This window comes from Celeribacter ethanolicus, assembly GCF_002407265.1.
GTDB lineage: Bacteria > Pseudomonadota > Alphaproteobacteria > Rhodobacterales > Rhodobacteraceae > Celeribacter > Celeribacter ethanolicus.
In genome coordinates, this window is the sequence record NZ_CP022196.1 from 3,552,045 (window position 1) to 3,775,841 (window position 223,797).

Consider the following 223,797-nt stretch of genomic DNA (forward strand, 5'->3'; position numbering starts at 1 on the left):
GCCTGTTTGTCGATCAGAAGTGTTGTGGCAATCGCGCCGATCCACATGCAGAACAGCGCGAGCCAGGCTGTGGCGGCGAAGACCGAGCTGCCGGTGACGCCATTGCCGATGGCGCAGCCGCCCGCCAGCATCGCGCCGAAGCCCATGAGCACCGCCCCGATCATCGAGCGGCGCATGACGGGGACGGAATCGAAGCTTTGCCAGCGGAATTCACCCGCTATCATCGAGGTGGCAAAAGCGCCGATCACCACGCCCGGAACGAGGCCGACGTCGAATTCCAGAACGGCGTTGCGGTCGAGAAAGAACATCAGCGTGTTGGCCGAGGGGCCGGAGAAGGTGACGGAGGAGACCGGCACGGGATCGAAGGCGACCTGCGCCAGTTGCCATGTGAGATACCAGCCGACGGCGACGGCAAAGCCCACGCCCGAGGCGAAAATCCATGTTTTCGGCCCGATCTGGTTTTTGACGGCGAGAAAGAGCGCGAGGGCCGCAAAGGCGAGGCCGAGGGCTAGGCCGGAGCCGCTTGGAAGGTGAAGTGCGTTCAGGAGATTGACGTTTTCGCTCCCGGTGATCGAGAGCGAGGCGAGCCGGTCGCGATAAGGCGAGAGGATGCCATGGAGGCTCATCTGGGCGGTGACGGCGAAGATCAGGCCCGAGACAACCGAGCGCAGATTGCCGGTGGAGGCGAGCACGAGCAAACGTCCCGAACAGCCGCGCGACATCACCATACCCGCGCCGAACATCAGCCCGCCGATGATCGCCCCGGACCAAGACCCGGGCACCGCCATGACGCGGGCGTCGGCTTCGCGGAACAGGCCCATAAGCTGGGCGCCTTGCACCCAGACGATGGCGGTGGAGAGCGTGAGGAACCAGACGGCGACCTTCGGGCCGAGGCGACCTCGGGCAAACTCGACCGTGGCTGCGCGCAGGCAGAACTGCGAGCGTTGCGCCGAGACGCCGAAAATAAGCCCGGTCAACAGGCCGAACAGAGCGGTCGTCGGGCTTTCCCCGATACCCTCGACAAGGGTCAGAATATCCATGGTTTTTCTCCTCCTTCCGCACACAGATTTCGTGCAAGTTTAAAGGGCTCTGTTCGCGATGCAACGATTTGGCTTTGATCAGGTTTCATGCCAATGTAATCAGTAATGCCGCAGGTATTGGAAGGCGAAGTGTTTTGAGATCGTTGTTTTCTCAGTTGCGAAACTATGCGCGAAGAAAGCGCGATGTCGGGAGGCAAATAAGACGAGATTCCGCCGAGACCAAACGGCGGGGCTCCGACGCGATTAACATGCGCCGCATGGAAGAAGCGCGGATTGCCAGGTGGGTCCGTGACAAGGGGGCGGATATTTTCAAAACCCGGGAAACGGCCCAAACGGCTTATTCCGTTCATCAGATGTGGACATGCAGGGATTGCAAGGGGGAGAACGAACGGTTTCTGGACGAGGTTGCCGGTCATCTCGAAAGCGTGCGTATGGAAATTCCGTTTTCATGTATCTGGTGTGGGGGGAAGGATACGTGGGGCTCAAGTGTGTCGTATTCTGGTGTGTCGCCGGAGGCGCTGGCCTATTGGATCGCACATGAGGATGAGTACTTCCTTTCTCAGGATGAAGATTTGATCCTTGCAGAATATGATACGCAGGCGCTCCTTGAGGCATTGGAACTTTGTGAGCCAAACGAAACTCGGTCTGCGAAAGGGCTGGATCTTGTGTCAGCACTCCTGGTCCAGTTTCGCGATGGGGACTGCACGGTACAGGAGGAGCCCATCTTGCGCGAGTGGTTGACTCACAACCGGGAGCGCTGGGATCACAATGGGCTTTGGGAGTATCTGCGTGAGGATGTGATCAGGAAACTCGGGAGCTGAGCGTTCGCACTCGGCACCCTGTGCAGGAAATCTCTCTGGGCAGGTCTCACGGCGTCTTTTATTGCGTATACATGAAAAACGCTCCCATCTCCCTCTCCGACGTCTCCCACCTGCCGCGCTGGCGGCGGCCGGAGTCCCTGTTGTTCCTGATGGCCTTCGCCATGCCTGTGGCTTTTGCCACATGGAACGCGCTTCTGAACAATTTCGTCATCGAAGTGGCGGGTTTCACCGGCGTTCAGATCGGCTGGCTTCATACGGTGCGGGAAATTCCCGGTTTTCTGGCCATCGGGGTGATCGCGCTGATCATGATCGTGCGCGAACAGGTTCTGGGCGTGGTGTCGCTCCTGCTTCTGGGGGCGGCGACGGCGGTGACTGCCTGGTTCCCCTCATTGGGCGGGATCCTGACCATCACCATGCTCTCCTCCATCGGCTTTCACTATTACGAGACTGTGAACCAGTCGCTTCAGCTTCAATGGTTGCCGAAAGAGCGGGCGCCGATTGTGCTCGGGCGTCTGTTGGCGGCGGGCTCGGCGGCCTCTCTGGTGGCCTATGGGCTTTTGGTTCTGACGTGGAAGACCTTCGATCTGTCTTACAATCTGGTCTATCTGGTCTCGGGCGGGTTTACCGCGCTCGTGGCGCTCTTCGCGCTTTATGCCTATCCGCAGTTCGAAGCGCCTAATCCGCAGGCCAAGAAGCTCATTCTGAAACGCCGCTATGGGCTCTATTATGCGCTTCAGTTCATGGCAGGTGCGCGGCGGCAGATTTTCGTGGTTTTCGCGGCCTTCATGATGGTCGAGAAATTCGGGCTTGGCGTCGAAGAGATCACCGGCCTGTTCCTGATCAACTATCTCGCCAATATGATCATCGCGCCGATGATGGGGAAGATCGTCTTCATCAAGGGGGAACGTTTTGTCCTCATGCTCGAATATATCGGGCTGACGCTGGTGTTCCTGGCCTATGGCGGGATCTACTGGCTCGGGTGGGGCGTGCTCGTGGCGGCAGCACTTTATGTGATCGACCACATGCTGTTCGGTCTGGCTTTCGCGCTCAAAACCTATTTCCAGAAGATCTCCGACCCCGAGGACATCGCCCCGACTGCGGCTGTGGCTTTCACGATCAACCACATCGCGGCGGTCTTCCTTCCTGCGCTTCTGGGCTATCTCTGGGTGGTGTCTCCGGGGGCGGTGTTCGGCCTTGCGGCGGCGCTGGCGATGGGGTCGGTGGGGCTGTCCGCGCTGATCCCGCGGCATCCGGAAAAGGGCAATGAATGGCGTCTTTTGCCGCGCGTGCGTGAGGTGGCTCCGGCGGAGTGAGCCTCCGGCCATTCGTGTGTGATGACGGGACGATTGGCGCAGGGCCGATTGCGGACTATATTGCAGGACAAACCGCACATACGGAGGACTGCCATGTTTGCCGCTCTGACCAGGAAACTCACCATGCCCACGCCCGATGAAGCGTTGCCGGGGCGTCCCGACGCGATCCCAACGGCGGAAGAGCATTTCGTTCTGCATGTGCCGCTTGTGACACCGGTGCCCGAAGGCTGCGCGGAGGCGGTGTTCGGTATGGGCTGTTTCTGGGGCGTCGAGCGCATCTTCTGGCAGGTGCCGGGCGTGGTGAACACGGCGGTGGGCTATACCGCGGGCTATACGCCGAACCCGACCTATGAGGAAGTTTGCTCCGGCAAGACCGGCCACAACGAGGTGGTGCGCGTGGTCTACGATCCCACAAAGGTGAGTTACGCGACGCTTTTGAAGACCTTCTGGGAAAACCACGATCCGACCCAGGGCATGCGTCAGGGCAATGACCGCGGCACGCAGTACCGCTCGGGCATCTACTGGGCCTCTGACGCGCAGCGCCGTGAAGCGGAGGCGAGCCTTGCGGGCTATAACGTGTTGTTGCAGGACAAGGGGTTCGGTGCGATCACGACCGAAGTTCTGCCCGCGGGCGAGTTCTATTTTGCGGAGGACTATCATCAGCAATATCTCGCGAAGAACCCGAATGGCTATTGCGGCATTGGCGGCACCGGGGTGAGTTGCCCGGTCGGTTTGACGATGGAGCGCTCCGTGCAGTGGAACGAAGAGATGGAGCGGCCCGACAGTCCCGCGTAGTTGGGCCAGAACCGGCGGCGGGTTGTGAAAATCCCGCCGGGCGGCTAAGGCAGGGGAAACCACCCAGGGAAAACCTCCTAGGGGAAACCCAAGTCCGGAGTGCCGCCATGCCGACCTTTACCGCTTTCACCAAGACCAAGGGCAAAGCCCCCGCTGAAGCCATCGGCGACGCGCTCGAATTTCTCGATCCGGAACCGACCGGCGTCGGTGTCTTCGAGATCGAGGACGGATCGGGCCTTTGGGAGGTCGGCGCCTATTTTACCGAAGCCCCCGACGAGATCGCTCTGGCGCTTCTGGCTAAGGCCAACGATGCGCCGGATTTCGTCATCTCCGAACTGCCGGAAACCGATTGGGTCGCCAAGGTGCGCCGCGATCTGGCCCCTGTGGAGGCCGGGCGCTTTTATGTCTACGGCTCGCATGACGCCGACACGCTGCCCGCCGACAAGATCGGCCTGCTGATCGAGGCGGCCATGGCCTTTGGTACCGGGCATCACGGCACCACGCTTGGGTGTTTGAAAGCGCTCGATCATCTGATGGCGGAGGGGCAGAGCTTCGACAACGTGGCCGACATCGGTTGTGGCACGGCTGTGCTCGCGATGGCGGCGGCGAAGATCTCTGACAAGACGGTCTATGCCTCCGACATCGACGAGGTGGCGGTCGAAGTGGCCGAAAGCAACGTGCGGGCCAACGATCTTGCCGGTCGGGTGATCTGTCTCGAAGCGGCCGGGTTCAATCATCCGGTTCTGTCGGAGAAAGCGCCCTTCGATCTGGTCTTCGCCAATATCCTCAAGGGACCTCTGGTGGCGCTCGCTCCCGACATGGCGGCGAACGTGCGACCGGGCGGGCATGTGATTCTCTCCGGGATTCTCAATCCGCAGGCCGATGAGGTTGTCGAGGTTTATACACGCTCCGGATTTAATCTTGTGGAGCGCCAGGAGATTGTTGACTGGACGACGCTAACGATGGTGCGAACTGCCTAAAATCAAAGGCAAAAACCTCCTTCTCGCCCCGTTTGCCCCAATTTCGCCACATTTCGCCGCAAGAATGTCTCAGTCGGTGGGGGCCGATGTTCACGAGGAGGCTGCCATGGCTTATGCCGGTTCGCAGCAATTGGAGAAACGGCTCACTCGCATTGAGGCGCGCAGGCGCGCGCTCAAGCGTGGCGCGGTTTATTCGGTTAACCAGGATGGTCTTATCATCGCCCGCCCGCGTCGTCGCGGGATGCGGCGGCCGCTCTATCTGGTGTTTTTCGCCCTTGCCGGGGTGATTGCCTTCAAGGCGGCACTTTATGCGAGCCTCGGAGCTGCGTCTTATGCGATGCGGGTTGATGAACTGGCGCAGGGGACGGCGGTTGAGCGCGCCGCGGCCTGGGTCATGCATGCCGACCAGATCACCGTCTGGCTGGCGCTTCAGGGCAAAATGCTTCTGAGCTGAGAAATATTCATCGGGGGTCGGATGGCTGTTTCCCTCCATGCCGCCCGATCCCTGCCACGTCAAAACCCGCACCGCCCTCCGGTGCGGGTTTTCACTTTTTATATCTGCTCGCGGCGGAGCCTCCGCAGTGGGTGGGCTGATCGCCGGTCATGCGGTCGCAGGGCTCGCCACCTTTGGCGGCGGATCAGCGCTCCGGTGGAAACGAGGGGCTTCAGGCAAACCAGCCTTGGCAAATGTTCTCGTTTCGTGCTAACCAATTCGTAACGAATAAAACGAGCAGGTGAGACCATGCGTGTGATGGGCATCGACCCCGGGCTGCGCAATATGGGTTGGGGCATCATTGATGTCGCAGGGCCCCGTATCAGCCATGTCGCCAACGGCATCTGCCGCTCGGCCTCTTCCGACGATCTCGCCACGCGGCTTTTGTCGCTCTTCGATCAGCTCACCGCCATCGTCGAGACCTACCGTCCCGACAGCGCCGCCGTCGAGCAGACCTTTGTCAACAAGGACGCCGTCGCGACGCTGAAACTCGGCCAAGCGCGCTCTGTTGCGCTTTTGGTTCCGGCGCGTGCGGGCATTCCCATCGGCGAATATGCCCCCAACGCGGTGAAAAAGACCGTCGTCGGCGTCGGCCACGCCGCCAAGCAACAGGTCGAACATATGATCAAGCTGCAATTGCCCGGAGCGAAACTCGAAGGCCCGGATGCCGTTGACGCCTTGGCCATCGCGATCACCCATTCCTATCACGCGCAATCCTCCTCGCGGCTGCAAGACGCGCTTAGAAAGGCCGCCTCATGATCGGCAAACTCACGGGTGTCATCGATTATATCGGCACGGATCATGTCCTGATCGACGTGCGCGGCGTCGGCTATATCGTCTATGTCTCAGAGCGCACGCGGATGTCGCTGCCGGGGCGCGGTGCGCCGGTCGCGCTTTACACCGATATGCTGGTGCAGGAGACCAATCTGCAACTTTTCGGCTTCACGTCCTTGTTGGAAAAAGAATGGTATCGCCTGCTGATTTCCGTTCAGGGCATCGGCTCGAAAGCCGCCATGGCGATCCTTGGCACGCTTGGACCGGAGGCGACAGGGCGGGCGATTGCGCTGGGCGACTGGACGGCGGTCAAAGCCGCGCCGGGCGTCGGGCCGAAGATTGCGCAGCGTGTGGTCAATGAGTTGAGAGATAAGGCGCCGACGGTGATGTCGATGGGCGGCAAATTGTCGGAGGCTTTGGAAGCGCCGGAGACGGTCGAGGTGATTGAAAGCAACGCGCCCGCCGCCAAACCCGCGCCGAAGAAAGCGCCCGCGAAGGCCAATGCATCGGCAGAGGCCGAAGCCCTGTCCGCCCTGCAAAACCTCGGCTATTCTCCGTCGGACGCAGCGCAGGCCGTGGCGCAATCTGCCCAAGACGCGCCTGAGGCGGACACCTCCATCCTGATCAAAGCTGCGCTGCGCCTGCTTGCGCCGAAAGGGTAAGAGATGGAAAGCCCCGATCCCACTTTGCGCCCCGAGCGCCAGCCGCAGGATGCCGACCGTGCCCTGCGCCCGCAGGCGCTTGAGGAATTCATCGGCCAACAGGAAGCCCGCGCCAATCTGCGTGTGTTCATCGAAAGCGCAAAGATGCGCGAAGAGGCGATGGACCATGTGCTGTTCCACGGCCCGCCCGGCCTCGGCAAAACCACACTGGCACAGATCATGGCGCGCGAGTTGGGCGTGAATTTCAAGATGACCTCCGGCCCGGTCTTGGCGAAAGCGGGCGATCTGGCGGCGATCCTGACGAACCTTGAGGCGCGCGATGTGTTGTTCATCGACGAGATTCACCGGATGAACCCGGTGGTCGAAGAGGTGCTTTACCCGGCGATGGAGGATTTCGAGCTCGATCTGGTGATCGGCGAAGGCCCCGCCGCGCGCACCGTGCGGATCGAGTTGCAGCCCTTTACGCTTGTGGGGGCGACCACGCGGCTTGGGCTTTTGACCACACCTTTGCGCGACCGTTTCGGCATTCCGACGCGGTTGCAATTTTACACCACAGAAGAGCTGCACGAGATCGTCACCCGTGGCGCGCGACTTTTGGGCGTGCCTGCGGATGCGGACGGGGCGCATGAGATCGCCAAACGGGCGCGCGGCACGCCCCGGATCGCCGGGCGGCTTTTGCGCCGGGTGGTGGATTTCGCGGTGGTCGAAGGCGACGGGCGGATTACCAAATCTCTGGCCGACGGGGCGCTCACGCGGCTTGGGGTGGACCTTATTGGCCTCGATGGCGCGGACCGGCGGTATCTCGGGATGATCGCCGAGAATTACGGCGGCGGGCCCGTGGGTGTCGAGACCTTGGCGGCGGCCCTCTCCGAGTCCCGCGATGCGATTGAGGATGTGATTGAGCCCTATCTTTTGCAGCAGGGTCTCATTCAGCGCACCCCGCGCGGACGGATGTTGACTCAGAAGTCGTGGAAACATCTGGGGCTTGAGGCTCCGAAAGCGCCGGACCAGTCGGACCTGTTCGGAAAGTGAGTATTTGCGGCAGCAAAGGAAACGGATGGGGTTGACCTTTCCGGGGCGTTTGCGCGCAAATGGGTCGAATTCCTTTGAGGTGAGGGGCCATGCGTCTTTTCGTTCTGTCGTTCGTTCTGAGCGCTTTGCCGTGTGTCGCTTTGGCGGCAGACCGGGTGGAGACCTCGGTGGGCGTGGCCGAGATCTTGCCGCTCGGGCCGTTTGACACGGATGCGCTTTATCTCGCGGATGAGGCGGTCGATTTGCCGCAAGCGGCGGATCACCTCGACATTGCGGCGCAGGATGGGGATGTGTTGCTGATCCTCTTGGCCTCCGGCGGGACGGGCTGTCCGAAGCAATGGGTTTATGTCGATGCCGGGAGCGAGCCGGTTTGGGTTTCTGACATGTTCGGGACCTGTCACGACGACGGCAAAGCCTTGGTGACAGAGCGCGGGATCGAGGTGATCTCTCCGGCGACGGAGCCAGGTCAGAGTGGGGATGTGCGCTATTGGCTCGTGGGGCATGAGCTTCATGAGGAGCTGGGCCCTCCGAAATCGCTGGGCTTTACGCAGGTCGCCGAGTGGCAGGGGCAGCATCCGAAGCTTTTGGTCAACGATCCGGCTTGGGAGGGGCGGTTTCTTGCGACCGTAGGGCCGGTGGGCCTGCTCGATCTTCGGGCGCTCTTTGAGCAGGCGAGCTTGCTGGAGTGGCAAGGCGACTGGCTTGTGGCGAGTGGTTGCAAGACCGATGCCTGCGGTTCTCTCGAAGGCGCCTTGGCGATGAGCCGGGATGGGCATGCCATGGTGGCGGTGATCGACCGTTCGGAATTTGAGCCGCCCGCGGGGCTGCGGTTTTATGGCGATGCCCAGAACCAGCCGCTGCCGCAGGCGATCATTCAGGTGTTTGTCGATCACACCGAGTGAGATTTAGCCCAGAAGGTGTCCCATCTGCGCCACGGCCAGACGGTAGCCATTGATCCCGAACCCGGCCATGACCGCATCGGCGCGCATCGAGACATAGGAATGATGGCGGAAGGCCTCGCGTTTGTGGACCTGGCTGATATGGACCTCGATCACCGGGCCTTCGAAGGTGTTGAGCGCGTCGAGAATGGCGACCGAAGTATGCGTGTAGGCCGCCGGGTTGATGACGATGCCGGCGGCTTTTTCGCGGGCTTCATGGATCAGCTCGATGATCTCGCCCTCATGGTTCGACTGGGCGAAAACCACGTCGAGGTCATTCGTTGCGGCCTCGGCGGCACAAAGCGCCTCGACATCTTCGAGCGTGTCATGGCCGTAAATCTCCGGTTGGCGTTTGCCCAGAAGGTTCAGGTTGGGACCGTTCAGGATGTAGATCGTCTTGCTCATGATGTGCCTCGTCTTGTCTGTGCCGGAGGTTACGCGGGGCAGGGGTTGCCGCGCAAGTCGCGCTGTAGCAAAAGGACGGCAAGAGACGCGAGAGGGCCACATGAGCGAGATCACACCGGAACGTATCGAAGAGTTTTTCACCCGTTCGAACGGCGACTATGTCTTTGCGCGCTGGGGGCGGCCGATTGCGCCGGTTGTCTTTGGTGTCGAGGAAGAGACGCTGGTGACGGTGAAATCCGCCATCGAAGCCTGTGTCGCCATCGCGGGGCACCGGATCGAGGAAATGGACCCGGAGTTGGGCAGCAACCTCATGGTGTTTTTTCTGTCCGATTGGGCGGAGCTGTTGGACGTCCCGCATATGGGCGATCTGATCCCCGATCTGGAGGCGCGGGTGGCGGCTTTGCAAACGCGTGGTGCGCATCAGTACCGTGCGTTTCGGTTCGACGACCAAGGTGCGATCAAGGCCTGTTTCACCTTCGTGCGCATGGGCGGCGCGATGGATGAGGTGCCTGCCGAGGTGATCGCACTCAGCCAGGCGGTACAGGCGATGTTGTTGTGGTCGGATATGGAATTCACTCAGGACAGCCCGCTGGCCGTTGCGCCCGAGGGCACGGTGGTGCGCCCGGATGTGGCCAATGTGCTGCGTGCGGCCTACGATCCGATGCTGCCCAATGCTGCGCGGGAGGCGTCACACGCGCTCAGGCTCTATGCGCGGGTCATTGCGGGATGACAGGCCGGTGAGAGTCTTTGTCGGCATTCCTCTGCCGGAAGATTTGCGCGATCGGCTTGAAGAACTGGCGGCGGGGCTTCGGTTCGGGCGGGTCGTACCGGCGGAGAATATGCATATCACGCTCGCGTTTCTCGATGAGCAGCCGGAAGAGCTTCTGGCCGATCTGCACGAGGAACTGTCCGGGCTGTATCTGTCTGCGCCTGAGATCGCCATCGACGGGCTCGACCTCTTCGGTGGCGACAAGCCGCGCCTGCTCTTTGCCGCCGTGCGGCCAAATGAAGCGCTCAGCGATTTGCACAAGAAAGTCCGGCAGGCAGCGCGGGCGGTTGGCATCGAACTGTCGCACGAAAGGTTCCGCCCGCATGTCACCCTGCGCCGGTTTCAACGGCTGGGCTTTGGCGAGCGCGATGAGTTGGAGCGATTTCTGACGCAACAGGGCGCTTTTCATGTCCCGGCTTTCCGTGCTGCAAGTGTCGAGATGGTGCAGTCGCACCTCACGCATGAAGGCGCGCTTTATGAGACCCTTGCGAGCTATCCGCTCGGCCAATAGGGTCGTGACCAAAACGAAAGGCCAAGACGATGACCCACAGATTTCCCGTCCATGTCTATTACGAGGACACCGATCTCGCGGGCATCGTCTATTACGCCAATTACCTCAAGTTCATCGAACGTGCGCGGACCGAATGGGTGCGCGATCTGGGCATTGATCAGGTCAAGCTGAAGGAGGAGGATGGGATCGTCTTTGCCGTCCGCCGGGTCGAGGCGGATTACCTCGCGCCTGCGAAATTCGATGACGATCTCACTGTGGAAACCGCTTTGGAGGCCATGACAGGGGCGCGGATCGTGATGACCCAGGTGGTCAAACGCGGCGAGGATGTGCTGTTTTCGGCACAGGTGACCATCGTGGCGCTCACCGCAACCGGTCATCCGGCGCGTCTTCCGGCAAATCTCCGCCGAAATCTGCACTGAACTGTCGAAATTCCGCAAATTCCTGCCTCGCCTCACATGTTCGTGTTGGCGCTCCCCCTGACGATGCGATAGAATCGGGGGTAATGATGAGAGCCGTGCAAATGCGGCCCATAAAGGCGATTAAAGAGCAGGTTCATGGACCAACAAACCCTTGCGATGGCGCAGGAGATCGACTTCTCCTTGCTCGCGCTTTTCATGCGCGCCACCTTCACCGTGAAAATCGTGATGCTGATGCTGATCGTGGCCTCTTTCTGGTCATGGTCGATCATCATCCAGAAATTCATTTCCTACAAAAAAGCCCGTGCCGAGGCGGCGGCTTTCGATCAGGCCTTCTGGTCGGGCGAGCCCTTGGATGAGCTGTATGACCAGATCTCCGGCGGGCCGATGTCTGCGCCGGAGCGGGTGTTTTCTGCCGGCATGACCGAATGGCGGAGGTCGCATCGCGCAGATGGCGGGTTGATCGCAGGCGCCCAGTCACGGATCGACCGGTCGATGGATGTGGCGATCGCCAAAGAGAGCGAAGAGATGACCAAAGGTCTGTCCTTCCTCGCGACCGTCGGTTCCACCGGGCCGTTCGTTGGTCTCTTCGGCACGGTCTGGGGGATCAAGACCGCGTTTGAGGACATCGCCATGGCGCAGTCCACCAACCTCGCCGTCGTGGCGCCGGGGATCGCGGAGGCGCTTTTGGCAACCGCGCTTGGTCTTCTGGCCGCTATTCCGGCGGTGATCTTCTACAACAAGCTGAACGCCGACAGCGAACGTATCCTTGGCGGCTACGAGGCCTTTGCCGACGAATTCGCCACCATCCTGTCGCGCGAGCTGGACAGTTAAGATGGGTGCCGGTGTCATTCAGAAATCGGGGGGAGGCGGTCGCAGAGGGCGCCGTCGTCGCCCCGCCGCGATGAGCGAGATCAACGTCACGCCTTTCGTCGACGTCATGCTCGTTTTGCTGATCATCTTCATGGTGGCCGCGCCGATGATGACCGTGGGTGTGCCCATCGAGCTGCCGGAAACGGCGGCAACGGCCCTGCCGCAGGAAGAACAGGAACCGCTGACCATCACGCTCACCGCCGATGGGCAGGTTCTCTTGATGGCGAACGAGACCCCCGAAGAGGATCTTGTGACCAAGCTCAAAGCCATCGCCGCCGAGCGTCAGGACGATAAAATCTTCCTGCGCGCCGACGGATCGGTGCCCTACGCTCGTGTGGCTCAGGTGATGGGCGCATTGAACGCGGGCGGGTTTCGCTCCATCGGTCTTGTGACCGAGCAGGGCGGGCCGCGTCTCGACGGGTCCGGAAACTAAGGGGCAAAACGCGTGAACGCGGGCCAATATATCTCCGGCGCGGGCCATATCGGCCTGATTGCCTATGTGCTGTTCGGGGGGCTGTTCCTGCATCCCGAGGAGCCCACGGACGTGTCCGTACAGGAGGTGGCGCTGATCTCCGAGAGCGAATACGCCGCCCTCGTGGCGCAGAGTACGGCGCCCGACACCTATGAGGTGGCCCCGGAGATGCGCGCGCCGGAAACGGAAAGCGCGCCGGAAGTGAGCCAGCCCGCAGAGACGAAGCCCTCGCCGAGTACACCGGAGACACCGCCGCCCACCGCGCCCGAGCCGAAGCCCGTCACGCCGGAGGCTGTGACGCCGCCGGTCGAGGTGCAGCCGACGCCGCCGAGTCCGCAGGCCGAACCGGAGATTTCGCTCGAGGATCCGGGTGCGGGCCTGCCCGACATTCCGGATCGCAAACCGACGCCACGCCCGGTGCCGCGCATCGCCGATCAGGTGGTGACCGCGCCCGAACCGCAGCCGGAAATTTCCGACGCGCCGGTCGAAGCCGCCAACGAGGAAAGCGAGAGTCCTGAGGTGGTTGAGGAGAAGGTTGAGGAAGCCGCGCCAGAGGAGACAACGACAGAGATCGTGACCGAGGCGGAGAAACCGTCGGGCATGTCGACCTCGCCGCGTCCGAAATCGCGCCCGGCCAATCTGGCGGCGCAGGCGGCAGCGGCGGAGAAAGCGCAGGAGACGCCGAAACCCGCCGTGCCCGCAGCCGAACCGAAGGCCGAGCCGAAGCAAGACAGTTCGGATGCCGTCGCCGAAGCCGCCGCTGCCGCCGCTGCGGCCCTGGCTGCCGAGAGCGTCGGAAGCCCTGCCGCTCCCGAACGCCCGGTCGGTCCGCCGCTGACCGCAGGCGAGCGCGAGGGCATGCGGGTGGCCGTGTCGCAATGCTGGAACGTCGGTGCGATGTCGACCGATGCGATGCGCACCGTGATCACGGTGGGTGTCGCGATGAATGAAGATGGCACGCCGCAAGCCGGTTCTATCAAACTCCTGTCCCACACGGGAGGCACGGAGGCGGGCGCGACAGCCGCTTTCGAGGTGGCCCGACGCGCGATTATCCGCTGTGGGGCGAAAGGATTCCCCTTGCCGGTGGAAAAATATGCCCATTGGCGCAATATCGAAATGACGTTCGATCCCGAACAGATGAGGTTTAAATGAAACGCCTGACTGCTTTTGGCTGTGCCGTTGCCGCAGCGCTCTCCTTCGCAGGAACCGCGCCCGCTTTCGCACAGGACCCGGGCCCGCTGAAACTCGACATCACGCGCGGGGTGATCGAACCCCTGCCGCTCGCCTTGCCGGATTTCGTGGCGGAGACGCCGCAGGCCGCCGACTACGCCCGGCAGATTTCCGAAGTGATCGCCGCCGATCTCGTGGGCACCGGGTTGTTCCGGGAAATCCCGTCCTCGGCCTATATCTCGCAGGTGACGAATTTCGGCGCTGCCGTGCAATATGCCGACTGGAAAGCGATCAACGCGCAGGGGCTGGTGACCGGGGCTGTGAGCATGGACAGCGCGGGCAACCTGTCGGTCAAGTTCCGGGTCTTCGACGTCTATGCCGAAGCGCCGCTGGGCTCTGGGTTGCAACTCGGCGGTTCGACCACGAGCTGGCGCCGGATCGCGCATAAGGTGGCCGATGTGGTCTATTCCCGGATCACCGGCGAGGGCGGTTATTTCGACAGCCGCGTGGTCTTCGTGTCGCAGACCGGGCCGAAGAACGACCGCAAGAAACGCCTGGGCGTGATGGATTACGATGGGGCGGGGCTTCAATACCTGACCGACGACCATTACATCGTCTTCGCACCGCGTTTTTCCCCCACGGGCGACCGGGTGCTCTACACCTCCTATGAAACCGGCACGCCGCAGATCATGATGCTCGACGTCGGCACGGTGACGCGCACGCGCCTGCCGGTTCCGGCCGAATCCGTGACCTTTGCGCCGCGGTTCTCGCCCGACGGACGCTCCATCGTCTATTCCATGTCCACGGGGTCGAACACCGATCTCTACCGTATGGACATCGCCTCGTCGCAGATCACCCGGCTGACCAACACGCCCGCCATCGAGACCGCGCCGAGTTTTTCGCCCGATGGTATGCAGATCGTGTTCGAATCCGACCGTTCCGGCACGCAGCAACTTTATATCATGCCCGCGGGCGGCGGTGAGGCGCGGCGGATCTCTTCGGGGATCGGGCGCTATGGCACGCCGGTGTGGTCTCCGCGCGGTGATCTCATTGCTTTCACGAAACAAAATCAGGGTCGGTTCCACATCGGCGTGATGCGCACCGACGGCTCTGAAGAGCGCCTGCTGACCGCGTCCTTCCTCGACGAAGGCCCGAGCTGGGCGCCCAATGGCCGGGTGATCATGTTCACCCGGGAAAGTCAGGGCACGGGCGGCGAAAGCGCGCTTTACACCGTCGACATTTCCGGGCGGAACCTGAAACGTGTGCCGACCACGGCGGGCGCTTCCGATCCGGCCTGGTCGCCGCTGTTGAAGTGAAATTTGCGTGTCGGATAAGTGTCGGCCTTGCGTCGGACTTTTGTCGGACCCCGTTCGACGGGGGCATGGCGCACCGATGTGTTGTCTGCGCCGCCCGGATGGGCAAAACATTTAAGTGAAATTCTGCACCCTCCCCAAGTCCAGGGGAGGCTGCTATAGTCCAAACCAGAGCAGTTCCGAGCCTCCCAAAGGATCATCCATGTCCCAGTTTCTGACCTCCAAAGCCTCCCGCGCGTTTCTTCTGGTCGCGGCCCTTGGCCTTTCCGCCTGTACCAACCCCGGCCGTTTCGGCAACAACGGCAGCTCTTCCGCCAATGGCGTCGGTGCCAATGGCCTGATGGACGGGTCGGTGTCCGATCCGACCTCGATCGCCTATTTCAACCAGACCGTGGGCGACCGCGTGCTTTTTGCCGTGGACCAATCTACGGTTTCGGATGAGGCGCGCACCATTCTGGCCGGTCAGGCCAACTGGCTGAACAGCAACCCGGGATACACCGCGATCATCGAAGGCCATGCTGACGAACAGGGCACCCGCGAATACAACTTTGCGCTTTCCGCCCGCCGCGCCGCCTCGGTTCAGGATTACCTGATCAGCCAGGGCGTGAACCCCTCGCGTCTGAAAACCATCCCCTACGGCAAGGAGCGCCCGCTCGCCGTCTGTTCGGATGAAAGCTGCTACAGCCAGAACCGTCGCGCGGTGACCGTGCTCGCCGCTGGCGCCGGCATGTAAGCGAAAAGGGAGAGTTTGCGATGAAAGCGACGATCTTTGGCGCGGTGCTGGCGCTGAGCTGCGTTGGCGGTGCTCTCTGGGCGCAGGATGCGCAGACGCTGGCGGATATTCGTCAGGAGGCGGCTGTGCTGTCCGTCGAGATCAACAAGCTCAAGCGCGAGCTCTCCACCACCGGCGCGCCGAACACGCAGTTCGCGGGTGCCGATACGCTTCAACGCGTCGACCTGATGGAGGCGTCTCTGGCCAATCTGACGGCGAAGCTCGAAGCGTTGGAGTTCCGCATCGACCGGGTGGTCAAGGACGGCACCAACCAGTTGGACGACCTGAATTTCCGGCTTTGCGAGCTGGAGAGCGGTTGCGATGTCGGCAACCTGCCGCCGCTGAGCCCTTTGGGCGGTGAAACCGCTGCGACCGGGGCCACAGATGTGATCGTTCCGGGACCGGGGGCGAATATGGATGACGGCAGCAATCTTGCCATGACCGAACAGAGCGATTTCGATGCCGCCAAGGCGCTTTATGACCAAGGCCAGTATCAGGCGTCTGCCGACGCTTTTGCCACCTTTGCCCAGACCTACACCGGCGGTTACCTGACCGCCGAAGCGCATTACATGCGGGGCGAGGCTCTGACGGCGGCGGGCGATACCGCCAATGCGGCGCGGGCCTATCTCGACAGTTTCTCCGGCAACCCGGAAGGCGAGCGCGCGCCCGATGCGCTTTTGAAACTGGCGGGCGCTTTGGGCAAGCTGGGCCAGACCGACAAGGCCTGTGTCATGTATAACGAGGTAGGTACGCGTTTCCCGGGATCAACCGCTGCGGCGCAGGCTCCGACGGAGGCGCGCGGCTTCGGCTGCCCGTAAGCACATGACCGGGGTGGAGACGAACCGGGCGATGTTGCGCCATTTCGTGGCCACCGCCTTTGCCTTCGAGAAACCCGATCATCTGGCCGTGGCCGTCTCCGGGGGCGGCGACAGCATGGCTTTGCTGCATCTGCTGAGTGAGTGGGCGCGCGAAGAGAAAGTGCGGCTTCAGGCGGTGACGGTGAACCACGGGCTGCGCCCGGAGGCCGCAGAGGAAGCGCGGTTCGTAGCCGAGGTGTCCGAGCGGCTTCGGATCAGGCACACGACATTGAACTGGGCCGGGAAGACGGCGGACGGCAATCTTCAGGACGCGGCGCGACGTGCGCGGTATCGGCTCATGGCGGACTGGGCCAAGGGGCAGGGGATTTCCACCATCGCGCTGGCGCATACCGCCGACGATCAGGCGGAGACGTTTTTCATGCGTCTGGCGCGGGCGTCGGGGATCGACGGGCTGACGGGGATGCAGCGACGGCGGGTGTCGGACGGCATCACCTGGGTGCGGCCGCTGTTGATGCAGGAACGGTTTGAGCTTCGGCAATATCTGCGGGAGCTGCGCGAGCCCTGGGTGGACGATCCGTCGAATGACGATGAGGCCTATGAGCGGGTGAAGGCGCGGCGCGCGATGGCGGAACTGACGAAGCTCGGAATTGATGCGCATGTGGTGGGGCGGGTGATGGATCACCTGTCACAGGTGCGTTCCGCTCTGGATTTTGCGACTCACGACCATGCGCTCGATTGCGTGACCGAAGATCGTGGCGATCTGATCCTCGACCGGCGACGGTTTGCCGAGGGCGCGCCGGAGGTGAACCGGCGTCTGGTGGAGGCGGCCCTGCGGTGGATTTCCTCGGCGGATTACGGCCCAAGGGGCATGAAATTACAGGAATTTCTCTCCGCGATGATGCGCGGGCGCGATGCGACGCTGCATGGCGTGCGGCTTTTGGGCGGGAAAGAGAGCTTTCGGCTCACGCGCGAACATGCGGCGGTGGCGGGGGCCGTGGCCTTGCCCGGCGCGCTTTGGGATGGGCGCTGGATTGTCGAAAGCGTTGAAAATCAAGACGGTATCGTGCGTGCGTTGGGGGAAGACGGCTTGTTGCAACTGGGCGAGCGGCCCGCGACTGCGCCGCCGCGTGAAAGCCTGATCGCGTCTCCGGCGCTGTTTGTGGGCAATACGCTGATCGCGGCCCCTCTGGCGGGTCACGGTCCGGCGACGGCGCGTCTCGTTCCGGCGAAGGGCGGTTTCCATACTGCGCTTTTATCGCATTGAACTTGGCCTCATGATCCCTATTTTATAGGGAACCCCGCGCGCGCGACCGGGTTCGGTCGGGCGTGAATGATCAATCAAGGAGATCCCCTTTGGGCAATGCACGCAATCTTGCCTTCTGGCTCGTGCTCTTGATGCTGGTTCTGGCCCTGTTTCAGGTGCTGGGCGGCAATCAGTCGAGCATGTCGTCGGAAGTCGTCCCCTATTCCGAATTCATGACGAAAGTGGATGACGGCACGGTCACCTCTGTCAAAGTCGACGGGGAGAAAGTCTATTTCACCGGTGCGGACAGCCGCCAGAAATATACGATCAACCCGGGCGATCAGAACCTCGTGAGCGAGCTTCTGGCCAAGGATGTGAACGTCGAAGGCAAGCCGCAGGAAGAAAGCGGCATCATGCCGTTCGTCATCTCCTTCTTGCCAATTTTCCTGATCATCGGCGTGTGGATCTATTTCATGAACCGGATGCAGGGCGGCGGCAAAGGCGGGGCGATGGGCTTTGGCAAATCGCGCGCGAAACTGTTGACCGAAAAACAAGGCCGCGTCACCTTTGACGATGTCGCGGGCATCGACGAGGCCAAGGAAGAGCTGGAAGAGATCGTCGAATTCCTGCGCAATCCGCAGAAATTCTCCGCGCTTGGCGGCAAGATCCCGAAAGGCGCTTTGCTCGTGGGCCCTCCGGGCACCGGTAAAACGCTTCTGGCGCGGGCCATTGCGGGGGAGGCGGGCGTGCCGTTCTTCACCATCTCCGGTTCCGACTTTGTCGAAATGTTCGTGGGTGTCGGTGCGTCGCGTGTTCGGGATATGTTCGAACAAGCCAAAAAGAATGCGCCCTGTATCGTGTTCATCGACGAGATCGACGCGGTCGGTCGTCACCGTGGTGCCGGTTATGGCGGCGGGAACGATGAGCGCGAGCAAACACTCAACCAGTTGCTCGTTGAGATGGATGGCTTTGAATCGAACGAAGGCGTGATCATCATTGCCGCGACCAACCGTCGTGACGTGCTCGATCCGGCACTGCTGCGTCCCGGTCGTTTCGACCGGCAGATCACTGTGCCGAACCCGGACATCAAAGGCCGCGAGAAAATCCTCAACGTCCATGCCCGCAAAGTGCCGCTTGGCCCGGATGTCGATCTGCGCATCATCGCGCGCGGCACGCCCGGCTTCTCCGGCGCGGATCTTGCCAACCTCGTGAACGAGGCTGCGCTCATGGCTGCCCGTGTCGGCCGTCGTCAGGTGACGATGGAAGATTTCGAGCAGGCCAAGGACAAGGTGATGATGGGCGCGGAACGCCGCTCCATGGTTCTGACCGACGAGCAAAAGGAAAAGACCGCCTATCACGAGGCCGGTCACGCCATCGTCGGGCTCAAGCTGCCGAAATGCGATCCGGTCTACAAGGCGACGATCATCCCGCGCGGTGGTGCGCTTGGGATGGTGATGAGCCTGCCGGAAATGGACAAGCTCCAGATGTTCAAGGACGAGGCCCGTCAACGCATCGCCATGACCATGGCTGGTAAGGCCGCCGAGATTTTCAAATACGGTGAAGAGGAAGTGTCCTCCGGCCCCGTTGGCGACATTCAGCAGGCCTCGCAACTCGCGCGTGCCATGGTGATGCGCTACGGCATGTCCGACAAGGTCGGGAACATCGACTATGCCGAGGCTGCCGAGGGCTATCAGGGCAACACCACGGGGCTCTCCGTGTCGGCCCATACCAAGGAGCTGATCGAGGAAGAGGTCAAACGCTTCATCGACGAAGGCTATGCCGAGGCGTATCGCATCATCTCGGAATACGAAGAGGAATGGGAACGACTGGCGCAGGGGCTTCTGGAATACGAAACCCTCACCGGTGAAGAGATCAAACGCGTGATCGCCGGTCTGCCGCCGCAGGCGGACGAGGACGAGGGCGGCTCCGGGGGATCCGGTGAGGCCTCGGTCACGGCGATCCCGAAGACCAAGAAAAAGCCCAAAGGCGATGGCGGCATGGAGCCTGAACCCATGGCCTGAGGCCCGAAAGCCTGTTAGACAGAGACCGCGTCCCTTTCCGGGGCGCGGTTTTTGCTTGAGGAGACCCGCATGAGCGACTGGAGCCCCACGAAATACGCGCAATATTACGATCTGCGCCTTCTGCCCGCCCGCGATCTTCTCGCCGCCGTGGGGGAGATTCCCGACGGGGCGATCATGGATCTCGGCTGTGGCTCGGGCGGTGTCGGCGGTCTTCTGGCGGACCGCTTTTCCGGCCATGCGCTATATGGTCTCGAGCAGTCGCAGGCGATGCGTGAGGCGGCAGAAGCCACGGGGGCCTATGCCGAAGTGCGGAGCGGCGATCTTGCCAGTCAGGACCTTGGCGCCGATCTGGCGCTGATCTTCACCAATGCGGCGCTGAACTGGGTGCCGGATCACCGCAGCGTTCTGCCGCATCTGATGCAGTTTCTCGCCCCCGGCGGCTGGTTTGCCATGCAGGTCCCGAGCCAGCACGATGCGCCGTCCCATGTGCTCGCGCGCGAAGTGGCGAACCGTCTCGATCCGGAGGCCTTCCCCGATGCGGACGCCAATTCCAACGTCCTGCCGCCACGCAGCTATGTCAGCATTCTGGAGCCCTTCGGCGAGGTGCGCGTCTGGATGACGGAATATATGCAGGAGATCAAAGCGCCCTTCGGCCATCCGGTGCGGCATTTCACCCAAGCCACCTATTTGCGCCCCTATCTCGAGCATTTCGGGGCGCAGGGGCGTTTGGATGCCTATCTCGACGCCTATGACACAGAGCTGAACGCTGCCTATCCGATCGACCGTCAGGGCCGGGCTTGGTTCCCGTTCAAGCGGCTCTTCGTGACGCTGCACAAGGCCTGAGCTTTCGCTGAGGGCGCGGGCATGATAAAGGCCCGCGAAAGGCCCACAAGGGATGACTATGATGCTGAAATCACCGAAAGAGATCGGTACGATGGCCGAGTTGCGCGGCCAGATCGACGAACTCGACCGCAGGCTCGTCGATCTTCTGTCTGTGCGTCAGGCGCATATCGACCGTGCAGCCGAGATCAAGCCGGGCGAGGGGCTTCCGGCGCGGATCGAAGCCCGGGTGCTCGATGTGCTCGACAAGGTGGAGGCTCGCGCTCGGCTGAGCGGGTTCGACCCGGTTCTGGCGCGCCAGATGTGGGCCTTGATGATCGAAGAGATGATTGCCCGTGAAGAGCGTGTGCTCGGGCGTGAGACGAAGGAGTAGGACATGACGGCAACCCTGATCGACGGCAAGGCGTTCGCAGCCTCCGTGCGCGAACGTGTTGCGACCCATGTGGCGCGGATCAAGGAAGCGCAGGGTGTGACCCCCGGCCTTGCCGTGGTCCTGGTTGGCGACGATCCCGCCTCCGAGGTCTATGTGCGCTCGAAGGGCAAGCAGACGGTCGAGGTCGGCATGCACTCTTACGAGCATAAACTGCCTGCGGACACGTCGGAGGCCGATCTTCTTGCACTGATCGAACAATTGAACAGCGACAAGGCGGTGCATGGCATCCTTGTGCAACTGCCGCTTCCGAAGCATCTGAACGAAAGCCTCGTGATCAACGCGATCGACCCGGCGAAGGATGTGGACGGGTTCCATATTTCCAACGTCGGGCTTCTGGGAACCGGGCAAAAGAGCATGGTGCCTTGCACGCCTCTGGGCTGCCTGATGATGCTGCGCGATCATCTGGGCGAGTTGTCGGGCAAGACTGCGGTGGTGATCGGCCGGTCGAACATTGTCGGCAAGCCGATGGCACAGCTTCTTTTGGGAGATAGCTGCACGGTGACCATCGCGCACTCGCGCACGAAAGACCTCGCCGAGGTGGTCAAACGCGCCGATATCGTCGTGGCCGCCGTGGGGCGTCCGAATTTCGTGCAGGGCGGCTGGATCAAACCGGGCGCGACCGTGATCGACGTGGGCATCAACCGCATCCCGGCGCCGGAAAAAGGCGAGGGCAAGACGCGGCTCGTGGGCGACGTGGATTTTGAGGCTGTGAAAGAAGTGGCCGGGGCGATCACACCGGTGCCGGGCGGGGTGGGGCCGATGACCATCGCCTGCCTTCTGGCCAACACGCTCACCGCCTGCTGCCGCAAACACGGGTTGGTCGAACCCGAGGGGCTGACCGCCTGAGCCATATTTTTCTTGGCATAAATACTCGAAACGCCTCGCCAAATGGCGAGGCGTTCTGCGTTCTGGAGCCCTTGTTCAGTGCGCGAATTCGCTTTCTTCGACGAACATGTTCGCCCAGGCCCGTTCCATCAGCTCCGGCGTCATCTGATAGGGGATGCCCTCGAAGTCGCAGATCGAAATGATCTGGTCGATCAGGAAGACCGGCTGATAGTTGGCGTAGACATTGTCGATGGTCGGGTATTTTTCCTTGAGCAGGTAGACCAGCGCCTCCTCGTTGAGTGGCATCTTTTTCTTGCGCGCGACCATGGCGAAGATTTTCAGGAACCCCGCCTGATCCGGCCCGTCGATCTTGATCTTGTAGAAAATCCGGCGAAGGGCGGCGGTGTCGAAGATCTTGTTCGGGTGGAAGTTGGTAGAGAAAATCACCAGCGTGTCGAACGGCACTTCGAATTTTTCACCGGACTGGAGCGCCAGAATATCCTTGCTCTCTTCGAGCGGAACGATCCAGCGGTTGACGAGCTTTTGTGGCGGTTCTTCCTGGCGGCCAAGGTCGTCGACGATGAAAATCCCGCCGGTGGATTTGAGCTGCAAAGGCGCCTGATAGGTCCGTGCGGTGGGGTTGTAGACCAGATCGAGCATGTCGAGCGACAGCTCACCGCCGGTCACAACAGAGGGCCGCTCACAGCGCACATAGCGCCGGTCGAAGCGATTGGAGGTTTTCCTGAGCGCATTGGGATCGTCCTCCGCATCTTCGCGTTTGACATGCATAAGGGGGTCGTAAACCGTGATGACCGACCCGTTGTATTCAATCGCGCGCGGCACATAAATCAGATCGCCAAGCGCATCGCGAATGCCGTTGGAAATCGAGGATTTCCCGTTCCCCGGCGGCCCATACATCAGAATCGAGCGTCCGGCGCCCACCGCAGGCCCAAGCTGATCGAGAAGGTTCGGCGGCAGGATCAGATGGCCCATCGCGCCCAGAAGCGCATCGCGTGTCACCTTCATGTTCCGCACGGACTGGCGTTTCACCTGCTCGGCATAAATCTCAAGCGGGATCGGCATCGCACCGTAATATTCCGACTGCGACAGCGCATCGAGCGCGCGCGCCTTGCCGGTATCGGAGAGGCGAAATCCCATCTCGGAGCCCGCGCCCGCATGCATCGTGCCGGTGGCCTCGACAAGCCCCTGTTCGCGGGCACGGTCAACCAGATCCTGCGTGATCGACACCGGCAGGCACAGCGCCATCGAGAGGCGCGAGACCTGTTCGAGATTGGTGCGGAACATGGTTTTCAACACGATGTCGCGCATCATCACCGGCGACAGGCCGGTCTCCTCGGCGCGCTTCGGTGCGACGGGTGCGATCACGTTCGGTGTCGGTTCCATCATGGTCATGGTGGCTGCCCTCTGTTGTGCCTGTTCGCAGGCTTGTGCTTTTGCCGACAGTCTACGGAGACCCGTACATAAAGCCAAGATTTTCGCGCGGATTTGCCCGCCCGGCTTTGCAATGCGGAGTGTTTGGCCATAACCTTTCGCAAAAATGAATAAGGCAGGGCAGATGGGGCGAATTTCTCCGATAAGATACATCGTATTTCTTGCGGTTCTGATCCTTGTTCTGGGCGGGGCAGGGCTTGCCAAAGGCGGGCTCTATCTCACGCAACACGAGGGCGACGCCACGCATATGGTGGATGTCCTGCTGCGTATGGGGCTCGGGCAGGTGCCGCATCTGGATTTCTCCACCCCCATCGGGATTTTCGCCTTTCTGCCGATCCGCTGGATGATGGATGCGGGGCTGGGCGTCGGGCAGGCCTTTGTCGCTGCGCAGGTTCTGATCGCCGTGCTGTTCGCACCGCTGGTTGCGCGTGTCGCGCTTTCACGGCTCACGGGGCTTGCGGCCTGGGGCTTTGGCGTGGTGGCGGTGGCGATGATCCTCGCTCTGGTGCATGGCGGGAATGTCACCGCGATCTCCGTGGCGATGTATTACAACCGCTGGGCCTGGGTCGCGTCCTTCATCGCGGTGCTTCTGGCGGTGCTGCCGGAACGGGACGGGGACAAAGCCCCGCTGATTGACGGCGTGATCGCAGGGCTGATGCTGGCGGTTCTGGCGCTGATCAAGCCGACTTATTTCGTGGGGTTCGTGCTGCCGGTGGCGTTTGGCTTCGTGCTGCGCGGGGCCTGGCGCAGTCTGTTCGCGGGACTGATGAGCGGTCTCGCCGTCGCTCTGGCGATGGTGGCGATTTACGGCACGGAGTTCTTTCCGGCCTATGTCGCCGATCTGCTGACGGTCACCCGTTCGGGGAACCGTGCGGCCCCCGGCGTGTCCTTCGTTGACGTGTTAAACGCGCCCCGGTTCCTGATCGGGACGCTCACGCTGATCCTGTCGATCATCGTGCTGCGACAGGCGGGGCGCGACCGTACGGGGCTGTTGCTTTTGCTGCTGGCGCCGGGCTTCGTCTATGTCACCTACCAGAATTTCGGCAACGATCCGCAATGGCTCATCCTCTTGTGCATCCTGCTTCTGGCGGAACGGCCTGAGCGCGGGCGGCGGGTTCTGTTCAACACCGATGCGCGCGGTGCCATTGCCGCGCTGGCGCTTGTGGCCTTCGCCCTCATCGCGCCCTCGTTGCAGAATATCGTCACCAGCCCTTTTCATAATCTCGTTGTGAAAACGGAAGGTTATGTGCCGCCTTTCGCGGACCGCACGGGTCTGGACGATCTGTTTGTTTCTGAGCGGCGGGCGTCGATGATGCTGACGCGTGAAAACCTTGCGGCGCGTCATCCGGAACTTGCCCCCTATGCCGGTGACGAGAAGGTGTTCGCGCCGCTCGAATTCCTCGGCGAGAGCATGCCGCATTGTGCGCTTCAGTTAGGAGATCTGGCCGTGCATCGCTATATGGCGGACCGGCTGAAGGAACCGCCGTTCAATTTTCCGGCGACAAGCCAGTTCTTTGTCGCCGATCTTGCCTCCGCGATCTGGATTTTCGGGGATTTTGCCCCGCTGAAAGGCGGTGCGCCATGGTATTATTCCGGCACGCCGGGGGTGGAGAACGCGGATGCCATCATCGTGCCGACCTGCCCGGTCGATCCGGGAGTGGCGCGCCGTGTGCTGGCCGGGCTGGAGAGTGCGGGGCTGACATTGAGCGCGCCGCTGCGCGATCCGATGATGCTGGTTTATCCGGTGGTGAAAGAATAAGGCCTGCGACCTCAGAAACGGATCGCGAGCCCAAGATAGCTGATCATCGTTCCGGCAAGCGCCAGCCCCATTGGGAATTTGCGATGCTCCCAGGAGATCCAGTCCGGCGTGGCGCGCCGCACCGGCGGCAGGGCACGCAACAGGCGATGGGCGAAGAAGGCGCCCAGCAGGAAAGCGGCAAAGAGCGTCAGAACGGCGCCGAGATCCGCGAGGGGAATGAACATCGCCATGGCGGCTGCGAATTTCCCGTCGCCCGCGCCGACGCCGAGATAGGCATAGGCAAAGAGTGCGACGACATACATCACTGCGGCATGGGCAAAGCCCCAGAGATACTGATCGAACGGCAGCAGAAACGGTCCCATCACCACATAGATCGCGGCAAGGGCCAGAACGACGGCATTCGGCAGTTTCATGCGTTTCAGGTCGTTGAACGCGGCGACGAAGGACACCAGCGCGACCGGCAAAAGGAACCAGAGCGCGGCTTGAGAGGGCAGGGTCAGCATGCGCGGGTCAGCCGTTCGAGACGTTCGCTTCCAGCGCGCGCAACGAGCGCACGGCGGCTTCGAAATGCTGCGGATGGGTGTCGATGGCGTCCTTGATCAGCCCCTTGCCGATGGTGACGTCCCCGGCCTTCACCGCCGCAAGCCCCAGCGTGTAGAGAAGCTGTGCGCGCTCTGTCTGGGTCATCTCCATCACCGGCAGGTCGTATTTGCCCTGCGCGCCACGGGCGAGGATGAGGTTGTTCTTGGCGGTGAACAGCGAGGAGTCATAGGTGATCGCCTGTGCGAAGAGTTTTTCCGCTTCGCTGTATTCGCCACGGGTCAGTTTCGAATAGCCCCAGTTGTTCAGCACACCGGCGGGACGGGTCGTCAGGCCGACGGCAGTCTGATAGAAACTGTCAGCCTTCTTCCATTCCTGATTGCTGTCGGCGATCATCGCCTCGAGCCGGTAGCGTTTGTAGGTCTCATGGGTGGGCGGCACGGCGTCGAGCTGGGCCTCGGCCTCTTTCCACGCTCCGGTGCGGATCAGCGCATCGGCGTAATCCACGCGGTCGTCCATTGTCGAGGCCTTGTGCGCAACGACGTTTTTCCAGGCGCTGACCGCAGCCTGGGTCTCGCCCGCACGCACCAGAGATTTCGCCAGCCCGCGTTGCAGGTCGATGCGGTCGGGGTTTTCCCCCACTGCGCGCGAGAAATAGCTTACCGCCTCGGCCGGGTCGGCGGCGTTGAGCATGATGTCGGAGAGACCGGCGCCGTCAATGGCGTTCACGGAGGTGTCGGCGCGGCGCACATCGCCGCCAAAGGGTTTCTGACAGGCCGTCAGGGCCACGGAGCCCGCCAGCGCGAGCGTGATCACATGAAGGTTGCGCATGGTGCCTGCCATCCTCTGTCTCGGAGCCGGGCAGTCCGCCTTGTGACGACGCGCCTCTTGTTGCCCCAGTTTGCCTCAACTCGTTTTCGCCTCGTTCCGACCGCCGGTCCGTTTTCGGATCTCAGACGATCTCAGCGTGCAAGGATTTCGTATTCGCTCGTCCCGCGCCGCACCAAGGTGAAATTGCTCTCGTTTTCCTCACTATACGTGGGGTTTTCGAGTTTTGCGAGCGCCAAGCGCAGGTTTTCGCGAATTTCGGCAGATTGGCCACTGTCCAGCGCAAAGGCGGTGCGGAACACCCGCTCGGCCTCGCCATAGACGCCGCGCTCCATCAACACGACGCCGAGGTTGTTCCAGGCGGGAACGAATGCGTCGTCCAGCTCGATCGCACGACGCAGATCGGCCTCGGCCTGGCCGAGACGCCCGAGGCGCAGCTTGGCGGAGCCGATGGCCGAGAGCGTGTCGACGGTCATGCCCTGATGGGCTGCGGCACGGTAATAGGCCTTGAGCGCCAGTTCGTATTCGCCCGCCGCCATCAGACGGTGGCCGACGATCAGCCCGTCGACCGAGACCGCGTGGGCATCGACGCCTGTGGGGGCATAATCGCCGTTGTCCCTGAGCGGCTTGAGCATGTCTTCGGAGCCGCAAGCGGCCATGAGAGAGAGGAAAAGCGCAGCCCCGATGGTGTATCTGGGGCCGCGCGTGAGATGTCGAGACATGCTGTCCCTTGCCTTCTTGTGCGGTCCTGCGACCGGAGCCGGTGCTCGCGAGCCCGACAGGCGGGCTCAGAAACTGGCTTCCGACAGCAGGACGTAGATGTCATAGACCGACGGTCCGATCAGGATGATCAGAAGCGGCGGCACGGTCAGCATCATTGTGGCAAGGGTCATCTTGGTAGGCAACTTGTTTGCGGCCTCTTCTGCGCGCATCACGCGTTTGTCACGCATTTCACCGGCATAAATCCGAAGCGCGTCGGCAATGGATGTCCCGAATTGCTGCGACTGGATCAGCACGGTCACGAAGGAGGCCACATCCGGCACGCCGCAGCGCTCCGCCATGTCGCGCAGCACGACGGTCTTGTCCTTGCCGGCCTTGATCTCATAGGAGACGATCTCGAATTCGTCGGCCAGCGCCGGGAAGCCGGAGCGGATTTCCTTGGCCACCCGGATGATCGCCTGATCGAGCGACTGACCGGCCTCGACACAGACCAGCATGAGATCGAGCGCGTCGGGGAAACCGTTGGTGATCTCTTCCTTGCGGGCCTCGACGCGGCGGGTGACCCAGTATTTCGGCAGCATGTAGCCGATCACCGCGGGGAACAGCACCATGAACACCAGCGAGCGCGGCGTCACCTCCTGTTGCGAAGATTTCAGCAGGGCAAAGAGCAGGCCCAGGATCAGTGCGCCGATGCCCATCGCGAATTGCGCGAAGTGGAACATACGCACGGCATTCTTGCCGCGATAGCCCGCCTGGATCATCTTGAGCTGAGCGGCGGAATACTCCTCCTCGTCCTGCGGTTCGAGGAAGGCGGAGTATTTCTCGAGCTTCGCACCTTTCTTGTCCTCATAACGCAGCGCGGCCTTCTTGTTTGTCGCCTTGCTGGCCTGGGCCTGGGCCTTGAGCCGGTCCATCGGGTCGCGTTTGCGGTTCAGAAGCGCGGGCAGGGCGACGAGGATCAGTACGGTGCCCAGCGTGCCAACGAGGATCAGCGGCCCGAAGGGGCCGAGCTGATCGCCGAGCAGCGAGGTAAAGAACTCTTGCATGGCGTGTCCTCCTCAGACCTTGATGTTCACGAGCGATTTCATCACGAAGATGTTGACCGTGAGAAAGCCCGCGACCACGAGACAGGCGGGGATGAAGGCGGATGTGTCCTTCACCCGGTCGTAATAGTCGGGTTTCATCAGATTGATCGCCAGCAGCATCAGAAGCGGGAAGCCCGAGAGGAACTTGCCGGACCATTGCGCCTCGGCGGTGATCGCCTTGACCCGGCGGAAGAGTTTGAAGCGCGAGCGGATCACCTTGGCCAGACCGTCGAGCACCTCGGCCAGGTTGCCGCCCGATTGCTGCTGGATCGACACGGCGACGGCGAGAAAGCGCAGATCCTGCATGTCGAGCCGTTCGGCCATATCCTTGAGCGCCTCGCCCACGTCGCGCCCATAGGCGCTCTCGTCGGCGATCACGCCCATTTCGGTGCCCAGAGGATCGGGGACCTCCTTGGAAACGATGGTGAGCGCATTGGAGAACGGGTGGCCGACACGCAAGCTGCGGACCATGAGTTCGACGGCGTCGGGAAGCTGTTCCTCAATCAGGCTCAGACGTTTCTTGGCTTTGCCCTGGATCCAGACATAGACCGCGCCGACGCCCATGCCGACGGAGACGGCGATGCGGATCGGCAGGGAAGCCGAGGTGCCAATCGACAGGCCGACGAAGGCGACCATGCCCAAAAGCACCATGACCATGAGAAGCTGGGTGGGGGAGAAGGCGATATTGGCCTTCTGCGCCTTTTCGGCCAGCACGGAATAGAGCGGCACCTGACGCGATTTGAGGTGCTGGCTCATTTCCTTGCGGAGCTGATTGAGTACTTCTTCGCGGTCGCCTGTGCCTTTCTCGAGCAATTCGTAGCGACGGTTGACGCGGGAGTTCAGCGAGATCGACTTGCCGAACACGGTCAGATAGATGCCTTCGACCAGAAGCAGCACGGCGATGAAGATGACGCCGTAAATGACCGGTTCCAGGGAAATGATCATGGGGGAGGCTCCTTAACGCGGGTTGGTCGGTTCGAAAATCGCGTGCGGCAGGTCGTAGCCCCACATCCGGAAGCGTTCCGAGAAGTGGCTTCGGACCCCGGTCGCCGTGAAATGGCCGATGATCTTGTTGTCGGGGGTGAGGCCGGTGCGCTGGAAGCGGAACACCTCCTGCATGGAGATCACGTCGCCCTCCATGCCGGTGATTTCGGTGATCGAGACCATGCGGCGCGAACCGTCCTGAAGGCGCGAAGCCTGCACGATCAGGTTGACGGCGGAGGCGATCTGCGAGCGCACGGCCTTGAGCGGCATTTCGATCCCGGCCATGGCGATCATGTTTTCGAGGCGCGACACCCCGTCGCGTGCGGAGTTGGCGTGGATCGTGGTCATCGAGCCGTCGTGGCCGGTGTTCATGGCCTGTAGCATGTCGATCACCTCTTCGCCGCGGGTCTCCCCCACGATGATGCGGTCCGGACGCATCCGCAGCGCGTTGCGGAGACAATCGCGCTGGGTGACGGCGCCCTTACCCTCGACGTTGGCGGGCCGGCTTTCCATCCGGCCGACATGGGTCTGCTGAAGCTGAAGCTCCGCCGTATCCTCGATCGTCAGGATGCGTTCATCGTTGTCGATGAAGCTCGAGAGGGCGTTGAGCGTGGTGGTTTTCCCGGAGCCCGTCCCGCCGGAGACGATGACATTGAGACGGGTGGAGACGGCGGCCTGAAGATAGGCGGCCATTTCCTCGGTAAAGGCGCCGAAGCGGACCAGATCGTCGATGCCGAGCTTGTCCTTTTTGAATTTCCGGATGGAGACGAGGGAACCGTCCACCGCAACGGGGGGCACCATGGCGTTGAAACGCGACCCGTCTTTGAGACGGGCGTCGACATAGGGGTTCGATTCATCGACGCGGCGGCCCACGGCGGACACGATCTTGTCGATGATCCTGAGAAGGTGCTTTTCGTCCTTGAAGGTGATGTCCGACAGTTCGAGCTTGCCGGCGCGTTCGATGAAGATCTGATGCGGGCCGTTGACGAGAATATCGTTGACGCTTTCATCTTTCAAAAGCGGCTCGAGCGGCCCGAGGCCGCGCACTTCGTCGTAGAGCTCCTGATTGAGCAGGATGCGTTCGTCGCGGTTCAGCACCAGCCCCTGATCGGCGAGGAATTCCGCCGTGATGTCGGAAATCTCCGATTTCAGGTCCTTTTCCTGCGCGGTTTCGAGGGCTGCGAGGTTCAGGTCCTCAAGCAGGCGCTTGTGCATCTCGACCTTGATGTCGCCCAGACGCTCCTTGCGGCGGCGTTCCTTGTCCTGCGGCGCAACCTGCGCGCTGCGCGGGGCTTCGCGACGCTGAACCTTGGCGGCCGGGGCGGGCGCTTTCGCCGGGGCGGGATCTTGCGCGGCGGTCGGGGTCGGGGCAGCGGTTGCGGTCCTGACCGGGGCGACCTTTTGACCATCGGATTTTTTATATCGCGAAAACATCGTCTTGCTCTCTCACCTCATGCCCGTGGACAGGCTTCATTGCGCCGCTTCGAGTTGCTGGGTCTGCCGCGCATGCAGCGAGGCTGCGAGTTTCTGGATTTCCTTGCGCAGCGGATTTTTTGCGGCTTCGATACCAAGCGGCATGCCCTGATCGCAGGCATCGCGCACCGGGCGACCGCCATCGGGAAATTGCACGTCGATGTCGATTTCGAGGTTCTCCGCCATGCGTTTCAAACGGGCCCTCGCGGAAAGGTCCATGGCCTTCGGGGCCCGGTTCAACAGGAAGCGCATCTTGTCGAAAGGCAGCTCCTCCGCCTTGAGCGCATTGCGCAGACGCAGGATGTTCTGGGCCGAGCGCAGATCCAGCTCGACCGGCGCGAAATAGAATTCGGCGGCGTTGAGCACCGTTTCGGTCCAGCTCACCAGCGTCGTCGGCATGTCGAGAATGACATAGTCGAAATGTTTGCGGCCCATGTCGAGCAGACGCTGCACATCGGTCGCGTCGATGAAATCGAGCGGCAGGATGTCCGGCGGCGAGGTCAGCACCGAAAGCTTGTCGTTGAAATTCATCAACGCGCCCTTGAAAGCGTCGTCATCCATCATCTCGGTGGAGGACAAAAGCTCATAGACCGCATTGCGCCGTGGCAGGTCGAGATAGGTCGAAACCGAGCCGTATTGCAGGTTGAAATCAATCAGAAGCACACGCGGCTGCTGGCCTTTCTTTTCGATATTGGCGAGTTCCCAGGCGAGGTTGACCGCAATGGTCGTGGCGCCGGCCCCGCCAGAAATGGATTGCACCGGCAGCACGATACCATGCGCCCCGCCGCCTTGGCCGACATGTGCCGGGCGGGCATCCACGAAGTCGATGGCGGGCACCTTGCGCGGCGCATCCAGCCGTTCGATCGCCTCATGCAGGGCGTTTTCCGGCAGCGGGTAGGGGATGAAATCCTCGGCACCAAGTTGCAACAACTGATGCAGGACCATGGGGGAAATTTCGTCGGCGACCAGAATCACCTTGATATTCTGTGCTTTGGCCGACTTGATCAGATCCGCGATCATCGCCAGGAGGCTCTCGTCCTCATGATCGAGCGCCATGGCGACGAATTTCAGCCCGCCGCTTTCCGGTTGGCGGAAAAACTGCCGCGCGTCTTCAAAGGAGAGATCGCCCCAGGCTTCGCCCAGTTCAGCCTCCATGTCCTCGATCAGCAGATCGAAGTTCTGCACGTCCCGGCTGACGGTACAGGCCACAAGCGGGGCCGGGTCGTTTTGCAATAGAGCTTCACTCGTCATTGCTCAAAGCGTCCTTTATCTCGAACGCCAGGCTTACCGAGGCTCAGAGTGCCTCAAACGAGAAACCCGGCCCTGATCCCCTGGCGCGTTTGCCCGACTCGGTTGTCGGGCATACTGCTCCCATTGGGGATAAGGTGCCGGGGTATTGGGGCAACAATAGGGCCGAAATCGCGTAATAATTCGCTATTCCGCGACGATCGTTTAGCCGTCGACGCTACCGCTGGCGGAAATGCTGGTGCGAGATTGCGCGCTGCTGAGATAGCCGCGACGGACGATCTCGGCATATTTCCCATCCATGATCAACGGGGAGTTCTCCACGAAACCAGAGACTTCCGTCACCGTCCGGCGGTTCTTGCGCTCCGGGCTCTGGGTGACGATCAGGGGCTGGGTTTCACCAAAAGACACCATGGCCTCGAGACGCGAGCGGGAGATGCCATTGCGCGCCAGTTCGGCAACAACGGCTTTCGCCCGGCGCAGTCCCAGCGCTTTGTTATAGGCGTTGGAGCCGACGAGATCGGTGTGACCGTAGACGCGGAAGCGCACTTCCGGGAATTGCGCCATGAAATGCGCCTGTTTTCGGATCGCGTCGCGGGCGGCACCGTCGAGCGTCGCGGAGTTGAATTCGAAATTCACCGTGGTGGGCACGCTGGCGGCAAAGCGCTCGTTCAGGTCGATCACATACTTCAACTGGCCAGTCTGTGCGAGCGTGTTGTTCATCGTCGCATTGCCGAAGGTGCCGTTGTCGAGATAGCCGCCGGCCTCCTGGTTGAAGTAGTTCAGCGCGTTCTGGTCCGAACAGGCGCCCAGGGCGAGAAGGGCGGTGGCGGCAAGGGAAAGTTTCAGGGAAATCCGCATGTCGTCTTACTCCATCACGTAGCCATAGGAGCCGGAGAAATCCTGCTTCGCGACTTCCGCGGCTGCGCCGGTTTTCGGGGCCGTGGTGCCGCCATAGGTCTTGCCGAAGAGGAAAAGCTCACCCTCCGTGGGGATTTTTACCCGGTCGGTCGGCAGGCTCAGCGCCATGCCATTCACCGGCGTCACGAGATGCGGCGTCACGATGATGACGAGCTCGGATTGGCGGCGGGTGTAGTCGGTCGAGCGAAACAGCGCGCCGAGCACCGGGATGTCACCGAGCCATGGCACCTGGCCGACCAGATCCTCGAAATCGTCCTGCAACAGACCGGCGATGGCAAAGCTCTGACCGTCGCGCAGTTCCACGGTCGTGGAGGTTTCGCGGCGCTTGAAGGAGTTCAGGGTGAAGCCGTCGACGGTATAGTTGACAGAGCTGTCGACCCCGGAAACGGCCGCGCGCATTTCAAGGTTGATCTGATCGCCGTTGACCACGCGGGGCGTGAACTCGAGCTCGACGCCGAAGGGTTTGTAGTTGATCGACACGCCATCGTTGTCGCGCACGGGGATCGGATACTCGCCCCCGGCGAGGAATTTCGCCTGTTGTCCCGAGAGGGCGGTCAGGTTCGGTTCCGCAAGGGTGCGTACGACGCCTTTTTCCTCGAGTGCCTCGATGGCGATGGCCAATTGCGTGTTGCCGATGGCGCCACCGATCATGAGCTGGCCGAGGCCGTCGCCGGTCATCGACGGGCCGAGAGATGTTGTGCCGGACGCGCTTCCGGCGGAATAATCGACACCGAGCGCTGCGCTCAGATCTTTCGACACCGAACGGGACATCTCGGCGAACCGGACTTTCAACATTACCTGTTGCGTGCCGCCGATGTTCATCATGTTCGACACACGGTTCGGGGCATAGCGTTCGGCCAGTTCGATGGCCCGGTTCATCATGATGGCCGAGGAGATCGTGCCCGACAGGACGATCCCGTCATTGGCGGTGCGCACCTCGATGCTCTCGTTCGGCATGATCTGGCGCAGACGTTCCTTGAACTCGGTGACATCCGGCGTCACCTGGACCTGGACGTTGGTGATCAACGAACCGTCGGGCGCAAGAAGTGTCATGGTGGTCATGCCGGGCGCGCGGCCCAGCACATAGATCGAGCGTTCGGACAGGGTCGAAATGTCGGCGATGGCCGCATTGGCGATCGAAATCTCGGCGAAGGGTTCGTCGCTTTCGACAACCACGGCGCGGTTCATCGGCACGTTCAGAACGCCGGAGGGGGCTCCGGTCATGACGCGGAGTTTCTCTGCGAAAGCCCCGGTCGGGGTAGCGCCGAGTGCGGCAAGCCCGACGAGGGCCGCCTTGATCAAATTCAACGTTTTCATGTGATCCTGCCTCTGTCGACCACGCCTCAATCCATCGGGTTCTTTGCGACCCATTTGGACAGACAATGCGTTAATTTAACTTTTTTTGCAAGAATCAATCTCTTGGCGGGTGTTTGTGATGTGGAGAAGCCACAAGTGGCAGGGCCGGTTTTCACCTCATCTCAGGGCAAGTCTTTGATCAAATCGAAAAATCCCGGCTGCGGCGATGCCGCCATCCGGGATTTCGTGAGCGTGGTGATAGGCCGTGACGGCGGCGTTCACTCCGTGCAGGGAATGTTCATCACGATGATTTCGCCGCCTTTGCGGGTGCGCACCGTACAGACCTTGGCTTTCGGGGCGGCGGTGTAGACCTGTTCCTCGATCCCCAGAAGCGTGTTCTTGTCGACCTCGACACTGTCGATCACGGTGTCGTCGTTGCGGCCGACGAGGGCGAGCGACAGACGTCCTGTGCTTTGCGCCGTCGCCAGTGTCGCGACCTGCGTCGGCGTGGCTTCGACGGTCACCGTGCGGGCGATGTTGGTGGTCTGCGGATCGCTGTTGGAAATCTGGTCGACGGCGACCAGCGGGATCGAAGTCTGGATCAGCTTCGTCACGTCGCGCCCGGAATCGGGCAGACGCCCGGTCCAGTAGACATCGACACGGTCGCCTGGATGCAGGAAGCCCGACACGCCGGAGGCCACGTCGACGCGGATCGCGAAGGCGCGCATGCCCTTGGCGAGACGGGAGGCCACACCGGCATCTTCGCCGGGGGCGGTGAGCTTGACCGCGAGCAGGGGCTCCATCGGTTCGATGTTGCGCAACACCCGGCGCGGCACGTCCGGGCCTTCCGGGAAGAGGGCTTCTTCCGTGAGGAAAGCGCCTTTCGGCATGGCGTCGTTTGGCCAGCGAATCTTTTTCACCATGTTCGGCAGAAGCGGGTCGCCATAGCTGAGGGGTTTGACCGCGACATAGATGTCCGTCGTCTGGACGACATTGGCGCGCATGGCTTTCTCACGGTCCAGCTCGGCCTGATAGGTCGACAGGTACCCGCGTGTCATATGAACGGCAAACCCGGCCAGGGCGACGCCGATCACAAGGACCAATCCGAAAATAATACGCATGACTTTCCCTCTACTTGCGGCCCCACTTCCGGGCATGCCGACCGCTTCGCGGTCCAGTCCCCCGGGAACACCCGATCAGAGTTTCATCGAAATACGGCAAATTGGTGGTTTCACCGCGGCGCAGTCGTGAATTTTTGCCGATTCACGAACAAACGGTGCGAATTCCGATGGCTGTTCGTCAAAGGTGCCCGGGATCCAGAGACGGTTTGCCCGAAAGGAAAACCGCGCCCGGGAGGGGCGCGGTTGTGTCATGCAGTCCGATACGTGTCGGAAAACGTAGATTATGCGTCGGGGGCCGGATCGGCGACCGGGTCGGTCGCGGTGTCGGTGGCGGTGTAGTCGATCACGGTGCGGCCAGCGAGGTCGGTGGAAATTTTGTCGCCGAGGGCTGTGGTGCCTTTGGAAACGGTGGTCAGCACGGCGATGCCGAGGCCCACGACGGCGGAGGTCAGCACGACCCAGTCAACGGTCACGGCACCGTCTTCGTCACGGGAGAAGCGTTTGTAGAGCTTGAAGAATTCCATTTTATATCCCTCCGAGGATGTGTTCAGTTTGGTTTCCACGTCTTGGCGATTTCGAGCTTGGCGTTTCCCTTGCCTCAGCGCTCCGTCTCGCTTTCGATGACCCTATATGGCCCCCCAACTGGGGCGAGAGTGGGGCAGGATTGGTACGTTTTTGGAAACGGCGTGAATTTTGCAGGGGTAAGGGTTAACTTATTGATTTTAAAATTAAAAAAATTTTAACTATTTTGTCTGAAAATGCTTTTTAGCGGTTTTTCAGGTTAACCTTGGCATAAGATTGGTGGTGGAATCGTCTAAAATTCTGGCTCTCGGGCGAGATTTTTGCGAAACTGGTGGCAAAAGCGGCCAGTGTTCCGAACCGGACCGCCCCTTGAGAGCAGTATGATCATGTCGTTTCTTCTGAATCGCGCCGGGTTTTGCGCGCTTGTCGTGAGTCTGAGCTGTCTTGTTGGCGGTTCTGCTTTGCGTGCCGAGGAGGCGAGCGCGCCGCCGCCCTGGCCCGAGGTGCGTCCGAAACGCATCGGAGTGCCTTCCGGCGGGGCCGGGCATCTCATCGACGTGCAGATCAGGCCGGGGATGAAAACCGTGACCGCCCCGCCGACCGTGCCCGATCCGGTTGCCCCGGTGCCTGCGGAATTGCTGGACTGGTACTGGAGTGCTGTGCCGCACGATCTTGCGGGGGCAGGGCCGGAACGCTTCGGTGCAGCGCTCGCGGCGCTCGATCTCGATCCCGGCAAGTCGGTTCCCAGCCCGAGCTTTCAGCAGGTCACGGACATCGCCAATCGCTATGGCAGCTCGCTTTTGCTGCATTCCATCGGGACGAAGGTGAGCCCCGCGCTGGCGCTGGCGGTGATGGCGGTCGAATCCTCCGGCAATGCGGAGGCGGTGAGCGGGGCGGGGGCGCTGGGGTTGATGCAGCTCATTCCGGCGACGGCGGAGCGGTTCGGCGTCGATGCCAAAGACCCGGATCAGAATATCAAGGGCGGCATTGCTTATCTCGACTGGCTTTTGAACGAGTTCAACGGCGACGTGGCGCTGGCGCTGGCGGGGTATAATGCGGGAGAGAATGCGGTGAAGGCTGCGGGTGGCCCGCCGCCCTATGCCGAGACCCGCGCCTATGTGCCCAAGGTTCTGGCGGCCTGGCAGGTGGCCAAGGGGCTGTGTCTCACTCCGCCGGAGCTGTATTCGGATGGGTGCGTGTTTGCGACCAATGCGGTGCGGGCGCAGAACTGAAAAGAGGGCCCGAAAGCCCTCTCGTCAGATCGAAAGTTTCTTGAAGATGAATTCCGGGATCAACCGGATGATCAGCATGATGTAACGCCAGAAGAACGGCGTGTAGATCACGTTCTTTTTCTTGTGCACGGCCTCGAGGATGTCTTTCGCCACGGCGTCGGGGGAGGCGACGAGGAACATGCCCTCGATGCCCCAGGTCATCGCCGTGTCGACGAAGCCGGGTTTGACGGTGACCACATGCCCGCCCGCCCGCGTCAGACGGTTGCGCAGGCCGGAGAGGTAGGTGGCAAACCCCGCTTTCGCGGAGCCGTAAACGTAATTGCCGATCCGGCCCCGGTCGCCCGCCACCGAGGTGACGCCCACCACCGTGCCTTGGCCGCGCTCTTCGAGATGCGGGGCGAGCAGGGAGAGGAAGGTGGCGGGGCCGATGTGGCTGTCCTGCACCACGCCGTCGGTCAGGGTCGGATCGGCGTCGATGGCGGATTGCTCCGGCATGGACCCCACGAAAACGGCGCAGTTGAGCGTGCCGTCCTCGGCGCGCGCGCGGTCGATGATCGGTGCGAATGTCGCGTTGTCGCGGGCGTCGAAGCGCAGGGCTTCGGCTTTGGCTGCGCCACGGGCAAGGCAATCGCTGGCGGTGGCGGAGAGGTCGTCCATGTCGCGACCGCAGAGCAGGAGCACCGCGCCGTCTTTCGCGAGACGGCGGGCCGTGGCGCGGGCCATGGAGGAGGTGGCGCCGAGAATGATCCAGGTGTGTTGCATCTCAGGCCCCTTTCCCGCGCAGGTTCAGACGCCGCACCAGATCGGTTTCGAACGCGCGGGTTGGGTCGGCGGCATTGACGGTCTCGGCCCAGAGGTCCAGATCCGGGTACATGCCCATGATCTGTGCCGCATCGGCGACACCGTCCTTGGCGAAATAGATCCGCCCGTCCGCGTCCTGCGTCATCTGGGTCAGCTCGGCGATCAGCTCTTGCGATCCGTCCCGGTTCGGGACGTCGATGGCCAGCGTATAGCCCTCCATCGGGAAGGACAGATAGCCACCACGCCCCGGCCCCATCTTCTTGAGCACGGCCAGCGGCGAACAAAGATGCGAGGCGGCGATCTTTTCGAGCATCGCGCGCAGCACGTCGACCCGATCCGTGGGCAGGACGCATTGGAACTGGTTGAAGCCGCGCTTGCCATAAAGCCGGTTCCAGTCGTGAAGCGCATCGAGCGGGAACAACACCTTGTGGATCGGTTTGACAGAGGTGCGGCCCCCGGTCGGCACTTTGCGGAGATAGGCGGCGTTGAACAGGCGCACGATGGGAGACGACAGCGCCCAGCCCGGCGCATTCATCGGCACCGAGACTGTGCCTTCGCCGGAGCTGTCGACACCGGCCACCAGTTCGCTTTCCTCAAGAATGCCACGGCCAAGCTGGTCCCCGGTGGCGGTGCCGTCGATCCACCCGACCGTGTAGGGCGTCTGGCTGTCGTCGAAGGCGCGCAGGAAGGCGTCGAGGTTCTCGATTCGCCGTTCCGTGAGGCGCATCATCTCGCCGGGGCAGGGCATGAGTTGCAGGGTCGCCTTGGCGATCACCCCGGTCTGGCCGAGCCCGCCGAGGGTGGCCAGCCAGATCGCGCCGCTGTCCGGGGTGATGGTGCAGGAGGTCTCGCCTTGCAAAAGCGTGATCTCTGTCACGTGTTGTCCGAAGCTGCCTTGCGTGTGGTGGTTCTTGCCATGCACGTCATTGGCGATACAGCCGCCGACGGTGGCAAAGCCGGTGCCGGGCATCACGGCGGGGAGCCAGCCCTTGGGGGCCGTGAGCCGCGCCAGATCGCCGATGGGCATCCCGGCCTCGACGGTGACGAGACCGCTGTCCGTGCCGAATTCCAACACCCGGTCGAGCCGGGTCATGTCATAGGAATTGCCGCCATCGTTCAGCGCCACGTCGCCATAGGAGCGGCGCAGGCCGAAGGCGGGCGCGGGGCGTTGGGCGACAGCGCTGGCGAGGACGGATTGACGTTCGGGGCGGGCGATCTGGCCCGTGGCGGAACGCGCCCGGCCCCAGCCAGTATAGGTGAGGGAGTTCCAGACCGTCGGGGGCTCTGATTTGGGGGAGGGCTGCTCTGGGATCATGGTCTTGTGACTGTGTCTGATTGTCTTGCCGTTTAAACAACAATTGGGGCGAGAGTGTGGTGCTGTTTCGGATTTCCGAACAATCTTTGCAAAAGAAAACGCGGCCCCGTCCGGGAGCCGCGTCTTGTCTTGAGTGCAGTGAAAAGACTCAGATCAGTTGACGATTTTCGCCTCGGTCGCGGCGCGCAGCTCTGCCTCAGACACGCCTTCGGCCAGTTCGACGATCTTCAACCCGCCCTCGACCACATCCAGCACGCCGAGATTGGTGATCACCCGATCCACCACGCCCTGACCGGTGAGCGGCAGGGTGCATTGGTGCAGAAGTTTGCTCTCGCCGTGTTTGTTGGTGTGATCCATCACCACCACCACACGGCCCACGCCCGCCACGAGATCCATCGCGCCGCCCATGCCTTTGACCAGCTTGCCGGGGATCATCCAGTTCGCCAGATCGCCCTTCTCGTCGACCTCCATCGCCCCCAAAATTGCCATGGCGATCTTGCCGCCCCGGATCATGCCGAAGCTGAAAGAACTGTCGAAATAGGCGGTGTTGGGCAGTTCCGTGATGGTCTGCTTGCCGGCGTTGATCAGGTCCGGGTCCTCGTCGCCCTCATAGGGAAACGGGCCCATGCCGAGCATGCCGTTCTCCGACTGAAGCGTCACGGTGACGCCTTCGGGGATGAAATTCGGCACCAGTGTAGGGATGCCGATCCCGAGGTTCACATAGGTGCCGTCCTGAAGTTCCTGCGCCGCGCGCGCGGCCATTTGATTGCGGTCCCAAGCCATTTTTAGTATCTCCTCCTGTGTCTTTTCAATCCGCGAGACTCTGTAGGTCCTCGGGGTGAAGTTGCAGACGGCTTTCCGCGAAAGCGCAGAACACCTGCCATCCGTAATCGGCATTCATGTGGCGATGATCGACGGTTTCCGTGCCGGGCTCCGTGTCGGGCCGGGCATAGCGATCCTCGGTCATGAATTGTCCGGCGCGCGTGTCATGGGGTTGCAGCATGACATCGAGGCCGACACGTGCCATTTCTTCTTCGATCATTGCTTCGTAGCGTTGCATCCATTTCGCGCCATGCGGGCGTTTGCGCAGCGAGGCGAGGGCGAATTCATGCCCCGGTCCTGCCCCCACGGACCGCGCGAGCGGGTAGGGGGCAGGCAGGAAGCACTGTCGCGGATCGGCCCCGAAACGCTCTGCCAGCCGTTCGGCGCGCTGGCGCACCAGCCCGCGCAACAGGTCGCCGAGCGCGGCTTCTGAGAGGAAGGCGCGGGAGGTGCGTTCCGGTTCCTCGAGAATGTCGTGAAAAACCATGAGCCGCATGGCGTGATTGAGCGTATAGCGCTCGCCGACATGAAGAATGCGGGCGAAGGGCGCAAAGTCGATTTCGTTTGTGTCCATCCAGCCCAGCAAATGGCTGGCGTCCTCGGGAGCGCGAAACACGCCGTCCTCGTAAAGGGCCGCGCTGTAGATCTGTCCGGGCAGGCCGAAATAGGTCACATCCAGAGTTGGAAACGCTTCAGCGATCCGGTGCCGTGCGGTGTAGAACGCGCCGGTGTGAGAGGTGCCGATGATGAGGATTTTCTGTCTGTCACTCATGACCGGCTCGCCTCGATCAAAGCTTCTTCGCAGACCAGATCGGCCTCTTCCAACCCGTCGTCCTCCGGCGTCTTACGGACGATCCGGGGCACGTTTTCGGCCTCCGGGTCATGTGCCCGGAAGAACATACGCATCGCCGAGGCAACGCCTTCTTCGGTGACGGAGCGCAGGTTTTCCTTGTAGAACCGCCCGCCTGCCGCCGGGTTGGTCACCAACTCATAGGACGGGAAGTAATCGACATTGTCGTATTTCGCCGCGACCTCGCCTGCGGCCGCGCGCAGCGTCGCTTTGGAAAAGGCGGTGGCGGGCAGCACATGGCCACCTGTCGCGGTGGCGGTCAGCGGCACGGGGGAGATGGTCAAAAGCATGCGAATGTCAGGGCGCAGCGCCATCAGACGGCTGCGCAGCTCTTCGAGATCGTCGCGCACCTCCGGCAGGCTGAAATTGTGAAAGCCAAAGACCTCGGGGGCGTAATGGCCCGCGAGCGTGCCGGGCGCGGTCGGGTAGACCGTGCCGCTCTCAAGATGAAACCAGACCTCCGTCAGCCCCAGCGTGAAGACAAAGACATCGGCGCGGCGCACGGCGCGGAGCACGCGGCGGAGGTGGACGGCGCGGGCCTCTGTCACATGCTCGGGCGTCGCCAGCCCGCCGGGTTCGACATTCGGGCGTTGCGCATCGAAATAGCGCCCGTCGCGCTCCCAGATCGGCTCGGCCGGTTTGATCTCGCCCTGCGCCTCACGCAAAAGCTGCACCATCTGGCGCACCGTGTAGATATTGCCGTAGCGCGCGGAATAAAGCGCATATCCATAGCGATTAAGCACCTCGCGCGGGAACGGCCCCTTGGGCGTCTCCACGTCGATCACCGCCCAGTCGCGCGCCACGAGGTTGCGATGCACATGCTGGGCGAAACAGCTCCCCGCCGTCATGATCCGGTCGGTGGGCGAGATGCGGAATTTCGGCAGGCACAGCCCCACGATCGCCGTTGGATCGGCCTCGGCCACACCGCTCCGCCAAAAGGCGGAGCCGGGCAGATGATCGTAGGGGGAGCCCATATGCGCTTACGCCGCCGGGCGCGGGCGTGTGGTGCGCTGTTCAATACGCTTTTCATGCGTGCCCTGAACCAGACGATGCACATAAACCCCCGGCAGGTGGATGCAATCCGGATCGAGCGAGCCGGTCGGGACGATCTCCTCGACCTCCATGATGCAGATCTTGCCGCACATCGCCGCCGGCGGGTTGAAATTGCGCGCGGTCTTGCGGAACACGGCATTGCCGGTCTCGTCCGCCTTCCACGCCTTTACGATGGAAATATCGGCGAAAATCCCCTCTTCGAGGATATAGGTCTCGCCATTGAAGTCCTTGTGCTCTTTGCCTTCGGCGATCACCGTGCCCACACCCGTCTTGGTGTAAAACCCCGGAATGCCCGCCCCGCCGGCGCGCATGCGTTCGGCCAAAGTGCCCTGCGGATTGAACTCCAATTCAAGCTCGCCCGAGAGGTATTGGCGCATGAATTCGGCGTTTTCGCCCACGTAAGACGACATCATTTTCCGGATCTGGCGGGTCTCCAGCAGCTTGCCGAGTCCGAACCCGTCGACGCCCGCATTGTTCGAAGCCACGGTCAGATCCTTGACGCCGCTCTCGACGATGGCGTCGATCAAAAGCTCGGGAATACCGCACAGCCCGAACCCGCCCGCAGCGATCAGCATGCCGTCCGTCAAAAGCCCGTCAAGGGCATCCGCTGCCGATTCGTACACTTTTTTCATTTCTCTCCTCCCGGAAACTTGCAAATTCCTCGCGCCGACTAAATCGGCTTCTGCATAGGCAAGTCAATCATATGCTGCGTTGCAACGTATCGGGTTCGAAATGCGAACATTTTGTGCGCATATATGGTTGCGACAAAATAGCTTATGGTTTCAGTCGGGCTTGAAACTTCGCAGGGGTTATACGTATTCCATTTATAGAATATGAAAGCAACGCACAGGAGACCTTCATGCAATTTTTCGCCGCTTCCGCAAACCCCGGCAGCCCCGACGTCGCCGCCTTTTACGAAGAGGTGACCGGGTCCTGGCAATATGTCGTGTCCGACCCGAAAACCAAAGCCGCCGCCATCATCGACCCGGTGCTCGATTTCGACGCCGCCGCCGGGGCCACATGGACCGCCAGCGCCGATGAGATTCTGAGTTATGTGACGGACCGGGGATTGAACGTCGTCTGGGTGCTCGACACCCACCCGCATGCGGACCACTTCTCCGCCGCGCCCTATCTCGCCGGGAAGCTGAGCGCTCCGCAGGCGATCGGAAAGAAGGTGCTTGAGGTGCAGAACATCTGGGCCGATCTCTATGCCGACGACAGTCTCAAGAACCGTGACGATTACTGGGATCGTCTGTTCGAGCCGGGCGATACATTCGGCATCGGCAGCCTGACGGCTAAGGTGATTCTCTCCACCGGCCACACGCTGGCGTCGATTTCCTATGTGATCGGCGATGCGGTCTTTGCCCATGACACCTTCATGGTGCCCGACAGCGGCACCTCGCGCGCCGACTTCCCCGGTGGCTCTTCCGAGGAGCTTTGGGACAGTTTGCAGGCGATTCTGGCGATGCCCGGCGACACCCGCGTTTTCGTCGGTCACGACTATCGCAAGGGCGGCCGCGAAGAGGCCTGTATGGCTACGGTCGCGGAGCATAAGGCCGCGAATATCCACGTGAAAGACGGCATCGGCAAGGACGAATTCATCGCCACGCGGGACGCCCGTGACGCCACTCTGCCGCTGCCGAAACAGATGCTCTACGCGCTTCAGATCAACATTCGCGGCGGGCGATTGCCGGAGCCTGATGACAAGGGGCGCGCGGTGCTGCGCATCCCGCTCAACCGGTTTGAGCCCAAGCGCTGATTCATGGATCGGCGAAAAGGCGCTCCTGCGGGGGCGCCTTTAATTATTTGTTAAGAAAGAGAGCGAAGGCTTAACCCAGGCTACATACTTTCCAGGGAGGAGAATATTATGTCCCAGCTTTATTCCATGATCCGCGGCAACCACATCTTCTCGAAGAGCGGCACTTTCGAGGGGCTGATCGCGAAGGATGCGGTGATCGAGGAGGGCGTCGAACTGACACTCAAGGGGATGGTGGGCGGCAATATCGTGGTGAAACCCGGCGCCGCGCTTTATCTCAAGGCCATGGTCGGCGGCTGCATCCACAATCACGGTGGGCGGTTGCATCCCGTGACCTGAACCGGCAGAGAAAAAGGGCGCTCAGAGGCGCCCTTTTTCATGCTTCTCGGCCTCAGCCTTCGATGACCGGATCGTCATCGGCATCGGCGACTTTCTTTTTCGTCGCGGTTGTTTTCGCCGCCGTCTTTTTCGGGGCTGCTTTCTTCGCGGCCGGTTTCTTGGCCGTGGGCTTTTTCGCGGGGGTCTTTTGGGCGGCGGTTTTCTTGCCCCCCTTCGCGGCTTTTTCCGCGATCAACTCCACCGCCTGCTCCATGGTCAGGTCTTCGGGCTTGATGTCCTTCGGCAGGGTCGCGTTGACCTTCTCCCATTTCACATAGGGACCATAGCGTCCTTCCATGACACTCACCGGTCCGCCATCCGGATGCTCGCCCAATTCCCTGAGCGGTTTCGCCGCCGCAGAGCGCCCGCGCCCCGGATTGTTGCGCTTCTCGGTGATCATCTCGACCGCGCGGTTCATGCCGATCTCGAACACGTCGTTCGGGTCCTTGAGATTGGCGTAAACCGGCTTCGCCTCATCCGGGAGCTGGTGCATCAGATAGGGGCCGAAGCGTCCAAAATTGGCGGAGATCATAGCGCCTTCGTACTCACCAATCTCGCGCGGTAGGTTGAGAAGCGTGAGCGCTTTCTCCAAGTCCATGTCGTCCTTCGACCAACCTTTCGGCAGGGAGGCGCGCGGCGGTTTCTTGTTCTCGGGCGTCGGTTCGCCGCGTTGAACATAGGGTCCAAAACGCCCGGATTTCAGCCAGATCTCGTCGCCATTGTCCTCGCCCAACACGCGCTCGTCGCCCTCGGCGCCTTCGCCCGCGATCGGGCGGGTGTAGGTGCAGTCCGGGTAGTTCGAACAACCGACAAAGCCGCCGGTGCGCGAAGTTTTGAGGTGCAGAGAGCCTTGACCGCATTTCGGGCAAATGCGCGGATCGGTGCCGTCTTCGCGCGGCGGGTAAAGCTGCGGCGCGAGCGCATCGTCGAGCTTGTCGAGCACTTCGGAGATGCGCAGCTCGCTGGTTTCCTCGATGGCGGCGTGGAAATCGCGCCAGAAGCGGGCCAGCACCTCCTTGTAGTCGAGATCGCCCGCCGAGATTTCGTCGAGTTGCTCTTCGAGATTGGCGGTGAATTCGTAACCCACGTATTTGCGGAAGAAATTCATCAGAAAGATCGTGACGATCCGGCCCTTGTCCTCCGGGATCAGGCGGTTCTGTTCCTTGCGGACATATTCGCGGTCGACGATGGTCGAGAGCACGGAGGCATAGGTCGAGGGGCGCCCGATGCCCAGCTCTTCCATCCGCTTGACCAAGGTCGCCTCGGTATAGCGCGGCGGCGGGTTGGTGTGGTGCTGGAGGCCCAGCACGGCGGCGTCGGCGCCCAGAACCGCCTCTTTCTCCGCCGCTTCGGCCTTGAGCGCGCCCGCGACCTTTTTCAGAGCCTCGCCCTGCATGATCTGCGGCAGGCGGCCTTCGTCATCCTCGTCCACATCGTCGCGGCCTTCGGTGTAGACCGCCATGAAGCCGTCGAACACCACGACCTGACCCGTGGCGCGCAGCACGACTTCGTGGTCGTCGGAGGCGATGTCGACCGTGGTGCGTTCAAGCTTCGCGCCTTCCATCTGGCAGGCAATCGTGCGTTTCCAGATCAGATCGTAAAGCTTGCGCTGATCGGCATCCGTGAGCTTCACGCTGTCAGGGGCGGCGAACATGTCCGTCGGGCGGATACATTCGTGGGCTTCCTGCGCGTTTTTCGCCTTGTTCTTGTAGATGCGCGGCGAGGCGGGCACGTATTTGTCGCCATAGCGCGACTTGATCGCATCGCGGGCCTGCGTCACGGCTTCGGGTGCCATGTCGATGCCGTCGGTCCGCATATAGGTGATCAGCCCCGCCTCATAGAGCCGTTGCGCCGCGTTCATCGTCTGGCGCGCGCCCATGCCAAATTTGCGGCTGGCCTCTTGTTGCAGCGTCGAGGTCATGAAGGGAGCGGAGGGATTGCGGGAGGCGGGTTTCGCCTCGACCGAGATCACCTTGAGCGCACGGGACGACACGGCCTGAACGGCCATTTCGGCGCGCATCCGGTCCTTGAGATCGAATTTATCGAGCTTTTTGCCGGAGAGCTGGGTCAAACGCGCTTCGAATGTCTGCCCGCGGGGCGTCTCAAGCATCGCCTTGACGGACCAGTATTCCTGCGGATTGAACGCCTCGATTTCCATCTCGCGCTCGACGATCAGGCGCAGGCACACCGATTGCACACGGCCCGCCGAGCGCGCGCCCGGCAGTTTGCGCCACAAAACCGGCGAGAGGTTGAAGCCCACAAGATAGTCCAACGCCCGGCGCGCCAGATAGGCGTCGACCAGCGGCACATCGACCTGACGCGGGTGTTTCATCGCCTCGAGAATGGCGGGCTTGGTGATGGCGTTGAAGGTGACGCGCGATACGGCGGTCGATTTTTTGATCGCCTTGCGCTTGGTCAGCGCCTCTTGCAGGTGCCACGAAATCGCTTCCCCTTCGCGATCGGGGTCGGTGGCGAGGATCAGTTCGTCATCGTCTTTCAGCGCATCGGCGATGGCCTTGACGTGTTTACGACTGTCCGCGCCGATCTCCCAGGTCATGTCGAAATCGTTGTCCGTATCGACCGAGCCATCCTTCGGGGGCAGGTCGCGAACGTGGCCGTAGGAAGCCAGAACGGTGTAATCCTTGCCGAGATACTTGTTGATCGTTTTGGCCTTTGCGGGGGATTCGACGACAACAACAGGCATGGAACGTCCTTCGGATTCTGAAACGGGGGGTCTTATGGCGGCGGAAAATGGGCTGAGGGAGGCCGGATTGTCAATGCATTGCCGGGATTATTGTTCCCCCTCGGGTCCGAATGCGCGAGGATCGGGCAGGTTTATGAGTATGGAGTGGGGCGGATGAGACGATGGGCGGTAGCGATGGCGACGATGATCCTGCCCACGCTCGGATTTGCCCAGAACTGGCACGAACCGGCGCGCGGCACGGCGGAGCGGGCGCAGTTGATGAATGCGATCCGGCCGGTTGTCGAATGGCAACTGGGACGCCCGGTTGAGTTCGTGGTGCGTCAATTGCGCGCGAGCGGCGACCATGCCTTTGCCATGCTGGCACCGCAGCGTCCGGGCGGCGGTGCGATCCATGTCGCCGCGACCCCCATGGTGCGCTATTTCGGCGAGGATGCGTCTTACTTCGAGGAGGTCGGCGGGCTTGATGTCATCGCCTTTCTGATCCGCGAGGGCGATCAATGGGCCGTGGTCGATCACAGCATCGGCGCGACGGATGTCTGGTTTGCCCGCGAGCCCTATTGCAGCGCTTTTCCGGTCGTTTTGCACGGCTACTGTCCTCTGAAGTGACGAGAATGCCATCGGCGCTGGCGGGTGTTCCTGACACGTTTCGCATTAATCTGAAACACGGATTGAGTGTGAAGCGCTTGCAACGCTTTAACCCAGCGCCAGCAGCCCGCCGGGTTTGCGAAAAATCCGGCCTGCCAGTTCGAGATTGAGAATTTCCGAGCTGACCCGGTCGGCGGCGAGGCCGATGTCGCGGATCAGATCGTCTTCCGGCAGGGGCGCGCCCGCGAGCCGGGCGAGGATTTCCCTGTGGAGCGCGGCATGATCGGCGAGGTTGCGGCTCTCCGGCGGGGCCTCCGGGACGGGAATGGCCATGTCCGGCGTCTCCATCGCGGTCTGGGCCAGAGGCGAGGCGACCGCGAGGGCGTCGATCACATCGCGCGCGCCACGGATGAGCGTGGCCCCATCGCGCAGGAGAATATTGCACCCGGCGGAGCGTGCATCGAAAGGATGTCCGGGCACCGCCATGACCTCCCGCCCCTGATCGAGGGCGTTGCCCGCCGTGAGAAGCGAGCCGGAGCGTGCGGCAGCCTCCACCACGATGGTGGCGCGGGAAAGACCGGAAACGATGCGGTTTCGCATCGGGAAATGCCGGGCAAAGGGTTTCATGCCAAAGGGCTGCTCAGAGATCAGCAGGCCCTGTTCGGCGATGGAATGATAGAGCGCGGTGTTCTCGGCTGGGTAAATCTCGTCGAGCCCGCCCGCCAGAACGGCGATGGTGCCAGTATCCAAGGCGGCCTCATGGGCGCTCGTGTCGATGCCGCGGGCAAGCCCGGAGGCGATGGCGAAGCCTTCCGCGCCCAAGTCGCGCGACAGAGTGCGGGCAAAACGCATGCCGAGAGAGGAGGCATTGCGCGCGCCGACCACGGCCAGCACGGGGCGTTCCAGAAGCGACAGATCGCCCTTGACCCAAAGTGCGGGCGGGGCATCTTCGATCAGGGCGAGGAGCGCCGGGTAATTGTCATCTGTGCGCAGGATCAGCCGGGCGCCGGTCTTTCGCCCGGCGCGCAGTTCGGCTTCGATCACCCCCTTGGGGCAAATCTGATACTCGGCAACACCGGCGTTTCTGGCGATTTGGGGGAGGGTCTCAAGTGCGATGCGGGCGGAGCCGTGTTCCTGCATCAACCGGTAGAAGGTACTGACGCCGACGCGTCTGGAGCGCAAGAGCCGGAGCCAGTCGGCCCGATCTTCCACGGTGTGGGGTGGGGTGAGGGGGTGGTGGGAAGGGATGAAATCCAATGAACCAACTCTCTCCGTCTCTTGCCCCCTTAGAATCCCTTAAAATGGTTAATGAGCGGTTACCAAATTGCGGAAACTTCGCCTTTTAACCGCAGTGAATCGATTTTTTACATCTTGTCGCTGAGGAAAAAGCAAAAACGCGCGCGCCTCTTTCAAATTTGCAAAAGGTCTCAGGTGCCCGAACCGCCGACGGTCAGCCCGCCGATCAGCAGAGTCGGCTGCCCGACCCCCACCGGAACCCATTGCCCGGCCTTGCCGCAATTGCCGACGCCCGGGTCGAGCGCCATGTCGTTGCCGATGGCGCGCACATGTTTCATCGCGGTTGCGCCGTCGCCGATCAGGGTGGCGCCTTTGACGGGGGCGCCGACACGGCCTTTTTCGACGCGGTAGGCCTCGGTGCAATTGAACACGAATTTGCCGTTGGTGATGTCGACTTGCCCACCGGAGAAGCCGACCGCATAGATGCCATCATCCATGCCCGAGAGAATCTCGTCCGGTGCCATGTCTCCGCCCAGCATGTACGTGTTGGTCATGCGCGGCATCGGCGGGTGCGCGTAGCTTTCGCGCCGCCCGTTGCCGGTGGGTGTGACGCCCATGAGACGCGCGTTCTGGCGGTCCTGCATATAGCCGACGAGAATGCCGTCTTCGATCAGAACGGTTTTCTCGGATGCCGTGCCCTCGTCATCGACCGAAATCGAGCCGCGCCGGTCCGGGATCGTGCCGTCATCGAGAATGGTCACGCCTTTGGCAGCCACCTGTTGCCCCATCAGGCCCGCAAAAGCGGAGGTTTTCTTGCGGTTGAAATCGCCTTCGAGCCCATGGCCGACGGCCTCGTGCAGCAAGACCCCCGGCCAGCCCGGCCCAAGTGCGACGTCCATCACGCCGGCGGGTGCAGGCACGGCGTCGAGGTTCACGACCGCGATGCGCAGCGCTTCGCGCGCCACACCTTTCCAGTGATCGGGGGCGATCAGACCTGTGAGGCCAAAGCGCCCGCCGCCGCCCGCATTGCCGCTTTCCCGGCGTCCGGCATGCTCGACGATGACGGAGATCGACAGCCGCGCCATCGGGCGTACGTCGGAGACAAGCCCGCCTTCGGGGCGCAAAATATAGACCTCCTGATGCGAGGCCGCGAGCGAGGCGGTGACCTGTACCACGCGGGGATCGAGATCGCGCAGATAGGCGTCGATCTCGCGCAGCGTGTCGATCTTGACCTCGAAAGCCGCACCCTCGAGCGGGTTTTCATCGGTGTACAGTTTCACGTTGGTGGCGCGCGGGGGCTCGGCCAGCGTGCCGCCGCCGTCCCCCACCGCGAGGCGCGCGGTCTCGGAGGCACGGCGAATCGCGGCCTCGGAAATTTCGGTGGAATGGGCGTAACCGGCGGTTTCGCCCCGCACGGCACGCAGCCCGAAACCCTCGGATGCGTCATAGGAGGCGGTGCGGATGCGCCCGTCATCGAGCACAAGACCCTCGGAGGTGCGGCGCTCCAGAAACAGTTCGCCATCGTCCGCGCCCGCCACGGCTCCGCGCAGAATCGTCAGGGCGGCTTCAAGGTCGAGGCTGGTGTTGAACGGATCGAAACGTCCCGAGGTCACGGATATTCTCCTTGGTTGCATGGGGCTCAAGCGCAAACCGCGCGCGGCATGGCACGGAAATTCTTGTTCCAATGCGACTAATATGGTTTCTGTTAGACCAGACTCAATGAAAAAGCACCCGGAATACCGGGGCTGCGGAGAAAACGCCGCATGACGTTCCGCATCAGGTTCCATTGTGTCAAAGGGAGGAAAAATGCGCACACACGCCAAATGGCCCGTTTCCGCGGCCACTTTTTTCGCAACCATGCTCGGCGCCATGGTCGCCCCCATTGCAGGCATGGCCCAGGAAGGCGAGCTTCTGGGGGCGCCGGTCAACGGCAAGATGGGCTTTCAGCCGGCCGCGACCGAACTGGCGCGCGACCTTCAGGGGTTGGATCATATGATCCTCGTGATCATCACGGCCATTGTCCTTTTTGTCGCAGGGCTGATCCTCTGGGTGATCCTGCGCTACAACAGCCGTGCCAACAAAGCGCCAGCCAAGTTCACCCATAACACGCCGATCGAGGTGGCGTGGACGCTGATTCCGATCCTGATCCTCGTGGTGATTGGCGCCTTCTCGCTTCCGGTGCTGTTCAAGCAACAGGAAATCCCGGATGGCGACATCTACATCAAGGTGACGGGCTATCAGTGGTTCTGGGGCTATGATTATGTCGATGAGGGTATCGCCTTCGACAGCTTCCTTCTGCCGCGTGAGGAGCTTGCGGCGAATGGCTACAGTGACGATCTCTATCTTCTGGCGACCGATACACGGGTGGTGGTGCCGGTGGGCAAGACCATCGTCATGGGGGTGACTGGCGCGGATGTGATCCACAGTTGGACCATCCCGGCTTTTGGCGTGAAACAGGACGCCGTGCCGGGGCGGGTGGCCGAGCTGTGGTTCAAACCGGAGAAGACCGGGACGTTCTTTGGCCAGTGTTCGGAGCTGTGCGGCAAGGATCATGCCTTTATGCCGATCACCGTGCAGGTGGTGACGCAGGACGAATATGACGCCTGGCTGGTGGAGGCGAAGGAGCTTTACGCCGCCAATGACACTGCGCCTGCGGCGATCAAGCTGGCCTCTGCCGAGTAATCTTGCGTTAAAATACCGGTGAGGGCGGGTAATCGCCCCATCGAAAGACCCACGCACAATATGCGCCGACAGAGGCAAAACCCGCGGTGCACAGGGAGGAGAACACGCGATGACGGATGTGACGATCAGTCTGGAAAGCGGACGGGACGACAGCCGGGAAGCCGGTTTTGGCGATTACTTCGCGCTTTTGAAGCCGCGGGTCATGTCGCTTGTCGTCTTCACCGCCTTTGCCGGTCTGATCGTGGCCCCCGGCGGGGTGCATCCGTTTGTCGGCTTTTTCGCGATCCTCTGCATCGCCATTGGCGGCGGGGCATCTGGCGCGCTCAACATGTGGTATGACAGCGACATCGACCGGGTGATGAAACGCACGCAGTCGCGCCCGATCCCGGCGGGCAAGGTGACGCGCGAGGAGGCGTTGGGGCTCGGGTTGACGCTGTCGACTTTTGCGGTGGTGATGCTCTGGCTGGCGACCAACTGGGTGGCGGCGGCTTTGCTGGCCTTCACCATCTTCTTCTACGTTGTCGTCTACACCATGGGGCTGAAACGCCGCACGCCGCAGAACATCGTCATCGGCGGGGCCGCCGGGGCGTTTCCGCCGATGATCGGTTGGGCGGCGGTGACCGGAGACATCACCCTGTCGTCGGTGCTGATGTTCATGCTGATCTTTATGTGGACGCCGCCGCATTTCTGGTCGCTGGCGCTGTTCATGAACGCGGATTACGATAAGGCGCGTGTGCCGATGCTGACCGTCACCCATGGCAAGCGCGCGACCCGCAATCACATCCTCGTCTACACGATCTTGCTCGCCGGGTTCTCGGCGGCGATGTTCGCAACACCTCTGGCGGGCTGGTCGTATCTCGTGGTTGCGGTGGTGATGAACGCGCTCTTCGTCAAAGGCGCTATTGCGCTCTGGCGCCGCGATGAGACGGTGGCGGAGGCCGACGGCTACAGGGCCGAAAAGGCATTCTTCAAACTTTCGCTTGCCTACACCTTCCTGCATTTCATGGCGCTGATGGTGGACAAGGCGCTGTTTTCTTTCGGTTTCGGAGGGCCGTTCTGACATGGCGATCACCAAACTTCATGAAATTCACGACCGCCGCCGTTCCCGCAACGTCGGGCTCGGTCTCGTGCTCGGCGCGTTCGTTGTCCTGCTGATGGGGCTGACGGTGGTGAAGGTCACCGTGCTCGATCCGGCGCATTTCGCGCAGGAGGCGTCGCGCTGATGCCACTCAGGGCCCCGCAGAAAACGGTTGTGAAACTGCTCGGTGTCGTCACCGTCATGGGCGCGCTCGCCTGGGCCTCCGTGCCGTTCTACAGCTGGTTCTGCGCGGTCACAGGCTTTGGCGGCACGGTCGATGTGGCCGAAACGGGATCGGACGTGATCCTCGACGAGACGATCAAGATTCGTTTCGATGCCAACACCGATCCGGATATGCCGTGGCATTTCAAACCTGTGGTCAACACGATGGAGCTGCGCATCGGCGAGACGGGGCTGGCGTTTTACGAGGCCTACAACCCGACCGACCGGGTCGTTGCCGGCACGGCGTCCTATAATGTCGCGCCCTTCGAGGCGGGCGGGTTTTTCACCAAGATCGACTGTTTCTGTTTCACCGAACAGGTGTTGCAACCCGGCGAGCGGGTGCTCATGCCGGTGACCTTCTATGTCGATCCCGAGATCACCACCGACAGGGATGCCAAATACGTGCATCGCATCACCCTGTCCTACACGTTTCACGAAACGGACCTGCCTGAGGACTATGCCGCGCTGGATGTCGGCGGGTCTTCGGACACGAGTCTGAACTAAGCCCGAACGGGCATCCAAGGGAGAGGACGCACATGGCGCATGAAAAAAACCACGATTACCACATCCTTCCGCCGTCGCCCTGGCCGCTGATGGCGGCGGTTGCGGCCTTCATCATGCTCTTCGGGGCGGTGATGTGGATGGCCAACGACATGCCCTGGCTGTTTTTCGTCGGGCTGATCGGCACGCTTTACGTGATGTGGTCCTGGTGGGGCGATACGATCCGCGAGAACGCGGTGGGCGATCACACGCCGGTGGTGCGGATCGGGCTGCGCTATGGCTTCATCCTGTTCATCATGTCGGAGGTAATGTTCTTCGCCGCCTGGTTCTGGGCGTTTTTCAAGAACGCGCTCTATCCGATGTATACCTATTCCGGGACGGAGTATGTCAAACCCGAGATCGTGCCGATCGAGGCGTTCCACCTGCCGCTTCTCAATACGCTGATCCTGTTGTGTTCGGGGGCTGCCGTGACCTGGGCGCACCATGCGCTGGTGCATGGCAATATCCGCAAGGACATCGTCGCGGGGCTGGCGCTTGGCATCGGTCTCGGTGCGGCGTTCACCATCTTTCAAGCCTATGAGTATTACGAGCTTTTCGTCCATGAAGGCTACACGTTCGGCGGCGATTTCTTCTATGGCTCCTTCTTCATGGCGACGGGGTTCCACGGGTTCCACGTCATCATCGGCACGATCTTTCTCACCGTCTGTCTGGTGCGGGCGATGAAGGGCGATTTCACGCCGGAGAACCATGTCGGGTTCGAGGCCGCCGCGTGGTATTGGCACTTCGTCGACGTGGTGTGGCTTTTCCTCTTCGTCGTGGTCTATATTTGGGGACAGTAAGGCCTGAGTATTTCGGGCACAAAGGAGAGGGGCGCTTTGGCGCCCTTTCGCTTGGAGACGACACTTTGAAACGCATGATCTTTCCTCTGGTGATCGGGGTGCTGGGCTGTGCGATCCTGATCGCGCTCGGCACATGGCAGCTCAGGCGGCTGGAGTGGAAACAGGGCGTGCTGGCGGAGATCGAGGCCAAGATTGATGCCGCTCCGGTTTCTTTACCTGCGGTGATCGACCCGTCGATGAAATACCTGCCAGTCATGGCCTCGGGCGAGATCGGGACGGATGAACTGCATGTCCTCGTGTCGCGCAAACAGGTCGGTGCGGGCTATCTGATCATTGTGCCCTTCACCACGGTGGACGGGCGGCGGGTGCTTCTGGATCGCGGGTTTGTTCCGGAGATGGCCAAGGATGCCCCACGCGGCGGTGGTCCCGCAACGGTGATCGGCAATCTGCACTGGCCGGACGATATGAACAGCTCCACACCCGCCCCCGACCTGGGCCGCAACATCTGGTTTGGACGGGACATCCCGGAAATGGCGGATGCTCTGGACACGGAACCCGTGCTGATCGTCGCCCGTGAAAGCACGGGGGAGGGGATCGCCCCGATGCCGGTGGGCGTCGAGGGGATTCCGAACGATCACCTGCAATATGCGATCACATGGTTTTCGCTGTGCCTTGTCTGGTTGGGGATGACTCTTTTCCTCCTGTGGCGTATCAGGGCGCGAACAATCTGACGAGCGGAACACATGCGTTACATTTCGACCCGTGGCCAAGCGCCGGTGCTGAACTTTGAAGAGGCCATGCTGACGGGCCTTGCCTCCGACGGCGGGCTTTACGTGCCCGAGACCATCCCGACCCTGAGTGCGGATCAGATCGCCTCTCTTGCCGGGCTGTCCTACGAAGAAGCGGCGTTCATTGTGATGAAGCCCTTCATCGGCGAGACCTTCACGGATGCGGAATTCAAGGAAATCATTTCCAAGGCCTACGCCGGGTTCAAACACGATGCCCGCGCGCCGCTGGTGCAGTTGGGGCCGAACCATTTCCTTTTGGAGCTGTTCCACGGGCCGACGCTGGCGTTCAAGGATTTCGCGATGCAGCTCATCGGCCAGTTGTTCCAGGCTGCCCTGTCGCGCTCCGCCAAACATGTGACCATCGTTGGCGCGACCTCCGGCGACACCGGCTCCGCCGCGATTGAGGCGTTCAAAGGCCTGTCGAATGTGGATGTGTTCATCCTCTTCCCGCATGGCCGGGTGTCCGATGTGCAGCGTCGCCAGATGACGACGCCGCCGGAGAGCAACGTGCATGCGCTCGCCGTCGAGGGGGATTTCGACGATTGTCAGGCCGCGCTGAAAGAAATGTTCGCCGATCAGGACTTCCGCGAGGGCGTCAAACTGGCCGCTGTGAACTCGATCAACTGGGCGCGCGTTTTGGCGCAGGTGGTGTATTATTTCACCTCCGCCGTCTCTCTCGGCGCGCCGCATCGCAAGGTGTCCTTCACCGTGCCGACCGGCAATTTCGGCGATATTTTCGCCGGCTATATTGCGAAACGCATGGGGCTTCCGGTCGACAAGCTGGTGATCGCGACCAACCAGAACGACATTCTGCACCGCACCATGGTGACGGGCGCCTATACGAAAGAGGGCGTGACGCCGTCGATCTCGCCGTCGATGGACATTCAGGTGTCTTCGAACTTCGAACGTGCCCTGTTCGATGTCTATGACCGCGAAGGGGCCGCGATTGCCCAGCTTATGGATGAATTGAAATCCGGCTCTTTCGCGATTTCCCAAGGTGCGATGGACCGTCTGCGTGAAACTTTCACCTCTGGCCGGGCCTCGGAGGAGGAAACCAGCGCAACGATCACCGACATGTATGCGCGCACCGGCGAAGTGCTGTGCCCGCACACTGCCGTGGCCGTCAAGGTCGGCGAGGAGAACCTGTCCGAAGTGCCGATGATCTCGCTGTCCACCGCCCATCCGGCGAAATTCCCCGCTGCCGTGGAAGCCGCCTGTGGCGTGCACCCGGCGCTTCCGCCACATATGGCGGACCTGTTCGAACGCGACGAACGCTTCACGGTTGTGCCGAACGATCTTGAAGGGCTGAAAACTCTGATCAAGGAGCGTCTTGCTTGAGCCCGCGCATTCACACGCTGCCCAACGGGTTTCGCATCGTCACCGAGCTTCAGCCCTCGATGCAGTCGGCCTCCATCGGTGTCTGGGTCATGGCGGGCGGGCGGCATGAGCGGCTCGAACAAAATGGCATTGCGCATTTTCTCGAACATATGGCCTTCAAAGGCACGCATCGCCGCACGCCGCTGGAAATCGCGGAAGTGCTTGAAAACGTGGGTGGGTATCTCAACGCCTATACGACGCGGGAGACCACGGCCTATTACGCGCGGGTGCTGAAAGACGACGTGTCTCTGGCGCTCGATGTGATCGGGGACATCGTTCTCAATCCGATTTTCGATCCGAAAGAGTTGGAGCTTGAGCGCGGTGTGATCCTGTCGGAAATCGGGCAGGCGCTCGATACGCCGGACGATGTGATTTTCGATTGGTTGCAGGAGGCGACCTTCCCGAAACAGGCGCTGGGCCGGACCATTCTGGGCCCTGCCGAGCGGGTGCGCAATTTCAGCCGCGATGATCTCGCAGGCTTTGTCGAAGAGCATTACAGCCCCGAACGTATGGTGCTCTCGGCGGCGGGCAATATCGACCACGACCGGATCGTCGCCGAGGCCGAAGAGATTTTCGGCGGCCTCAAACCGCATGGTCGCGATCATGCCGATCCGGCGATTTTCGAAGGCGGCCAGTATCGCAAGGTCAAGAAACTCGAACAGGCGCATTTCACGCTGGCCTTCGAAGGCCCTGCCTATCGCGACGAAGACATCTACATCGCGCAAACCGCGACCACCGCTTTGGGCGGCGGCATGTCCTCGCGTTTGTTTCAGGAACTGCGCGAACGGCGCGGTCTTTGCTATACGATCTACGCGCAATCCGGGGCCTATTCCGACACCGGTCTGACCACGATTTATGCGGGCACTTCGGGCGATCAGATCAAGGATCTGGCGGAGGTGACCATCGACGAGATGAAACGCGCCGCCAAAGAGATGACGCTCGTGGAAGTGGATCGCGCGCGGGCGCAGATCAAGGCCGGATTGCTGATGGGGCTGGAAAGCCCGTCGTCGCGCGCCGAGCGCAATGCGCGGATGATCGGCATCTGGGGGCGCATCCCGGCGCTTGAGGAAACCGTCGAGCGGATCAATGCGGTGACGGTGGATAACGTGCGGGAATTCCTTGTGAAAACCGGTATGGGTAAGGCCTCCATGGCGCTTTACGGCCCGGTCAAAGCCGCCCCTGAACTGGAGCATCTGCGCGAAAGGTTCGCCGCCTGATGCTCAAGCGCCGCCCCAAGGTGAAGATCGACACGGAGCGCATGGTCTTACGCCTGCCGCAACATGCCGATTATCGCGCCTGGGCGGTGTTGCGGGCGGAGAGCCGGGAGTTCTTGCAACCTTGGGAGCCGACCTGGGCGGCGGATCACCTGACGCGTAAGGCCTTTACCAATCGTGTCTTCTGGGCGGAGCGGACCTATAAGGCGGACACCGGCCTTCCGGTGTTTCTGTTCCGCCGGGAAGACGAAGCTTTGGTGGGGGCCCTGACGCTGGATAACATCCGGCGGGGGCCCGCACAGGCGGGGACCATCGGCTATTGGATCGGCGCGCGTTACGCCCGTCAGGGATATATGAAAGAGGCCATCGCGGCGGTGGTGCATCATGCCTTTACCAAGCTCGATCTGAGCCGGATCGAAGCCGCCTGCCTGCCGGAAAACGCCGCCTCGCGGGGGGCTTTGGAGAAGGCCGGATTCAAATACGAAGGCGTTGCGCAGGCGTATTTGCAGATCAACGGGCGCTGGCGCAACCATGTGCTTTATTCCTCGCTGCGGCACGACCGGCGAGGGCCGACGGATGTCGGGCTGGCCTGATTGCGGCGCTGAAACCTCTGTCGGCAAAGCGTCGGATTTCTGTCGGACTTTTGTCGGACCCTTGCGCGGGCGCTGCTTCTTTCCGTGTGAGCCGCTTTGAGCTACATCCGGGGGAAAGGAGTTCCCGATGACCCAACCCGCCACACCCGAATTTCTCGACCGGCTTGACGCGGCCCTGCCGCCCGGCATGCTGCGCGACCGCCGTCCCGGCGAGTTGGAAGACCCGCGCGGGCGCTATCACGGGCAGGCCGCAGCGATCGCTTGTCCGAAGACGGTCGAAGAGGTCGCCACCGTGGTGCGGCTTTGCCACGAGGCAGGCGTGGGCATCGTGCCATTGGGCGGCGGCACCGGATTGGTCCTTGGTCAGATCGCCTATGAGGGACCGGCGCCGGTGGTTTTGTCGCTGGAGCGGATGACTCACATTCGCGCGGTCTATCCGCAGGAGAACATGATTGTCGCGGAAGCCGGGGCGATTTTGGCCGATGTGCAGAACGCGGCGGAAGAGGCGGGGCGGTTGTTCCCGCTCTCATTGGGGGCCGAAGGGACCTGCCGGATCGGGGGGAATCTCTCGACCAATGCGGGCGGGCTGAATGTGCTGCGCTATGGCAATGCCCGTGAGCTGTGCCTCGGGATCGAGGCGGTGCTGCCGGATGGGCAGATTTTCCACGGGCTGAAACGGCTGCGCAAGGACAACACGGGCTACGATATTCGCAACCTGCTGATCGGGGCGGAGGGGACGCTGGGGGTGATCACGGCGGCGGCGCTTCGGTTGTTCCCGAGGCCGGAGCGGACGGCGGCGGCGATCCTTGTGGTGCCGTCCCCTGCGGCGGCGCTGGAGCTTTTGAACATGGCACAGGGGATTGCCGGGGAGGGAATTTCGGCCTTCGAATTGATCTCCGGGATGGGGCTGGAGTTTTTGGCTGAGACGGTGCCGGATATTCGCCAGCCGTTCGAGACCCGCCCGGAGTGGTGCGTGTTCATGGATCTGGGCGTGTCGGGCGCATCCGACCCGGACGAGATGCTGGCGACGCTGTTTGAGCGCGCGTTTGAGGCGGGGTTGGTGAGCGATGGCGTGATTGCCCAGAGCGAGGCGCAGCGGCAGGAGTTCTGGACGCTCAGGGAGACGATCCCGGAGGGCAACAAGCGGATCGGGTCGATTTCCTCGCATGACATTTCCATTCCGCTGTCAAGGATTGCGGCGTTCATCCCGGAGGGGATCGAACGGTTGTCGGAATTGGGAGATGTGCGGGTGAATGCCTTTGGCCATCTGGGGGACGGCAACCTGCATTACAACGTCTTCCCGGCGAAGGGGCGGGACCGGTCGGAATATGAGAACATCCGGGCCGAGGTGAAGCGCGTGGTGCATGATCTGGTCGCGGAGTACGACGGGTCGTTTTCGGCCGAGCACGGCGTCGGGCGGCTGAAGGCGGAGGATTTGGAGCGCTATGGCGATCCGGCGAAATTGTCAGCGATGCGGGCGATTAAGGCGGCGCTCGATCCGAAGGGGATCATGAACCCCGGCGCGGTGCTGCGGGGCTAAGGGGGCTGAGTATTTCAGCCATCAGAAAGCTGGTTTGTGCTTTGAGAGCCGGCGGGGCACAGAGAAAAGCGCCCTGACCGGGGGCGATCAGGGCGCGGGATGTGAGTGCTCACATGTGGTGCAGACAGCATTCCGGCTCCTCGGAACAGGCACAGCTTTATGTTCGATTCCTTACGAAAGCGTTTAAAGCCCTTCGAATTGGCAGAGGGCGTGGATGTCGTAGCCGAGATCTTCCAGACGTTTGCGACCACCGAGGTCCGGCAGGTCGATGATGAAGGCGCAGCCGACGATTTCGCCGCCCAGACGTTCGACCAGTTTGATCCCGGCCTCTGCGGTGCCGCCGGTGGCGAGAAGATCGTCGACCACGAGGATTTTCTCGCCGGGCTGGATCGCGTCGTCATGCACCTCGACGACGGCCTCGCCATATTCGAGTTTGTACTCTTCGGAGATCACAGCACCCGGCAGTTTGCCCTTTTTACGGATCGGGACGAAACCGATGGAGAGCTGGTGCGCGATGGCCCCGCCAATGATGAACCCGCGGGCTTCGAGGCCGACCACCTTGTCGATGCGCTGGCCGACGTAAGGATCGAGCAACTGGTCGATGGCGAGCCGCATGCCGCGCGGGTCGGCAAAGAGCGTGGTGACATCGCGGAACAGGATGCCCTCGTGCGGGAAATCGACGATGGTGCGGATGTAATCCTTGACGGTTTTCATGGTCTTTCTCTCTTCTGTCAGGCGGCGCGGCGCAGCGTGGCGGTCAAGGCCCCCATGCCGAGGAGCGCGATACCGCCCGCGCGGGTCATGTTGCGCAGCACGCGGGGACGCTGGATGCGTTGGCGCATACGATTGGCGAGAAGGGCATAGGCCAGCGCGTTGAGGGTGGCGAGGGTGACGAAGGTCGCGATCAACACGGTGAACTGGGGCACGATGGGCGCGGAGGGGGTGATGAACTGCGGCACGAAGGCGATGAAGAAGCCGATGGATTTCGGGTTCAGCGCGGTGACCGCAGCGGCATGGGTGAACACCTGTTTCGAACTGACATGGCCCATCTGTTCGACCGTGCCGAGCGTGGCGTGGGGGGCGGATTTCAGCATCTTGAAGCCGAGGTAGAAGAGGTAGATGGCGCCGACCCATTTGAGGGCGGTAAAGGCGGTGGCCGAGGCCATCACCAGCGCGCCCAGACCCAGAAGCGAGGCGGTCATGGCGATGAAATCGCCAAGTGCGACGCCGAGAGCGGTGGCGACGGCGACGCGTTTGCCCTGGGTGAGGGCATAGGAGAGCACCAGAAGGATCGTCGGGCCGGGGATCATCAGCAAAGCGGTGGAGGCGGCGACAAAGGCCAGCCAAAGGTCTAAGGGCATCGGGTTATCCTTTCAAGACACGACCTGCGACGGTCGCCAGTTTCTCGATCATCTCCGGGTCGCGTTTGTCCGGCGCGGTCATGATCGCATAGTCCAGCGCGCGGTCGCAGCCGAAGGGGCAGGGCTCATAAGCGCCGCCCAAAAGCTCGGGGAGCGCCGCGACAAGGGATTTGGCGTGCGCCGTGTTGGCCTTGAGCGTCTTGAGGATGTCGGTGATCTGCACTGCGCCGTGATCCGGGTGCCAACTGTCGTAATCGGTGACCATGGCGATGGAGGCGTAGCAAATTTCGGCTTCGCGGGCGAGTTTGGCCTCCGGCATATTGGTCATGCCGATCACGTCGCAGCCCCAGTCCCGGTACATCTTGCTCTCGGCCATGGAGGAGAACTGCGGCCCTTCCATGGCGAGATATGTGCCGCCCATATGAACCGTGACGCCCGTCACGCGCGCGGCCTCATAGGCGATGCCGGACAGGCGTTCGCAGACCGGGTGGGCGACGGAAACATGCGCGACGCAGCCCGTGCCGAAAAAGCTCTTTTCGCGGGCAAAGGTCCGGTCGATGAACTGATCGACGATGACGAAATCGCCGGGCGCCATTTCCTCGCGGAACGATCCGACGGCGGAGACGGAAAACAGGTCCGTCACGCCCATCTGTTTCATCGCGTCGATATTGGCGCGGTAATTGACGGTGGAGGGTGAATGGACATGCCCGCGCCCGTGACGGGGCAGGAAGACCATTTTGACGCCATCCAACGTGCCGGTGAGAAGCGCGTCGGAGGGATCGCCCCAAGGGGTGGTGACCTCCTGCCAGGCGGCATCCTCCAGCCCGTCGATCTCATAGACGCCAGAGCCGCCCATCACGCCGATCACACGCTGTTTTCCCGTCATATTCGTCTCCTGGCTCGCCTGTTCAGCCCAACTTTGCGGCGCAGCATTGCGGCGCGCAAGAGGCAATTCGACAGGGCGCACATTGAGTGCACGGCGATCTGGCTCAGGATAACTGCGACAGGAGGCGCAGGTGGACTTGCCAAAGCGGGGGGGCACGCCGTAGAACGCTGCGCGTCCGAACACGCCGGGGATGAGATGCGGATCGAATTCGATACAGGACCTTTGAACGAAGGCAGCCTGTTCCATAACCCGAAAGATATGGTCTTCGCCCACCACCCGGACGAGGTTGCGGTGGCGTTCGATCGGTTGGAGGCGGCTCTGGCGGAGGGCTTCTGGATCGCGGGCGCGTTTTCCTATGAGCTGGGTTATTGTTTCGAGCCGTGCCTCTTGCCGCTCTTGCCGGAGGGGCGCGATGTGCCGCTTCTGGAAGTCGGGATTTACGAGGCGCCTGTGTCTTTGAGCGCCCGCGAGGTTCCGAACGAAGGCTCTACGGATAAGCAGCCGCTCTGGGGCGCAGGGCGCTATGAGGAAGCCTTTGACGCGGTGGCGCAGTACATCCGTGCTGGCGATATTTATCAGGCCAACCTGACTTTTCCGCTGACACTGAGTTCCGATCTCGCACCGCGCGCGCTCTATGACCGGCTCAAGGCGCGCCAGCCTGTGGGCCACGGCGCTTTGATCGAACGGCCCGATGGCACGGCGGTTCTGTCGCGTTCACCGGAGCTGTTCTACGAGACCGACGGGGCGGGGGGCATCACCGTACGTCCGATGAAAGGCACCGTGCCGCGTGGCACGACGCCGGAAGAGGATGTCGCTTCCAGGGATTGGCTCGCCGGGTCTGAGAAAAATCAGGCTGAGAACCTGATGATCGTCGATCTGTTGCGCAACGACCTGTCGCGCGTGTCCGAGGTGGGGTCGGTCAAGGTGCCCAAACTTTTCGAAATCGAAAGCTACGCCACAGTGCATCAGATGACCTCGACCGTCACGGCGCGTCTTTTGCCGGGGATCGGCCTTTACGATCGCTTCCGTGCGCTGTTTCCTTGCGGGTCCGTGACGGGTGCCCCCAAGATCCGCGCGATGGAGATCATTCACGAGCTGGAGGCCGGTCCGCGTGGGCATTATTGCGGCTCCATCGGATGGGCCGCGCCGGATGGGCGCTCGTGTTTCAACGTGGCGATCCGCACTCTGGAAATGGCAGACGGGCAGGCACGACTGCATGTCGGCGGCGGTGTGGTCTATGACAGTGAGGCGCAGTCGGAATATGACGAGGCGCTGCTGAAATCCCGCTTTGCCGATCTGGAGCCCATCTCATGAGCGACGGTTTCCGTATCATCGAGACTTTTGGCTACGTGCCCGAGAAAGGGATGACGCGGGGAGAACTGCACCTCGCGCGGATGGCGCGGACGGCGGAAAAGCTGAACGTCGCGTTCGATCAGGCGGAGGCCGAACGCCTCATGACGGAGTTTCGCGCCGACATCCCGCGCCGGATGCGTCTGACGCTGGCTTGGGCGGGTACGCTCGAGTTGCAAGACGCGCCGCTTGCCCTCGCGAAACCTGTGTTCAGGGTGCAGGTGCACGAAACGCGCCTTGATCCGACCGCCCCTTGGCTCTCGGTCAAGACGACCGAGCGCCAGCTCTACGATCAGGCCCGCGCGGCGTTGCCCGAGGGGGTCGACGAGCTGCTGTTCCTCAACACGCGCGGGGAGCTTTGCGAAGGCACGATCACCAATGTCTTTCTGGAGCGGGGCGGCGAGATGCTGACCCCCGCCTTGTCTTCGGGGCTGTTGCCGGGGGTGCTGCGCGAGGAGATGCTGGCCCAGGGACGTGTGCGCGAAGCGGTTCTGACCGAAGCGGACCTGCGCACGGCGGTGCGGGTCTGGGTCGGAAATTCCCTGCGTGGACTGATCCCGGCGAAGCTGGTCGGGTAAACCGGCCAGCTCCGTCGAACCTGTTGCGGTCCTGCCACTCGATTGGGGGGAGCGTTCGGCTTCGGTCTTTGCGCCACGGTGACAATCGCGCTAAGAGGGGGCAAACGCACCTTTCCTGACATCTGGGGGCCCCCCGTGATCCAATCCGCACTCGCAAGTTTTGCGAAGAATCTCTCCATTACCTCTTCGTCTTCCTATCCGCTGACGCCGAAACAAATCAAAACCGACCTGCTGTCGGGGTTGACCGTCGCTCTGGCTCTGGTGCCGGAGGCGGTGGCTTTTGCCTTTGTCGCCGGGGTGAACCCGTTGGTCGGGCTCTATGCCGCTTTCCTGATGGGGTTGATCACCGCGCTGATTGGCGGACGTCCGGGGATGATTTCCGGGGCGACGGGGGCGATCGCGGTGGTGCTTGTGAGCCTCGTTGCGGACCACGGGGTCGAATACCTTTTTGCGACCGTGGTTCTTATGGGGCTTCTGCAAATCTTCGCGGGGATTTTCCGGCTCGGCAAATTCATCCGTCTGGTGCCACATCCGGTGATGCTCGGGTTCGTCAATGGCCTCGCCATCGTGATCTTCCTTGCTCAGATGACGCAATTCAAAGAGCCGGGGACGGATCATTACATGTCCGGTCTGCCTCTGATGATCATGCTGGCGCTGGTCGGCCTGACCATGGCGGTGGTGCATTTCCTGCCCAAGTTTACGTCGGTCATACCGGCACCGCTGGCGGGCATTCTGGTGACCGCAGGGGTGGTGATCGCCTTTGGCATCGACGTGCCGCGGGTGGGCGATATGGCGACGATCAAAGGCGGGTTGCCGCAGTTTCATATCCCCGCCGTGCCGATGTTCGAGAGCATGGACAGCTTCCTTGCGACGCTCAAGATCATCTTCCCCTATGCGCTGGTCGGGGCCGCCGTGGGCCTGATCGAGAGCCTTCTGACGCTGAACCTCGTGGGCGAGATCAAGGGCGAGCGTGGTGGCGTGTCGCAGGAATGTGTCGCACAGGGCACGGCCAATGTCGTGACCGGTTTCTTCGGCGGCATGGGCGGTTGCGCCATGATCGGTCAGTCGATGATCAACGTGAAATCGGGTGGCCGCACACGTCTGGCCGGGATCACTGCGGCGGTGTTCCTGTTGCTCTTCATCGTGGTCGCAAGCCCGCTGATCGAACAAATCCCGCTCGCAGCTCTCGTGGGGGTGATGTTCATGGTGGTGATCGGCACGTTTGCGTGGAATTCGTTCAACGTGATGCGCAAAGTGCCGCGTGTCGACGCTTTCGTCATCGTGCTCGTGACCGTGGTGACCGTGTTCGAAGACCTCGCGGTGGCGGTGGTCGTCGGCGTGATCGTCTCCGCGCTGGCCTATGCCTGGCAGAACGCCTCGCGCATCCATGCCAAGACCTATGAAACGCCGGAAGGGGCGAAGGTCTATCAGATCCAGGGGCCGCTGTTCTTTGGTTCGGTCGAAGGCTTCCTCGAAATGTTCGACCCGGCCACCGACCCGTCGATGGTGATCGTCGATTTCGGCGACAGCCGGGTGGCGGATCAATCCGCACTCAATGCCATCGAAAGCCTGGCGGGCAAATACGAGGCGCAGGGCAAGGAGATTCAACTCCGTCACCTGTCGCGCGACTGTCACCGGTTGTTGAAAAACGCGGGGCACCTGATGATCGACAGCGACGACGACCCGGATTACGAGGTCGCGACCGACTATTCGGTGCGCACCGGGGTGCTGGGCGCCGGGCACTGAGGGCGAATGTTCGATAAAGACAAGAAAAGGGGCCTGGTGGCCCCTTATGCGTTTCCTTTGCTGGAAAAATACTCAGACAAGCTCAGTCATTGGGGATTAATCATTCGGGCGCGTCAGTTCGAAGACCTCTTTGACCTCGGCGTAATCGCGATAGCCGAGGCGCGACAGCATTCGGGCGTGGACGACATCGAACCGCCCGTCGATGACGCAATCCTCGCGGATGTGGATGCCGACGACCTCGCCGAAAATCGCGAAGTTCTCCTTGCCTTCGAGGCGCACGATCTGGCTCACCTTGCATTCGAGAGAGGCCGGCGCGTCCTCGACGCGGGAACAGGCGATGTCGCGACAGGGGGCGCGGAGCGCGCCGGAATGGGCGAATTCGTCCTCCTCGAAGCCGAGCGCCTCGGAGGAGGCGTTCATCACCGCGATCTGGTTCGCGCCCACCAGATTGACGCAGAATTCGCCGGTTTCCCGGAGGTTGCGCAGGGAATCCTTCGCACCGACGGTGGAGAACATCACCTGCGGCGGGATATAGGCGACGGCGTTGAAGAAGGAATAGGGCGCGAGGTTTTCGTGCCCGTCCGACGAACGGGTGGAGATCCAGCCGATGGGGCGGGGCGACACGATGGCGTTGAACGGATTGTGTGGCAGGCCATGGCCGTCTTTGGGGCGGTAGAACATTGTGCGGGACCTCTTCTTCGCGTTGCCCCTCATGTAGCGTCGTGCTAGCAGGATTTCGAGCAAAACCAGCAGGCTGCAAGCCCTGCGGCGAGAAATGAGGCGGATGTGTACAAGCTCGACGTGGAAACGGACGCGGATTGGTGGGAGGTCGAAGCCCTCTACGACACCTGTTTTGCACCCGGACGCGAGCTTTTGTCGTCTTATCGCCTGCGCGACGGCGTGCCGAAGGTTCAGGATCTTTGTCTCATTGCCCGCGATGAAAACGGCGTTCTGGCCGCCGCGATTCGGTTCTGGCCGATCCGCATCGGGGCAGGCGAACACCGCGCGCTCTTGCTGGGGCCTGTCGCCGTGCACCCGACGCGGCAGGGCGAGGGGCTTGGCGGCATGTTGATGACCGAGTCGATGGCGGAGGCGGTGCGCCTTGGCTGGGACAGGGTGATGCTGGTGGGCGATGCGCCCTATTACAGCCGTTTCGGTTTCGAGAAGCTCGACCGTGTCCAGATGCCACCGCCGACCAACCCCGACCGGGTTTTGGGCGTGGCTCTGCGCCCCGGAGCCTGGGACGGAGTTAAGGGGCTTGTCCACAAGGACGACTGATCCCATCTAAGGGACATGATGAAAGAATTGCCGCCCCTCACCGATGGCTCTCATGCCGTGTTGCAAGCTCCGACGCCGGAGGCGATCCGCGCGCTCGCGCGGCGTCTCAAACGCGCCAATCACCCCGGCATGCAATTGCTGAACATGGTCGGCGGCACCGCCGACGGGTTGTTCAACAAGCTGCCCGGGCCGGTGCGCGGGCAATTGGAAAGCGCCACGATGTCGGCGCTTGAACTGGCCTTTGACGGTGCGGCGCGCGGACGGCGCAATGTGAAGGGCAATGCGTGGCTGTCGCGGGCTGTGACCTCCGGGCTTGGGGCGCTGGGCGGGGCCGGGGGCTTGCCGACCGCTCTGGCCGAATTGCCGGTGACGACGACGGTGCTTTTGCATGCGATTCAGGTGGTGGCCGAGGAACACGGCTTCGATCCCGAGCGCGAGGATGTGCGCAAGGCCTGCATTCAGGTCTTTGCCGCTGCCGGGCCTTTGGAGGCGGACGACGGGGCCGATCTCGGGTTTCTGGCGGCACGCACGACGCTGACCGGAGCGACGCTCAACGGCATCATCGCCAAGGTCGCGCCGCGGCTGTCGGTGGTGCTGGGGCAGAAGCTTGCAACCCAGACCATTCCCGTACTGGGCGCAGTGGCAGGGGCGGCGACGAATTACGCCTATACCGCCTATTATCAGGACATGGCGCATGTGAGCTTCGGGCTTCTGCGCATGGCCGAGGACAGCGATCTGGGGTTTGACGCGCTGAAAGAGATGCTGCGGGTGGAGATGAAGCGCTAACGCGTTTCAGGTGATGAACCCGCGCTCCGCGAGGTGATCGGAGAGCGCCTTGCGCACCGATTGCGCGCCTTCGGTCGCCGCCTGGTCGATCACTGCCGCCACTTCGTCGAGGTCCAGACGCCGCAGCATGGCCTTGACCGGGCCGATCGAGGCCGGGCGCATCGACAGGGTGCGCACGCCCATGGCGGCGAAAGCCACTGCCTCCAAGGGACGTCCGGCATCCTCGCCACAGAAGGACACGGGCGTGTCGAACTGGTCGCAGCGGGCGACGATCTGGCGGATGAAGCTCAGGAAGGAATAGTTCAGCGTGTCGTAGCGCCGGCGCACCCGTTCGTTTTCCCGGTCGGCGGCGAAGAAGAATTGCTTGAGATCGTTGCCGCCGATGGAGATGAAATCGGTTTCCTCGAAGAACCGGTCGGGGGCGAAGGCCAGCGACGGGGTCTCCAACATCGCGCCCACCTCGAGCGAGGCGGGAAGGACATGGCCCAGTTTGCCTTCGCTTTCCAGCACGGCGGCGAGCATGGCCTTGGCGTCGCGGAACTCGTCGAATTGCGCCACGAAGGGAAACATGATGGTGAGCGGGCGGCCTGCCGCGGCGCGGATCAGGGCCTGCAACTGCATCCGCATGACACCGCCCCGGTCGAGACCGACGCGGATCGCGCGCCACCCCATCGCGGGGTTGGGTTCTTCCTGCGGCTTCATGTAGGGCAGGACCTTGTCGGAGCCGATGTCGAGGGTGCGGAATACCACGCGCTTGCCCTTGGCGGCATCCATGACGCGGGCATATAGCGAGGCGAGATCGCCGCGTTTCGGAACCTTGTTGCGGATCAGGAACTGCAACTCGGTGCGGAACAGCCCCACGCCTTCGGCCCCGGATGTGGCGAGGGAGGGCAGGTCGGCCATCAGTCCGGCGTTCATGTGCAGCGCGATGTGTTTGCCGCAGAGCGTCTGGGCCGGAAGCCCCACCAGACCGGCATAGCGTTTCTGCGCCTCGGCCTGCATCGCGATCTTGTCGCGGAAGGCGGTGGCGACGGTTTCTTCGGGACGCAGGTGCACGATGCCCTGATCGCCATCTATGAGGATTGCGTTGCCATTGAGCGCTTCGGTGGTGATGCCCTCGGCATGGATCACCAGAGGGATCGCCCAGGCGCGGGCGACGACGGCGGCATGCGAGCCGACGGAGCCCTGCTCCAACACGATGCCCTTGAGATCCTTGCCATAGTCCAGAAGCTCGCCGGGGCCGATATTGCGGGCCACGAGAATGGGGTTCTCCGGCATCTCGGCGCCGGTTTCCTTGCCCTGCCCGGTGAGGATGCGCAAAAGCCGGTTCGACAGGTCGTCGAGATCGTGCAGGCGCTCGCGCATATAGGGGTCGGGCACGGTGGCGAGACGGCTGCGCGCGGCGCTTTGTTCTTTTTCGACGGCGGCCTCGGCGGAGAGACCGCGCCCGATGTCCTCTTCCATCCGGCGCATCCAGCCACGGGAATTGGCGAACATGCGATAGGCCTCAAGCACCTCGCGCTGGTCCTTGTCGGAGGGTTCGACACGGGCAAGCATGCTGTCGACGGAGATCCGCAGCTTGTCCACCGCTTCGCGCAGGCGCAGGGATTCGGCCTCCGGGTCGTCGGCCACCGGGTTGGTGATCACGACGCGCGGTTCGTGGAGATAGACATGCCCTTCGGCGACGCCCTCCTGGCCGGTGGCGCCGCGAAACAGCACGGGGTGCGTGTGGAGCGCGCTCATGCCGCCCTCGTCGCCGACGAAGGCGCCAAGCTCGGTCATTTCGGCCAGCACCATGGCGACCACTTCGAGGGCGTAGACCTCGTCATCGGTGAAGGCGCGGGCCTCTTTCGACTGAACGACCAGAACGCCGAGTATTTCGCCAAGACGCTGGATCGGCAGGCCGAAAAAGCTGGAATAAATTTCCTCGCCGGTCTCGGGCATATAGCGGAACCCCGGCTCGGCGGGGGCGTCGGCGGTGTTGACCATGCAGCGGGTGCGGGCGACCCGGCCCACGAGGCCTTCGCCGATGCGCATCCGGGTCTTGTGCACGGCCTCGGGTTTGAGGCCTTCGGTGGCGCAAAGTTCGAGCGTGTCCTTGTCGCGGAACAGGTAGATCGAACAGACCTCGGTCTGCATGCTGTCGGCGATCAGATGGGTGATGCGATCAAGGCGCGCCTGCCCGGCGCTGTCCTCGGCCAGAGTGTCCCTGAGCCGGCCCAGAAGCTTCCGGCTTTCGCTCTCCATATTGTTTGGCATGTCCCCGCCGGTCCTCTTGCGCGCCTTGCTTTGGGCGTCGTCTTCTTAGAGCACAGATGTGGGGATTGCCCAGAGGAAATCAACCTCTGCGGGCACGGTGAGCGTGAATTTGCGTGGAAAAAGTGCAGAAAAATCCGGGAGTTGCCTGTGCAGGTGCAGAAAAATTCGCCGCAGGTGCGATTTGCCCGGTATTTTCGCCGATCTGGTCAGGGACTGTGATCACAAAAGTTCCAGGTGATTTCCGAGACGATCATGCGACCAGGATCATGACCGGATCGGCGCTGCGCCGATATCCGCTCATCCTGTGGTCGCGGCTGGCAGGGGGGACGGCATCTGCCTAACCTGCGACAGGTCATGAGGGCACAGGGTAAGGCGGCGACATGAGTGCAATAGGGGCGGCCTCTGGCCACAGGCGCATGCGGATGTTTCGGTCGGCATGGCGCCGGGGTCATGGATATGCCCGGCGATTCGCTCCGATTCTGGTCTGTTGTGTTTATGTCGCTTGTCCTCCACCGGCACAGGCCAGTGAATGGCGAGAGGCAGAGTGGGACTGGCGCGCCGGGGATCTCATTTTCCGCTCGGGGCTGGACCCGCTGGACGATCTGATCGCGCAGGCCACGCGGACGGCATTCGGCTCCGTGGCGATCGTGCGGGCCGGAAGCGGTGCGCCGCATGTTGTCTATGTCGATCCCGAGAATGGTGTGACCGAGACCCTGCTCGACGATTTTATTTCCGGTCTTGGGGCGGACGATTATGCCGCCTATCGGGTGCGGAACATGGCCGACTGGGGCCAGGGCGACAGTCCGGTGTCTTACAATGCGCTGCTTGTGGCTTATGGTCATGCGGCGGACCGGTTTCGTCTGGTTGGCGGAGATGCGTATTACGGTGCCGAAATGGTCTATCTTGCGGCTTTGGGGGCAGGGGTTGCTTTGGCGTCTCCTGTGATGCTCTCGGATCTCGCAGAGGGGCACCCGGAGATTCGGGAGGCGTTCCTGACCGATTGGCAGGACCACCCCTATTGTACCTATGTCGCCAGCCGGGAAGGCTGTTGGGATGTCATCAAGGGGACGGCCATTGTGACAACCGGCGGGATATTGGAGAGCCCGGGGCTCGAAAAACTGTACCCACTGGCCGAATGACTATTCCTGTTTCACTCAATGCATAGATGGAGATCAGAATGAAACGCAGAGACTTTGTGCTGGGCGCCGCCATGTTGCCCTGGAGCGGCGGTATCGCGATCACAAAGCCGGATGCCGATCTTTACATGCAAGACAGGGAGCGTGAGCTGACGGCGCGGATCGGGGTCTGTGTCCGAAATCTTGCGACGGGGCAGGTGTATCTGCACCGGGCCGAAGAGCGGTTTGCCATGTGTTCGACCTTCAAGGCATCTCTGGCGGCCTTATGTCTTCGAGAGTCCGATGAAGGTGCGCTGGATCTGGGCGAGGCCCTTGCCTTCGGTGCCGAAGATCTCTTGCCAACCTCTCCGGTGACCAAGGCGTATGTGCAGGCAGGGCGGCTTGAGATCCGCAGCCTTTGTCAGGCCGTGGTCGAATGGAGCGACAACACGGCGGCCAATCTTCTGCTGGCACGTGTCGGAGGCCCGGCCTCGGTGACGCGGTTCTTCCGGGACATGGGCGATCCGGTGAGCCGTCTGGATCGTGTGGAAATGGACCTGAACAGCAATAGCCCCGGCGATGCGCGGGACACGACGACGCCTCTGGCCATGGCGCAGAATGTGCAAAGGATGACGATGCCCGAGGGCGTCCTGTCGGAGCGGTCGAGATCCCTTCTGGTCGATTGGATGCGCAACGAACAGAATGCGAAAAACCGGATACGCGCCGCCGTTCCGAGGTCCTGGGAGGTGGCCAACAAGCCGGGAACGACGCCCAACGGCGCGGCCAATGACATTGCGATGCTGTGGGCGCCGGAGGGGCGGGCGTTTGCCATGGCGATCTATGTCGATACGAAAAAAGGCAACACCCCGGCGGCCGTTTCCGCCATTCGCGGCATCGCGGAGGTGGCTTTGGGCATGGTGGTGTGACGGCTCGTCCCGCGATCGGCAAAAGAAAAGCCCCCGCGCATTGCACGGGGGCCTTGAGGCGATGTGTGAAGGGCTTACGCCTTGTCGAGTTCGAAAGCGTCGTGCAGGGCCTGCACGGCCAGCTCGGTGTATTTGCGGTCGATCAGCACGGAGATCTTGATCTCGGAGGTGGCGATCACCTTGATGTTGATGCCTTCGTCGCGCAGCACCTTGAACATTTTCGCGGCGACGCCGGATTGCGAGCGCATGCCGATGCCGACGAGGGAGATCTTCGCCACGTTCATGTCGGAGATCAGTTCGCCGAAGTTCAGATCGCCCTTGGCCTTGGCCTCGTCGAGCGCGGCCTCGGCGCGTTTCACCTGATCCATCGGGCAGGAGAAGGTCATGTCGGTGCGACCCTCTTCCGAGATGTTCTGGATGATCATGTCGACATTCACACCGGCCTCGGCCAGCGGGCCGAAAATCGCGGCGGCGATGCCGGGACGGTCGGCGATGGAGACGAGGGTCATCTTGGCTTCTTCGCGCGACGAGGCGATGCCGGAGACAGGTTTGTTTTCCACGATATCCTCCTCGGCACAGATCAGCGTGCCGGCATTGGGGTTATATTCCTCGAAAGACGACAAGACGCGCAGGCGCACGCCGTAGCGCATGGCCAGTTCGACGGAGCGGGTCTGAAGCACTTTCGCGCCGAGGGAGGCCATCTCCAGCATCTCCTCGAAGGCGACTTTCTCCATCTTGCGGGCTTTGCTTTCGACCCGTGGGTCGGTGGTGTAGACCCCGTCCACATCGGTGTAGATGTCGCAACGCTCGGCCTCGAAGGCGGCGGCGAAGGCCACGGCGGTGGTGTCGGAGCCGCCACGGCCCAGCGTGGTGATCCGGCCTTCGGGCGAAATGCCCTGGAAGCCAGCCACAACGGCGACTTTCATGCCCTCGGCGAATTTCGCCAGGATGTTGTCGGTCGGGATTTCTTCGATCCGGGCGGCGGAATGCGCAGAATTGGTCTTGAGCGGCACTTGCCAGCCCTGCCAGCTGCGCGCGGGCACATCCATTTCCTGAAGCGTCAACGCCATGAGGCCCGCCGTGACGTTCTCGCCCGAGGACACGACGGCGTCATATTCGCGCGCGTCATACATCGGCGAGGTGTCGTTCACGAAGCCCACAAGCTTGTTGGTTTCGCCCGACATGGCCGAGACCACGACGATCACGTCATAGCCATTGGCGACTTCGCGACCGACGCGCTTGGCGGCGCGTTTGATCTTGTCGAGCGTTGCGACGGACGTGCCGCCGAATTTCATCACGAGAATTGGCATTTTTGCCCGGTTCCCCCGTCTCAAACTGGTCACGGTTCTCTAAGTGGCAAAGGGGCAAAGCGCAAGGGTGACGGTTGTGTGACGCCGTTATTTTTAAGCCGGATCGGCCTCAATAGGCGTGGGCGCGCCCGTCCCAGGTCTCGAAACAGCCGGTGGTCGCGATGGAGAGGGCATCGAAGCGGTCCGAGAGGCCGGTGGCCGCCGCTTCGGGCGTGATCTCCGCGCCAGCACCGCCCATGTCGGTTTTGACCCAGCCGGGGTGATAGATGCCGACGGCGATGCCTTCGGGGCGCAGATCGGTTGCGAGGTTGCGCCCGAGATTGAGGGCGGCCGCTTTCGAGGACCGGTAGATATAGGAGCCCCCCGGTGCGCGGGTGTGCGAGGCCATTTGCGAGGAAATGATCGCGATCTTGCCCTGTGCGGCACGGAGCGCGGGAAGAAAGGCCTGAATGGTCAGGAAGACGCCGGTGACGTTCACCGCGAATTCCATGGCCCACATCGTGGCTGGGTAGCCGGTCGCAAGGGTTTGGCCGCGGTCGAGATAGAGCCCGGCGTTGCAGACCAGAAGGTCGATGGGGGTGCCGGAGAGCGTTTGCGCCAGTGCGGCGGGGCCTTGCGGGTCGGTGACGTCGAGCGGGTAGAGCCCGTCGCCGCCTTTCGTGGAGGTGCCGATGGTGTCAAAGCCCCGGGCGGTGAGTTCGCGGGTCATGGCGGCCCCGATGCCGCGAGAGGCGCCGGTGATCAATGCGGTGGGCATGGTATCTGTCCTGAGGGTTCGTTCCGGTGTGGCAGACACATAGAGCGCCGCGACGAGGGGGCAACCGGGTCAGTTCATTTTCCGTTTCGGTGTAAACGGCAGGGGCAAAACCGGCACGCCGTCTTCGATCAGCGCCTTGGCTTCGTCGAGTTTCGCCTCGCCATAGATAGCGCGGGCGGGGGCCTCGCCCTCGTGGATCTTGCGGGCCTCGGCGGCGAATTCGACACCGACGTAATCGGAATTGGCCTCGACCTCGGCGCGCAGCTTGGCGACCGCCTGTTCGATCTGCTCAGGGCTGGGAGGCGGAGATATATCGGGCGCGGGCGTGGCGGGCGGCGTCCCTTGTGCGGGGGCGTCGGTGCGGCTCCGCGAGGTGCTGACCCGGGGCGCCATGATCGCCTTTTCGACATCGGTCGCGCCACAGACCGGACAGCTCACCTGTCCGCTGGCCCGCAACGTGTCGAAGGCGTCCGCCGAACGGAACCAGCTTTCGAACTGGTGGCCTTCGGCACATTTGAGGCTGTAGCGGATCATGGTCGGGGCGGGGGCTGGGGTGTCTCTGATGCGGGTTTGCAAGTGCCCCAGACTAGCTGCCCTTGGGGGGCTTGGCAATCTGATTGGCGGCCTGATTGGCGGCGGCTCCGTGGTTCAGAGTTTGTAATGTCTGGGATCGAAATGCCGGATGATCTGCGCCAGTTCCGGTTCGGCGACGAGGCTCGCGGCTTTTTTCTGGGACACCCATTTGCGTTTGCGTTCGTGCATTTCCGGGTATTTGTCGAACACCCAGCGGGCCTTGAGCGGAAACACCGCGACGACGCAGGGTTTCGGCAAACCGCCCTCGCGCGGGGTTTTCAGGTAGGAATAGAGGCCGATGCAAATCGGCGCAGGGCGCCCCTTGACGCCCGCTTCCTCCCAGGCCTCGATCGCCGCCGCCTGAACCGGGGTTTCGCCATGCATCGGCCAGCCCTTGGGGATGATCCAGCGCTTGCTGCGCCGGGATTTGACCAGAAGCACCTGCAATTTGTCCTTGCGCTGACGCCAGATCAGCGCGCCGAACTGCGTGCGCACCCCGTCTTTCCCGCCCCGGCCCAGTTTGACCGGAAGTTGTCTGGCTCTGATCAATGACACCTGCTCTAAATCCTCCGACGCCGCTGCATCTGCGGCCCCCCAACCGGCAGATGTGCAACAGACTAGCGCATGAGTAACAAGCTCATGTGACGGCTGAAAAGCAAAAACGTCCGTGGCTCAGGCCAGCGCCTGCAATTTGGGCAGATCGGCGAGCGCGTTCCAGAATGCTTCCTGACGCATCTGGGCGGCACGCAGCGGAGCGAGGGCGGTCTGGGCGTCCTGTGCCATACGCCGGGCAATGTCCGGCTCGGCCATCAGCCGGTGGGCGGCCTGCGCGAGAGTGGCGGCATCCGTCACCTCAACAGCGGCAGAGAGATCTGTGAGAGCCTGATAGGCGGCGAGGTGGTTTGAGACATGCGGGCCGTGCAGCAGCGCGCAGTCGAATTGTGCCGGCTCGAACGGCGTATGACCGCCGCGCGGGGTCAGGGAGCCGCCGACGAAACACAGGCCTGCAAGCTGATACCAAAGCGCCATCTCGCCCAGCGTGTCGGCGAGATAGACCGGCGCGGCGGCGGGATCGTCGTTCAGGGAGCGGCGGGCGAAAGCGAGCCCCGCGCGGGTCAGCTCCTGCGCCACCGCATCGCCGCGCCGGGGATGACGGGGGGCGAGGATCAGCCGGGCGTCGGGCTGGCTCTGACGCAGCAGACCATAGGCTTCGAGCAGCACGCGCTCCTCGCCCTCATGGGTGGAGGCGGCCAAAAGCGTTGTGGCATGCGGGAAATGCGGGCGCAGCGCGGCAAGCGCGGCTTCGGGGGCAGCTTGCAGATCGACCGTGGTCTTGAGGTTCATGCGCGGCAACAGGCGGTCGGTGGGCAGACCCAGTTGCAAAAGGCGTTGCTCGGAGGCGGTGTCCTGCGCCGCCAGCCGGGTGATCGCACCGATGGTCGTGCGCATGGTCGGGCCGAAGAGCCATTGCATGTGGGACCAGCGCCGGGCGGTGCGTTCCGACATGCGCGCGCCCGCGACGATCACCGGGATGCCGCGTTTCTTCAGAATCGTGAAGCGATTGGGCCAGATCTCGTTTTCCAGAGAAATGAGGGCGGCGGGATCGTAAAGATCGAGAAAGTGCCGCAGCACCGGACGCAGATCCATCGGTGCCAGTCGCACCTGAACCCGCGGCAGATGCCATTTGCGCACCATGCGCCGGGCACTCACCGTGTTGACGGTGACGAGGATCTCGAGCCCCGGTGCGCGGTTCAGGGCCTCTTCGATGAGGCTGCGCGCGGCGGTCAACTCACCGTTGGAGGCACCATGCACCCAGAGCCGGGTGGCGCAGGACTGCGGGTGGCGGGGGATGCCTGCGGTGAAACGCTCCGCCAGATCGCGCGGCTTTTCGCGCCCGCGCAGCACTTGCCGCAGGAGGGCGAGTGCAAAAAGCGGGCTCAGGAGCAACAGAAGGGCACGATACAGCAGCAAGACATCGCCTCAGGGGAGAAACCATATTCCCCGCTTACGACGTGGATCGCTTCGTTGGCAAGGGATCACGGGACGCACAGCGATCAGAGGAGGGAGGGTATGGGCGGTCAAGTGGCGTTCCGGAATTGGAATTGATCCAAGTCATGGTTTGGAATTGGAGGAATTCTAAATTTGATCACGGACGCGCGATCGTCAAATTGCATCTTTGAATGCGAGGGAGAGATTTATGAGACTTGCACCGCGTATTGCTCTGTTGGCCAGTGTCGCCGCTCTGGGCGCTTCGGCCGCCTCGGCGAATGAGTTGAGAGACACTGCGCTCGAATATTTCAAACCGCTCCCCTCCACGGTGCCTGCCGTGGCGGACAACCCGATTACCAAGGAAAAGATTGATCTCGGCAAGGCGCTGTTCTTCGATCCGCGCCTGTCGGCCTCTGGCGTGTTCTCCTGCTATTCCTGCCACAACCTGACGACGGGCGGGGACGACAACATGGAGACCTCGGTGGGCCATGGCTGGCAGAAAGGGCCGCGCAACTCGCCGACCGTGCTGAACGCCGTGTTCAACGAGGCGCAATTCTGGGACGGGCGCGCCGACGATCTGAAGGCACAGGCCAAAGGACCGATCCAGGCCGGTGTCGAGATGGCCAACACGCCGGAAAACGTGGTCGCGACCCTGTCGTCGATGGGGCAATATGTGGAATGGTTCGAGGAGTCCTTTCCGGATGAGGCCGAACCGGTGAGTTTCGACAATATGGCCAAGGCGATCGAGGCCTTCGAGGCGACGCTTCTGACCCCTGCGCCGTTCGATTCCTGGCTCAACGGTGATGACAATGCGCTGAGCGAAGACCAGATCGCCGGCCTCGAACTGTTCATGGACAAGGGCTGTGTCGCCTGCCACGCCGGTGTGAACATCGGTGGCGAGGGCTACTATCCCTTCGGTCTGATCGAGAAACCCGGCTCCGACATTCTGCCGGAAGGCGACCGTGGCCGGTTCGCGGTGACCGACACGGTGGATGACGAATATGTCTTCCGCGCCGGGCCGCTGCGCAACATCGCGCTGACTGCGCCCTATTTCCATTCGGGCAAGGTCTGGGACCTCAAGGTCGCCGTGCAGATCATGGCCGAAAGCCAGTTGGGCGAAGAACTGAGCGATGAGGAAGCTGGCAAGATCGTGGCCTTCCTTGGTGGGCTGACCGGCGAAATGCCGGTGATCACCACGCCCGTCCTGCCGGCCGAGACCGCGACGACCCCGCGGCCGACGGCAGAGATCATCGTGGAGTGATGGGCCTGCGGTGCCGGGGCGCTTTTCGGACGCTCCGGCATCGACCACCACAGAGGCTCCAAACGGCTGGAGCTCTGCCCGTGTCCTGCCCTGCCGGGGCCTCATGCAGTTACGGCAGTTCCTGCGGTTCCGTGGGGGTGCCATGGTTCTCCCGGTGACTTTCCCAATGATTTTCCCGGTCGAGAAAGATCTGCATCATGCGCATGCCGATGCGGTCGATCAATGCGGCAAGCTCGTCCTTGCCCTGATGCTGATACTGCGTGCAACGCTCCAGCAGGTGCTCGATTCTTTCATGTTCCCGGCGGGGCAGAGCGTTCGGGCGCGGCGGAGCGTCGAAGCGCGGCGGGGCGGTCCGGTTGTCGCTGGGGCCGAGAGGCGCGGTTATGAAGCGCAGACGCAACTGACCTGGGGCGGTGGCGATGACGATACGGCGGGCCTTGGTCGGGGAAGGCTGGGTCATGGGGCACTCCTGAGCGAACGCCTGAAACCTCCGCACCCGAAGGGGCGAAGACAGGGGGAACGGGACGGGGACAATCAGGCGGAGAGAAGCTCCAGAACATGGGCGCGCAACTGATGGTCGCGTGCGGAGAGGAAAGCGTAGCTTGCCGCATCCGGCGTGTAGCGCAAAAGATCAAGGAGCCCCTCGCCGGTGGCCTTGATCCCGGGCAGGGCGGGGATCAGCAGGATGCCCTGCCTGTCCTCGGTCTCGGGCAATGTCAACCGGAAGCTGATCTGTCCCCCCTGATGTCTGTGCGGGCCGGTTTTGATATTAGATTTTCTTATTTTATATCAAAAATAATACAATTTCTTTTTATTTATCTGGCTTGCTACCCCTGTGCTCAAGGGGTGACAGCTTGTCGCAGTTCGGAACCTGTTGTCGGGCGAAAGCGGTTGTTCCCAGACGCATTCACGTCAGTCAACGGAGGACCAGATGGACGGCAACGAGATGAAAACCGCGGGCAAATGCCCGGTCATGCATGGCGGCAATACGGCCATGGGCAGCAATGTGATGGACTGGTGGCCGAATGCGCTCAACCTTGACATCCTGCACCAGCACGATACCAAGACCGACCCGATGGGCGAGGCCTTCGACTATCGCGAGGCCGTCAAAGGTCTCGATTTCGACGCGCTGAAGGCCGACATGCATGCGCTGATGACCGAAAGCCAGGAGTGGTGGCCTGCCGACTGGGGGCATTACGGCGGCTTGATGATCCGTCTGTCGTGGCACGCGGCGGGGTCCTATCGTCTGGCCGACGGGCGTGGCGGTGGCGGCACCGGCAACCAGCGTTTTGCGCCGCTGAACAGCTGGCCCGACAACGTCAGCCTCGACAAGGCGCGTCGCCTGTTGTGGCCGATCAAGAAGAAATACGGCAACAAGGTGAGCTGGGCCGACCTGATCGTTCTGGCGGGCACGATTGCCTATGAGAACATGGGTCTGAAGACTTTTGGCTTCGGCTTTGGCCGCAAAGACATCTGGCACCCGGAGAAAGACACCTATTGGGGGGCTGAGAAGGAATGGCTCGCGCCCTCCGACGAGCGCTACACCGATGTCGACAAGCCCGACACGATGGAAAACCCGCTTGCGGCGGTGCAGATGGGCCTGATCTACGTGAACCCCGAGGGGGTGAACGGCAAACCGGACCCGATGAAAACCGCCGCTCAGGTGCGCGAGACCTTTGCCCGGATGGCGATGAACGACGAGGAAACCGCGGCTCTGACGGCTGGCGGTCACACGGTCGGCAAGACCCACGGCAACGGCGATGCCTCCGTTCTGGGCGCGGACCCGGAAGCCGCAGGTCCCGAGATGCAGGGGCTTGGCTGGTCGAACCCGAACCAGCATGGCAAGGCGGCGAATGCCGTGACTTCCGGTCTTGAGGGCGCATGGACGACCCATCCGACGCAGTTCGACATGGGCTTCTTCGACATGCTCTTCGGCCATGACTGGGAGCTGCGCAAATCGCCCGCAGGGGCGTGGCAATGGGAGCCGGTCGACATCAAGGAAGAGGATAAACCTCTGGACGCGACCGACCCGTCGAAGCGCCACAACCCGATGATGACCGATGCCGATATGGCGATGAAAGTGGACCCGATCTACAACGCGATCTGTCAGAAATTCATGGCCGATCCGGCCTATTTCGCCGACACGTTTGCCCGCGCCTGGTTCAAACTGACCCACCGCGATATGGGGCCGAAGGTGCGCTATATCGGGCCGGATGTGCCGTCCGAAGACCTGATCTGGATGGACCCGGTGCCCGCCGGTTCGACCTCTTACGATGTCGATGCGGTCAAGGCGAAGATCGCCGCCTCCGGTCTGTCGATTTCCGAGATGGTGTCGACCGCCTGGGACAGCGCCCGGACCTATCGCGGTTCCGACATGCGGGGCGGGGCCAATGGCGCGCGCATCCGTCTGGCGCCGCAAAAGGACTGGGAAGGCAACGAACCTGCGCGTCTGGTGAAGGTGCTCTCCGTGCTCGAACCCATCGCGGCAGAAGCCGGGGCGTCGGTGGCCGACGTGATCGTGCTGGCCGGGGGCGTGGGCATCGAGCAGGCGGCGAAAGCGGCTGGCTTTGACATCACCGTGCCGTTTGCGCCGGGTCGGGGCGACGCCACCGACGAGATGACCGATGCGGCCTCCTTCGACGTGCTGGAGCCGATTGCCGATGGCTATCGCAACTGGCTCAAGAAGGACTATGTGGTCTCTCCCGAGGAGCTGATGCTCGACCGCACCCAGCTCATGGGGCTGACCGCGCCGGAGATGACGGTTCTGACCGGCGGTATGCGGGTTTTGGGCACCAATTACGGCGGCACGAAACATGGCGTGTTCACGGAGCGCGAAGGCGCGTTGACGCCGGACTTCTTCGTGACTCTGACCGACATGGATTACAAATGGGTGCCGGTCAAAGGCGGGGTCTATGAGATCACCGAGCGCAAGTCGGGCGCGGTGAAATACACCGCCACGCGCACCGATCTGGTGTTCGGCTCGAACTCCATCCTGCGCGCCTATGCGGAGGTCTATGCCCAGGACGACAACGCGGAGAAATTCGTGGAGGATTTCGTCAAGGCCTGGGTCAAGGTGATGAACGCGGATCGGTTCGACCTGACCGCCTGATCGCCTCGGACATGCAAGAAGGGCGTCCCGTTCGGGGCGCCCTTTTTCATGGAAATTTTTACGAATGATCAGATCGCTTCGAGAAAGGCGACCAGGGCCGCGCGTTCGTCCGTCGTGAGATCGAGCGGTTTTAGCAGCGGATCGACCTCGGTCGCCAGGAGGAACATCGGGTCGCGGGCGGCGCGTTCCGGTTGCTCGGGCTGACGCGCGCCGCCTGCGTTGTAGAGGTTCACGAGGCCCCGGAGCGTCGGGAACAGACCGTTGTGCATGTAGGGCCCGCTGCGCGAGACATGGCGCAGGCTCGGGGTCAGGAAGGCCCCGGCATCCGCCGCCTCACCGGTGATCTCATACCGCCCCATGTCGTGATAGCTGCGTTCGTAATAGGTCAGGCCGATTTTGTGGAATTCCCCATCCATCAGCGCGGGTCCCATATGGCAATTCACGCAGCGCGCCTTGGTGCGGAAGAGGTGCAGCCCTTCGATCTGTTCATCACTGAGCATGGCGGTTTCGCCGGACAGAAACCGGTCCAGCCGGGTCGGCGCATCGAGATGGGTCTGGAACGCGGCCAGAGCGCCCGCCACGCGGTCGAGCGTGATCTCCTGATCGCCATAGACCGCGGCGAAATCCTCGGGATAGCCGCCCAGCCATTTCAGGCGATGGGTCACGCTGCTCAGATCGTGATTGGCCATTTCCGCCGGGTCCGACAGCGGCCCCATCATCTGATCTTCGAGACTGTCGGCACGCCCGTCCCAGAAAAACGCCGGACGCGCCCAGGCGGCAAACAGCGCGGGCGCGTTGCGGCGACCTTCCGTGCGGGCGTGACCGAAGGGACGGGGCAGACCGTCGCCCCAGCCCTCGCGTCGGTTGTGACAGCTCTGGCAGGCGATGTGACCGGACTCGGACAGGACCGGATCGTTGAACAGTCGCTCCCCCAAAGCGACCTGCAAGGCCTCCCGGCTGCCCTCTTCGGGCAGGGCGGGCAGGGGGGCGGGGGCCAGTTCGACATAGGCGACACCGGAGTCGACCCAGGGCGCGGGCCAGTCCGAAGACGGGCCGGAATAGATCTGACGCAGCCGGTCGGTCTCGGACGGGGTGAGTTCGAGACGGTCATAGACCCCCACGCCCAGAACCACGGCGACGGCGGCCCAGACGGGCATGTGCCAGAGATGGGTGCGGAGTGCGGAGGTCTTTGTCATAGGATCACCATGTGAGGGATGTACCGAGATAGAGGCTGCGGCCTTCGAGCCACGGGTTATCGTCACTGGCAACCTCGTTGCCGGTGTCGTTGAACAGGTTGGAGAGTTTCATGTTGAGATCGACGGTCTTGCCCTGCACTTCGGCCAGACGCAGCTTGGCGGTGAGGAACGCGGTGGCGGTGGTCTTGTAGCTGTAGTCTTCGTAGATGTAATGCTCCACCTCGCCATAGCTGTCGTTGACGAAATCGTCGTCCTCGCCGGTGTAGCGCACCCCGTTGTAGCCAAAGACCACATTGGCCCCGAGGCCGAGCTTGAGCCGTTCGTCGTGCCAACTGCTGCGCAGCTCGAGCGTGGTGCGCAGGGGAATGTCGAGATTGTTGCGCATGCGCTCGAACTCGCCATAGGTGTAGCTCTTGCCGTCGTAGTAATAGAAAGAGGTGCTTCCGACCTCTTCGGCGAAATAGCTGTTGGCGGACGTGGCGCTGTCTTCCATCACGCCGGAGATGTAGATGCCGAGGCTGTCGAGCGCCCCGTGGTTGATCTCCCAGTTGTTCTCATATTCCAGCGATACGGATTTGTATTCGGTCCAGCCGTCGTTGGTCAGCGTCTGATCGCGGGAGGAGCTGTCCTCGGAGGCGGCAAACTGATCCTTGCCCTCGCGGTAGGTGCCGTTCAGTCGCCATGTGCCGCCGGTCCAGCGGTCGCGGAACAGCGCGGTGAGCGCGATTTCGTCGGTATAGGGCGTATCGAGATTGCCCTGAGTGTAATAATAGCCGCCGAGGTCGATCTGGGTTTCCCATGTGTCCTCGACCTCGCCGGTGGCGCTGTCATGGCTGCGGGTCTGGTTCAGGCCGCGCGGCAGGGCGTCGTGGATCGCATAGCTCATATAGCTGTCGCTGTAATACCGATTGGCGCCGAGGGTCAGGGAGAACTCGCCCGAGGGTTTCCACGTCGCCATGAGCCGGGGCGCAATGTCGAGATTGTCGAGCACATCGTTGTAATCGGCACGCAGGCCCGCGCGCAGGGTCACGTCGCCCCAGCTCTGTTCCAGCTCGGCGAAGGTGTCCGCCGCGAAGACATCTATGTCGATGTCATAGGCCTCCTGAATGATCCGCCGGTTGAAATAGGCGTCTTCATAACAGGCGGCATCGCCTGCGGGGCAGGTGAAAGCGTCGAACGCGTAGCTGTCGGACATCCGGGTCGTGGTCGAGTAATAGGTGAAACCGGAGCCGGTGCGATTGGCGGAGATCTGTTTCATCGCACCGCCCAACAGGAATTTTCCGTTCCAGATATCGCCCTCAAAGCGGGCTTCGATGCGGTTCTGGGTGTCGCTGTAGTCGGTGCTGCCCAGCCCCCCGGTCAGACAGGAGACGGAGGTCGTGCCGGTTTCGTCGGCGATGCACCAATCCTCGAAGGCGTCGCTGTAGTATCCGTTGCGATAGGAGCCGTACCAGTAATAGAATTCGGTTGCGTCGTTCTCGTTGGCGTTCTTGTTGTCCTGACGGATGGCGCGCAGGGTCAGTTTTGTGTCCCTGAGATCGACGCCCGCAAAGGACAGGGTGCCGAGTTCTTTCTCGTATTTCGCATCGAGCGACAGCGATTGTTTGGTGACGTCGAGGTGGAAATCCTCGGCGAAATTGCTGTCCCAGTCCTGATTGTAATCGGTGTATTGGCCGGAGAGGGTCAGCCTGTCCCCATTCAGAAAGTCGTGCAGATAGGACAGGGTGTAGAAATCGCTGCGGCTGTCGCTGTCGACGGTGTCCTCGACATATTGCGTATTCATCGCCTTGCTGCCTTCGGCGGAGCGGCGCGAGAAACCGAAGCGCAGCGCAGAGCGGTCTCCCAGCGGCTGGTTGACGTCGAAGGCGTATTCGAGCTTGGTCCATGTCGGTTCCGGCTGATCCTCGGGGTTCTCGCCGTCCTCCGTGCCGATCTTGTAGTCGGTCCAGTCGGAGCTGCTGTAATTCAGCGTGACCGAGCCTTCTGCGCGCTCAGGCGTCGGGGCGTTCAGCTCGTATTTCACAACACCGCCCTGAAACCCGCCATATTGCGCGGAGATGTTCGAACTCAGGACCTCGGCGCTGTCGAGCATCGAGCTCGGGATGAACTGGTTCTGGGTATGCATCCCGTAGAAGGAATACATGTTCGGCATGTCGTTTTCGCGGTTCAGGTCGGTTGCCGTGGTCGGGCTTGTGTTGCCGGTGACGGAATCGATGCCGACGCCGTTCAGGAGGATGCTGTTTTCCGACAGGGTTGCTCCGGAGATCGACAATTCCACCGGCTTCAGGTCGAGCACATCGTCGATGTTGCTGCCCGCATCGTTGATGTCGGCGGTGGCGCCCTGCACCTGCGGCAGGGTGGTCAGCGCGGTGTTGGCATCGCCCGAGCCGTCGCCGCGAATGGCAATGGCATCGGCGTCGAGCGCGGTGGCGCCGACGCCCTCGTCCGAGCCCTCAATCGCCTGAATTTGCCCCTCCGCACCTTCGATCAGGATCGGGTCGAGCACCGTGGCCTCCTGTGCGAAGGCGGCGGGGGCGGAGAGGAGAAGTGCGCTTGTGCCCATGAGCACGGCGCGGCGGCGAAGAGAGAGAGATGTAAAGCGCATGGGGCCCGTCCTGGATGTGCGTGGGTCCTTGGGCTGGCGCTTGGCTTGCTTCGGAGGATTTCCGGCGTTCTAGAAGGGCTGCGGAAAGCCGACAAGAATAATTCTTATGGTTTTTGTCGTATATGTCGTTGTCGTCGCGTCAGGTGATGAAAAAGCAACAGGCCCGCTTGGAAACGGGCCTGTTTCAGAGGTTTGGCAGTCTTACGTGATGCGTTCGATTCGGGCCGGAAGGCCCTGCCGCACGGCAGTGCCGGAGACCGGGTCCACCCAGACGCCGGGTCTGGAGCGGGTCGGGTCGATGATGCCCAGATCGTTCAAAAGAACCCCTGCGGCCAGACGCGCATCACCCGGCGTGGTGTGGCCGTCGATGGTGATGTCCTGCGCACCGAAGCCTTTGTGACCGAAGCCGTGCTCGATTGCCACGGTGTCGGGCGCGATGCCGTTCCGAACCACGGCGACGCTTTCGAGCGTGCCGCCGGGCGTGGTGAGCCGGATCATGTCGCCGGTCGCGATGCCGTGTTCCCGGGCCAGAGCCGTGCCGACGATCACCGGGTTGGACGCAACGATGCGCAGCAGGGCCGGGGAGCCGACCGAATAGGAGTTCTGCAACGGCGATTTGAAGCTCATGACCTTCAAGGGCCAGTCCTTCGGCGTGAAATGCTCGGAGACTTTCGAGCCATCGGCAAACTCCGCCTCCCGCCAATAGGGCGTGCCGGGAAGCCGCGTGCCGGTGGTGGCGCGGCGGAAGCTGCCGAGCCCTTCGTTCCAGACCATCAGCGGCTCGCTGAAGGCATAAGTGGCCTTGTCGCCCTGATAGCTGCGGGTGATATTCTCATAGCGCCCGCCTTTGGCATAGATCGTCGCGGCCTTGCGCCATTCGTCGGGTTTCAGCGTGGCTTTCAGATCGTCGAGAATGCGGGTGACATTGGAGAGCGCGATGTCCTCGTCCGTCGCATCCGCCACCGGCTTGCCGATCATCGCGACATTGACCGCCCCGCGCATGAACCAGTCTTCGGCCCGGTTGAGCGGATGGAGATTGCCCTCCGCATCCGGGATCGCCTTGTCGCCAAAGCCCGGCAGGCCGATGCGTTTGGCAACCGCGATGAGGAAGGTCTCCATCCCGATGCGCTCGCCTTCGGCGTTTTTCTCCATCTTCGGTTCAATGACCGGCCAGCGCGCCGTCGTGGCCTTGGTCGCCACGCCGCCCCAGGGTTTCGAGAAGCCCCATGTTTCGTACATCACCGAGTCCGGCACGATATAATCGGAGATCGCCGTGCTCTCGTTGATGAACGGGTCGATGGAGATGATCAGCGGGACGACCTCTGGGTCTTTCAGCCTGTCGACCACATGGGCGATGCCGGGGATGCCGTAAACCGGATTGGTGTTGCGGAAGATCAGCGCCTCGGCGCCATAGGGGTAATGGTTCACCAGCGAACTGATCCATTCGGTCGCAAGCCCCGGCGCGTTCGGATACCACGGCCCGTCCGCCGGATAGGGTTTGCCCGCCGCTTTCTTGGTCTTGAACTCGGTGGTTTTCTCATAGGGCGCATTACGCCCGTAAGGCAGGCCTTTGGCTTTGACCGCACCGGGGAAGCTGGCGAGATCATAAGCAGGCCCCTTGTTGTCGGGGAACCAGCCGCCGGCGATCATCGTCCCGCCTTTCCAGTTCAGGTTGCCAATGAGCGTGTTGAGCATCATCAGAGCATAGGCATTGCCAAAGCCCGAACCGTTCATCATGCCGCCATGCGAATTGACGGCGGCTTTGCGGCCATGGCTGGTGAACTCGCGGGCGAGCTCTTCGATGGTTGCAACCGGGATGCCGCAAGCGGCGGCATAGTCGTCCATGCTCAGCCGGTCGGCCTCTTCGCGCAAAAGCGTGAGGCTGGTTTTCACCGCGACTGGCCCGTTCTGGGTCTCGGTCCGCCCCTCGTGGAACAGAGGGGCGGCCGAGTTACCGGCAGGGACCGGGCCGGTATCGGAGGCGATCATGAAGGGATCGGTTTCGGAATAGGCCTCGCCCTCGATCGCAAGCCCCATGTCGGAGCCGCGCAGGAGCTTGCCGTAGCGGGGATGGCCCTCTTCGACGATCACCAGATGGGTGGCATTGGTCCAGCTTGTCTCGCCCACGGCTTCGGCGGTGGCCATGGAAGGCTGGGCGAGGTAGGCGTGATTGATGCGGTCATTGGCGAACATCCATTGCATCATCGCCATGGCCAGCGCGCCATCCGTCCCCGGTTTGATCGGGATCCAGCGCGACCGTTCGCCCGAAGGGCCGTTTTGCGCATGGTTCAGCACCGGGTCGATGACCACATATTTCAGATCGCCATCGACGCGCGCCTTGGCGACAAGGTTGCCGACGCGTTTGAACGGGTTCCCGGCATTGCCCGGTGCCGTGCCCGCGAAGATCACGAATTCTGCGTTGGAGAAATCGGGTTTCGCGTGCGGCATGGCTTTGACATCGCCGAACATCGCGCCGGAACCCGAGCGGTAGGCACCGCCGCAATAGCTGCCGTGACGAGTGAAGTTGTTCGAGCCAAAGCTCTGTTTCAGCCAGCGCAGCACGAAATTGTCGCGCCCGTCATCGACGCAGTTCATCCAGACAAGCCGGTTGGCGCGCGGCCCGAATTCGGGCGCGCCTTCGACGGCCAAAGTATCCAGATCGCGGATTTCGCGCAGACCGGCCACGCGGCCCTCGCCAAAGAGATCGCCGCCTTCGGTGACCTCTTCGATCAACTGTTCAAAGCTGATCGTCTCCCATTTGCCGGAGCCGCGCGGGCCGACCCGTTTCAGGGGTTTCAGCACCCGGCGCGGGTTGTCGACCTGTTGCAACACGGCATTGCCGCGCCCGCAGGCGGTGGAGCGATTGGTGAGCCCTTGCCCTGTGCCCGCCTGTGCCATCGCGGCAAAGCTCTCGGCGACGGAGGATTCGTAAGGAATGAACGGATCAGTGCTCATGGCGCTGTAGGGGTTGCCGGAGACGCGCAGCACTTTGTTATTGGCCTTGTCGACCCGCACCCGCACGCCGCACATGGTGGTGCAGCCGTTGCACATCGTATAGCTGATCGCCTGATCCGGGTTCGGCGTTACATCGCCGGTCGCCGGATCTACGGAATATTCCGCCGGGATCGAATTGCCGACGACATGTTCGTCGCGGGGTTTCTTACCGGACCATTTTCCGCGTGCGAGTTTCTGGACGGTTTCGGTATAGCCGACCCCGAAGGTTCCAAGCGCACCGGCGGCTGCGACACCTTTGAGAATGTTACGACGTTTGGTCATTTTCGTCTCCTATGAGCGGGCAGGGGCGGGGTGCGGTTGGGAGTGTGCGGGGGGCGTGGCGTCCGTCCACGGCACAAACGTGGTGTAGACGATCATCAGGAAGACCCAGAGGCCGAAGGTCCCGATGACGCCCATGAGGCCTGCGACCCCTGTGGGCATGAGCGCGTCATAAAGGCCTGAGCCGACTTTCGGCACGGCTTGGCCGCCCATGAACACGGTCCAGCGGAACATCCACGCGGCGTGGATCGCGATCAGCCCGGTGATGAGGCCGGTGTTGCGCGGCAGGGCGAGGGCCAAGACAAAGGGGATCGCGACGGAGGCGGCCCCCCAGAGGGCGATTTCTTTCCAGACCGGGAAGCCTGCGACAGAGGCCAGGGCTTCGGAATGCACCGGAGAGATGCCCGAGAGGGCGACGGCGAACCATGCGATCCCGAGGCCGCCGACGACGGCGAGGGCGAGGGCCAGACGATGGTTGAGCGTGGCTTCCAGAGTGCCATCGCGGCAGAGGCTGCGTTCGAGCACCAGCATGACACCCAGCGCGCCGACAAAGCCCGTGGCGGCGAATTGCAGCGGCAGGAAGGGCGTGTTCCAAAGCGGGCGGGCCCGCACGACCATCACCTCGGAGCCGGTGTAGGTCAGGATGCCGAGCGCTGCGATCCCGGCAAGCATACCCAGCGGGCGGGCGAAACCATTCGACGCGCCGCCCAGAGAGAACAGCCGGAACAGCCATGCGAACCGCCAGTCGTCCTGACCCATGCGGTGAAACTCGGGGCGGTGGATCGACCAAGCAAACAGCAACAGGAGACCCACATAAGACGGCACAATCCACGCCCCCCAGGCCATCCACGAGCTTTTATGCGTGTAGACGAAGAACTCCCAGAAGCGGAAGGGTTGGTGCAAATCGGCCAAGAGCGCGATGGGCGCGGTGATGCCGGTGGTGACAGCGACCATAAGCGCCAAACGCGCGGCGCGCAGGTCTGTCATCTTGCCAAAGGCAAAGGTGGGAAGCGCCATCAAAAGTGCGGTGACAGAGATCGCAATGAGAAAGAAGTACTGCACCGCCCAGGGCTGCCATGCGGCATCGTGTACGGCGCCGACGAGTTCGTGAACTTGGATTTCCATCACAGGCCCTCCCCATGGTGTTGCACAGATGCGGCCATCTCCGGGTGATAGGCGGCTTCGCCCGCCACACGCCCGTCGAGCACGTCATCAAGGCCGATGTAATAGACGTTCGGGTTGGTGTGCATCTCGGGGCGGAGCACCGAAACCTCATTGTCGCGCAGCATCTTCGAGACTTCGCTCTCCGGGTCGTTCAGATCGCCAAAGTTTCGCGCACCGCCGACACAGGTTTCGACACAGGCGGGCAAAAGCCCCGCTTGCGTGCGGTGGAAGCAGAAGGTGCATTTGTCGGCCACTTGGGTTTCGTGGTTGATGAAGCGTGCGTCATAAGGACAGGCCTGCACGCAGTACGCGCAGCCGACGCATTTCGACGCGTCCACCAGAACCTCGCCATTCTCGGCCTTGAAGGTCGCCTCGACGGGACAGACCGGAAGACAGGGCGGATCGTCGCAATGGTTGCACAGCCGGGGCAGCATCACCATCGCGGGGTCCTTGCCGTCCTTCACCAATTCATAGACCGACACATGGGTGCGAAAGGCATCCTCGGGCACCGCGTTTTCCATGATGCAGGCGACGGTGCAGGCTTGGCAGCCGATGCATTTCCTGAGATCGACGACCATGCCCCAATGGGGCACATGTTCGCCCTCGGCGGCGCTTGCGGATTGGCCGGCGCCCGCGACAGAGGCCGCGGCACCGATGGTCACCTGTCCGATCGCTCCTAAAAACCCGCGACGTGTCGTGTCCATTTGGCTGATCCTTTCTTTTGGCTCAGCCGGACCCTACGTCGGGGACATTTTGCGCGGTATTGGCAGAAACCCGCAGGGCCTAGGGGTTAACCCCTAGTTTTGCGCCCCTTCCGGCAAGCCGATCCACGTCAGAGCGTAGGTGACCGGGGTGGCGGTGACCGGCCCGGGGGTTTCTTGCAGCAGATCAGACAGAGAAATCCCACCTTCCCGCGCCTCACTCCCGCTTGCGGGGGGCGCGGCGTTATAGGCGCGATGCAACAGGTCAGCGTCGCGATCCCGCAGCGTCAAGGTCATGAAATCCAAGGCCGCGATCCGGTCACAGACCGTCTGGATGCAGGCGATCTCAAGCACATGGCGCTCCATGGTAAATTCCCGCAAATCGCGCAGGCCCTCCGGCCCGTCGATCACAAGGCGTTTCTGCCAGACGGGAACATCGCCGCCCTCGATCATGATCTGCGTTCCGGACACGGAGGGGCGGGTGTCGTCGGAGCGAAACCATCCTGTCGCGCCGTCGCCAAAGGGTGCGAGCATCCGGTCGAGCCGTTCGGTGAGCGCGCCTGTCCCAACCGCATAGGGCCCCTCCGCCCAGATCGTCGGCAGCGGGATGTGATAGGTCTGGTCATAGGCGCCATAGGTGTCCGGTGCGCGGATCACGCGGCGCTGCGGATCGCGGGTGATCTCGGCAACGCGCACCCGATGCGCCTCCCGTGTCAACACCTCTTCACGCAAAGTCACCGGAGTCGCCTTGCGCCAGAGGGTTCGGAAATTCAGCGCGGTCGGGCGGCAATACGCCCGCTCGGCCAGAATGTCGCCCGCGACCACCAGCGCGATGATCTTGCCCCTCTGCTCCGCCGTCGGGCGACAGGCCGCATAGCTTGGCCCCGGTGACCAGTTTTCGAAAACCGTCTCGAAATAGCCGAAGCGGCTTTCGGGATCGAAGATGATCTGCGGATCGGTGATCACCCGCGCCTCTCTGCCGCCTCTGTCGGTCTGTGTCAGGAACAGCGTCACCTCCCCCATGGGACGCTGCCCCAGCCATTCCACAACGCTCACCTCGGTCAGATCGCGCTCCGGGATGGTCAGGTTGAACAGGCGTCCAAAGATGTGAAAGATGAACAGCACCTGAAGCGTCGGCCAGACGGCGACAAGCGCAATGAGAGCGGCGAGACCGATCAGACCGTATTTCACAGAGCGAGGCATCGCTCAGCCCCCGTGCTCAACTGTCCCATCCTGCCGCCATCACCAGCCGCACGAGATCGGCCGCAGAGCGCGCGCCGAGTTTTTCCATTGCGTTATGGCGATGAATTTCGACGGTTTTCTGACTGATGCCAAGGTCGTGGGCGATCTGTTTGTTTTGCAACCCCTTGACCACGGCGCGGGCCACTTCGGCTTCGCGTGCGGTCAGGCTTTCAATCCGGGTGGCGATCTCGGCGCGCTCAAAGGCCTCGTGTGAGCGGCTGCGGCTCAGCTCCAGAGCCTCCTTGATCCGTTCGATCAGGGCCATGCCTTGCACCGGTTTCTCGAAGAAATCCATCGCGCCCGCCCGCATCGCCTTGACCGCCATCGGCACATCGCCGTGGCCGGTGATCATGATGACGGGCAGGGGACATTGGCGCTGGGCCAGCTCGTCCAGAAGTTCGAGGCCGGACATGCCCGGCATGCGCACATCGGCGAGGATGCAGCCGACGGTGGCGGTCGCGTCCAGCGCATCGAGAAAGGCCAGAGCGGAGCTGTGGGTTTCGGTCTCCAGCCCCAGAGAACCCAGGAGAAACCCAAGCCCCTCGCGCACCGCGCGGTCGTCGTCGACGATGTGAATGAGGCCGTTATCGCTCATGTTTCTTCCTTCACCGGCAGCCAGATCAACACCCTGAGACCCGGACCGTGCTCGGGCGCTTCGGCCCGCATCCAGCCGCCATGGGCTTCGACGATGGAACGCGACAGCGCAAGGCCAAGGCCGATCCCCTCGGGTTTCGTGGTATAAAAGGCCTCCGCGAAATGGTCCATCGCCTCCGGGCTCATGCCATGACCATGGTCGCGCACCGAGAGGCAAATCCCGGCGCCGCGGCTCAGATCGTCGTAGCGCGCGCTGCGGATCTCGAGGCTGCGGGCCTTCGGATCGGTGTCGGTCATGGCGTCGATGGCGTTTTGCACGAGGTTGAGAATGACCTGCTGCACCTGCACCCGGTCGGCCATGACCGTCGGCAGATTTTCGGCGACAAAAACATCGACCGAGACCCCCGCACGATTGGCCGAGGCGGCATAGATCGCGGCGCTTTCCTCGATGAGCGCCCCCATGTCGACCGGCCCCATCTGGCTTTCGCGTTTACGCACAAAGGCGCGGATGCGTTTGACGACCGTGGCGGCGCGTTCGGCCTGTCCGGCCATTTCTTCCGAGGCTTTCACCATGTCCGCTTCGGAAAACCGCCCGGCCTGAATGCGCAGGAGGCACCCTTGCGCGTAATTGGAAATCGCGCTCAAAGGCTGGTTCAGCTCATGGGCGATGGAAGACGCCATTTCGCCCAGGATCGACAGCCGCGCCACATGTTCCAACTCGCGCCGGTGCTGGCGGTCGGCGGCTTCGGCGCGCTGGCGGTCGATCATCTCCTGTTTGAGTTGGGCGTTGGCCTCATCGAGCGCCCGAGTGCGGCGGCGCACCAGCGTTTCGATCCGAACGGAATAGAGCGCCCAGAACATCAGAGCGACCCCCAGCACGATCAGCCAGTCGCGATAATCGGCGATGAAGTCGCGGAGCGACACCGGGCCGGTGCGGGCATAGGGACCGATCTGGAGGCCGCGCATCAGATCGTGCACCGGCTGATAATCGAGCGGCACGGTCCAGAGGTTGCCGTCGGTCATCTGCAAGAGCGCGACGGCGACCTGCTTGGCCAGTTCCGGCGAGGTGCCGGGCGTTTTGGCAAAGGGCCAGCCGGGATAGACCGGGCTCGAAAGCAGGCAACCGGCGTCCTGACTGGCCGAGTCATCGAGGGCGAAGGCGGTGAGCGTGCCGAACCGGTCGGGATCGCTGGCTTTCAGGGTTTCGAGCATGCAGCCCCGCAGCACTGCCGCATCGGCCCGACCGTCCAGCACCGCCTCGGCCGCGCCTTGCATCGGATAGCCTGTGACCACCAATTCAACCTGTGCGGGCAGGCGCGGATCGACTGCCTGCATCTCGGCCCAGATCAGTTGGAAGCCGCCGAAAGCATCGGGATCGACAATGGCAAGACGTTTGCCCGTAAGCTCCCTGAGTGTCGTCATCTGGCCCGTGCCGACCAGTGTCGAGGCCACGGGCAGATCGCCGTCGATCGTGGCGATACGGCTGATATGATGGTGAAATTCGAGATCGGCGTAATTGCCCGGATTGGTGATGACGAAATCGAGCCGCCCCTCGGTGAGCGCCGCATCGAGGGCATGAATGCCCAAGGCTTCGAGTGTGACGTCATGATCGGGCAGGGCGGTTCTGAGCGCCTGTTGTGTCGGCGCCCAATGCGACAGGGAATGATCGGAACCGAGATAATCCAGCACGCCGATGCGCAACGGCTCGCCGGCCTGAATCGGGGTGCTCAGGACGAGCGAAAGCATCGCGGCGACGCATCGCAAAGAGCTTCTCTGCCATTTCTGTTTCCAGATCACCTGCCAACCTCACATGGATGCCCCTCCCAGTGATGGCAGAGCGCGAGATGAGGGTCAAATGATCCGCAAGAAAACAATTGCTTCAGGAAGAAGTGGTGCCCGGGGGCTGCTTGGGTCTCCCGTTCAGCTCCCGTTACAGGCACCGCATCAGCTCGTAGCCTCAGCAAAAACAGGTGTATCCGTATCGGCGAGTCCACGTCAACAGGCGCGTGGTGTTCTACGGCTTGTTCTGCGGCAGCGGTGCGGATGGTCGCCAGGGGCAGAAGACCTCGGATTGGCGCTTGGCTTGCTCCTTGGTCGCCTCGTTGACGCCAGCTGCGGATCGTCTCGGTCATGCGCCAGCATCCTTTCCAGAGACTGCGACGGGTTCGCCCGCAAAACAGGACTTCTGGGGTCTACGGTGACATAGATCAGCCCCTTCTCGGGAGCATATCCAAGATGCCCTTTCTCCCGGATGACCCCTTGTCCGGCCTTCAGAATCACATCCGTAGACCGCAGCGACAAGAGCTTCGCGGATGCAGAAAATGATGCGTGCAGTCTTTCAGCCAGCCAGTCCTCCATGTTGGCAAGTTGCTGGCGTGCATTGATGATATGCAAGGTCATCTGAGGCATGGTGGGGTAGTATCTCATTTGAACGCCAGCGATAGCAATGGGCTTGGCACCGCCTTGCGGCGGTGCTGCGCTACTCGATGAAAAATGCGGCCAAAGCCTGGCAATCACCGACTTGGCTAAGCGCTCCGGTTGTCATGGTTTCCCCCGCTGGGAAGCCCTCGCCACCTGAGCGCGTATGAGCTTGATTTTAGCGCTGTCCTCACCTTCGCCTGCTTGTCGACGAACCTCACCAGTGGTGCGGGCTGCTTTGTTGGCGCGGGCGGCCTCGATCATGCCTGCGCGCCCGGCTTCTCGCCGTTCGGCGCGGCTGACCACCGAGCCGCGTTCAGCGTGTTTCTGGCCGATTGTCTCACGGTTCTTTTTCATCGCATCGGAGGTCATCTTGGCGTCTTGAAGGGCAGCGGCAACCCGATTGCCTGGTTGTGCGGCGCGCGCCGCGCCTGCGGCCGACATGCCCTGCATAACGCGCGGTCTGGTTGCGTCGATCGCACGGGAGCCAGCCATTTTGCCCGCGCTTGCGGTGTGCCGCGCCTCCTGCAATCCGCTGGTCGTCGCCACGATTGTCCCGGCCAAGCCACTCGCCATCGTCGGGACATTCGCCATCATGAAGATCGCCCCGCCGCCAACAATCAAAAAGCCCGCTGCCTGGCTCAACTCTGTCGCTTTCCCGGCGTCATCAATCATTCCCTCCCCGACGCCGACGACCGCCCCCATGATGCCGGCCAAGACCAGCGGGATCAGGGCAAAACCTATCGTAAATTTCGCCCAGCTTTCGAACAGGCTGTTGGTGGTCTTGAACAGCAACGCCGGAACGAAGACGGGGGCAAGAGAAACCGCCATCGCAAGACCGATCTTTCCGATGGAGGTGACGATGATCGCCACGCAAGCCATCAATGCCCCCAAAACCCATACCAGAACGGACGTAATGCTGATCCCGATCATTCCACTTTCTTTTGCGGCGCGATCCGAGAAATCGAACAGCCCTGTAATCATGCGATCCAACGCCTGATTCAGGTTTGGTGACTCTGTCGCGCCCAATAGAGCTGCGCCGATGGAGCCGGGCGTTTCTGTTATGATGTTGTAGATTGGCTGGAACGATGCCCAGCTGGTCGCCACCGAGAGAACCAGAATGTAGCGCACGCTCCATTTCATGTAGTCCGAGACTCGTATCGGCGCCCATTGGAGGAGAGCATTCGCGGCGATGAACGCGACCCCTACGATCCCCATGGCCTCCACCATCCTTGCGACCGGCTCGCCAAATGTTTCGAAAACGCTTTTTGAATATCCTTCGACAGCATCGTCAATCAGCTTCATTGTATCCGCAATGTGCGTCGCCATGCTCTTACCCCCTTACTCGATAGCGCCGACATCGCGGCAGTAGGCTAGCGCGGCACTGGCACCGCTATCTTCTTCTTGCAGGGCCAAATAAATCGGACGAACCGCGCTGCGTGGCAGTTCCCAGACCTCTTCCGGCACCATCGCTTCGATCTCGTCCCAGTTCCGCCGTCCATTCAGGCAGGAGATTTCATGGGGCTCTCCCTTTACGAAGGCTTCACATTGAGCGCGCATGTGTTGGGCGTCCCACCGATCACGGTATTCCTGAAGCACGCGCACCATTGCACGATTTGGTGCACGTGCCTTGATTTCGTCATCGTCGATGTTTGTCGCGCCATCGCAATGCCAGGAATTCTCTGCGGCGATGGTTGTCGCTGGGTTGGCAATCAGAATTACCGCCATCGTGATTGCTGAAAGCTGCTTTTCAATAGAGAGCATTTTATCCTCCTTTTTCGTTGCCTCGATTCTATCGAGCGGGAGGAGAAATGCTATAGGGAGTGTAATTTATCTTTAAATTTCAAATACATGTCAACTTTCAAACTTGAGGTGTCAGGAAGCAAACTTGAGACCTCAAGATCGAAAGTTGTGTGTCGTCAAAGATGTTTCGCCGGCGTCTTGCAAACTGCAAAATCAGATCTGGATGGTCGGAGACCCGCGCGAGGGGCGGACAGCCGACCTTCGCTGCGCCCCGGACGAACGGCAGCGATGCGCAGAAATGTGGAATCTGCCTTGTGAAGTTCAGCTCCCGCAAGCGTAGCGATTGCGATCACCAAGCCCAGCTGGATCGATGCTGCCTTGCGGCCCAAAGGCAGGTTGTCAGGAAGCTGCCATGAACGTATCAATCGAAAAACAAGGTCTTGACTGGGATTATTCATCTCCGCTGGACTTCTTTCGCATCATGTTATCCTCGTGCATGACGAATAATTCCGTTTAGACTGGAGCAAGGCGTGCCCACGATATTTCTCGACACAAACGTTTTTATAGATGCTCAATACTTCAGGGCGGCTGGCGCTCAAGCGTTCCTGCGAACATGTAAATTCGCAGGTTTTGATATCGCCGTGCCCGAAGTTGTCCTTGATGAAGTGCGAGGGAACTTTCAGCAAGGACTTTCTACGGCATTGGTCTCTCTAACCAAAGCGGAGCGACAGGTTGCTCGGTTTGTGACGCTTAACAACTCCGAGATATCGCTTGATGAAGAGATCGAAGGTTTCAATGCATTCCTTGACGAGTTGCTGGAAGATGTGGGGGTGGACGTCCTTCCCTATCCTGACACAACGCCAAAAGATTTAGTTCTCGGTGGATACTCCAAGAAGAAGCCTTTTAAGGAAAGTGGCGAAGGACATAAGGACTATCTGATATGGAAGTCCATAGTGGAGGGGGTGGATCCAGCCGACGGACCGCATATCTTTGTCACCAGCAATACGTCAGACTTCGCCCAAGAGAAGACGAGGGAAACGTTTGTTCTTCATGCGGAACTGAAGTCGGATCTATCTGAAGAGGTAACTATTCTGGGCTTTACGGGTCGACAATCTCTTCTTGAGAACTATGTTCTGGCACGCCTTGATGGATGGAAGCCTTGGTCTGATTCAAAGGTCGATATTGACGTTGAGAGCTTTGCTGAAAAGGTGATAGGAAAAGAGCTCCCATACAAAACAATGTATGGGCTGGAGGGGCTACCATTCAGCAACGAAGTTACGATTACGATGTATGGGAATCCAGAAAACTTGGATGTACATTATGCCCGCATCGGAGATCAATACATGGTCCGCATTCGCGGCGATTCAGAATGTCTTTTTGACGGATACATGGATAAGTGGGAGTATTTCTCAGAGCATTCTGAAACCATGTCGGGAAGCGATTGGAATGATCATGTTGTGAACGTCGAAACTGAGGCCGTAGTGGAATTTGAGATCATGGCTACCTACGACCCTGCGAGTGGAGAGTTGGGTGGCGCTACCCTGAAGGTGCTGAATGAGATCGAGGATGACATCTACCAATAGAGGTTTTTTCGCATGGGGTTTTTACTTCCTCATCAGTTTCGGGTTTTGACCATGATACGGAAGAAGCAAAATGCTCCACTCAAAGCAATCAAGAGCCGTTTCTCAAGAAGACATTTTCTTAGGCTGCGAAATCGGCAGGGATCACTGCATATCGGAACGGCGGCTGTATCTGCTTGCAGCAAGATGGAGTGAAGCGTGGCTGTTGCCTGCCTCCCGTCATCCGCTGCACCTGGAGCGAATGTCCGGAGAGGGTCGTGTATGTCTGCAAAGAGCGGCTTCTTTACCACCTCCGCCAGCTTAGCCCCATCGTTGAAGCGATGGATGCAGGATAACCTGCCTGAACACGGCTTCGATATGCGCGTACAGATAGCCCGTTTTGCAGCGCAACAACTTCCCACTCATCATCCGGATTATGCGCTATTTCCCGAACACCTTCAGTTGCAGCTCTTTCACCCGACCAACCTCGCTTGAGCCTTTGTTTGAAAGTTTGAAATGCTACCCCATTTTCTTCAGCAACAGGCCAAGCTGGTAGTCCATTATCTAATTCAGCCAATCCATCACGGTACCGGTTTTCGAAGGCAGCACGGTCAAATGGGAATTGGGTATGCTCACAAGGAACCGCCCAAACCTTCGCCCCATTCTCGATCTCCTCAAGACGAACCACTGAGGCGTCATCCAATGGAAATGGCTTCAGCCCATAACGACTACAAAGCCACCAAGCATCTTCGCGACTTGTGGCCTTGCCAATGACGTCACCGCCCAGCGGAGCAACATAGTTGAACATCAATACTCTCCACTTCAAAAATGGTGTGAACTCGCATAGTTGATTCAGTTTATGTCCCTATTGCGCATTGAGCGCAGGCGCCGAGAGAAATAGCTCTCGATACCAACGGCTAGTACGAAAGCCGGAAGGGCGAGCACTACGACAAGAGCGGAAATGGAGGCAATCAGGAGTGGCGCCCATGGCATGCTATCTCCGCCCCAAAGCACACATAGCATGCCCCACGACATCAGGTAAGCCATTGAAAAACCACACATCAAGTCGATCACAGGGCGTGTGAAACGACCAATATCGGACTGCATCCGTTCGGTTGCCGCTAATTGGTGGCGTTTCCAGGTTTCAGGCTGTCTCAAGTCCATTCTTATTCTCTCAAAAGTTCAATCCATGTGTGGACGTCGTCCATAGCTATTTCCTTTCCCTCTAGGAAAGATCGGTACCAGCGCGCGGCAATCGCGCCGCGTTTTTCGCTCTTCAGCTTGGTTCCGCTCTCGGACAGATGTTTGTCCAGAGCGACCTCGAATTCTTCCAAGGCGGCAATGTCGTGCGTCATACGGACGGCCTCCGCTCCCAAGAGTATCCAGTTGAGATCAACATTGAACTGGCGGTTCAACTCGACCAGCGCTTCGACGGGGATTGAGCGCTTGCCCAATTCGTAGCTTTGGTAAGCGCGCAGCGATATTCCCAGCGCTTCGGCCATTTTCGCCTGCGACATACCAAGTTCATTGCGCGCAATCGCGATGCGCGCGCCAAGAGCGCTCAGGTAGTCATACGGACGATCAGCCATTTTCGACGGCAATCCACTTGCAGGTGCGATCATTTGAGTGCTATACGCACAAATGAGCGTAATTTGTTGTGTTCAGTATCTGAGCATGGCTTATGGGCGCGCTCAACCCGATTCGCATTATCTTACGAAAAGGAGAAGGTTTTGGCACCGGAAAAGCTACTTTCGCCGAGGGAGCTGGGAGACATCGTCGGGCTAAGCCCTGCGCAAGTTCGCGCGTTGATGAACGATGGGAGGCTCGAATTCGTCCAGATTTCCCCAAAGACCAAGATGCTGACCATGAGCGGTTGGGAGCGGTTTCAGCGTAGCGCGACCAAAGTCAAAGTGCCTGAGCCTGACTGTTCGGGCGCGGCCTCTGGTGCAGATTGACGGAGCATACGCCTCATGGCAACGACCAATCTCAATATCAGCGTGATAGACAAGCGTATGCTTCGCCAATCAGAGGCTGCAATTTATACAGGGCTGCCTGTCAAGCACTTCAAGGCAACTTGTCCGGTGCGTCCGGTGGAGCTCAAACAAGGAACGTTCCTCTATGATCGAAGGGACATCGACCAATGGATCGACCAAGTCAAATCCGGTACTGAAGCCGATGCGCGCGAAAAAATCTTAGAGCGCCTCTAATGACGGTTGTCCGTGTTCGGGGGTTCAAGATTTTCCGGGATCGTCATGGGCAGATGCGCTGTTATCATCGAGAAACCGGGCGCAAAGTCGATCTGCGGAAGGCCCCATTGGGGTCCGCCGAATTTTTCGGAGAATGCGCCCGCATTGCAGCTCATGCAGAAGCTGTAAGAGAGAAGGCACCGCAGCCCGGAACGCTGGATGCACTCATGGCCTCCTACTTTGCAGAAGATCACTTCCTGAGATTGTCGGACGCAAGCAAGCGAGAGTATCGGATGTGTGCCGATGTGCTGGAGCCCATCAGGGATACCCCGGTGTCAGCCATAGACACACCGTTGCTTGCCGCCATCCACGATAAGCTCGCGAAGAAGCATAGTTGGGACAAGGCGAACCGCGTGCGCAACTTCCTCATCCAAGTGTTCAAATTTTGCATCCCAAAGGGATTGATATCGAAGAATTTCGCCGAAGACGTTATCAAGAAGCCCCGGCCAAAGGACGCTCCAGAGGCATATAGGACATGGGCATTCGAAGAGGTGCAAACCGTCCTCGATGCAGCTTCGCCTCAGCTAAGAGCCGTCTTGGCTACGATCTTTTGCACCGGGCAGGATCCGAGCGATGCCTTGGAGTTTCGCAAGGATCAGGTGGACGATGGCGTGATTTGGAAAGGCCGCAATAAAACCAATGTTGGTGCGGCAATCCCGATCAGCAAAGTCCTAATATCAGAACTGGCAAGGGCGCCTGCGCATGATGCGCCCACACTTCTCGCCAGCTCGAAAGGTACGCCTTGGACCTACGACGGTTTCGCGAGCGCCTGGCAGCGACTTCGTACAAAGCTCGAAAAGGATGGAAAGGCCGCACCTGGCCTAACCCCGAAGGGGCTGCGGCACACGATAGCGACATGGCTTAGGGAGGCAGGGCGGGACGAACGTGAAATCTCCGATCTGCTGGCTCAGGACTCGAAGGTCATGGGATTGCATTATTCCAAGAATGCCGCGCTGGCCCGCAAGAACCGGAAGACGATGCAGGTCTGGGAAGAGGAGTACGAACGACGTTTAAAGGAAGCAGAAGTGTCAAACCAACAGGAAAAACTGTCAAACCCACACGAGGAGGGTCCGTCAAATGGCTAAGATTCAAATACTTTTCAAAGATTTAAATGGTGCCCGGGGGCGGTCTCTTTTCAGTAAATCGAACTGAAGAAAAAACCAAAATGCCCTTATTTATCAAGACATAAAACGCCTCTAAGGAAGTGCTCTATGTTCTCCTGTGTACTCTAGGTGGGGGCGCTTGTGTACTCTAAAAATGGACCCCGCAGGTTTTTCTTTTTCGCCGTAGGAATGGACCGGCTAGCCTAAGATTTGGAATGGAATGAATTAGCTAGGGGCGGTGGCGCGACTTGTCCCTGTGTGTGGGTGAGACTTACACATGTGGAGGGGTTACGAATTACGGCTTCCATACGAAAGAAACTCTTTCCCCTCCGCCAAACTCATGGAGGGGTTACGAATTATCACGACCATACGAAAGAAACTCTTTCCCCTCCACCTAACTCATGGAGGGGTTACGAATTACGGCTCCCATACGAAAGAAACTCTTTCCCCTCCACCAAACCCATGGAGTGGTTACGAATTAGGACGCCCATACGAAAGAAACAATCAGGGACATCCTAGCCCAATCTAAAAATTTATATATTAGATATGTGTTTAAGTGGTCCGAGCTTCTACCGCTGTATCCAGAGGTCTTTCTTTCCGATCTTGACATACCATCCCGCAGGATCGCGGCATACTTCAAAGGTATGGCCTATCTTTAGTGTAAACATGGGTCTCTCCACTCCTGTTGTGCAACTCTATAGGAGATTGGAAATTTTATGTCAACATATTGAAATTAAATACAAAAGTGTAATTTTTACATCTCCGAAACCCCCGCATGAACGTAACCAAATGAGGACTGAAACATGATGAACATGAGAATGTACCGTAAGAAAGAGCAACGGCCCCGAGAAGCTGACGAACACAGTATCTATGTCACCGTCCGGGGTGATGCCTACCGAACCATCTTTCGCGCTAAAACAACTCTCGAAGACCAGCTTGGTGATCGGGTGTCTTGGCAAGTTTTCCTTACGGAACTCGCCACCCGCTATCTCCACTGCCTTCCCGCTGTTTAACCCCTAACCTCAGACACAAACACAAATGCAGATCACAGAAGAAACAAAGTCAGAAGCCATTAAACGGCTCCGTGCAGACTCGGGGATAAGCTCCCCTGACGATTGCACACCCACAGCCCTCCCTCTAAGCAAGCTAAAAGTCGCCCCTGCTGTTTTCCAGCCCCGCGAGTTTTTCTCCGAGCGCCATGTGAAGGCCCTAGCCACAGCAATTAAGGCACAGGGAGGGCAGCCCTTGGAACCGCTAACCGTATGGTATTCCGGGCGGGATTGGTACGTCATAGATGGGCATCACCGCCTTGAGGCATACATGCTGTTCAATAGCAGTCTTTCCCCGAAGGACCGAGCAAAACGGACCTTCCATACTATTCCGGTTTGGTCGCCAATTACATCAAGGGAGATGGGGCAGAAATTCTAGGGGCTTTTGAAGCCGCAGGCCTTGGCAGGGATGCCCTCGGTGAGCTTATTGGTCAGATCGAAGCAAACGCGGAGGCTTTGGCGTTCAACGAACTTTCACCGGAGGACTTCGAATACTTGACTTGGGCCTCTGAGGCTAATCCCGAGATTAGGGAGCTTATCGCGCTACAGGGATGGAAGGCTTCCCGTGGTACGGCCTCTATGTCTTGGCCTGAGTTTGCCCGCCGGGTAAGGGCGAAACTGTCCCGCGCCTAACGTAAAGTCTATTGGGAGCTACCTTTTCTCTGGACTTGTTGTGATGCGGGAACAAAGACAGACAAAGAGTGAAATGGTAGCCCCCACCTAATCGCCCAGAGAGCGTCCTATGACTCTTATGGGGGCTTCTCTGGTCCCTTTCCTTGAGATGTTCCTAGCGGCGCTCCTGAGGCTTCTCAGCGTCTCAGAGCAGCCTTATTTGCCCAGCGCCCGATACACTGACGCTTTTGAAAGCCCCATTCGATCCATGATTTGTGGGACTGTCTTTCCGTCTTGCCTCATGCCCTTAATTGTCTCTATCACATTCTCTGTGAGTAAGGTCTTGCGCCCAAATCTGACACCCTTGGACTTGGCCTTCTCAATCCCATCCATTTGCCGCTCTTTGCGGATGCTTGTTTCAAATTCCGCGAACACAGCCAGCATCCCTAAGAACGCTCTCCCCGCTGCATCTTTGGTGTCTATGGGTTGGTCTAATACCTTAAATGCAACGCCCTTGCCTTCGAGTTCTCGAACAATCCGAAGCAGGTCTTCCGCACTCCGCGCTAGCCGGTCAATTCGGGAGATAACAAGTGTGTCCCCCTCTCTGAGATAATCAAGGCATTGCTTGAGAGCGATCCTTGAACTGTCTAGTCCCGACCTCTTTTCTTCAAATATCTTATCAACCCCAAAGGCTGTGAGCTTATCCCGTTGTACCTCTAAAGATTGTCCGAGGGATGATACCCGCGCATAACCTACAGTCGCCATTTCTCCTATCCTTTAAGAGTTTGAGAGAAATCATATATGAGACATAAAAAGGAACGTGTCAAGAAGGTGTCTCTCAAAGTATACTTTTAGATACGGTTCGGGCTGGTTGAATTGTGGGGCATGTAATCGAGAGGGACATGGGCGGCTCTAATCTAGTAAGTCGTGCGTGCGCTGTTGTGTGCCGGGAAATATTTACAACTCCCATCAGATATAATCTGAGTAGCCCTGTGCTACCCCCGCCTCTGTTTGAGGGAAGCTCTGTAAGGCTGTCCGCGTTTAAGGTCGCGCCTCTAGGGTGGTGAGGGTTGACGAAAAGGGGGACGAGTGATCCCCCTATGGGGGTAACTAGCGCAACAAGTTACACATATTCGATCAGAGACTTTTAGGCGCTTTTCACGCCCCCACACATCACGTCTTTTTCTTAGGGGAGGTGGCCTCATGGACAACAGCCGATGGGACCATGAAGAACACCCCGAGGGTGAACATATAGCCGACTGTTACGTCGAACCAATAGGGCAGATGGGGCCATCCAAAGAGTATCTGGAAAAACGCCGTGAAGAACCCGAGGAAAAGCCCTAATGATACTGCGATGATAGATGCTAGCAGAAGCATGCCTGATATGCGGTTAATCATATGTTAATCCTCATGGCGTTCTGGTGCGGGCGGTAGGATTTGAAGCCCCGCTCCTGTCAGGATGCGGATTTTATACTTACTTCCGTCATCCATTCAGCAATATCGGAACATTCTTCTTCGCCATACCAATTCACCTTATCAACAAGCAAACTTATGAAGATTTCTAGGCTTTCCTCTACGCCCTTCAAAATCTCAGGGCTTCTTGTCCTGTCCAACTTTGTTTCCAACAAAATTCCTGCGAATACTGCCAACGCGCAGCTCCGTGCTCTGAAACCCCTCGCTCTTGCCCGACCATAGAACTCATTCGATAGCGGGAATGTCTTGAGGCATTCGCTTAGAGAGGGCAGCATCATTCCGGCTTTCATGTTCCCACTAGTGCGGGCGGCAATTTTTCTCAGTTCATTCTCGGTGCGAAAATTGTATAACATCTCTAATAATCCGTGTGTTCAAACCCTAAAATTACTAGCCAGTCCTTGCCTGTGATCTAACATACCTTTTCAAGAGCTTCTTTCATGAGGGTCAATCTCGCCTCAACTCCCCCATACCTCTCCGTAATCCCCTTGCTGGCATGCCCTAGGATCATTTTAAGCACATCCTCTGACACCCCAGCCAATCTCAATCTATCAGCCATTCTGTGTCGTAGAGAGTGGTTTGTCACCTTCGGATCACTTACGACACTTCGAACATGCTTCATGAGTGCTGCTGAGGCTCGGTCATTGCCTCTATTTAGGGCGTAGTGTGGGAACAGGTAGGGGCTATCTCCAGCGCCCGCCAAGGCCTCTTTGACAGCTTTAAGGGTCTCGCCAACTAATGGGATAGACCTTGCCGACGCCTTGTTCTTTAGCCCCCTGTGCTCATGCGGGATAATCCTGATGTGTGGCACTTCCACCTGATCTAGAACTACGTCATTTTTGAGCAGTCCCGAAATCTCCCCAACACGGCAGCCGGTTCCTTCTAGGATGGCCCAGATCAACTGTAGGTCGGGCTTTGCATGTTCTTGGAGTCTTTTCCGAATGGCGGTTACTTCGCTATGGGTGAAGGGTCGCCGATCATCCTTTCCGCTCCCCTCTGTTTCGACAGTCAGTTTCTCGAAAGGATTTGTGGAGTTTATCTCAAACTCCCTGATTGCCAGACTTACTATTGCTTTTAGGTCAGTGAGGTATCTCTTTGCTGTAGCGGCTTTGACCCCCAATTCATTTTTGAAGTGGTCTCTGATCAACCGGGCATCTTGTCGCCGAATTTCCGTAATCTTGCGGTCCCCACCCAGCGCATCGGTTGCGTGTTTGATAACCCGTTCAACTCGTAGACGCTTTTGTTTGTTCTCCTTGTCAGTGCCTACCAATACCTTCTCTTGCAAATAAAATTTCTTTGCGTCCTCAAGGGTCGGGGCTGGTTGTGGGGGCAGTTCGCCAGAAAACAAAGCTCTGACAAACCGTGCGTCTTCTTCTGACATCCCAACGGGTTCTCCCGTCCTCGGGTCCATCGGGTAGCTTTCAAGTATCCCGTAGGCGATCCTATCCCAATCCGGTCGGTCGAGGACAGATACACCATCTACGTCTATATAGCCCGAAGTGTAAGGGTTTAGGCCCTCGCCTTGGAACCGTTCGACAAGTCTCTTCTGTATTTCAAGCTCAGAAAGCGGCCTACTCTTGCCCGCAAGACTCGCTGTGTTCCTCGCACGTCTAAACTCTGTTTCAACCTTCTGATGCACAGAAGGGTAGGCTTTCAGGGCCTCCCTTTCGGTATCCCCCAGAACTTTAGTGATTTCAGCTTTGCCAAGTATCGGGCGCAAATCATCGGGTACTCGCCTTCTATACCGCCAAGCCCCTTTTTTTGTCCGTTGAACGTACTTCAATACTAAGCCCATGTGTAGTTCCCGTGTACTTTCTTGTGTACCACGAGCACTTCCTAAAGTCATGTATTGTCAGGATAATAAGGTCTTAACCCTAGTTAAATGGTGCCCGGGGGCGGAATCGAACCACCGACACGAGGATTTTCAATCCACTGCTCTACCCCTGAGCTACCCGGGCATCGGGAGCGATTTCTCGCTGAACGTCTCTGTCGTTCGGGTAGCGGGTTTCTAGTCGGCGGCTCCGGGAGTGTCCAGAGGAAAAACACCTCTCTAGTGAGGTTTTTTCGCGCCGTCCTCAAATGCCTCCCGCAGGTTTTCATTGAGCGCCTCTTCAAGCGCCTCGGCAATCTCTTCCGGGTCCTCTTCGCGCATCGACGGCACGGCATAGGAGCCGTTCAGCCATTTCGCGAGATCGATGTCGGCGCAGCGTTTCGAGCAGAAGGGCCGGTAGGCCGGAACGCTCTCATTGCCGCAGATCGGGCAGCTCATGCGATCAGCTCCGCGATTGGCACGCGGCTGCGTTTCTTCTGAATCTCGAAATTGCCAAGCGGCGTCCAGCCCGCCAAGACGACATCGCCGCCTTCGGATTTAAACGCGGCCTTGAGGCTCTGTTCGAATTGACGACGATCCTTCTTGGCCATCGGCGCGAGTTCCACCGTGATCTGCCCGGCAAGCCCGCGTACACGCAGTTGCCGCGGCAAATCACGGGCCACGGCGATATTGGCCTTGAGCCCCGCCGCCGGCGAAAAATCCCCGCCGGTGTTCACATCCACCGCCACCATCGCGCGGGTCGGTTCGATAAAGGCATAGCCCGCGCCCTTGAGCGGCACGCGCACATCGAGTGCTGCGTCGATCAGCTCATGCACGCCGTGGTTCTCGAAGGCATCTTCGCTGTCGTCGAACACATCGGCATCGGGCCAGTCGCGCCAGGCGGCTTCCCAGGCATCGGCGCCCGCGAGCAAAAGCTCCGGCTCACCGGCTTCATCGGCCAGAACCGCCTCGGCCAGGTCGCGCATCGCGGCGATGTCTTCGGCAATCGCGTCAGAGGACACGCCTTCACAGGCGGAGCGCAGGATCAGACCCATCGTCTCATCCGCGCCTTCCATGCCTTCGGAGGCGAGGTCGTGGAGACGCAGCAGTTCCTCGTCTTCGGAGATTTGCCGGGAGATGTTCAGCCCCGGCGCATCTGGTGTGACAATGGCGTATTTCGATTTGAACAGCAGGCGCGTGGTGACAGGAACGGCTTTGCCTTCCTCAGCGATATGGCTGACCTGCACCAACATCGGCGCGCCGGGTTTCAGCCCCTTGTTGCCGCGCAGATAGGCCTTGTCGCCATCCGGCAGATCGAGAAGCGCGCCGCCCATGCCCTTGAGACTGCGCCCACCCCTGGCGCGAAAGATCGAGCCGGGGGCAGGGGGGGCGTCTTCGCCCGCGTCGATCAAAAGGTCTTCGAGACGACCGTCAACGATCCAGGCGGCGGCGCGTTTGCCCTGAACCTCGCCCAGTGCAATGACAGAACCCTTCATGCGCGATCTCCATAAACCGGATAGCCTGCGGCCAGCAAAAGATTGGCGGTCTCCGCCACGGGCAATCCCATGACGGCGGAATAACTGCCTTGAATCCACGGGATAAACGCGCCCGCCGGGCCTTGGATGCCATAGCCGCCCGCCTTGCCGCGCCAGTCGCCCGAGGCCAGATAGCTGTTCAGCTCATCGTCCGAGAGCCGTTTCATTTTCACCGTGGTGACGACATCCGCCTCCCAGACCCGATCGCCATGGGCGACGGCCACAGCCGTAATCACCCGGTGGCGACGGCCCGACATGGCCAAAAGGAATGCGGCGCATTCCTTTTCATCGGCAGGCTTGCCCATGATCCGGCGGCCCAAAGCCACCGTGGTATCGGCGCAGAGCACGACCTCATCCGCCGCTCGCGGTACTGCCAGCACCTTTTCCCGCGCCATGCGCGCGCAATAGGGGCGCGGAAGCTCGGCCTTCTGCGGGTCTTCATCAATGTCGGGGGAGCGAATCTCGTCGGGCACAAGCCCGAGTTGCGCCAGAAGCTCTTTCCGGCGCGGGCTGCCTGAACCGAGGATCAGTTTCATAGGATCGCGGGCGCTGTTCAGCGGAAGCGATAGTTGATCCGACCCTTGGTCAGATCGTAAGGGGTCATTTCGACCTGCACCTTGTCGCCAGCCAGAACGCGAATACGGTTTTTCCGCATTTTGCCTGCCGTATGCGCGATGATCGTATGGCCGTTTTCCAGCTCGACCAGGAATGTCGCGTTCGGCAGGAGTTCCTTAACGACACCGGGGAATTCGAGCATTTCTTCCTTGGCCATGGTCACTCCGTGATTGATTTCTCCCGCCAGTTTGCGGGCGCTCTGGTAAATGCGCCTTTAAAGCCGCGTTTTCAAGCTGGTTTTAACGGAAATTGCGCGTCTCGGGCGGGTTTTGCGGCGTTTCACTCTCCGGCCAGTGGGCAAAAACGCTCACATCCGTGCCTTTGCGCGCTTGCGCAAGCGACTCGGACAGGGTGTTCAGAATGGCAAAGCCCGGCGCATTTCGCGGCCCTTGCGCCAAGGTTCCGTCCTCTGGCGAGGTTCCGTCGGGTGGGCAGAAGATGCGCGCCTGACCGAGGTTGACGTCGATCACCTCGCATCCGGGCACCTCGCCGACGAGCGGCGCCATGGCGACGATCATCTGGCCTTCGAGCGCGCGGGCACGGCATCCGATCTCCACCCGGCTCGCCCCCTGTTCCGTGTCGGTGCAGGAGGGGACCAAAAGGAGTTCGGCCCCGGCCTCGGCAAAGCGCCGTGCGATCGGAGGGAATTCGCTGTCGTAACAAATGACGGCGGCGATTTTGCCGAAGCGGGTGGCAAGGATCGGCATCGCCTCGCCCGGAGCCATGTCGAGCGCGCGCTCATAGGGCGTCGGCATTTGCTTTTCCAACCACGCCTCGCCCTCGGGCGCGCAAAACAGCGCCCGGTTGACGATCTGATCGCCCTTGCGGGCAAAGCCGGACCCGCCGAGGATCGTCGCGCCCGTGTCTTTCGAAAGCGCACGGATGCCGTCGCAATAGGCGTCAAAGTGATTGGCGCCCCGCTGCATCCAGCCCCGCGCATCCAGCGTGACCGTGCCGTAAAATGCCGCCTCAAGCGCCGCATATTCCGGGAAGACCACCAGAGTGTCTCGGTCCGCCGCGACCTCCGCCAAGGCGGCTCGGTAGCGATCCAGCCAACCCAAAGGCGTCTCATGCCACACGGGCTGCCATGTCGTCGCGATCAGTCTCATAGCATTTTACCCCAGAATTGCAGGCGCTTCTCCGAGCTTTCCGCCTCATCCACGTCTTTCCAGTGAAACGACGCAATCACGCCCGCCATCGGTGCATAACCGCGCCCCCGCCAAAACGCATCGTGACTGCGCGCGCCTTCGGGGCGGAGCGGATGGGTTTCCGGGCGGATCACGGAACAGAACGCTGAATAGCTGAGGCCAAGGCTGCGCGCATGGGTCTCGCGCGCGTCGAAAAACGCATGCCCCGCGCCATGGCCACGATAGGCGGGCAAAAGCACCGACTCGGCACAGTAGAACACGCGCTCCATCGGCAGATCGACACCCGCAAAGGCCGCCGCGAAATCTTCGGCATGTTCCGCCAGAGGCGATCCTGTCGCTGCACCGACGATCCGGTCGCCGTCGAAGGCCGCGACAAGAACGGCGCGCGGATTGCCCACGTAACTCGCCATATAGTCGCGCTCATAGGCCAGCGAGCCGTCATAGAGATAAGGCCATTCACGGAACACCGCGATGCGCAGTCGCGCCAGGTCGTCCAGCGCGGCTTCGACCTCGGCGCCCTTGAGGGTGCGAAAGCTCAGCGTCATGGTGCCCTCCTCAGGAGACCTGCGCCACCCAGTCCTCGGCATTGTAATAGACCGAGACACGGGCGATCTTGCCGCCGCGAATGTCGAAAAAGGCACCCGCAGGAAGGTTGTAGCGCTGGCCTGTCGCTTCCGGGTAGCCTTCGGCGGTCTTCAGGTACTTGCCCAGCACCCGGAATTCGGCGGCCCCATGCGTGCCTGCGTCATTGGCGAATAGCACCATGTCGGTGAGGACCTCTTCATATGCGGTGTCCATCGCGACCATGAAGGCGGCGAAGGCTTCCTTGCCGTGCTCGATGGGCCCCTGGTTGATCCGGTGCTCGATGTCGTCGGTCAGGCAGTCGAGCATGGTGGCGTGATCATGGGCGGCGAAAGCCTCGTAATAACGGGTCAGGAGGGCCAGCGTTTCAGCGCGGTTCTGGGTCATGGAAGATCCTTGAGGAGAGGGGAGGTTAAGAGTGGGAGGGGCCGAAACGGGCCTGCATCCGGGTGATGATCTGATCGCGGGCCTGACGGTAGGCATCGAGTTTCGCGTCCCGCGTCTCGCCGATGCCGGTCGGGTCCATGATCGGCCAATATTCCACGTCGAGGTGGTAATAACGTGTCAGTTCAAGCGCCTGGCGTTGAGAGGCGGGGGAAAGCGCGATGATCAGGTCGTAAGAGGAAATGTCGTCGCCCCAGTCCTTGAGATCGTCGAAGGAGCGGGCCTGATGGCGGTGCAGCTCGATGCCCATTTCCTCGCAGACCGCGACGGCGAACCCGTCGACATCGAGATCGGAATGCACGCCCGCCGACTGAACGTAAACCTGACCGGGGTAGAACTTCTTCATCAAGCCCTCGGCCATGGGGGAGCGGACCGCGTTGTGGTCACAGCAGAACAGAACCGAGTGGGGAAGATCTGCTGCCACGCCCCTCACCCCCAGTGCAATACGCAAATCAGGGTGAACAGCCGCCGCGCCGTGTCGATGTCCACGACCGCCTTGCCCTCAAGACGTTCCTGAAGCACCCGCGCGCCTTCGTTGTGGATGCCGCGCCGGGCCATGTCGATGGCTTCGATCTGCGACGGCGGCATCTTTTTCACCGCGTCGAAATAGCTTTCGCAAATCTGGAAATAGTCTTTCACCACCTGACGGAACGGCCCGAGCGAGAGGTGGAACTCCGCCGCCTTTTCGCCCGCCTCCGTCGTCAGATCGAACACCAGGCGCCGTTCACGGATCGCCAGAAGCAAGCGGAACGGACCCTCCGGCATCTGCCGGTCGTCACGCGCGGGCAGGGTAAAGGAATTGTCCTCCAGCAGGTCGAAGATCGCGACCTTGCGCTCCTGCTCGATCTCGGGCGTCGGCGGCGCGAGGCCAGCCTCGTCGATCTTGACGGAAATCAGTTTGCTCATCGCGTGCTCGCCCGCTTCATGCCCGTTTCGGGCTGTGTCTCAAGTCCTGTGCGCAGGAGGGTTGCGCTCTTGCCGTTACGTGTCCGTGGAAATCTCGTCCCAGGATTGCTTGCCATATCCGACCAGCCAATTGAACGCATAATGCCGCTCATAGACAACCCCTCCATCGAGGTTCGAGGGCGCCGGACGGTTGTTCATCCGCGCATTGGTGGCGGCCCAGTTGTAGCGATAGGTCAATTCGGCCGCGTCGAGGATCTCGTTCTGTGGCCGCAGGCGCGCTTCCCGGATCATCCCCTCGCGCCCGAGACGGCTCATCAGCCCACCCATGTCGGGCACATGCACGATGTCGGTCGGGTAGGGCAGGGTGTCGAAGAACCCGAGCGCCCACATCAGCACATAGACCCCCTCATAGCGCCAAGCGAATTGGACACAGGTCTCCTCGGATGGGGCGGGGTCGTCGATGAAGGCGCGCTCCTCGGGGGTAAAACACTCCGCCGCGCCATATTGCGCAATCACCTGCGCGATCAGGGTGTCGTCGCGGGTCTCGCCTTTGACGGCGGCGATCATAGCGCCAAGAAGCCGGGTCACGACCTCTTCCTCGCTGCGCCTGATGTCCTCGCCCACCGCCATATGCGGCGGCAGGAAGGCATTGGTCGGCACTGCTTCATCGGTGAGTTGCGCGATGGCGCGTTCCTTGCGCAGCTCCGCGGCATCTTTCTTCTCGCCGAACATCCGCCCGAAGAGCTTCATCTCAATCGTCCGCGTTCAATCGGTCTAGCCGCGCTCGCACCGACAAGCCGTGGGCCTCGAGGCTCTCGGATTTCGCCAGACGTTCCGCCGCCGGTCCGATGGCCTTGAGCGCCTCGGGGGACATTTTTGCCAGCGTCGTGCGTTTCAGGAAATCCAGCACCGACAGGCCGGACGAGAACCGCGCCGAGCGCGCCGTCGGCAGGACGTGGTTCGGGCCTCCGACATAGTCGCCGATGGCTTCAGGCGTCCAGGCGCCAAGGAAAATCGCCCCGGCGTGGTGGATTTTCTCCGAAAGCCCGTCCGGGTCCTCGACGCAGAGCTCAAGGTGCTCGGGCGCGAACCGGTCCGACAGCATCGCCGCCTCACCCAGATCGCGCACGGTGATCACCACGCCGAAGTCTTCCCAGCTCTTGCCCGCAATCTTGCGCCGTTCCAGCGTCTCAAGCCGTTTTTCAACGGCCTGCGCCACCGCCGCACCGAACGCGGCATCGTCGGTGATCAGAATCGACTGCGCGCTTTCGTCATGTTCGGCTTGCGACATCAGATCGACGGCGATCCAGTCCGGATCGTTGTGCTTGTCGGCGATCACCAGAATCTCCGACGGCCCCGCGATCATGTCGATGCCGACCTTGCCGAACACCCGGCGTTTGGCGGCGGCCACAAAGGCGTTGCCCGGCCCGGTGATCTTGTCCACCGGCGCGATGGTTTCGGTGCCGTAAGCCAGTGCCGCAATCGCCTGCGCCCCGCCGACGCGGTAAATCTCGTCCACACCCGCAATGCGCGCGGCCAGAAGCACCAGCGGGTTCGCCACGCCGTCGGGCGTCGGCACGGTGATCGCCAAACGCTCGACCCCCGCGACCTTCGCCGGGATCGCATTCATCAGCACTGACGACGGGTAGGACGCCAGCCCCCCCGGCACATAAAGTCCGGCCGCCGACACCGGCGTCCAGCGCCAGCCCAGCGTCGCGCCGTCCGGGTCGGTCCACATCTGGTCAAGGGGCATCTGGCGGACGTGATAGGCCCGGATGCGCTGGGCCGCGAGTTCCAAAGCCTCGCGCTCCTCGTCCGACACCTCGGCACAAAGCGCGTCGATCTCTGCGTCGGAGAACCGCAGCTTGTCCGCCGTCAGTTGCATCCGGTCGAACCGGGCAGTCAATTCGAGGACCGCCGCATCGCCGCGGGTGCGCACATCCGTGATGATCTTCGCCACCGCTTCGTCGACATCCGGGCTGTCCTCGCGCTTCATGGTCAGAAGCGCGGCGAAACGCGTCTCGAAATCGGGGTCCGTGGTGGACAGGAAATGGGGCATGTCGGTCTCCTTGCGTGGCTCCGACATAGCGTGGCTTGGCGCCGGTCTCAAGCACCGGAACGGCAACGCTCGCAGAGAAACTCTGCGGGCGCGGTTCCGGTGCGGGCGAGCCCGCGCGTCATTATGGGGTCAGTAGCGGAACGAGCTTTTGGTGGAGAACATTTCCACCGAGATCTTGCCCTTTGGCACGGGCGTTCCCGTGCGCACGCAATTCGCCGCCTCTCCCAGATGGCCACTGGCCTGATTGTTGCTTTTGAAGTTCGCGAAATAGCGCAGATTCTTGATGAGAACCTCACCGTTCAGCTTGACCCCCATCGTCCCCAGAGAATCGCCCGAGGCCTTGTAGGCGTAGCTCCCGCCGGTTGCGGAATAGCCGCCACAGACTGCCACATAGCCACCATCGTTGATGACATCCCAGCGGATAAGCGTCTTGCCGCGCGGTTTCCAGATCAGCTCGTAAGTGGCAAAGTCCTTGTCGACCGGAAGCGTGGAAGTGACCTTGCCCGCATGCGCGGCACTGGCCGCCGACAGCGCGACAAGGGCGGCGAGAAGTGTTTTCTTCATGAAATCCCCCGAAGAATATGCGTGGTACAATCGTTTATGCGCTCAAGAGAAAGCACGCTGCCGTGGGGGGGCAAGGTCGAACGTGACGTTCAGTCGTCGTGTTTCGGAATGTGATGCGACGGGGCCACATAGGGGCGGGTCACATCCTTGAGCGTCACATCCAGGGCCTCGACCTGAAGCGCGATTGCGCCGTCGCCCGCCAAAGTGATCTCGACCGTGCCCATGCCGTCCTCGGAAGGAGTAAAGGCAACGGCCAGAAGCGACAGGATCATTTGCTTGTCCCCCGTCGGCACACCCGAAGAGCGTGCCGCCATCACATCGTCGAACAAAAGAACCGCCTGTACGCGTTCCACCGGGCGGCCCCGGCGTTCGGCGGCCTCGACATCTTCCCAGCGAAAGCGGTTGATCAGAAGCGCGAAGCGGCGATGTGTGGCGTCATAGGAAATTTCGCCCATCGGCACGATAGCGTCCTGCACCAGGGCCGAGATCACCGTCAGGTCGTCCGCGTCCATCGCCTTGAGCGCCAGCGGGCGCTCGCCACCGTCTTCGAACCGGGCGTCTTCCACCATCAGCCTTTGATCCTCTCGATATGCGCCCCGATGCCGGAGAGCTTTTGCTCGATGAACTCATAGCCCCGGTCGAGGTGATAGACGCGCGAGACCACGGTTTCTCCCTCCGCCGCCAGACCGGCCAGAATGAGCGACACGGACGCCCGCAGGTCGGTTGCCATCACCGGCGCGCCCTTGAGCTTGTCGACGCCATGCACCGTGGCATGTCCGCCATGCACTTCGATCTGTGCGCCCATGCGGATAAGTTCCGGGGCATGCATAAAGCGGTTTTCAAAAATGGTTTCTTCCAGAACCGACGTGCCCTCGGCGGTGCACAGAAGCGCCATCATCTGGGCTTGCAAATCGGTCGGGAAACCGGGGAAGGGCTCGGTCACCACGTCCACGGCTTTCACCCGGTCGCCATTGCGTTTGACGGTCAGCCCGCGCTCCGTCTCGGTGACGGAAATCCCCGCTGCTTCGAGTTTCTCGACAAAGCTTTCCACGAGCGACAGCTTGCCGCCGAGACAGGTGACTTCCCCGCCACAAATCGCAGGCGCCAGCATGAAGGTGCCAAGCTCGATCCGGTCGGTCACCACCGGGTGCGTCGCGCCATGAAGCCGGTCCACCCCCTGAATTTCGATCCGCGAGGTGCCCGCGCCTTCGATCTGCGCCCCCATTTTGTTGAGGCAATCGGCCAGATCCACAATCTCCGGTTCGCGCGCCGCATTCTCCAGAACCGATGTGCCTTTCGCCAGAGAGGCGGCCATCAAAAAGTTCTCGGTCGCGCCCACAGACGGAAAGCGCATCTTGTGCACCGCGCCCTTGAGACGCCCGCCCGCCACCTTGGCGTGCAGATACCCGTCCTTAAGCTCGATCTCCGCCCCCAAGGCTTCCAAAGCCGTGGTGTGCAGATCCATCGGCCGCGCACCGATCGCACAGCCGCCCGGAAGCGACACAACCGCATGCCCAAGCCGCGCCAGAAGCGGGCCGAGCACCAAATTCGACGCCCGCATCTTGCGCACGATGTCATAATCGGCAACCGGGTTGATCTCCCCGTGACAGGACATCGCCTGCACCTTGCCGTCCTGCAATGCGGAAACCTCCGCACCGAGAGAGGCGAGAAGCGCGGTCATCGTCTTGATGTCCGACAGCCGCGGCGCATTGGTCAGCGTCAGCGGCTCATCCGACAAAAGCGTCGCGGGCATGAGCGCGAGACAGGCGTTCTTCGCCCCCGCAATCTCGATGTCGCCATTCAGAGGCCCGTTGCCCCGCACCAGAATCGAATCCATCCGCTCGTCTCACTCGTCCTTGCCGTCGCTCTCCTCGGAGGCCGTGCGCGCGCGCGCCTGCGCCTTGCGCCGCTGAAGATTGGCCTTCAGCGCGGCTTTCAACCGCTCATCCCGGCTTTTCGGCGCGGGTTTGGCGGGTTTCCGTGAGGGATCGGTCTTGTTGTCCATGCTGTTCCATGTAGCCAATGCGGTTCGGTCCGTCCAGTGGGGGCGGGCCGTGGCTGTCTGAGAGCACTCGCGACTAAAACCGCCTTCGCTACTCTTTCTTTGTCAAAGCGTCGACAATTTTCTCCGCAAGCTTGTCAAGATCAAGAGAGGGCATCGTCGTGGTTTCGACCTTTTCCCCCGTCGGCGCGTTTCCAACGACGGCAAGATAGTTCGCGATATTCTCCTCGCTGAGCGCCCCGGACTGAATCGCCTTCAAGGCAATGAGACGCGCCTCCCAATAATGACGTTCGCGGTTCTCGGACATCATTACGGTATGAAAGATTTTGACGGAGACCAACGCGACCAAGACAATCGCCGTTCGCAAAAGAATGAGATCCCAATTCGTTCGAGCCGTGTTTGCCAACTCCGTCCGCAATTCAGAGAGTTGAGACAGAAACCCGCGGAGTTCTGCGGGAAGTTCTTCTTCTACATCTTCGTAGCTCTGCAGCACCCTAAATGTCTCATTCAGGTAGGATTCCACGCTCAAAGATTCTCCGTCTAACGCTTCAAAGTTCATGCCGCTGGAATTGCTATCGCTCGTCTCCTTTACGACAACGACGTGACCTTGACGCTCTTCTCGCTGAATCCGTGCGGTGATGCGCTTCAGGTTTCGAACGCGATCGCTAAACGTTGCGCTAAGAGCCACAGGAGAGGTTTCGATGCTTTGTATGAGTTGCGTGGCGCGTGTGGTCGCGGACGACTGGAAAACATATTGAAACGCGATGACGGCCGCCACGACCGTGATGACCATGGCAAACATGGCGACATAACTTTTGAGTGTCGCGCGATTGATGTTGTTCTCAATCTGCTGCTCTAGCCCTTGATAGGGGGCAACGGCACTTTGAGGACTTGTTCCATAAATTGGCTGCTGCTCGGTCTCGGTCTCGGGCTCAGGCGTCGCGCCGCCCCAAAACGCCAGAGCCGCAGCGATCCAGCTTTGTAAAAAGTCGAGATAGGCGCGCACAAGCCACGTCGTGAGCGGCAAGGTGACAAGCAATAGAAAAATGTAGATGGGCTCTTCGAATTCAATATCGACTGGACCGGAGGGGAAAACCGAGTAGATGCCAAGCTGGTTGAGAACACCGCTGATAAAATCGCTAAAATTCCATGCGTAGTACGTCCCGGCTTCAAGCGCGAAGACGAGGGCAAAACGAGGGAAAATTTTCGCATGGTTGGTCTTCCATGAAAAATCCCGCGTGCCAAATATGCGTAGCCGCTTGAAGGTGTAAATCAAAAGGTATGCGTTAACGACGAACGCCACAACATAGGCAAACGTTTGTCGGTCATAGTCTGGGTAGCTGCTCTGAAATCTGGCCCAATTCGCCAAGAGAAGCACACTCGGTGCACTGACCAATCCAACAAGCGCCCAGACGCCCGCAGCAAGTTTTGGGTTGTCGAGTGTTTTCAAAATAGCCCCCTACATCAAACTGCATCATCTCAAAATTCATTGTCGTTCGTCCCAGAAGGACGCATTCTGCCGTTCATTGCAATATTTTTGCCGCCTTACCCCACCGCTCTTTGGGGGCCGACAAAAGTCCGACGCAAGTCCGACGCTTTGCCGACAGGGCTCTTCTCGGAAATCTCTCTAAAATCCGGCCCGTCGGAGAGGTGGGTGCAAGGGGAGAGGGGCGGTTGGAAAAAGAAACTTTGCCCGAGGTGAGATTTTTCGCGAAAATGCGCTTGCACCCTGCGTCGATCACGTCTAATTAGCCGCCCACAGCGACGGTGATACGGTCACTTGACGCACCCCGGCGCTGCTGTAGCTCAGAGGTAGAGCACTCCCTTGGTAAGGGAGAGGTCGAGAGTTCAATTCTCTCCAGCAGCACCATTTCATCCATGATAAACAGTCACTTGAGCATCGCCCGCCTGTGCGCGTCGGGCGGCAATTCGTCTCGTTTCGGACATTCTCCGCGACAGGCTTGGCGAAACCTGTCACTGAGGTCCTGTGTCAGGAGGGACCATGACGATCATCGACATGTTGAAAGCGCGCGTGCGCGGCAAGGGCTTGCGGATCGTGTTTCCCGAGGGCGGCGACGCCCGGCTCCGGCCTGTGATGGACACGCTGATCCGTGAAAATCTGGCGCGCCCGGTTTTGCTGTTCAATGGCTGCGAAGTCTTGGAAAATGCGGGGAAATTCCCCGTTGGTGTAACCTGTCTGGCGGTCGATAATCCGGCGCTTGCGCAGCAGTGGGCCGCAGATTTTCGAGAGCAAAACCAGAGGGTTTCCGAGGCCCGCCTGCTGCGCGGTTTCCCGAACCCCCTGCATGCTGGGGCGATCATGCTCGGTGCGGGCGGGGCCGAGGCGATGGTCGCAGGGCTTGTCGCCCCGACCGAAGAGGTGATCCGCACCGCCTTCACCTATCTCGGGCTGAACGACGGGTTGAAAGCGCCGTCGAGCCTGTTTCTCATGCGCATTCCGGGGTTTGCGGGCAGCGAGGGCGAGGCCGTGATCTTTGCCGATTGCGGTGTGCAGCCCGCCCCCGACAGCGCCGCCTTGGCGCAAATCGCGTTGACGACGGCCCAGACCGCGACCGACCTTTTGGGGTGGGAGCCGCGGGTTGCCTTCCTGTCGTTTTCCACCGATGGCAGCGCCAGGCACGACAAGGTGGATTTGGTCCGCGACGCGGTGCGGCTCGCACAAGCCGAAGCGCCAGAGATGAAAATCGACGGTGAATTTCAACTGGATACGGCCATCGTGCCGGAGGTCGCAGCCCGCAAGCTGTCGCGTCCCTCCGAGGTGGCTGGCCGGGCCAATATCCTGATTTTCCCCGATCTCGATGCGGGTAATATCGCCTACAAGGCGGTGCAACGCTTTGCCCTCGCCGACGCCTATGGTCCGTTTTTGCAGGGCTTTCGCCACAGCGTCAGCGACCTGTCGCGCGGCTCGACCTCTGAAGACATTCTGGGTGTCGCGCTGATGGCGCTCGCCCGGGCCGAGGGCCAGATGCGGCGTGCCTCTCAGCCCTGCGGCGGGTAGGGGCGAATTGCCGGTCGGGATCACGTCGGAGCCGCCCGCCGTGGCGTGCGCCTCCGAGTAATATGTGGGACGGGTGAGCGAGAAGGGCCCGAAATCGCGCAGCCATCGCCCAGAACCGACCCTGGCGTTGATCGTCCCGACAGTACGGAGGAACGCGGCTGCGGTGTCAGGTCGGGGTCGCCGCAAGTTCCGAGAGTGTCAAGCACAGCTCTGTCGCCACAACCATGTCCTGAACCGAAATCCATTCGAGAGGGCCGTGGATGTTCTGCATCCCGGTGAACAGGTTTGGTGTCGGCACGCCCATCTCGGTCAGGCGCGAGCCATCGGTGCCACCGCGGATCGGCACGGAGACCGGTTCGAGGCCGATCTTGCGACAGGCTTCATTGGCCAGATCGACCGGTGTCATGTCCTTTTCAAGCCAGTAGCGCATGTTACGGTATTGCGGGCGAATCTCGCAGGTGATCGTCGCGCGCGGTTCGGTCGCGGCCACCGTTTCGCAGACCTGCTGCAACAGCGCCCCCTTCGCCGCCAGCCCCTCGCGTTCGAAATCGCGCAGGATGAAGCGAATTTTCATTTCGGACGAACCGCCGACCATGTCGGTGGCGTGGATGAACCCCTCCGCCCCGTCGGTGGTCTCTGGCGTCATGGTGACATGGGGCAGGGTCTGGATGATCTTCGAGGCGAGATGGATGGCGTTCACCATCTTGTCCTTGGCAAAACCGGGGTGGATTGAGACACCGGTGACAGTCACCTCTGCGGCGTCGGCGGAGAAGGTTTCGAACTCGATCTCGCCGACCTTGCCGCCGTCGAACGTATAGGCGAACTCCGCGCCGAGGTCTTTCGGGAGCTGGGGCGACACGCCGCGCCCGATTTCCTCGTCGGGGGTGAAGGCGATGCGGATCGGACCATGCGGAATTTCGGGATGTTTGAGCAGGTGCTCGGCGGCGGTCATGATGATCGCCACGCCAGCCTTGTCATCGGCCCCCAAAAGCGTGGTGCCGGAGGCGGTGACGATGTCATGGCTTTGTTTTGTGGCGAGATAGGGGAACTCTTCGGGCGACAGGATCAGGTCGGGATTGTCGGGAAAGGTGATCTCGCCGCCGTTGTAGCCGCGCACGACACGCGGCTTGACGCCCGTGGCGTTGAACTGCGGCGCGGTGTCGACATGGGCGAGAAAGCCGACGGTCGGGCCCTCGGCGGTGGCGGGAATGGTGGCAAGCACCACGCCGTAGCCGGTCAGTTCCACATCGGATGCGCCCATCGCGGTCAGCTCGGTCTCGAGCAGACGCAGCAGGTCGAGCTGGATCGCGGTGCTCGGCGCGCCGGGGGCGTCCTCGTCGCTTTGGCTGTCGATGGCGGCGTAACGGACCAGACGGTCCTCGAGGGCTTTGTCGAACGGATGTGTCATGGGATGTCCTTCTCTGTTGTTCCGAGAAGGGAACGCGCGGGGAGAAGAGTCAAGTTCGGGCCGGAGTCTGGACGGACAAGCTTACGTGAGACGCCCCGAAGGCCGTCTCTGTGCCAGGTTACGCAGCGCCGGTGATCTTGTTCACATGGCCCATCTTGCGGCCCGGCTTCACATCCGCCTTGCCATAGAGGTGGATCGCGACGGAGCCGTCTTTCGCAAACTCCGGGATGCGATCCACATCGTCGCCGATGAGGTTCAGCATCTCGACATTGGAATGCCGCTTGCCGTCACCCAGAGGCCAGCCTGCCACGGCGCGGATATGCTGTTCGAACTGGTCGATGACACAGCCGTTTTGTGTCCAATGGCCGGAATTGTGTACGCGCGGCGCGATCTCGTTGACCACCAAACCGGCGGACGTGACGAAAAGCTCGACCCCCATCACGCCGACATAATCCAGTGCATTCAAGATTTTGGCCGCGAGCAAGACGGCATCGGTCCGTTGCGCGGGTGTCAGCCGTGCAGGCACGGTGGTGGTGTGCAGAATGCCGGATTTGTGCACGTTTTCGCCCGGGTCGAAACAGGAGATATCCCCCGCCTGACCGCGCGCGGCGATCACGGAGACCTCATGGCTGAAATCGACGAAGCCTTCGAGGACCGCGGGCGCTCCGGCCATGTCGGCCAGCGCCTGATCGGCCTCCGAAAGCTCCATGATCCGGGCCTGGCCCTTGCCGTCATAGCCGAAGCGGCGGGTCTTCAGGATTGCGGGGGCGCCAATCTCTAGCAGTGCTTCGGCCAGATCGAGATCGTCGTCCACCGCCGCGAAGGGGGCGACCGACAGGCCCAGATCGCGCAGGAAATTCTTCTCGACCAGACGGTCCTGCGACACGGCCAAGGCCTTGCGGTTCGGGCGGATCGGCACGAGGGACTCGATCAGGTCGAGCGCCGAGGTCGGCACGTTTTCGAACTCATAGGTCACCACATCGACGCTTTCGGCAAAGGCGCGCAGTGCCGCTTCGTCTTCATAGGGCGCGGTGGTGACGGTTTCGGCGACGTGACCCGCGGGCGGGTTGGCACCCGGCTCATAAATATGGCTCTTGAACCCGAGGCGGGAGGCGGCAACGGAAAGCATCCGACCCAGCTGCCCGCCGCCCAGGATGCCGATGGTTGCGTTCGGGGCGAGGGTTTGCCCATTCGTCATCACGTCAGTCATCGGAAGGCTCATCGGGGATGGAGGCAGACAGGGCTTCGCGCCAGGCGTCGAGACGTTCGGCCAGCGCCGGGTCCGCAGTGGCGAGAATCCCCGCCGCCATCAGCCCGGCATTGGCCGCGCCCGCCTCGCCGATGGCCATGGTGGCAACCGGGAAGCCCTTGGGCATTTGCACGATGGAATAGAGGCTGTCGACGCCCGACAGTGCCCGGGTCTGAACCGGGACGCCGATCACCGGCACGCGGGTTTTGGACGCCATCATGCCCGGCAGATGCGCGGCCCCGCCAGCGCCCGCGATGATCACCTTGAGACCGCGCCCGGCGGCTTCCTTGCCATAGCTCCAGAGCCGGTCCGGCGTGCGGTGGGCGGAGACGATCTTGGCCTCGTAGGGCACGCCCAATTCATCAAGAATGTCCGCTGCGCGTTTCATGGTGGGCCAGTCGGACTGGCTGCCCATGATGATGCCGACCTCGACGCTCATATGGCTATCTCCCGGGAAAGTGTCGCTTTCCCGCCTTATAGCCGATGCGGGGCGTTACGCAATGATGTCCGGGGTGATCTGGTCTTCCAGAAGCGCGATCCGGTCCTTGAGAGCGAGTTTCTGCTTTTTCATCCGTTGCAGGCGCAGGGCATCGAGGTGTCCGGTCTCCTGCATTGCCTCGATCGCGGCGTCGAGGTCACGGTGCTCGCGTTTCAGCATCTCAAGTTTGACCTTGAGCACCTCCAGATGATCCATTCGGTTGGACACGTTCATCGCGTTGTCTCTATGTGTTGTTTCGGCGGTCGCTTTCCAAGTCTAACGGGAATTCTTCAAAACTCAAAGCGTTCTGAGAAGCTCTTGAAGCCCGTGGCGTCTGGCCCCATATTTTCAGGGAAGGGTTGCCGTATCCGGGACCCGTGTGACGGACACAGTCGCTTCTGAGAAAGGACGTGGTGATGACGAAAGTAAGCTTTGGCGCCCATCCGTTTCTGCTGGGTTTTGACCAGTTGGAGCGTTTGGTGGAGCGCACGGCGAAATCCGACGCCGGGGGCTATCCGCCCTACAATATCGAACAATCCTCCGAGAACACCTATCGAATCACGCTCGCGGTGGCGGGGTTTGCCGAGGAAGATCTCGCCATCACGCTCGAAGATCGCCAGCTTGTCGTGCGGGGGCGCCAGCCCGAGGCCGACGAGGCGCGCGTCTTCCTGCATCGCGGCATTGCCGGGCGGCAGTTCCAGCGCTCTTTCGTGCTTGCGGAGGGGGTGGATGTCACCGGAGCCTCGATGGAAAACGGGCTTTTGCACATCGACCTGACCCGGGCCATGCCCGACACCATCGTTCAGACCATTCAGATCAGAAAGGGGTAAGCCATGAACACGCGCTATCCGCATCTGCCCTTTGAGGGGGGCGAGGAAAAAATCGTCTATGTCCGTCCGGTTGCCGTGGCTGATCTGCCCGAAGAGGTGCAGGCACAGGCCGGGGGGCTCGACCATATCTATTCGGTGAACGGTGCCGATGGCACGCGTCTGGCGCTGGTCGCCAATCGCCATCTCGCCTTCGTGCTCGCGCGAGAGCACGATTTCGCGCCGGTGAATGTGCACTGAGGACGCGGCCCGGCCCTCCCTCTTGCAAAGCCGGGGGGGCTGGCCTACCGAAGGGCAAGAGAAGTTTTGCTCCCCGGAAAGGTCATTATGAAAGATTTCATTGTGTCGCTGACCGCGATCCCGCCGCGGTTCAACGAACTCATGCCGACGCTGTTGTCTCTGAAGGCGCAGAAACACGTCAACATCCGCGAGATTCGTCTCGATCTGCCGAAGAGCTATCGTCGTTTCCCGTTCGATCCGGCGACCGATCTGCCCGACCTGCCGGACTGGGTGACGCTTCACCTGCACGATCAGGACTACGGGCCGGCGACAAAGATTCTGCCTGCGGCGCAGGACTATTCCGGACAGGACGTGTTCCTGTTTTTCTGTGACGACGATCAGCGGTACGAACCGGAGCTGCTTTTCAAGCTCGGCACCGCCGCCGAGGCCCATCCGAACGATGTGATCGCCAACATGGGCTACAACCTCAACGAGAGGCTGGCCAATCCCTGTTACGATTTTCCACGCAGCTTTCAGCCGCGGGCAAAACGCCGGTGCAAGGACTGGCGCTATCGTCTCTGGCGGCTGCGCACGGGGATGCGCAAGAAATTCGCCTTCCTCGGGACGCCTGGCTACATCGACATTGCCGAAGGCTTTGGTGGGGTTCTGGTCCGGCCGTCGTTTTTCACGCCGGACATGTATGACATTCCCGAGATCCTCTGGACGGTGGACGATCCCTGGCTGTCGGGACATTTCACGAAAAACGGTCATGGCATCTGGCGCCCGGCGGACACGCTGCGGTTCGGTCACAACCGGGGCGCGGAGGCGCTTGCGGATTTCGTCTACCAGGGGCATGGGCGCGCAGAGGCCGACACCGCCTGTATCGAATACTTCCGGCGCGAATACGGGCTCTGGGGGGGCGATGACCCCGCGACCCGTTTCGATCGCGACCTGACGCAGCCGCGCCATTGGCAGGGCTGAGCTCGTTTGTGCCTTTCGCGGCTAAACCCGGGTTATAGACCGGTTTATTTCCCGCGAAAGGCATTTGCCCAGGGCCTGAAGAGGGCCTAGCTTCGGCGCATCGACCGGGGGGCGATCCCCGGGAGGCAAGCCAGAAAGCGAGCGAGTATGAAAATTTCCCAATCTTACAGCGGGCTGCAAAAGATCCTGCACTGGGCGGTGGTGCTGACCTTCGCCTTCAACTACGTGGTGTCCGATGGCATGGGGCGGGCGCTGCGCACCTTCACCGAGACCGGGGTGAACGACAGCACGACCGCGAAGCTGCATGTCATCGTCGGGGTGACGACGCTTGTGCTGATGATCCTCCGGCTCGTGGTCCGTCTGATCCAGGGCGCGCCAGCCCTGCCGCCCGCGCCGCACCCGCTGATGGAAAAGGCCGCCCACGGGGTGCATTTTCTGCTTTATGCGGCCATGATCGCGACGCCTGCCGCAGGCGGCGCGGCCTGGTTTCTCGGCATCCATGACGCGGGGGACGTCCATGAGGTGCTCGTGAATCTGACGATTCTGTTGATCGTCGCCCATGTCGCGGCGGCGCTCTATCACCAGTTCATTCTCAAGGACAATCTTCTGAAACGCATGGCCCCTCACTGAAAGCCGGACCCATGTGTGAAAAGCCCCGACCGATGGCCGGGGCTTTTTTATGTCTGATGGAACCGCCGGATCAGTGCGCGGCGATCAGCCCCATGGATTCGAGTTTGAGAATGACCTGGTGGGCGCAGTTGTCCACGTCATGGCCTTCGGTCTCGACCCGAAGCTCCGGGGATGCAGGCACTTCGTAAGGGTCTGAGATGCCGGTGAATTCCTTGATCTTGCCTTCGCGCGCGAGCTTGTAGAGCCCCTTGCGGTCGCGGCGTTCGCATTCCTCGATGGAGGTGGCGACGTGCACTTCGACGAAGGCGCCAAAGGATTCGACATCCTCGCGCACCGCACGGCGGGTGGTGGCATAGGGCGCAATCGGCGCGCAGATGGCGATGCCGCCGTTCTTGGTGATCTCGGAAGCCACATAGCCGATGCGGCGGATGTTGAGATCGCGGTGCTCTTTCGAAAAGCCCAGTTCGGAGGACAGGTTTTTGCGCACGATGTCGCCATCGAGAAGAGTCACCGGGCGACCGCCCATCTCCATCAGTTTCACCATGAGCGCGTTGGCGATGGTGGATTTGCCGGAGCCGGAGAAGCCGGTGAAGAACACGGTGAAGCCCTGTTTCGAGCGCGGCGGCTTGGTCTTGCGCAGCTCGTTCACCACTTCGGGGAAGGAGAACCACTCGGGGATCTCGAGACCTTCCTGAAGGCGGCGGCGCAGCTCGGTGCCGGAGATGTTGAGGATGGTCACGTCATCCTTGTCGGCGATCTCGTCGGCAGGTTCGTACTGGGCGCGCTCCTGCACATAGACCATGTGTTTGAAGTCGACCATTTCGATGCCCATCTCATCCGCGTGTTTCGCGAAGAGTTCCTGTGCATCGTAGGGGCCGTAGAAATCCTCGCCCGCAGAGTTCTTGCCCGGACCGGCGTGGTCGCGCCCGACGATCAGATGGGTGCAGCCGTAGTTCTTGCGGATCAGGCCGTGCCACACGGCCTCACGCGGACCAGCCATCCGCATGGCGAGCGGCAGGAGCGACATGGTGGTCGTCGACTGCGGGTATTTGTCGAGCACGGCCTCATAGCAGCGCACGCGGGTGAAGTGGTCCACATCGCCGGGTTTGGTCATGCCTACGACCGGATGGATCAGCAGGTTGGCCTGCGCTTCCTTGGCGGCGCGGAAGGTCAGTTCTTGGTGCGCGCGGTGCAGAGGGTTGCGGGTCTGGAAGGCCACGACACGACGCCAGCCCAGCTTGCGGAAATAGGCGCGCAGCTCGTTGGGGGTGTCGCGACGGGCGCGGAAATCGTAATGCACCGGTTGCTGGATGCCGACGACTGGACCGCCGAGGTAGATCTTGCCGGCACTGTTGTGCAGGTAGTTGACGGCCGGGTGCGCCAGATCGTCGGCGCCAAAGACCATCTCGGCCTCTTTCGACTTGTTCGGCTCCCAGCGGTCGGTGACCGTCATGGTGCCGAGGATCACGCCCTCCTGATCACGCAGGGCAATGTCCTGTCCCAGTTCGAGCCTGGCGGCGAAATCCTCGGAGACATCGAGCGTGATCGGCATCGGCCAGAGCGTGCCGTCGGCAAGCCGCATGTTCTCGACAACGCCGTTGTAATCCGCTTCGGAAAGGAACCCTTTGAGCGGGTTGAACCCGCCGTTCATGAGCAGTTCGAGGTCGCAGATCTGACGCGGGGAGAGGTCCCAGCTCACCAGATCGGCGGCTTCGACTTTGAGCTTTTGGGCGCTGTCGTAGGAGACATAGAGCTCGGGGATCGGGGCGAGGTTCTGCGGCATGTTTGGGGCCTTCTTGCGCTGGACGGTACGAACGAAATTGGCCCGCACAAACATGACGCCGCAGGCTCCGGGGAGCCATACTCCCTTGCGGGTCGGCAAATCAATAGAGCCGGTTCAAGAAACGGAAAATGAGGCTTCAAGGCCTCATTTTCCGTATTTTATGGAACAAATGTCCCGGTAATGTCGCTGTTCCGCGATCAATGTTTCCGGGGTCTTGGGATTGGTTCTTTTCGCACGAGAGGACATGGATGTTGTCAGGTGGAAAGGCGACGTATCGCCCGGATCACCTGCGGGGTGAAAAGGACGCAATGGGTCAGTTCTGGGCGCGAGCGCGAGGAATAGAGCATGGCCTCTGCGCCTTTCATGCGGGCTTGGTCCGAGAACCGCCATGTTGGCGCAGGCTCCCCACGGGCACGAATATTCTGCCAGATGACGGAAAGCGCGGGGTTGCCGCTGTGGTCCGAGAGCTGCGTGAGGGCAATCTCCAGCGCCCAAAGATCGCGTTCGACCCCGTCGGTCGCATAGCGTGCAATGGCGACGCGGGTGCCTTCCGGGGTGAGGGAGGTGTAGATCGCGGGTTGCCCGTTATGATGAAACCGCCCCTCTGGAGAGGTGACGGGTCGTTCCGGGTTTTGCCCCGGAACGACCAGACGATAGACGGTGAGCAGAGTGCTATTCACTCCTGTGCGGCGAGCCAGTGTTCGGCGTCGAGCGCGGCCATGCAGCCCATGCCTGCCGAGGTCACGGCCTGGCGGTATTTGTGATCGGTCAGGTCGCCCGCAGCGAAAATGCCGGGGATGGAGGTTTCCGTCGAGCCCGGTTTGACCGAGACATAGCCGCCGTTGTGCAGCTCAAGCTTGTCTTTCACCAACTCGTTGGCGGGGGCGTGGCCGATGGCGATGAACACGCCCTTGGCCGGAATGTCGGTGATCTCGCCGGTCTTGACGTTGCGCGCCTTGACACCGTTCACGCCCTTCATCGGGGCCTCATCGCCGTAAACCTCGACCAGTTCATTGTCCCAGAGCGGCACGATCTTTTCGTTCTTCATGAGACGGTCGATCAGGATCTTTTCGGCGCGCAGGCTGTCGCGGCGGTGGATCAGCGTCACTTTCGAGGCAAAGTTGGTCAGGAACAGCGCTTCTTCCACGGCGGTGTTGCCGCCGCCGACCACCACGATCTCCATATTGCGATAGAAGAACCCGTCACAGGTCGCACAGGCGGAAACGCCATAGCCCTTGAACGCCTCTTCGGTCGGCAGGTTCAGCCATTTGGCGCGCGCACCGGTGGCGAGGATCACCGCATCTGCCGTATAGACCGTGCCGCTGTCACCCTTGGCCACGAACGGGCGGCTGTCGGTGTCGAGCTCGACGATCAGGTCGGAGATGATCTCCGTGCCCATCGCGCGGGCGTGCTCTTCCATTTTCACCATGAGTTCCGGGCCCTGCACTTCGCTGTAGCCCGGGAAGTTCTCGACTTCGGTGGTGGTGGTGAGCTGACCGCCCGGCTCCATCCCCTGCACGAGGATCGGCGAAAGCATCGCCCGCGCGGCATAGATGCCCGCAGTATAGCCGGCCGGACCGGAGCCAATGATCAGAACTTTCGTGTGTTTCGTGTCCGCCATGTCGGGACCCCATTTTTGCGTGTTGTCTTTGCTGTTGGCTTCGATATAGACACCGCGACGCGGCGTGGCAAACCCTGTGCGACGCACAGCCGCGGTGAAAAAATGGGCAATCGAAGGCGGAATGCCCGTTTGCCGCACATGACGCAGGCGAAATCCTCTTGAAACTTTCTTGCCATAATGAGAAAGAATATTGCGCGTAAACGCCTGTTTGCGCACATCTATGGAATTAATGGCCTTTTATGGCCAAGGCGGAAGACAGATGCCCTCACATAAACTCGACGAGATCGACCGGAAAATTCTTGCGGAGCTTCAGGCCGACGGGCGGATGACCAACGTCGAACTGGCCCGCCGGGTGGGGATTTCCGCACCGCCCTGTCTGCGCCGGGTCCGCACGCTCGAGGAAAGCGGGTTCATCAGGGGCTATCACGCCGTCGTCGACACGCGGGCGCTGAATTTCGAAGTGCAGGTGTTCGCCATGGTGGGCCTGCAAAGCCAGGCGGAGAGCGACCTTTCGAAATTCGAGGCGAAATGCCGCGAGTGGCCGCTGGTGCGCGAATGCCACATGCTCAACGGCGAAGTGGATTTCATCCTGAAATGCGTCGCCCCCGATCTTTCGACCTTCCAGAGCTTTCTGACCGGAGAACTGCTGTCGACCGAGAATGTCGCCTCGGTCAAGACCTCGCTGGTGATCCGCTGTGCCAAGGACGAGCCGGGCGTGCCTTTCGACGTGCTCGAAGCGCGGCTGGCCCAGAACGCCTGATCTGTCGACATTTGCATGAAAAAAAACGGCCCGCCTTCTGGCTGGGCCGCTTTTCGTGGAGGCCGGTCGGAGGGAAGGCCGGCCGTGGAAAGGTTTAGCGGAACATCAGGTCCAGAAGATCGCCGGGGGTGAGCCGCGGATGGGCTAGTGCGCCGAAATCACCCAAGTTGTCGAGATGCGGAAACAGCGCCATGAAGCGCGCCCGCAGATCGCCCTGCAACTGGCCGGAGGCAGAGGGGCCGGGGTGATAGCTTTCGAGATCGACGCCGTTGACCCGGATCAGGCTGTGACGCCCGAGCGCGAGGTGATAGCTGCGCACGGCGGAGATCGGCGTGACCTCGATCACCGAGACCCCGTCGACCATGCCGGTGATCGGGGCCAGCGCTCTCGATGTGCCCAGCCAGGATTTCAGTGCCTCCGCCTGCAAGAGATAGCTCGCGCCTCCCCCCAGCACGAGATCCGGTGCCGGACGGTCGAGCCCGAATGTGTCGGCGGTGATGCGATAGAGACGCTCGGCGCGGGCCTCGGGCGACCGTGTGCCGCGTGTGTCGAGTGTCATCGACCCGATCCAGTCCACCCGCTGCACGCCGTTGTCGAGCGTCACCACCTCATCGCCGGGCAGCAGGTCCTCGATCGCCACGGGCCCTGCGACGGTCGGGATCAGAGCCCCGCGTGCGAATGCATTGAACGCGGCCTCGAATACCGGGAGTGCCGGGGCGGTGTGTGGCGTTTCGCAGATCTCGCCAGTCGGCGCGCGCCAGAGAAGATCGTAGCGACGCAGGGCCTGCGCCTGATGCTCCATAGGACGGGCGCGACGTACGGTCCAGGCGGTTTTCGGCTGCGCCGTTGTCAGGCCGGAGCCGGGCATCTGATCCAGATCATGGGGCAGCGATTGCGGAAGGGCACGGCGCTCGGCGCTCAGGTGCGATCCGGCCAGAGAGCCAGACAGGGGCTGCGACATCGGAAACCTCTTACTGTGTCGGCCCCCACCGATACCAGTTCCTATACGATCTCAGATTTCCGCCAGGATTGTCAAAAATTTTAGCTAATTACAGTTAACGGCGGAACCAGTCGCCCGGTCCGCCGTCGCTTTGTTTCTTTGTATTGGGGCAATGATGTGCCTATCGCGCCAGGCAGGCGCTTCAAGGTGCGAATCGTCGCCGTGATCGGGTTCAGGCCGAGCGGCGCAGCACCGGTTTGTCAGCCTTCTTCGCGATGAAGGCGGTGCGGCGCGTGCCGCGCGCCCAAGGCATCTCGACCTCGGCCTTCTTGGCTTCGGCAATCATCGACTTCATCCAGCGACGGTTTTTCATTTTTGGCTCTCTCGTGACCTGCGCCGCAGGGGACAGTCCTGGGGGCTGTCGCGGCGTCTGTTTCGGTGTTGAGAACAATATGCCGGGGCGATTCGGCGAAAATGGGGCGGGTCGAGGAGAAAGTTTTCGGAAACCCGATGCGATATGGCGCATTGGGGGCGCTCGGGTTTGGGGTGCATTAACCTTAAGAAAATTAAGGTTAATTCCAGATTCCATGCAGCGATGGCGGCGGCTTGCGCGGGGTGTTTCGGGCAAAATTGGGGCGGGGAAGGGCCCTATTCCTGCCCCAAAGACTTCGGGGGCAGGGTAAATTCGGCTCAGAGCCGGATGAGCGAGATGAGTCGTCCGTAATCGGCTTCCTTGCGATGCACCGAGCGGCGGTAGGAATAGAACCGCTCCGGATCGGAATAGGTGCAATGTCGGGTCCATTCGGCATGGCCGACACCGGCTTCGCGCAGCCGATGCAACCCATAGGCCGGGAGGTCGAAGAGGTAACGATCGCCCTCGCCATTGGCGAAGAAGCGGGCGTTTTCAGGGGTGTCCGCGAGGAAGTCCTCGAAGAACTCGGGGCCGACTTCATAGGCGCGTTGCGAAATCGTCGGGCCGATGACGGCGGAAATATTGCCGCGAGTGGCGCCGAGCGCCTCCATCGCGTCGAGCGTCTCTTCGAGCACGCCCGCGATTGCGCCCTTCCACCCGGCATGGGCCGCGCCGATCACGCCGGCCTCACGGTCGGCGAACAAAACCGGCTGGCAATCGGCGGTGAGAATCACCAGCGCCAGTCCCGGCCGGTCGGTGACCAGCGCATCCACCTTGGGGGCAGTGCCGTCCTGCGGCCCGTCGATGCGGGCGACATCCGGGGAGTGCACCTGATGCGCCGCGCAAAGCGCTTCGGGCCCGAGCCCGAGCGCCTGTGCCGCGCGGCTGCGGTTGATTTTGACGATATCGGCCTGATCGGTCGATCCGAGGCCGCAGTTGAGCCCCTCGAACACGCCGGACGAGGCGCCGCCCTTGCGGGTGAAAAAGCCGTGGCGGATGCCATCGAGCGCGTCGGAGGTGATGATGTCGAGTGTCATGCGTCGAATCCGGGGGGCAGAAAATCGGGGGCGGGCGCAAGTGCCAGCGCTTTGAAGAGGGTTCCCATTTCCGAGGGCGAGGTCAACCGGTCAAATGCACTCTCGTGGCTCTTGAGGGCGGTCCCGCTCAGATTTCGCGCAAGCGCCTCGGCTCGGGCCGCGATGCCGAGGTGGGCCAGAAGCGCGCCTTGCGGGAGCATTTGTGAGGCGGCGACACCTGCGCTGCGGGCGGCAAGGCTCAGGGCTTCGAAATCCACATGGGCGGTCAGATCGGCGTGACCGGGGTGGGCGAGCGGATCGACACTCTTATGGGCTTCGAGCGCCTGAAACGTATCGCCGAGACTGCGCCAGTCGCCGTAGTCGATGAAGATCGCCGCGCCGCCTTGCTTGAGATGCGTGGCGATCTCCGTGACGATGGGCGCGGCGGCGGGGCAAAGCTCGACCACATCACCGTCTGTTGTGTCGCTGAGGCGATGGGCGAGAGCGGCGAGGGGCGCGGGGGCGGCGAGACCGAGGGTCAGAGTGCCGTCTTGCAGCCCGACCTGCGTTTCTGCCCAACCGTCTCCCTTGCGGGTGAATTGCCGGATGGGAAGCGCGTCGAAAAACTCGTTGGCGATGAGCCAGAGCGGCGCGTCGGGCAGATCGGACACCTGATCGCACCATGTGACATCATAGTCTGACAGACGATCCTTTTGAGCGGCGCGCAGGGTGGGGGAGGCCTCGATCAGATGCACCTGCGCGGCCGTATGGAACCCCGGAACGCCGCGCGTGGCGCGCAGGATATCGGCCATCAGCGTGCCGCGTCCGGGACCAATTTCGGCCAGCGTAAAGCGTACGGGCGCGCCCTGATCGAGCCAGCTTTGCGCAAGGCATAGCCCCAGAAGCTCGCCGAACATCTGGCTGATTTCCGGCGCGGTGGTGAAATCGCCTGCCGCCCCCAGAGGGTCGCGCGTGGTGTAATAGCCATGCTCCGGGTGAAGCAGGCACTCCGCCATATACTCCGCAAGCGAGATCGGCCCCGTCTGGGCGATGCGGCGCATCAGAATATCCGTGAGCGCGGTCATGAGCGTTTGGCGCGGAGTATGAAGAACAGCCCGATCAGCATCATCGGCAGGGACAGGAGTTGCCCCATCTGCATGCCGAGGAGGACCGTACCATTGGGATTGGCGGCGGTGACGAATTGCGCATCGGGTTGGCGGAAGACCTCAACGATGAAGCGCGAGATGCCGTAGCCTGCGAAGAACAGCCCCATGATCAGGCCCGGTCGTTTGAAGGCTTTCGTGCCCCAGACGAGTGCAAGGATCAGCGCGCCGAGGATCAGCCCCTCCATCCCCGCCTCGTAGAGTTGCGAGGGATGGCGGGCACAGAGCGGGCCGACATTGGCGCAGGCCTGTGCCGTCTCTCCGGGGAAGATCACCGCCCAGGGACCGTCCCAGGGCTTGCCCCAAATCTCTGCGTTGACGAAATTTGCGATCCGTCCGAGCAAAAGCCCCGGCGGGGTCGCCATGGCCAGAAGATCGCCCAGTGACAGAAGCGGTTTCTTGTGTTTCTCGCCCCAAAGCAGGGCCGCGATGATGACTCCGAGAAAGCCGCCGTGAAACGCCATGCCGCCCTGCCATACCATCGGGATTTCAATCGGATGGGAAAGGTAATAGCCGGGTTTGTAGAATAGCACATAGCCAAGACGCCCGCCGAGGATGACGCCGAGGATCAGCCAGGTCAGCAGGTCTTCGAACTCGGGTTTGGTCAGGGGGGGCGTGTCGGCGGCCCAGAGCCGCGTGGCCTTGAGGGCGCGCAGGATGAGAAACCAGCCGATCAGGAAGCCGCCGATATAGGCGAGCGCATACCAGTGCAGCGCGAAATGCACCGGCCCGAGATTGATCTCGAACAGGATCGGGGAGAGATCGGGGAAATTCAGAACGGCAGGCAGGCGTGTCAACATGAGCGCAACTGTCGCCACGGCGGGGCGGAAGTCAACCTTGTGATTTGCGCCCCGTCGCCCCATATAGGTCACAAGACATCACGAATGTGCCGGACGGAGCCAGACATGCAGACCCGCAACAAGATTCTCGACGATTTTTCCCAACTCATGACCAATGCCATGGGCGTGGCGCAGGGCGCGAAGGACGAGGCAGAGACCGCGCTCAAAAGCGTCATGGACCGCTGGCTGGCGGATCGCGATTTCGTCACCCGCGAGGAATTCGAAGCGGTTCGCGCCATGGCCCAAAAGGCCCGCGAGGAAAACGAAGAGCTGAAAAAGCGCCTCGACGCGCTGGAAGCTGTGAAAAACGCCTGATCCGATTGCCTCACGTTTCCTGACTGCGAAAGCCTCCCGTTTGGGGGGCTTTTTTCTGTCCACAGGGGGCTTTAGAGGGCTGGGGAAAAATTAAGCAACTTGTGGATGACCCCGGAATGCTGGGGATAACACAAATATTTCGCTTTACAGATTCGTCGCTTTCATCACACCATATCTGGTAAGGGGAGGTGAAATCCCACCGATCCTTAGAGCAGGCACCAAGTCTTAGTGGCCGCCGCTGTGATGTCGCGCAAGGGGGGATGTCGCACAGCCACGGGACGCAGACCAGAAGAGGCCCGTGAATGTCGCTTATTGAGCAGAGCTTTTCCACCGAAATTCACCCGATCGACCTGTGCGAGCACCTGTGCGAGTACAATGACTGGGAATTCGACCGTGTCGCCGAAGATCAGATCGCCATGGCGGTCGAGGGCCAGTGGCGCACCTATTCCATCACGCTGGCGTGGTCGGAATATGATGAAACGCTGCGCCTTATCTGTACTTTCGAGATGGAGCCGCCCGAGGAGAAGCTGCCGCAAATCTTCGACGTGCTGAACCGCGCTAACGATCAGATATGGACCGGGGCTTTTACCTATTGGCACGAACAGCGCCTGATGGTTTATCGCTACGGTCTCGTGCTCTCGGGCGGCCAGATCGCCAGCCCCGAACAGGTCGACCGTCTGATCGGCGCGGCTGTGGGCGCCGCCGAACGCTTCTACCCGGCCTTCCAGCTTGTGGCCTGGTCGGATCGCTCGCCCGAGGACGCCATGGATGTGGCGATCCGCGAGGCTTACGGGCGCGCATAAGCGGCATAAGCACCCGCGCGAAATCGCACCGCTTGCCCGCGTTGCGCTCGGGCTTACGATTGATAGAGTGCCCCCTGATGCCCTCAGGGGGCTTTCTTATGACAGACGGAGTGGATCATGGAAAATGTGAAAGCGCGTGGATTGGTGCTTTTGGGCTGCGGCAAGATGGGCTCGGCCATGCTCAAGGGCTGGTTGGCCGGAGGTTTGCCGCCGGGCTCCGTCACCGTTCTCGATCCGCATCCTTCCGATTGGCTGCGCTCGACCAGTGTGCATCTCAACACCGACCTGCCGAAAGACCCGGCCATCGTTCTGGTGGCGGTCAAGCCGCAGATGATGGGGGATGCCCTGCCGAAGCTTCAGGCATTGGGAAATGGTACGACGCTGTTTCTGTCGGTGGCGGCGGGAATCACGCTTGCGACCTATGAAACCGTGCTGGGGGCCGACACGCCTGTCGTGCGCGCCATGCCAAACACGCCGGCGGCCGTGGGGCGCGGCATCACCGCGATCATCGGCAACGCTAAAGCCGGGGCTGCGGATCTCGATCTCGCTGAGGCGCTTTTGAGCGCGGTGGGACAGGTGGTGCGGCTAGAGGGCGAGGCCCAGATGGATGCGGTGACCGCCGTCTCCGGCTCCGGCCCAGCCTATGTGTTCCATCTGATCGAAGCACTGGCCGCCGCCGGGGTCGAGCAAGGGCTGTCGCCGGAGCTTGCGATGCAACTGGCCAAGGCCACTGTCGGCGGTTCGGGACAACTGGCCGAGGAGTCGGACGAAGACCCGGCCCAGCTTCGGGTCAATGTAACCTCTCCGGGTGGTACGACGGCTGCGGCGCTGGCGGTGTTGATGGATGAGGAAACGGGCTTCCCGGCGCTGCTTTCCAAGGCGGTCAAGGCGGCGGCAGATCGGTCGAAGGAGCTGGCGGGATGAGCGATCTCATAGATTTCGACGACTTTATGAAGGTCGATGTCCGGGTGGGGACGATCGTTCGTGCCGAACCCTATCCAGAGGCCCGCAAGCCCGCGATCAAGCTCTGGATCGACTTCGGCCCGGAGATCGGCGAAAAGAAATCCTCCGCCCAGATCACTGTGCATTACGCGCCTGAGACGCTTGTCGGGCAACAGGTGATGGCGGTCGTGAACTTTCCGCCGCGTCAGATCGGGCGGTTCATGTCCGAGGTGCTGGTGCTCGGGTTCCCGGATGAAAACGGCGCGGTGGTTTTGGCGCGTACGGATCTGGCCGTGCCGAATGGCGGGCGCTTGCACTGATCCTAAGAACGGGGCGGATTGATCCGCCCTTTTTTCGTTCGATTGACGGTTTGATCCGTGATCAGATGATCCTTAACGCCCTGTCACAAACGGACGCGCAAAGCTTAACGCGCTGTCACAGTCCACGCCCGCCCCTGTCATAGTCTTTAAAAAACGGTAAACGCGGCCTCAGACGTCGCCCATGGCCTCGCGCCAGTGTTTGCGACAGAGCGAGACATAGCGTTCGTTGCCGCCGATCTCGACCTGCGCGCCCTCGGTCAAAACCATCCCGCTTTCCGACATGCGCACCACCATCGTCGCTTTCTTGCCGCAATGACAGATCGTGCGCACCTCGCGCATTTCATCGGCCAGTGCCAGAAGGGCTGCCGAGCCGGGAAACAGATTGCCCTGAAAATCGACGCGCAGCCCGTAACACATGATCGGCACGCGCAGATCGTCCACCACGCGGGCCAGTTGCCAGACCTGATCTTTCGAGAGGAACTGCGCTTCGTCGATGAAGATGCAGGCCACCTCACTCTCAGCCAACCTACGTTCGATTTTGGCGAACAGATCCTCCCCCTCCTCGAACGTGTCGGCCTCGGTGCCGATGCCGATGCGGCTGCCGATCCGGCCTTCGCCCGCGCGTTTGTCGAATTTCGCGGTGATGAGATAGGTATCCATCCCGCGTTCGCGATAGTTGTAGGAGGCCTGAAGCAGCAGGGTCGATTTGCCCGCGTTCATCGTCGAATATTGAAAGTAGAGCTTTGCCATGACGCTCATCTGCCAGATCGGGGGGAGGGGGATCAAGCGGTGTTGCGTCGTGGGGCGGGAAAACCGACGGAGAATCTGAACTCTGCGGGGTCGGTTCGCGAAAACGCGCACGGGTGGAAACCGGAAAAAAGTGAATACTCATTACCAGAAACCGGCTGACGCCCGTAAGGGCTAGGGGATGAGGGAGCCGGAAACGTGCACCTGAGACCCAGACTTCCTTCCCTGAAACGGCTTCCACCCGGCCCGGTGCAGTGCACCGGATACTCGTTCATCTCCTGCGACGGCAGGTACGCTCTTGTATGTCATGCGAAAATCGGGAATTTAATGGGAAATGGTAAAGCGAATTCCCCATCCGGGGATGCGCTGAGGTTTAGGGGCACAGGGTATGGATGCAGCCGGAACGTATTTGAAGAAACACACCGAGGCTTTGGTCAAGGATGTGGGTTTGGAGGCGGCCTGTGCGCTGACCGGCAAGTCGAAAGCGACGCTCGGGCGCTATTATTCGACGGCCGACGAGCATTCCGACCGGTTCATGCCCGTGGATGCGGTGTCCCAGCTCGAGGCGGCGGCGGGCTATCCGCATGTGACCTCGGCACTGGCCGAGCTCAAGGGGATTGCACTGTCCTATGACGCGGCCCGCAATGAGCATCCGAAACAGGGTGGGGTGAACGCGGATGTGGTTGCGCTGTCGCAGCGGTTTGCCATGTTGATGGCGGAATATACCGATGCGATCGAGGATGGCATCATCACCATCAACGAGGCGAAACGGCTGTTGCGCGAGACGCTTGAGTTGCAACAGGTGCTGATCAACATGAAGCTGCATCTGGAACAGGAAGCGACCTGATACCAAGGGGCTGGAATGTATGAAGGCGGCTCCGGGAGCCGCCTTTTTTCGTCTTAGCCGCGAGACCGTCTGCGCTGCGGGCGACCGCCTCCGGGACGTCCTGCCCCTTTGGGGGCGCCGGGTTTGCCGCCTGCCGGTTTGCCGCCGCCGGAGTTCGCACCACGCGGACCGCCACCGCCCCCGCGGCGTCCCTGCGGCTTGGGCTTCGGCTGGGCCTTCTGGTCGTCGGCAGCCCATGAGGCCTTGGTCGCCACGGGAATGCGAATCTTCATCACTTTCTCGATGGCGCGAAAATCGTCCAGCTCGGTCGGCGAACAGAAGGCCACGGCTTTGCCGTCGCGGCCCGCACGCGCCGTCCGGCCGATGCGGTGCACGAAGTTTTCCGGCACATTCGGCAGCTCGTAGTTATAGACGTGACGCACCGCTGGGATGTCGATCCCGCGCGCGGCCACATCGGTCGCGACCAGCACCTTGAGCTTGCCGGATTTTGCCGCCGCCAGAGTGCGCTCGCGCTGGCCCTGCGATTTGTTGCCGTGAATCGCACCGGCTTCGAAACCATCGCGCACGAGGTTCTTCGCCATCCGCTCCGCCCCGTGTTTGGTGCGGGAAAACACCAGCGCCAGCTCGTCGGAGTGGTTACAGAGCAGTTCTTTCAACAGCTCGTATTTCTCCGGCTGCGGAATGAAATGCACTTCCTGGTCGATCTTGTCGGCGGCCTTGCCCGGAGGCGACACTTCGATGCGGATCGGAGAGGTCAGGTAGCTCTGGGCGATCTCGTTCATCTCTTTCGACATGGTGGCGGAGAACAGCATGGTCTGCCGCTCTTGGGCCAGCATCGGCACGAGTTTGCGCAGGGCATGGATGAAGCCCATGTCGAGCATCTGGTCGGCCTCGTCCAGGACAAGGAAGGTGGTTTCGTCGAGACGCACGGCCTTGCGGTCGATCAGGTCCATCAGACGACCCGGCGTGGCGACAAGAATGTCGGTGCCGCGATCCAGACGGTTGATCTGGGCGTTGATCGACACGCCGCCCACGACGCGGTTGAGCTTGAGATGCGAGCCCTTGATGAACGGAAACAGCCCGTCGGCGATCTGGTTGACCAGCTCGCGGGTCGGGGCGAGAATGAGCGCGCGCACGGTCTTGGGCGCGGGTTTCGAGCCATCGGAAAACGCCATGTGCAAAAGCGGCAGGCCAAAGGCGAGCGTCTTGCCCGTCCCGGTCTGCGCAAGGCCCATGACGTCGCGGCCGTTCATCACTTCGGGAATGGCGCGGGCCTGAATGGGGGTCGGGGTCTCGATGCCGATCTCTTTCAACACATCGAGCAGCTTCGGCTTGAGGCCGAGCATGGAAAAATCAGTCATATCTGTCCTTTGGTGGGAAACCCACACGCTAGACGCACCCGCTTTTGCGGGCACTTGGTTGGTCGCGGAAAAGGTCTCCGGAGCGTGCCATATGCCCACCCCGTCTTTCCGCCGGACCCCTTGCGTGAATGTGGGAACCTGTGGGCGGGTTGCGCCCGATCTCCGCCCCCTGTGGCGCCTGCCTGAAACGGCCTGTGCGCGGCTGCTCACGCGGCAGCATGGGGAGACGGTTGGATGCCAAATGGGGGAGAGCGGGGAAGAAGTCAAGGGATTTGCTGCATTCGCAAAAGAGACAGGCCCCGACTGAGCGGGGCCTGTCGCAATAGCTGTCTCAATTCAGGAGAGGTAAAACCTCACACGTCCTGCAAGCTCAACACCTCGATCTCGCCTTCGAGCCGCGCCTTGATCGCCATGGCGGCGGCGTGAGAGGCGGCGGCGGTGGTGAAATACGGGATCTTGTCGTAGAGCGCGACGGAGCGGATTTCGCGCGAGTCTTCCAGCGCCTGATTGCCTTCCGTCGTGTTCAGAACCAGCGCGATCTCGCCGTCCTTCATCATGTCGACGATATTCGGGCGGCCCTCATAGACCTTGTTGACAACCTTGCTTTCGACGCCGTTTTCCTTGAGGAACTTTGCGGTGCCACGGGTTGCGATGATCTCGAAACCCAGATCCGAGAGGGTCTTGATCGCCTCGACCATCTTCGGCTTCTTGTCGTAGTTCTTCACCGAAACGAACACCTTGCCGGAGCTGGGCAGGTTGGTGCCTGCCCCCATCTGCGCCTTGAGGAAGGCGCGGGCAAAGCTCTTGTCGGCGCCCATGACTTCGCCCGTGGAGCGCATTTCCGGGCCGAGGATCGTATCGACGCCGGGGAAACGCGCGAAGGGCAGCACGGCCTCTTTCACCGCATAGCGCCCGGTGCTCGCCGGATCGACCAGTTCGAACGTGTCGAGCTTTTCGCCCGCCATCAACCGTGCGGCGATGGAGGCGATCGGGCTGTTCACCGCTTTCGCGACAAACGGCACGGTGCGGGAGGCACGCGGGTTGACCTCAATGAGGAAGATCACATCGTCTTTGACCGCATATTGCACGTTCATCAGGCCGACCACGTTGAGCGCCAGCGCCAGAGCTTCGGTCTGACGTTTCAGCTCCTCAATGATCTCGGGCTTGAGCGAGTAGGGCGGCAGGGAGCAGGCGCTGTCGCCGGAGTGGACGCCCGCTTCCTCGATGTGCTGCATGATGCCTGCGACATGGACTTTCTCGCCGTCGCAGAGCGCATCGACGTCGATCTCGGTCGCGCCCGAGAGGTAGCTGTCGAGCAAGACCGGGCTGTCGCCGGAGACGACCACAGCGTCGCGGATGTAGCGTTTCAGGCCTTCCATGTCGCGCACGATCTCCATCGCGCGGCCGCCCAGCACGTAGGACGGGCGGATCACCAGCGGAAAGCCGATGTCGGAAGCGATTTCAATGGCCTCGTCGTCGGAATGCGCGATGCCGTTGTGCGGCTGTTTGAGATCGAGACGGTTCACGAGGTCCTGGAACCGCTCGCGGTCTTCGGCAAGGTCGATGGCGTCCGGCGTGGTGCCGAGGATCGGAATGCCTTCGGCTTCGAGCGCATTGGCGAGTTTCAGCGGTGTCTGGCCGCCGAACTGCACGATCACACCATGAAGCGTGCCCTTGTCCTGCTCGACGCGCAGGATTTCCATCACATGCTCGAAGGTCAGCGGCTCGAAATAGAGGCGATCAGAGGTGTCGTAATCGGTCGAAACCGTCTCCGGGTTGCAGTTCACCATGATTGTCTCGTAACCCTGTTCGGTCAGCGAGAAACAGGCGTGACAGCAGCAATAATCGAACTCGATCCCTTGGCCGATCCGGTTCGGACCACCACCCAGAATGACGACTTTCTTGCGGTCCGAGGGGCGCGCTTCGCATTCCACCTCGCCCATCATCGGCATTTCATAGGTGGAGTACATGTAGGGCGTCTGCGCCTCGAACTCGGCAGCGCAAGTGTCGATGCGTTTGAACACGGCGGTGACGCCGAGGTTGTGGCGCGCACGGCGCACATTGGCCTCGTCGCGACCCGTCAGTTTCGCCAGACGCGCATCGGTGAAACCGAGCATCTTGAGCTTGCGCAGACCCTCTTCGGTGACCGGCAGGCCGTCTTTCTTGATCTCGCATTCGGCGACCATGATTTCGCGGATGCGGGCCAGGAACCACGGATCGAAACTGTTGATCTCGTTGATCTCTTCGTCGGTAAAACCAAACCGCATGGCCTGCGCGATGACCCGCAGACGATCCGGCGTTGCCTTGGCCAGCTCGCGGGTCACGGTCTTGTCGATCATCTGCTGCGCGCTTTCGTCGGCGCCCAGAAGGATGCGCGGCAGGCTGTCTTCCGCACCGTCAGCCTCGACGATCTGTGCGGCTTTCGGCATGTCCGGCAGTTCGATTTCGTCGAAGCCGGTGAGACCCGATTCCATCGAGGCCAGCGCTTTCTGCATCGATTCGTGGAAGGTCCGGCCAATCGCCATCGCTTCGCCCACGGATTTCATCGCCGTGGTCAGCTCCGGTTTCGCGCCGGGGAATTTCTCGAAGGCGAATTTGGGGATCTTGGTGACGACATAGTCGATGGTCGGCTCAAAGGAGGCGGGCGTCACCTTGGTGATGTCGTTGTCCAGCTCGTCGAGCGTGTAGCCGACGGCGAGTTTCGCGGCGATCTTGGCGATCGGGAAACCGGTGGCTTTCGAGGCAAGAGCGGAGGAGCGCGACACGCGCGGGTTCATTTCGATCACGACCATCCGACCATCGGCGGGGTTCACCGCCCATTGCACGTTGGAGCCGCCGGTTTCCACACCGATCTCACGCAGCACGTTGATCGAATGGGTCCGCATGATCTGGTATTCTTTGTCGGTCAGCGTCAGGGCCGGGGCGACGGTCACAGAGTCGCCGGTGTGCACGCCCATCGGATCGACGTTCTCGATGGAACAGACGATGATGGCGTTGTCCGCCTTGTCGCGCACTACCTCCATCTCGTATTCCTTCCAACCCAGAAGGCTCTCGTCGACGAGGATCTGGGCGACCGGCGAGGCTTCGAGCCCGGAGCGACAGATTTTCTCGTAATCGTCGCGGTTGTAGGCCACGCCACCGCCGGTGCCGCCGAGGGTAAAGGCAGGACGGATGATCGCGGGAAGACCGATGTGCTCGAGCGCTTCCATGGCGATCTTCATCCCGGCGGCAATGTCATAACGCCCGTCTTCGCGTTTCGGTGCGGCGACGATGTCGGCCTTCGGGTTCTCGATGCCGAGACGGTCCATCGCCTCGCGGAACAGTTTGCGGTCTTCGGCCATCTCGATGGCCTCGCGTTTGGCACCGATCAGCTCGACGTTGAACTTGTCGAGCACGCCCATGTCGGCCAGAGCCAGAGAGGTGTTCAACCCGGTTTGCCCGCCCATCGTGGGCAGGAGCGCGTCGGGGCGTTCTTTCTCGATGATCTTGGCGACAACCTCGGGGGTGATCGGTTCGATATAGGTAGCATCCGCCATGTCCGGATCGGTCATGATCGTCGCCGGGTTGGAGTTCACCAGGATGACCCGGTAGCCCTCTTCGCGCAGCGCTTTACAGGCTTGCGCGCCGGAGTAGTCAAACTCACAGGCCTGCCCGATGATGATCGGCCCCGCACCAATGATCATGATGGAGGAAATATCGGTTCTCTTCGGCATGGCGGACCCCGGCAATATGTTGAGCAGCACTTCGCGCGCACCTCATAGCAGGGCACGCGCAAATTGTCGTGGGTTATAGTCATGGAGCGATTGGGCGCAAGGGTGGAAAGCCGGCTTTGGGGCATGTTTCTTGAAAAAAGCGATAGCCCGGGATCGGCGGCTTTTTGAGACGGGATCGCCGTCGGCCCGTGTCTCTCAATTGTCCCCAATCGGCCCGATTGGGGCCGTATTTGTCCCGTTGAATTGGACGGAATTCAGAGAGGAAAATGTGTTTTAAAGGTGTTTTATATGTCGATAGCCGATATGCCGCAGCATGCGACTTCAGGACAGTTTTTCAAATCCATTTGGCGCAGGGCAAGCGCTCCGGATGCCGTTCTGGGGGCGGGGACCTTGATCTATCTGGTGATCGGCAGCCTGTTTCTGATTCATACAGGGCAGAATCCCCTCGTCGTCCTGACGGCCGTCACCCAGGCGTTCAGTTTCGCCGCGAAACTTGCGGGGCATGTTCTGCCTGTCTGGCTCCTCGTGTCGGGTGTTGCGATCGTTGCTTTCCTTCGTCCCGTGCGGCGCCATCTCACATCGCGTTGGGTGCCGAGTATGGCCGCGGTGGTTTATTGCTCGGTGTTCACCTGCATGTTCAGCAGCGTAAAGGTCAACATGCCCGAGGTGATGCCGTTCTGGGCCGATGACGTGTTGACCCGCCTCGATGTCGCGCTGCATTTCGGCCATACGCCGCATGATTTGCTCGGGGCGCTTTCCGGTCTCGACACCACAGGGCTTGCGACGTTTTATCTCAATTCCTGGATTCTTCCGGCGACCTTCTTTCCCGTGCTCCTTGTGGCTTGCGACCCAGATCCGCAGCGTCGGCGCCAGTTCATTTTGCTCTGGATGGCGGCCTGGGTGCTGATTGGCAACGTCGCCGCCGTGGCTTTCCTGTCCTATGGCCCCATTTTCGCGGATCTTTTTCCGGGAGGGCTCGAGGAGGCGCATGCCGGCGCACTGGCGCTTGTCGAGCGGGAGGACGCGGGGCGCCTTCTGGCGGTCAAGACGCGTCTCTGGGCGGCCTATTCCGGTGAAGCCGGTGTCGTGGGGTCCGGGATTTCCGCCTTTCCCTCGGTCCATATCTCCATGGCGACGGTCTTCGGTCTCTACATTTATCGTCTCGGGCGCGATCTGTCCCGCCGGTTGTTGTCCGCCCCCGTGGCGCGGAGCCTGCCGATCCTGAGCGCCGTGCTCGGGGCGGTTTGCGTCCTGATCTACGGCGTGCTCTCGGTGTATCTCGGCTGGCATTATGCCGTGGATGGATACGCCTCTGTCCTGATCATGGTCGGGCTCTACCGCGTCATGGTGACGGCGAGAGGTCCGGTCGCGGACAAATGGTCTGCATCGGGCCGTGTGGCTGTCGCGGCCCCGATGCGCTGAGTTTTGTACGCTTCGGGCAGTTCGGACCGCGTGAAAGGCCGCGAACCCTTGACTTTCCCTGCTTGTACGAGTGTATCAGCCCAAGCGCCTTTTAAAGGCATGGCACGTTTTCCAAAGGGACCTGATACATGCACGTCTATCGCAGCCACACCTGCGCCGAACTGAACCAATCCAATGTGGGCGACTCCGTGCGCCTCTCCGGCTGGGTGCACCGCATCCGGGACCACGGCGGCATTCTCTTCGTCGATCTGCGTGACCATTACGGCATGACCCAGGTGCTCTGCGATCCGGACAGCCCGGTGTTCTCCGCGCTGGAAAAGGTCCGTTCCGAATGGTGTATCCGCATCGACGGTACGGTGAAGGCACGTGACCCGGAGCTGGTGAACCCGAAACTGCCCACCGGAGAGATCGAGGTCTTCGTGCGCGATCTCGAGGTGCTGGGCTCCGCCAAGGAACTGCCGCTCATGGTGTTTGGCGATCAGGAGTACCCGGAAGAGACCCGTCTGAAATACCGCTATCTCGACCTGCGCCGCGAGAGCATGCAGCAGAACATGATTCTGCGTTCCAATGTGGTGGCCGATCTGCGTCAGCGCATGTGGGCCAAGGGGTTCAACGAATTCCAGACGCCGATCATCACCGCCTCGTCGCCCGAGGGCGCGCGGGACTTTCTCGTGCCGTCGCGTCTTCACCCGGGCAAATTCTACGCCCTGCCGCAGGCGCCGCAGCAGTTCAAACAGCTTCTGATGGTGTCGGGTTTCGACAAATATTTCCAGATCGCGCCCTGTTTCCGCGATGAAGACCCGCGAGCTGACCGCAGCCCGACGGACTTCTACCAGCTCGACATGGAAATGTCCTTTGTCACGCAGCAGGACATCTTTGACGTGATGGAGCCGGTGATCGCCGACATGTTCGACAAATTCGGCAAGGGGCGCAAAGCGAACCGCGACTGGCCGCAGATTTCGTACAAAGACTCGGCACTTTGGTATGGCACCGACAAGCCGGACCTTCGCAACCCGATCAAGATGCAGGACGTTTCCGAGCACTTCCGGGGGTCGGGTTTTGCGATCTTCGCCAAGCTCCTCGAACAAGAGGGCAACGAGGTCCGCGCCATTCCGGCGCCGAAAGGCGGTTCGCGCAAATTCTGCGACCGGATGAACAAATTCGCCCAGCAAGAGGGCCTGCCGGGGATGGGCTATATCTTCTGGCGCGAGACCGACGGTCAGATGGAGGCCGCCGGTCCGCTTGCGAAAAACATTGGCCCGGAGCGCACCGAGGCGATCCGTCAGCAGCTTGGCCTCGAAGTGGGCGACGCGGCCTTCTTCTTGGGTGGCAAGCCGAAGTCCTTTGAGCGTGTGGCTGGCAAAGCCCGCACGGTGATCTGGGAAGAGACGCCGAAAGCGCCGGAGGACGAAAACTGGCGCGATGCCTTTAAATTCGCCTGGATCGTCGATTTCCCGATCTACGAGCAGGACGAAGAGAGCGGCAAGATCGACTTTGAACACAACCCCTTCTCCATGCCGCAGGGCGGGATGGACGCGCTCTTGGGCGATCCGCTCAAGGTGCTGGGCAACCAGTATGACCTGGCCTGTAACGGCTATGAGCTGGTGTCGGGTGCGATCCGGAACCACAAGCCGGAGATCATGTTCAAGGCCTTCGAGATCGCGGGCTATGGCAAGGATGAGGTCGAGAAACGCTTTGGCGGTATGGTCAACGCTTTCCAATACGGCGCCCCGCCGCACGGGGGCTGTGCTCTGGGTATCGACCGCGCGGTGATGATCCTCGCCGATCAGGACAACATCCGCGAAGTGATGCTCTTCCCGATGAACCAGCGCGCCGAAGACCTGATGATGGGTGCACCCTCGGAGCCCTCGAACGAACAGCTCCGCGAGTTGCACCTCCGGGTCATCCCGCAAGAGCAGTAAGCGGTCTGACAAAGACATGACAAAGGCGCGGAGAGCGATCTCCGCGCCTTTTGTTTGGTAAACAGCGGGCGTTACACCACCTTGCGCGGTTCGATCCGGGATTGCACCAGTCCGGCGATGCGTGCCACCTCTGAGCCATAGGGCAGGCCCTTTTCGCGATGATAGGCGAGCGCCTGGGCGGCCACCTCCATCTCCGCATCGCCCGCGGTGCGCGCGACGCCGCCCAGAAATTGCGCGATGTAATCCAGAAGATTCTCCCCGCCTTCGGTGGTCAGAAGATCGGCGATATGCACGAAATCGTCCTGAAGCGCGATTGGGTCGGGGCTGATTTCGTCGGAATTGACGGCGTGCAGCCCCTCGGGCCGCACGCCTTCGGGCAGACAGGAGAGAACGCGTTCCTGAAAGGCCCCGAGCGAGGAAATCGGCTTTTCGATGAAACCGTCGGCCCCCGCGGCAATCGCAAGCGCCTCCGCACCGCTGTCGCCGGACATGCCGAGCAGCACATCGACACGCGGGCGGGCATTGGCAAGCTCGTCGATCAGTTCGGCGCCGGAACCGTCCGGCAGGCCGAGATCGACGATCACCACATTCGGACGATAGACCCGCAGGTGTTTATGTGCCGCGCTCAGCGTGTCGGCGCGTCGGATGCGCGCCCCGGATCGCAGACACAGAAGGCGCATCGCCTCGGAGGCAAAGCGGCTGTCCTCCACCACGAGAACGGTGAGGCCCAGAAGCGGGCGGTCGGCGGTCGGCATCGGCGCGACCATCAGGCTGTCGAGATCGTCGGTCATTTCATGGCTCCATCCAGTGCGAGTCGGATTAAAGCGCGAAACTGGTGAATGAGCGGTTAACCAAGCGCTGCTCGCGGACGGATCGGCACTCTGTGAGCGCAAACGCCCCCTTGCGGCCTTGCCTGCGGCGGGCGATAACCGGGAAAAGACCCCATCTGGAGGAGAGAAACATGATCGGTCGTCTCAACCACGTCGCCATTGCCGTGCCGGATCTCGAAGCGGCATCCGCGCAATACGCGAATACGCTCGGCGCCAAGGTGAACCCGCCGCAGGACGAACCGGATCATGGTGTGACCGTGGTGTTCATCGAATTGCCGAACACCAAGATCGAACTGCTCTATCCGCTAGGCGAAAACTCCCCGATCCAGGGCTTTCTCGACAAGAACCCTTCGGGCGGCATTCACCACATCTGTTACGAGGTCGACGATATTCTCGCCGCCCGCGACAAGCTGAAATCCGAAGGCGCCCGCGTCCTCGGCACAGGCGAGCCGAAAATCGGCGCCCATGGCAAGCCGGTCCTGTTCCTGCATCCGAAGGATTTCAACGGCTGCCTGATCGAGCTTGAGCAGGTCTGATGGCGATCACCTCGGCCATCGTTCTCTATGCGGTGACATGGTTCATGACCATGCTGGTTGCGCTGCCCATCGGTTTGAAGACACAGGGCGATCTGGGCGAAAAGGTTGAGGGCACGCATGACGGGGCGCCGGCGAATTACAACCCGAAGCGCAAGGCGCTTTGGGTCACTCTTGTGGCGACGGCGATTTGGGCCGTACTGGTCGCGGTGATCCTGTCGGGTTGGGTGAGCTGGCACGATCTCGACTGGACCGCGAAACTGCCCTCAGTGGCCGACAGTTGAGCCGCCTTCAAGCCGCATGAACATATGGGTGAAGGTGGCCGCGCCCAGCACCGGGATCAGCAGGTTCACCAGCGGGATCGACAGCGGAATCGCCATCAGAGCCCCTGCCAGCCAGATCTCCGGCATGTGGCGTTTGCGCGCAGCTTTTGCGCCCTCGCGCCCGAGGCGGCGCATCGCAACCATCTGGAAATATTCCCGGCCCAGAAGGAAGCCGTTCAAGGCCCAGAAGATCACCGGTGCCGCGATGTTAAGGAGCAGGTAGAGCACCAGCGCGATCAGGTTGGCGACGACGATGACGCCAAGAAAGCCCAAAGAGTCCAGAAGCATGTCGGAAAACGACTGACGCGGCACCTCGGGCAGGCCGGGGTAATGTACATCCTCGACGGCCTCGGAGACCTCTTCGAGGAAGAGACCAGTGAAGGCGGAGGCCACAGGCACCATCAGGAAGACTGACAGGCCGATCATCAGAAAGAACGAGCCGATGGAGAGCGCGTTGTCGACCCATGTGATTTCGCCGATGAGCGGCAGGGTAAAGGTGTCGGGCACGAAGATGCCGATGACCCAGACGAAGACCAGATAGATCGCCACAAGAAGCGCGACCGTCAGGCCCAGCCCCTTGAGCAGAACCGATTGAAATCGCTTGTCTCCAAGCTGGCCGATGGCCTTGGCAAAATCGCTGAACATCACGCATCCATCCATGTGACGATGGTCGACAGGTCGGGGCGCGGGCGCTCCGGCGGGGCAATGGTTTCGGTTCCGATGTGAATGAGACCGGCGATGCTTTCATGGGGCGCGAGGCCGAGGCCTTTTTCGCAGAAGTCCCGGTCAAAGGTGGCCCAGCCCGAGAGCCAGTTGGCGCCCCAACCGGCGGCAAGGGCGGCGTTCAGCAGCGACAGACAGACGGCGCCTGCGGAGTAAAGCTGTTCGATTTCCGGGACCTTGTCGCTCTCTTTCGGAGAGAAGACAACGGCGACGGCGAGATCGGCGTCGGCATATTGGCGATAGGCTTTCTCGATCTTCTCTTCGGCGATTTTGTTCTTTTTGGCCAATGGGTTGATCATCCCGGCGAGGCGCGTGAGGGCGTCTTTTTCCAAGACGATAAAGCGCCAAGGTTCGAGCTTTCCGTGATCCGGCGTGCGTGCCGCCGCGGTCAGGATCGGCATCAGCGCGTCGCGATCCGGCACGGGGGCCGTGAGCGTCTTGGCAGGACGGGACCGACGGGTCAGGAGGAAGTCGAGAGCGGCGGGATTGGGAGCGGGCATGAGGAGCCTTTCATCAGCGGGTCGCCCAACATGTCGTCATTTTTGCAGGTGTTTTCAACCGCTCAGATGCTATGAGGGGCCATGGATAAAGCGGAATTGAAAACGGCGCTTGAGGCGGCGGTGACAGACGGGCTTTTGGCGGTGCGCGTGACCCCCAAAGCCTCGCGCAATGCGGTGACGGTCGAGGACGGGCAGGTGCGTGCCTATGTGACCACGGTGCCTGAGGGCGGCAAGGCGACGAAAGACGTGATCAAGCTTTTGGCCAAGGCGATGGGGCGGGCGAAGAGCACGGTGGTTTTGGTGCGGGGAGAGACCTCGCGGGACAAGCTGTTCCGGGTCGAGTAACGCCGCCATTCAGGATCAAAATCGCTGTCGGCAAAGCGTCGGACTTTTGTCGGACTTTTGTCGGACCTCTGGTCGGTGTTTCCCCCATCATTCCTCGATGCCGCGACTTGCCGGACCAGGAGAGCCGCGTTAGGGTCATCGCAAGGCTCGGCCCGCGCCTCCCTCCCTCCACACGGGGCAGTATCTGACATACGGGGCTGTTGATCATCGACACGTCTGTTCGGGCGCACGCATGAGGAGGGATTGCGTTTTGGACCCGGAACGGAGGTTTCGACATGCGGCTTTCCGCACCTGTTTATCATCTGAAACGCCGCGCCAGGAAGTTGGCGCGGGATCATGACATTTCATTGCACGAGGCGCTTGACCGGATTGCCCGGCAAGAGGGCTTTGCGCGTTGGTCGCTTTTGGCTGCGGGGCTCAACAGGGCTGAGGCCGGGGCGCTTCTTCCCCGCTTCGCGCAGGGCGATCTTGTTTTGCTCGGGGCGCGGCCGGGGCATGGCAAGACCTTACAAGGGCTGCGCGTGCTGCTTGAGGCGGCTGAGGTGGGGCGCGAGGCGGTGTTCTACACGCTGGAATTGACGGAAACAGAGGTGCGTCACCGATTGCACAGGTTGGGCCGGGCGGGCGCAGATGGGGCGCAGATCAGAATCGAGACCTCAGATGACATCAGCGCGGCGTTCATCTGTGCGGACCTCGCTGACGCTCCGCGTGGCACGGTTGCGGTTGTCGACTATCTGCAAATCCTCGATCAGGATCGCCACAAGCCGCCCTTGGCGGAACAGTTGCGGTCTTTGCGCAACTTCGCGCAGTTACGGGGCTGATTTTGATCTTCATCTCACAGATCGACCGATCCTTTGCGCCGGGGCCAACGGCTTTGCCCGGGCTGGCCGATATTCGCCGCCCAAATCCCGTGCCCAACGTGTTCTCGAAGGCATGTTTTTTGCATGACGGGATGCTGCGGATCGAAACGGTTGCCGATCTCTAAAGGTTCAGTGCGGACGTGAGGTGCGGCCTCACTCCTCGACAGGTGTCAGCCGATAGGCGCCTTCGGGCAGGTCGAGGGCGGCGCCGAGGTCGCGGAGCTGTTGCAGCGAAAAGGTGATCTTGTGCACCCGGTCGGTGCGCGGATCGTGCTGTTCCACGGTCACGCATTCGGCGAAGGCGGAGATGATGACATCTTCCAGCAGAGGGGCCTCGCCCTCATCGACTATGGTGACGACGGTCGCGTCGAAATCGTGCTCGATGGTAAACATGAGACGATGCTGCACCTGCCGCAGGGCAAAAGCAAGGGGGCGGTGCAATGATTTTATGTGGCTTTGCGGCAACGTCCGTGCGGCAGTTTTATGGCTGACTAAATAACTCGGATACCGGGCTTGCGCCCGGCTTTCGGGTCTGTTTTCTGAAGGCAGCCAGTGAAACGCGAGCTGAACGCATCCGGGAACAGATTTCGGAAAGTGATCTGCCCCATGTCCCGACGGTTTGTGTCGCGTCGCTGTGCCCGATTTGAAGCACGGTGTTGTTGCGTGTTTTCGGGCGGGTTTCCCGGATGTCGTTTGTCATTTCAAACGCATATATCGGAGACCTCATGTCATTCCTCCCGTCCCGCCCCCATTCTGTGTCCCGAAAGCTCCTGTGTTCCACGGCTTTCGCACTGCTGCCTTTCTCCCTGTCGGCACAAGAGGTTCTGGAACTCGATCAGATCGTCGTGACCACGGCGTCGGGGATCGAGACCACCGTGCAGGATGCGCCCGCCTCGATCACCGTGATTGATCAGGAAACGATTGCGCAGGAAGGCGCCCGCGATCTCAACGACCTGCTGCGTCTCGTGCCGGGTCTGAACCTGACCCGTGGCAATGACGGGATTTCGAAAGTCTCGTTCCGCGGCATCTCGTCGAACCGGACGCTGACGCTTGTCGATGGCCGACGGATCAGCACGGGCAAGAGCTTTGCGCGTCATTATCAGGGCGATCTCAACGTCGTGCCGCTCGATGCGATCGAACGCATAGAGATCGTGCGCGGTCCGATGTCGACGCTTTACGGCTCCGACGCCATGGGCGGGGTGGTGAACATCATCACCAAGAAACCGTCCGGTGTCTGGTCCGGCTCGATCACCACGGATTTCGGCTTTGGCGAACATGCGACCACGGGCGACAACCGCCAGATCTCTGGCTATGTCAGCGGGTCGCTGAGCGAGACCGTCGATGTGGAATTCTGGGGCAAGACATCCGAGCGCGAGGCGCCCGATGCCTTTACCTACACGGATGGCACGGGGGCGGAGAATTCCGTCTACGGCTCGGACGGGTCTTCCGCACGGGAGCTTGGCGCGCGTCTGACATGGCGCCCGAACGGTGCCGTCGAATGGGGTTTCGAGGCGACGACGGGTCAGGAGACATACCTGGCGTCGGATGGGGCGCATGATACGAACAAGATCGACCGCGACGGATTTGCCATCACCAATGAATGGATGATCGGTGCAGGGACGTTGTCCAGCTACCTGCGCTATGAAGACAGCTCGAACGCCTCCTGGAGCGACCCGGCCTGGGGCGATCCGATCACCTACAAGACCACCACCTTCGAGACGCGTTATAGTGCGGAAACCCTGCTTGGCGGCAAAGGCTTCGGCTATACGGTCGGTGGCAGCGTCGCCAAGGATGAGCTGAGCGATCCGGCGACCAACCGCGATGGCGCGTTGATTTCCGGTGAGGCGGTGACCAGCGCGCTTTACGCCGAAGGCCGCTGGGATGTGACGGAGGCGCTGACCCTCACAACCGGGCTGCGGTATGATCACCATGAAGATTTCGGGGATCACTTCACCCCGCGGCTTTATGCGAATTACGATCTTGGCAACGGGCTGATGCTCAAGGCGGGTTATGCGCAGGCCTTCGTGGCGCCGGACCTGCGGGCGTTGAACCCGAATTACAAGATGTCGTCTCGCGGCAATGGCTGCAAACCCTATCCGGGGCCGTGCATCATCTACGGGAACCCGGACATCGGGCCAGAGACCTCGGACAATTACGAAATCGGCCTGAACTCTCAGGGCGGGGTCTTCAACTGGGAGCTGACCGCGTTCTACAATGACATCACCGATATGATCGGGGCGCGGAAAACCGGCGAGGTCGATTTGTCGACGGGCTATGACATTTTCGAGCGGACCAATATCGAGAGCGGGAAGACGGCGGGGATCGAGGGCGGGTTTTCCTTCGACGTCAGCGAAGACCTGACCTGGACCAGTTCTTTCACCTATCTGGCGAAATCCGAGTTCAAATACGAAGGTCTGGACCACGCCTTCCCGATGGCAACCACGCCGAAATGGAACATCACCACGGGGGCGAGCTGGGTGGCGAATGACCGCCTGACCCTGTCGGGGAATGTCACCTATGTCGGCAAGCAGGTGGGCTATGTGACCGAGGATGAGCTGAGTACGGAGGAGGCACGTGCCGTTCCGGCGGGACAGAACAAGAATCCGTATTTCCTTGTCGATGTGGCGATGGCTTACGATCTGACGGACAAGACGCGTCTGAATCTGGGGATCGACAACCTGTTCGATCAGCAACCGGCGGATGAAACCGCGTATCGCGAAAACGGGCGGCTGTTCAAACTGGGGCTGACGACCTCGTTCTGAGGCGGGTTCCGGCACGGGGCGACCGCCTTTGATCTGCGCTGTGAGAGACGGTAAGCCGGAGCGGGAAACCGCTCCGGTTTTCTCATGACGTGCCGGGAGGGCTGGTCAGGGCAAATGGCTTTGCGTAATGTCGCAGCTCTGTGAGAGTGCGGTATGCGATTGGGAGATGAACATGTATCGTGCGGGTTTATGCGTTCTGGCGGCTCTGGCGCTTGCGGGCTGTGTCGAAACGACCTCTGTGCCGAGTTCGACCGCTCCGGCTGCGGTGAGCCGCGCGACGGGGCCGGGGCTGTCCGTTGCGGATTTCAGGCAGGTCGTTTCCCGGGTGGAACCGGTGGCCGAGCGCGAATGCCGGACCCGGACCACAGGGGCGAATTGCGATTTCAAGATCGTGGTGGAGAACGACCCGAGCGCGCCGGCCAATGCCTGGCAGACGCTCGACAGTGCGGGGCGGCCGGTGCTGACCTTCACGGTGGCGCTGATCGCGGAGGTGCAGAATACCGACGAGCTGGCCTTTGTCATGGGGCATGAGGCGGCGCATCACATTTCGGGCCATATCGCGCGCAGCCAGGAGAAGGCGCTCACGGGCGCACTTCTGGGCGGGGTGCTGATTGCCGCGATGGGCGGGGACGCCAATGCGATCAGCAGCGCGCAGGACATCGGCGCCACGGTGGGCGCGCGGAGCTATTCGAAGAACTATGAGCTGGAGGCCGATCAGCTCGGCACGGTGATCGCCTATCGCGCGGGCTACAACCCGGTGCGCGGGGCGGAATATTTTACCCGAATCCCAGATCCGGGCGACCGGTTCCTCGGCTCGCACCCGCCGAACGCGCAGCGGATCGAGACCGTTCGCCGGACCATGGCGACGCTGTAGCCCAGGTAACCTTCGGAGTTTTCACAGATTTGTGTGGGGAACCACGGTTTCGCCGCAGCCCTGTCCCGGTTTTGCCACGATCTGTGTTCAGATCGGAGGACGACCCCGCGTTAACCTTAACGCCGGGCGCGGACTGGGCTGAGGCAGAGGGTGCAAATGGCGATAGAAATCACCGGCGACATGATCGGGACCTATACCAGCGCCTCGCTCAACGGCACCAACCCTCCCAATCTGGAATTGACCGTCTCGGGGGTCACGCCCCTGGGCAGTTCGGCGGATGTCTATTATCTTGAGGTGTATCAGAATGTCTCCGACACCTTCACCAACGGTCAGTTCTGGCGGCTGACCGATGCCGAGGGCAATGTGATTGCCGAAGGTTTGAACCCGGACAACAACAATTACCAGAACATGGGCGCGGGCGACGAGCATGTGCTGTTTCAGAACGGCTATATCCTCGATATTTCCGGGCTCGACAGCTCTACCATGGTCTATACGGGGGCCGACGAGACGGCGGACCCGGCGGCGGGCAACAATGACGGAGAGTTGCAGGTTTCCGAGGTCGAGGCGGCGGTCTGTTTTGCCGCGGGTTCGGTCGTTCGGGGACAGCAGGGGGCGGTGGCGATCGAGACGGTGCGTCCCGGCGATCTGATCTGGACGCTGGACCACGGGTATCGCCCGGTGCGCTGGGTTGGCACCTCGAAGGTCGATCTGAGCCGCGCGCCCGATCTTGCGCCGATTGAAATTCTGCGGGGAGCCTTGGGGCAGGGCGTGCCGAGCCGCCCGGTTCTGGTATCGCCGCAGCACCGGGTGTTGATCACGGGCCATCTGGTCGAGCTATACGCCGGTCTGGACGAGGCGCTGGTGCCCGCGCGCTGGCTGGTGAACCGGCGCAATATTCGTCAGCGCAGCGATCTGACCGAGATCACTTATGTGCATCTGATGTTCGAGGCGCATGAAATCCTCGACAGCGGCGGGCTGCTCTCCGAGAGCTTCTATCCCGGGGAGACGGCGCTGAGCCTTCTGGAGCAGGGCGCGCGGACGGAGCTTTTTCGCATTTTTCCGCAACTGCGCCTGTTCGGAGAAGCGGCGAGCGGGCCTCTGGCGCGCCCCGAGATTCGGGGCAGTGTGGCTGCCCTATTCGGCCATGCGGCCTGAGATATTCGGGAAAAGCGTAAACAACGCCTTAATTTCCGTCAGGATAGAGGGTCGGACGGTGCAGAATGGCCCGGAAATCCGGCAATTGATCAGGATCAAGGAGTGTGGACCCGGTGCATGGTCTGTTTTTCGCGGGATGTGAAACGCAACAGATCGGAGGCTGTCATGACCGGGACCAAGGGCTACGAGACGCATGAACGTCTTATGAACCGTATGGCGCAGACACTTGGCGTCGATTTCGAGGAACTGAAGCAACGCGGGCAATGCGACGAAGGAGCGATGGAAAATCGCGTTCATCGTTGCATGGGCTGCACCGATCCGGAGGCCTGTGAGGTGTTTCTCGCGGATCATGAGGCGGGTGCGGAATTCGCCCCGGCCTATTGCCGCAACAAGACGGATCTGGAACGCCTCGCCGCGCGCTGAGGGCGTTTAACGCAAACTGGAGGAAAGACCATGACGGATACACTGCTGCGTCCTGGTGAGGCCTGCCTGATGCATGGCATGGCCGAACGGTTGGGGGCCGATGTGGTGCGCGCCGCCGCGTCCGGGGAGATTGCGCCGGAGGACCTGTCGAAGATGGAAACCGGTTGCGGGCAATGCACCCAGCATGACGCCTGCATCCTCTGGCTTCTGGAACATCAGGGGCACCAGGAGCAGGCACCGGACTATTGTCTGAATGCGCAGAAGCTCTATTACGTGCGGGCGCTGCAAAATCCGTTGCTGGCCGCCGAGTAAGGCCAGAGGCAAGTCCAGAGATCTAGAGATGACAAAGGGGCCGCGCGGGCCCCTTTGTTTGTTGGGAGACGGCTCAGTTGCGCGCTGCACCGACGCCTTGCCCACCCGTGCCGGAACCGTCCGCGGCCATGGCGGAAAAGGCCTCCATCTGGGCGCGGGTGTTGGACCCGGCGATGTCCTCGACGGTGCTCGCAGGGGTTGCGCCGGTGTAGCCCGCATCTTCGAGCCGGGTGACGAGAATCTCGCCGGTGGTGTCGAAGATCGGCCCCAGAGTGGCAAGGCTTTCATCGGCGAATTTCGAGAAGGCGGCGAATTGCGGCGGGCCACCACGGGCCTGCGTCTGATCCGGCACCAGATAGGCACCCACCGTCAAAACCACGCCCAGCACGATGATTCCGATGGCGAGCGGGCGTTTGAAATAGGTCTTGAACGCGCGCCAGTTCAGCACGACGTGCAGTGCGACGACGACGACCATGGCCAGACCGATGATCTCATGCATCCAGCGGCCGGCGGAGGTGATGACATGGAAATACCAGAGCACGCCCGTCACGCCGACGATGGTGAATGTGGCGATGGTCAGGGGCGTGGCGAATTTACGTAAGGTGGACATTGTGAAAGCCTTTCTTGTCTCTGCCCTCTTTTACGGGCGTGCCTCCCGCTTCCGTCGCTTGCCTTGGTCTTTTTCCTCGATCATGCTCTGACGACGGAGGAGGCAAGATGAAAGACAAAGCGACCTACACCGCGAAACGACTGGTCCTGCGCACGATCTGGAGCATGGAGGGGCTGCGGTATGCGTGGCGTTCGGAGCATTCGTTCCGCACCTGGGTCTGGGCCAATCTCATATCGGCCTGTCTGGCCCTTGTCCTTGATCTGACGGCAGGCGAGCGGGGGCTGGTGATTGCGCTGGGGCTGTTGGTGTTGGCCGCCGAGCTGTTGAACACGGCGATCGAGGATGCGGTGGATTACATTTCGGAGCGCGAACACCCTCTGGCCAAAACCGCCAAGGACGCGGGCTCCGCCGCTGTGACGGTGACCGCGATTGCGGCGGGGGTGGCGTGGCTGGCGGTTCTGATCTCATGATCCTATAAGCGGCTTATGCAGATTTATGACGGCATCATATCCGACCGCGGCTCGAAATATGCGGTCTCCGGCGGCGCCTGTGGGTCGGAGGCGGAGGCCAAGGCGTTTGTCAAAGAGCTGTGCCGCAAAAAGAAATTCGCCAAGGCGACGCATAACACATGGGGCGTTGTGCTCCCCGATGGCATGCCTCTCAAGAATGACGACGGCGAAAGCGGCGCGGGGATGGTGATCCTGCGCATGTTGGAGCGCGAGGGCGTCACCGGCCAGATCGTCGTGGTGACGCGCTGGTACGGGGGCAAACACCTTGGCGGCGACCGGTTTCGCCATGTGCAGGACGCGGTGCGCTATTACCTCGACCGGCTTTAATGTTTTTCGACGGGTTCGACAGGCCCACCGTGCATCTTCCACGCGGAGAAGCCGCCTGCGACATGGGCGACGTTGGTGAAGCCCATTTCGATGCAGGTTTGGGTGGCCAGCGCCGAGCGCCAGGCGGAGGCGCAGTAAAAGACGAACTTTTTGTCCTCGCCGAATTTCGGTTTGTAATAGGGGCTCTCCGGGTCGATCCAGAATTCGAGCATGCCGCGCGGGCAGTGGAAAGCGCCGGGAATGCGGCCCTCGCGCTCAAGCTCGCGCCGGTCTCTGAGATCGACGAAGACGACACCGTCGTCACGGGTGAGGGCGATGGCGTCTTGGGTTGGGATCGTCTCGATCACCTCATGGGCGGCTGCGAGCAGGTCTTTGTAGTTTTTGAGCATGGGGGTCTCCCGTATAGCGAGCAAAAGGTAGCCAGCTATCTATCATCTATTTTGACGATGGCTGAAGGTTGCGCAAAGCGTTTACAATGAGCGGTTCGAAGCAGTCCCACATTGTTATTAAGTCATCTTCCGATGGCATTTGGCTTGTTGAATGCAAAATCCGTTGCAGGTTCTCGATAGAGACCATGGATCGTGTATCGCTAATAAGACGCATGACGTCTTCGTGAGTTTTGGGATCAATAATGGTCTTTTCTTTAAGATCGTCAGCCATAAGCCGAAGATTTTTTGCAAGAGTACCTTTATCGGACAAGTTGTTTTTCTCGCCATACTTCTTTGCAACCATTTCCAACAAAGTTCGAAGCACTACTGCAATTGAGAACTTATGTCTCTTGAGGCTGAGCTCGAACTGTAGCTGCTCCCAAGCTTGGGAAATTTTTGTTTGTCCATGTGACCACGCGAAACGATAGTTAACGTCCGACGGTATTAGGCTGGTTCTTCTTCGCTTAGTCGGGTGTGGTGGAATTGGCTGGGGTTTAGGTAAGTTTGGCAAGCTCGGCGGTGGCGGTGCAGGTTTTGGGGGTGCGCTTTTCTTGTCAGGTACCAGTCCTTCCGACCTCAAGCGCGCCAAATACTTATCAATGTCAGCAGAAATTAAAGTTTCTTTCAGAGTGAGCTTGTCATCACGCATGTCGTGAGCAAAGCGAATAAAAAGAGCGAGTGGATCGTACCCTGCAACAGTAGAAATTATTTTACGTTGATCGCCTAGGGAGATGCCAAGCTGTTCTCTACGTTTCTTAGCTTTCAAAATTCGATCGAGGGTTGATCTTTTTATTGCGGCAGCTTCGTCAGAATAGCCCCGTTCCTCTAAGAAGTTTTCAACCAACTGAGGCCATTCATAGTCTGATTTGCCTGATACTCTATTCGCGTGGATTGCCTTTTCCTTTGGCCCCCACATAAGCTGGCCTGCGCCTTTTTGTGTGCCGTTATGCCTCAAGCCAATTATTTCATCGGCAATATCTTGGTCATCCTCAACTTGACAAACGACATCTGTAGCCAAGCTTTTTTGGAAGTTTTTCTTCAGATCGCTAAAGAAATTTCGAAATTTTTGAGGAGCGCGAGCAGGATTGTGTATTAGTTTGAGACAGGTGACTCGTCGATTGCCATCTTTGACAAGAAAATTAGAGCCTTCACGGATAACGAGTGGCGCGTCGTAAATACGTCCAGCTTTCGCAATTCGGGTTGCTAAGTGCTTCATTTCGGAAGCTTTATGATCAAATAACCAACCAATTGCAGTGTCTTCGGACGGCGTCTGTCCATGGCGGTCGTTATTTGGATTAACGATTAATTTCTCAATGGCGATGTTTTCGAAATGCAAAGTGAAGCCTCAAAGTACAATCTTTCCCCAAAGATCGTATTCACCCGCTTCATCAACTTCAACAAAAACCAAATCCCCCACAGACAACCCCTCGGTCCCCTCGTCAATAAACAGGTTCCCGTCGATCTCCGGCGCGTCGGCCTTGGTGCGGCAGGTGGCGATGCCGTCCTCATCAATGTCGTCCACGATGACCTGTTGAACGGTGCCAACCTTGGCCTGCAGTTTGGCTTCGGAAATCGCCTGAGCTTTCTCCATGAACCGTTCCCAGCGGTCCTGTTTGACCTCGGGGGCGACGTGGTCGGGCAGGGCGTTGGAGCGCGCGCCGGCGACGTTTTCGTATTGGAAACAGCCGACACGGTCGAGTTGCGCCTCGTCCAGCCAGTCGAGGAGGTATTGGAATTCCGCCTCCGTCTCGCCGGGGTAGCCGACGATGAAGGTGGAGCGCAGCGTGATGTCCGGGCAGACCGCGCGCCATGCGGCAATCTCGTCGAGCACCTTCGCGGAGGCGGCTGGCCGCGCCATACGTTTGAGCGTGTCCGGGTGGCCGTGTTGGAACGGGATGTCGAGGTACGGCAGGACGGCGTTGCCTGCGTCGGCCATGAGCGGGATCAGGTCGCGCACATGGGGGTAGGGGTAGACGTAGTGGAGCCGCACCCAGAGGTCATCGGCGGCGCCCAGTTGGCCCAGTTCGCGCGCCAGATCGGTGATGTGGCTGCGCACGTCGCGATCTTTCCACGGGAAGGAGACGTATTTGCGATCAAGGCCATAGGCGGAGGTGTCCTGCGAGATCACAAGCAGTTCCTTGACGCCCGCTTCGACGAGTTTCTCGGCCTCGCGCAAGATGGCATGGACCGGGCGCGATTGCAGTTTGCCGCGCATGTCCGGGATGATGCAGAATTTGCAGGCGTGGTTGCAGCCCTCGGAAATCTTGAGATAGCTGAAATGCCGGGGCGTCAGGCTGACGCCGGTGGCGGGCAGCAGGTCGATGAACGGATCGGGCGAGGGCGGTACGGCGGCGTGGACCGCGTCGAGGACCTGCTCGTATTGATGCGGGCCGGTGACGGCCAGAACCTTCGGATGGACGCCGGTGATATATTCGGGATCGGCGCCGAGACAGCCGGTGACCAGAACCTTGCCGTTTTCCTGAAGCGCCTCGCCGATGGCCTCAAGGCTCTCGGCCTTGGCAGAATCGAGAAAGCCACAGGTGTTGACGATCACCGCATCGGCGCCGGAGTAATCCGCACTGATCTGATAGCCTTCCGCCCGGAGCCGGGTGAGAATGCGTTCGCTGTCGACCAGCGCTTTCGGACAGCCCAGAGAGACCATGCCGATGGTCGGCTGGCCGTCACGGCGGTTCGTGTCGAAGACGGGCTTCGGGGCAAGGTCGGGGCGGAGATTTGGCGGGTTCTGGCTCATGGCGGCGATATACTCCGAAAGAAAGGGTCGGGAAAGCCCCCAGAAGAGGCGGGTGTTCCTGTCGGATTTGCCGCGTCGCGGCGGAAAATTTCGTCGCCGGATCGAAAATATTCGCATAGGTTGATGGAGATCACAGACGCGTGATCCCATAATTTTTAGCACAGGCCCGCGGTGTGCGGGTTCGGGCGCGGCCGCAGCGTTTGAGGAGGCGCGGCATCACCCGAAAACCTTGGAAGGATGATAGATGTTCAGGATGGAACACACCCGTGTCGCGGGACCGGTCGTCTTGTGCCTTGCCGCCAGTATGTTGCCGCAGGAGGCCTCGGCCACGGAAGGATATTTTGCCTTGGGCTACAGCCCGGCGGCGCGGGGCGTCGCGGGGGCGGGTGTGGCCTATTCGCAGGACGCCATGTCGGGTGCGATCAACCCGGCCTCAGTGGCCAGCGTGGGGCGCGAGCTGAGTTTCGGGTTTCAGGCGTTTTCGCCGTCGCGGGGCTATACCGGCACGGGCACGGGGTTCATCGCCGATGGCGAGGTCAATTCGGGCAAGGAGTTCTTCCCGGTGCCGAACGCCGCCTATAACCTGCCGCTCGCCAATGGGGCGGTTGTGAACTTTGCCGCCTATGGCAACGGCGGGATGAATACCTCTTACCCGGATGTGAGCAATGCCAATTGCGGCGGCGGTTCCGGGGTTTATTGCGGTGGCGAGGCGGGTGTTGACCTGACCCAGCTTTTCGTCTCGGTGACCTATGCGCAGAAGATGGGCCGGTTCTCTTACGGGATCGCGCCGACGCTGGCGGTGCAGGCCTTTGACGCCAAAGGGCTTTCGCAATTTTTCAGCATGTCCGTGGATTCCTCGGCGCTCACGAACAATGGCCTGGAATTTTCCTACGGTCTGGGGCTCAGGCTCGGAATGCAATATGAGTTGAGCGATCAACTCACACTCGGGATCGCGGCGCAGACGAAATTCGACATGTCGGAATTCGACGATTACGCCGGGCTTTTCGAAGGCGGCGGGGATTTCGACATTCCGGCCTCGATCACCGTCGGTCTGGCCTATCAGCCGACGCCCGATCTGGCGCTTTTGCTCGATTACCAGAAGATTTTCTATTCGGATGTGCCGGCCGTGGGCAATGCCTCCGACGCGGGCGCGCTGGGCGCCGATGGCGGAGCGGGGTTCGGTTGGGAAGATGTCGAGGTGATCCGTCTGGGGGCCGAATGGAAATCCTCGCCCGACATGACCTGGCGGGTGGGCTACGCCCATGCGTCGAACCCGATCGGATCGGAGGACGTGAGTTTCGGCATTCTCGCGCCGGGCGTGGTGGAGGATCACTTCACCTTCGGCGGCTCGCGGCAGATCAACGCCCGCGACCGGATTGATTTCTCGATCTCCTATGTGCCGGAAAACACGGTCACCGGGCCGGTGATGTATGGCGGCACGGCGGAGCTGGAAATGAGCCAGCTTTCGGCGTCGATCGGCTGGACCCGCAGCTTCTGATCGCTGTGGCGCTGGATTTGAGAAAGCCCCTCCGGGGGCTTTCCACCTGTTCGCACAGAGTCTGTGCGGCGGATTTGGATGTGTGGGGACGGCGTATCGGCTAGGCTGCGGTAAACCGCATGCAACACAGGTCGCTTCATGCTTACCAATACAGCCACCCGCTATGGCGCGCTTGCGCGCTTTTTCCATTGGGCGATTGCCCTTTTGATCCTCACCGACATTGCTTTGGGCCTGATCGGGGAGAACACGCCGCGCACGGCAGAGACCGCCGCCGGGCTCACGACGCTTTATTCGGTGCATAAAACCATCGGTGTGGCCGTGCTCGGTCTTGCCGTGCTGCGCATCCTCTGGGCGATCACGCAGCCGAAACCCGTGCCGGTGCACCCGGAGCGCAAGGCGGAGACGTTGCTGGCCGAAGTGATCCACTGGATGCTTTATGGCGCGATTGTGATCATGCCGTTGTCGGGCTGGGTGATGCATTCCGCCGAAACCGGCTTTGCCCCGATCCTCTGGCCGTTCGGGCAGGACCTGCCGTTTGTGCCGAAATCCGAAGATGTCGCGCATATGGCGGGGGCGGTGCACGGGCTTTCGGCTTTGGTGATTTATCTCACGGTCGCGCTGCATGTCGCGGGGGCGCTGAAACATGCGGTGATCGAGAAAGACGGCGTGCTGTCCCGGATGTCGCGTGGCACAGATGCGGGTGTCGAGGGGGAGGCCCATGCCTCTGCCCTGCCGCCGGTTCTGGCCGCCGTGCTTTGGATTGCCGTTGTGGCCTTTCCCTTCGTGATGCCCGCGCCGGAACGCCCGGATGGGACCGCCGCGCCGATGGAACAGGCTCAGGTGGAACAGGCCGAGCTTGCCTCCGATCTGCCCTCATGGACGGTCGATCAGGGCAGCCTGACGATCTCCGTCAAACAGATGGGCGCGCCGGTCGAGGGCAGTTTTGCGAACTGGAGTGCCGCCATCGCCTATGACGAGGCGACGGGTACGGGCGAGGTGACGGTCACCATAGACACCACGTCGCTCACGCTCGGCTCGGTGACGCAACAGGCCATGGGGCCGGAGTTTTTCAACACGGAAACCTATGCGACCGCCACGTTCGAAGGGGAGATTTCCCGCATCGAGGGCGCATCGCATCAGGCGGTGGGGACGCTGACGCTGGTCGGGCAGGAGGTGCCGGTGACACTGGCTTTCGACCTGACGATTGACGGAGACACCGCGACGATGAGCGGGACGAGCACGCTCGATCGCCGGGACTTCGGCATGGGCGCGGGCTATGCGGATGAGGGCACCGTGGGATTTGCGGTCGAGGTCGCGACGACGCTGACGGCGGTGCGACAGTAAATTCCGGGACATTTGGATCAAAAAGAAGGCCGCCGGATCGCTCCGGCGGCCTTTTGACTGCGTGGGCGGGGCGGCTTATTCGGCCAGCATCGCTTCGATGGAAATCTCGATTTCAACCTCGTCGGAGATGTAGGGCGCATACTGACCCATGTCGAAATCGGAGCGCAGCACGGTCAGCTCGCCGTCGAAGCCGAGCCAGGGCTTGTTCATCATCGGGTGCTCGCCCTTCTGGGTCAACTCGGCCTCGATGGTGACGGATTTGGTGATGCCGTTGATGGTCAGATCGCCGGTGATCAGGCCTTCGTCTTCGTCCTCGACGGTGATCGAGGTGGATTTGAAGGAGATGGTCGGGTTCTCTTCGGCACCGAAGAAATCGCCTGTCAGGAAGTGCGCGGTGCGCTCGGCCCAGCCGGTGTAAAGGCTGTCGGTCGGGAAGGAGACTTCGACGGAAGAGTTCGCCGGATCGGCCTCGTCGAACATGATCGTGCCGTCGAAGCCGGAGAACATGCCGGTGGTGGTGGAGAAGCCGAGGTGTTCATAGGTGAAGACGATCTGGCTGTGCGAGGCGTCGAGGGCGTATTTCACCGGTTCGGCAGAAGCGGCGGTTGCGCCGAGGACGAGCGCGGAAGTCAGAAGCAGGTGTTTCATGTCAAAGCTTTCTTTGGCAGTGCGGTTTGAAGATGGCTGTAAAGCTAGCGTGCTGACCGTGAAGCTCAAATTCCGCAGCGCCAAACAGAGTCTGTGCGCAAAGAAACACGCATATGCAAAAATATGCGAATACTGTGTGGAAATCGTCTTATACAGGTTTGAAAAAAGCCGCCCCTTCGGGCGGCTTTGATCTTCAGAATAGCAATGTGGGCCTTGCCGTCGTTTCGCCGCAGGGCTCAGCGGCGACGGTCGCGGCGCGAGGACATCGGCTGGAACGCCACGCCCACATGCGCCTCGCAATAGGGTTTGCCGGGCACGGAGGGCAGGCCGCAGAACCAGAAATCGTCAGTCGCCGGATCGCCGATCGGCCATTTGCAGGTCTTTTCGGTGAGTTCCATGACGGAGATCCGCTTGGCTTTCTTCTCGACCTCAGTGACCTTGGCCAGAGCTTCGGCGGGTATCTCGTTGGTTGAGGGTTGCGGCGGCAGGGGCTGACCGGCGGGGATGATCTGGCGACGGGCGGGCACGGCGGGTTTCGGCGTGGCCTCTGCCATTTCGGTCTGCGCGGCCGGTTGCGGCGCAGGTTTCGGCTTGGCCTCCACCTTGGGTTTGACCGCAGGCTTCGCTTTCGGTTGGGCGGCGGCAGGTTTGGCAGCGGGCGTTGCACTGGCGCCAGCGCGGTTCGACAGGCCGAGACGATGCACCTTGCCGATCACGGCGTTGCGCGTCACGCCACCAAGTTCCTTGGCGATCTGCGAGGCGGATTGACCCTCGCCCCACATTTTCTTCAACAGTTCGACGCGCTCATCGGTCCAGGACATGGTTCTTCCTTCGGTTGTCATCGGGCCTGTGGTTGTCTTAGGTGCGGCCCCGCACCACGCATAAGATCACAAAAACGATCCTGCACAGGGGTTTTGCAGTGCAGGACGCTTGAGATTTCTGTCTGCCCCCTATTTTAAACACGGCGCTTGCGGTTACAAGCGGGCGCGCGGGGAAAACCGCAGACAGGGGTCTATAGCAGGAGAGCGCGGCAATGGAAATGGCTCAAAATGAGGTGCAGATGGGCGTTCGGCGGTTTGGCCGGGTCAACTGGCTTGGACTTTACACGCTGATCGGGCGGGAGATCTCGCGCTTTCTCGCGGTCTGGACACAGACGCTCCTGGCACCTCTGGTGACCGCCGGGCTGTTCCTGACGATCTTCACGCTGGCCATCGGCCCGTCGCGCGGCGATGTCATGGGCGTGCCCTTCGTGCATTTCCTGGCTCCCGGCATCCTCACTATGACGGTGATCCAGAACGCCTTTGCCAACACCTCCTCCTCGATCATGATTTCGAAGGTGCAGGGCAATATCGTCGACACGCTGATGCCGCCTCTGGCGCCGTTCGAACTTGTGATCGGCTATCTGTCGGGCGGGGTGGCGCGCGGCATGTTTGTGGCGATCGCGATCTGGGTCGTGATGGCGGTGTTCGTCGGTCTGCCGCTGCATCATCCGCTGTTTGCCATCGCCTTCGTGGTGCTGGGCGCGCTGTTCATCGGCGGTCTGGGCGTTCTTGCGGGCATCGTCAGTCAGAAATTCGACCATATGGCGGCGATCACCAACTTCATCATCACGCCCTTGTCCTTTCTGTCGGGCACGTTCTACTCGGTCGAGACCCTGCCGCAATGGTTCAAGGTGCTGACCCATCTGAACCCGGTGTTCTATCTGATCGACGGGGTGAGATACGGCATCATCGGCACCTCGGACAGCTCGCCCTGGATCGGGCTTGCGGTGATGAGCGGGGTGACCGCCGTGGTGGTGTTCATCGATTGGCAGTTCTTCAAACGCGGTACGAAGCTGAAATCCTGACGTGAAAATCGCAGAGGAATGCCGGGCGGCCCCATTGTCGCCGGATTTCCCGGCTATCGACCCCGGTAAGTCTCAACTTGCCGGGGTTTTCGATGAGTCTCAGCGCGCGTTTCCTGTCTCTCTTTGTTCTCTGTTGCGTGCCGTTTGCGATGCGGGCGGAAGAGATCTTGCCCGCGAGCGCAGAACGGATTGGCTGGGAAGGTGTTGGACGGCTTGAGATGGCGGGGGAGGGCACCTGCACAGGGGCATTGATTGCACCGGATCTGGTACTGACCGCCGCGCATTGCGTGATGGATGCGGAAAACACGCCGCTTGCGCCGGAGAAGATCACGTTTCGCGCCGGGCTTCGGGAGGAGCGCCATGTCGCCGCCTCGCGCGGGGCCGCGGTGGCGGTGATGCCGGGATTCGAGACGGCGGAGCGGGAGACGGGCGACCACCTGCGGCGCGATGTGGCGCTGGTCAAGCTGGCCTCGCCGATCCCTGCGGCGCTGGCCAGGCCTTACGCGCTGCATGGGCCGTCGGGGCCGGAGGGCGATCTGACGGTCGCCTCCTATGGTCAGCCGCAGAATGACGTCATGACCATTCAGCGCGCCTGTCATCTTCTGGATGCGTCTCAGGGGCTTTATGCCTTTGATTGCTATATCAATTACGGGTCGTCCGGCGCGCCGGTCTTTGCGGAGGATCAGGGCCGTCTGGCGATTGTCTCGCTCGTGTCCTCCATGGGAGAGGCGGGCGGCAGGCGGGTCGGCTATGGCATGTCGCTTTCAGGGAAAGTTGAGGCGCTCAAGCGGCAGCTTGCGCTTGGGGTGCCGTCATCGGAGGTAAAAGCCGCAGTGGTCAAGCGTATCACGGTCGGCGGCGGAACCTCCTCGCGTGCGGTTGGCAATTCGAAATTCCTTTCGGCGGAGTGAGGGGTGCTGCCGCAAATTTCCTTTGACAGTGCGGGCGGTTTGATCGAAAAGCGCGTCATGAACATGACCCGCGCATATGCTACCGGTAGCCGACGTCGACGCTGAAGCGTCCCTGACGTCCGTTCATCCGTGCCCGAGGCGTGATCCGCGTGGCACAAACCGCGCCAAACCGGCGCAATCCCTTAAAAAATATCCCCCAACCGTTGACAGGCCCGCTGGCTTTCGCCACCCATGAGGCCTCTCTTTTCCAGAGGAACCACACGATGATCTCTTCCGTTCTGCCGACCTACAACCGGGCTCCGCTGTCCTTCGTCAAAGGCGAAGGCTCCTGGCTTATCGAGGCGGACGGGCGCCGTTTTCTCGATCTCGGCGCGGGCATCGCGGTGAACACGCTGGGCCACGCCAACCCGGAGTTGGCGCAGGTGCTCAAGGATCAGGCGGACACGCTGTGGCATGTCTCGAACCTCTACAAGATCCCGGCGCAGGAGGCTCTGGCCGACAAGCTGACCGAGCTGACCTTTGCCGACACCTGTTTCTTTACCAACTCCGGCACCGAGGCCGCCGAGCTGGCGATCAAGATGGCGCGCAAATACTGGTACGAGAAAGGCCAGCCGGAAAAGATCGAAGTGATCTCTTTCGAGGGCTGTTTCCATGGCCGTTCGACAGGCGCGATTGCGGCCTCTGGAACCGACAAGATGGTCAAGGGCTTTGGCCCGCTGATGCCGGGTTTTGTCCATCTGCCGTTCGGCGACTGGGAAGCCGTGGCCGATCACGTCACCGACAAGACGGCGGCGATCCTGATCGAGCCGGTGCAGGGCGAAGGCGGCATCCGCGTGGTGCCCGACGAGGCGCTGAAATTGCTGCGCAGGATTTGCGAGGAGAAGGGCGCTCTGCTGATTTTCGACGAGGTGCAATGCGGGATCGCGCGCACGGGGCGGCTGTTCGCCCATGAATATGCGGGGGTGACGCCGGACATCATGATGATTGCCAAGGGCATCGGCGGCGGCTTTCCGCTGGGCGCGGTTCTGGCGACCGAAGAGGCGGCATCGGGCATGACCGCTGGCACGCACGGCTCGACCTATGGCGGCAACCCGCTGGGCTGTGCCATCGGGCTCAAGGTGCTGTCGATCGTTTCCGATCCGGCGTTTCTGGCCGAGGTGAACCGCAAGGCGGGGCTGATGCGGCAAAAGCTCGAAGAGCTGGTGGCAGCTCATCCCGACGTGTTTGAAGCCGTCCGTGGCGAAGGCCTGATGCTCGGCCTCAAATGCAAAATCGCGCCTGCCGATCTGGTGGGCAAAGGCTATGAGCAGGGGGTCCTGACCGTGCCCGCCGCCGACAATGTGGTGCGGCTGTTGCCCGCGCTCAATATCACCGACGAAGAGATTGCCGAGGCCGTATCGCGGATTGATGCCGCCGCCAGTGCGCTCTGACAGACGAAGAGAACAGACCTATGAACCACTTCCTCGACATTCACAAAACCTCAGCACAGGATCTGCACCGGATCATCGAGACCGCGAAACTGACCAAGAACGCGCGTCACGACAAACCGAAAGCCGCGCTTGATGCGGAGCAGCCGCTCAAAGACAAAATGGTCGCGCTGATTTTCGAGAAACCCTCGACCCGGACGCGCGTGTCCTTTGATGTCGGCGTGCGCCAGATGGGCGGCCAGACCATGGTGCTTTCGGGCGCCGATATGCAGCTTGGCCATGGTGAAACCATCGCCGACACCGCGCGGGTTTTATCGCGCTACGTGGACATGATCATGATCCGGACTTTCGAGGAGCAGACGCTCTTGGAGATGGCGGAATATGCTTCCGTGCCGGTGATCAACGGTCTGACGAACCGCACCCATCCCTGCCAGATCATGGCCGACATCCTGACGTATGAGGAGCATCGCGGTTCGATCAAGGGCAAGAAAGTCGTCTGGCTCGGTGATGGCAACAATGTCTGCGCGTCCTTCCTCCATGCCGCCGGTCAGTTCGGCTTTGACATGACCTTCGCAGGTCCTGAGCCGCTCGATCCGGAAATGGGCTTTGTCGAGGAGGCGCGGGCGAAAGGCTCGAATGTCTCGATCACCCGCAGTGCCGAAGAGGCGGTTGCGGGCGCCGATCTCGTGGTGACGGATACCTGGGTGTCGATGCACGATCCGGCCTCGGCGCGGGAACGCCGTCACAACCAGCTTCGGCCCTACCGGGTGGATCGGCGTCTGATGGGGCTCGCGAAGCCCGATGCTCTGTTCATGCATTGCCTTCCGGCGCACCGGGGCGATGAGGTGACGAATTCGGTGATGGATGGTCCGCAATCGGTGATTTTCGACGAAGCGGAGAACCGTCTGCACGCCCAGAAGGCGATTATGCGGTGGTGTGTCGAGGGCAAATGACAAGGGCTCCGGAGGAGCCTTTGGTCCGAGATGCGGGCAGAGCCCTAACGGGGGGCTGGTCTTCCGGTCTTCACATATGAAAAAGGGCACCCGATGCGGTGCCCTTTTTCATTGTTCGGAGAGGTGTCAGTTTGCCAGATGCGCCAGGAACCAGAACACCACGGCGGACATCGTGGCGGCGGCGGGGACGGTGATGATCCAGGCGGCGACGATGGTCATGAAATGGCTGCGGCGCACGAGTTTGCGGCGGTGACGTTCCTCGGCGGCGATGCGGGTGATCTTCTTGGAGCGCGCGGTCTCGTCGAGGCGCTTCTCGTGATACCACTCGCGGAAAAAGCCGACGCCGAACACGCCCCCCACGGCGATATGGGTAGAGGAGACCGGCAGGCCGAGCCAGCTTGCGAGGATCACGGTGATGGCGGCGGAGAGCGCCACGCAATAGGCGCGCATCGGGTTCAGTTTGGTGATCTGGCTGCCGACCATGCGGATGAGTTTCGGGCCGAAGAGGATGAGGCCGAAGGAAATCCCCAGCGCGCCGATCACCATGACCCAATGCGGGATATTGACGCTGCCGGCAAAGCCGCCCTCGGCATTGGCATGGACGATGGCGGCCAGAGGGCCGACGGCATTCGCGACATCGTTGGCGCCATGGGCAAAGGACAGCAGTGCGGCGGAGATCACCAGCGGCAGGCCGAACAGCGCTTTGAGCGATTTGTTGCGGTTTTCGAGCCCCTGGGACTGTCGCCGGATCAGCGGCGCGGAGCCGACATAGGACAGCGCGCCCACGGCGAGACCAATGAGCAAAGCGGTCAGCAGGTCGATATGGACGATCTTTTTCAGGCCCTTGATCGCCAGATAGGTGGCAAACGTACCCATCATGATGCCGATCAACACCGGCACCCAGACGCGGGCGGCGGCGATCTTGTCGTCTTTGTAGATGATGCGCGCCTTGATGAACCACAGGAACCCGGCGGCGATTACACCGCCCAAGAGCGGCGAGATGACCCAGCTTGCGGCAATTGCGCCGATCGAGCCCCAGTTGACGGTGCCGAAACCCGCCGCCGCGATGCCCGCGCCCATGACGCCGCCGACGACGGCATGGGTGGTGGAGACGGGCGCGCCGATCCATGTGGCGAGATTGACCCAGAGGGCGGAGGACAGGAGCGCGGCCATCATCGCCCAGATGAAAATCCGGGTGTCGGCCATGGCGGCCGGGTCGATGATGCCCTTGGAGATCGTGGAAACCACGTCGCCACCTGCGAGAAGCGCGCCTGCGCTTTCGAACAGGGCGGCGATGACGATGGCCCCGCCCATGGTCAGCGCATTGGCGCCGACCGCAGGTCCCATGTTGTTCGCGACATCGTTGGCGCCGATGTTGATCGCCATATAGGCGCCCAGAGCGGCGGCGGCGATCACCACGGCGGAGCCCGGTTGACCGCCGAACAGGAAGGCGGCGAGAAGCCCTGCGACGATGATGAAGGCCAGCGCCACACCGAGCCCCACCATCGGACGGGCGATGTGAAAGGTGGCGGACTCGAACTGGGTGATCCGGTTCAGGTCCTTGTCCAGCGTATTCCACTGTTTTCCGTGATCTTCCGTTTCCGACATCGGCGCTCCGCTTTGTCATAAAACCGTTACAGGCGGCGCAGCGCTACCGTGCCCGGCCTTGCATTGCAAGCCTTTCGGAACGCGACGTGACGAAGATGTGCCGGGAAGGACCGGATCAGAAGCCGAGCAGAAGGTCGCGCAATTCCGGTTCGTCGACCAGGGCGGCGGCCTGTTTCGGACTCATCCAACTGCGTTTGCGCTGGCCTTTTTCGGGGAAATCGCCTTCGAGATGGTCGACCTCGATCGGATAGACCGTGGCCTCCACTGGTGCGGGCAGGCCGTTGTCGAGTTTCTTGATGTAATGGTAAAGACCCACAGGCTGACGCTTCACTCGTGCGGGTTTGACACCGGCCTCTTCCCAGGCCTCCTGCGCCGCGGTTCCGGCGCCGTCGAGACCGTCGATCGGCCAGCCTTTCGGGATGATCCAGCGCCCGGTGTCACGCGAGGTGATCAAAAGCACTTCCTTGCCCTTCTTGCCCTTGCGCCAGCACAGGGCGGCCGATTGCACGCGGTCGGGCCGGCGCAGCAGAGGGTCGAAGACTCCTGTCCAAGCGGATTTGAGCAAAGTTGCCATGGGATGAGTTTGTGCCTGTTATGTCTATATTGCGTATATACATAGGGCGGGATTTCCGGAAATGCAAGTTTTCTTGGGGAAATGCTTGTCGCAAAGCCGGTTTGCCATATCTTTGAGCGGAAACAAGGCCGCGCGTTTCACCGCAGTGTGCGTGGTGTTTCACCTGACAAAAGAAGGAGTTGCCCGAATATGTCTCAGGCTCGGATCGGTCTTGTCGGCCTCGGCGTCATGGGCGCCAATCTTTCGCTCAATATCGCCGAAAACGGTTTTCCCGTCGCCGTGTTCAACCGCACCGGCTCGGTCACAGACGCTTTCGTGGCCTCGGCGGGCGATCTCGCGGAGCGGCTCGTTCCGGCCAAGTCCTATGAGGCGCTGGTCGCGTCGCTGAGCCGCCCGCGCGCGGTGATCATCATGGTCAAGGCGGGTGGGCCGGTCGATGCGGTGATCGACGCGCTTGTGCCGCTGATGGCGCCGGGAGACATGATCATTGATGCGGGCAATGCCGATTTCCACGACACGCGCCGCCGGGAGGCCGCTCTGCGGGACAAGGGGCTCAGCTTCATCGGCATGGGGGTGTCGGGTGGTGAAGAGGGGGCGCGGCAAGGGCCGTCGATCATGGTCGGCGGCAATCCGGAGAGCTATGCGGTGATCCGCGACATCATCGAGGCAATTGCCGCCAAACATGAGGGCGTTCCCTGTGCCGCGTATTTCGGGCCGGATGGCGCAGGGCATTTCGTCAAGACCGTGCATAATGGCATCGAATATGCCGATATGCAGATGATCGCCGAGGTCTATGGCATCCTGCGCGACGGGGCCGGACGTGCGCCTGCCGAGATCGGCACGCTGTTTGCGGCGTGGAACGAGGGGCCGCTCAACTCCTATCTTGTAGACATTTCGTCCCGTGTGCTCGGCACCCTTGATCCCAAAACGGGCCAGCCGATCGTCGATGTGATCGTCGATAAGGCCGGGCAGAAAGGCACCGGGCGCTGGACCGCGATCGAAGCGCTCAGGCTGGGGCAGTCGCCGTCCGCGATCGAGGCCGCGGTGGCCGCGCGGTCCTGGTCGGCGGAGAAGGCTACGCGGCAGGCGGGTAAGGCGTTGTTCGGAGATCTGGGCTCCGAGGCCTTGCCGATCCCATCGGAGGCGGATCTCGAGCGCGCGCTTCTGGCCGCGAAGATCATTGCCTACGATCAGGGATTTAAAATCCTGGCCGCGGCGTCCGCCGAATATGACTGGGCGCTCGATCTGGCCAGTGCGGCGGAGGTCTGGCGCGAAGGCTGCATCATCCGTTCGGCTCTGCTCGACGATATGGCTTCCGCGATCCGAGAAGGCCTGCCGCAGGGCCAGTTGATCTTTGCGCCGCGTTTCGCCGGGCTGATCCGCGACGGTGCCACAGCTCTGCGTCGCACGGTGGCCTATGCCGCTTCCGCGGGGGTGCCGGTGCCGGCCTTTGCCAATGCGCTGGCCTATTTCGACACGATGCGACAGGGGCGCGGCACCTCCGATCTCATCCAGGCGCAGCGAGATTTCTTCGGGGCGCACGGGTTCGAACGCACCGATGGGGGCGAAGGGCAGCACGGGCCATGGGCCGGCAGCGTGGCACATAGCTGAAGAGACCCGCCCCTTGCGCGGGGGCGGGGTTTTGTGATTTCTCATCCCCATGCCCGACTCCCCGGGTGAGAGAGCGATGCGCATGAGTTTCGTCTTCTTCATCAACGGTCTGGTGATGGTCTTCTTCGCCGCCCTCATGGGGGTCGTTGCGCTGCTCTTTCCAGATACCTCGAAGATGTTCGGGGAGGCCGCGCTTTTGACCGGCTTTATGGGGGGTACGCTTGCGATGGCCTCTTCGCCGCGCACCGAAGGCCTGCGCCCGTTGCACACCTTTTTGTTGACCTCCTCGGTCTGGATGGTGGCTGCACTCTGCGGCGCGCTGCCGCTTTATGCCTATGACCTGTCGCTCGCCGATGCGTTTTTTGAGGCGATGTCGGGGATCACGACCACCGGCTCTACCGTTATGTCCGGGCTCGATGAGACCCCGCGCGGCATCATCCTATGGCGGGCGATGCTTCAGGCGGTTGGGGGCGTCGGCTTCATCGTCACCGGGATTGCGCTTTTGCCGATCCTCAAGGTCGGTGGCATGCAGCTTTTCCGTTCGGAAAGTTCGGAGACCGGCGAGCGCGAGTTGCGCAACGCCACGATGTTCGCCTCCGCCACCTTGCAGATTTACTTCGCTCTGATCGTGATTTGCGGGCTGCTCTATTTCGTTGGCGGCATGTCGCCCTTCGATGCGGTCACCCATGCGATGACCACGCTGTCGACGGGCGGCTATTCCGGTTACGACGCCTCTTTCGGGCATTTCGACAGCGCCTTTCTGCAATGGACCTGCACGCTGTTCATGCTCTTCGGGGCCTTGCCGTTTTCCTGGTATATCAGAGGGTTGCGGCATGGGCGCTGGAAGTCCGAACAGGTCACGGCCATGCTCGTCTCGCTCGCGGTGAGCATCGGGGCGCTGTCGCTCTGGCTGATGATCACGCGGGGCGAGGGGCTGTTTGATGCGCTGCGGCTGGTGGCGTTCAACGTGATTTCCGTGGTTACGACAACCGGCTATGCGACCACGGATTACACGCTCTGGGGACCGTTCGCGGTGGTGGCGTTCTTTGTCCTGACGGCGGCGGGCGGCGCCACCGGATCGACGGCGGGCGGGGCCAAGGCGATGCGCTGGCTCGTCGCCTTTCGCGCGCTCAAGGCACAGATCCGGCAAAGCTATGCGCCCCACCGGGTCACGTTCGTGAAATACGAAGATCGTCCCGTGGCCCCGGATGCGCTTTCGGGCGTGATCGCCTTTTTCGTGCTCTATGCGGCCACCTTCGGGGTGATGGCTTCGCTTTTGAGCTTCTTCGGGCTCGATATGTCCACCGCGACATCGGGGGCGCTGACCGCGCTTGCCAATGTCGGTCCGGGGGTCGGCGACATCATCGGTCCGGCGGGCAATTTCGCGACGCTGAACACGCCGTCGAAGCTGGTGCTGACCTTTGGCATGTATCTCGGGCGGCTGGAGATGGCGACGGTCTACGCGCTCTTCGCGCCGCTGTTCTGGCGGGAGTTGATGACGGCGCGATAACTCTTAACCGCTCGTCATACAGCGCCCTAAATAGGTTAAAACGCTGTCACATTTGTCCCGCGAAGACTGTCACGATCTTTAACAAATGGTTTTCACGTTCCGCGGGGTTTGGCCCGCAGCGTTGGATTGGCCTCGGTCGGGTCCTCGGGCCAGGGGTGCTTTGGGTAGCGCCCGCGCATGTCCTTGCGCACATCGGCATAGGAGGTTTTCCAGAAGTTCGGCAGGTCCATCGTGACCTGAACCGGGCGATGCGCGGGGGACGTCAGGACCACTTTCAACGGCACGCGTTTCGGGCCGACGGTTGGGTGCACTGTGGTGCCGAAAAACTCCTGCAACCGCCCGGTGACTTCGGGATGTTCGCCCGAATAATCAATCGGCAACCTACGCCCGACGGGGCTTTCAAACGCGCTGGGAACCTCCCGGTCGAGCCGTTGCATCTGATCCCAGTCGAGCATGCCCCGCAGCGCCTCGGTGATGTCGAGAGCGCGGAGCTGGGCCTCGGTTTTTGCGCCCTTGAGGTAGGGCAGAAGCCAGTCTTCGAGATGATCCAATAGAGCGGCGTCGGTCATGTCGGGGTAATCCGCCCCCATCAGCGCGACACGGGCGGCAAAGCGGCGTGCGGCATCGGTCCAGGGCAGGCCGATCTGGCGCAGACCGACCAGCGCCCCGCGCGCGATGGCCTCCGGGGGGGCGTCTTTCCATTGCCGGTCGTCCAACACCAGCGCGCCGAACATCTCGCGCCTGCGCGCGACCACGCGTTTTTCGCGCCTGTCCCAGTCGCAGACCTCGACCCATGCAATCTGATCGCCGTAGAGGCCGCGCAGTTCGCTTTCGCTGATCTGGGCGGCCTGCCGGATTTTGGCATCCCGCGCTGCGCCGTCCGTGTCGGTGACAACAATGAGCCGGGTGGAAGCCAGATCGTCATGCTCCGCCATCACCGCGCCCTTGCCGCCGGACAGAAGATAGCGCGGCTGATCGCCGGGACGGCGCAGCCCGATCCGGTCGGGGTAGGCGAGCGCGGCCATTTCACCAAGGTTCATGGGCGCGGTTTGTGGCAGGCCCTGCCTGAGGCGTTTGGCCTCCTGTTTGACGCGTTCGATCACGCCACGGTCGGCGGCATTGCCGGGAGACGTGAGCGCCCGCATGCGCAGGGACAGATCCGCGCCTGCCCCCCGCAAAGGATCGCGTTCGTTCAACAGTGCGGCCAGTTCGGCGGCCTGTGTCCCCGCGATTTGTAGCATATGTGCAAGTCTTGGGTGTAGCGGTTTCGCCGCCAAAGCTTTGCCATGGGCTGTGATCCGACCTTCGACGTCGAGCGCGCCAAGGCTGTGAAGCAGGGCGCGCGCTTCCGCCAGAGGTCCGGCGGGGGGCGGCGTGAGGAAGGCGAGATCCGTCTCGGCGGCCCCCCAGAGCGCGAGTTCCAAAGCCAGGCTGGTAAGGTCGGCCGTCTCGATCTCTGCGGGGGCGAAGGCGGGCAGGGCGCCTTCTTCGCCTTTGGTCCAGAGCCGGTAACAGACCCCTTCGGAGACCCGGCCCGCACGGCCCCGGCGCTGTTCGGCTTCGGCACGGGAGACCCGCTCGGTCACGAGGCGCGACATGCCCGAGGCCGGATCGAACAGCGCCCGGCGGGCCCGGCCCGCGTCGACGACGATGCGGACATCCTCAATGGTCAGAGAAGTCTCGGCAATCGAGGTCGCCAGTACGATCTTGCGGCCCTCTCGGGCGGGGGCGATGGCGGCGCGCTGATCGGCGAATTTCATCGCGCCGAACAGTTGGTGGAGTGTGCAGTCGGAGGGGATTTTCCCCTCCAGGAGCGCCTGAACCCGGCGAATTTCGCCTTCGCCTGGCAAGAACACAAGCGCGGAGCCCGGCGCCTCCGCAATGGCGCGGAGCGTCAGATCGGCCACCGCCTGTTCCAGCCGCTGCATCTTGGGAACGGGCGCGTCGAGCCAACGGGTCTCGACCGGATAGGCCCGCCCCTCCGAGCGCACCACAGGGGCATCGTCCAGCAGCGCCGCCACCGGATCTGCGTCAAGGGTCGCAGACATGACAATCAGCACAAGGTCGTCGCGCAGCGCCTGCCGCACCTCCCAGGTGAGCGCCAGCCCGAAATCCGCGTTCAGGCTACGTTCGTGGAATTCGTCAAATATGACCGCCCCGATCCCGGTCAATTCCGGGTCGGCTTGTAGTATGCGTGTGAGTATTCCCTCGGTCACCACCTCGATGCGCGTGGCCTTCGAGATCTTCGCCTCGCCTCGAATGCGGTAGCCGACGGTCTCGCCCGCGCGCTCGCCCAGTGTCTCCGCCATGCGTTCGGCGGCGGAGCGCGCGGCGAGGCGGCGCGGCTCCAACATCACGATCCTGCCGGTCACCACGGGCAAAAGCGCCAGAGGCACGCGGGTGGTTTTCCCGGCTCCCGGCGGGGCCATGAGCACGGCGCGACCCTCCGCTTTTACAGCGGCGGTCAAGTCGCCCAGCACGTCGTCGATCGGCAATCTATCCATGGCGGTCTTATCGGCGATCTGCGGGGGCGTGAAAAGCACCCCGTTTCCTTTGCTGTCGCAAATACTCATCCCTTTGTGCCACACTGGACACCAAGGCCGGAAATGTGCAAGTCAAAGGCCAAAGCGACAGGGAGGCCCGAGATGGAGATCAGCACATTAGCCGAACAGGTGATTGCCGGAAACCGTCGCGCTCTGGCCCGTGCCATCACGCTGGTTGAAAGCGCGCGGGAAGATCACCGGGCGAAGGCGATCACGTTGATGGAAGAGATCGGCAAGTGCGGGCGTCAGGCGCTGCGGCTCGGGTTGTCGGGGACGCCGGGGGTGGGCAAGTCCACCTTTATCGAAAGCTTTGGCATGATGCTGATCAAAGAGGGGCTGAAGGTGGCGGTTCTGGCCGTCGATCCGTCGTCCTCGCGCTCTGGCGGCTCGATCCTTGGCGACAAGACGCGGATGGAATTGCTGTCACGGGAAAAGAACGCCTTTATCCGGCCCTCGCCCTCGCAATCCGAACTTGGCGGCGTGGCGCGGCGCACGCGGGAGGCTGTGGCGCTTTGCGAGGCGGCGGGCTACGATTTGATCCTGATCGAGACCGTGGGGGTGGGGCAGTCGGAGACGGTGGTGTCCGAGATGTCCGATCTGTTCCTGCTGCTCTTGGCGCCAGCGGGCGGCGACGAGTTGCAAGGCGTTAAACGTGGCATCATGGAAATGGCCGATCTGATTTTGGTGAACAAGGCCGACGGTGATCTCAAACCCGCGGCGCAACGCACCTGCGCCGATTATGCGGGGGCGCTCCGGCTGATCCGCAAACGTCCGCAGGACCCGATGGATTTTCCCAAGGCGATGACGGTTTCCGCAATCGAAGAGAAGGGCTTGCAAGAGGCCTGGGGCGAGATGAACATGCTCATTGACTGGCGGCGTGAGAACGGGTTCTTCGACAAGCGTCGGTCGGAACAGGCCGAGTACTGGTTTGCGCAGGACATTCGTCACGGGCTTTTGTCGCAGCTTGAGAAAGAACCTTTGAAGTCGATGATCTCCGGGCTGGCGAGCAAGGTCGCCAGAGGGGAGATCACGCCGGGCCATGCGGCTGCGGATGTCCTGACAGCTTTGCGCGGGCATTGAAGCCGGTTCGGTTCGGGAAGAGGCTTGACGATTCTCCCCGGATCGCCTATGCACCGCAAACTGAATTTTGGGCGCGGCTTGATAGCTGTGTCATTTTCTGTTGGAAATCGGTCTTTCCCCGTGTTTCACGCCGCTTTTCGGACTTGCGTCCGGGGCGGGGGCGCGTAAAAGAGGGCCGAATAAGACAGAAACGAGTCTTTTAAACTGCGAGAGCTTTTGCTTTCGAAAGTAGAAACGAGGATGAACCCATGTCGCGTCGTTGCGAACTGACCGGTAAAGGCCCGATGACTGGCAACAATGTCAGCCACGCCAAAAACAGAACCCGCCGCCGTTTCCTTCCGAACCTCAACGATGTGACGCTGATTTCGGAAACCCTCGGCCGCTCCTTCAAGCTGCGCATCTCTGCGTCGGCTCTGCGCTCCGTCGACCACCGCGGTGGTCTCGACGCCTTCCTCGCGAAAGCCCGCGACGAAGAGCTGTCCGACAACGCGCTGAAAATCAAGAAAGACATCGCGAAGGCCCAAGCAGCCGCTTAAGCCTTTCTGCGAGATCCTTTCGGATTTTCCCAAAGATTGAACCCCGTGAGTTTTACCTCGCGGGGTTTTCTTGTCTCTTGACCACGGCGATTTGTCCCCTTTTCTTTCGGGAGCGGATCGCTAAAGTGCTTCCACTATGCGCATCACCCGCACGATAAAGGCCGTTCTGGTCGCGTTTCTGCTCATCGTCACGTCCCAGTCCATGGCCGTGGCGCGGGGCACCATGCGCGATGCGACGGGTGCGGTGGTGCTTTGCACCGGCACGGGACCGATTACCGTGCTCACGGACGCAGATGGTCAGCCGATCGGCCCGAGTCACATTTGTCCCGACTGTGCTCTGAGCGTGATCGCGGGTCTGGCGGATGCATTCGACCTGCAACCGCCTGTGCAGCATATGCTGCGCTTCTCGCCCCCGACCTTTGCCGCCCGTGGTCATGACACGGTCCCGCCCCACGCCTGTGCCCGCGCCCCGCCTTTGGTCTGATACCCCCTTCGTTTCAAAGACCTACGACCAAAGGACCGCACATGTTCAAAACCACCCTTCTGGCCGGGCTTGCCGCCTCCGCCTTCGCATTGCCCGCCTTCGCCGACATCAATATCGTCGATCCCTTCGCCCGATCCTCGGGCATGATGGCCCGCGCAGGTGCCGCCTTCTTCATCATCGAAAACACCGGTGATGAGGCTGATCGCCTGATTGATGCAAAATCCGATATTTCCAAGATCACTGAGCTGCACACCCATAAGGACATGGGCGACGGCATCATGAAAATGGTCCATGTGCCCGAGGGCTTCGAGATCCCGGCCCATGGCACCCATGCTCTGGCCCGCGGCGGCGACCACGTCATGTTCATGGGGCTGTTGCAACCGATGAATCAGGGCGACACCGTGACCGTGACCCTGACCTTCGAGAAGGCCGGGGACATTACTGTTGAAATCCCCGTAGATCTGGAGCGCGGCGAGGCGGCCATGCCGATGGATCACAGCAAGATGGGCAACTGATCCGGCTCAGTTCAGCGAGGAAAGGCACACGTTTCGGCGCGTGCCTTTTTTCTTGCGCGGATCGAAAAAAGGCTTAGATGACGCCTTGAGCGAGACGGAACATTACAGACCGGCCCGCGCCCTTTCTTGACAGTTGAAGAGACAGATCATGTTGAGCGTCTATGCGTTCCCGGAGGCCTTTTCGCCTGCCGAATGTGATGCGATCGTCACGCTGGCGCGTGAAGAGGAGCTTTCGGATGCGGGGCTGGTGAAAAACCGCTCCGACCATAACCTGCGCCGCGCCGATCTGGCGTGGCTCGACGAGCGTGCCGGGGGGGACTGGATCATGGAGCGCATCATGCGTTTGGTCGCCGAGGCGAACCGCACGCATTTCGATTTCGCGCTGACCGAATTCGGAGAAAGCCCTCAGGTCGCCCGGTACGGCGCGGAGCGTGAGGGGCATTTCACATGGCATTCCGATATCGGCGAGGGCGCTCTGGCGTCGCGGCGCAAACTCACCATGGTGGTGCAATTGTCCGATCCGGCGGAGTACAAGGGCGGTGCGCTGGAACTTCAACCGGATGCGAACATCCGCGAATCCGACCGCGCCAAGGGCTCCGCCGTGCTGTTTCCGTCCTTTGTCCTGCATCGGGTGACCCCGGTCACATCGGGCGAGCGCTTTTCGCTGTCGACATGGGTGCATGGCCCGGCGTTTCGGTGAGTATTTTTCCAGCAAAGGAAACGCAGAGGGACGGGCTATCAGCCACACGTTAACCGGAATCTGATGAACCGGAATGCGCGATACAGGCGGGAGCGCCGATGACCACCAGCGAAGGAGATGCCCCGGCCCGTGTGGCCGAAACCCCTTCCGGTGACGCGATAGTGCTATGAACCGGCGGTCGGGGCGCATTCCCGGTTTCCTTTGCCGAGCAAATACTCAGGCGGGTTCAGTTGGCCAAAACCTTGTCCACCCAATCGGGCACCACCGTGCTAGCTGGCCCTTCGCGGATCTCGTCAAACCTCCCGCCGGAGGCTTCGAGGTTGAGTTCCATCGTGCGAATGCCAAGCTGGCGCGCCATCTGGCTGAAGCCTGCAGCGGGGTAGACCACGCCCGAGGTGCCAATGGACACAAAGAGTTCGCAGTCCTCAAGCGCGTCTTGAATGGCCTCCATATGATAGGGGATTTCGCCGAACCAGACGATGTCTGGCCGCGTCGCGGGCGCGCTGCAGGAGGGGCAGGGGTCTTTGACATCCATCACCATAGGTGCCGCCCAGCGGTGTCCGCAAGAGGCGCAGAGTGCGTTCTTGAGCGCGCCGTGCATGTGGATCACCTCGCGCGCGCCGCCGCGTTCCAGCAGGTCGTCGACGTTTTGCGTGACGAGGTAGACGGGAGCACCGTATTCGGCCTGAAGTCGGGCGAGTGCCCGGTGGGCGGGGTTTGGCACAGCATTGGCTGCCTGTTCCCGGCGCGTGTTGTAGAAACTCTGAACCATATGCGGATCACGGGCAAAGGCTTCGGGGGTGGCGACATCCTCGACCCGATGGTCCTCCCAAAGCCCGTCTGCGGCACGGAAGGTCTTGAGCCCGCTTTCCGCCGAAAGCCCCGCGCCCGACAATATGAAAATCCCGCCTTTCATCACGCTCTCCTTTTTCGTCACCCTGCCTTGCGTCGGTCCTGTGGACAAGGGTAGCTTTGCGGCGCAAAGGAGACCCCATGAAGAAAATCCTCTTCGTCTGCCTCGGCAATATCTGCCGTTCGCCTTCGGCCGAGGCGGTGTTTGCCGCCAAGGCGCAGGCCGCGTGCTATCCGGTGATCGTCGACAGTGCCGGGACCGGGAACTGGCATGTGGGCGAACCGCCCTACGGGCCGATGCAGCAAGCGGCGCAGCGGCGGGGCTATGACCTGTCTTCGCTGCGCGCGCGTCAGATCACCGCGTCGGATTTCGAAGGTTTCGATCTGATCGTCGCGATGGATGAGGCGAACCTGCGCGATATCGAGCGGCTGCGGCCTTCGGGGTCTGAGACGCCTGTGACCCTGATGATGTCTTATGCGCCGGAGACCGGGGAGAGAGCTGTGCCCGATCCCTATTACACGCGCGATTTCGATGAGGCCCTCAATCTGATCGAGGCGGCGGCAAACGGGCTTTTGGCCTCTCTCACAAATTGAGCCAGCGAAAGGCGCGTTTCAGCTCTTCGGTGCCATTTTCGGTGTACCAACGTCCGTGGCTCAGGATCACGCGCTCCGGCGCCCATGAAACCACTTCCCGGATCACCTCGCGCGCTTTGCCCTTGTTGCGGAACGTGGCGCGCATATCCAACGGGGCCTTGCCGTCCGGGGCGAGAATACCAGCAAAGCGCATCAGGAAAGCTTTCACTTTTCCAACCTTTTCCGCTTCGAAATTCTCGATCAGATCGGTCAGAATGAGGGTTTTCGAACTTTTGTGGAAAAACACCACCTCGTGCAGGAATTTGTGACCTTTGACCACACGCTGGCAAATGTCGCTCGCGTAGTCTTCGGGGGCCGTGTCGGTGAGCACCTCATGCGGCGGCACCGGGACGTTGAATTTCCTGGCCCGTTCTGCCACGCCGGGCGCGGCATAGACCTCCGCTTTCGGGAAGCGTTTCGCCCAGGCGTTCAGAGAGACGTAATGGATCGGATTTGGCGCGATCAGCCAGCCGATGGGGCCGAGAGCGGCCATCTCACCTAAGAGGGCTTCGTCAAGCGCGATCGGAGAATGCACCCAAAGCTTGCCCGCCACCCGGATGACGGTCATCCGGGTCGGGAAGTTCATGCCGTAAAACGCAACGGGAGGCCCGTCAGCGAGCCAGATTTCCGGGGCGACCGGTTTCAGCGTATTGAGCGGCAGGTAGAGCCCGCGCGCTTTCTTCTTCAAGGTTTCTTATCCGCAATATTGCGCGGCGGCTTGGCCGAAGGCTTTGTAACGCAACCAGAATTCTTCGTGCGAGCGGTTGTCCGACTGACGGATGTCTTGCGCTTTCTGCGGATCTTTGAAGAACTTCGCCGCCTGCCGCTGGTCGCTGTTCGACAGCGTCATGTCGGCGACCTGTTGAATGCAGCCGCACAGCGCGCGGTTGTTCGCGGCCCGGTCGGAGGCCATACAGGCCCGCTCGATCGTACCGGCACTGGCCGGGATCGGCGACAAAAGGGCGGTTGCGGTGGTTGCAATGGCGGCGAATGCCAGAAGGGATTTTTTCATGTCTCTGCCTCTCTCAACATACGCGCCCGTCTGGGATCATGGTGTGATCTGGCTTGGATGCCGCAGGCTGCGCTGATGTGAATATGCGAGACAAGATGCCTGAGTCTTAGGCCTGAGGCAATCACGGAGTTTCACGTACAGCAGAGATGAGCGGGGGCGTGCCGAGGTCTGCTCGGGCCTTACAACAGCCCGCGCCAGATCATGACGCCGAGCACCAGCCCGAGGGTGACGAGGAGGGCGAAGGCGATGCTTGCGATCAGATCGAGAAAGCGGTTCTTGCGTCGGGTTTTCACATCTTGTCTCTCAAGGAAATATCTCAATTCCTTGAAGGCTTTATCGACCTTTTTGTGGTCGACCTGCTGGGCCAGTTTCGGGTGGGCCTCAAGTGCGATCGCTTCGATGATCACTGTGGATTTCCGGCGCGCCCAGCGGGGCAGGCGGCGGCCGGCCTGTTTCACCTTGGCCTCGAACCCTTCGCCCAGACGCACGCCGAGACGGTCGCGCATCAGCGTGGCAAGCTCTTCGGATCTGTGCGTCACGGAATGGTCCATGGCGCAGATTTAAGCCCTTTGCCGCGCCGCGCCAAGGCGCTATCTCTGGACCATGCTCAATACCATCTTCACCGGTCAACCGACCGACCGCGCACCCCTTCTGATCGTCCATGGCCTGTTCGGCTCCGCCCGCAACTGGGGCGTGATCTCGAAACGTCTTTCAGATCAAAGACTTGTCGTCTCCGTCGATCAACGTAATCACGGCGAAAGCCCGCGGTTTGCGACCCAGAGTTATGAGGATATGGCCTCCGATCTGGCCGAGGTGCTTGAGCCGATTGTTGCCGAACACGGGCCGCTGCATGTCATGGGGCATTCGATGGGCGGCAAGGCGGTAATGGTGCTGGCGCTCATGCGCCCCGAATTGATCAAGTCCTTGATTGTCGCGGATATTTCGCCCGTGGCCTACAGTCACGACAACACACCTCTGATCGACGCGATGCGCAAGATCGACCTCTCGACGGTAGAGAAACGGTCGGATGCCGACCGGCAGTTGGCGCATGACGTTCTGGACCCGGGCGTGCGGGCGTTTTTGCTGCAAAGCCTTGTGGTGAAAGAAAAAAAATGGCTCCTGAACCTCGATGTTCTGGAGGCCGAGATGACGAAGATCGTCGGATTTCCGGAGGTCAGCGGGACCTATGAGGGGCCGGTGTTTTTCCTCTCGGGCGGCGAAAGCACCTATGTCGAACGCGGCCACAGGGATCGCTCCAAGACCTTGTTTCCACATGCAAAATTCGCGTCTATCCCCGGCACGGGCCATTGGCTCCATGCCGAGAAACCGCGCGAGTTCGAGGCGGCGTTGCGCGCCTGGATGGAGGCGGTGGACGCGAAGGGCTGAGCGTCAGGCGAATTCTTCCATGATCTTCTTGGCGATGTACCAAGTGATTGGAAACGCGGCGATAAATCCGATGGCGGCGGAGACCAGAATGGGTTTCAGCGTGTCCTGACCCATGGTCAGGGCGACCACGACAGCGGTCCCCATCAGGGTTGTGGAGATGAGCGAAAACAGGATGCCGGCGAGTCTGTTCATTGGTTGGGTCCTTGATGGCGTTGCATTCATTCGCGCTGATGTGACGATAAGGTGATTCAACAATGTCGCTTTGATCGGCGTCAAATCCACTGTCGGCAAAGCGTCTGACTTGTGTCGGACTTTTGTCGGGCACGTCCTGAGCATGGCGGGGGCCGCTGACCGCGCCGGAAACGGTTGAGCCGCCCCCGCTCTGTCGCTACAAAATCGTCAAACATGCGCCTCAGGAGACAAAGATGAAACGTGTGATGTTGATCGGACTGACGCTCTGCGCGCTCGCGGCCTGCGAAACCATTGAGGGCGCGGGCAAGGACATCTCGAAAGCCGGTCAGGCGATCTCGAGCGCCAGCCGCGACGTGCAGTCGAGCCTGTGAGCGGGAACTCTCACGGCCCGTGCTGCGTTACTCTCTCGAATGCAATGCAAGGAGAGTGACATGAAACGCGTGATGATTTTGGGTGCCGTGCTGTTGTCCCTGGCCGCCTGTGAGACCATTGAAGGGGCGGGGCAGGATATTTCCAAGGCGGGCTCTGCGATTTCTCAGGAGAGCCGGGAAGTTCAGAGCGAGATGTGAGTGAAGTGAACGCTCAGGAATTATGGAAAGCGCCTGCCCTTTGGGTGGGCGTTTTTGTTCTCGAAAGATAACATGGAAAAATATGCAAACTTGCCATCATAAAACCCAAAGATCTTTGGAGCATATAAAACGATATTGACTAAGCAGATATGCGCGTGGAACATTTCGACAAAACTTAAAATATAGGCGTAATATGAAACTTAGTTTGTCGTATGGCGATGCGAAAATTGAAATTGAAGGCGAACTGGTTGAAGTTGAGACTGTTCTTCGGGACTTCTGGCTGCCCATAATGGAAAAAGCACCGGCGAATGAAGCCGCCATGCAACAACCCCAAGCACCTAGTGAAACTGAGGGGCCATCTACCAACGCAAAGAAAGCCAAAACTAAAAAAAGTAGCGGAACGACAACTCAGGGGTCTGAAGAAGACCGAGCCTTTGAAGAAGATCTGGCAAATCGAATTAAAAATTCGCCTAATTATAAAGAAATAAACCAGAAGTTCGTCGTGGAAAAAGCTTCAAAAATCGAGCAATGCAAGTTAATCCTTCATTTCTCTGAAAAGCCTGTTCATTCAGGAAATATTACGAGAACTCTTCTGAAACTGGGTGTTCGAGCAGAACTCACAGCAATTTCCAAAGCTCTATCAGCGAATAAATCCCTATTCATCACGTCTGGCACCAATCCTATTTTGTATGAGTTTTCTGGGAGTACTAGACATGACTTTTCTCAAGTCATGAGTGAGCTCAATGGCTGACATTGATGGTTTTTCAGATGCTATTTCTCATTCAAACGGGAAGACGGAACTAGATCTTTTGATCGCAGTTGTATGGTTCCTCACTGAAACATCAGGCGAACCAACAGAATTTGATTCTGCATGCGATTTTTTAGAAGCCAATGGAATTCGCCACAACATCAATCGCTCGCGTTTAAAAGGAAGGCTCACTAAAGATAAGCGAATTTCAGCCCCAAAAGGCAAACCAATAAGTATTGCTGCCCCGACTAGAAAAGAGCTTCAGGAGGAGTATGGAAAATACATTCCAGCGACGCCTCCGAAACCAAAATTCGGTTTTCTGGGTGAGGAAATACTGGAGGCACAATCGGAGACATTAAAAAGCCTCAATGTTCAGCTCAATCTCGCATTCGAGCATGAAATGTTTGATTGTACTGCGGTAATGATGCGGCGGATCATGGAAAGCCTACTGATCAAGGCGTTCTCGAAAAATAAGGCGCGAGATGAAATTTCAGATGGCAAAAATTTACGTGGACTGGAGGACATAATCATCCAAACCACTAAAACAGATGCTTTCCATCTGGCCCGAGGCTCAGAGAAAACCATGAGAGCTGTGAAGAGTATCGGCGATAAAGGCGCGCATTCTCCGAACTACTCTATAACACGTTCTGATATTGCAAACCTTGCGACAGATTTTAGAGCACTCATAGCTGACTTGGTTGCAGCTTAAATCACGCTTCTACCCAAAAGTCACCAGCGCTCTCACACTTGTTCCCTGCGGGAAAAGTGTTGTCGCGCCGGTGCCTTGCTGACTTTTGCGGGCAAGCCCGAAAAAGTCAGTTATCCATCTTAAGCGCGTTGATAAACGCTTCCTGCGGGATTTCCACCTTCCCGAACTGGCGCATTTTCTTCTTACCCGCCTTCTGCTTTTCCAGAAGTTTCTTCTTCCGGGTGGCGTCGCCGCCGTAGCATTTCGCGGTCACATCCTTGCGCAGCGCAGACAGGGTTTCGCGGGCGATCACCTTGCCGCCGATGGCCGCCTGGATCGGGATTTTGAACATGTGGCGGGGGATCAGCTCCTTGAGCTTTTCGCACATCGCCCGGCCACGTTGTTCGGCGCGGTCGCGGTGGACCATCATCGACAGCGCGTCGACCGGTTCGTCGTTCACCAGCACCTGCATTTTCACGAGGTTGTCCTCGCGATATTCGGTGAACTGGTAATCGAAGGAGGCGTACCCCTTCGTGACCGATTTGAGCCTGTCGTAGAAGTCGAACACAACTTCGTTGAGCGGGAGGTCATACACCACCATCGCGCGCGGACCGGCATAGGTCAGGTCAAGCTGGATGCCGCGGCGGTCCTGACAGAGTTTGAGCACGTCGCCGAGATATTCGTCGGGCACGAGGATCGTCGCTTTGATGCGCGGCTCCTCGATATGGTCGACATAGGTCAGATCGGGCATGTCGGCGGGGTTGTGCAGCTCCTCGACCGAGCCGTCCTTCATGTGGATTTTATAGACCACGGAGGGGGCGGTGGTGATCAGGTCGAGATCGTATTCGCGCTCCAGACGGTCGCGGATCACTTCGAGGTGCAAAAGCCCGAGGAAGCCGCAGCGGAAGCCGAAGCCGAGAGCGGCGGAGGTTTCCATTTCGGAGCTGAACGAGGCGTCGTTCAGTTGCAGTTTCTCGATGGCGTCGCGCAGGGCGTCGAAATCGTTGGCGTCGACCGGGAAGAGGCCGCAGAACACCACGGGGATCGAGGGTTTGAAGCCGGGAAGCGGCGCGGCGCAGGGTTTCTTGTCATGGGTGACGGTATCGCCCACTTTGGTGTCGCGCACCTGTTTGATCGAGGCGGTGAAGACGCCGATCTCGCCCGGACCAAGCGCCGCGATGTCGACCATCTGCGGTTTGAGGACCGAGAGTTTGTCGATCTTGTAGGTGGCGCCGGTCTGCATCATCTTGATCTGGTCGCCCTTCTTGATCGTGCCGTCGATGACACGGATCATAACGACGACGCCGAGATAGGGGTCGTACCAGCTGTCGACCAGCATGGCCTTGAGCGGCGCGGTGACGTCGCCCTTGGGGGCGGGGAGGCGGTGGACGATGGCCTCCAGAACGTCGGGGATGCCGAGGCCCGTTTTGGCGGAAATCTCGACGGCCTCTGAGGCGTCGATGCCGATGACGTCCTCGATCTGTTCCTTGACGCGCTCAGGCTCGGCGGCGGGCAGGTCGATCTTGTTGAGGACCGGGACGATTTCGTGATTGGCGTCGATGGCCTGATAGACGTTGGCGAGCGTCTGCGCCTCGACGCCCTGGGTGGCGTCGACGACGAGGAGCGAGCCTTCGACGGCCTGCATCGAGCGGCTGACCTCATAGGCGAAGTCGACGTGGCCGGGGGTGTCGATCAGGTTGAGGATATAGGTCTGGCCGTCCTTGGCCGGATATTCGATCCGCACCGAGTTGGCCTTGATCGTGATGCCGCGCTCGCGCTCGATGTCCATGGCGTCGAGCATCTGCTGTTTCATATCGCGCTCGGCCACGGTGCCGGTGAGCTGAATCAGCCGGTCGGCAAGGGTCGATTTCCCGTGGTCGATATGGGCCACGATGGAGAAATTGCGGATGTTTTTCAGCTCGGTCATGAGAGGCCTCAGCGGATGAAGGTTTGGCTGAGTTCTATGCGGGGAAAGGGGGGGAATGGCAAGTAGCTTGATTTAGATCTATGCTGTAAGAGCAATCATATTATTTTTTTAGATGAGATGCTATGGACGTTGATGATGCAACACCACAAGAAATTATAGTTGCAGCGGTACGAGAGGTTCTTCGATCTCTACTTATGTACTGGCTACCCTCTGATTTGGCGCGCGAAGATGAGCATGCGCTTTTGCAACTCTTTCGCGGTTTTATAACGCTATTGACGACGAAAGATTCAGACACAAATTTTTTATGCCAGCAGGCACTAAATAAACGGCCAATTCACTGGGATAGCGCACTTACATCCCATCAAGAATGTGTATCATGCTGCTTGATGATTAATGCGGCAGGTGCCTTCAGTCCATCTAAAGACGCCTTAGACTATCGGGATGATGCAATCCATGCGTTATCTGAACTCCCCCCTTTTTCTGTTGAAAATAATTATCTCCGCTATACGAACCAAGATGTTGCTCTCGTAATCTCTGACTATGACCTTTCATTATTCGGGCCACTTTTTGAGACTGATTATGAATGGGAGATACCCCGTGGAGCCTATTTGCCATTAACAGCTAGCCTAAACGCTGGATATTGGCTGTTTTGGAGGGCTTTTTTCAGGGCGCTGATTTCTGGAGAACATATTGACCTTGAACTATGGCGCGACATTGCTCTGATTGAGGATCAATTTTGGGAGGTTGGCCCCAAGGCAGTGGCCGAAGAAATCGAAAAGATCCAAGCCGATCTTCTCACCAAACGTGCCCCTCTCGCGGAAGAGATGATCTTCGACCAAGGCCGACGGACCTTCACAACCGTTCCCATAGAGATCGACACCCCCGATCTCTTTCGTGTCTCACTGGAGCGCTCTGAATTCGCCTATTCCCTCGCCATCGGCGGCAATGGGTTGAGCGAGGCTTGTTACGAGGCCAAAATCCTCAGTCACACGTTCAAAACCTGCCGCGACGATCCGCAGACGGTCGAGATGAATTTCATGCAGGTGGCGGGGAGCCTCAAGCGGCAGGTGGAATGCCATGAATACCCCGACAGTCCGGAAATCACCGGGTTGGCGGACACGCTGTTCCAAGCGGCACTGGATATTCGTGCGACGCATCCGGCGGTCAAAGAGGCGCGCGAGAAACGGGCGCAGGCAGCGCTCCATGAAACGACACCGGAACAGAAAGAAGCGCTTGCCGATGCGCTTCCCGTTTTGAAGGCGATCTCTGACGATAAGCTCGCCGAAGAATTCGAGCTGGATTTCGGACAAGTGTTGAATTCGTCGGCGGGGCCGGTGCCAAACACTGCGCCCAAACTCCCCGGGGCCGACGCCACACACAGGATCGGCAATCGCGTGGCGAAAATGAGCTTGCTGACGAAGTCATCGGACGTTGCGAAGGCGATTGACGGAAGTGGCGGCTATAAAGCGCTTCGGATTGGCACGACACTTAACACGCTGGTCGGGATCATCCTGTGATTGTTGGGCGGCTAGTCTCTCAATTCCCCAACAAAAAAGGGGCCCCAAGGCCCCTCTAAATCTCTCACATTCCCCTAAACCTTACAGGTTCGGATAAAGCGGGAATTTTTCGCAGAGGGCTTCGACCTCGGCTTTCACCTTGGCTTCGACCTCTGCATTGCCCTCTTCGCCGTTGGCGGCGAGCCCATCGACCACTTCGACGATCCAGTCGGCGATCTGGCGGAATTCGGCTTCACCGAAACCACGCGTGGTGCCGGCGGGCGTGCCGAGGCGGACGCCGGAGGTGATCATCGGCGGCTGCGGGTCGAACGGGATGCCGTTCTTGTTGCAGGTGATGTGGGCGCGTTCGAGCGCCTTTTCCGTGTCCTTGCCGGTCACGTTCTTGGGGCGCAGGTCAACGAGCAACACATGGGTGTCGGTGCCGCCGGTGACGATGTCCAAGCCGCCTTTCATCAGTTGATCGGCCAGCGCCTGAGCGTTGGTGATCACCTGCTTGGCGTATTCCTTGAACTCAGGACGCAGCGCCTCGCCAAAGGCCACGGCTTTCGCGGCGATGACATGCATCAGCGGGCCGCCCTGAATGCCCGGGAAAATGGCGGAGTTCACCTTTTTGGCGATCTCGACATCGTTCGTCAGGATCATGCCGCCGCGCGGACCGCGCAGCGTCTTGTGGGTCGTGGTGGTCGCCACATCGGCATAGGGGAAGGGCGAGGGGTGCGCGCCACCGGCGACGAGACCGGCGAAATGGGCCATGTCGACCATCAGGAGCGCGCCGACTTCATCGGCGATCTCACGGAATTTCGCAAAGTCGATCTGGCGCGGAATGGCGGAGCCACCGGCGACGATCAGCTTGGGTTTGTGCTCAAGCGCCAGTTCGCGGACTTGGTCGTAGTCGAGGCGCTGATCCTGTTGACGCACACCGTACTGGATGGCGTTGAACCATTTGCCGGACTGGTTGACGGAAGCGCCGTGGGTCAGGTGACCGCCGGAGGCGAGGTTCATGCCGAGGATGGTGTCGCCCGGTTGCAGCAGCGCGTTGTAGACGCCCTGGTTGGCTTGAGAACCGGAGTTCGGCTGGACGTTGACGTATTTGACGTCGAACAGCTCTTTCGCGCGGTCACGGGCAAGGTTCTCGGTGATGTCGACATATTCGCAGCCACCGTAATAGCGACGGCCCGGATAGCCCTCGGCGTATTTGTTGGTGAGCACCGTGCCCTGAGCCTCCATCACCGCGGCGGAGACGATGTTTTCGGAGGCAATCAGCTCGATCTCGTGGCGCTGACGGCCGAGCTCTTTGGTGATGCTGTCGAACAGCTCGGGGTCGCGGGAGGCGAGCGCCTCGGTGAAGAAACCGGAATCGCGGACATTGGCCGTCATGCTATGCTCCTTGGCAGGATGGGAGTGTCGCGGGCTTCTTATCCATTCTGTGACAGTTGGAAAACCCTTTGTCGCTGCATAATCATCATGAATCCGTGCGCGATTGCGTGTCCGAGCGGAGCGGATGTTTCCGATCCGCCTCCTTTGGCACCTCTGAGCGACGGTGGATGTGCGGACAGAGCGCCGGGGGCTTGCATGCAGGACCGCAGGAATTCAGATGAAATCCCCGGCGGGCTTTGCTACTGAGGGCGCAAACATGTGGTTTCAAGAGGACCTGTGATGGTCAAGATCGCCTTTGCCGCCAGCGACGCCCAGATCGCCCAATCCGCACTGGCGGGTCTGACCGCGCGCTACCCTTCGGTGCCGGTGGAAGAGGCGGAGGTGATCGTCGCGCTGGGCGGTGACGGTTTCATGTTGCAGACGCTGCACGGGACCATGCATCTCGACACGCCGGTCTACGGCATGAATTGCGGCACCATCGGCTTCCTGATGAACGAGTTTCGCGAGGAAGACCTTGTCGAGCGTTTGTCCGAAGCGGAGGAAGAGGTGATCAACCCGCTGTCCATGGTGGCCTGTAGCGAGGACGGCCGGGAGCAGCGGGCGCTGGCGATCAACGAGGTGTCGCTGTTGCGTGCCGGGCCGCAAGCGGCCAAGCTGCGCGTGTCGATTGATGGCAAAATCCGGATGGAAGAACTCGTCTGCGACGGGGTGCTGGTGTCGACGCCTGCGGGGTCGACGGCCTATAACTATTCCGCGCGCGGGCCGATCCTGCCCATCGGCTCCGACGTTCTGGCGCTCACCGCGATGGCGGCGTTCCGGCCCCGACGCTGGCGCGGGGCGCTCCTGCCGAGCACGGCGAAGGTGCGTTTCGATGTGCTCGAGCCGAAAAAACGCCCGGTGATGGCCGATGCCGACAGCCGACATGCGGGCAATGTGCTTTGGGTCGAGATCGCCTCCGAACCGAAGATCAAGCACCGTATCCTGTTCGATCCGGGACACGGGCTCGAAGAGCGGCTGTTGCGCGAACAATTCGTCTGAGTGGCCGAGCGCACAGGCTCAGAAGTCGCGCTTGCTGCGCACCGGTTTGCCCCAGCCGTCGAGCTTGCGATAGAGCGTCGAGGGCGACACCCCGAGACTGCGCGCGGCGGCGGGAATCGAACCGCCTTCTTTCTGGATCGCATGCTCGATGGCCCGGCGTTCGATTTCGGCCAGGGTCTGCCCGTCGAACGGATCGGGGCGGGCAGGGATGAAGGAGGTCGGGCGTTGCGAGCCGTCCTGCGGCGCATGCGGATTGCGCAGATAGGGCGGCAGATCGGCAATCTCGACCACCGGCCCGTCATGCAGGATCGTGATGTTCCACAGCACGTTCATCAGCTCGCGCAGGTTGCCGGGCCAGTTGTGGTCGAGAAAGATCGCCTTGACCCCGGTCGAGAGGGTGCGGAAGGGGCGCCCTTCTCGGGCACAGAGCCGGTCCAGTTCGGTCTCGGCAATCTCCACCACATCCATGCCCCGACCGCGCAGCGGCGGCAGATGCAGATGCACCACATTCAGGCGATAGAACAGATCGGCGCGGAACCGCCCGGCGGTCACTTCGGCACGGGGATCGGTGGTGGAGGTGCAGATCAGGCGAAAGTTCACCGGCCGGGGCAACAGGCTGCCCTGCGGCGTGACCGAGCCGGTTTGCAGGATGCCCAGAAGCCGGGCCTGCATCGGCATGGAGAGGGCGCAGACCTCGTCGAGCAGCAGCGTGCCGTTCTGCGCCTGTTCGACCGCGCCGGGTTTGACGTCACCGTCGGCGTGCCCGTCCAGCCTTCCGTCCATCTGGGCGATTTCGCCGATCAGCTCGGCCTCGATCCGGTCGGGGGCGGTGGTGGAACAGTCCAGTTTGACGAGGGTGCCGTTGCGAAACCCGGAGCGGGCGTGAATGGTCTCGGCGGCGCGGACCTTGCCGGTGCCGCTTTCGCCGGTGATGAACACCGGGGCGGCGGCGCCCGCGACGGCGTTGATCGTCTCGAACACGCCACGCATCACCTCGGAGGAGCCGATATGGCCGTCGAAGGCGGTGTCATGCTCACGCTGATCGCGCTCCTGCTGGCCGATGCTGAGCCCGCTTTCGGCATTGGCGATCGTCGCCAGCAATTGTTCGGGGTCGAGCGGTTTCACCAGAAAGTCGATCGCCCCGCTGCGCATCGCGGTGACGGCACGGTCAACGGAGGCGAAGGCGGTGACGGCAATCGGCTTGAGTCCGGGCAAATGCCCTTTGAGTTCGGCGATCAGGTCGATGCCGTTGCCATCGGGAAGGACAATGTCGATCAGCGCCAGTTCCGGTTGGTGAGCGAGGGCTTTCTCCCGGGCTTCGATCCGGTTGCGGGCGGTGATGACCTCGTAATCCGCCGCTTCGAGCGTGGCGGAGAACAGGGTCAGATGGGTCTCGACATCGTCAACGATCAGAATGGGTCTTCGCGACATGGTCGTTCGTTTCACTATCTATGATGGAATGAATTGCAGCCTGAATATTCATGGCAGTGTGGCGGAGTTGGCCGAGGACCGCAATAATTTCCGTACGTCCCGTTTCGGCAGCCCGTTCGGAGAGGGCATGGGCCATTTGCCGGGCGCCCTCGTGACCGGCCGAAGCGAACAGGCCGGACAGGGTATGGCTGCTACGCGCCAGCTCGGCCCGGCTTTGTGGTGTGGGGGGGGCTTTCGCGGCGGCAAAGGCCGCTTCGAGATACTGGTTCAGGTCCGTCGCCACTTGTCTGAGCAGCTTCAGCCGTGTGTCCCCGGACAGATGTCGCACCATCCGGCACAGGCAGGTCTTTGTGGCGTCCTGGGAGGCGGTCTCCGGCGTCATTGCCGGGGCCGGAAGGGGGGTATTGAGTGCAGGGCCCGGCGTTCGCCGCGCCGCGCGCTGGCTGCGCCGTTGGCTCAGGGCATGCAGCAGGCTGGTGACGATGTCCTTGCGTGAGGAGATGGGCTTGCAGAGCACGGCATCGGCGCCGCTGCTGCGGATGGCGAGGATATTGTCGTCGAAGACATGCGAGGTGACGGCGATCACCGGCGGCACCGGGATGTTGCGGCTGCGCAGGAGCGAGAGCACCTGCCGTCCCGACAGAAGCGGCAGTTCGATGTCGAGGAAGACGATGTCGAATTCGCTGTTGCGCGTGCTCAGAAGATCCAGGGCGGCGGCGCCATCCGGAGCCTCGATGACGCGTAGCCCGAGGGCCTGGAGATGTTGCCGCAGATGCAGACGCAGTGCCGCGCTGTCCTCGACGAGGAGTGCGGTCAGTCCCGCAGGCAACGCGGGATTCGGTTCCTTGCCGGGGTCGGGGGGCAGGGCGAGCTCTGCGAGCGGCAGGCATAGACAGGCTTCGGCGCCACCGTCGGGCGGGTTGTGCAGGGTCAGCTTGCCGCCGAGCTGGCGTGTGGCCTCGCAGGCGATGCGGAGTCCGAAGCCGGACCCCGGTTCGCCCGAGCCGATCGGCAGAGGTTTGGGGCCGGTACTGGCGAGCACCTCGGGGGGAAAGCCGGGGCCGGCGTCACGGATGCGCACCAGCACGGCTTCGTGCGGCCCCAGACCGGAGCGGGAGATGTCGATGGAAATCGGACCGGGGCCGGCGTGATGCAGGGCGTTGGACACCAGATTGGACAGCACGCGCTCGAAGGAGAGCATGTCGAAGGCGGCGGTTTCCGGCATGTGCTCTTCACCGTGGAGCATGAGATGCGAGCCGAGCTGTTCGGTGATGCCGCGCCAGCGCTGCACGAGACCGGCAAGGCTGCGGCGCGGGGTGCTGATCGGCGCGGGGTAGGGGCGGTCCTGGTGGTTGTGGAACAGGGCGTCGGACACCTCGTCCAGCAGCCGTCCGAGATGCGCCCCGGCATGCGACAGGCGGCTCAGTTCCTGACCGAGTCCGGGGGAGAGATGGGCGCTTTCGCCCAATGTGTTCAGCGCGGTTTGCAGTTCGGAATAGGTGGCGCGGATGTCATGAGCGAGCAGCGAAAGGCGTCCTGCGTCTTCGATGAGAAGAGAGTAGCTTTGCAGTTCGCCTTGTTTCAATTCCGCCCCCTAACAATGCACCTTCGCACAAGCGATAAAAAACGCGGCCGATCAGGCCGCGTTTCATGCCCTGTGCATCGGTTGTTAACAAATTCTTAACCAACCTTGCGCCGAGGAACAGAGCTTTTTGGTTAAAATTTACTCTTTTGCATAGCCGAGTCCCTGAAGTGCCACTTTGATCTCGTCCAGAATGGCCGGATCGTCGATCGTTGCGGGCATCTTGAACGGCTGGCTGTCGGCAATTTTCACCATGGTGCCGCGCAGAATCTTGCCCGAGCGGGTCTTCGGCAGGCGGTCGACGACGCAGGCGAGCTTGAAGGCCGCGACCGGGCCGATCTCGTTGCGGACGTCGCGCACGACCTCCTTGACGATGTCTGCATGATCGCGCGTACAGCCCGCGTTCAGGCACAGGAAGCCGAGCGGCATCTGGCCCTTGAGCTCGTCGGCCACACCGATCACCGCACATTCTGCGACATCGGGGTGGTTCGACAGCACCTCTTCCATCGCGCCGGTCGAGAGGCGGTGGCCTGCAACGTTGATCACGTCATCGGTACGGGCCATGATGTAGACATAGCCGTCCTCGTCCTTGATCCCCGCATCGCCGGTTTCATAGTAGCCTGGGAAGGTCGTGAGATAGCTCTTGCGATAGCGGTCCTCGGCGTTCCACAGGGTTTGCAGCGTGCCCGGCGGCAGCGGCAGCTTGATCGCGATGGCGCCCAGCTCTCCGGGTTCGACCGGGTGACCGGCTTCGTCGAGAATGTCGATGTCATAGCCCGGCATGGCCACGGAGGGCGAGCCGATCTTGACCGGAAGCTCCTCGATCCCCAGCGGGTTTGCCGCAATGGCCCAGCCGGTTTCGGTCTGCCACCAGTGGTCAATCACCGGCACACCGAATTTTTCCTGCGCCCATTTGATCGTGTCCGGGTCGGCACGTTCGCCCGCGAGGAAGATCGCCTGCAAATCGTGCAGCTTGTAGCGCTTGATGAACTCGCCGTTCGGGTCCTCGCGTTTGATCGCGCGGAGCGCGGTCGGGGCGGTGAAGAAGGATTTGACCCGCTGGTTCTGGATGATGCGCCAGAACACACCGGCATGCGGCGTGCCGACGGGTTTGCCCTCGAACACGATGGTCTGCGCACCCTTGATCAGCGGCGCGTAGCAGATGTAGCTGTGGCCCACGACCCAACCCACGTCGGAGGCGGCCCAGAACCGGTCGCCGACGTCGATGTTGTAGATGTTCTTCATCGTCCAGTTCAGCGCCACGAGATGGCCGCCGGTGGAGCGCACCACGCCTTTCGGCGCGCCGGTGGTGCCGGAGGTATAGAGGATATAGGCCGGGTGGTTGCCCTCGACCGGCACGCAGTCCGCCGGTTTCACGCCGTACTGGAAGCCGTGCCAGTTGAAATCCCGGCCCTCGATCAGTCTGGCAACCTCTTGTTCACGCTGGAAGATCACGCAGAACTCGGGCTTGTGCTCGGCCATGTCGATGGCCTGATCCAGGAGCGGTTTGTAATGCACCACGCGGTTCGGTTCGAGACCGCTCGAGGCGGCGATGATCGCCTTGGGCGTGCAGTCGTCGATCCGCACGGCGAGTTCATGGGCGGCAAATCCCCCGAACACCACGGAGTGGATCGCGCCGATCCGGGCACAGGCCAGCATGGCCTCGAGCGCCTCCGGGATCATCGGCATGTAGATGATGACGCGGTCGCCTTTTTCGACGCCGCGCATCTTGAGCGCACCGGCAAGCGAGGAGACGCGTTTTTGCAGATCCTTGTAGGTGATGCCCTTGGTCGCGTGGGTGATCGGGCTTTCGTGCATGATCGCCAGCTCGTCGCCGCGCCCGGCTTCCACATGGCGGTCCACCGCGTTGTAGCAGGTGTTGGTGAGCCCGTCCGAGAACCACTCGTAGATCGGGGCCTTGTCGTCGAAAAGCGCCTTCGAGGGTTTCTTGTACCAGTGAACCTCTTCTGCGGCCTCCATCCAGAATTTCTCCGGATCCGCTTTCCAGGCGTCGTAAACGTCTTTGTATGCCACTCGCTGCGTCCTCCTCGCTGGTCTGGCGTCAATGGCTTGACCCGTAACACCGCATAGGTTTCGGCAAATTTGCGAATTTACTTATGGGGTGACGCGGGGTCAAACGCGCGGGGGCTGGCCCGCTCGGTAGTCTTGTTATCAGACGTGGTTGTGAATGTTTATATAAATTTCGCAAACAAATTCAAAAATGTAGTTTGCAAACTTTGTTGTTTCGTATGGGTATTGCAAATGATTTTCGCGCAAATGTGGTGTGGCGCGGGGCGTGTCGGGCCTTGCCCGGTTCTGGCGGCGTTGATTATGCTGGAACGATATTTTCAGGGAGATTTTTACAATGCGGTCATTGCTTGTGCGCCTGTGCGTGCTGAGTTGTCTGATGGTTCCGCTGGCGTCGCCGCTGTCCGCGCAGGAAGCCTGGAGTGTCGTGGGCGGCGGGAAGGGGGGCGCTTCAGGCCCGCGCCTGTCCGATGCCGCCGCAGCCCAATGGCCATTCGTTGTGCATCAGCCTGTCTTGTGACGAGGTGCAGGGGTGGATGTTGCAGATGGAAGTCGGGGGTGCCCGACCGCCGGATCATCTGCCGACATTCCTGACAGTTGACGGGCAGGAGTTCGGTGATGTCGGGTTCTCGCGGGTTGAGGATCAGCCGGGGCTGCGGCGCTATTCCGCCCTGTTGGATCAGCCCTTGCATCCGGGGATGCGCGCTGCCCTCGAACATGGGCGCATGGCGCGGTTCACGGCGGTGATCGGAGAGACGGGTTACGCCTATGATCTGCCGCTGATCGGGGCGCAGGCGGCGATTGGGCAGGTGGCAAGCGCTTGCAATCTGCCCCCGGCCCATATCGCCGCACGGATCGCGGCGCAGAAGGCGGAAGAGGCGCGGAATTGTCACACCGCCGTGCAGTTCGATGGCGTGTTCGGCAAGATCGTGGATCTCAATCAGGACGGGTTTCCGGATCTCGATTTCGATTATGGCGCGGTGCGCTGTGGTCCCTCGCGGATGTATTGCGGGTCCGGGGGCTGTTCTCATACGCTGCTGATCGGACGGCCCGACGGCAGTTTCGTGACCTTGGTGGATCAGGCGCTTTTGCGCGGCTATTCGACCCCGGTGCCGGGCTATATCGACTTCGACCTGCATGGCAGTTTCTGCGGCAAGGTGGGGGCGGAACGCTGTGCCAAGCGGCACAGGATTGAGGTGGGGTCGGGGTATGCCCGTCTTGGGCCGGAACAGATTGTCGCCAAGTGACAGGCGGTCGGAATGAGGGATGTGAAAAAAGGGCGCCCGCAAGCGCCCTTTCATCTTGTTGCTAGATGTGTGCCTCAGCCGTAATGCGCCACCGGCGTGCCTGCGATGGCGGACATGTTGAGCAAACCGCGCGAGGTGATCGAGGGCGTCACGATATGCGCCCGGTTGGCCATGCCCATCAGGAGCGGGCCGACCTCGAGCCCGCCGCCTTTGGTTTTGAGAATGTTGCGCACGCCGGAGGCCGCATCTGCGATGGCGAAGACCAGCGCATTGGCCGGGCCTTCGAGGCGCGAATGCGGGAAATTGCGGGCGCGCAGATCCGGGGTCAGCGCACTGTCGATATGCATCTCGCCCTCATAGGCGAAATCGCGCGGCTCGGCGTCGAGAATCTCGAGTGCCTCCCGCATATGCCGCCCGGTCATGCAGTTCAGGTTGCCGAACTCCGAGTGCGAACACAGTGCGATATTTGGCTCGATGCCGAAGCGGCGCACATGGCGGGCGGTGGCGATCACGGTTTCGGCGATTTGTTTCGGTGTCGGCTCGGTATGGACATGAGTGTCGGCGATGAACAGCGGCCCGTCCTCGAGGATCATCAGCGACAGCGCGCCGGTCGGCTGATGCTCTTTGGTGCCGAGGATCTGGGTCACGTAATTGAGGTGCCAGAGGTACTGGCCGAAAGTGCCGCAGATCATGCTGTCGGCATGGTCCTGATGCACCATGATGGCGCCGATGGCCGTGGTGTTGGTGCGCATGATCGCCTTGGCGAGGTCCGGGGTGATGCCCTTGCGCGCCATGATGTTGTAATAGGCCTGCCAGTATTGCTTGTAGCGGCTGTCGTTTTCCGGGTTCACCACCTCGAAGTCGATGCCGGGACGGATTTTGACGCCGGCGCGCTCGGCCCGCATGGCGATGACCTCCGGGCGACCGATCAGGATCGGCTTGTCGGTGGTTTCCTCGATCATGCCTTGCGCGGCACGGAGCACGCGCTCGTCCTCGCCCTCGGCAAAAGCGATGCGGCGTTCGGCATGGGAGGCGGCGGCGAAGACCGGGCGCATGATCAGTGCGGATTTGAACACCGACCCGTCGAGCGCGTCCTTATAGGCCTTCATGTCGGCGACCGGTTTGGTCGCAACCCCGCTCTCCATCGCGGCTTTGGCCACGGCGGAAGCGACGACCCCCATGAGGCGCGGGTCGAAGGGTTTCGGGATCAGGTAGTCGGGGCCGAAATCCAGCCGTTCGTCCTGATAGGCGGCGGCGGCTTCTGCGCTGGTGGTGGCGCGGGCCAGCGCTGCGATGCCTTCGATACAGCCGAGCTGCATCGCGTCGTTGATCTCGGTCGCGCCCACGTCCAGCGCGCCGCGGAAGATGAAGGGGAAACACAGCACGTTGTTGACCTGGTTCGGATAATCCGAGCGGCCTGTGGCGATGATCGCATCGGGGGCGACCTTTTTCACCTGATCCGGCATGATCTCCGGCGTCGGGTTGGCGAGCGCGAAGACGATCGGCTGCTTGGTCATCTTCTTGACCATCTCGGGGGTGAGCACGCCCGGACCGGAGAGGCCGAGGAACATGTCCGCGCCCTCGATCACCTCGTCGAGCGTGCGCAGGTCGGTTTTCTGCGCGAAGGCGGCCTTTTGTGGCGTCATCTCTTCCTCGCGGCCCTCATAAACGAGGCCTGCGATGTCGCAGAGCCAGACATTCTCGCGTTTGAGCCCGAGTTTCAGAAGCATGTTGAGGCAGGCGATGCCGGCTGCGCCACCACCGGTGGACACCACCTTGATGTCTTCGAATTTCTTGCCGCTGATCTGCATCGCGTTGGTTGCGGCGGCGCCGACGACGATGGCCGTGCCGTGCTGATCGTCGTGGAACACAGGGATGTTCATCTTCTCGCGACAGAGTTGTTCAACGATAAAGCAATCCGGCGCCTTGATGTCTTCGAGGTTGATCGCACCGAAGGTCGGCTCAAGCGAGCAGACGATTTCGGCCAGTTTCACCGGGTCGCTTTCGTTCACTTCGATGTCGAAACAGTCGATGTTGGCGAATTTCTTGAAGAGCACGGCCTTGCCCTCCATCACCGGTTTCGATGCGGCGGCGCCAATGTTGCCGAGGCCCAGAACGGCGGTGCCGTTGGTCACCACGGCAACAAGATTGCCACGTGCGGTATACCGTGTGGCCGTGGTCGGATCGGCCTTGATTTCAAGGCAGGCTTCGGCCACGCCCGGGCTGTAGGCGCGGGCCAGATCGCGGCCGTTGGCCATCGGTTTGGTGGCGCGAATCTCAAGTTTCCCGGGTTTCGGGAATTCGTGATAATCCAGTGCGGCCTGCTTCAGGTTGGTCGTGCGGCTTTCCGTCGGCATGGGGGTCTCCCTGTTGCTTGCGGGCGCATCCGGCAGGTAGTTTAGTATTGAACTAAATCTGCGACCTGACGTCACATCCCGGTTTGCCATGGCTCTACGCCCGTGAAGGGGCGGCGCGCAAGGGGAGAATAACCGCAATCTTGCAGTAAAGGCGGGTATTCCGACAAATCTTTGCCGGTTCTGTGCACAAACGCGCCGTGCGCCCGCCGCGAGGGTGCGGATTGTCGAGATCTCGGCGCATCTTGCTTGCATCCGCTTTCGCCCCGGCGCAGTCTTGACCAAACCGTCAAAAATGAGGTGATCCATGTCTCTACGCGCGTCTCTTCTCGAAGAAGCCGCCAAGGCACAGCCCAAGGCCTATGCCCCCTATTCGAAGTTTCGGGTGGGGGCCGCGATTCGCACCGCCTCGGGCGCGGTCTATACTGGCGTGAATGTCGAGAATGCGGCCTATCCGGAGGGCACCTGCGCCGAGGCCGGGGCGATTGCGGCCATGGTTCTGGGGGGCGAAACGGAGATTGCCGAAGTGGCGGTGATCGGCGACAGCGACGAGCCCGTGCCGCCCTGTGGCGGGTGCCGCCAGAAGATCCGCGAATTTGCGGGGCCCGACGTCAAGGTGACGATGATGTCGCGCACGGGCAAGGAATTGACCATGACGGTGGGCGAACTGTTGCCGGGGGCTTTCACCCCGGATCACATGCCGGAACACATGGAGTGATGTGATGGACGCCCGCCAGATCATCGAGAAACTGCGCGATCATCAGCCACTCAACGAGGCGGAACTGACTCTTTTCGCGCAAGGGCTGGCCTCGGGCGCGGTGACAGATGCGCAGGCCGGGGCCTTTGCCATGGCGACGCTTTTGAACGGCATGGCGGATGCGGAGCGCGTTGCCTGGACGCTGGCGATGCGCGACAGCGGCGAGTTGATGCACTGGGACCTGCCTGCGCCCGCGATCGATAAACATTCGACCGGCGGCGTGGGCGATTGCGTGTCGCTTTTGCTTGCCCCGGCTTTGGCCGCGCTGGGCGCCTATGTGCCGATGGTCTCGGGGCGTGGGCTTGGGCACACGGGCGGCACGCTCGACAAGCTCGAAGCCATTCCGGGGCTCAGAACCGAAGTCACCGATGCGCGGTTCCATGAGATCGTCGAGCAGGTCGGTTGCGCCATCGTCTCGGCCACTGGCTCCATCGCGCCCGCCGACAAGCGGCTCTACGCGATCCGCGACGTCACTGGGACGGTCGAAAGCATCGACCTGATCACCGCGTCGATCCTGTCGAAGAAACTGGCGGCGGGGCTTGAGGCCTTGGTGCTCGATGTCAAATGCGGGTCCGGTGCGTTCATGACCACGGTGGAAGACGCCCGCGCCCTGGCGCAGAGCCTTGTCACCACGGCGAACGGGGCGGGGTGCAAGACTTCCGCGCTGATCACCGACATGAACCAGCCGCTGTGCCCGTCTCTTGGGAATGCGCTCGAGGTCATGGTGGTGATGGAGGCGCTGACCAACGGCGAGGTGGACAACATCCTCTGCGATGCGACCTGTGCGCTGGGCGGCGAGCTGATGGTGCTTTGCGGGATGTCGGACGACATAGATCAGGCGACCTGGGCGGTGCGCGACACGCTGACCGATGGCTCCGCCGCCGAACGGTTCGGGCGGATGATCACGGAATTGGGTGGGCCTGCGGATTTCGTCGATCATTGGCGTGATCGCCTGCCGTCGGCGCCCGTGGTGCGCGATGTGGTGGCCGAAGCGCCGGGTTATGCGGCGCAGATGGACGGGCATGCGCTTGGTATGGCCGTGGTGCATCTGGGCGGTGGGCGTCTCAAGGGCGGCGAGAAAGTCGACCCGGCGGTGGGGCTTTCCAATGTCTGCTTGATCGGGGAATATCTCGATGAAGATAGTCTGATCGCAACGATCCATGCGCGGTCTGTCGAGGATGCGGATCGGGCGGAGGCCGCGATCCGGGCGGCGATCCGTCTGGGTCAGGAGGCCCCGATGGAGCCGCCTTTGGTGTATGAAAAGGTGACAGGATAAGCCATGGCGCGTGCATTTCTGATTGTGATGGATTCCGTGGGGCTGGGCGGTGCGCCTGACGCGGACAAGTTTTTCAACGGCGAGCGGCCCGACACCGGTGCCAACACCATCGCGCATATTGCACAGGCCTGTGCCGAGGGGCGCGCCGAAGACGGGCGGTCCGGGCCGTTGCATTTGCCAAATCTTGACGCGCTTGGTTTGGGCGCGGCCATGGCGCATGCCACGTCCGATCCCGCGCCGGGCTTGGAAGCGATGCCGGAGGGGCTTTATGGCGTGGCCGCCGAAATCTCTCCGGGCAAGGATACGCCTTCGGGACATTGGGAATTGGCCGGTGTGCCAGTGCCGTGGGATTGGCATTATTTCCCGGACGAACAGCCGTCTTTCCCGCAGGACCTGATGGATCTGGCGGCAAAGCTCTGCGGGGCAGGGGGGACGCTGGCCAATTGCCACGCGTCGGGCACCGAGGTGATCAAGGCGTTCGGCGCAGAGCATATCGAGACCGGCTGGCCGATTTGCTATACTTCGGCGGATTCCGTGTTTCAGATCGCCGCCCATGAAGAGCATTTTGGGCTGGAGCGGCTTTTGAAACTCTGCGAAGACCTCGCGCCAACGCTGCATGCGATGAAGATCGGGCGCGTGATCGCCCGACCTTTCATCGGTACGGTTGAAGAGGGCTTTACCCGCACAGGCAATCGCCACGACTATGCCATCGCGCCGCCCAGCCCGACGATTTGCGACTGGGCAAAATCTACCGGGCGCGCGACCTATGCCATTGGCAAGATTGGCGATATTTTCTCGATGCAGGGGCTGGATGAGGTGCGCAAGGGTACGGATCATGTGCTCTTCGATCACCTTTGTGACGTGATGGAGGAAGCGCCGGACGGCTCCTTCACCTTTGCCAATTTCGTCGAATTCGACAGCCTGTATGGCCACCGTCGCGACGTCTCCGGCTATGCCCGCCATCTCGAATGGTTCGACGCCCAGATGCCGCGCCTGTTTGAGCGGGCGCGCGAGGGCGATCTTTTGATTTTCACCGCCGATCATGGCAACGATCCGACTTGGTCGGGCACGGACCACACCCGTGAACAGGTGCCGGTTTTGGGCTATGGTCTCGGCCTCAAACCCATTGGCCCTGTGGCCTTTTCCGACGTGGCGGCCTCCATTGCCGATCACCTTGGGATCGAGGCCGAAGGCCCTGGAAGGAGTTTCCTTTGAGCATCACGGATATGCCGAAAATCGAGTTGCACATGCATCTCGAAGGGGCCGCCCCGCCCGCGTTCATTCGCGGTTTGGCGGCGGAGCAAAAGACCGATCTCTCGGGCATTTTCGACGAGAAAGGTGCCTATAAATACAAAGACTTCTGGGATTTCCTCAAGGTCTACGAAGCCGCCACTTCGGTCCTGAAAACACCCAAGGATTATTATCGCCTGACCCGAGCCGTTCTGGAAGAAAGCGCGGCCTCGAATGTGGTCTATACCGAAAGCTTTCTGGCCCCCGATTTCTGCGGGGGCGGCGATGTCGAGGCTTGGAAGGATTACCTTGCCGCGATCAAACAGGCCGCTGACGAGATGGAGCGCGAGGCGGGCGTCGTGATGCGCGCGATCCCGACCTGTGTGCGCCATTTCGGGCCGGATCAGGCCAGGAAAACCGCACTTTGTGCGCAGGAAACCAAGGGCGATTTCGTTACCGGCTTCGGCATGGGCGGTGACGAGGCCATGGGCAAGCAGGGTGATTTCAAATACGCCTTCGACATGGCGCGCGAGGCGGGGCTGCGGCTGACGACACATGCGGGCGAATGGGGCGGGCCGGACAGCATTCGCGACGCGCTTCGTGACCTGAAGGTCGAGCGCATCGGTCATGGCGTGCGTGCCATTGAAGACCTCGCGCTGGTCGATGAGCTTGCCGAAGCCGGGATCGTGTTGGAGGTCTGTCCGGGCTCGAACATCGCGCTCGGCGTTTACCCGAAATGGTCTGATCACCCGATTGCCGAGCTGCGCAAACGCGGCGTGAAAGTCACCGTGTCGACGGACGATCCGCCGTTCTTCCATTCCACCATGCGTTATGAATTTGACCGCCTTGCCGAGACCTTCGGCTGGGAAGAGGACGATTTCAAAGACTTGAACAAGACCGCGCTCGACGCGGCCTTCTGCGATGAAGCGACCCGTGGGGCGGTCGCCAAGAAACTGGAGCCTGCCGATGCTTGATCATCTGACCGTTGTGAAACACCCGCTTGTCCAACACAAGCTGACCATCATGCGAGACAAGGAGACCTCGACGGCGGGGTTCCGGCAGTTGCTGCGCGAGATTTCCCTGCTTCTGGCCTATGAGGTCACCCGCGAGCTGGATATGACCGAAAAGACCATCGAGACGCCGATGCAAACCATGCAGGCGCCGACGCTGGACGGGAAAAAGCTTGCGCTGATCTCGATCCTGCGGGCGGGGAACGGGCTGCTCGACGGTATTCTCGAACTGATCCCCTCGGCGCGCGTCGGCTTTGTCGGGCTCTACCGCGACGAGGAAACGCTTGAGCCGGTCGAATATTATTTCAAAGTGCCCGAGGACCTCGGAGACCGCCTCGTAATCGCCGTTGATCCGATGCTGGCGACCGGCAATTCCTCCGTCGCGGCTATTGACAAGCTGAAAGAGGCGGGGGCGAAAAACATCCGCTTCCTGTGCCTTCTGGCCGCACCCGAGGGCATCAAGCGGATGGAAGAGGCGCATCCCGATGTGCCGATCGTCACAGCGGCTGTGGACGAAAAGCTCAATGAACATGGATATATTGTGCCCGGGCTAGGGGATGCGGGCGACCGCATGTTCGGTACAAAATAAGCGATTTGCCCCCTTAACAGCGAATCGGTTCTGGGTTAGGCTCATACACAATAAGATGTGTGGGGCCACATAATGCAGGCTTTGAGAACGGTATCCGTTGCGGTTCTTCTCGCGACGACGGGGGTGGCGGTCATCGGGATTCATCAATCCGATGCGCGGTCGCTTTTCAATGCGGAGCAGCCGGCGGAATATCCGCCGCTGTCCTACAAGGGCACGCAATATGTCGACAGCCGCGGCTGCGTCTATGTGCGCGCGGGCGATGGCGCCGCGGTGCATTGGGTGCCGCGTGTGACCCGCAGCCGCGACGTGCTCTGTGGCTTCAAGCCGACTTTTGCCAATGTCGAAGACCATCTGCCGGTGATCCCCGATCCTGTGGGGACACAGGTTGCCAGCGCGCCGGTGCAGGCCGCGCCGAAAACCTCCGCTGCGCCGATGGTGCAGGTTGGGCCCGCGACCTCGGCCGCGCCTGCGACGACGAAGCCGACCGAAGCACCGATGCCGACCGTGGCCTCGGCCCTGATCGCGCCTGCCGCTCCGGTTCAGAAAACCGCCGCCAAACAACCCGCTCTGCCGCCGCTCGAAGCGCTGGCGGGCAAGACCGTGGGTGAGCGCGGCTGTGTCGCCGCCGAGCAGAACGGTCGGATGCTCTGTTCTACCGGTGAGGTGGACTACATTCTGAAACGCCTGCCTGCGGGGGTGACCGTGCGCACTGCCGATGGCGGGCGGATCACCACGACGGAGCCGACGCTGGTGCGTGTGCCGGTGAAACGTGCGCCCGTGGCACCCGTGGCTCCGGTACAACCGCCGGTGATGCTGGCCACCGCGCCGGTGACGGTGCCGCAGGCGGCTCCGGGTACGGTGATGGCCGATGCCTGCGCCGGTCTTTTGGGCAGCGATGCGCAATATATGCAGACGAACGGGCGTTATGCCGTGCGCTGCGGGCCGCAGGCGGTGCACCCCTCGGCCTATATGCAGGCGCGAACAGGCGCCCGGCTCTCCACCTACAACAGCAATCGAACCGAGGTCGCGCGCGCGGCCGGGGTCGAGGTTTATGCGTTGCCGGTGCCGGTGGCGGGCACCTTGCCGGAGGGGTATGCACGCGCCTGGACCGATGGGCGACTCAATCCGAACCGCGGGCCTCTGACGGCGCGGGGCGATCTGCAAATGGCGCAGGTCTGGACCGGAACGGTGCCTGCCCATGACCTCTATGCACCGCGCAAGAAGACCTTCTGGGAATGGTTGTTCGGCACCCCGGTCAGGAAACGCACGATGGTTCAGACGGTCGCTGCGCCGGGAACGGTTCCGGTGCAGGTGTCGACCAAATCGGTCGCGCCACAACGTGTGCCGTCGGCGGTTCAGGTCGCCGATGCCCCGTCACAACACACGGCGCAGGCTCTGCGCTATGTTCAGGTGGGCACCTTCGGGGAACCCGCCAATGCCGAGCGCTCGATTGCGCGGCTCTCGGCCATGGGTTTTCCGGTTTCGTCGCAGGTCCTGCAACGCGGCGGCAAGCCCTTGAAGATTGTTCTGGCCGGTCCTTTCGACCGGCCCGAGCAAACCCTGTCCGCTTTGGCGATGGTCCGGGGGGCCGGCTACGGGGACGCATTCGCACGCAAGTAGCGTTGAGTTAGACGAGGCAGAACAACAAAAAGAAACCCCCGCATCTGGCGGGGGATTTCTTTTGTGGGGTGCTGTGTCTCGGAAAGATCAGCCGCCGCAGACGCCCTGAAGCGCTACCCAGTCGCCATCCGAGAGAACGGGCCGCGTGGTCTCGATCCTGACCCCGTCGGCCTCGATCAGCGACAGCACGGTTTCGCCGGTGATGTCGAGCGCATAGGCATAGGGTGCGCTGTGGACCTGAGCCTCTGCGAAGGCGGTGATCAGCTTGTCGCGGTCCGGTCCGGCCAGCGGCGCGGTCAGAAGGCTTTCGGCATGGGCGTCGAGCACTTCGGGCGGAATATGCCCGGTGGTCAGCAGCCGCAGAGAGGTCATCAGCCCGGCCTCGCGCAACAGCCTTTCGAGCGGGTCTTCCTCGCGGGCGCGCTCAATCTCGGCCAGCACATAGCCCGCAACCACATCCGGATCCTCGTGATCCTCGACCACGGCCCGGTTGAGGAGCACGATGCCGCCGGGCAGGTGCTGGGAGATCGCAACGCCGCTGGTGAGCACGACAATCTGGCCGCCGCCGCCGGGAATGAGCCGTATTTTCAGCTTGTTGAGGGCCCGCGCCCCATGCACCGTGTCGCAGGGTGCGCCGGAGAGGCGGCGGATGCGGTCGAGCAGTTCCTGGCCGATTTCGGCGCGGGTCACGGTCGGGACGATGGTCACCGCCTGACGGATCAGCGCGCCGGGCAGCCAGAACAGGCCAAGCCCGAGAAGGGCCGCGACCGCGAGGCTGATCAACCCGCCGCGCAGCCGTCCGGGATGGGGGCGGGCACGGTCGATGGCGCGGCGGATGCGGGCGATGGCCTCGTTCATCAGCTCGTCCTCGATCTCCAGCTCCTCGGCGCTGTCGGGGGCGGGGCGGTAGCGCACGGGGCTTTCGCCCTCCGGTGTGATGCGTTCGATGGCCGGAAGCGACCAATGGGTCAGCGCCTGACCGTCGGTGCGCGATTCCGAAAGCGTCAGGGTTGCCTCCCCCACGGAAACGATCACGGGGCGGCGCTGGCTTTCCCCGTCGGGAAGCCAGAGGCCGGGGGCCTCGAGACGTTCGAATTCGGTGAGCGCGATCATGCGCGGGCTGCTCTTTCCATTGTTTGACGGTACTCTAGCGGGGATCATCCGGGGCGACAATCTCTCAGGACAATCCCTCTGGGCGGCGATCCCGGGTTCGGTTAGGGTCGGAACATGATCATTTCGCCCGGACGCCACTATATTTTCGTGCATATCCCCAAGACCGGGGGCACGGCTTTGACGCAGGCGCTCGAGGCGCGGGCGATGGCGGATGACATCCTGATCGGGGATACGCCGAAAGCGGTGAAGCGGCGCGGGCGGATCAAGCAGATGGAGGCGGCGGGGCGGCTTTGGAAGCATTCCCGGCTCTCCGACATCGAGGGGCTGGTGCCGCGCGACGCGTTTGGCGGCTATTTCATCTTTACGCTGGTGCGTAATCCGTGGGACCGGATCGTGTCCTATTATCACTGGCTGCGGGCGCAGGGCTGGGATCATCCGGCGGTACGGCTGGCCAGGGCGGAGAGTTTCACCGGCTTTCTGAACGCGCCCGAAACCCTGCGCAGCCTGTCTGCGCCTTACAGCAGCTACATGTGCGACGGGGCGGGCGTGGAGCGGGCCAGCCATTATGTACGGCTTGAGGCGCTGGACGAGGATCTTGCACCGCTCTGGGATCATTTGGGGTTCGATCTGTCGCCGATTGGGCGGGTGAACGCGTCGGAGCGCAGTCGCGATGTGCGGTCTTTCTACACGGATGCGGATGCGGAGGCGGTGGCGCGCATTGCGGCCCCGGACATTGCCCGATTTGACTATCGCTTCGACTGAGTTGACGGCGGGACTGTGTCGCGATTGCGGCAAATTGGTTAATGAAACCTGTGGGATGGGGCTTGGGCTTTGGCGGGAGGGCTCGAATCGACGCGTGATTCCAGAGGGACATCGGGAGCGGCGTGGCCGCGGGTCCTTGAAAAATTGGTTAATCCGCAGACGCGGGAAAAATTTCTTAAAAGACTGTTACCAAATTCGCGAACAATTGAATGAAATCGGTTCAATTACCGCCTGTGTCGAAATTGTGCCGTATTTCCGTCCCATTCGGGCCGAACTCTGACCGCAGCCGGGCGATTTTCTGAACCTGCAAAGAGGGCGTGTGAGGAAACGACGGGCTGCCACCCGCAAAAAACTTCGGTCACAGGCTCTCGTTCATGGGGATGAAGCGATGATGAAACTGGGTCAGATGTTGCGCAGGGAACCGCTCCGCGAGGCCTCCGGTCGGACGGGGGCCTGGGATGGCACTCTGCAGGGGATGCAGCCGGTTCTGACCAGCGGTCTCATCGCCGGAACCCAGATCGCCACGGCCAGGGGATGGCGCGATGTGGCGGAGATCAAGGAAGGCGACAAGATCCTGACCTTCGACGAGGGTATGCAGGCGGTCGGGACGATTTCCCGCAGCTGGGCTTATCTCGGTCACGGATCGGTGCCGATGCAGCACTGGCCGCTTGTCGTTCCGCCGGGCGCATTGGGCAATCGCGCCGAGATGCTGCTTTTGCCGGAACAGCCGGTGATGGTCGAGAGCGACACGGGCGAGGCGATGTTCGGCGATCCGTTTACCTTGATCCCGGCGCTGGCGCTTGAGGGCTACAAGGGCATCGAACGCGCCCGTCCGCATCAGGCGGTGCTGGTCATCGTGTTGCATTTCGCGACGGAGCAGGTGGTGTTCGCCAATATCGGCGCGCTGTTTCATTGCCCGGCGGAAGAGGTGATGAGCATTGCCGATCTGATGGAGGACCGGTTTGTGCCGGGCTATGAGGTGCTGTCGCTGACCGAGGCGCGGGTGTTTGTCGATGCGCTTTTGGACGAGGATGCGCAGGACGCCCAGTGGATGCGGATGCAGCCGCAACGCCGCGAGGAGAAATCCGAGCGCGCGATCTGAAATCCGCCCGAGGGGAGCACGCGAAAGACGAGAAGTCATGAAAAAGCCCTCCCCCGAAGGGAAGGGCTCTATCGTACTGTTGGCGCCGATCAGGCGGCTTTGCTGTCCACACCCGCGCCGAAGCGGCCATAGAAGGTCTCGCCGGAGGCCGCCATCTCACGCAGGAGTTTCGGCGTCTCGAAGCGCGGCCCGTGGGTGGCGGTGAGATTGTCGCAAATCTCGACCGCTTTACCGGCACCGATGATGTCGAGCCAAGAGAACGGCCCGCCGGACCAGGGCGCAAAGCCCCAGCCGAGGATCGCGCCGACGTCGCCTTCGCGGATGTCTTCCAACACGCCTTCTTCGAGCGCGCGGACGGCCTCCAAGACCTGCGCCATCATCAGGCGGTGCTGGACCTCATCCAGATCGGGCTGGGCGTCGGCCACCGGGAACTCGGCGTTGAAGCCCTCCCAGAGGAAGCCGCGCTTGCCCTTCTCGTCGTAGTCGTAAAAGCCCGCGTTGGCTTTTTTGCCCAGACGCCCCTGATCGTACATCCAGAACACCACCTCATCGACGGCCGCGTCCGGGTAGGCGTCGCCCATGGCGGCTTTGGTGGCTTTCGCGATCTTCACACCGAGATCAATCGAGGTCTCGTCGATGAGCTGAAGCGGCCCGAGCGGGAAGCCCAAAAGCTTGGCGGCATTCTCGATCAGCGGCAGATCCACACCCTCGGCCGCCATGCGCACACCCTCGTTGATGTAGGGAATGATGCAGCGGTTGGCGTAGAAGAACCGCGCGTCATTCACGACGATCGGCGTCTTGCGGATCTGGCGCACATAGTCGAGCGCTTTCGCCACGGCGACGTCACCGGTTCCCTTGCCCTTGATGATCTCCACGAGGAGCATCTTGTCGACAGGGGAAAAGAAGTGGATGCCGATGAACTGCTCCGGTCGGACCGACGCCTTGGCCAGCTCGGTGATCGGCAGGGTCGAGGTGTTGGAGGCAAAGATGCAGTCCTCGCCGACGATGGCCTCGACCTTTTTCGTCATCTCCGCCTTGACGCCGATGTCCTCGAACACGGCTTCGACGATCAGATCACATCCTTTCAGAGCGTCGAGATCGGTTGTCGCGGTGATGCGGGAGAGCACTTGCTCTTTCTTCTCCGGCGTCACTTTCTTGCGGCTGATTCCCTTGTCGAGGAGGCTCTCGGAATAGGCTTTGCCCTTGTCCGCAGCCTCTTGCTTCATGTCGATCAGCACGACCTCAATGCCCGCATTCGCCGAGACATAGGCAATGCCCGCGCCCATCATGCCCGCGCCCAAGACGCCGACTTTTTTGACGGTCTGGTCCGCGACCTCGGGACGGTTCGCGCCCTTTTCCAGTGCTTCCTTGTTGATGAACAGGGACCGGATCATCGCGGAGGAAGACGGGTTCATCAGCACATGGGTGAACCAACGGGCTTCGATCTTGAGCGCGGTGTCGAACGGCACCATCGCGCCTTCGTAGACGGCGGAGAGCAAGGCTTTCGCCGCCGGATAGACGCCCTGGGTGTTGCCGTTGACCATGGCGGAGGCGCCGACGAAGGTCATGAAACCGGCGGGGTGATAAGGCGCGCCGCCGGGCATTTTCCAGCCCTTGGCGTCCCAGGGTTTGACGATGTCGGCGTCTTTCGCACTCAAAACCCACTCTTTGGCTTTCGCCAAAAGCTCACCGGGTTCCACCACCTCGTGGATGATCCCCGCACCTTTGGCTTTCATCGGATCGAGCATCTTGCCTTCGAGAAGGATCGGCGCCGCCGCCATCGCGCCGACCATGCGCGAGACGCGCGTGGTGCCGCCCATGCCGGGGAAAATGCCGACCTTGATCTCCGGCAGGCCAATCTTGGCCTTGGGATTGTTGGCGGCAAAGATGCGGTGACAGGACAAAGGCAATTCGAGTCCGATGCCAAGCGCCGTGCCGGGCAGGGCTGCGGCGACGGGCTTGCCACCCTTGTTGGTCTTCGGGTCCATGCCCGCGCGTTCCAGTTTGCGCAGGATCGCGTGCATGCTCATCAGCCCGTCAAAGAGACCCTGCGCCGGGTTGTCCCCGGCGGCGTCCTTCATCTTGGCGATGATATTAAGATCCATGCCGCCCGCGAACGTGTCCTTGCCGGAGGTCACGACGATGCCTTTCACGGCGTCGTCGCCAAGCGCCTTGTCGATGCATTGATCCAGCTCGGCGATGCCCTCCATCGAGAGCACGTTCATGGACTTGTTGGGGATGTCCCAGGTGATGATCGCGACGCCGTCCGCGTCGACGGAATAATGAAAATCGGTCATATGCTGTTCCTCCCCTTACACGCGCTCGATGATTGTGGCCGCACCCATGCCGGATGCGATGCAGAGCGTGGCAAGGCCGGTGCCAAGGCCCTTGCGCTCAAGCTCGTCCAGAAGCGTGCCGATGATGATCGCGCCGGTCGCGCCCAGCGGGTGACCCATGGCGATGGAGCCGCCGTTGACGTTGACCTTGGAGCTGTCGACATCGAAGGCCTGCATGAAGCGCAGCACCACGGCGGCAAAGGCCTCGTTCACCTCGAACAGGTCGATGTCATTGATCGACATGCCGCTGTCCTTGAGGATTTTCTCGGTCACGGGCACGGGGCCGGTGAGCATGATGGTCGGATCGGTGCCGATCTTGGCGGTCGCGCGGATGCGGGCGCGGGGTTTGAGGCCCCATTTCTCACCGAATTCCTTGTTGCCGATCAGAACGGCGGCGGAGCCATCGACGATGCCCGACGAGTTGCCCGCATGGTGGATGTGGTTGATCTTCTCAAGATGCGGATATTTCATCAGCGCGATCTTGTCGAAGCCCGGCATCACCTCGCCCATGTCCTTGAAGGAGGCTTTGAGCGCGCCGAGCGTCTCGACGGTCGTGCCCGGACGCATGTATTCGTCATGGTCGAGGATGGTCAGGCCGTTGATGTCCTTGACCGGCACGATGGATTTCGCGAAGCGGTTGTCCTTCCACGCGGCTTCGGCGCGGTTTTGGCTCTCGACGGAAAGCGCATCGGCCTCTTCGCGGGAGAACCCGTATTCGGTGGCGATGATGTCCGCCGAGATGCCCTGGGGCACGAAATAGGTTTTCATTGCCAAGGACGGGTCCACGGCAATCGCCGCCCCGTCGGAGCCCATGGCGACCCGGCCCATCATCTCGACGCCGCCGGCGATATAGGCCATGCCCGCGCCGCCCTTGACCTGATTGGCGGCGATGTTGACGGCTTCCATGCCGGAGGCGCAGAAGCGGTTGATCGCCAGACCGGGAATGCTCTGATCGAGATCGGAAGCGAGAACGGCGGTTCGCGCAAGGCAGCCACCCTGTTCGCCGACCTGGGTCACGTTGCCCCAGATCACATCCTCGACGGCATGGCCCTCAAGGCCGTTGCGCTCCTTGACGGCGTTCAGCATCTGCGCGGAAAGCGCGGCCGAGGTCACCTCGTGCAGGCTTCCGTCTTTGCGCCCCTTGCCGCGCGGGCTGCGCAGGGCGTCGTAAATATAGGCTTCAGTCATTCAGTCCTCCTCAGGGTCCGGCCTGCAGGCCAGTCTCGATCGTCAGCGTTTGCGCCCGGCCAGTTCGGAATTGAACAGGCGCAGGCGGTGCGTCAGCTTTTCTTCATCCGTGACGGAGGAGAAATTCTCGAACAGGAAAGACAAAGCCTCTCCCTCGTCCAAGCCCGCCTCCCTCGCGAACTGCCTGAGGCGACGATACCCGTCTTCGGTCATGGAAACAGGAAAACGCCGCGTCATTCTGAACCGCTTCGGCATGGTTACGCTCCGTCATTTCGTCTTTTCGGACGCTTGAAATGGAAAGGCCCCCGCCGGGATGGGCGAGGGCCTCAGTTTCGGGTTGCGCAGAGTTTAGAACGCCTCGGCGGGGAGAGTCATCACCGGATCGGCACCGGATTCGATGCGTTTCAAAAGCGTGCCGGTCATCGGCAGTTGCCGCGCCATGTAATAGCGCGCGGTGGTGAGCTTGTTCTGGTGGAACTCCGGGTCGTCCGTGCCGTTTTCCAGAGCCGCCAGCGACACTTTCGCCATCCGCGCCCACATCAGCCCGAGGCAGACATAGCCGAAGAGATGCATGAAATCATACGAGCCAGACAGCGCCGCGTTCGGGTTTTTCATGCCGTTCTGCATGAAGAACATGCCCGCGCCCTGAAGGTCTTTGGAGGCGGCTTTCAGCGGATCGACGAATTCGGCCATCTCGCCTTCGCCGTTCTCTTTGCAGAAAGATTTCACCATCTCGAAGAAAGCCATGACATGCTTGCCGCCATCGGTCGCCAGTTTGCGGCCGACGAGATCGAGCGCCTGAACGCCGTTCGCACCTTCATAAATCATGGCGATCCGGGCGTCGCGCGTAAATTGCGACATGCCCCATTCCTCGATATAGCCGTGGCCACCATAGACCTGCTGCGCATTGACCGTCGCCTCATAACCCTTATCGGTCAAGAAGCCTTTGAGCACCGGGGTCATCAGGGAGATGAGGCCATCGGCGTCCTTGTCCTTGGAACGATGCGCCTGGTCGATGAGCTGCGCGCCCCAGAGCATGAAGGCGCGGGCGCCCTCGATGAAGCTCTTTTGATCCATCAGGTTGCGGCGAATGTCCGGGTGCACGATCAGCGGATCGGCAGGACCCTCCGGGTTCGCGACGCCGGTGACGGCGCGGCCTTGCAGACGGTCCTTGGCGTAGATCACGGCGTTCTGATAGGCGGCTTCGGCTTGGGCGAGGCCCTGCATGCCGACACCGAGACGGGCTTCGTTCATCATGGTGAACATGGCGCGCATGCCTTTGTGCATATCGCCCAAGAGATAGCCGGTGGCCTCGTCATAGTTCATCACACAGGTCGAGTTGCCGTGGATGCCCATTTTCTTCTCGATGGAGCCGACCGACACGCCATTTTTCGCGCCCGGATTGCCATCCTCATCGACGATGTATTTCGGCACGATGAACAGGGACACGCCCTTGATCCCCTCGGGGCCGCCAACGATTTTCGCCAGCACGAGGTGGATGACGTTCGAGGACATGTCGTGATCGCCCGCCGAGATGAAAATCTTCTGGCCGGAGATCTTGTAGGAGCCATCCGCCTGCGGCTCGGCCTTGGTGCGCATGAGGCCCAGATCGGTGCCGCAATGCGGTTCCGTCAGGTTCATCGTGCCGGTCCATTCGCAGGAGGTCATCTTCGGCAGGTAGGTGGCCTTTTGCTGATCCGTGCCATGCACAAGGATCGCCGAGGCCGCACCATGGGTCAGGCCCTGATACATCGTAAAGGCCTGGTTCGCGGCGGAGAACATCTCGCCCACGGCGGTGCTCATCAGATAGGGCAGGCCCTGACCGCCGAACTCTTCGGGCAGATCGAGCCCCGGCCAGCCGCCTTCTTTGACCTGCTCGAAGGCGTCCTTGAAACCGGTGGGCGTGGTGATCACGCCGTTCTCGAAGGTGCAGCCTTCCTTGTCGCCCACCACGTTCAGCGGTGCGATCACTTCGGAGGCGAGCTGGCCGGCGGCATCGAGAATGGCCTCGGTGAACTCGGGCTCAAGATCGGAATAGCCCGGAATGTCGGAGCCGGAAATGTTCAGCACATCGTGCAGAACATATTGAATGTCTTTCGTCGGAGCCGTGTAGCTCGGCATGGCGTCTCTCCCTTGCATGGCGCGCGGGAGCGTTGCCTCACTCCGCGCGTTTCAATCCTGCGATCTGTCCTTCGACAAACGCAATTTCATCTTCCAGATCGGTCATCACCGCGATCAGCGCCTGTTTCTGCGCTTCCATCCCCGCGAGCTTCTCGTGATACGCCACAAGCGTCTCACGCATCTGCGCCTCGCCTTCGTCCTCTTCCTTGTAGAGATCAAGCAACTGCCGGATCTCCTCAAGGGAAAAGCCGAATTTCTTTCCGCGCAGGATCAGCGTCAAACGCGCCCGGTCCCGCTTGGTGAACAGCCGTTTCTGACCCTCCCGGATCGGGAACAGCAATTCCTTGGCTTCATAAAAGCGCAGCGTGCGGGGCGTCACGTCGAACGCATCGCACATTTCGCGAATGGTCATCACCTCTTTGGTCGTCACGTCGGCCTTCTCCGGTTCTCGTCGCTTGGGTGGCATGTCCCGTGCTCAATTGCATGGAACGGCTCCCCGTCAGAGGCGCGAAGGTCAGCCTTCGGCCCCACCCTAATCGCATTTGCGATGCCGCTTCATTCGAAACGTGGCGTCATTTCGGATGGCTTCCAAATCCGCAGCCCGCTGAGCGTTACGGTAAAATTACGCATTCGTTATCGGCAATGCAAACGGTTTGGTATGCATTGCAAATTTTTGCCTGTTTTCCCTTGAAAATTGCACTTAAAGCGCTTTGGATTTTTTGTAAAAATCAGCGTTTTCATCCCATGGGGTGAAAGCGAACGCCCCTGCTCCCCGGGGCGTGTTTCCCGGCGGCGGCGAAAGAACGCCGCGTCGCGTTCAGGTCACTGTTCCGGTGCGCCGCCTCAGGGCAGGTGCACGGTCTACGCGTCTTTCATCGTCTCGGCGCGCAGTTCCTTCAACTCGCCGATCGCCTTTTCCAACTCGCGTTTTTGCTCTTCGAGCGCGACAAGCTGACGGTCGGCCAGTTCGACAAAGGCCTGCGCCTGGGCCTGGGTGCCCTTTTCTTCGTAGATCAACAGCCACTGACGGATTTCTTCAAGGGAGAACCCGTATTTGCGCCCGCGCAAAATCAGTGTCATCCGCGCCACTTCGCGCGGGGTGTAATAGCGGGAGCGGCCCTCCTTCTCGGGGGCCAGCAATTCGATATATTCGTAATAACGTAACGTGCGCGGTGTCACATCGAACTGCGCGCACATTTCTTTGAACGTGAGACGTCGGTCAGACATGGCTTCTCTCTCTCCTCACGTTGCATCTAAACAGATGAGTTCAGTTCCGCAACTCAATTCGGGACGGTACGGTCAGCATAGTAAACCGCATGGCAGGGGATCAAGGCCCGTCGCGGCGGGGAGGGACGGCGGCATGTGCGCGGGGTGCTGTTACGTCACGCGGGAATTGTCGGAAATCGGGGCAATTTGCCCTTGCGGCGCTGGGATCATCTCACATTATGGAGGCCAACTTGTCCAAAAGGTCACAATTTTCGTCATGGATGACGCACGCACCCAAATGGCCCGCCAGTTCATCGAGCATCTGCCACATTGCGCAGCGCTCGGCATGTCGCTCGAACAGATCGGCGACGGGCAGGCGGAGATTCTCATGCCCTATGCGGAAAAGCTGATCGGCGATCCGGAAACCGGCGTGATCCATGGCGGGGCGATTTCGGCGCTGATGGACACCTGTGCCGGAGCTGCCGTGATGAGCCACCCCAGGGCAGGGATCTCCACCGCGACGCTCGATTTGCGTATCGACTACATGCGGGCGGCGAAACCGGGGACGACGATCACCGCCCATGCCATCTGTTACCATGTCACCCGTGCCGTGGCCTTTGTCCGGGTTTCCGCGACCGACGGTGCCAGCGACGTGCCGGTCGCGGCGGCCACCGGCGCCTTCACCGTGGAAAGGGGCGCATCATGAGCCGTTCGAAACCCGAGCCGATTCAGGTCGTCAAGGAACGCCGGGATGCCGCCCTCGCGGAGCTGGTGGCGCGCGTGCCCTATGTCTCCTTCATGGGGTTCGAATTCGAACGCCGCGGCGATGAGCTGACCGGGATCATGCCGTTCCGACCCGATCTGATCGGCAACCCGACGCTGCCCGCGCTGCATGGCGGGGCGTTGGCCGCCTTTCTCGAAGTCACCGCGCTGATTTCGCTGAGCTGGTCCATGGTCTGGCCGCGGATCGAAGCGGGGGACGCGGGAGAGATCCTGCCGAAATTTCCGAAAACCATCGACCTGACGGTGGATTACCTGCGTTCCGGCCTGCCGCGCGATGCCTATGCCCGCGCCGAGATCACCCGCGCGGGACGGCGCTACGCCTCCGTCCGGGTCGAAGCCTGGCAGGACAACCGGGCGCGTCCGACGGTGCAGGCGATGGGACATTTCCTGATGCCCGACACAAGACCCGACCCCGTGGCATGAGTGCCGCTCCGCCGGACCTGAGCCACCGCCGGGTTCTTAAGATCGCCATTCCCATCGTGCTCTCGAATGCCACCGTGCCGATCCTCGGCGCGGTCGACACCGGCGTCGTGGGGCAGATGGGGGAGGCGGCCCCCATCGGGGCGGTCGGTCTCGGGGCGATCATCCTGGCCTCGATCTATTGGATTTTTGGCTTTCTGCGCATGGGCACGACGGGGTTGGTGTCTCAGGCGCGGGGGGCTGGCCAACCGGGCGAGGTGGCGGCGCTTCTGACCCGCGCTCTGATGATCGCCTTTGCGGGCGGGCTGGCGCTGATCGTTTTTCAACTGCCGATCCTCTGGCTGTCATTTCGGCTTTCGCCCGCGACCCCGGAGGTGGAGGCGCTCGCCCGTTCTTATATCTCGATCCGCATCTGGTCGGCGCCCTTTGCCATCGCGGTCTATGGTCTGACCGGCTGGCTCATTGCGCAGGAGCGCACGCGTGGCGTTCTGGCGCTGCAACTCTGGATGAACGGGGTAAACATCGCGCTCGATCTCTGGTTTGTGTTGGGGCTGGGCTGGGGGGTGCGCGGTGTGGCCTATGCCACCTTCGCCGCCGAGATCAGCGGTGCGCTGATGGGCCTGTGGCTGTGTCGCGATGCTTTTGCCGTGCCGGCCTGGCGCGACTGGCCGCGGGTGTTCGACCGCGCGCGCCTGATCCATATGGCGAAGGTCAACACCGACATCCTGATCCGCTCCGTGCTTTTGCTGACCATCATGGTCAGCTTCACCTTCCTGTCGGCGGGGTTCGACACGGTGACGCTGGCGACCAACAACATTCTGATGCAATTCGTCTCGATCACCGCCTATGCGCTCGACGGGTTCGCCTTTGCCGCCGAGGCCATCGTCGGGCAGGCGCTGGGCGCGCGCTCCGCCTATGCGCTGCGACGGGGCGCGTTGCTGGCCTCGTTCTGGGGGCTGCTTTCGGCGGTGCTACTGAGTGCGGTCTTCGCGATTTTCGGCGGCATGATCATCGACGTGATGACCACCGCGCCGGATGTGCGCGCTGAGGCGCGGGTGTATCTGCCGTGGATGGTGGCCGTGCCGGTGGTGGGGCTTGGCTCGTGGATGCTCGACGGGATTTTCATCGGCGCGACACGGACGCGGGACATGCGCAACATGGCGGCGCTGTCGCTGGGGATCTACCTTCTGGCGGTGGCGGCGCTGATCCCGCTGATGGGTAATCACGGGCTTTGGGCCGCGCTGATGGTCAGCTACGTGGCGCGCGGTGCGACGCTGTTCTGGAAATACCCGGCGCTGGAACGCGCGGCGCTCTGACGCCGGACCAGAATTCTAAAGCCAGGCGTCGCGTCCGGTGCCGACGGCCTCCAGAACACTGTCGTAGCCGTCTTTCTCAAGCAATTCGTCCAGTCCGCGGGCGATGCGCGGGGCCAGCGACAGGCCGTGATAGACCATCGCGGAATAGACCTGCACCAAAGAGGCCCCCGCGCGAATTTTCGTGTAGGCATCAAGTGCCGATCCGACGCCGCCCACACCGATCAAAGGCACGTCCGTACCCAGATGACGCGAGAGCTGCGCCAGCACGCGCGTGGACTTTTCGAACAAAGGTTTCCCGGAAAGCCCGCCTGCCTCGTTCTTATGTGCAGATTTCAAACCTTCGCGCGAAAGCGTCGTATTGGTGGCGATGACCCCGTCGAGGGCCGCCTTGCGCGCTACTTCGGCGATTTCCATCAGTTCTGAATTGTCGAGATCGGGGGCGATTTTCAACAGGATCGGCACGTTGTGATCGAGCCCCTTGCGGGCATCCATCACCCCGGCCAGCAGCGCTTCGAGCGCTTCGGGGCCTTGCAGATCACGCAGGCGTTCGGTGTTGGGGCTCGACACGTTGACGGTCGCAAAGTCGATGAAATTGCCGCAACGCGCCAGAACCTTGGCGAAATCACCGGCGCGATCCTCGCTGTCCTTGTTGGCGCCGAGGTTGAGCCCGACCGGGATGTCTGTGCGGTGATGGGAGTGGCGGCAGCGGGCGAGACGGTTGGTGATCTCCTCCATGCCGTCGTTGTTGAAGCCGAAACGGTTGATCACCGCCTGATCTTCGGTGAGGCGAAAGAGCCGGGGTTTCGGATTGCCCGGCTGCGGGCGCGGCGTCACGGCACCCAGTTCGATAAAGCCGAAGCCCGCGCGGGACAGCTGCGGGATCGCTTCGGCGTTCTTGTCGAAGCCTGCGGCCAGACCGATCGGGTTGGGCATCTCCATTCCGGCGAATTTGGTCTTGAGACGCGGCGAGGTGACCGGACCGGGCAGGGGCGCAAGCCCCGCGCGCAGGGCCGAGAGCGCGAAGTGATGCGATTTCTCCGGATCGAGGCTGCGCAGCATGACCATGCCGAGCTGTTCGAAGAGCGACATTCAGAGGTCCTCCGGAAAGAGATGGCTGTCGGTGGCAGCCTCGGCCGCGCCTTCGGGTGCCAGCGGCAGCGGTTTGACCCAGAGGAGGTCCTCAAGGGTCAGGGCGCGATAGAGATGCGGGAACAGCGCCCCGCCGCGCGAGGGCTCCCATTTCAGATGGGGCCCGAGCGTGTCGCTCTCGACGGCGAGAAGATGCAGGTTGTCCTCTCCCGCGAACCATTTGGCGGCGGTCTCTCTGACCTGCACGCCGGTGGAGAAATGAACGTAGCCATCGGCGAGATCGACAGGGGCGCCGAGGGTCTCGCCGTTGGTTTGCAGTATGGCCCATTCGGGGGCGCGAAAGATTTTGTAAATCAGCATGGCTTCCAGATGCCAGCGCCGCGCGCCCCGGTCAATGAGACTTTGTGTCCGCGCCCGGAGTGCACCGGGTTTGCATAAATCCTGGGCTTAGAGCCAGCGGTGGCAATGGCGGTGAATGCGCGGAATGATGACGAAGACCATGGACAGCACGATCATCGGCACCATGACGAGGTTGCGTTGCCAGATTTGCCACTCCGAGGTGAGCGGCGCGAGGGCGTAGATCAGAGCGGTGACAAGCGGGTAGACGCCGAGGAAGACGAAAAAGCTGAAGCGGATGCGATTCGGGCGTTTCGGGGCGGCGGGTATGGCGGCGGACATGGACATGTGTTATCTCCAAAGGGAACGGTGCGTTTCGTTATGCTTATATGAACGATGCGTTCAGATGTGTAAAGGAGGAATCGGGTGGCCGATCAGGTGGAAGATCTCACAGGGTCATGTGCAAAGCCGCAAAGGCGCTCGATCGGGGCAAAACGCAACCCGGCGACGGAGGAGGCGATTCTGGGCGCGGCGCAGGAGATTCTGCGCGACAAGGGCGTGAAGGGGCTGAGCATGGAGGCGGTGGCCAAACGTGCCCGCGCCGGCAAGGCGACGCTGTACAAATGGTGGCCCTCGCGCGGTGCACTTTTGGTGGCGGTCTACGAGCGCGCCAAGGGCGAGCATGTGCATGAGGACAAGGGGACGCTGATCGCGACGATGGCTGCTTTCTACCGCTATGTCTTCGATTTCTGGCGGACCGCGGAAGGGCAGGTCTTCGCGCTGATCATCGCCGAGGCGCAATCGGATGCGGATGTGGCCGAGGCGCTGGAGCGCTACCGCAAGGAGCGTCTCGTGGCGCTGGCCGAGGTGGTCGACCGGTCTCAGGCGCGCGGCGAACTGATCGAAGGGGCACAGGCGGAGGCTTTGGCGGAGACGATCATGGCTGCGGCCTGGATGCGGCTGATCACCGGGCGCCTCGACAGCGATCCCGAGCGGCTTGCGCATGAGGTGCTGGACGGGTGGATGGTCGGAAACCGATAGATGTTGCGCTACAATATGTGGCCCTCGCTGAGGTCGTTCCCTTTGAGAAGCGCTGCAACATCAAGGGATTGGCCTGACGTTTTGACGAAGCGGGGCGCGCGGGGTGAAATCGACGAAGCCGAACCGCTTTAATCTGCCTGTCATTTCAGCGTTACCGATCCGTGATCTTGCGGATGTAGGCCTTTTTGCGATTTCGGGCTTTGACTCGATGGTCAAGACCGGTCAGGTTGGAAGTCATCTAGTTTAACAGGGGGCAAGATATGCTCAAAAAAGTTCTCACCACCACCGCCGCGATGGCTCTTATGGCCGGTGCTGCGCATGCCGAATACACGCTGCACATCCTGCACACCAACGATCTGCACAGCCGGATCGAGCCGATCACGAAATACGACAACACCTGCGCCGAAGAGGACAACGCGGCCGGTGAGTGCTTTGGCGGCTATGCCCGTCTGGCCACGAAAGTCGCAGAGATGCGTGCGGAACTGGACGGTGAGAATGTTCTCCTGCTCGACGCGGGCGATCAGTATCAGGGCTCGCTGATGTACACGACCTACAAGGGCGATGTCGAAGCCGAGATGATGGACAAGATCGGCTATGACGTGATGGCGCTGGGCAACCACGAATTCGACGATGGCCCGGAAGGCACGCTCAAACTGATCGAGCATGCGAATTTCCCGGTGATCTCGGGCAACCTCGATGTGTCCCAGTCCAACCTGCTGAATGGCAAAGTGAAAAACTATGTCGTGCTGGAAGTTGGCGGCGAGAAAATCGGCATCATCTCCGCGCTGGCCGTCGATACGCCGGAAACTGCCAGCCCCGGCCCGAACGTGATCTTCCAGGATGAAGCCGACAGCCTTGCCGCCGATGTGGCTGAGCTTGAGGCCGAAGGTGTGACCAAGATCATCGCACTGACCCACGTCGGTGTGAACAAGGATCTGGAGCTTGCCGGTGAGGTCGCGGGCATCGACGCCGTGGTCGGCGGTCACTCCCACACGCTGTTCTCCAACGAGATCGAAGGCGCGATGGCCTATCCGACCATGGTCGGCGAGGTTCCGGTCGTCTCCGCCTATGCCTATTCGAAATACCTCGGTCACCTCGTGCTGACCTTCGACGACGAAGGCACGCTGATCTCCGCCACCGGCGAGCCGATCCTGCTCGACGCCTCTGTCTCCGAAGATGCCGATATCAAGGCGCGCATCTCCGAGCTGGCCGGTCCGATCAACGAGCTGAAAGCCAAGGTTGTGGCCGAGGCCGCCGCCGACATCGACGGTTCGCGCGAGACCTGCCGTGCAGTCGAATGCGCCATGGGTAACCTCGTGGCCGACGCCATGCTCGACCGTGTGAAAGACCAAGGTGTCGAGATTGCCATCCAGAACGGCGGCGGTCTGCGCGCCTCGATTCAGGGCGGTCAGGTGACCATGGGCGACGTGCTCACGGTTCTGCCGTTCCAGAACACGCTCTCCACCTTTCAGGTGACCGGCGCGACCATCGTCGAGGCGCTTGAAAACGGTGTCTCCGAGATGGCCGATGGCGCAGGTCGTTTCCCGCAGGTGGCGGGCATGTCCTATACCGTGGACCCTAATGCCGAGGTCGGCTCCCGTATTTCCGACGTGATGGTCGGCGGCGCGCCGATCGAGATGGACAAGGTCTATGGCGCGGTGACGAACAACTACGTCCGCAACGGCGGCGACGGCTACAAAATGTTCCTGAGCGCTGAGAACGCCTATGACTTCGGTCCCGATCTCGCCGACGTTCTGGCCGAGTACATGATCGAACATGCGCCCTACACGCCCTACACGGACGGCCGCATCACCGTGAAGTAAATCGCGAAACCGCGATGGTGAAATAAACGGTTCGCGCTAGACAAACAAAAAAGCCCTCGCGATCATGCGGGGGCTTTTTCATTTGGGCTGGCAGGGGAGGAAACGGGTATGCACGGGCGCTGTACATGCGGAGAGGTCGAATTTGAAATGACGGCCCGGCCGATGATCGTGCATTGCTGTCATTGCACATGGTGTCAGCGCGAAACCGGATCGGCCTTTGCGCTCAACGCCTATGTCGAGACGGCTGAAATCCAGCTCACCAGAGGCACTCCCGAGATGATCGCCACCCCCTCGAACTCCGGCCATGGCCAGAGCGTGGCGCGCTGTCCATCTTGCAAGGTGGCGCTCTGGTCGCATTACGCGGGGTCGGGCGAGGCATTCGCCTTCGTGCGTTGCGGCACGCTGGAGGAGCGCGCCGAGATCGTGCCGGATGTGCATATCTTCACCTCGACGAAACTGCCGTGGGTCGTATTGCCCGAGGGCGCGCCGGTATTCGAAGCCTTCTACAAACCGAAAGAGGTCTGGTCGGAGGCCAGCCTTGCCCGGTTCAAGGCGGCAAGAGAGGCGTAGATGGATCATCCTCTGATCGACCTGATCAACCAGAAAATCGCCGAGGCCGAGCGCGACGGCGCTTTCGACAACCTTCCGGGGGCGGGCAAACCTTTGCCGCGTGAGGACGACCCGGAAAACGCGCTGTTGAACCGGTTGATCAAAGAGAACGGTGGCGTGCCGGAGTTTGTGTCGCTGTCGCGGGAGCTGGAAAAACTCCGCGAAGAGCTGCGCGAGACCTCCGACCGGACGCGGCGCAGCGAGATCATGAAGGAAATGTCGATGATGGACGCGAAGATCGACATCGCCCGCAAGGCGCATCGCTGAGGCGCGCGGCTTGCGGGCGATGATGGCTCAAATATTCAAACCCTCCACGATCTGCTCTGGCCCTCGCCGCAGGAGCCGCTAAATTGCCCCCATGTGCGGACGGTTTGCCCTTTCCATGACAAGTGACGCTTTGGCGCAGCTTTTCGAAGCCTCGCCAGCGAATGACTTGCCGCCGCTTCCGAATTACAACATCTGCCCGACAACGCAGATCCATGTGGTCTACCGCGAGAGCGATGAGGCTACGGGGCAGCGCCGCCTCGTGCCAA

General features: G+C 61.3%; 229 protein-coding genes and 2 tRNA genes (2 of these 231 running past the window's edge). 115 read left to right on the forward strand and 116 right to left on the reverse strand.

Annotated elements, in window-relative coordinates:
* Window positions 1-1,040 carry the 5' portion of a YeeE/YedE family protein gene (locus CEW89_RS17405; protein ID WP_096806754.1) on the reverse strand. It extends 22 nt beyond the left edge of the window, so the window shows 1,040 of its 1,062 coding nt (coding positions 1-1,040); the start codon lies at window positions 1,038-1,040; the stop codon falls past the left edge of the window.
* A gap of 248 nt (window positions 1,041-1,288) precedes the next feature.
* On the opposite strand from CEW89_RS17405, the gene CEW89_RS17410 reads away from it, so the two are divergent.
* The 9 genes from CEW89_RS17410 (at window position 1,289) to CEW89_RS17450 (ending at window position 8,812) form a co-directional block, all read left to right on the forward strand.
* On the forward strand, window positions 1,289-1,861 hold the full coding sequence (locus tag CEW89_RS17410; RefSeq protein WP_157779907.1) for a hypothetical protein: 573 nt from the start codon (window positions 1,289-1,291) through the stop codon (window positions 1,859-1,861).
* 71 nt (window positions 1,862-1,932) lie between these two features.
* Window positions 1,933-3,174, forward strand: a complete 1,242-nt coding sequence (locus CEW89_RS17415) for an MFS transporter (protein ID WP_096806756.1) — start codon at window positions 1,933-1,935, stop codon at window positions 3,172-3,174.
* Between the two features lie 93 nt (window positions 3,175-3,267).
* A complete protein-coding gene (msrA, locus tag CEW89_RS17420; protein ID WP_096806757.1) occupies window positions 3,268-3,969 on the forward strand; it encodes a peptide-methionine (S)-S-oxide reductase MsrA in 702 nt (233 codons plus the stop codon).
* A 107-nt stretch (window positions 3,970-4,076) separates the two neighbouring features.
* Window positions 4,077-4,949 carry a 50S ribosomal protein L11 methyltransferase gene (locus CEW89_RS17425; RefSeq protein ID WP_096806758.1) on the forward strand — a complete coding sequence of 291 codons (873 nt, stop codon included), beginning with the start codon at window positions 4,077-4,079 and terminating at the stop codon, window positions 4,947-4,949.
* 106 nt (window positions 4,950-5,055) lie between these two features.
* Entirely contained in the window at window positions 5,056-5,403 is a 348-nt protein-coding gene (locus tag CEW89_RS17430) for a hypothetical protein (RefSeq protein WP_096806759.1), read from the forward strand.
* A gap of 288 nt (window positions 5,404-5,691) precedes the next feature.
* Window positions 5,692-6,201: a crossover junction endodeoxyribonuclease RuvC gene (ruvC, locus tag CEW89_RS17435; protein WP_066705966.1), complete on the forward strand. Its 510-nt coding sequence runs from the start codon at window positions 5,692-5,694 to the stop codon at window positions 6,199-6,201.
* Window positions 6,198-6,878 carry a Holliday junction branch migration protein RuvA gene (gene ruvA, locus CEW89_RS17440; protein WP_096806760.1) on the forward strand — a complete coding sequence of 227 codons (681 nt, stop codon included), beginning with the start codon at window positions 6,198-6,200 and terminating at the stop codon, window positions 6,876-6,878. Before ruvC ends, ruvA begins: the two co-directional genes overlap by 4 nt.
* Before the next feature lie 3 nt (window positions 6,879-6,881).
* Window positions 6,882-7,910: a Holliday junction branch migration DNA helicase RuvB gene (gene ruvB, locus CEW89_RS17445; RefSeq protein WP_066705962.1), complete on the forward strand. Its 1,029-nt coding sequence runs from the start codon at window positions 6,882-6,884 to the stop codon at window positions 7,908-7,910.
* 89 nt (window positions 7,911-7,999) lie between these two features.
* Window positions 8,000-8,812, forward strand: coding sequence for a hypothetical protein (locus CEW89_RS17450; RefSeq protein ID WP_096806761.1), 813 nt, complete (start codon window positions 8,000-8,002; stop codon window positions 8,810-8,812).
* A gap of 3 nt (window positions 8,813-8,815) precedes the next feature.
* On the opposite strand, the gene aroQ is transcribed toward CEW89_RS17450, so the two are convergent.
* Window positions 8,816-9,253: a type II 3-dehydroquinate dehydratase gene (aroQ, locus tag CEW89_RS17455; RefSeq protein WP_096806762.1), complete on the reverse strand. Its 438-nt coding sequence runs from the start codon at window positions 9,251-9,253 to the stop codon at window positions 8,816-8,818.
* 100 nt (window positions 9,254-9,353) lie between these two features.
* Here aroQ and CEW89_RS17460 point away from each other — a divergent pair, with 100 nt between their 5' ends.
* The 14 genes from CEW89_RS17460 to folD all read left to right on the forward strand — a co-directional run bounded on the left by CEW89_RS17460 (window position 9,354) and on the right by folD (window position 21,750).
* Entirely contained in the window at window positions 9,354-9,983 is a 630-nt protein-coding gene (locus CEW89_RS17460) for a hypothetical protein (RefSeq protein ID WP_096806763.1), read from the forward strand.
* Between the two features lie 7 nt (window positions 9,984-9,990).
* Window positions 9,991-10,533 carry an RNA 2',3'-cyclic phosphodiesterase gene (thpR, locus tag CEW89_RS17465; protein ID WP_157779909.1) on the forward strand — a complete coding sequence of 181 codons (543 nt, stop codon included), beginning with the start codon at window positions 9,991-9,993 and terminating at the stop codon, window positions 10,531-10,533.
* 29 nt (window positions 10,534-10,562) lie between these two features.
* The gene (gene ybgC / locus CEW89_RS17470; protein ID WP_066705953.1) at window positions 10,563-10,952 is read left to right on the forward strand and encodes a tol-pal system-associated acyl-CoA thioesterase; all 390 of its coding nucleotides are present in this window, start codon (window positions 10,563-10,565) and stop codon (window positions 10,950-10,952) included.
* A 135-nt stretch (window positions 10,953-11,087) separates the two neighbouring features.
* Window positions 11,088-11,783 (forward strand): protein TolQ, encoded by a 696-nt coding sequence (gene tolQ / locus CEW89_RS17475; RefSeq protein ID WP_066705951.1) that lies wholly within the window; start codon window positions 11,088-11,090, stop codon window positions 11,781-11,783.
* A gap of 1 nt (window position 11,784) precedes the next feature.
* Complete coding sequence (tolR, locus tag CEW89_RS17480) at window positions 11,785-12,255, forward strand: protein TolR (protein ID WP_066705949.1); 471 nt, start codon at window positions 11,785-11,787, stop codon at window positions 12,253-12,255.
* A 12-nt stretch (window positions 12,256-12,267) separates the two neighbouring features.
* Window positions 12,268-13,446, forward strand: coding sequence for an energy transducer TonB (locus tag CEW89_RS17485; protein WP_096806765.1), 1,179 nt, complete (start codon window positions 12,268-12,270; stop codon window positions 13,444-13,446).
* The gene (gene tolB, locus CEW89_RS17490) at window positions 13,443-14,780 is read left to right on the forward strand and encodes a Tol-Pal system beta propeller repeat protein TolB (RefSeq protein ID WP_096806766.1); all 1,338 of its coding nucleotides are present in this window, start codon (window positions 13,443-13,445) and stop codon (window positions 14,778-14,780) included. Before CEW89_RS17485 ends, tolB begins: the two co-directional genes overlap by 4 nt.
* A gap of 199 nt (window positions 14,781-14,979) precedes the next feature.
* A complete protein-coding gene (gene pal, locus CEW89_RS17495) occupies window positions 14,980-15,510 on the forward strand; it encodes a peptidoglycan-associated lipoprotein Pal (RefSeq protein WP_096806767.1) in 531 nt (176 codons plus the stop codon).
* Window positions 15,511-15,530: 20 nt separating this feature from the next.
* Window positions 15,531-16,367, forward strand: coding sequence for a tol-pal system protein YbgF (gene ybgF / locus CEW89_RS17500; protein WP_096806768.1), 837 nt, complete (start codon window positions 15,531-15,533; stop codon window positions 16,365-16,367).
* A 4-nt stretch (window positions 16,368-16,371) separates the two neighbouring features.
* Window positions 16,372-17,631: a tRNA lysidine(34) synthetase TilS gene (tilS, locus tag CEW89_RS17505; protein WP_096806769.1), complete on the forward strand. Its 1,260-nt coding sequence runs from the start codon at window positions 16,372-16,374 to the stop codon at window positions 17,629-17,631.
* 89 nt (window positions 17,632-17,720) lie between these two features.
* Window positions 17,721-19,631 (forward strand): ATP-dependent zinc metalloprotease FtsH, encoded by a 1,911-nt coding sequence (gene ftsH / locus CEW89_RS17510; protein WP_096806770.1) that lies wholly within the window; start codon window positions 17,721-17,723, stop codon window positions 19,629-19,631.
* Between the two features lie 69 nt (window positions 19,632-19,700).
* A complete protein-coding gene (locus tag CEW89_RS17515; protein ID WP_096806771.1) occupies window positions 19,701-20,474 on the forward strand; it encodes a methyltransferase in 774 nt (257 codons plus the stop codon).
* Window positions 20,475-20,532: 58 nt separating this feature from the next.
* Window positions 20,533-20,844 (forward strand): chorismate mutase, encoded by a 312-nt coding sequence (locus tag CEW89_RS17520; RefSeq protein WP_096806772.1) that lies wholly within the window; start codon window positions 20,533-20,535, stop codon window positions 20,842-20,844.
* Between the two features lie 3 nt (window positions 20,845-20,847).
* On the forward strand, window positions 20,848-21,750 hold the full coding sequence (folD, locus tag CEW89_RS17525) for a bifunctional methylenetetrahydrofolate dehydrogenase/methenyltetrahydrofolate cyclohydrolase FolD (protein ID WP_096806773.1): 903 nt from the start codon (window positions 20,848-20,850) through the stop codon (window positions 21,748-21,750).
* A 75-nt stretch (window positions 21,751-21,825) separates the two neighbouring features.
* Here the strand turns inward: folD and CEW89_RS17530 are convergent, their stop codons facing one another.
* Complete coding sequence (locus CEW89_RS17530) at window positions 21,826-23,142, reverse strand: P-loop NTPase family protein (protein ID WP_425321012.1); 1,317 nt, start codon at window positions 23,140-23,142, stop codon at window positions 21,826-21,828.
* Between the two features lie 163 nt (window positions 23,143-23,305).
* On the opposite strand from CEW89_RS17530, the gene CEW89_RS17535 reads away from it, so the two are divergent.
* Entirely contained in the window at window positions 23,306-24,940 is a 1,635-nt protein-coding gene (locus CEW89_RS17535) for a hypothetical protein (RefSeq protein WP_096806774.1), read from the forward strand.
* Window positions 24,941-24,951: 11 nt separating this feature from the next.
* Here the strand turns inward: CEW89_RS17535 and CEW89_RS17540 are convergent, their stop codons facing one another.
* From CEW89_RS17540 to CEW89_RS17590, 11 genes are all read right to left on the reverse strand, one after another.
* A complete protein-coding gene (locus tag CEW89_RS17540; RefSeq protein ID WP_066705928.1) occupies window positions 24,952-25,443 on the reverse strand; it encodes an A24 family peptidase in 492 nt (163 codons plus the stop codon).
* Window positions 25,444-25,450: 7 nt separating this feature from the next.
* Window positions 25,451-26,311, reverse strand: a complete 861-nt coding sequence (locus tag CEW89_RS17545; RefSeq protein WP_066705926.1) for a tetratricopeptide repeat protein — start codon at window positions 26,309-26,311, stop codon at window positions 25,451-25,453.
* A 131-nt stretch (window positions 26,312-26,442) separates the two neighbouring features.
* Window positions 26,443-27,030, reverse strand: a complete 588-nt coding sequence (locus CEW89_RS17550) for a tetratricopeptide repeat protein (protein ID WP_096806775.1) — start codon at window positions 27,028-27,030, stop codon at window positions 26,443-26,445.
* Window positions 27,031-27,096: 66 nt separating this feature from the next.
* Complete coding sequence (locus tag CEW89_RS17555) at window positions 27,097-28,074, reverse strand: type II secretion system F family protein (RefSeq protein WP_096806776.1); 978 nt, start codon at window positions 28,072-28,074, stop codon at window positions 27,097-27,099.
* Window positions 28,075-28,086: 12 nt separating this feature from the next.
* Entirely contained in the window at window positions 28,087-29,058 is a 972-nt protein-coding gene (locus tag CEW89_RS17560) for a type II secretion system F family protein (protein WP_198403450.1), read from the reverse strand.
* A gap of 12 nt (window positions 29,059-29,070) precedes the next feature.
* Window positions 29,071-30,531 carry a TadA family conjugal transfer-associated ATPase gene (locus CEW89_RS17565; protein WP_096806777.1) on the reverse strand — a complete coding sequence of 487 codons (1,461 nt, stop codon included), beginning with the start codon at window positions 30,529-30,531 and terminating at the stop codon, window positions 29,071-29,073.
* Window positions 30,532-30,567: 36 nt separating this feature from the next.
* On the reverse strand, window positions 30,568-31,821 hold the full coding sequence (locus CEW89_RS17570) for a CpaE/TadZ family protein (RefSeq protein WP_096806778.1): 1,254 nt from the start codon (window positions 31,819-31,821) through the stop codon (window positions 30,568-30,570).
* Between the two features lie 201 nt (window positions 31,822-32,022).
* Window positions 32,023-32,676 (reverse strand): OmpA family protein, encoded by a 654-nt coding sequence (locus CEW89_RS17575; RefSeq protein ID WP_066705916.1) that lies wholly within the window; start codon window positions 32,674-32,676, stop codon window positions 32,023-32,025.
* A gap of 6 nt (window positions 32,677-32,682) precedes the next feature.
* The gene (locus tag CEW89_RS17580) at window positions 32,683-34,053 is read right to left on the reverse strand and encodes a type II and III secretion system protein family protein (RefSeq protein WP_066705914.1); all 1,371 of its coding nucleotides are present in this window, start codon (window positions 34,051-34,053) and stop codon (window positions 32,683-32,685) included.
* A gap of 257 nt (window positions 34,054-34,310) precedes the next feature.
* The gene (gene cpaB / locus CEW89_RS17585; RefSeq protein WP_066705912.1) at window positions 34,311-35,153 is read right to left on the reverse strand and encodes a Flp pilus assembly protein CpaB; all 843 of its coding nucleotides are present in this window, start codon (window positions 35,151-35,153) and stop codon (window positions 34,311-34,313) included.
* A gap of 281 nt (window positions 35,154-35,434) precedes the next feature.
* The gene (locus CEW89_RS17590; protein WP_066705909.1) at window positions 35,435-35,677 is read right to left on the reverse strand and encodes a Flp family type IVb pilin; all 243 of its coding nucleotides are present in this window, start codon (window positions 35,675-35,677) and stop codon (window positions 35,435-35,437) included.
* Window positions 35,678-36,061: 384 nt separating this feature from the next.
* Here CEW89_RS17590 and CEW89_RS17595 point away from each other — a divergent pair, with 384 nt between their 5' ends.
* Window positions 36,062-36,907, forward strand: a complete 846-nt coding sequence (locus CEW89_RS17595; protein WP_244906097.1) for a lytic transglycosylase domain-containing protein — start codon at window positions 36,062-36,064, stop codon at window positions 36,905-36,907.
* A gap of 24 nt (window positions 36,908-36,931) precedes the next feature.
* Here CEW89_RS17595 and CEW89_RS17600 read toward each other — a convergent pair whose 3' ends face one another.
* From CEW89_RS17600 to CEW89_RS17625, 6 genes are all read right to left on the reverse strand, one after another.
* Window positions 36,932-37,669, reverse strand: a complete 738-nt coding sequence (locus tag CEW89_RS17600; RefSeq protein ID WP_096806780.1) for an SDR family oxidoreductase — start codon at window positions 37,667-37,669, stop codon at window positions 36,932-36,934.
* A 1-nt stretch (window position 37,670) separates the two neighbouring features.
* Window positions 37,671-39,023 carry an FAD-binding oxidoreductase gene (locus tag CEW89_RS17605; RefSeq protein WP_096806781.1) on the reverse strand — a complete coding sequence of 451 codons (1,353 nt, stop codon included), beginning with the start codon at window positions 39,021-39,023 and terminating at the stop codon, window positions 37,671-37,673.
* Window positions 39,024-39,176: 153 nt separating this feature from the next.
* Window positions 39,177-39,806: a 3-oxoacid CoA-transferase subunit B gene (locus CEW89_RS17610; protein ID WP_096806782.1), complete on the reverse strand. Its 630-nt coding sequence runs from the start codon at window positions 39,804-39,806 to the stop codon at window positions 39,177-39,179.
* 25 nt (window positions 39,807-39,831) lie between these two features.
* On the reverse strand, window positions 39,832-40,617 hold the full coding sequence (locus tag CEW89_RS17615) for a hypothetical protein (RefSeq protein ID WP_096806783.1): 786 nt from the start codon (window positions 40,615-40,617) through the stop codon (window positions 39,832-39,834).
* Entirely contained in the window at window positions 40,614-41,669 is a 1,056-nt protein-coding gene (locus tag CEW89_RS17620) for a GSCFA domain-containing protein (RefSeq protein ID WP_096806784.1), read from the reverse strand. Before CEW89_RS17620 ends, CEW89_RS17615 begins: the two co-directional genes overlap by 4 nt.
* 6 nt (window positions 41,670-41,675) lie before the next feature.
* On the reverse strand, window positions 41,676-42,380 hold the full coding sequence (locus CEW89_RS17625; RefSeq protein WP_096806785.1) for a CoA transferase subunit A: 705 nt from the start codon (window positions 42,378-42,380) through the stop codon (window positions 41,676-41,678).
* Window positions 42,381-42,607: 227 nt separating this feature from the next.
* Between CEW89_RS17625 and CEW89_RS17630 the strand changes: the two genes are divergently transcribed.
* Together CEW89_RS17630 and CEW89_RS17635 are read left to right on the forward strand one after the other, a co-directional pair.
* Window positions 42,608-43,507 (forward strand): MBL fold metallo-hydrolase, encoded by a 900-nt coding sequence (locus CEW89_RS17630; RefSeq protein WP_066710159.1) that lies wholly within the window; start codon window positions 42,608-42,610, stop codon window positions 43,505-43,507.
* Window positions 43,508-43,615: 108 nt separating this feature from the next.
* Window positions 43,616-43,843: a hypothetical protein gene (locus CEW89_RS17635; protein ID WP_066710161.1), complete on the forward strand. Its 228-nt coding sequence runs from the start codon at window positions 43,616-43,618 to the stop codon at window positions 43,841-43,843.
* A gap of 52 nt (window positions 43,844-43,895) precedes the next feature.
* Here CEW89_RS17635 and topA read toward each other — a convergent pair whose 3' ends face one another.
* Window positions 43,896-46,586, reverse strand: coding sequence for a type I DNA topoisomerase (topA, locus tag CEW89_RS17640; protein ID WP_096806786.1), 2,691 nt, complete (start codon window positions 46,584-46,586; stop codon window positions 43,896-43,898).
* A gap of 153 nt (window positions 46,587-46,739) precedes the next feature.
* On the opposite strand from topA, the gene CEW89_RS17645 reads away from it, so the two are divergent.
* Entirely contained in the window at window positions 46,740-47,192 is a 453-nt protein-coding gene (locus tag CEW89_RS17645; RefSeq protein WP_157779910.1) for a hypothetical protein, read from the forward strand.
* A gap of 87 nt (window positions 47,193-47,279) precedes the next feature.
* On the opposite strand, the gene dprA is transcribed toward CEW89_RS17645, so the two are convergent.
* Window positions 47,280-48,419 carry a DNA-processing protein DprA gene (gene dprA / locus CEW89_RS17650; protein ID WP_483398663.1) on the reverse strand — a complete coding sequence of 380 codons (1,140 nt, stop codon included), beginning with the start codon at window positions 48,417-48,419 and terminating at the stop codon, window positions 47,280-47,282.
* Window positions 48,420-48,598: 179 nt separating this feature from the next.
* Window positions 48,599-50,020, reverse strand: coding sequence for a metalloprotease TldD (gene tldD, locus CEW89_RS17655; RefSeq protein WP_096806789.1), 1,422 nt, complete (start codon window positions 50,018-50,020; stop codon window positions 48,599-48,601).
* Between the two features lie 244 nt (window positions 50,021-50,264).
* Between tldD and coxB the strand changes: the two genes are divergently transcribed.
* The 10 genes from coxB to CEW89_RS17705 all read left to right on the forward strand — a co-directional run bounded on the left by coxB (window position 50,265) and on the right by CEW89_RS17705 (window position 59,241).
* The gene (gene coxB / locus CEW89_RS17660) at window positions 50,265-51,089 is read left to right on the forward strand and encodes a cytochrome c oxidase subunit II (protein WP_096807292.1); all 825 of its coding nucleotides are present in this window, start codon (window positions 50,265-50,267) and stop codon (window positions 51,087-51,089) included.
* Window positions 51,090-51,198: 109 nt separating this feature from the next.
* Window positions 51,199-52,149, forward strand: coding sequence for a heme o synthase (gene cyoE / locus CEW89_RS17665; protein WP_096806790.1), 951 nt, complete (start codon window positions 51,199-51,201; stop codon window positions 52,147-52,149).
* 1 nt (window position 52,150) lies between these two features.
* Window positions 52,151-52,312 carry a cytochrome C oxidase assembly protein gene (locus tag CEW89_RS17670; RefSeq protein WP_066710179.1) on the forward strand — a complete coding sequence of 54 codons (162 nt, stop codon included), beginning with the start codon at window positions 52,151-52,153 and terminating at the stop codon, window positions 52,310-52,312.
* Window positions 52,312-52,893, forward strand: a complete 582-nt coding sequence (locus tag CEW89_RS17675; RefSeq protein ID WP_066710186.1) for a cytochrome c oxidase assembly protein — start codon at window positions 52,312-52,314, stop codon at window positions 52,891-52,893. The genes CEW89_RS17670 and CEW89_RS17675 overlap by 1 nt, the downstream gene beginning before the upstream one ends.
* Before the next feature lie 32 nt (window positions 52,894-52,925).
* The gene (locus tag CEW89_RS17680) at window positions 52,926-53,729 is read left to right on the forward strand and encodes a cytochrome c oxidase subunit 3 (protein WP_066710188.1); all 804 of its coding nucleotides are present in this window, start codon (window positions 52,926-52,928) and stop codon (window positions 53,727-53,729) included.
* Window positions 53,730-53,794: 65 nt separating this feature from the next.
* Complete coding sequence (locus tag CEW89_RS17685) at window positions 53,795-54,460, forward strand: SURF1 family protein (RefSeq protein ID WP_483398662.1); 666 nt, start codon at window positions 53,795-53,797, stop codon at window positions 54,458-54,460.
* A gap of 12 nt (window positions 54,461-54,472) precedes the next feature.
* Window positions 54,473-55,855 (forward strand): threonine synthase, encoded by a 1,383-nt coding sequence (thrC, locus tag CEW89_RS17690; RefSeq protein WP_096806791.1) that lies wholly within the window; start codon window positions 54,473-54,475, stop codon window positions 55,853-55,855.
* Window positions 55,852-57,111 carry a M16 family metallopeptidase gene (locus CEW89_RS17695; RefSeq protein ID WP_096806792.1) on the forward strand — a complete coding sequence of 420 codons (1,260 nt, stop codon included), beginning with the start codon at window positions 55,852-55,854 and terminating at the stop codon, window positions 57,109-57,111. The genes thrC and CEW89_RS17695 overlap by 4 nt, the downstream gene beginning before the upstream one ends.
* Window positions 57,111-57,701 carry a GNAT family N-acetyltransferase gene (locus tag CEW89_RS17700; protein WP_096806793.1) on the forward strand — a complete coding sequence of 197 codons (591 nt, stop codon included), beginning with the start codon at window positions 57,111-57,113 and terminating at the stop codon, window positions 57,699-57,701. Before CEW89_RS17695 ends, CEW89_RS17700 begins: the two co-directional genes overlap by 1 nt.
* A gap of 127 nt (window positions 57,702-57,828) precedes the next feature.
* Window positions 57,829-59,241 (forward strand): FAD-binding oxidoreductase, encoded by a 1,413-nt coding sequence (locus CEW89_RS17705; RefSeq protein WP_096806794.1) that lies wholly within the window; start codon window positions 57,829-57,831, stop codon window positions 59,239-59,241.
* Window positions 59,242-59,424: 183 nt separating this feature from the next.
* On the opposite strand, the gene CEW89_RS17710 is transcribed toward CEW89_RS17705, so the two are convergent.
* From CEW89_RS17710 to CEW89_RS17720, 3 genes are read right to left on the reverse strand one after another with little or no spacing between them, the layout of a single operon-like run.
* Complete coding sequence (locus CEW89_RS17710; protein WP_066710199.1) at window positions 59,425-59,955, reverse strand: adenine phosphoribosyltransferase; 531 nt, start codon at window positions 59,953-59,955, stop codon at window positions 59,425-59,427.
* Between the two features lie 17 nt (window positions 59,956-59,972).
* Window positions 59,973-60,602: a LysE family translocator gene (locus CEW89_RS17715; protein ID WP_096806795.1), complete on the reverse strand. Its 630-nt coding sequence runs from the start codon at window positions 60,600-60,602 to the stop codon at window positions 59,973-59,975.
* A 4-nt stretch (window positions 60,603-60,606) separates the two neighbouring features.
* Window positions 60,607-61,488, reverse strand: a complete 882-nt coding sequence (locus CEW89_RS17720) for an S-methyl-5'-thioadenosine phosphorylase (RefSeq protein ID WP_096806796.1) — start codon at window positions 61,486-61,488, stop codon at window positions 60,607-60,609.
* Between the two features lie 195 nt (window positions 61,489-61,683).
* On the opposite strand from CEW89_RS17720, the gene CEW89_RS17725 reads away from it, so the two are divergent.
* The 3 genes from CEW89_RS17725 to CEW89_RS17735 all read left to right on the forward strand — a co-directional run bounded on the left by CEW89_RS17725 (window position 61,684) and on the right by CEW89_RS17735 (window position 65,162).
* Entirely contained in the window at window positions 61,684-62,802 is a 1,119-nt protein-coding gene (locus tag CEW89_RS17725) for an aminodeoxychorismate synthase component I (RefSeq protein ID WP_096806797.1), read from the forward strand.
* On the forward strand, window positions 62,799-63,416 hold the full coding sequence (locus CEW89_RS17730; protein ID WP_096806798.1) for an aminotransferase class IV family protein: 618 nt from the start codon (window positions 62,799-62,801) through the stop codon (window positions 63,414-63,416). The genes CEW89_RS17725 and CEW89_RS17730 overlap by 4 nt, the downstream gene beginning before the upstream one ends.
* 177 nt (window positions 63,417-63,593) lie before the next feature.
* The gene (locus CEW89_RS17735) at window positions 63,594-65,162 is read left to right on the forward strand and encodes a SulP family inorganic anion transporter (protein WP_425321035.1); all 1,569 of its coding nucleotides are present in this window, start codon (window positions 63,594-63,596) and stop codon (window positions 65,160-65,162) included.
* A gap of 96 nt (window positions 65,163-65,258) precedes the next feature.
* Here CEW89_RS17735 and CEW89_RS17740 read toward each other — a convergent pair whose 3' ends face one another.
* Entirely contained in the window at window positions 65,259-65,843 is a 585-nt protein-coding gene (locus tag CEW89_RS17740; RefSeq protein ID WP_066710215.1) for a flavin reductase family protein, read from the reverse strand.
* A gap of 105 nt (window positions 65,844-65,948) precedes the next feature.
* Here CEW89_RS17740 and CEW89_RS17745 point away from each other — a divergent pair, with 105 nt between their 5' ends.
* Both CEW89_RS17745 and CEW89_RS17750 read left to right on the forward strand, forming a co-directional pair.
* A complete protein-coding gene (locus CEW89_RS17745; RefSeq protein ID WP_096806800.1) occupies window positions 65,949-66,440 on the forward strand; it encodes a GNAT family N-acetyltransferase in 492 nt (163 codons plus the stop codon).
* A 15-nt stretch (window positions 66,441-66,455) separates the two neighbouring features.
* On the forward strand, window positions 66,456-67,226 hold the full coding sequence (locus tag CEW89_RS17750) for an EcsC family protein (protein ID WP_096806801.1): 771 nt from the start codon (window positions 66,456-66,458) through the stop codon (window positions 67,224-67,226).
* 6 nt (window positions 67,227-67,232) lie between these two features.
* On the opposite strand, the gene ptsP is transcribed toward CEW89_RS17750, so the two are convergent.
* Window positions 67,233-69,485 carry a phosphoenolpyruvate--protein phosphotransferase gene (gene ptsP, locus CEW89_RS17755; protein ID WP_096806802.1) on the reverse strand — a complete coding sequence of 751 codons (2,253 nt, stop codon included), beginning with the start codon at window positions 69,483-69,485 and terminating at the stop codon, window positions 67,233-67,235.
* A gap of 422 nt (window positions 69,486-69,907) precedes the next feature.
* Here ptsP and CEW89_RS17760 point away from each other — a divergent pair, with 422 nt between their 5' ends.
* The gene (locus CEW89_RS17760; protein ID WP_157779911.1) at window positions 69,908-70,624 is read left to right on the forward strand and encodes a peptidoglycan peptidase; all 717 of its coding nucleotides are present in this window, start codon (window positions 69,908-69,910) and stop codon (window positions 70,622-70,624) included.
* Window positions 70,625-70,662: 38 nt separating this feature from the next.
* Complete coding sequence (gene bla, locus CEW89_RS17765) at window positions 70,663-71,526, forward strand: class A beta-lactamase (protein ID WP_157779912.1); 864 nt, start codon at window positions 70,663-70,665, stop codon at window positions 71,524-71,526.
* Between the two features lie 74 nt (window positions 71,527-71,600).
* Here bla and CEW89_RS17770 read toward each other — a convergent pair whose 3' ends face one another.
* The 5 genes from CEW89_RS17770 to CEW89_RS17790 all read right to left on the reverse strand — a co-directional run bounded on the left by CEW89_RS17770 (window position 71,601) and on the right by CEW89_RS17790 (window position 76,137).
* The gene (locus CEW89_RS17770; protein ID WP_096806805.1) at window positions 71,601-72,836 is read right to left on the reverse strand and encodes an aspartate kinase; all 1,236 of its coding nucleotides are present in this window, start codon (window positions 72,834-72,836) and stop codon (window positions 71,601-71,603) included.
* A 109-nt stretch (window positions 72,837-72,945) separates the two neighbouring features.
* On the reverse strand, window positions 72,946-73,593 hold the full coding sequence (locus CEW89_RS17775) for an SDR family NAD(P)-dependent oxidoreductase (RefSeq protein WP_096806806.1): 648 nt from the start codon (window positions 73,591-73,593) through the stop codon (window positions 72,946-72,948).
* A gap of 69 nt (window positions 73,594-73,662) precedes the next feature.
* Window positions 73,663-74,127 carry a DUF1178 family protein gene (locus tag CEW89_RS17780; RefSeq protein ID WP_096806807.1) on the reverse strand — a complete coding sequence of 155 codons (465 nt, stop codon included), beginning with the start codon at window positions 74,125-74,127 and terminating at the stop codon, window positions 73,663-73,665.
* A gap of 114 nt (window positions 74,128-74,241) precedes the next feature.
* Window positions 74,242-74,721 carry an NUDIX hydrolase gene (locus CEW89_RS17785; protein WP_096806808.1) on the reverse strand — a complete coding sequence of 160 codons (480 nt, stop codon included), beginning with the start codon at window positions 74,719-74,721 and terminating at the stop codon, window positions 74,242-74,244.
* Between the two features lie 117 nt (window positions 74,722-74,838).
* Window positions 74,839-76,137 carry a 3-deoxy-D-manno-octulosonic acid transferase gene (locus CEW89_RS17790; protein WP_096806809.1) on the reverse strand — a complete coding sequence of 433 codons (1,299 nt, stop codon included), beginning with the start codon at window positions 76,135-76,137 and terminating at the stop codon, window positions 74,839-74,841.
* A gap of 226 nt (window positions 76,138-76,363) precedes the next feature.
* Here CEW89_RS17790 and CEW89_RS17795 point away from each other — a divergent pair, with 226 nt between their 5' ends.
* On the forward strand, window positions 76,364-77,416 hold the full coding sequence (locus CEW89_RS17795) for a cytochrome-c peroxidase (RefSeq protein WP_066710240.1): 1,053 nt from the start codon (window positions 76,364-76,366) through the stop codon (window positions 77,414-77,416).
* Between the two features lie 109 nt (window positions 77,417-77,525).
* On the opposite strand, the gene CEW89_RS17800 is transcribed toward CEW89_RS17795, so the two are convergent.
* Entirely contained in the window at window positions 77,526-77,876 is a 351-nt protein-coding gene (locus tag CEW89_RS17800) for a hypothetical protein (protein WP_096806810.1), read from the reverse strand.
* 74 nt (window positions 77,877-77,950) lie between these two features.
* Window positions 77,951-78,136 (reverse strand): hypothetical protein, encoded by a 186-nt coding sequence (locus tag CEW89_RS17805; RefSeq protein ID WP_157779913.1) that lies wholly within the window; start codon window positions 78,134-78,136, stop codon window positions 77,951-77,953.
* 211 nt (window positions 78,137-78,347) lie between these two features.
* Here CEW89_RS17805 and katG point away from each other — a divergent pair, with 211 nt between their 5' ends.
* The gene (gene katG / locus CEW89_RS17810) at window positions 78,348-80,525 is read left to right on the forward strand and encodes a catalase/peroxidase HPI (RefSeq protein WP_096806812.1); all 2,178 of its coding nucleotides are present in this window, start codon (window positions 78,348-78,350) and stop codon (window positions 80,523-80,525) included.
* A gap of 68 nt (window positions 80,526-80,593) precedes the next feature.
* Here katG and CEW89_RS17815 read toward each other — a convergent pair whose 3' ends face one another.
* From CEW89_RS17815 to CEW89_RS17860, 10 genes are all read right to left on the reverse strand, one after another.
* On the reverse strand, window positions 80,594-81,721 hold the full coding sequence (locus CEW89_RS17815; RefSeq protein ID WP_198403452.1) for a cytochrome-c peroxidase: 1,128 nt from the start codon (window positions 81,719-81,721) through the stop codon (window positions 80,594-80,596).
* Between the two features lie 4 nt (window positions 81,722-81,725).
* A complete protein-coding gene (locus CEW89_RS17820) occupies window positions 81,726-84,326 on the reverse strand; it encodes a TonB-dependent receptor (protein ID WP_096806813.1) in 2,601 nt (866 codons plus the stop codon).
* Window positions 84,327-84,527: 201 nt separating this feature from the next.
* Entirely contained in the window at window positions 84,528-87,602 is a 3,075-nt protein-coding gene (locus CEW89_RS17825; protein ID WP_096806814.1) for a molybdopterin-dependent oxidoreductase, read from the reverse strand.
* 9 nt (window positions 87,603-87,611) lie between these two features.
* A complete protein-coding gene (gene nrfD / locus CEW89_RS17830) occupies window positions 87,612-88,724 on the reverse strand; it encodes an NrfD/PsrC family molybdoenzyme membrane anchor subunit (protein WP_096806815.1) in 1,113 nt (370 codons plus the stop codon).
* Window positions 88,724-89,467, reverse strand: coding sequence for a sulfate reduction electron transfer complex DsrMKJOP subunit DsrO (dsrO, locus tag CEW89_RS17835; RefSeq protein WP_066710259.1), 744 nt, complete (start codon window positions 89,465-89,467; stop codon window positions 88,724-88,726). The genes nrfD and dsrO overlap by 1 nt, the downstream gene beginning before the upstream one ends.
* A 93-nt stretch (window positions 89,468-89,560) precedes the next feature.
* A complete protein-coding gene (locus CEW89_RS17840; RefSeq protein WP_096806816.1) occupies window positions 89,561-90,667 on the reverse strand; it encodes a hypothetical protein in 1,107 nt (368 codons plus the stop codon).
* A 16-nt stretch (window positions 90,668-90,683) separates the two neighbouring features.
* A complete protein-coding gene (locus tag CEW89_RS21105) occupies window positions 90,684-91,301 on the reverse strand; it encodes a response regulator transcription factor (protein WP_096806817.1) in 618 nt (205 codons plus the stop codon).
* Window positions 91,298-93,046 carry a sensor histidine kinase gene (locus CEW89_RS17850; RefSeq protein WP_096806818.1) on the reverse strand — a complete coding sequence of 583 codons (1,749 nt, stop codon included), beginning with the start codon at window positions 93,044-93,046 and terminating at the stop codon, window positions 91,298-91,300. The genes CEW89_RS21105 and CEW89_RS17850 overlap by 4 nt, the downstream gene beginning before the upstream one ends.
* Before the next feature lie 795 nt (window positions 93,047-93,841).
* Window positions 93,842-95,047, reverse strand: a complete 1,206-nt coding sequence (locus CEW89_RS17855; RefSeq protein WP_096806819.1) for a TrbL/VirB6 family protein — start codon at window positions 95,045-95,047, stop codon at window positions 93,842-93,844.
* 12 nt (window positions 95,048-95,059) lie between these two features.
* Entirely contained in the window at window positions 95,060-95,482 is a 423-nt protein-coding gene (locus CEW89_RS17860) for a hypothetical protein (RefSeq protein WP_096806820.1), read from the reverse strand.
* Between the two features lie 509 nt (window positions 95,483-95,991).
* On the opposite strand from CEW89_RS17860, the gene CEW89_RS17865 reads away from it, so the two are divergent.
* Window positions 95,992-97,044, forward strand: a complete 1,053-nt coding sequence (locus CEW89_RS17865; protein ID WP_157779914.1) for a PIN domain-containing protein — start codon at window positions 95,992-95,994, stop codon at window positions 97,042-97,044.
* Between the two features lie 280 nt (window positions 97,045-97,324).
* Here CEW89_RS17865 and CEW89_RS20940 read toward each other — a convergent pair whose 3' ends face one another.
* Together CEW89_RS20940 and CEW89_RS17880 are read right to left on the reverse strand one after the other, a co-directional pair.
* A complete protein-coding gene (locus CEW89_RS20940; RefSeq protein ID WP_157779915.1) occupies window positions 97,325-97,828 on the reverse strand; it encodes a hypothetical protein in 504 nt (167 codons plus the stop codon).
* Window positions 97,829-98,186: 358 nt separating this feature from the next.
* On the reverse strand, window positions 98,187-98,609 hold the full coding sequence (locus tag CEW89_RS17880) for a helix-turn-helix domain-containing protein (RefSeq protein ID WP_096806824.1): 423 nt from the start codon (window positions 98,607-98,609) through the stop codon (window positions 98,187-98,189).
* Window positions 98,610-98,750: 141 nt separating this feature from the next.
* On the opposite strand from CEW89_RS17880, the gene CEW89_RS17885 reads away from it, so the two are divergent.
* From CEW89_RS17885 to CEW89_RS21520, 4 genes are all read left to right on the forward strand, one after another.
* Window positions 98,751-98,975, forward strand: coding sequence for a hypothetical protein (locus CEW89_RS17885; RefSeq protein ID WP_096806825.1), 225 nt, complete (start codon window positions 98,751-98,753; stop codon window positions 98,973-98,975).
* 15 nt (window positions 98,976-98,990) lie between these two features.
* Window positions 98,991-99,227: a hypothetical protein gene (locus CEW89_RS17890; protein WP_096806826.1), complete on the forward strand. Its 237-nt coding sequence runs from the start codon at window positions 98,991-98,993 to the stop codon at window positions 99,225-99,227.
* Window positions 99,227-100,351, forward strand: a complete 1,125-nt coding sequence (locus CEW89_RS17895) for a tyrosine-type recombinase/integrase (protein WP_096806827.1) — start codon at window positions 99,227-99,229, stop codon at window positions 100,349-100,351. The genes CEW89_RS17890 and CEW89_RS17895 overlap by 1 nt, the downstream gene beginning before the upstream one ends.
* Window positions 100,352-101,407: 1,056 nt before the next feature.
* Window positions 101,408-101,797: a ParB/RepB/Spo0J family partition protein gene (locus CEW89_RS21520; RefSeq protein WP_096806829.1), complete on the forward strand. Its 390-nt coding sequence runs from the start codon at window positions 101,408-101,410 to the stop codon at window positions 101,795-101,797.
* A 449-nt stretch (window positions 101,798-102,246) separates the two neighbouring features.
* On the opposite strand, the gene CEW89_RS17915 is transcribed toward CEW89_RS21520, so the two are convergent.
* From CEW89_RS17915 to CEW89_RS18010, 20 genes are all read right to left on the reverse strand, one after another.
* Window positions 102,247-102,795 (reverse strand): recombinase family protein, encoded by a 549-nt coding sequence (locus CEW89_RS17915; protein WP_096806831.1) that lies wholly within the window; start codon window positions 102,793-102,795, stop codon window positions 102,247-102,249.
* Between the two features lie 689 nt (window positions 102,796-103,484).
* Window positions 103,485-103,679, reverse strand: a complete 195-nt coding sequence (locus tag CEW89_RS20945) for a hypothetical protein (protein ID WP_157779916.1) — start codon at window positions 103,677-103,679, stop codon at window positions 103,485-103,487.
* Window positions 103,680-103,912: 233 nt separating this feature from the next.
* Entirely contained in the window at window positions 103,913-105,295 is a 1,383-nt protein-coding gene (locus tag CEW89_RS17930; protein ID WP_157779917.1) for a tyrosine-type recombinase/integrase, read from the reverse strand.
* Between the two features lie 88 nt (window positions 105,296-105,383).
* Window positions 105,384-105,458 (reverse strand) — tRNA-Phe (locus tag CEW89_RS17935).
* Between the two features lie 92 nt (window positions 105,459-105,550).
* Window positions 105,551-105,769 carry a DNA gyrase inhibitor YacG gene (locus CEW89_RS17940; protein ID WP_066710289.1) on the reverse strand — a complete coding sequence of 73 codons (219 nt, stop codon included), beginning with the start codon at window positions 105,767-105,769 and terminating at the stop codon, window positions 105,551-105,553.
* Entirely contained in the window at window positions 105,766-106,806 is a 1,041-nt protein-coding gene (locus CEW89_RS17945) for a ribonuclease E/G (RefSeq protein ID WP_096806835.1), read from the reverse strand. The genes CEW89_RS17940 and CEW89_RS17945 overlap by 4 nt, the downstream gene beginning before the upstream one ends.
* Window positions 106,803-107,381 (reverse strand): Maf family protein, encoded by a 579-nt coding sequence (locus tag CEW89_RS17950; protein WP_096806836.1) that lies wholly within the window; start codon window positions 107,379-107,381, stop codon window positions 106,803-106,805. Before CEW89_RS17950 ends, CEW89_RS17945 begins: the two co-directional genes overlap by 4 nt.
* A gap of 17 nt (window positions 107,382-107,398) precedes the next feature.
* Complete coding sequence (gene infA / locus CEW89_RS17955; protein ID WP_009573923.1) at window positions 107,399-107,617, reverse strand: translation initiation factor IF-1; 219 nt, start codon at window positions 107,615-107,617, stop codon at window positions 107,399-107,401.
* 82 nt (window positions 107,618-107,699) lie between these two features.
* Window positions 107,700-108,569 carry a nitrilase-related carbon-nitrogen hydrolase gene (locus CEW89_RS17960; protein ID WP_096806837.1) on the reverse strand — a complete coding sequence of 290 codons (870 nt, stop codon included), beginning with the start codon at window positions 108,567-108,569 and terminating at the stop codon, window positions 107,700-107,702.
* The gene (locus CEW89_RS17965; protein WP_096806838.1) at window positions 108,566-109,153 is read right to left on the reverse strand and encodes a GNAT family N-acetyltransferase; all 588 of its coding nucleotides are present in this window, start codon (window positions 109,151-109,153) and stop codon (window positions 108,566-108,568) included. Before CEW89_RS17965 ends, CEW89_RS17960 begins: the two co-directional genes overlap by 4 nt.
* A gap of 10 nt (window positions 109,154-109,163) precedes the next feature.
* On the reverse strand, window positions 109,164-109,577 hold the full coding sequence (locus CEW89_RS17970; RefSeq protein ID WP_066710298.1) for a ketosteroid isomerase-related protein: 414 nt from the start codon (window positions 109,575-109,577) through the stop codon (window positions 109,164-109,166).
* Window positions 109,578-109,602: 25 nt separating this feature from the next.
* Window positions 109,603-110,058: an arsenate-mycothiol transferase ArsC gene (locus CEW89_RS17975; protein ID WP_081424017.1), complete on the reverse strand. Its 456-nt coding sequence runs from the start codon at window positions 110,056-110,058 to the stop codon at window positions 109,603-109,605.
* A gap of 5 nt (window positions 110,059-110,063) precedes the next feature.
* On the reverse strand, window positions 110,064-110,540 hold the full coding sequence (locus CEW89_RS17980) for a UPF0262 family protein (protein WP_066710303.1): 477 nt from the start codon (window positions 110,538-110,540) through the stop codon (window positions 110,064-110,066).
* Between the two features lie 75 nt (window positions 110,541-110,615).
* Window positions 110,616-111,290 (reverse strand): DUF4272 domain-containing protein, encoded by a 675-nt coding sequence (locus CEW89_RS17985; protein WP_096806839.1) that lies wholly within the window; start codon window positions 111,288-111,290, stop codon window positions 110,616-110,618.
* Window position 111,291: 1 nt separating this feature from the next.
* Window positions 111,292-112,599 (reverse strand): histidinol dehydrogenase, encoded by a 1,308-nt coding sequence (hisD, locus tag CEW89_RS17990; RefSeq protein ID WP_096806840.1) that lies wholly within the window; start codon window positions 112,597-112,599, stop codon window positions 111,292-111,294.
* A gap of 129 nt (window positions 112,600-112,728) precedes the next feature.
* Window positions 112,729-113,163: a hypothetical protein gene (locus CEW89_RS17995; RefSeq protein ID WP_066710310.1), complete on the reverse strand. Its 435-nt coding sequence runs from the start codon at window positions 113,161-113,163 to the stop codon at window positions 112,729-112,731.
* Between the two features lie 89 nt (window positions 113,164-113,252).
* Window positions 113,253-113,732 carry a DUF2948 family protein gene (locus CEW89_RS18000; RefSeq protein WP_198403453.1) on the reverse strand — a complete coding sequence of 160 codons (480 nt, stop codon included), beginning with the start codon at window positions 113,730-113,732 and terminating at the stop codon, window positions 113,253-113,255.
* Window positions 113,732-115,000 (reverse strand): UDP-N-acetylglucosamine 1-carboxyvinyltransferase, encoded by a 1,269-nt coding sequence (gene murA / locus CEW89_RS18005; protein WP_096806841.1) that lies wholly within the window; start codon window positions 114,998-115,000, stop codon window positions 113,732-113,734. Before murA ends, CEW89_RS18000 begins: the two co-directional genes overlap by 1 nt.
* 9 nt (window positions 115,001-115,009) lie before the next feature.
* On the reverse strand, window positions 115,010-115,168 hold the full coding sequence (locus CEW89_RS21110; protein WP_198403454.1) for a hypothetical protein: 159 nt from the start codon (window positions 115,166-115,168) through the stop codon (window positions 115,010-115,012).
* A gap of 88 nt (window positions 115,169-115,256) precedes the next feature.
* Window positions 115,257-116,615 carry a hypothetical protein gene (locus CEW89_RS18010; RefSeq protein WP_096806842.1) on the reverse strand — a complete coding sequence of 453 codons (1,359 nt, stop codon included), beginning with the start codon at window positions 116,613-116,615 and terminating at the stop codon, window positions 115,257-115,259.
* Window positions 116,616-116,960: 345 nt separating this feature from the next.
* Between CEW89_RS18010 and CEW89_RS18015 the strand changes: the two genes are divergently transcribed.
* Both CEW89_RS18015 and CEW89_RS18020 read left to right on the forward strand, forming a co-directional pair.
* Window positions 116,961-117,035, forward strand: a tRNA-Thr gene (locus CEW89_RS18015).
* A 132-nt stretch (window positions 117,036-117,167) separates the two neighbouring features.
* Window positions 117,168-118,184 (forward strand): phosphate acyltransferase, encoded by a 1,017-nt coding sequence (locus CEW89_RS18020; RefSeq protein WP_096806843.1) that lies wholly within the window; start codon window positions 117,168-117,170, stop codon window positions 118,182-118,184.
* A 166-nt stretch (window positions 118,185-118,350) separates the two neighbouring features.
* Here CEW89_RS18020 and pepT read toward each other — a convergent pair whose 3' ends face one another.
* The 4 genes from pepT to CEW89_RS18040 form a co-directional block, all read right to left on the reverse strand.
* The gene (gene pepT / locus CEW89_RS18025; RefSeq protein WP_096806844.1) at window positions 118,351-119,592 is read right to left on the reverse strand and encodes a peptidase T; all 1,242 of its coding nucleotides are present in this window, start codon (window positions 119,590-119,592) and stop codon (window positions 118,351-118,353) included.
* A 118-nt stretch (window positions 119,593-119,710) separates the two neighbouring features.
* The gene (locus tag CEW89_RS18030) at window positions 119,711-120,802 is read right to left on the reverse strand and encodes a 5-(carboxyamino)imidazole ribonucleotide synthase (RefSeq protein WP_096806845.1); all 1,092 of its coding nucleotides are present in this window, start codon (window positions 120,800-120,802) and stop codon (window positions 119,711-119,713) included.
* Window positions 120,795-121,280 carry a 5-(carboxyamino)imidazole ribonucleotide mutase gene (gene purE / locus CEW89_RS18035; protein WP_066710340.1) on the reverse strand — a complete coding sequence of 162 codons (486 nt, stop codon included), beginning with the start codon at window positions 121,278-121,280 and terminating at the stop codon, window positions 120,795-120,797. The genes CEW89_RS18030 and purE overlap by 8 nt, the downstream gene beginning before the upstream one ends.
* Before the next feature lie 54 nt (window positions 121,281-121,334).
* Window positions 121,335-121,553, reverse strand: a complete 219-nt coding sequence (locus tag CEW89_RS18040; protein ID WP_096806846.1) for a YdcH family protein — start codon at window positions 121,551-121,553, stop codon at window positions 121,335-121,337.
* Window positions 121,554-121,735: 182 nt separating this feature from the next.
* Between CEW89_RS18040 and CEW89_RS18045 the strand changes: the two genes are divergently transcribed.
* The 4 genes from CEW89_RS18045 to CEW89_RS18060 all read left to right on the forward strand — a co-directional run bounded on the left by CEW89_RS18045 (window position 121,736) and on the right by CEW89_RS18060 (window position 123,976).
* Window positions 121,736-122,149, forward strand: a complete 414-nt coding sequence (locus CEW89_RS18045) for an Hsp20 family protein (RefSeq protein ID WP_066710344.1) — start codon at window positions 121,736-121,738, stop codon at window positions 122,147-122,149.
* A gap of 3 nt (window positions 122,150-122,152) precedes the next feature.
* Window positions 122,153-122,386 (forward strand): DUF1150 family protein, encoded by a 234-nt coding sequence (locus tag CEW89_RS18050; protein WP_096806847.1) that lies wholly within the window; start codon window positions 122,153-122,155, stop codon window positions 122,384-122,386.
* Between the two features lie 87 nt (window positions 122,387-122,473).
* Entirely contained in the window at window positions 122,474-123,346 is an 873-nt protein-coding gene (locus CEW89_RS18055; RefSeq protein WP_096806848.1) for a hypothetical protein, read from the forward strand.
* Between the two features lie 147 nt (window positions 123,347-123,493).
* Window positions 123,494-123,976 carry a cytochrome b gene (locus CEW89_RS18060; protein ID WP_096806849.1) on the forward strand — a complete coding sequence of 161 codons (483 nt, stop codon included), beginning with the start codon at window positions 123,494-123,496 and terminating at the stop codon, window positions 123,974-123,976.
* A 70-nt stretch (window positions 123,977-124,046) separates the two neighbouring features.
* On the opposite strand, the gene CEW89_RS18065 is transcribed toward CEW89_RS18060, so the two are convergent.
* From CEW89_RS18065 to trxB, 3 genes are all read right to left on the reverse strand, one after another.
* Entirely contained in the window at window positions 124,047-125,759 is a 1,713-nt protein-coding gene (locus tag CEW89_RS18065; protein WP_066710533.1) for a bifunctional sulfate adenylyltransferase/adenylylsulfate kinase, read from the reverse strand.
* A 254-nt stretch (window positions 125,760-126,013) separates the two neighbouring features.
* Entirely contained in the window at window positions 126,014-126,439 is a 426-nt protein-coding gene (locus CEW89_RS18070; protein ID WP_157779918.1) for an RES family NAD+ phosphorylase, read from the reverse strand.
* Window positions 126,436-127,380 carry a thioredoxin-disulfide reductase gene (gene trxB, locus CEW89_RS18075; RefSeq protein WP_096807295.1) on the reverse strand — a complete coding sequence of 315 codons (945 nt, stop codon included), beginning with the start codon at window positions 127,378-127,380 and terminating at the stop codon, window positions 126,436-126,438. The genes CEW89_RS18070 and trxB overlap by 4 nt, the downstream gene beginning before the upstream one ends.
* 259 nt (window positions 127,381-127,639) lie before the next feature.
* Here trxB and CEW89_RS18080 point away from each other — a divergent pair, with 259 nt between their 5' ends.
* A complete protein-coding gene (locus CEW89_RS18080) occupies window positions 127,640-128,140 on the forward strand; it encodes an Lrp/AsnC family transcriptional regulator (protein WP_066710359.1) in 501 nt (166 codons plus the stop codon).
* Window positions 128,141-128,234: 94 nt separating this feature from the next.
* On the opposite strand, the gene CEW89_RS18085 is transcribed toward CEW89_RS18080, so the two are convergent.
* The 5 genes from CEW89_RS18085 to lgt all read right to left on the reverse strand — a co-directional run bounded on the left by CEW89_RS18085 (window position 128,235) and on the right by lgt (window position 132,459).
* Window positions 128,235-129,101 carry a Hint domain-containing protein gene (locus tag CEW89_RS18085; RefSeq protein WP_096806851.1) on the reverse strand — a complete coding sequence of 289 codons (867 nt, stop codon included), beginning with the start codon at window positions 129,099-129,101 and terminating at the stop codon, window positions 128,235-128,237.
* Window positions 129,102-129,312: 211 nt separating this feature from the next.
* Window positions 129,313-129,453, reverse strand: coding sequence for a hypothetical protein (locus CEW89_RS21115; RefSeq protein WP_198403455.1), 141 nt, complete (start codon window positions 129,451-129,453; stop codon window positions 129,313-129,315).
* 317 nt (window positions 129,454-129,770) lie between these two features.
* Window positions 129,771-130,529, reverse strand: a complete 759-nt coding sequence (gene pgeF, locus CEW89_RS18090) for a peptidoglycan editing factor PgeF (RefSeq protein ID WP_096806852.1) — start codon at window positions 130,527-130,529, stop codon at window positions 129,771-129,773.
* Window positions 130,526-131,593: a class I SAM-dependent methyltransferase gene (locus CEW89_RS18095; protein ID WP_096806853.1), complete on the reverse strand. Its 1,068-nt coding sequence runs from the start codon at window positions 131,591-131,593 to the stop codon at window positions 130,526-130,528. Before CEW89_RS18095 ends, pgeF begins: the two co-directional genes overlap by 4 nt.
* Window positions 131,590-132,459 carry a prolipoprotein diacylglyceryl transferase gene (gene lgt, locus CEW89_RS18100; RefSeq protein WP_198403567.1) on the reverse strand — a complete coding sequence of 290 codons (870 nt, stop codon included), beginning with the start codon at window positions 132,457-132,459 and terminating at the stop codon, window positions 131,590-131,592. Before lgt ends, CEW89_RS18095 begins: the two co-directional genes overlap by 4 nt.
* A 117-nt stretch (window positions 132,460-132,576) precedes the next feature.
* Between lgt and CEW89_RS18105 the strand changes: the two genes are divergently transcribed.
* From CEW89_RS18105 to CEW89_RS18120, 4 genes are all read left to right on the forward strand, one after another.
* A complete protein-coding gene (locus CEW89_RS18105; RefSeq protein ID WP_066710370.1) occupies window positions 132,577-132,825 on the forward strand; it encodes an accessory factor UbiK family protein in 249 nt (82 codons plus the stop codon).
* 302 nt (window positions 132,826-133,127) lie between these two features.
* On the forward strand, window positions 133,128-133,628 hold the full coding sequence (locus CEW89_RS18110) for a type III secretion system chaperone family protein (RefSeq protein WP_066710373.1): 501 nt from the start codon (window positions 133,128-133,130) through the stop codon (window positions 133,626-133,628).
* 117 nt (window positions 133,629-133,745) lie between these two features.
* Complete coding sequence (proC, locus tag CEW89_RS18115; RefSeq protein WP_066710376.1) at window positions 133,746-134,552, forward strand: pyrroline-5-carboxylate reductase; 807 nt, start codon at window positions 133,746-133,748, stop codon at window positions 134,550-134,552.
* Window positions 134,549-134,890: a tRNA-binding protein gene (locus tag CEW89_RS18120; RefSeq protein WP_066710379.1), complete on the forward strand. Its 342-nt coding sequence runs from the start codon at window positions 134,549-134,551 to the stop codon at window positions 134,888-134,890. Before proC ends, CEW89_RS18120 begins: the two co-directional genes overlap by 4 nt.
* A 168-nt stretch (window positions 134,891-135,058) precedes the next feature.
* Here the strand turns inward: CEW89_RS18120 and CEW89_RS18125 are convergent, their stop codons facing one another.
* Entirely contained in the window at window positions 135,059-135,640 is a 582-nt protein-coding gene (locus CEW89_RS18125; protein ID WP_096806855.1) for a thymidine kinase, read from the reverse strand.
* Window positions 135,641-136,025: 385 nt separating this feature from the next.
* Between CEW89_RS18125 and CEW89_RS18130 the strand changes: the two genes are divergently transcribed.
* Complete coding sequence (locus CEW89_RS18130) at window positions 136,026-136,484, forward strand: hypothetical protein (RefSeq protein WP_066710385.1); 459 nt, start codon at window positions 136,026-136,028, stop codon at window positions 136,482-136,484.
* Window positions 136,485-136,537: 53 nt separating this feature from the next.
* Here CEW89_RS18130 and CEW89_RS18135 read toward each other — a convergent pair whose 3' ends face one another.
* Both CEW89_RS18135 and carB read right to left on the reverse strand, forming a co-directional pair.
* Window positions 136,538-137,845, reverse strand: coding sequence for a DEAD/DEAH box helicase (locus tag CEW89_RS18135; protein WP_096806856.1), 1,308 nt, complete (start codon window positions 137,843-137,845; stop codon window positions 136,538-136,540).
* Between the two features lie 353 nt (window positions 137,846-138,198).
* Window positions 138,199-141,558: a carbamoyl-phosphate synthase large subunit gene (gene carB, locus CEW89_RS18140; RefSeq protein ID WP_096806857.1), complete on the reverse strand. Its 3,360-nt coding sequence runs from the start codon at window positions 141,556-141,558 to the stop codon at window positions 138,199-138,201.
* A 288-nt stretch (window positions 141,559-141,846) separates the two neighbouring features.
* Here carB and CEW89_RS18145 point away from each other — a divergent pair, with 288 nt between their 5' ends.
* Complete coding sequence (locus tag CEW89_RS18145) at window positions 141,847-142,980, forward strand: phosphatase PAP2 family protein (RefSeq protein ID WP_096806858.1); 1,134 nt, start codon at window positions 141,847-141,849, stop codon at window positions 142,978-142,980.
* 128 nt (window positions 142,981-143,108) lie between these two features.
* Complete coding sequence (gene aspS, locus CEW89_RS18150; protein WP_096806859.1) at window positions 143,109-144,902, forward strand: aspartate--tRNA ligase; 1,794 nt, start codon at window positions 143,109-143,111, stop codon at window positions 144,900-144,902.
* A 71-nt stretch (window positions 144,903-144,973) separates the two neighbouring features.
* Here aspS and CEW89_RS18155 read toward each other — a convergent pair whose 3' ends face one another.
* The gene (locus CEW89_RS18155) at window positions 144,974-145,693 is read right to left on the reverse strand and encodes a response regulator (protein WP_096806860.1); all 720 of its coding nucleotides are present in this window, start codon (window positions 145,691-145,693) and stop codon (window positions 144,974-144,976) included.
* A 170-nt stretch (window positions 145,694-145,863) separates the two neighbouring features.
* Between CEW89_RS18155 and mce the strand changes: the two genes are divergently transcribed.
* Both mce and CEW89_RS18165 read left to right on the forward strand, forming a co-directional pair.
* Window positions 145,864-146,268: a methylmalonyl-CoA epimerase gene (mce, locus tag CEW89_RS18160; protein ID WP_066710398.1), complete on the forward strand. Its 405-nt coding sequence runs from the start codon at window positions 145,864-145,866 to the stop codon at window positions 146,266-146,268.
* A complete protein-coding gene (locus CEW89_RS18165; RefSeq protein WP_066710401.1) occupies window positions 146,268-146,549 on the forward strand; it encodes a DUF1467 family protein in 282 nt (93 codons plus the stop codon). Before mce ends, CEW89_RS18165 begins: the two co-directional genes overlap by 1 nt.
* Here CEW89_RS18165 and CEW89_RS18170 read toward each other — a convergent pair.
* Both CEW89_RS18170 and CEW89_RS18175 read right to left on the reverse strand, forming a co-directional pair.
* Window positions 146,532-147,233, reverse strand: a complete 702-nt coding sequence (locus tag CEW89_RS18170) for an EI24 domain-containing protein (RefSeq protein WP_066710404.1) — start codon at window positions 147,231-147,233, stop codon at window positions 146,532-146,534. The two genes, CEW89_RS18165 and CEW89_RS18170, sit on opposite strands and share 18 nt — an antisense overlap.
* Complete coding sequence (locus CEW89_RS18175) at window positions 147,233-147,811, reverse strand: nitroreductase family protein (RefSeq protein ID WP_066710407.1); 579 nt, start codon at window positions 147,809-147,811, stop codon at window positions 147,233-147,235. Before CEW89_RS18175 ends, CEW89_RS18170 begins: the two co-directional genes overlap by 1 nt.
* An 81-nt stretch (window positions 147,812-147,892) precedes the next feature.
* On the opposite strand from CEW89_RS18175, the gene CEW89_RS18180 reads away from it, so the two are divergent.
* Together CEW89_RS18180 and CEW89_RS18185 are read left to right on the forward strand one after the other, a co-directional pair.
* Window positions 147,893-148,156, forward strand: a complete 264-nt coding sequence (locus CEW89_RS18180; RefSeq protein WP_066710410.1) for a DUF167 domain-containing protein — start codon at window positions 147,893-147,895, stop codon at window positions 148,154-148,156.
* A gap of 275 nt (window positions 148,157-148,431) precedes the next feature.
* Window positions 148,432-148,977, forward strand: a complete 546-nt coding sequence (locus CEW89_RS18185; RefSeq protein WP_244906098.1) for a DNA helicase — start codon at window positions 148,432-148,434, stop codon at window positions 148,975-148,977.
* Between the two features lie 192 nt (window positions 148,978-149,169).
* Here CEW89_RS18185 and CEW89_RS18190 read toward each other — a convergent pair whose 3' ends face one another.
* A complete protein-coding gene (locus tag CEW89_RS18190) occupies window positions 149,170-149,409 on the reverse strand; it encodes a hypothetical protein (RefSeq protein WP_066710546.1) in 240 nt (79 codons plus the stop codon).
* Window positions 149,410-149,741: 332 nt separating this feature from the next.
* On the opposite strand from CEW89_RS18190, the gene CEW89_RS18195 reads away from it, so the two are divergent.
* From CEW89_RS18195 to CEW89_RS18215, 5 genes are all read left to right on the forward strand, one after another.
* On the forward strand, window positions 149,742-151,778 hold the full coding sequence (locus CEW89_RS18195) for a TonB-dependent receptor domain-containing protein (protein ID WP_096807296.1): 2,037 nt from the start codon (window positions 149,742-149,744) through the stop codon (window positions 151,776-151,778).
* A gap of 172 nt (window positions 151,779-151,950) precedes the next feature.
* On the forward strand, window positions 151,951-152,652 hold the full coding sequence (locus tag CEW89_RS18200) for a M48 family metalloprotease (RefSeq protein ID WP_096806861.1): 702 nt from the start codon (window positions 151,951-151,953) through the stop codon (window positions 152,650-152,652).
* 156 nt (window positions 152,653-152,808) lie between these two features.
* Window positions 152,809-153,807, forward strand: coding sequence for a Hint domain-containing protein (locus CEW89_RS18205; protein WP_096806862.1), 999 nt, complete (start codon window positions 152,809-152,811; stop codon window positions 153,805-153,807).
* Window positions 153,808-153,972: 165 nt separating this feature from the next.
* Window positions 153,973-154,230, forward strand: a complete 258-nt coding sequence (locus CEW89_RS18210) for a DUF6455 family protein (RefSeq protein WP_155846233.1) — start codon at window positions 153,973-153,975, stop codon at window positions 154,228-154,230.
* 30 nt (window positions 154,231-154,260) lie between these two features.
* Window positions 154,261-154,542: a DUF6455 family protein gene (locus CEW89_RS18215; protein WP_066710432.1), complete on the forward strand. Its 282-nt coding sequence runs from the start codon at window positions 154,261-154,263 to the stop codon at window positions 154,540-154,542.
* A 73-nt stretch (window positions 154,543-154,615) separates the two neighbouring features.
* Here CEW89_RS18215 and CEW89_RS18220 read toward each other — a convergent pair whose 3' ends face one another.
* Complete coding sequence (locus CEW89_RS18220) at window positions 154,616-155,152, reverse strand: DUF4405 domain-containing protein (protein WP_066710435.1); 537 nt, start codon at window positions 155,150-155,152, stop codon at window positions 154,616-154,618.
* Between the two features lie 107 nt (window positions 155,153-155,259).
* On the opposite strand from CEW89_RS18220, the gene CEW89_RS18225 reads away from it, so the two are divergent.
* Window positions 155,260-155,622: a diacylglycerol kinase gene (locus tag CEW89_RS18225; RefSeq protein ID WP_096806863.1), complete on the forward strand. Its 363-nt coding sequence runs from the start codon at window positions 155,260-155,262 to the stop codon at window positions 155,620-155,622.
* A 15-nt stretch (window positions 155,623-155,637) separates the two neighbouring features.
* Window positions 155,638-155,988 carry a YigZ family protein gene (locus CEW89_RS18230; RefSeq protein ID WP_096806864.1) on the forward strand — a complete coding sequence of 117 codons (351 nt, stop codon included), beginning with the start codon at window positions 155,638-155,640 and terminating at the stop codon, window positions 155,986-155,988.
* Here CEW89_RS18230 and CEW89_RS18235 read toward each other — a convergent pair.
* The 3 genes from CEW89_RS18235 to rimO are packed head-to-tail and all read right to left on the reverse strand — an operon-like array spanning window position 155,985 to window position 159,168.
* On the reverse strand, window positions 155,985-156,377 hold the full coding sequence (locus tag CEW89_RS18235) for a rhodanese-like domain-containing protein (protein WP_096806865.1): 393 nt from the start codon (window positions 156,375-156,377) through the stop codon (window positions 155,985-155,987). The genes CEW89_RS18230 and CEW89_RS18235 overlap by 4 nt on opposite strands.
* Before the next feature lie 46 nt (window positions 156,378-156,423).
* Window positions 156,424-157,752 carry a hypothetical protein gene (locus CEW89_RS20950; RefSeq protein WP_157779919.1) on the reverse strand — a complete coding sequence of 443 codons (1,329 nt, stop codon included), beginning with the start codon at window positions 157,750-157,752 and terminating at the stop codon, window positions 156,424-156,426.
* Between the two features lie 9 nt (window positions 157,753-157,761).
* A complete protein-coding gene (gene rimO / locus CEW89_RS18245) occupies window positions 157,762-159,168 on the reverse strand; it encodes a 30S ribosomal protein S12 methylthiotransferase RimO (RefSeq protein ID WP_096806867.1) in 1,407 nt (468 codons plus the stop codon).
* Window positions 159,169-159,412: 244 nt separating this feature from the next.
* On the opposite strand from rimO, the gene CEW89_RS18250 reads away from it, so the two are divergent.
* Both CEW89_RS18250 and CEW89_RS18255 read left to right on the forward strand, forming a co-directional pair.
* Window positions 159,413-160,666: an OmpP1/FadL family transporter gene (locus tag CEW89_RS18250; RefSeq protein WP_096806868.1), complete on the forward strand. Its 1,254-nt coding sequence runs from the start codon at window positions 159,413-159,415 to the stop codon at window positions 160,664-160,666.
* A 138-nt stretch (window positions 160,667-160,804) separates the two neighbouring features.
* Complete coding sequence (locus CEW89_RS18255; RefSeq protein WP_096806869.1) at window positions 160,805-162,010, forward strand: cytochrome b/b6 domain-containing protein; 1,206 nt, start codon at window positions 160,805-160,807, stop codon at window positions 162,008-162,010.
* Window positions 162,011-162,085: 75 nt separating this feature from the next.
* On the opposite strand, the gene CEW89_RS18260 is transcribed toward CEW89_RS18255, so the two are convergent.
* Both CEW89_RS18260 and CEW89_RS18265 read right to left on the reverse strand, forming a co-directional pair.
* Window positions 162,086-162,658, reverse strand: a complete 573-nt coding sequence (locus CEW89_RS18260) for a YceI family protein (protein ID WP_066710457.1) — start codon at window positions 162,656-162,658, stop codon at window positions 162,086-162,088.
* A 236-nt stretch (window positions 162,659-162,894) separates the two neighbouring features.
* On the reverse strand, window positions 162,895-163,479 hold the full coding sequence (locus tag CEW89_RS18265; RefSeq protein ID WP_066710460.1) for a GcrA family cell cycle regulator: 585 nt from the start codon (window positions 163,477-163,479) through the stop codon (window positions 162,895-162,897).
* Window positions 163,480-163,691: 212 nt separating this feature from the next.
* Here CEW89_RS18265 and CEW89_RS18270 point away from each other — a divergent pair, with 212 nt between their 5' ends.
* The 4 genes from CEW89_RS18270 (at window position 163,692) to argF (ending at window position 167,795) form a co-directional block, all read left to right on the forward strand.
* Window positions 163,692-164,504: an ABC transporter permease gene (locus CEW89_RS18270; protein ID WP_244906099.1), complete on the forward strand. Its 813-nt coding sequence runs from the start codon at window positions 163,692-163,694 to the stop codon at window positions 164,502-164,504.
* A gap of 167 nt (window positions 164,505-164,671) precedes the next feature.
* Window positions 164,672-165,415, forward strand: coding sequence for a trypsin-like serine peptidase (locus tag CEW89_RS18275; RefSeq protein WP_157779920.1), 744 nt, complete (start codon window positions 164,672-164,674; stop codon window positions 165,413-165,415).
* 263 nt (window positions 165,416-165,678) lie between these two features.
* Window positions 165,679-166,845 (forward strand): aspartate aminotransferase family protein, encoded by a 1,167-nt coding sequence (locus CEW89_RS18280; RefSeq protein WP_096806871.1) that lies wholly within the window; start codon window positions 165,679-165,681, stop codon window positions 166,843-166,845.
* A gap of 20 nt (window positions 166,846-166,865) precedes the next feature.
* Window positions 166,866-167,795: an ornithine carbamoyltransferase gene (argF, locus tag CEW89_RS18285; RefSeq protein WP_066710466.1), complete on the forward strand. Its 930-nt coding sequence runs from the start codon at window positions 166,866-166,868 to the stop codon at window positions 167,793-167,795.
* Between the two features lie 126 nt (window positions 167,796-167,921).
* Here the strand turns inward: argF and CEW89_RS18290 are convergent, their stop codons facing one another.
* Entirely contained in the window at window positions 167,922-169,403 is a 1,482-nt protein-coding gene (locus CEW89_RS18290) for an inorganic phosphate transporter (protein ID WP_066710468.1), read from the reverse strand.
* 115 nt (window positions 169,404-169,518) lie between these two features.
* On the reverse strand, window positions 169,519-169,977 hold the full coding sequence (locus CEW89_RS18295) for an NUDIX hydrolase (RefSeq protein ID WP_066710470.1): 459 nt from the start codon (window positions 169,975-169,977) through the stop codon (window positions 169,519-169,521).
* 189 nt (window positions 169,978-170,166) lie between these two features.
* On the opposite strand from CEW89_RS18295, the gene gndA reads away from it, so the two are divergent.
* Both gndA and CEW89_RS18305 read left to right on the forward strand, forming a co-directional pair.
* Window positions 170,167-171,588 carry an NADP-dependent phosphogluconate dehydrogenase gene (gndA, locus tag CEW89_RS18300; protein ID WP_096806872.1) on the forward strand — a complete coding sequence of 474 codons (1,422 nt, stop codon included), beginning with the start codon at window positions 170,167-170,169 and terminating at the stop codon, window positions 171,586-171,588.
* 82 nt (window positions 171,589-171,670) lie between these two features.
* Window positions 171,671-173,098, forward strand: a complete 1,428-nt coding sequence (locus CEW89_RS18305; RefSeq protein WP_096806873.1) for a TrkH family potassium uptake protein — start codon at window positions 171,671-171,673, stop codon at window positions 173,096-173,098.
* A gap of 92 nt (window positions 173,099-173,190) precedes the next feature.
* On the opposite strand, the gene hrpB is transcribed toward CEW89_RS18305, so the two are convergent.
* Window positions 173,191-175,602, reverse strand: coding sequence for an ATP-dependent helicase HrpB (gene hrpB, locus CEW89_RS18310; RefSeq protein WP_096807298.1), 2,412 nt, complete (start codon window positions 175,600-175,602; stop codon window positions 173,191-173,193).
* Between the two features lie 141 nt (window positions 175,603-175,743).
* Between hrpB and meaB the strand changes: the two genes are divergently transcribed.
* The 5 genes from meaB (at window position 175,744) to CEW89_RS18335 (ending at window position 178,956) form a co-directional block, all read left to right on the forward strand.
* Window positions 175,744-176,721, forward strand: coding sequence for a methylmalonyl Co-A mutase-associated GTPase MeaB (gene meaB, locus CEW89_RS18315; RefSeq protein ID WP_066710477.1), 978 nt, complete (start codon window positions 175,744-175,746; stop codon window positions 176,719-176,721).
* Between the two features lie 248 nt (window positions 176,722-176,969).
* Window positions 176,970-177,257, forward strand: a complete 288-nt coding sequence (gene rpmB, locus CEW89_RS18320; protein WP_066710480.1) for a 50S ribosomal protein L28 — start codon at window positions 176,970-176,972, stop codon at window positions 177,255-177,257.
* Window positions 177,258-177,393: 136 nt separating this feature from the next.
* Complete coding sequence (locus CEW89_RS18325) at window positions 177,394-177,741, forward strand: hypothetical protein (protein WP_066710483.1); 348 nt, start codon at window positions 177,394-177,396, stop codon at window positions 177,739-177,741.
* A gap of 41 nt (window positions 177,742-177,782) precedes the next feature.
* Window positions 177,783-178,256 carry a copper chaperone PCu(A)C gene (locus tag CEW89_RS18330; protein WP_096806874.1) on the forward strand — a complete coding sequence of 158 codons (474 nt, stop codon included), beginning with the start codon at window positions 177,783-177,785 and terminating at the stop codon, window positions 178,254-178,256.
* Window positions 178,257-178,404: 148 nt separating this feature from the next.
* Window positions 178,405-178,956: a 2OG-Fe(II) oxygenase gene (locus CEW89_RS18335; RefSeq protein WP_096806875.1), complete on the forward strand. Its 552-nt coding sequence runs from the start codon at window positions 178,405-178,407 to the stop codon at window positions 178,954-178,956.
* A gap of 226 nt (window positions 178,957-179,182) precedes the next feature.
* On the opposite strand, the gene CEW89_RS18340 is transcribed toward CEW89_RS18335, so the two are convergent.
* The gene (locus CEW89_RS18340; protein ID WP_096806876.1) at window positions 179,183-179,872 is read right to left on the reverse strand and encodes an NAD-dependent deacylase; all 690 of its coding nucleotides are present in this window, start codon (window positions 179,870-179,872) and stop codon (window positions 179,183-179,185) included.
* A gap of 77 nt (window positions 179,873-179,949) precedes the next feature.
* Between CEW89_RS18340 and CEW89_RS18345 the strand changes: the two genes are divergently transcribed.
* On the forward strand, window positions 179,950-180,402 hold the full coding sequence (locus tag CEW89_RS18345; RefSeq protein WP_066710495.1) for a low molecular weight protein-tyrosine-phosphatase: 453 nt from the start codon (window positions 179,950-179,952) through the stop codon (window positions 180,400-180,402).
* On the opposite strand, the gene CEW89_RS18350 is transcribed toward CEW89_RS18345, so the two are convergent.
* The 3 genes from CEW89_RS18350 to CEW89_RS18360 all read right to left on the reverse strand — a co-directional run bounded on the left by CEW89_RS18350 (window position 180,392) and on the right by CEW89_RS18360 (window position 181,992).
* Window positions 180,392-181,129, reverse strand: coding sequence for a DUF4336 domain-containing protein (locus CEW89_RS18350; protein ID WP_244906100.1), 738 nt, complete (start codon window positions 181,127-181,129; stop codon window positions 180,392-180,394). The genes CEW89_RS18345 and CEW89_RS18350 overlap by 11 nt on opposite strands.
* A gap of 6 nt (window positions 181,130-181,135) precedes the next feature.
* Window positions 181,136-181,453 (reverse strand): hypothetical protein, encoded by a 318-nt coding sequence (locus CEW89_RS18355; protein WP_066710499.1) that lies wholly within the window; start codon window positions 181,451-181,453, stop codon window positions 181,136-181,138.
* Window positions 181,454-181,632: 179 nt separating this feature from the next.
* Complete coding sequence (locus tag CEW89_RS18360; protein ID WP_157779921.1) at window positions 181,633-181,992, reverse strand: hypothetical protein; 360 nt, start codon at window positions 181,990-181,992, stop codon at window positions 181,633-181,635.
* A 64-nt stretch (window positions 181,993-182,056) separates the two neighbouring features.
* On the opposite strand from CEW89_RS18360, the gene CEW89_RS18365 reads away from it, so the two are divergent.
* Window positions 182,057-182,839, forward strand: coding sequence for an alpha/beta fold hydrolase (locus CEW89_RS18365; RefSeq protein WP_096806878.1), 783 nt, complete (start codon window positions 182,057-182,059; stop codon window positions 182,837-182,839).
* A gap of 3 nt (window positions 182,840-182,842) precedes the next feature.
* Here the strand turns inward: CEW89_RS18365 and CEW89_RS18370 are convergent, their stop codons facing one another.
* Window positions 182,843-183,031 (reverse strand): CTP synthetase, encoded by a 189-nt coding sequence (locus CEW89_RS18370; RefSeq protein WP_096806879.1) that lies wholly within the window; start codon window positions 183,029-183,031, stop codon window positions 182,843-182,845.
* A gap of 233 nt (window positions 183,032-183,264) precedes the next feature.
* Here CEW89_RS18370 and CEW89_RS18375 point away from each other — a divergent pair, with 233 nt between their 5' ends.
* The 4 genes from CEW89_RS18375 (at window position 183,265) to CEW89_RS18390 (ending at window position 185,057) form a co-directional block, all read left to right on the forward strand.
* Entirely contained in the window at window positions 183,265-183,402 is a 138-nt protein-coding gene (locus CEW89_RS18375) for an entericidin A/B family lipoprotein (RefSeq protein ID WP_096806880.1), read from the forward strand.
* A 60-nt stretch (window positions 183,403-183,462) separates the two neighbouring features.
* Window positions 183,463-183,600 carry an entericidin A/B family lipoprotein gene (locus CEW89_RS18380; RefSeq protein WP_066710510.1) on the forward strand — a complete coding sequence of 46 codons (138 nt, stop codon included), beginning with the start codon at window positions 183,463-183,465 and terminating at the stop codon, window positions 183,598-183,600.
* Window positions 183,601-183,793: 193 nt separating this feature from the next.
* Window positions 183,794-184,351, forward strand: coding sequence for a hypothetical protein (locus CEW89_RS20955; RefSeq protein WP_157779922.1), 558 nt, complete (start codon window positions 183,794-183,796; stop codon window positions 184,349-184,351).
* Entirely contained in the window at window positions 184,344-185,057 is a 714-nt protein-coding gene (locus tag CEW89_RS18390; protein WP_096806882.1) for a DUF4145 domain-containing protein, read from the forward strand. Before CEW89_RS20955 ends, CEW89_RS18390 begins: the two co-directional genes overlap by 8 nt.
* Window positions 185,058-185,163: 106 nt before the next feature.
* Here CEW89_RS18390 and lepA read toward each other — a convergent pair whose 3' ends face one another.
* On the reverse strand, window positions 185,164-186,963 hold the full coding sequence (lepA, locus tag CEW89_RS18395; protein ID WP_096806883.1) for a translation elongation factor 4: 1,800 nt from the start codon (window positions 186,961-186,963) through the stop codon (window positions 185,164-185,166).
* A 122-nt stretch (window positions 186,964-187,085) separates the two neighbouring features.
* Between lepA and CEW89_RS20960 the strand changes: the two genes are divergently transcribed.
* A complete protein-coding gene (locus CEW89_RS20960; RefSeq protein ID WP_157779923.1) occupies window positions 187,086-188,480 on the forward strand; it encodes a hypothetical protein in 1,395 nt (464 codons plus the stop codon).
* Between the two features lie 81 nt (window positions 188,481-188,561).
* Here the strand turns inward: CEW89_RS20960 and glyA are convergent, their stop codons facing one another.
* Window positions 188,562-189,857 carry a serine hydroxymethyltransferase gene (gene glyA / locus CEW89_RS18405; RefSeq protein WP_066708336.1) on the reverse strand — a complete coding sequence of 432 codons (1,296 nt, stop codon included), beginning with the start codon at window positions 189,855-189,857 and terminating at the stop codon, window positions 188,562-188,564.
* Window positions 189,858-190,133: 276 nt separating this feature from the next.
* On the opposite strand from glyA, the gene CEW89_RS18410 reads away from it, so the two are divergent.
* Window positions 190,134-190,895 carry an NAD kinase gene (locus CEW89_RS18410; protein WP_066708339.1) on the forward strand — a complete coding sequence of 254 codons (762 nt, stop codon included), beginning with the start codon at window positions 190,134-190,136 and terminating at the stop codon, window positions 190,893-190,895.
* Window positions 190,896-190,913: 18 nt separating this feature from the next.
* On the opposite strand, the gene CEW89_RS18415 is transcribed toward CEW89_RS18410, so the two are convergent.
* The 3 genes from CEW89_RS18415 to CEW89_RS18425 form a co-directional block, all read right to left on the reverse strand.
* A complete protein-coding gene (locus tag CEW89_RS18415; protein WP_096806885.1) occupies window positions 190,914-192,326 on the reverse strand; it encodes a sigma-54-dependent transcriptional regulator in 1,413 nt (470 codons plus the stop codon).
* A complete protein-coding gene (locus CEW89_RS18420; protein WP_096806886.1) occupies window positions 192,298-193,911 on the reverse strand; it encodes a hybrid sensor histidine kinase/response regulator in 1,614 nt (537 codons plus the stop codon). Before CEW89_RS18420 ends, CEW89_RS18415 begins: the two co-directional genes overlap by 29 nt.
* 138 nt (window positions 193,912-194,049) lie before the next feature.
* Window positions 194,050-195,942 carry a propionyl-CoA synthetase gene (locus CEW89_RS18425; RefSeq protein WP_096806887.1) on the reverse strand — a complete coding sequence of 631 codons (1,893 nt, stop codon included), beginning with the start codon at window positions 195,940-195,942 and terminating at the stop codon, window positions 194,050-194,052.
* Window positions 195,943-196,472: 530 nt separating this feature from the next.
* Between CEW89_RS18425 and CEW89_RS18430 the strand changes: the two genes are divergently transcribed.
* Window positions 196,473-197,183: a thioredoxin domain-containing protein gene (locus CEW89_RS18430; protein ID WP_198403456.1), complete on the forward strand. Its 711-nt coding sequence runs from the start codon at window positions 196,473-196,475 to the stop codon at window positions 197,181-197,183.
* 74 nt (window positions 197,184-197,257) lie between these two features.
* Here the strand turns inward: CEW89_RS18430 and CEW89_RS18435 are convergent, their stop codons facing one another.
* Complete coding sequence (locus CEW89_RS18435) at window positions 197,258-199,540, reverse strand: NADP-dependent malic enzyme (RefSeq protein WP_066708347.1); 2,283 nt, start codon at window positions 199,538-199,540, stop codon at window positions 197,258-197,260.
* Window positions 199,541-199,844: 304 nt separating this feature from the next.
* On the opposite strand from CEW89_RS18435, the gene CEW89_RS18440 reads away from it, so the two are divergent.
* From CEW89_RS18440 to CEW89_RS18465, 6 genes are all read left to right on the forward strand, one after another.
* Window positions 199,845-200,255: a cytidine deaminase gene (locus tag CEW89_RS18440; protein WP_096806889.1), complete on the forward strand. Its 411-nt coding sequence runs from the start codon at window positions 199,845-199,847 to the stop codon at window positions 200,253-200,255.
* A 4-nt stretch (window positions 200,256-200,259) separates the two neighbouring features.
* Window positions 200,260-201,570, forward strand: a complete 1,311-nt coding sequence (locus tag CEW89_RS18445; protein WP_096806890.1) for a thymidine phosphorylase — start codon at window positions 200,260-200,262, stop codon at window positions 201,568-201,570.
* Window positions 201,571-201,573: 3 nt separating this feature from the next.
* A complete protein-coding gene (locus CEW89_RS18450) occupies window positions 201,574-202,785 on the forward strand; it encodes a phosphopentomutase (RefSeq protein ID WP_096806891.1) in 1,212 nt (403 codons plus the stop codon).
* An 11-nt stretch (window positions 202,786-202,796) separates the two neighbouring features.
* A complete protein-coding gene (locus tag CEW89_RS18455; protein WP_066708678.1) occupies window positions 202,797-203,774 on the forward strand; it encodes an adenosine deaminase in 978 nt (325 codons plus the stop codon).
* On the forward strand, window positions 203,767-204,399 hold the full coding sequence (upp, locus tag CEW89_RS18460) for a uracil phosphoribosyltransferase (protein ID WP_096806892.1): 633 nt from the start codon (window positions 203,767-203,769) through the stop codon (window positions 204,397-204,399). Before CEW89_RS18455 ends, upp begins: the two co-directional genes overlap by 8 nt.
* 72 nt (window positions 204,400-204,471) lie before the next feature.
* Window positions 204,472-206,019 carry an SPOR domain-containing protein gene (locus tag CEW89_RS18465; protein ID WP_096806893.1) on the forward strand — a complete coding sequence of 516 codons (1,548 nt, stop codon included), beginning with the start codon at window positions 204,472-204,474 and terminating at the stop codon, window positions 206,017-206,019.
* An 87-nt stretch (window positions 206,020-206,106) separates the two neighbouring features.
* Here CEW89_RS18465 and CEW89_RS18470 read toward each other — a convergent pair whose 3' ends face one another.
* Window positions 206,107-207,132, reverse strand: a complete 1,026-nt coding sequence (locus CEW89_RS18470) for a hypothetical protein (protein ID WP_096806894.1) — start codon at window positions 207,130-207,132, stop codon at window positions 206,107-206,109.
* A 114-nt stretch (window positions 207,133-207,246) separates the two neighbouring features.
* Here CEW89_RS18470 and CEW89_RS18475 point away from each other — a divergent pair, with 114 nt between their 5' ends.
* A complete protein-coding gene (locus CEW89_RS18475) occupies window positions 207,247-207,894 on the forward strand; it encodes a sulfotransferase family 2 domain-containing protein (protein ID WP_066708368.1) in 648 nt (215 codons plus the stop codon).
* 388 nt (window positions 207,895-208,282) lie between these two features.
* A complete protein-coding gene (locus CEW89_RS18480) occupies window positions 208,283-208,996 on the forward strand; it encodes a Hint domain-containing protein (protein WP_096806895.1) in 714 nt (237 codons plus the stop codon).
* A gap of 89 nt (window positions 208,997-209,085) precedes the next feature.
* On the opposite strand, the gene CEW89_RS18485 is transcribed toward CEW89_RS18480, so the two are convergent.
* The 6 genes from CEW89_RS18485 to CEW89_RS18510 form a co-directional block, all read right to left on the reverse strand.
* Window positions 209,086-211,293 carry a 3-hydroxyacyl-CoA dehydrogenase NAD-binding domain-containing protein gene (locus tag CEW89_RS18485; protein WP_096806896.1) on the reverse strand — a complete coding sequence of 736 codons (2,208 nt, stop codon included), beginning with the start codon at window positions 211,291-211,293 and terminating at the stop codon, window positions 209,086-209,088.
* A 15-nt stretch (window positions 211,294-211,308) separates the two neighbouring features.
* Window positions 211,309-212,520: an acetyl-CoA C-acetyltransferase gene (locus CEW89_RS18490; RefSeq protein ID WP_096806897.1), complete on the reverse strand. Its 1,212-nt coding sequence runs from the start codon at window positions 212,518-212,520 to the stop codon at window positions 211,309-211,311.
* Window positions 212,521-212,562: 42 nt separating this feature from the next.
* Window positions 212,563-212,775, reverse strand: coding sequence for a hypothetical protein (locus CEW89_RS18495; RefSeq protein WP_096806898.1), 213 nt, complete (start codon window positions 212,773-212,775; stop codon window positions 212,563-212,565).
* Window positions 212,776-212,868: 93 nt separating this feature from the next.
* The gene (locus CEW89_RS18500; protein WP_096806899.1) at window positions 212,869-214,641 is read right to left on the reverse strand and encodes an acyl-CoA dehydrogenase C-terminal domain-containing protein; all 1,773 of its coding nucleotides are present in this window, start codon (window positions 214,639-214,641) and stop codon (window positions 212,869-212,871) included.
* Between the two features lie 37 nt (window positions 214,642-214,678).
* Window positions 214,679-215,053, reverse strand: coding sequence for a MerR family transcriptional regulator (locus CEW89_RS18505; protein ID WP_081423960.1), 375 nt, complete (start codon window positions 215,051-215,053; stop codon window positions 214,679-214,681).
* Between the two features lie 449 nt (window positions 215,054-215,502).
* Entirely contained in the window at window positions 215,503-215,868 is a 366-nt protein-coding gene (locus CEW89_RS18510) for a MerR family transcriptional regulator (protein WP_066708395.1), read from the reverse strand.
* Between the two features lie 256 nt (window positions 215,869-216,124).
* Between CEW89_RS18510 and CEW89_RS18515 the strand changes: the two genes are divergently transcribed.
* The 3 genes from CEW89_RS18515 to CEW89_RS18525 are packed head-to-tail and all read left to right on the forward strand — an operon-like array spanning window position 216,125 to window position 218,366.
* Window positions 216,125-216,553, forward strand: coding sequence for a PaaI family thioesterase (locus tag CEW89_RS18515; protein ID WP_096806900.1), 429 nt, complete (start codon window positions 216,125-216,127; stop codon window positions 216,551-216,553).
* Window positions 216,550-217,053: a PaaI family thioesterase gene (locus CEW89_RS18520; protein WP_066708415.1), complete on the forward strand. Its 504-nt coding sequence runs from the start codon at window positions 216,550-216,552 to the stop codon at window positions 217,051-217,053. Before CEW89_RS18515 ends, CEW89_RS18520 begins: the two co-directional genes overlap by 4 nt.
* Entirely contained in the window at window positions 217,050-218,366 is a 1,317-nt protein-coding gene (locus CEW89_RS18525) for an MATE family efflux transporter (protein ID WP_096806901.1), read from the forward strand. The genes CEW89_RS18520 and CEW89_RS18525 overlap by 4 nt, the downstream gene beginning before the upstream one ends.
* Window positions 218,367-218,381: 15 nt before the next feature.
* On the opposite strand, the gene CEW89_RS18530 is transcribed toward CEW89_RS18525, so the two are convergent.
* From CEW89_RS18530 to CEW89_RS18540, 3 genes are all read right to left on the reverse strand, one after another.
* The gene (locus CEW89_RS18530) at window positions 218,382-219,455 is read right to left on the reverse strand and encodes a quinone-dependent dihydroorotate dehydrogenase (protein WP_096806902.1); all 1,074 of its coding nucleotides are present in this window, start codon (window positions 219,453-219,455) and stop codon (window positions 218,382-218,384) included.
* Complete coding sequence (locus tag CEW89_RS18535) at window positions 219,456-219,815, reverse strand: DUF952 domain-containing protein (RefSeq protein ID WP_066708421.1); 360 nt, start codon at window positions 219,813-219,815, stop codon at window positions 219,456-219,458.
* A gap of 87 nt (window positions 219,816-219,902) precedes the next feature.
* Complete coding sequence (locus CEW89_RS18540; RefSeq protein WP_244906101.1) at window positions 219,903-220,139, reverse strand: putative antibiotic biosynthesis monooxygenase; 237 nt, start codon at window positions 220,137-220,139, stop codon at window positions 219,903-219,905.
* Window positions 220,140-220,217: 78 nt separating this feature from the next.
* Between CEW89_RS18540 and CEW89_RS18545 the strand changes: the two genes are divergently transcribed.
* From CEW89_RS18545 to CEW89_RS18565, 5 genes are all read left to right on the forward strand, one after another.
* Window positions 220,218-220,832: a TetR/AcrR family transcriptional regulator gene (locus tag CEW89_RS18545; protein WP_238379769.1), complete on the forward strand. Its 615-nt coding sequence runs from the start codon at window positions 220,218-220,220 to the stop codon at window positions 220,830-220,832.
* A gap of 260 nt (window positions 220,833-221,092) precedes the next feature.
* On the forward strand, window positions 221,093-222,655 hold the full coding sequence (locus CEW89_RS18550; RefSeq protein ID WP_096806903.1) for a bifunctional metallophosphatase/5'-nucleotidase: 1,563 nt from the start codon (window positions 221,093-221,095) through the stop codon (window positions 222,653-222,655).
* Between the two features lie 108 nt (window positions 222,656-222,763).
* On the forward strand, window positions 222,764-223,225 hold the full coding sequence (locus CEW89_RS18555; RefSeq protein ID WP_096806904.1) for a GFA family protein: 462 nt from the start codon (window positions 222,764-222,766) through the stop codon (window positions 223,223-223,225).
* Complete coding sequence (locus CEW89_RS18560; protein ID WP_096806905.1) at window positions 223,226-223,531, forward strand: DnaJ family domain-containing protein; 306 nt, start codon at window positions 223,226-223,228, stop codon at window positions 223,529-223,531.
* A gap of 91 nt (window positions 223,532-223,622) precedes the next feature.
* On the forward strand, window positions 223,623-223,797 hold the 5' end (the start) of the coding sequence (locus CEW89_RS18565) for an SOS response-associated peptidase (RefSeq protein WP_096806906.1). Its footprint extends 503 nt past the window's final position; only the first 175 of its 678 coding nucleotides appear in the window; it begins with the start codon at window positions 223,623-223,625; the stop codon falls past the right edge of the window.

Coding starts and splice junctions, on each gene's coding strand:
- argF (WP_066710466.1), top strand. CDS start 166,866: ATGAACCACTTCCTCGACATTCACAAAACCTCAGCACAGGATCTGCAC.
- CEW89_RS18525 (WP_096806901.1), top strand. CDS start 217,050: ATGAGTGCCGCTCCGCCGGACCTGAGCCACCGCCGGGTTCTTAAGATC.
- CEW89_RS17930 (WP_157779917.1), bottom strand. CDS start 105,295: ATGGGCTTAGTATTGAAGTACGTTCAACGGACAAAAAAAGGGGCTTGG.
- upp (WP_096806892.1), top strand. CDS start 203,767: ATGCTTGATCATCTGACCGTTGTGAAACACCCGCTTGTCCAACACAAG.
- CEW89_RS18345 (WP_066710495.1), top strand. CDS start 179,950: ATGAAGAAAATCCTCTTCGTCTGCCTCGGCAATATCTGCCGTTCGCCT.
- CEW89_RS17775 (WP_096806806.1), bottom strand. CDS start 73,593: ATGCCCACCGCATTGATCACCGGCGCCTCTCGCGGCATCGGGGCCGCC.
- CEW89_RS17880 (WP_096806824.1), bottom strand. CDS start 98,609: ATGGCTGATCGTCCGTATGACTACCTGAGCGCTCTTGGCGCGCGCATC.
- CEW89_RS18455 (WP_066708678.1), top strand. CDS start 202,797: ATGCCGAAAATCGAGTTGCACATGCATCTCGAAGGGGCCGCCCCGCCC.
- CEW89_RS17625 (WP_096806785.1), bottom strand. CDS start 42,380: ATGAAAAAAGTGTACGAATCGGCAGCGGATGCCCTTGACGGGCTTTTG.
- CEW89_RS17965 (WP_096806838.1), bottom strand. CDS start 109,153: ATGACGCTGAGCTTTCGCACCCTCAAGGGCGCCGAGGTCGAAGCCGCG.
- CEW89_RS20940 (WP_157779915.1), bottom strand. CDS start 97,828: ATGTTCAACTATGTTGCTCCGCTGGGCGGTGACGTCATTGGCAAGGCC.
- CEW89_RS18020 (WP_096806843.1), top strand. CDS start 117,168: ATGACGATCATCGACATGTTGAAAGCGCGCGTGCGCGGCAAGGGCTTG.
- CEW89_RS18065 (WP_066710533.1), bottom strand. CDS start 125,759: ATGCCGCAGAACCTCGCCCCGATCCCCGAGCTCTATGTCTCCTACGAC.
- CEW89_RS17895 (WP_096806827.1), top strand. CDS start 99,227: ATGACGGTTGTCCGTGTTCGGGGGTTCAAGATTTTCCGGGATCGTCAT.
- CEW89_RS18110 (WP_066710373.1), top strand. CDS start 133,128: ATGTCGCTTATTGAGCAGAGCTTTTCCACCGAAATTCACCCGATCGAC.
- CEW89_RS17960 (WP_096806837.1), bottom strand. CDS start 108,569: ATGAGACTGATCGCGACGACATGGCAGCCCGTGTGGCATGAGACGCCT.
- CEW89_RS17850 (WP_096806818.1), bottom strand. CDS start 93,046: ATGCTTTCGCTCGTCCTGAGCACCCCGATTCAGGCCGGCGAGCCGTTG.
- CEW89_RS18120 (WP_066710379.1), top strand. CDS start 134,549: ATGAGCGATCTCATAGATTTCGACGACTTTATGAAGGTCGATGTCCGG.
- CEW89_RS17945 (WP_096806835.1), bottom strand. CDS start 106,806: ATGAAGGGTTCTGTCATTGCACTGGGCGAGGTTCAGGGCAAACGCGCC.
- CEW89_RS18030 (WP_096806845.1), bottom strand. CDS start 120,802: ATGACTGACGTGATGACGAATGGGCAAACCCTCGCCCCGAACGCAACC.
- cyoE (WP_096806790.1), top strand. CDS start 51,199: ATGACGGATGTGACGATCAGTCTGGAAAGCGGACGGGACGACAGCCGG.
- purE (WP_066710340.1), bottom strand. CDS start 121,280: ATGAGCGTCGAGGTCGGCATCATCATGGGCAGCCAGTCCGACTGGCCC.
- CEW89_RS21105 (WP_096806817.1), bottom strand. CDS start 91,301: ATGAGCGATAACGGCCTCATTCACATCGTCGACGACGACCGCGCGGTG.
- CEW89_RS17515 (WP_096806771.1), top strand. CDS start 19,701: ATGAGCGACTGGAGCCCCACGAAATACGCGCAATATTACGATCTGCGC.
- CEW89_RS17730 (WP_096806798.1), top strand. CDS start 62,799: ATGAGCGACGGTTTCCGTATCATCGAGACTTTTGGCTACGTGCCCGAG.
- CEW89_RS18370 (WP_096806879.1), bottom strand. CDS start 183,031: ATGAACAGACTCGCCGGCATCCTGTTTTCGCTCATCTCCACAACCCTG.
- CEW89_RS17615 (WP_096806783.1), bottom strand. CDS start 40,617: ATGAGTGACAGACAGAAAATCCTCATCATCGGCACCTCTCACACCGGC.
- CEW89_RS17710 (WP_066710199.1), bottom strand. CDS start 59,955: ATGAAAACCGTCAAGGATTACATCCGCACCATCGTCGATTTCCCGCAC.
- mce (WP_066710398.1), top strand. CDS start 145,864: ATGATCGGTCGTCTCAACCACGTCGCCATTGCCGTGCCGGATCTCGAA.
- CEW89_RS18265 (WP_066710460.1), bottom strand. CDS start 163,479: ATGTCCTGGACCGATGAGCGCGTCGAACTGTTGAAGAAAATGTGGGGC.
- CEW89_RS18485 (WP_096806896.1), bottom strand. CDS start 211,293: ATGACCGATTTTCATTATTCCGTCGACGCGGACGGCGTCGCGATCATC.
- CEW89_RS17950 (WP_096806836.1), bottom strand. CDS start 107,381: ATGAAACTGATCCTCGGTTCAGGCAGCCCGCGCCGGAAAGAGCTTCTG.
- CEW89_RS17855 (WP_096806819.1), bottom strand. CDS start 95,047: ATGGCGACGCACATTGCGGATACAATGAAGCTGATTGACGATGCTGTC.
- CEW89_RS18535 (WP_066708421.1), bottom strand. CDS start 219,815: ATGCTGATTTACAAAATCTTTCGCGCCCCCGAATGGGCCATACTGCAA.
- dsrO (WP_066710259.1), bottom strand. CDS start 89,467: ATGGACACGACACGTCGCGGGTTTTTAGGAGCGATCGGACAGGTGACC.
- CEW89_RS17770 (WP_096806805.1), bottom strand. CDS start 72,836: ATGCCAATTCTCGTGATGAAATTCGGCGGCACGTCCGTCGCAACGCTC.
- tilS (WP_096806769.1), top strand. CDS start 16,372: ATGACCGGGGTGGAGACGAACCGGGCGATGTTGCGCCATTTCGTGGCC.
- hrpB (WP_096807298.1), bottom strand. CDS start 175,602: ATGGATAGATTGCCGATCGACGACGTGCTGGGCGACTTGACCGCCGCT.
- ruvB (WP_066705962.1), top strand. CDS start 6,882: ATGGAAAGCCCCGATCCCACTTTGCGCCCCGAGCGCCAGCCGCAGGAT.
- CEW89_RS17815 (WP_198403452.1), bottom strand. CDS start 81,721: ATGACAAAGACCTCCGCACTCCGCACCCATCTCTGGCACATGCCCGTC.
- CEW89_RS18180 (WP_066710410.1), top strand. CDS start 147,893: ATGGATAAAGCGGAATTGAAAACGGCGCTTGAGGCGGCGGTGACAGAC.
- coxB (WP_096807292.1), top strand. CDS start 50,265: ATGCTCGGCGCCATGGTCGCCCCCATTGCAGGCATGGCCCAGGAAGGC.
- CEW89_RS18530 (WP_096806902.1), bottom strand. CDS start 219,455: ATGTCGCTCTTCGAACAGCTCGGCATGGTCATGCTGCGCAGCCTCGAT.
- CEW89_RS18135 (WP_096806856.1), bottom strand. CDS start 137,845: ATGACTGATTTTTCCATGCTCGGCCTCAAGCCGAAGCTGCTCGATGTG.
- CEW89_RS17705 (WP_096806794.1), top strand. CDS start 57,829: ATGACCCAACCCGCCACACCCGAATTTCTCGACCGGCTTGACGCGGCC.
- CEW89_RS17740 (WP_066710215.1), bottom strand. CDS start 65,843: ATGTTCTACCGCCCCAAAGACGGCCATGGCCTGCCACACAATCCGTTC.
- CEW89_RS18040 (WP_096806846.1), bottom strand. CDS start 121,553: ATGAACGTGTCCAACCGAATGGATCATCTGGAGGTGCTCAAGGTCAAA.
- bla (WP_157779912.1), top strand. CDS start 70,663: ATGAAACGCAGAGACTTTGTGCTGGGCGCCGCCATGTTGCCCTGGAGC.
- CEW89_RS20955 (WP_157779922.1), top strand. CDS start 183,794: ATGAAACTTAGTTTGTCGTATGGCGATGCGAAAATTGAAATTGAAGGC.
- CEW89_RS18175 (WP_066710407.1), bottom strand. CDS start 147,811: ATGCCCGCTCCCAATCCCGCCGCTCTCGACTTCCTCCTGACCCGTCGG.
- CEW89_RS18470 (WP_096806894.1), bottom strand. CDS start 207,132: ATGATCGCGCTCACCGAATTCGAACGTCTCGAGGCCCCCGGCCTCTGG.
- CEW89_RS17680 (WP_066710188.1), top strand. CDS start 52,926: ATGGCGCATGAAAAAAACCACGATTACCACATCCTTCCGCCGTCGCCC.
- rimO (WP_096806867.1), bottom strand. CDS start 159,168: ATGAGCCAGAACCCGCCAAATCTCCGCCCCGACCTTGCCCCGAAGCCC.
- tolQ (WP_066705951.1), top strand. CDS start 11,088: ATGGACCAACAAACCCTTGCGATGGCGCAGGAGATCGACTTCTCCTTG.
- CEW89_RS21110 (WP_198403454.1), bottom strand. CDS start 115,168: ATGGACAACAAGACCGATCCCTCACGGAAACCCGCCAAACCCGCGCCG.
- CEW89_RS17540 (WP_066705928.1), bottom strand. CDS start 25,443: ATGCTGACCCTGCCCTCTCAAGCCGCGCTCTGGTTCCTTTTGCCGGTC.
- CEW89_RS17605 (WP_096806781.1), bottom strand. CDS start 39,023: ATGATCCCAGAGCAGCCCTCCCCCAAATCAGAGCCCCCGACGGTCTGG.
- CEW89_RS17800 (WP_096806810.1), bottom strand. CDS start 77,876: ATGACCCAGCCTTCCCCGACCAAGGCCCGCCGTATCGTCATCGCCACC.
- ybgF (WP_096806768.1), top strand. CDS start 15,531: ATGAAAGCGACGATCTTTGGCGCGGTGCTGGCGCTGAGCTGCGTTGGC.
- CEW89_RS18145 (WP_096806858.1), top strand. CDS start 141,847: ATGTCGATAGCCGATATGCCGCAGCATGCGACTTCAGGACAGTTTTTC.
- CEW89_RS17590 (WP_066705909.1), bottom strand. CDS start 35,677: ATGGAATTCTTCAAGCTCTACAAACGCTTCTCCCGTGACGAAGACGGT.
- meaB (WP_066710477.1), top strand. CDS start 175,744: ATGGAGATCAGCACATTAGCCGAACAGGTGATTGCCGGAAACCGTCGC.
- CEW89_RS18450 (WP_096806891.1), top strand. CDS start 201,574: ATGGCGCGTGCATTTCTGATTGTGATGGATTCCGTGGGGCTGGGCGGT.
- CEW89_RS17940 (WP_066710289.1), bottom strand. CDS start 105,769: ATGAGCTGCCCGATCTGCGGCAATGAGAGCGTTCCGGCCTACCGGCCC.
- tolB (WP_096806766.1), top strand. CDS start 13,443: ATGAAACGCCTGACTGCTTTTGGCTGTGCCGTTGCCGCAGCGCTCTCC.
- CEW89_RS18260 (WP_066710457.1), bottom strand. CDS start 162,658: ATGAAACACCTGCTTCTGACTTCCGCGCTCGTCCTCGGCGCAACCGCC.
- CEW89_RS18125 (WP_096806855.1), bottom strand. CDS start 135,640: ATGGCAAAGCTCTACTTTCAATATTCGACGATGAACGCGGGCAAATCG.
- CEW89_RS18445 (WP_096806890.1), top strand. CDS start 200,260: ATGGACGCCCGCCAGATCATCGAGAAACTGCGCGATCATCAGCCACTC.
- CEW89_RS17670 (WP_066710179.1), top strand. CDS start 52,151: ATGGCGATCACCAAACTTCATGAAATTCACGACCGCCGCCGTTCCCGC.
- CEW89_RS17860 (WP_096806820.1), bottom strand. CDS start 95,482: ATGCTCTCTATTGAAAAGCAGCTTTCAGCAATCACGATGGCGGTAATT.
- CEW89_RS18095 (WP_096806853.1), bottom strand. CDS start 131,593: ATGACCGCGCTCACGGATATTCTGATGCGCCGCATCGCCCAGACGGGG.
- CEW89_RS18515 (WP_096806900.1), top strand. CDS start 216,125: ATGGATGACGCACGCACCCAAATGGCCCGCCAGTTCATCGAGCATCTG.
- CEW89_RS17635 (WP_066710161.1), top strand. CDS start 43,616: ATGTCCCAGCTTTATTCCATGATCCGCGGCAACCACATCTTCTCGAAG.
- CEW89_RS18435 (WP_066708347.1), bottom strand. CDS start 199,540: ATGCCGACGGAAAGCCGCACGACCAACCTGAAGCAGGCCGCACTGGAT.
- CEW89_RS17720 (WP_096806796.1), bottom strand. CDS start 61,488: ATGACGGGAAAACAGCGTGTGATCGGCGTGATGGGCGGCTCTGGCGTC.
- CEW89_RS17890 (WP_096806826.1), top strand. CDS start 98,991: ATGGCAACGACCAATCTCAATATCAGCGTGATAGACAAGCGTATGCTT.
- katG (WP_096806812.1), top strand. CDS start 78,348: ATGGACGGCAACGAGATGAAAACCGCGGGCAAATGCCCGGTCATGCAT.
- CEW89_RS18555 (WP_096806904.1), top strand. CDS start 222,764: ATGCACGGGCGCTGTACATGCGGAGAGGTCGAATTTGAAATGACGGCC.
- aroQ (WP_096806762.1), bottom strand. CDS start 9,253: ATGAGCAAGACGATCTACATCCTGAACGGTCCCAACCTGAACCTTCTG.
- CEW89_RS17415 (WP_096806756.1), top strand. CDS start 1,933: ATGAAAAACGCTCCCATCTCCCTCTCCGACGTCTCCCACCTGCCGCGC.
- CEW89_RS17985 (WP_096806839.1), bottom strand. CDS start 111,290: ATGAAGCTCTTCGGGCGGATGTTCGGCGAGAAGAAAGATGCCGCGGAG.
- CEW89_RS17995 (WP_066710310.1), bottom strand. CDS start 113,163: ATGAAGAAAACACTTCTCGCCGCCCTTGTCGCGCTGTCGGCGGCCAGT.
- CEW89_RS17750 (WP_096806801.1), top strand. CDS start 66,456: ATGATGAAAGAATTGCCGCCCCTCACCGATGGCTCTCATGCCGTGTTG.
- CEW89_RS20960 (WP_157779923.1), top strand. CDS start 187,086: ATGGACGTTGATGATGCAACACCACAAGAAATTATAGTTGCAGCGGTA.
- hisD (WP_096806840.1), bottom strand. CDS start 112,599: ATGCCCCATTTCCTGTCCACCACGGACCCCGATTTCGAGACGCGTTTC.
- nrfD (WP_096806815.1), bottom strand. CDS start 88,724: ATGGAAATCCAAGTTCACGAACTCGTCGGCGCCGTACACGATGCCGCA.
- CEW89_RS18365 (WP_096806878.1), top strand. CDS start 182,057: ATGCTCAATACCATCTTCACCGGTCAACCGACCGACCGCGCACCCCTT.
- carB (WP_096806857.1), bottom strand. CDS start 141,558: ATGCCGAAGAGAACCGATATTTCCTCCATCATGATCATTGGTGCGGGG.
- CEW89_RS17535 (WP_096806774.1), top strand. CDS start 23,306: ATGGGGCGAATTTCTCCGATAAGATACATCGTATTTCTTGCGGTTCTG.
- CEW89_RS18205 (WP_096806862.1), top strand. CDS start 152,809: ATGGCGATAGAAATCACCGGCGACATGATCGGGACCTATACCAGCGCC.
- gndA (WP_096806872.1), top strand. CDS start 170,167: ATGTCTCAGGCTCGGATCGGTCTTGTCGGCCTCGGCGTCATGGGCGCC.
- CEW89_RS17545 (WP_066705926.1), bottom strand. CDS start 26,311: ATGCGCAACCTTCATGTGATCACGCTCGCGCTGGCGGGCTCCGTGGCC.
- CEW89_RS17520 (WP_096806772.1), top strand. CDS start 20,533: ATGATGCTGAAATCACCGAAAGAGATCGGTACGATGGCCGAGTTGCGC.
- CEW89_RS18305 (WP_096806873.1), top strand. CDS start 171,671: ATGAGTTTCGTCTTCTTCATCAACGGTCTGGTGATGGTCTTCTTCGCC.
- CEW89_RS18475 (WP_066708368.1), top strand. CDS start 207,247: ATGATCATTTCGCCCGGACGCCACTATATTTTCGTGCATATCCCCAAG.
- proC (WP_066710376.1), top strand. CDS start 133,746: ATGGAAAATGTGAAAGCGCGTGGATTGGTGCTTTTGGGCTGCGGCAAG.
- CEW89_RS17980 (WP_066710303.1), bottom strand. CDS start 110,540: ATGAGCAAACTGATTTCCGTCAAGATCGACGAGGCTGGCCTCGCGCCG.
- CEW89_RS17565 (WP_096806777.1), bottom strand. CDS start 30,531: ATGTTTTCGCGATATAAAAAATCCGATGGTCAAAAGGTCGCCCCGGTC.
- CEW89_RS17450 (WP_096806761.1), top strand. CDS start 8,000: ATGCGTCTTTTCGTTCTGTCGTTCGTTCTGAGCGCTTTGCCGTGTGTC.
- CEW89_RS18280 (WP_096806871.1), top strand. CDS start 165,679: ATGATCTCTTCCGTTCTGCCGACCTACAACCGGGCTCCGCTGTCCTTC.
- CEW89_RS17675 (WP_066710186.1), top strand. CDS start 52,312: ATGCCACTCAGGGCCCCGCAGAAAACGGTTGTGAAACTGCTCGGTGTC.
- CEW89_RS18170 (WP_066710404.1), bottom strand. CDS start 147,233: ATGTTCAGCGATTTTGCCAAGGCCATCGGCCAGCTTGGAGACAAGCGA.
- ptsP (WP_096806802.1), bottom strand. CDS start 69,485: ATGCCAAACAATATGGAGAGCGAAAGCCGGAAGCTTCTGGGCCGGCTC.
- CEW89_RS17595 (WP_244906097.1), top strand. CDS start 36,062: ATGTCGTTTCTTCTGAATCGCGCCGGGTTTTGCGCGCTTGTCGTGAGT.
- aspS (WP_096806859.1), top strand. CDS start 143,109: ATGCACGTCTATCGCAGCCACACCTGCGCCGAACTGAACCAATCCAAT.
- rpmB (WP_066710480.1), top strand. CDS start 176,970: ATGTCGCGTCGTTGCGAACTGACCGGTAAAGGCCCGATGACTGGCAAC.
- CEW89_RS17620 (WP_096806784.1), bottom strand. CDS start 41,669: ATGGGCTCCCCCTACGATCATCTGCCCGGCTCCGCCTTTTGGCGGAGC.
- CEW89_RS18130 (WP_066710385.1), top strand. CDS start 136,026: ATGGATGCAGCCGGAACGTATTTGAAGAAACACACCGAGGCTTTGGTC.
- CEW89_RS21115 (WP_198403455.1), bottom strand. CDS start 129,453: ATGAAAAACCGTCGCTGGATGAAGTCGATGATTGCCGAAGCCAAGAAG.
- thrC (WP_096806791.1), top strand. CDS start 54,473: ATGCGTTACATTTCGACCCGTGGCCAAGCGCCGGTGCTGAACTTTGAA.
- CEW89_RS17915 (WP_096806831.1), bottom strand. CDS start 102,795: ATGGCGACTGTAGGTTATGCGCGGGTATCATCCCTCGGACAATCTTTA.
- CEW89_RS18540 (WP_244906101.1), bottom strand. CDS start 220,139: ATGTCCATGTCCGCCGCCATACCCGCCGCCCCGAAACGCCCGAATCGC.
- folD (WP_096806773.1), top strand. CDS start 20,848: ATGACGGCAACCCTGATCGACGGCAAGGCGTTCGCAGCCTCCGTGCGC.
- CEW89_RS17840 (WP_096806816.1), bottom strand. CDS start 90,667: ATGCCTCGCTCTGTGAAATACGGTCTGATCGGTCTCGCCGCTCTCATT.
- msrA (WP_096806757.1), top strand. CDS start 3,268: ATGTTTGCCGCTCTGACCAGGAAACTCACCATGCCCACGCCCGATGAA.
- CEW89_RS18335 (WP_096806875.1), top strand. CDS start 178,405: ATGTTGAGCGTCTATGCGTTCCCGGAGGCCTTTTCGCCTGCCGAATGT.
- CEW89_RS18195 (WP_096807296.1), top strand. CDS start 149,742: ATGTCATTCCTCCCGTCCCGCCCCCATTCTGTGTCCCGAAAGCTCCTG.
- CEW89_RS17610 (WP_096806782.1), bottom strand. CDS start 39,806: ATGGCTTGGGACCGCAATCAAATGGCCGCGCGCGCGGCGCAGGAACTT.
- CEW89_RS18560 (WP_096806905.1), top strand. CDS start 223,226: ATGGATCATCCTCTGATCGACCTGATCAACCAGAAAATCGCCGAGGCC.
- trxB (WP_096807295.1), bottom strand. CDS start 127,380: ATGGCGGACACGAAACACACGAAAGTTCTGATCATTGGCTCCGGTCCG.
- infA (WP_009573923.1), bottom strand. CDS start 107,617: ATGGCCAAGGAAGAAATGCTCGAATTCCCCGGTGTCGTTAAGGAACTC.
- CEW89_RS18430 (WP_198403456.1), top strand. CDS start 196,473: ATGTTGCAGATGGAAGTCGGGGGTGCCCGACCGCCGGATCATCTGCCG.
- cpaB (WP_066705912.1), bottom strand. CDS start 35,153: ATGCGTATTATTTTCGGATTGGTCCTTGTGATCGGCGTCGCCCTGGCC.
- CEW89_RS18465 (WP_096806893.1), top strand. CDS start 204,472: ATGCAGGCTTTGAGAACGGTATCCGTTGCGGTTCTTCTCGCGACGACG.
- CEW89_RS18000 (WP_198403453.1), bottom strand. CDS start 113,732: ATGGTGGAAGACGCCCGGTTCGAAGACGGTGGCGAGCGCCCGCTGGCG.
- CEW89_RS18255 (WP_096806869.1), top strand. CDS start 160,805: ATGCTTACCAATACAGCCACCCGCTATGGCGCGCTTGCGCGCTTTTTC.
- CEW89_RS17575 (WP_066705916.1), bottom strand. CDS start 32,676: ATGCGGATTTCCCTGAAACTTTCCCTTGCCGCCACCGCCCTTCTCGCC.
- CEW89_RS17425 (WP_096806758.1), top strand. CDS start 4,077: ATGCCGACCTTTACCGCTTTCACCAAGACCAAGGGCAAAGCCCCCGCT.
- CEW89_RS18330 (WP_096806874.1), top strand. CDS start 177,783: ATGTTCAAAACCACCCTTCTGGCCGGGCTTGCCGCCTCCGCCTTCGCA.
- CEW89_RS18060 (WP_096806849.1), top strand. CDS start 123,494: ATGAAAATTTCCCAATCTTACAGCGGGCTGCAAAAGATCCTGCACTGG.
- tolR (WP_066705949.1), top strand. CDS start 11,785: ATGGGTGCCGGTGTCATTCAGAAATCGGGGGGAGGCGGTCGCAGAGGG.
- CEW89_RS17645 (WP_157779910.1), top strand. CDS start 46,740: ATGAGACGATGGGCGGTAGCGATGGCGACGATGATCCTGCCCACGCTC.
- CEW89_RS17970 (WP_066710298.1), bottom strand. CDS start 109,577: ATGACCCAGAACCGCGCTGAAACGCTGGCCCTCCTGACCCGTTATTAC.
- CEW89_RS18055 (WP_096806848.1), top strand. CDS start 122,474: ATGAAAGATTTCATTGTGTCGCTGACCGCGATCCCGCCGCGGTTCAAC.
- murA (WP_096806841.1), bottom strand. CDS start 115,000: ATGGATTCGATTCTGGTGCGGGGCAACGGGCCTCTGAATGGCGACATC.
- CEW89_RS18085 (WP_096806851.1), bottom strand. CDS start 129,101: ATGTCGCAGCCCCTGTCTGGCTCTCTGGCCGGATCGCACCTGAGCGCC.
- CEW89_RS18325 (WP_066710483.1), top strand. CDS start 177,394: ATGCGCATCACCCGCACGATAAAGGCCGTTCTGGTCGCGTTTCTGCTC.
- CEW89_RS17580 (WP_066705914.1), bottom strand. CDS start 34,053: ATGAAAACGTTGAATTTGATCAAGGCGGCCCTCGTCGGGCTTGCCGCA.
- CEW89_RS18045 (WP_066710344.1), top strand. CDS start 121,736: ATGACGAAAGTAAGCTTTGGCGCCCATCCGTTTCTGCTGGGTTTTGAC.
- CEW89_RS18380 (WP_066710510.1), top strand. CDS start 183,463: ATGAAACGCGTGATGATTTTGGGTGCCGTGCTGTTGTCCCTGGCCGCC.
- CEW89_RS18230 (WP_096806864.1), top strand. CDS start 155,638: ATGCAGATTTATGACGGCATCATATCCGACCGCGGCTCGAAATATGCG.
- CEW89_RS18215 (WP_066710432.1), top strand. CDS start 154,261: ATGACGGATACACTGCTGCGTCCTGGTGAGGCCTGCCTGATGCATGGC.
- CEW89_RS17560 (WP_198403450.1), bottom strand. CDS start 29,058: ATGATCATTTCCCTGGAACCGGTCATTTACGGCGTCATCTTCATCGCC.
- CEW89_RS17570 (WP_096806778.1), bottom strand. CDS start 31,821: ATGACGAGTGAAGCTCTATTGCAAAACGACCCGGCCCCGCTTGTGGCC.
- CEW89_RS18250 (WP_096806868.1), top strand. CDS start 159,413: ATGTTCAGGATGGAACACACCCGTGTCGCGGGACCGGTCGTCTTGTGC.
- pgeF (WP_096806852.1), bottom strand. CDS start 130,529: ATGACACTCGACATCATCACCTCCGACGCGCTCGATGGCATCCGCCAC.
- CEW89_RS18235 (WP_096806865.1), bottom strand. CDS start 156,377: ATGCTCAAAAACTACAAAGACCTGCTCGCAGCCGCCCATGAGGTGATC.
- CEW89_RS18155 (WP_096806860.1), bottom strand. CDS start 145,693: ATGACCGACGATCTCGACAGCCTGATGGTCGCGCCGATGCCGACCGCC.
- CEW89_RS18105 (WP_066710370.1), top strand. CDS start 132,577: ATGCAGACCCGCAACAAGATTCTCGACGATTTTTCCCAACTCATGACC.
- CEW89_RS21520 (WP_096806829.1), top strand. CDS start 101,408: ATGCAGATCACAGAAGAAACAAAGTCAGAAGCCATTAAACGGCTCCGT.
- CEW89_RS17760 (WP_157779911.1), top strand. CDS start 69,908: ATGTTTCGGTCGGCATGGCGCCGGGGTCATGGATATGCCCGGCGATTC.
- CEW89_RS17820 (WP_096806813.1), bottom strand. CDS start 84,326: ATGCGCTTTACATCTCTCTCTCTTCGCCGCCGCGCCGTGCTCATGGGC.
- ruvA (WP_096806760.1), top strand. CDS start 6,198: ATGATCGGCAAACTCACGGGTGTCATCGATTATATCGGCACGGATCAT.
- pal (WP_096806767.1), top strand. CDS start 14,980: ATGTCCCAGTTTCTGACCTCCAAAGCCTCCCGCGCGTTTCTTCTGGTC.
- CEW89_RS18185 (WP_244906098.1), top strand. CDS start 148,432: ATGCGGCTTTCCGCACCTGTTTATCATCTGAAACGCCGCGCCAGGAAG.
- CEW89_RS18270 (WP_244906099.1), top strand. CDS start 163,692: ATGGAAATGGCTCAAAATGAGGTGCAGATGGGCGTTCGGCGGTTTGGC.
- CEW89_RS17550 (WP_096806775.1), bottom strand. CDS start 27,030: ATGTCTCGACATCTCACGCGCGGCCCCAGATACACCATCGGGGCTGCG.
- CEW89_RS17530 (WP_425321012.1), bottom strand. CDS start 23,142: ATGACCATGATGGAACCGACACCGAACGTGATCGCACCCGTCGCACCG.
- CEW89_RS17630 (WP_066710159.1), top strand. CDS start 42,608: ATGCAATTTTTCGCCGCTTCCGCAAACCCCGGCAGCCCCGACGTCGCC.
- CEW89_RS18200 (WP_096806861.1), top strand. CDS start 151,951: ATGTATCGTGCGGGTTTATGCGTTCTGGCGGCTCTGGCGCTTGCGGGC.
- topA (WP_096806786.1), bottom strand. CDS start 46,586: ATGCCTGTTGTTGTCGTCGAATCCCCCGCAAAGGCCAAAACGATCAAC.
- CEW89_RS17555 (WP_096806776.1), bottom strand. CDS start 28,074: ATGCAAGAGTTCTTTACCTCGCTGCTCGGCGATCAGCTCGGCCCCTTC.
- CEW89_RS18290 (WP_066710468.1), bottom strand. CDS start 169,403: ATGTCGGAAACGGAAGATCACGGAAAACAGTGGAATACGCTGGACAAG.
- CEW89_RS17460 (WP_096806763.1), top strand. CDS start 9,354: ATGAGCGAGATCACACCGGAACGTATCGAAGAGTTTTTCACCCGTTCG.
- glyA (WP_066708336.1), bottom strand. CDS start 189,857: ATGACGGCCAATGTCCGCGATTCCGGTTTCTTCACCGAGGCGCTCGCC.
- CEW89_RS17725 (WP_096806797.1), top strand. CDS start 61,684: ATGCGGATCGAATTCGATACAGGACCTTTGAACGAAGGCAGCCTGTTC.
- CEW89_RS18495 (WP_096806898.1), bottom strand. CDS start 212,775: ATGCCGAAGCGGTTCAGAATGACGCGGCGTTTTCCTGTTTCCATGACC.
- CEW89_RS18210 (WP_155846233.1), top strand. CDS start 153,973: ATGACCGGGACCAAGGGCTACGAGACGCATGAACGTCTTATGAACCGT.
- CEW89_RS17700 (WP_096806793.1), top strand. CDS start 57,111: ATGCTCAAGCGCCGCCCCAAGGTGAAGATCGACACGGAGCGCATGGTC.
- CEW89_RS18490 (WP_096806897.1), bottom strand. CDS start 212,520: ATGACTGAAGCCTATATTTACGACGCCCTGCGCAGCCCGCGCGGCAAG.
- CEW89_RS18220 (WP_066710435.1), bottom strand. CDS start 155,152: ATGTCCACCTTACGTAAATTCGCCACGCCCCTGACCATCGCCACATTC.
- CEW89_RS18190 (WP_066710546.1), bottom strand. CDS start 149,409: ATGTTTACCATCGAGCACGATTTCGACGCGACCGTCGTCACCATAGTC.
- ruvC (WP_066705966.1), top strand. CDS start 5,692: ATGCGTGTGATGGGCATCGACCCCGGGCTGCGCAATATGGGTTGGGGC.
- CEW89_RS18510 (WP_066708395.1), bottom strand. CDS start 215,868: ATGTCTGACCGACGTCTCACGTTCAAAGAAATGTGCGCGCAGTTCGAT.
- ybgC (WP_066705953.1), top strand. CDS start 10,563: ATGACCCACAGATTTCCCGTCCATGTCTATTACGAGGACACCGATCTC.
- CEW89_RS17430 (WP_096806759.1), top strand. CDS start 5,056: ATGGCTTATGCCGGTTCGCAGCAATTGGAGAAACGGCTCACTCGCATT.
- CEW89_RS18480 (WP_096806895.1), top strand. CDS start 208,283: ATGATGAAACTGGGTCAGATGTTGCGCAGGGAACCGCTCCGCGAGGCC.
- CEW89_RS18390 (WP_096806882.1), top strand. CDS start 184,344: ATGGCTGACATTGATGGTTTTTCAGATGCTATTTCTCATTCAAACGGG.
- CEW89_RS17825 (WP_096806814.1), bottom strand. CDS start 87,602: ATGACCAAACGTCGTAACATTCTCAAAGGTGTCGCAGCCGCCGGTGCG.
- CEW89_RS18295 (WP_066710470.1), bottom strand. CDS start 169,977: ATGGCAACTTTGCTCAAATCCGCTTGGACAGGAGTCTTCGACCCTCTG.
- CEW89_RS18340 (WP_096806876.1), bottom strand. CDS start 179,872: ATGAAAGGCGGGATTTTCATATTGTCGGGCGCGGGGCTTTCGGCGGAA.
- CEW89_RS18165 (WP_066710401.1), top strand. CDS start 146,268: ATGGCGATCACCTCGGCCATCGTTCTCTATGCGGTGACATGGTTCATG.
- CEW89_RS17715 (WP_096806795.1), bottom strand. CDS start 60,602: ATGCCCTTAGACCTTTGGCTGGCCTTTGTCGCCGCCTCCACCGCTTTG.
- CEW89_RS18505 (WP_081423960.1), bottom strand. CDS start 215,053: ATGACCATTCGCGAAATGTGCGATGCGTTCGACGTGACGCCCCGCACG.
- CEW89_RS18050 (WP_096806847.1), top strand. CDS start 122,153: ATGAACACGCGCTATCCGCATCTGCCCTTTGAGGGGGGCGAGGAAAAA.
- CEW89_RS17410 (WP_157779907.1), top strand. CDS start 1,289: ATGCGCCGCATGGAAGAAGCGCGGATTGCCAGGTGGGTCCGTGACAAG.
- CEW89_RS18415 (WP_096806885.1), bottom strand. CDS start 192,326: ATGTCGCGAAGACCCATTCTGATCGTTGACGATGTCGAGACCCATCTG.
- CEW89_RS18520 (WP_066708415.1), top strand. CDS start 216,550: ATGAGCCGTTCGAAACCCGAGCCGATTCAGGTCGTCAAGGAACGCCGG.
- CEW89_RS17795 (WP_066710240.1), top strand. CDS start 76,364: ATGAGACTTGCACCGCGTATTGCTCTGTTGGCCAGTGTCGCCGCTCTG.
- CEW89_RS18440 (WP_096806889.1), top strand. CDS start 199,845: ATGTCTCTACGCGCGTCTCTTCTCGAAGAAGCCGCCAAGGCACAGCCC.
- pepT (WP_096806844.1), bottom strand. CDS start 119,592: ATGACACATCCGTTCGACAAAGCCCTCGAGGACCGTCTGGTCCGTTAC.
- CEW89_RS18500 (WP_096806899.1), bottom strand. CDS start 214,641: ATGCCGAGCTACACGGCTCCGACGAAAGACATTCAATATGTTCTGCAC.
- CEW89_RS17780 (WP_096806807.1), bottom strand. CDS start 74,127: ATGATCCGCTACAGCCTCAAATGTGCCGAAGGCCACCAGTTCGAAAGC.
- CEW89_RS18550 (WP_096806903.1), top strand. CDS start 221,093: ATGCTCAAAAAAGTTCTCACCACCACCGCCGCGATGGCTCTTATGGCC.
- CEW89_RS18080 (WP_066710359.1), top strand. CDS start 127,640: ATGCCCTCACATAAACTCGACGAGATCGACCGGAAAATTCTTGCGGAG.
- CEW89_RS18225 (WP_096806863.1), top strand. CDS start 155,260: ATGAAAGACAAAGCGACCTACACCGCGAAACGACTGGTCCTGCGCACG.
- CEW89_RS18375 (WP_096806880.1), top strand. CDS start 183,265: ATGAAACGTGTGATGTTGATCGGACTGACGCTCTGCGCGCTCGCGGCC.
- CEW89_RS17600 (WP_096806780.1), bottom strand. CDS start 37,669: ATGCAACACACCTGGATCATTCTCGGCGCCACCTCCTCCATGGCCCGC.
- CEW89_RS18355 (WP_066710499.1), bottom strand. CDS start 181,453: ATGAAAAAATCCCTTCTGGCATTCGCCGCCATTGCAACCACCGCAACC.
- lepA (WP_096806883.1), bottom strand. CDS start 186,963: ATGACCGAGCTGAAAAACATCCGCAATTTCTCCATCGTGGCCCATATC.